We start from the raw sequence: 230,686 nt of genomic DNA, 5'->3' as shown, positions 1-230,686 counted from the left end.
TCCAGCGTGCAGTTGCCGAGCCAGGCCTGGTGGATCTCGGCCCGGACGCAGACGGCCTGGGCCTGGTCGCGGACGTCCTGCGGCAGGTTGTTCGCGAAGAACGGCCTGCTCGGGTTGCCGATCTGGAGCTGGCCGCTACAGGCCGTGAGCAGCGTGGAGGTGGGCGGGACCCGCCAGCTCTGGCCGTAGACGTTGTACAGGTCGTTGAAGGACAGCGGCACGTTGAACACGGTGCCGTCGGCCGCCTCCAGCTTGGTGACGTCGTTGCCGGGGTTGGCGAGCAGGCCGCGCACCGAGGTCGGCCAGGTGCCCATGCCCACGGACAGGTCGATGTGGGTGGAGTTCACCTCGGCCTTCATGCTGTCACCGGCGTCGTTGACGACGGTGTAGGTGTTGCCGCTGCGGTTGACGACGACGCCGGGCAGCGCGAGCTGGCCCGAGGTGAGGGCGGTGGGACGCCCGTTCACGTAGAGCTTCGGGCCCAGCGCCACCACGACGCTGGTGCTGCCGGTCCGCGTTCCGACGCAGGAGTTGACCGACGTGTCCGGCCAGGTCGGCGCGCCGGACACCTTCCGCGCCTGCACCTCGAAGCCCGTGCCGGTACGCGCCTCGACGAAGTCCCCGCTGGCCTGGAAGTCGTAGGCCAGCCCGGAGAAGGTGTTCTCGTGGGTGTCGCCCACGGCGGTGGCGTACGCACAGTTCGCCGTCGACGTGTTGGTCGTGTTCTCCGTGACCAGGATCGCAGGTCCCGGCGGTGAGGCGGGTGGCGGGGGAGACCCGAAGCTGAGGTTGTTGGTCTCACCCGTGAAGCCCTGGGCCACGCAGATGGGTGCGGCGGTGCCGCCGTAGTTGATCCTGGTCCGTACGGTCAGCGAGGCGCCCGGGTTGAAGTTGGCGGCGAACCCGCCGCCGTCGCCGAACACGTTGAACTCGGCGATCTTCCAGCCCGCGGCCGCGTTGACGTAGTTGCCACCGGCCGTCGTGTAGGCGGTGAGCCCGACGAACGTGGTGACGCTGTCGCTGCCCGGGTTCGCCGTGCCGGACACCTTGAGGTTGGCCAGGTTCGTGATCGGCTGGTTGGGCACCACCGCGCCGGTGGGGCTGTTGCGGTAGCAGTGGATCGTGTACGTGAACCACCCGGCGGGGCAGGTGGTGTTGTAGAAGATGAGCCAGTACTGGATGAACGACAGGCCGGAGGTGCCGTTGTTGGCGAAGATGAACTGCTCCCAGCCCCGGCAGTTCGGGTCGGGCGAGGCGGCGCACGCGGTGCTGACGAAGAAGTCGGTGTTCAGCTGGAGCGAGTAGGCGTTGGCCACCGGCGCACCCACGCCGCCGGGGGGACTGCTCACGCTGGTCACGCCCGACACGTTGTCGAACGAGCCGATCGCGTTGAAGATGAAACCGCTGGGCGCCTTGGCCGAGATGTCGTCGCCGTTGCCCACCACCATGGGCCGCGGACCGGTGCGAGGGGTCTGCGGAGCCGCCGGGCGGGGGACCATCGGATTGCGCGACGGCGTCGCGCACGCCGACTGCTGCCAGGCGACGTCCGGGTAGGTGGCCTTGAAGCAGCCCTGCGCCGGCTTGGCGAGCTGCGAGATCTTCGCCTGCCAGGACTGCTGGGCGGCCAGCGTCGGATGTGCGTCGATCGACGCGCTGGCCTGCGTGGCACCCGAGGACGCCAGGAGCGCGGCCGTCAACGCGATCGCGCCCAGTATCCGATGCCGCGTGGTTGCTTTAGGGCTGGATAGCCTCATGTCTCCTCCGGACTCTCGCCTATGGGGCGCCAGTCAGGAGAGCAGGAAGCGGCTGCGGATCGGCTGTGAAACGGTTGTGTGCCTGCATGCATGGCATCGATGGGCGTCACGATCCGGGCGCTGCGGATCCTTCGGGGCACGGCAGGCGGCCCCGCTCAGTGATCCGCGGGGCGCGCCTCAGCGGCGGGGGCCGGTGGAACCGCGTACGACCAGCTCGGTCGCCAGTTCGATGTGGAGTGCTTCGAGCCGGTGCTTGTCCAGCAGCCGGATGATGAGGCTGACCGCCATCCGGCCCATCTCCTCCAGCGGCTGGCGGACCGTGGTGAGCTTCGGGTTCGTCGCCTGGGCCAGGTCGATGTCGTCGAAGCCGGTGACCGACAGGTCGTCGGGCACCCGCAGGCCGCGGTCGGCCGCCGCCGAGATGATGCCGACGGCGACCTTGTCGTTGAACCCGATGACGGCCGTGGGCGGCTCGGGCAGGTCGAGCAGCTCCGCCGCGGCCGCGTGGCCGAAGGCGGTCGTCGGTTCGGCCGAGCGGACCAGGCTGGGGTCGGCGAGCATGCCCACGTCGGCCAGGGCGGAGTTGTGCCCGGCCAGGCGGGCCTTGCCCGCGAGCCAGTTGTGCGGCCCGGCCAGCACCCCGATCCGCCGGTGGCCGAGCTGGAGCAGGTGTTCGGTGACGGCGCGGGCGCCGCTGAAGTGGGCGGCCGACACGGCCGGGATGTCGCGCGGCGGCGGGGTGCGCGGGTCGACGACGACGAACGGCAGGCGGCTGGCGCGCAGCCGCTGGAGGTCGTCGGTGTGCTCGGGCGGCAGGATCAGGATGGCGCCCTCGATGCCGGGCCGCTGGGCGAGGGTGGGCAGCACGTCCTCGTTCTGGGCGATCTGCCCCGCGTCGAGGACGAGGTGGCGCCCGTAGTGGTGCAGGGTCTCGGCGATCGAGGAGACGATCAGGCCGAAGTAGTCGGTCAGCTGGTAGGGGCAGCGGACGAACACGCCCGCCGGGCCGGGGTCCACGGCCCGGGGTGCGGCCGAGCGCGGGCTCGGTGCGGCGTCGCCGAACCGGTCCATGGCCTGGCGGACGAGCTCGCGGGTGCGTTCGGCCACGTGCGGGTGCCCGTTGAGCACCCGGGACACGGTGGCGATGGACAGGCCGGTCTGCGCGGCGATCTGGCGGACCGTGACCCGGTCCCGGGGCGCGCTAACCATTTGTTTCAGGCCTCTGTTCCATGCCGGGCAGCATACCGGCCAGTCGGCGCGGTGCCGGTAGCCGGGACGCCCCGATGTTTCAGTCTTCTGTTACAGGCCAGTGCACCTCAGGGAATGGTGATCGCGTCCAAGTTGGCCGATGGGAGCTATTGACTTCGATCCCTGCCGGTGTTTCGATCCGCGTAACGGTGTTTCAGTTTTGTTTCAATTGTTTCAGTTTCGAGGTGGACGATGCACATCAGACCTGTCCTGGCGACCGCCGCCGCGACGCTGGCGGTGACGCTCGGGCTGGCCGGGGCGAACGCCGTGGCGGCGGGCCGCCCGGACCCGGCGGTCCGGGCCAGGGTATGGCTGACCACGGTGGACCAGACGTCGCTGCTGCGCGAGGGCACCCCGGTCGCGTTCGGGCCCGGCACCTCCGACCAGCCGACCATCGTGGTCGACCCGAGCCGGTCGTACCAGTCGATGGACGGTTTCGGCGCCTCGCTCACCGACTCGGCCGCCACCGTCCTGTACGGCCTGGGCCCCGCCGCCCGCGACCAGGCGATGCGGCAGCTGTTCGACCCGGTCGAGGGCATCGGCGTGAGCTTCCTGCGCCAGCCCGTCGGCTCGTCGGACTTCACCGCCGCCACCGCGCACTACACCTACGACGACATGCCCGCCGGGCAGACCGATTTCGCGCTGCGGCACTTCAGCACCGCCCGGGACGAGGCCATGATCCTGCCGCTGCTGCGCCAGGCCCGGCGGCTCAACCCGAGGCTGAGCATCATGGCCACGCCGTGGAGCCCGCCCGCGTGGATGAAGACCACCGGTTCGCTGGTCGGCGGCCGCCTCAAGGACGACCCGGCGGTGTACGACGCCTACGCCCGCTACCTGGTCGCCTTCGTGCGCGCGTACGCGGCGGCGGGCGTGCCCGTCGACTACCTGTCGCTGCAGAACGAGCCGCAGAACCGCACCCCGTCCGGCTATCCGGGCACGGACCTGACGGCGCGGCAGCAGGAGCGCGTCATCCTGGCGCTCGGGCCGAAGCTGCGGGCGGCCAGCCCGCGCACCCAGATCCTGGCCTACGACCACAACTGGGCCGAGCACCCCAACGACGTGGCCGGGACCCCGCCCGGCGAGGACCCGGAGACCGACTACCCGTACCGCGTCCTGTCCGGACCGGCGGCACGCTGGGTCGCCGGGACCGCGTACCACTGCTACTACGGCGACCCGGCCGCGCAGACCGCGCTGCACGACGCCTTCCCGGACAAGGGCGTCTGGCTCACCGAGTGCTCCGGCTCGCACGGGCCCGCCGACCCGCCCGCCAAGTTCTTCCGCGACACCCTGGTGTGGCACGCGCGCACCCTGGCCATCGGCGCGACCCGCAACTGGGCCCGGTCGGTGGTGAACTGGAACCTCGCGCTGGACGCCGCGGGCGGTCCGCACCTGGGCGGCTGCGACACCTGCACCGGCCTGGTCACCATCGGGGCGGACGGGCAGGTCACCACCAACGCCGAGTACTACACGATCGGGCACCTGTCGAAGTTCGTCCGGCCCGGCGCCGTGCGCATCGGCAGCACCAGCTTCGGCACGGTCGGCTGGAACGGCCAGATCATGGACGTCGCCTTCCGCAACCCGGACGGCTCGACGGTGCTGGTCGTGCACAACGAGAACGACGACCCGCGCTCGTTCGCCGTCGCCGTCGGCGACCAGCTGTTCGAGTACACCCTGCCCGGCGGCGCGCTTGCCACCTTCACCTGGCCCGACCGGCTGCCCCGGCCGAAACTGCGCCAGGTGTCGTTGGCGGGGGCGACCGCCACCGCGCAGCCGCAGGGAGAGAACCCGGCGGCCGCCGTCGACGGGGACGCCTCGACCCGCTGGAGCAGCGGCCAGGGCCAGGAGCCCGGCCAGTACCTCCAGGTCGACCTCGGCGGCCCGCAGCTGCTGCGCCGGGTGGCGATCGACAGCGGCGGCAACCTGGGCGACTTCGCCCGCGGCTGGCAGCTGTCGGTCAGCGACGACGGCACGCACTGGCGGGTCGTGGCCGACGGCCAGGCGACCGGCCAGCTCACCACCGTGGACCTGCCGCCCACCCGGGCCCGCCACCTGCGGGTGACCGCCACGGCGTCGGCCGGCAACTGGTGGAGCATCGCCGACCTGCGCCTGTACCGCTGACCCGCCTGCACCGCTGACCGGAGTGCGGCGGCGGGCCGGAGGGGGACACCCGACCCGCCGCCGCACTCCCGCACCACTGGCGCCATCGGCGCTAATAAATCGATAAACATCGATCTTCTGGTGGCCGGGGCGATGGCGCCCCGGACCCCCGGATCCGGGCGGTGCCCGCCGCCCGCGCTCCCACCACCTCCGTAAGGAGCAGCTCATGAGCGATCTGCACCCGGTGCGGCCGCGTACGCCGCGCCGCCGGATCCGCGGCCTGGCCGTCGCGGCCGCCGCCGCACTGGCCGCCGCCGCCGCGCTCGGCGGCGCCGTCCCGGCCGAGGCGGCCACCGGCCCGACCGTGTCGGGCTGGACGACCACGCCCGACCGGGCCCAACTGCTCAACCCGCTCGCCGGCCAGGTGTTCAACAGCGACGGCACCCGGCCCGGCCAGATGATCACGATCGACCCCGCCCAGGCGCTCCAGGTGATGGACGGCTTCGGCGCGTCCATCACCGACTCCTCGGCGGCCCTGCTGTACGGCCTGCCGCAGACCCAGCGCGACCAGGTCATGGCATCGCTGTTCGACCCGGCCGCCGGCGTCGGCCTGAGCCTGCTGCGCCAGCCGATCGGCAGCTCCGACTTCACCGACGAGGCGCACTACACCTTCGACGACCTGCCCAGCGGCCAGACCGACTACAGCATGGCCAGGTTCAGCATCGCCCACGACGAGGCGCAGATCCTGCCGCTGCTGCGCCAGGCGCGCCAGCTCAACCCGGCGCTGCGGATCATCGCCACCCCGTGGGGGCAGCCCGCCTGGATGAAGGCGAACAACTCGCTGGTCGGCGGGCGGCTCAAGGACGACCCGGCGGTCTTCCACGCGTACGCCCTGTACCTGCTGAAGTTCGTGCAGGCCTACCAGGCGGCGGGGGTGCCGGTCTACGCGCTGACCGTGCAGAACGAGCCCCAGAACCGCACCCCGGACGGCTACCCGGGCACCGACATGCCCGTCGCGCACCAGGCGAAGGTGATCAACGAGCTGGGGCCGCTGCTGCGCGACAACGGCCTGGGCAGCGTGAAGATCATCTCGTACGACCACAACTGGGCCGAGCACCCCGACGACATCGCCGACGCCGGGCGGCTGGGCGTGCCCGCCGAACCGAACTACCCGTCCGACATCCTCAACACCAGCGCCGCGCAATGGATCGCGGGCACGGCCTACCACTGCTACTCCGGTGACGCGGGTGCCCAGACCTCGCTGCACAACGCCTTCCCGGCCAAGGACATCTGGTTCACCGAGTGCTCCGGCTGGCACGGCGTCAACGACTCGGCGGCGCAGGTCTTCAACGACACGCTCAAGTGGCACGCGCAGAACCTGGAGGTCGGCGTCGTCCGCAACTGGGCCAAGTCGGTGATCAACTGGAACCTGGCCCTGAACGGCCGCGGCGGCCCGGTCAACGGCGGCTGCGGCAACAACCCGGCCGGCATGTGCTCCGGCGTGGTGACGGTCGACGGCACCACGGTGACCCGCAACGCCGAGTACTACACGCTGGGCCACCTGGCCAAGTTCGTCCGGCCGGGCGCGGTGCGGCTGGCGTCCAACAACGCCGGCGACCTGAACGACGTCGCGTTCCGCAACCCCGACGGCTCGTACGCCCTGTTCGTGGCCAACATCGGCGGCGGCACCCAGACGTTCGGCGTCTCGTTCAACGGCATGGTCGTGTCGTACACGGTGGCGCCCGGGGCGATCACCACGCTGACCTGGCCGGGCACCGGCGGCGGCGGCGACAGCACCGCGCCGACCGTGCCGGGCAACCTGGCGGCCTCCGGCACCACGTCCTCGTCGACCAACCTGTCCTGGAGCGCCGCCACCGACAACGTCGGGGTCACCGGTTACCTGGTGTTCCGCAACGGCACCCAGGTCGCGACCGTCACCGGCACCGGCTACACCGACACCGGCCTGGCGGCGGCCACGACCTACACGTACACCGTCAAGGCCCGTGACGCCGCCGGCAACACCTCTGCGGCCTCCAACAGCGTCGCGGTCACCACGACGGGCACCGGCGGCGGGGGCGGGATCGACCCCAACGCCTGGTACCAGGTGATCAACACCAACAGCGGCAAGTGCCTCGACGACCAGGACCGCAACACCGCCAACGGGGCGGGCCTCCAGCAGTGGGCCTGCTCGACCCCGGCCGCGGCGAACCAGATGTGGCAGCTGCGGCCCACCAGCGGCGGCTACTACCAGGTCGTCAACCGGTACGCCACCAGCCTGGTCTGGGACGTCGACGGCGGCCCCGGCGCCACCGGTGACGGCACCCAGGTGCACCTGTGGTCCTACGTCGGCGGCACCAACCAGCAGTGGCAGCCGGTCGCGCTCGGCAACGGGCTCTACCGGTTCGTCGCCCGCAACAGCGGCAAGTGTCTCGACGTACGCGACGTGTCCACCGCCGACGGTGCGCGGATCCAGCAGTGGACCTGCACCGGCGGGGTCGCCCAGTCGTTCCGGCTGGTCGCCCAGCCCTGATCCGCCGCGCTCAGCGGCCCGGGACGTCCGTCGAATCCGGCGGGCGTCCCGGCTCGCGTCAGCGCGGCACCGGCGCCGCGGCGTCGAGGAAGTCGGCCACCGGCCCGACGATGCGCGGGTCGCCGAGGATCCGCCGGTGCCCGAGCCCGCTCGTGACCAGCAGCCGCGACCCCGGGTACGCCGCGTGCAGGCGACGGCCGTGGTCCACGCCGACCACGTCGTCGTCCTCGTCGTGGACGATCAGCAACGGCACCGTGACCGCCGTCGGCTCGTACACGCTGGAGAACCGCTCCCACAGGTCGGGCACGCCGATGTCGCGGACCGACTGGACCCGCAGGTGCTCGGCCAGCGACGGCCGCAGCCGCAGCTGGCGGCTGAACTCGGTGACGAGGTGGTCGAACTCGGCCGGGCCGCTGACGGCGACGAGCCGGTCGGCGCGCAGGCCGGTGCGCAGGGCGTGGAAGGCGCACGGGACGCCGAACGAGTGCGCGACGACCGCGGCGAAGTCGCCGTGTCGCTGCTGGAGCAGGTGCATGACGCGCTCGTACTGGAGCAGGTTGGTCGAGGAGCCGCCGGAGTCGCCGTGGCCGGGCGCGTCGAACGTGACGGGGCTGTAGCCGCGGTGGAGCAGCTCGCTGACCATCCCGGCATACCGGGAGCCCCGGGAGCTCCAGCCGTGCACCAGCAGCACCGGGCGGCGGCCGTCACCCCAGGCGTAGGTGCTGACCGGCACGCCGTCGAGGTCGAGCTGCCCGACCGTCGCGGCCGCATGGACGTCCTGCTCGCGAGGGTGGACCTTGGCGCGCCCGGTCGGCCGGAAGAAGAGCCGGTAGGCGAGGTTGCGGCCGACCGGTGGTGCGACGACGGCGGCGGTGTTCAGGAACCGGCCGGTGAGGAGGATCGCTGCCTTCATGATCGCAGGCTAGCAATGAATACGAACGACCGGTCGGTTAGTTTTCTCACAGGAATCGGGACCGACGATGCCGGGCTGGGCCGGACCACCGCACATTTATGCGGATATGGTTTATCCGAGTTAAGTGAAACAACGGGGGAGCAGCACTCATGGAACACCTCAATCCGTCGTACGCCGAGCGGGTCGTCATCGTCACCGGCGCCGGATCGGGCATCGGGCGGGCCACCGCGCTCGCCTTCGCCCGCCACGGCGCCCACGTCGTGGGCGTCGGCCGCAGGCCGGAGGCGCTGGAGCAGACCGCCGCGCGGCACGGGAGCGTGGTGCCGTTCGCGGTCGACGTGCGCGCGCCGGGTGCGCCCGAGGCCGTCGCCGCCTTCGCCGCGCAGCGGTGGGGGCGGGTCGACGTGCTGGTCAACAACGCCGGGGCCACCGCGCTGATCCCGCTGGCCGAGGTCACCGGAGCGCAGATCACCGACCTGTTCGACCTGAACGTCACGGCGCCGAGCCTGCTGGCCCGCGCCTGCCTGCCGCAGCTGCGGGAGAGCCGTGGCTCGATCGTGAACGTGTCCAGCACGTACGGCCGCCGCCCGCTGCCCGGGGCGTCGCACTACGCGGCGACCAAGGCCGCGGTGGAGCAGCTGACCCGCAGCTGGGCGCTGGAACTGGCCGCCGACGGCATACGCGTCAACGGGGTCGCGCCGGGCCCGACCGAGAGCGACGCCCTGCGCACGGCCGGGCTGTCCGAGCAACTGCTCGACGAGATCAAGCAGGAGGAGGCCCGGCGGATCCCGCTGGGTCGGCGCGGCGAGCCCGAGGAGGTCGCCACCTGGATCCTGCGGCTGGCCGATCCTGCCGCGGCGTGGCTGACCGGGCAGATCCTCGCCGTCGACGGCGGCCTGGAACTGGTCTGACCGCATCCGCCCGCGGGCCGCGTCAGCTGGCGCGGCCCGCGAGCTCGTCCAGCTTGCGGCGGCTCGGGCTGCCGGGGACGGCGGTGTAGACCAGCAGCGACTGGGTCCGGTCGGGGTCGACCAGGATCTGGCAGTGCAGTTCCAGCAGCCCCACGCGCGGGTGCCGGATGCGCTTGGGCGCGCAGTACGTCCCGGCGACCGGGTGCTCCTGCCACAGGGCCGCGAACTCGGCGCTGCTCGCCAGCAGCGCGCCGACCATCGCGTGCGAGCGCGCGCCCGGTGCGTCGGCGGTGTACGCCCGGTGCAGGTCGGCGACGAGCTGGCGGCTCAGCGTGGGATGGTCGTCGGCCGGGTGCAGCTGCCTGCTCTCGGGAGTCGTGAACCACCGGTGGTGCAGGCTGCGGTCCAGGCCGGTGTACGCGGTCTGGTCGCCCAGCAGCGCCACCGCCAGCGGGGTCTGGCACAGCGTCTCGCCGAGGCTGCTCACGACCTGGGCGGCGGCACCGTCGAGGCCGTCGAGGATGCGCTGCATGCCGGGGTTGACCTGGTCGGTGCTCAGATCCCGCTGCCGGGGCGGGTAGCCGCCCAGTCGCAGCAGGTGGTCGCGCTCGTCGGGGTTCAGCCGCAGGCCGCGCGCGACCGCGGCGAGCAGCTGCTGCGACGGCTGGGGACCGCGTTGCTGCTCGATCCGGCTGTAGTAGTCGGCGGACATGCCGCTGAGCGCGGCGACCTCCTCGCGGCGCAGGCCGCCGGTGCGGCGGCGGCGGATGCCGCGGGGCAGGCCGACGTCCTCCGGTTGCAGCGCCTGCCTGCGGGTACGCAGGAAGGCCGCGAGCCTGGCCCGGTCCACGCCGCCGCACCCCCTCTCCTCGTCTGCGCCAACAGTGCCCTGGCCGGCGCTGTTCCCCGGGACCGACCCCGTCACATCGCGGCACCCGCGCCGGTCAGCCACGGATCGGCTGTCCCTGGTTGGCACCCCGGGACGCGCCGAGACTCGGGAACATGATCGAACACAGCGGCTCACCGGCCGGACACTGGATCGGGGGAGCCGTCGCCCCCAACGCCTCGACGGACACCATCGCCGTGGTCAACCCGGCCGACGGCCTGACCGTGGCCACTGTGCCCGCAGGCACGGCGGCCGACGTCGACCGGGCCGTGGCCGCCGCCCAGGCGGCACTTCCCGGCTGGGCGGCGACGCCCCCGGCCGAGCGCGTCGCCGTCCTACGGCGCATCGCGGCCGGGTTGCAGGCACGCGGCGAGCTGATCGCCGCCACGATCACCACGGAGATGGGGGCGCCGATCAGCCTGTCGCGCACCGCGCAGGTGGGTTTCCCGGTGGCGGTGGCGCAGTCCTTCGCCGACCTGGCCGCCGACTTCGCCTGGACCGAGCAGGTGGGCCACTCGCTGGTGGTGCGCGAACCCGTCGGCGTCGTCGGCGCGATCACCCCGTGGAACTTCCCCCTCCAGCAGATCGTGTCGAAGCTCGCCCCGGCGCTGGTCGGCGGGAACACGATGGTGTTCAAGCCGTCGGAGCAGGCACCGCTGACCGCCGCCGTCCTGGCCGAGGTCACCGCAGCGGCCGGGCTGCCCGCAGGGGTCTTCAACGTCGTGTACGGCACCGGCGAGATCGTCGGCGAGGCGATCTCGGCCCATCCCGGCATCGACATGATCTCGTTCACCGGCTCGACCCGCGCCGGGCGGCGCATCGGGGCCGTGGCCGCGCAGACGGTCAAGCGCGTCGCGCTGGAGCTGGGCGGCAAGGGCGCCAACATCGTCCTCGACGACGCCGACGTGGCCAAGGCCGTGGAGAAGGGCCTGATGATGGCGTTCACCAACGGCGGGCAGGTCTGCGGCGCGTGGCCGCGGATGCTGGTGCCCGCCGCGCGCCACGACGAGATCGTGGAGCTGGTCGTCGCGGCGGCCGCGCAGTACACCGTGGGCGACCCGGCTGACGAGGCGACCCGGATCGGGCCGATGGCCTCGGCCGCGCACCGGGACAAGGTCGACGGCTACATCCGCCGCGGCCTGGCCGACGGGGCGAGACTCGTGTTCGGCGGCCCGGGGCACCCGCAGGGGCTGGCCCACGGCGCGTACGTGCGGCCCACCGTGTTCGCCGGCGTCGACCCCGCTTCGGCTATCGCCCAGGAGGAGATCTTCGGCCCCGTGCTGACGATCATCCCGTACGTCGGCGACGATGCGGCCGTCACGATCGCCAACAGCACGATGTACGGCCTGACCAGCGGTGTCTTCGGCGAGCCCGCGCACGCGCTGGCCGTGGCGCGGCGGCTGCGGGTCGGGCAGGTCGACCTCAACGGCGCCCCGTGGAACGCCCTGGCGCCCTTCGGCGGGCACCGGCAGTCGGGCAACGGCCGCGAGTTCGGGCGCCTGGGCCTGGAGGAGTTCCTGGAGACCACGTCCATCCAGCGCTGAATTTCCCCGACGGGCCCGGCACCGGGCCCGTCGGGCATACGCTCGGCCTGTGAGCAGCGCCCCGGCGTACACCCACGGCGCCCGTGTGGCCGCCCGTGACCACTGCCTCAGCCTGGTGCGCGCGGTCGACCGGCCCACCGGCGCCGCCCGCTACGGGCGGATGTTCCCCGGCCTCACCCCGCTCGGGACCGACCCGGGGCTGCTGACCCGGGCCGGTCAGAGCGGCGGCATCTGCGACGCGGCCGCCGTCCTGGACCGGCTCGCCCCCGGCGGCGACGACGCCACCGAAGCCGCGGGCTGGCCGTTCCTCGGGCAGCTGATCGCCCACGACATCACCGCCGACCGCTCGCCCATCGGCGGGGGCACCGATCCCGAGGTGCTGCGCAACGCCCGCGCCCCGAAGCTCAACCTGGAGATGGTCTACTCCGACGGCCCGATCGGCTCGCCCTTCCTATACGACCTGCACGACCCGGCGAAGTTCCTGCTCAGCCCGGACGGCGGCGACGTGCCGCGCAACCAGCAGGGCGTGGCCCTGATCGGCGACCCGCGCAACGACTCGCACCTGTTCGCGCTGAGCCTGCACGTGGCCCTGCTGCACGCCCACAACCGCGTCGTCGACCGGCTGCGCGCCGAGGGGGTGCCCGAGACCGAGGTGTTCGAGCGCGCCCGCATCACCGTGACCTGGCACTACCAGTGGATCGCGGTGCACGACTTCCTGCCCCGGCTCGTCGGGCCGGACCTGGTCGACCAGATCCTCGCCGAGGGCGGCCGCTGGTTCGCCCCGCAGCCGTCGCAGGCGTTCATCCCGCTGGAGTTCGCCGACGCCGCCTTCCGGTACGGCCACGGCCAGATCCGGCACACGTACCGGCTCGTCGACGGCGGCCCGGCGGTGCCGCTCTTCCCGGACCTGGTCGGGTTCGGGCCCGTCCCGGCCGACCGTCGACTCGACCTCGCGCAGGTCTTCGACGTCCCCGGCCACCCGCCCGCCCAGCGGGCCAAACGGCTCGACGGGCGGCTGGCCGCCAGCCTGATCGGGCTGCCCGAGCAGGTCACCGGCGCCGTCGACACCGCCGCCTACCGCTCTCTGGCCGTACGTGACCTGCTGCGCGGCGAGACCACCGGCCTGCCCAGCGGCGAGGCGGTCGCCGCGCTGCTCGGCGAGGAGCCGCTGTCCGCCGACGAGCTGGAGCGGTCCTGGCCGGACGGCACCCCGCTGTGGTTCTACGTCCTCAAGGAGGCCGAGCAACGCGGCGGCGGCGACCGGCTCGGCCCGGTCGGCGGGCGCATCGTCGCGGAGGTGCTGATCGGGCTGCTGCGCGCCGACCCGGCCAGCTATCTCAGCCTCGAACCGGACTGGGCGGCGACCCTGCCCGCCGCCGGCGGGGCCTTCGGCCTGGCCGATCTGCTCAGCCTGGTGATCCACGCAGATCAGCAGCCGCGCCCCGCCTGACCACCGCCGGAGCGGACGTCACGGCGCCGGCAGCCGCTGGTATCCGGCCAGGTGCTCGGCGCACAGGTAGAGGCTGAGGCCTTCCGGGGTGACCAGGTGCGACAGCCCGCCCCACCGCTGCTGCGGGTCGAGCTTCAGCATCATGGCGCGCAGCACCCGGTAGTCGGCGTCGGACCGGGCGTGGCGGCTCGGCTCGCGGTGCGGGTCGCGGCCCAGCTCTGGTTCTTCCGCCAACCGTTCGGCGGGGATGTCGTCGAGGACCTCCTTGGCCAGGTCGAGCTCGTCGGCCAGCTTCTCCTGCAGGTCGTCGGCGGCGATGCCGAGGATCGGCCCGGCGTAGGGCACGGCGGCCCTGAGAATGCGCAGCGTCCTGGCCAGGTAGGGGCCCGCGGTCCGCAGCCAGTCGGCGAGCTCGGTGATCTCGTAGCATCCGTCGTCTCCGGACAGCGGATGCCACACGCCGGGCTCCTCGCAGTAGAGGCGCAGGAGGTGGCGGGTCCTGCCGATGCCCTTGCGGCCGTCGGGCACGATCGTGAACACGCTGGGGCAGTGTGCCTGCTGCGATTTCTGGATCATGGTGGTCAGCTGCTGGTGGTCGCGCTGCGCCGTTCCGTGCCGCTGGTCCAGGTCGGCGCGCAGCCGCTCGAACTCCGCCCCGATGAGCCGGCGCAGACCGCTGTCGGTCAGCTCCCGGGCGGGCATGGCGATGCCGGTGAGCAGCCCCGTGATGTCGACCGGCTGGTCGACCTCGTCGCAGTAGATCGCGTGCTCGCCGCGCTTGACGCGGCTGATGACCTTGGCGTAGTCGAACTCCTTGTCGCACGGCCCGTGCCCACGGCACGGGATCCACCTGGTGATCTTCAAGCCGGGATAGCGGTCGAACGTCAGGTTGAGGCCGTCGTCGAGCACCGCGAAGAAGGCCGCGGGCAGCGGCCCCCGGACGGTCAGCGCGATCCGGTTGCGCTGGACGTCGCTGCGCAGCAGCCCGATGTGCTCGCTGTCGGGGTGGCGCAGCAGCGCCCCGGTGCGCCACCGGTACTGGGTGGCGAAGCGGTGCGACCGGGCCAGGAACCAGCCCGGGATCCCCGGCGGCAGCACCGGCAGTTCGTAGACGACCCGGATCTCCCGGTCGGCGGCCTGCCACAACCCGCTGATGTCCGGGGCGGACTGGGGCAGCCAGCCGACGACCACGGCGCGGGCGCCGTCGTCGCTGTCGCGCACCCGGTAGGACACGTCGAAGCGGTCCATCAGGTTCAGCAGGCGCTCCCGGTCGGCCCAGGGCAGGTCAGGCCATACCGTGGCCATGTCCGCGGCGGTGAGCGTGCCGCGCCGGGCGGCCACCGCCGGATCGTCGAGGATCGCGGCGATCCGCACGTTGAGCCACTGCGGGTCGAGGACGACCATGTCGCCGAGATCGTCGTCCTCGGGGAAGTACAGGATCTCGCCGCGGTGGTGCATGGCCAGGGCGAGGGTCTGCTGCTCCTCCGGGTCGGCGACGCCGGCCCGGGTCATCGCCTGCCACAGCGCGGCCGCGGACACGTGCGGCGGCCGGCCGGGGCCGATGAGCTCGGCGGCGGTGTCGACCCAGCGCTTCGGCCACGAGGCGCCCATGAGCGGCAGGCCTGCCGCCGCCTGCGCCACCGCGGTGTGCAGCGCTTCGACGCCGGTGCGGGCGGCGCAGTCGACGCTGAAGTGCCCGACGATCGCCGGGTATCGCTCCCGCAGGCTGTCCAGGTCGATGTCGGCCGGGCGCTGGGCGGTATGGGTGGCGACGATCAGGATCGGCGCCTGAGGCGCGCGGGCGGTGATGATGTCCAGCCAGTAGCGCAGCCGGCCCCGTTCGGTTCCCTCGCTGACGTTCCACACCAGCAGGAACAGCGAGCGTCCGGTGAGGAAGAACTGATGGGTGGCGTGGTAGATGTCCTGGCCGCCGAAGTCCCAGGCCGACAGCTCCATGGTGACCGGCCGGGCCGGGTGCGCCAGCGGCAGCCGGGAGATCAGCAGGCCGTGGGTGGTCGGCTCCGCGACGTCGTGGCTGCGGCCGGACAGTGCCTTGACCAGTGAGGTCTTGCCGACCCGGCCCTCGCCGACGATCATCAGCTTCGACGCCCACTGCTGCAGGGACGTGGTGCTCGCCCGCAGGAACGCGAGGACCGCCTCGCCTCCCTGCGCCACGATCTCCGGGGGCGGGCTGGTCAGCGGGTTGTTGCGCAGGTCGAGTGCGGTGAGGCCGGTCAGGCGCCCGAGGCCGGCGGGCAGGGCGTCGAGGAAGTTGTGTCCCACGTCGAGCTTGGCCAGCTGGGACAGCTCGCCCAGGCGTTCGGGCAGGTCGCGCAGCCGGTTGTGCTGGACGTCGAGCCGCTGGAGCCGGGCCAGGTCGCCGATCTCCTCCGGCAGGCCGCGCAACCGGTTGTGCCGCAGGTCGAGCCGGGTCAGCCGGGTGAGCCTCCCGAAGCCGGGAGGCAGTTCCCGCAGCTGGTTGCTCTGCAGGTCCAGGGTGAGCAGGCCGGTCAGCCCGCCGGTGGTGCCGGGCAGTGCGGTGAGGCTGTTGAAGCTGAGGTCCAGGGCGGTCAGCCCGGCCAGGTCGCCGATGCTGTCGGGCAGTGCGGCCAGCTGGTTGCGCTCCAGGTCCAGCGTGGTCAGTCCGGTGAGCCGTCCGATCGATTCCGGCAGCGCCGTCAGCTGGTTGTGTTCGAGGTTCAGCGTGGTGAGCGCGGTCATCGCGCCGATGCCGGCCGGCAGCTCGGCGAGCTGGTTGTGTTCGAGGTTCAGGGTGGTTAGCGCGGTCAGCCTGCCGATGCCGGCTGGCAGTGCGGTCAGCTGGTTGTTGCGTACGGAGAGGGTGGTCAGCCCGGTCAGCAGGTCCAGCCATGGCGGCAGCTCGCTCAGCCGGTTGCTGTCCAGGTGGAGCTGTGCCAGGCCGGTCAGGTAGCCGAAAACCCTGGGCAGCGAGGTGAGCTGCTGGCGCCGCAGGTCCAGCGAGGTCAGCCTGGGCAGGTCGGGCAGCCAGTCCGGCAGGTGCATGCGTTCGTTGCCGTCGAGGACGAGCGTGGTGAGTCCGGCCAGCTCGCGCAGCCAGCCGGGCAGCGCGATCAGTCTGGTATGGCTCAGGTTCAAGGTGGTGAGGTCGGTCAGCTCCCGGACGCCCTCCGGGACGGACCCCAGTTCGGTCCAGCTCAGGTCCAGGGTGCGTGCCCTGCTGCGCCGCGCGGCGGCGATGAGGTCGTCAGCCTTCTTCCTGGCTGGGTCCGAAGCACCGGTCATCGCTCGGCGGCCCTCCCTCGGCGTGGTACGTGCCGACGCCGATCGTTTCAGGAATCGGTCCATGGTGGCATCCCACGTCCGCGCGCCGGGACCGGCCTGGACGGCGGGTGGGGTTCGTTCAGGAATTATTAGGAAACTTTCCATATAGATGTTACGCTCACGCCTATCGATGGGCGGCCGGACCGTCCCGGCCGCACCCTCCCCCGGAGAGGAGTGAGCACATGTCGAGAACGCGCTCCCTGCTGGTAGCCCTGGCCCTGGCCGTCGCGAGCGGACTGATCGCGATCATCCCGACGACGGCGGCGTCCGCCGCCGCCTGCGCGACGCCGTGGCAGTCCTCGGCCGTGTACACCGGTGGCATGCAGGTGTCCTACAGCGGCCGCAACTACCAGGCCAAGTGGTGGACCCAGAACGAGGTGCCGCCCGGCACCTCCGGCGTGTGGCAGGACCTCGGCTCCTGCGGTGGCAGCACGCCGCCGTCGCAGCCGCCGACCTGCAACTACCCGAACTGGGCCGCGGGCACCTGGTATGCCACCGGTGCCGTCGTGCGCTACACCAACGGCCAGTACTACATCGCCGAGCACGACAACCCCGGCTACGATCCCATCATCAGCACCTGGTACTGGGATCCGTACACCTGCGGGGGCCAGCCCCCGGCGAGCACGCCGCCGACCAACCCCGGCGGGTTCGTGGTCAGCGAGGCCCAGTTCAACCAGATGTTCCCGGGCCGCAACTCGTTCTATACGTACTCCGGCCTGGTGGCCGCGCTCAGCGCCTACCCGGCGTTCGCGGGCACCGGCAGCGACACCGTGCGCAAGCAGGAGGCCGCGGCGTTCCTGGCCAACGTGTCGCACGAGACCGGCGGGCTGGTCTACATCGTCGAGCAGAACACCGCCAACTACCCCCACTACTGCGACTACACCCAGTCGTACGGCTGCCCGGCCGGGCAGGCCGCCTACTACGGCCGCGGCCCGATCCAGCTCAGCTGGAACTTCAACTACAACGCCGCGGGCAACGCCCTCGGCCTGCCGCTGCTGACCAACCCGTGGCTGGTCGAGACCGACGCCTCGGTCGCCTGGAAGACCGGCATCTGGTACTGGATGACGCAGAACGGCCCGGGCACCATGACCCCGCACAACGCCATGGTCAACGGCGCCGGCTTCGGTGAGACGATCCGCAGCATCAACGGCTCGCTGGAGTGCAACGGCGGCAACCCCGGCCAGGTGCAGAGCCGGGTCAGCAAGTACCAGCAGTTCGTGGGCGTCCTCGGCGTGCCCGCCGGGAACAACCTGTCCTGCTGAACATCGCGCGGCCGTGACCTCGTCGACAGGTTCGGCGGGGTCGCGGCCGCGCGGGCGTCACAGGGTCAGCGTCCAGCTGTCGAGCAGGCCGGTGCCGCTGCCGCCGGCGTCGTTGACCCGCAGCCGCCAGGTGCCCGCGGCGTTGACCGCCGACAGATCCACCACGTACGGCGTGTCGATGTTCGGGTAGCCGTCGCCGCCGCGGCGGTGCAGCGGGACGAGCACTCCGTCGGGCCGGACCAGGCTGACGGTCAGGTCGCCCACGTAGTCGTGGCGGATGTGCACCTCGACCCTGGAGTGGGCGTTGGCCTTGCCCGCGCAGCCGGTGACGGTGATGACGCTGTTGATGGTGCCCGGGTCGGGGATGGCGGTGTCGGTGTCGTTGGTGCCGGTGCAGTCGGGGCTGCCCTGCACGGTCAGCGCGTACGCGGCCGACCGGCTGATCTGCGTGCCGTTGCCGAGGATCGTGAGCGGGAACAGGCCCTGCGGCGACGACGCCCCGGCGGTCACGGTGAGGGTGGTGGAACCGCCCGCGGTGACGGTGGCGGGGGAGAAGCTCGCGGTGGCGCCGGGCGGCAGGCCGAGCACGGAGAAGGTCACCGGCTGGGCCGATCCGGCGGTGACCGCGGTGGTGACGGCGACCGTGGCGGCGGCGCCGCGGGCCACCGGGCCGCCCGAGGTCGCGGTGCTGACCGACAGGTCGTCGGCGGCGGTGCAGTACGTGGTCTCCTTGCCGCTGACGCGGTAGGGGCAGTCGGCGGACTCGATCAGGAACAGCAGCGCGTCGCGGTTGCGGGCGGTCTCGGCCGGGATCACCGAGGCGGGCGGGTAGAAGCCGGGGTTGGGCGTGCCGGGGTACATCTCGAAGGTGAAGCTGGCGATGTGCTGGGTGAACCACATCCAGTCGGTGATCTCGCCGTCGGCGATGTACATGATGCTGGACTGCCCGGGGACGTACCCGTTGCGGTCGGCCATGCCGCGGGCCAGGCCCTGGAACATCGCCCGGTCGTCGGCGGCCATGCCGGGCACCAGCGGGCTCTGCGAGTACGACGCCGGGAAGATCACCAGTTCGCTGTAGGTGTGGATGTCCAGGTGTGCCTTGATCTGCTGCTTGCCGCCGACGACGCGGCTGGTGACGAAGTCGCGGATGGCGGCGGTCTCCGGCGCGGAGAACGCGGCGGTGCCGTGGTAGGTCTCGTCGCCGGGGATGTCGGTGGAGCCGGTCGGGCAGCAGGCCCACTGGTAGCCCCAGTTGCGGTTGAGGTCGGTGCCGACCGAGCCGTCGGCGTTTGGCTGCCGGTTGAGCCGCCAGTTGCGGTAGCGCCCGTTGGAGGCGCCGAAGTCCCAGGTCACGCCGTCGGGGTTGACCATCGGGACGATCCAGATCTCGCGGCTGTCGACGACGGCGGTCACGCGGGGATCGGCCGCGTACCCGTCGGTGAGCTGCTTGGCCAGGTAGAGCGCCTGCTCGACGGTGAGGTGCTCGCGGGCGTGCTGGTTGGCGGTGAACAGCAGCTCGGGCTCGGCCTCGTCGGTGGCGACGTTGTCGGAGATCTTGAGAGCGACCAGGTCGCGGTTCTCGGCTGACCTGCCGATGGAGACGCGCTTGGCGATGCCCGGATGCGCCGCGACGATGGCGTCGACCGCGGCCAGCAGCTCGGGGTAGGTCGTGTAGCCCGCGTCGACGCGCGGGTACGTGACGAGCGTGCCCGCCCCGGCCTGCGCGGTGACCTCCAGGCCCTGGGCCCGCAGGGCCGCGGCGGTGCGGTCGGTGGCCGTGACGTAGACCGTGCCGTGTTCGACGTAGTCGATGGCGGCCCCGGCGGCGGTGAGCCGGCTCAGGTCGTCCCTGCCCGCCAGGCCGCGCACGGTGTACGAGCCGCGCGGGTGGTCGGATCCGCGTTCCGGCGGGGCGCCGCTGCCCGGTGCCGGCGCCGTCAGCAGCACGGCGGCGGTGGTGACCAGTGCGGTGATCAGGGTCCGGGTTCTGCGGCGCAAGTCAGCCTCCGATGTGGATACATCCAGCCCGATGGTGCAGGTCAACCTCAGGCGATCACGTCAAGTGAAATATTTCAATGTAACGTTTCCGACAGAAGCGTTGCCCCGTGACGTGCGCCTGGGTGTTGTGTGCGAGTGCGTCCGCAGTGGTGGACGTCGATGAGTGCTGGGGAACGGGTGGCGGCGATGCGCATCAGACGTCTGTTGACCGCGGCGGTGGCGGCCCTGGTCGCGGTGCCGCTGGCCGTGGTGGCGACACCCCTGCCCGCCCAGGCCGCGCAGCCGTGGGAGACCGGCCTGCGGTCACTGATGGCACGCACCGCCACCTGGGCCGAGGACGGGCTCGGCCGCGTCGGGCAGCTGGCCAAGCCGCTGCCGCTGCTCGGGGTCAGCCCCGGCAGCCTCGTGGACGCCGACAAACTGATGCGGACCGCCGCCGACGCCCTCGCGGCCGAGCTCACCCACACCGACGAGGACCTGGGCGGCGGCGCCCGCCTCACCAGCACCGTCACCGAGGACGGCGGCGACCGCGTCCTGGACGTGGTGCTGCGGGTGCGCAAGCAGCGCACCGCGCAGGAGATCGTCGCCGCCGGGGTCACCGTCGCCAGGGCGGTCAACCTCACCGGCTGGGCGACCCTGCACGTCAAGGCCCGCTACACCGCGGCCGGGCAGGCCTACCTGATCCGCGACGACCAGTCGCCGCGCATCGACGTCGACGCGCTCGCGACGCTGCGGCCCACCGCCGAGTTCGACCAGGCCACCGCCGCCATCGGCATCCTCGGCGTGACCCTGCGCGACGGCAGCACGCTCACCGCCCGTACCCACCTGAAAGTGACCTTCGCCGACCCGAACGCCGACGGCGCCCTCGCCTTCGACACCGCGTCCGGAACCGGCACCGGCGAGCTGGCCGCCACCGGCTCGCTCGCGGGCCTGGCGCGGATCGCGCTGGACACGGCGGGCGGACAGACCAGCGACACCGACACCGAGTCCGGCCCCGGCAGCTTCGCCGCCGTGCTGCTGCTCGGCGCCGCCGCGACCGGCTCCGGCCTGGCGCTGCCCGCGATCGATGCGACCGTGCGCATCGACTGGCCCGCGGTCGACACCGGCTCGCCGCAGGCCACCACCGAGGGCCTGGACGACGTGGTGTCGCAGTTCGCCAACATGAGCCCGCTGGACCTGGCCTCGGGCCTGGCCCAGCTCGCCACCCTGCTCGGCGGCGTGCAGGGCAGCGGCGGCGCGGGCAACCTGAACCTGCCGTTCCTCAAGGGCACCTTCGCCGACGCTGTCAAGATCAATGAGAAGCTGACGGCGTTCCTGAAGAAGCACGTCCACCCGCAGCCGGGCAGCTCCGAGTCGGGCCCCGGGGACGACCCGGCCAAGGCCGGGCAGCCGAAGTTCACCTCGTTGCAGGAGCTGCTGCGGCTGCTGCCCGAGGAGGGCCTGCCCGTCAGCGACGTCGGCTTCAGCGGCGGCAAACTCGCCTTCACCCTCCAGCTGACGAGGGCGGCCACCGGCGAGCCGCAGCCGCTGGACCCCGGCGCGGGCAGCGTCTCCGGGCGCGGCGCGACCTTCACCAACGCGGGCTTCAGCGTCGACGGCGCCCGGTTCACCCCCGGCGCCCTGGTCGGCCAGCGCGTCGTGGCCGGCACGTCGGCGGGCACCGTCGCGGCCAACACCGCCGACACGGTCACGCTCGACGCCACCGGCTGGGTCGGGCGCAGACCCGCCGCCGACAGCCCGTGGGTCGTCAGCAGCTCCGCCGCCCACGTCGGCGCCGTCGAGCTAGGCGGCCTGGTCACCGCGACCGTCGGCGGCAAGAAGACCGGCCTCAAGAACGCCAACGCCCAGGCCAGCTTCGCCCTGGTCGACCCCAGCTACACGGCCCGCCTCACCGTCGTGCTCGACCTGCGCGACGAGACCGGCGGCGAGCCCGCCGACCGGGTGCTGCTGCGCACCGACCCGGCCGTGCCGCTGTTCACCGCGAACTTCCCGATCACGACGGTCGCCGACTACTACAGCACCATCGGCTTCCTGCGCGTACGGCTGTCCGGCGACCTCAGCGTCGACCCGGCCGAGCCCGACACCGACATGCTCCAGGTCCGGTTCCACGACGCCGCCGACCTCAGCCTGGGCACCCTGTTCACCCGGCTCAAGGACGACCCGGCGGGGCTGTTCGACGTCACCACGTCCGTGCGCACCAGCGGCCGGGTCAAGGCCAGCATCCCCGGCGCCACCGGCGCGCTGGGCAACGGTGTCAGCATCGACCTGAACTGGTATGCCGGCGACCCGGAACCGTCCATCGACTTCACCCGCCTGGGCGGGCTGATGGCGCTGGACTTCAACCCCGACGACCCCAAGGCCCTGTTCGCGCTGGTGCTGGAGGCGCTGCGGTCGGTCAACGCCGCGCTGGCCGCCTCCGGCAGCGGCACCGGCCTGATGGACCAGCAGATCCCGCTGGTCGGCCGCTCAGCCCGCCAGCTGATCGGCAGCGACCAGAGCGGCGTCGGCGGCGCGGTCGCCTACGCTGCCGGGGCCACCGCCGACGAGTTCCTGCTCACCGACTCCGGGCGCGAGTCCGAGCGGGCGAAGTTCCCGGCCCGCCTGGCGAATCGCACCATCGTCATCGGCAGCAAGGCCTACCGCATCCTCGGCGTCGAGGGCGAGGGCAAGACCCTGCGCATCGCGGCGGCGGGCAGCCCGGTCCCGGCCGCGGGCAGCGCCTACGCCGTACGGCCCGAGCTGGCCGACGCGCTGGACCGGCTGCTGGCCGCGCCGCCGGAGACCCTGCAGGACGCCCTCGACGTGGTCAACGACGTCATCGGCGAAGACAGCGGCCTCAACTTCACGCTCGACCAGCGGCCCGGCGGGCCGTACCTGCGCCTGGGGCTGGACTGGAAGCGCGACTTCCACACCGGCGGCCCGCTGGCGTTCAAATGGGACGCCGCCCGCGACCTGATCAGCCTGGAGTCCGCCGGCTCGTTCTCGGTCGACGTCGACGCCCACGCGCAACTCGGCCTGCTGCTGCCGCTCAAGCTCGGCGCCGCGCCGCTGCTGGACCACACCTCGCAGGCGGCCGTCACCGTCTCCGGCAGCGCCGACGGGCTCGCCGTCGGGGCCCGGGTCGGCCCGCTCGCCCTCGACCTGGGCAAGGACCCCGACTTCGGCAAGGTCCAGGCGGACTTCAGCGTCGGCCTCGGCGGCCTCACCGCCGACGGCCCGGTGTCCGGCCTGTTCGGGCTCAGCCCGACCTTCACCACCGCGGGCACCGACTGCGGCGCGGGCTCCGGCGGCACCGACGTGGCGATCTGCGCCCGCGCGCCGGTCTTCGTCAACGGCTGCACCCCCGACACCGGCACCAACATCCTGGCGTTCCAGCTCAAGCTCACCGCCAGCCCGCTCGGCTTCGACCCGAGCACGCAGTCTCCCGATCTGACCAGCTGCTTCGCCAACCTGGCGCTGACCCTGACCGACTTCAACGTCGGCATCGACGGCTACCTGGCCAAGATCGAGCAGGCGCTGCGGCTGGCCAGCTTCGACGGCAAGCTGCCGCTGGTCGGCGACGACCTCCAGCAGGGCCAGCAGTTCATCGCGCAGCTGCGCGTCGACGTCCGGAACGCGATCGGCCCGGTCCTGGCCAACGCCACCCTGGACAGCAAGGGCCTGTCCGACGGGCTCACCGACGTGCTCCAGCGGGTCGCGCCCGGCGCCACCGCCACCGTCACCTGCCAGGCCGGCGCCCCGGCGGTGCCGTGCGGGCAGGAATACCTCCAGGCCGTACGCATCTCGCTGACCGCGGTCAAGGGCAACGTATCGGCCGCGCAGGGCTGCGCCGCAGCCGCCGACGAACCCGACGAGCACAAGCGCTGCCTGGAGCTCGACGTCCCGCTCGACCTGGGCATCCCCGGCCTGTCCCTGAAGGCGGCCAAGGGCGCCACCGGCGGCGTGCAGGCGCGGCTGGGCTGGAAGGCCCACCTCGACCTGGTGCTCGACCGGACCGAGGGCTTCTACATCCCCACCCACTCCGGCTCCGACCTCACCCCGGAACTCCAGATCGGCGCCGCGTTCGACCTCACCGACGACCTGGCCGCGCAGCTGGCGTTCATCCAGGTCAAGGCGACGAAGAAGGGCGCCGCGCCGCTGGTGCGGGCGCACTTCGCCATCGACCTGAAGAGCTCGCCGGGCGAGCAGAGCTGCTTCGCCGACGTGGCCGCCGCCGACTGCGCCGAGGACACCGGCGCCAAGCTCAGCCTGGCCCGGCTCGGCGACCTCGGCTCGCTGCTGGCCACCAGCCTGACCGCCGACGTCCACGTCGACCTGCACCTGGCGGCCAAGGTGGCCGCCGGGAACAGCGCGGCGTCGGCGCTGCCCGGCATCAGCGCCGACTTCCTGCTGGACTGGGGCCTGAGCAACCACCGCACCGCGCTGGCCGCCGGGACCGGCGGCACCGTCACCCGTCCGCTGAAGATCGAGTTCGCGCACCTGGCGCTGGACGCGGGCGCGTTCTTCTCCCAGATCCTCAAGCCGGTGCTGGAGAAGCTGAAGACCGTCACCGGCCCGCTGCAACCGGTCATCGACACCCTGTACGCGCCCATCCCGGTGCTGTCGGACCTGTCCAAGGCCACCGGCGGACCCGACATCACGCTGATCTGGCTGGCCAGGACGTTCAGCACCCTCAACGGCGGGCCGAAGCTGGAGTTCGTCGACACGATCCGCGAGGTCATCAGGTTCGTCAACAGCGTCCCCGACTGCGACACCGGCGACGAGTGCTCCATCCCCATCGGCGACCTGATGACGATCCGCCCGGACAAGGCGCTGAACACCGAGGCGACCGCCGCCACCGCCGAGTCGCTCATCGACCGCGACCACTCGATCGCCAAGACCAAGGCCCAGGTCGAGGCTGCGGTCGACGCTGCGGCCGGCAGCGACGGCGAGAAGGTCTTCGCCGCCACCGGCACCGACCACAAGAGCAACGCCCAGCGCACCGGGTTCACCTTCCCGGTCTTCGACAACCCCGGCTCGCTGTTCGGGCTGATCCTGGGCCAGGACGTCGAGCTGGTCAGCTTCGACTCCGGGCCGCTGGAGCTCGGGTTCAGCTGGCGCCAGGCGTTCGGGCCGGTGTACGCCCCGCCGCCGGTGTTCGTCACCCTGTCCGGCAGCGCGTCGGTGACCGCCCGGTTCATCGCGGGGCTGGACACCGCGGGCATCCGCCACGCCATCGAGGCGGCCCAGGGCAACGAGTCCCTGGACGCGGTGAAGCTGCTGGACGGGCTGTACTTCAAGACCGCCGACAGCACCGGCAAGGCCGTGCCGGTGGTGACGCTGCGCGGTGAGATCGCCGCGGGTGCCGAGGTCAGCGTGCTGATCCTCAAGGCGGGCATCGAGGGCGGCATCCGGCTCACCGTCGGGTTCAGCTGGAACGACCCGAACAACGACGGCAAGTTCCGGCTCAGCGAGTTCGTGCACGCGCTGATGGTCAACCCGATCTGCCTGTTCACCACCAGCGGCCAGCTGTCGGTGTTCCTGCGGGTCTACATCACCATCGACCTGTTCCTGTTCTCCAAGAAGTTCGCGTTCACCCTGGTCAACGCGGTGCTGCTGGACTTCAGGGCACAGCCTGACTGCGAACCGGACCCGCCGGAGCTCGGCGGGACCGTCGGGGACACCCTGGTCGTGTTCGCGGGCCGGTTCGGCAAGGCCGACCAGCGCGGCGACACCGCCTGGTCCAACGACTCCGGCACGTACGAGGGCGACGTCATCAAGGTCTATGCCCTGCACTACGCCGGGCCCAATCCCGACGACAGCGGCTTCGACGGGTTCGCCGTCGAGGCGCTGGGCCGCCGCCAGGAGTTCATGAACCCGGGCCTGAACCGGGTCGTGGTCGACGGGCGCGGCTACGACCTGCCCGGCAAGACCGCGATGTCGGTGCTCATGCTCGGCGACGGCCACCCCAGCGGCGACCGGACCAAGACGTCGTCGTTCGACCGCGCGGCCGTGGTCATCGGCTCCGACGGCAACGACCTGATCCGCACCGGCACCGCGGACTCGTACGTCGACGGCCGCGGAGGCGACGACCAGATCGTCACCGTCCAGGACGACGCGCACACCGCGCACGTCACGGGCGGCTCCGGCGCCGACGACATCACCACCGGCACCGGTTCCGCGACCGTGGCCGGCGACGGCACCCTGGCCGCCGCCGACCGCCCCGGCAAGACCACTGTCACCACCGGGGCCGGCAACAAGGACCTGTCCGGCCTGGTGAACTGGGACAGCCTCGGCAACCCGGGCGAGGGCGCCGCCGACAGCGACGGCGCCGACCACATCACCGTCGGCCGCGGCGCCAACACCGTGTACGGCAACGGCGGCGACGACGTCATCGGCGTGCTCGCCGACGGCGTACACCCCGACGGGGCCAACACCCTGGTGGGCGGCCCCGGCGCCGACACCGTCAACGGCGGCGACGGCACCGACACCATCCACACCTCGACCAGCGCGATCCCGCCGGACCCCGACCACGGCGGCTACGGCGACGCCGACAACGACCTGCCCAACAGCGTCGACACCGGCGGCGGCGCCGACACCGTGTACGGCAGCGCCGGCGTCGACCTGGTCACCTCCCACTCCGCCAACGGCCAGAGCGGCCACGTCTACGGCTACGGCGCCGACGACGTCCTGCTCGGCGGCTACGGCACCGACGAGGTCTACGGCGGCCCCGGCCAGGACTACGTCATCGCCGAGCCGTCGCGGGTGGACGCCGCCGGAGACGACGACGGCTACGGGCCGCTGCGGCAGGTCACCCACACCCCGCTGCCCGCGGGCGTGACCTCGCAGCCCAAGCTGCTCGTCGGCGGCGACGGCCGCGACCACGTCATCGGCGGCGACGGCGGCGCCACCATCTTCGGCGACCGATACCTGCCCGCCGAGAAGTGCGCCGACAACACGACGTACGCCCAGGTGGCGCCCAGCGACCAGGGCGACCGCGACCTGATCCTCGGCGGCGCGGGAGCCGACGTGGTCAGCGCGGGCGGCGGCGACGACCGCGCCGACCTCGGTGACGGCGCCGACCTGGCCTGTGGGCAGCTCGGCGACGACGTGCTCGACCTCGGCGGCGGCGACGACAAGGGCTGGGGCCAGGCGGGCACCGACCAGGTGCTCGGCGGCGACGGCGCCGACCTCGGCTTCGGCAACGAGGGCGACGACGGCGTGTACGGCGGCCCCGGCCCCGACACCCTCGAAGGCGACGGCGGCGCCGACCAGGTCTTCGGCGGCACCGAGGCCGACGTCATCTACGGCGGCACCCGCGAAGCCGGTGCGGCCGACGGCGCCGACCGCCTCTACGGCGAGGCGGGCGAGGACCGCATCGTCGGCGACAACGGCAGCGCCGCCGACGCCGGCGGGCCGTACCCGCTGGACCTGGCCGGGGATGTGCCGACCGCGGGCGCAGGCGACACCATCTCCGGCGGCGACCACCGCGACCTGGTCTACGGCGGGCTCGGCGACGACGACGTGCACGGCGACCTCGGCGACGACCTGATCGAGGGCAACAACGGCGCCGACACCGTGCACGGCGACGGCGGCGACGACGAGATCATCGGCGGGTCGTCGCAGGAGGCGGCGCCCGGCACCGGCCGCCCCGACACCGGCGACACGCTGTATGGCGACAGCGGCGCCGACCTGGTCATCGGCGACAACGGCACCCTGGCCCCGGCCGGGGGCGCCCCGACCCGGATCACCCAGGCCCGCGCCGTGGCCCCGCACCGGATCACGCTGCTCGACCTCGGGTTCAGCCCCGCACCCGGCACCAGCGGCGCCGACCTCATCCTCGGCGGCGCCAACGAGGACGTCCTGCTCGGCCAGGGCGGCACCGACCGCCTGCGCGGCGGCGACGGCGCCGACTACGCCGAGGGCGGCCCGCTGACCGACTGGATCGAGGGCGACGCGGGCGACGACGACCTGGTCGGCGGCTCGTCCACGCCGTACGCGGGCACCGGGTCGGCCACCACCGGCCAGCCCGACACCGCCGACGCCATCCACGGCGGCCCCGGCTCCGACGTCGTGATCGGCGACAACGGCCAGGTGCTGTTGCCGCTGCCCGGCCAGGCCCCGACCCGCGCCACCGTGCGCGTCGGCGCCACCGGCTCACCCATCGCGACCCGGGTCGTCGACCTGTATGACCGGGGCGCCGCCGACGTCACCCGCCACGGCTCCGACCTGATCAGCGGCGGCGACGGCGTCGACCTGGCCTGGGGCCAGGACGGCGACGACGCGATCTCCGGCGACGGCGACGGCGACTACGCCGAGGGCAACGGCGGCGCCGACACGCTGCGCGGGGACACCCCGCTGTCCGGCCCCGGGCGCAGCACCGTCACCCCGCTGCCCGACCCGGGCTGGCCCGGCGCGCCGGGCACCGCGGCCGACCTGATCGGCACCGGCACCCCGGCCGGTCAGGACGACCTGCTCGGCGGCAGCAGCAGCCCCGGCTTCCGCGACACCGGCGACGTCGTCGAGGGCAACGGCGGCGACGACGCCATCCTCGGCGACAACGGGTCGCTGCTGCGCACCGTCGTCGGCGGCGCTGAGCGGGTCTACACCGAGCGGTACCCGACCGGGGCCGTGCCCGCGAACGCGACCGCGATCCGCACCCACGACCCGGACCTGCCCGGCCCGTCGACCCGGTTCTGCACCACCGCCCAGGCGACCTGCGAGCCCGCCGGGGCGTACGGCGACGACCGGCTGTTCGGCGACGGCGGCAACGACGGCGTCTGGGCGCAGGACGGCGACGACACCGTCTCCGGCGGCGACGGCGACGACGACCTGTTCGGCGAACTCGGCGCCGACACCCTGTACGGCGACGCCGGCCGCGACGCCATCCTCGGCGACCGGGGCGGCGTGATGAGCCAGTACCTCAACGCCGACGACGTCGCCGCGCTCGGGTTCACCGACAGCACCAACCACCCGAAGGAGACCTACACCGGGTTCCGTCCCGGCTACTACGACCGGCGGGTCGACCTGTTCCACGACACCGACGGCGACACCTGGCTGGGCTCGGCCACCAGCCCGGCGATGGTCCACGACGGGCACACCTCCGGCGGCGGCGACCGGGTCCGCGGCGGGGCCGGCGCCGACACCATCCACACCGGGTACGGCGACGACCTGGCCAACGGCGACAGCGGCGGCGACGAGGTCTTCGGCGCCGACGGAGCCGACGTGCTGTGGGGCGGCAAGGGCTGCGACCCGGTCCTGGACGCCGCCGACCCGGAATGCCGCAACGGCGGCGCCTTCTGGCAGGCCGCGCGCGGCAGCCGGGACCAGTTCGTCGACCACGTCTTCGGCGGCGCGGGGGCGACCAGCGGCCCCGCCGTGGACGCGGTGCTCGGCTCGGACCTGCTCGACTGGCGGCCGCGCGGGTCGTACCCCGGCAACTGCGCCGCCGGGGCCTGGCCGGTCACCACCGGCACCGTCACCGTGGACCCGTGTCAGTGGTTCGTATGGACCGACCTGGCCGACGCCGACGCCGCGAACAACCAGCACCACCACGGTGTCGACTTCATCTACGGCGGGTGGGACCGCGACGTGCTCCAGGGCGACGTGTCGGTCAACGGCCCCGACACCGGCGACCGGCTGTTCGACTGGCACGGCAACTACAACCTGTTCACCGTCTGCAACGCGAGCTACGGCGGCGACAACGCCATCCGCTCACCCAGCCCGCACACCCGCGAGTTCCTGATGAACGTTGCGTGGGGCGGGGGAGCGGGCCGCAACGCCGCCGACGCGGCCACGTCGGGCACCTCGGCGTACCGGGAGATCGCGATCGTGTACCCGGCAGACAACGACCACGGGTCGGGCTCGGCGTACCCGGGCACGCCCGGCCACTTCGACGCCCCGTCCTGCACCGACTGACCGGTCGTGCGCCGGGGCGGGCCACCGCGGCCCGCCCCGGCCTAGATCTTGCGGAGAAGGCCAGTGCTGATCATTTGAACCAGGGCTGCCGCAAGATGCACGGACCACTCCGCCTCTTCCTGGCTCTGGCTCATTGTCACCGCACCGCCGTGACGGTGGTGGGCTTGGAAGAGTAGTTGAAGCATAGACGTGAGCCGAACCATTTGGGCTGGCTGGCCTTTTGGCCCACCCCACTGCAGCATCCACGCCGGCGCCGACGAGTTCATGTCGTTCTCAAGGTTGCGTACGGTGGTGCTGAGGGAGGCTCGTGTCGAGTTCGGCTCCACCAGGGGACAGATGACAGCCTCGACTGCCATGACCGATTCCAGGTAGGCCTTGTTCGGGTCAGGTTCAAGGTCGTACGCCGCCCTGATCGCGTTGCCAAGGTGGGCGGCCGCCTGAGTGGGCGCATCATGCCGGGCTCGGTCCACCACTGCGGTTACCCCCGCAGGCATGCGTCGTCCGATTCGAGGTCTCATGTCATACCGCTGGAGTTCATAGATCGAGCGACCGAGGACGAAGATCTGCTCAAGGTTGGCCAGGTCCTCTTCATCAAGCTCGATGATCGCCAGCGTCGCCTGAACAATCTTCAACAGCTCTCGGTCAGGCTGCCTCTTCAAGCCATTGAGGTAGTCGCCTTGATGAGGGGTGATGCCGAGCCGGAGACATACAGCCTGTGTGCGTATTTGAGCTAGCGGATGGCGCCGGTCGAAAACACGCTCGGTCCAATGTCGAAGCGGCATGACCAGGTGTGCGGGGATGCCGGGGATGAGAACATCCGCGGCAGGCAGCGCCAGTATCGGATCGTCGTCCATTTCGACAGTCATGCATCGTGACGGTAGTCCGGTCACATCATCGGGTACAAGGGGCTTTGGCCAACATTGGTGCCACGATCGACCCGCGCAGCTTGACGGGATACTTCGCCGTGCTGTGTTCACTGTCGGCCTGCGTGTCGCGCCGAACGCACACGTCTGAGGGCGAGCCAAGGCTTCCTCTGCGTCGGCGGGACCGTCGTGAACAAGCTGGTCCTGCCACTGCCGGTATACGCTGATCAACGGTGCTCCCGGTAATCGGCTAAGGCTCGTCCCCAGGGAGTGGAACCGCTTTCCCCGCCGTTCGTTTGTCTGCGACGTGTTCAGGCGGAACGCCGTTGTTTAGGAGCGAGTCGACAAGAAGGCCGGCGTCCCGTGTGTCTCCGTGGTTGGTGAGCCAGGCGAAAGCGAAGCCATGCACGGTAACGGTCAACAATTCGGGCAGGTCATCAGAGCTGAGGAGTTCAGCGATGACGAATCTGGCTTCGAGCACATGCCCATGTTCGGTTAGCCAGTCCAGCGCGTCGGCAATGGCCGGCGCGCGCGAATCCCTGCGTCTGAGAAGTGCGGCAATGACGAGCCAGGCTCCTTTTAAGCTGCCATGAGTAGCGATCCAGAGGCGGCAGTAGGCGTGGACTGCGCTGGCGATGGACTCATGCAGCCGGTCGTGCTGCGGAGAAGCTGTGGTGCTATGCCCGACGTTGGATGCTTCGTGAGCAGTTGGCCAAGAATGTGCTCGTATATGGCTGTTGGTGACTCCGGTCGAGTCGACTTGATCAAGAAGTGGGGCAAGAACGAACCGGGCTTCCGGTGTGCCGCCATGTTCGGAAAGCCAGGCGAATGCGTACCTGTGTGAGAAATCAACATCTGGCAGATTACCGCGTTGCAATATCGAGTTAAGGACATACGCGGCCTTCAAGGTTCCCCCATGCTGAGAAAGCCAGTCGCGTGTGGCTGGCCATGCGGCATCGGGGTCGGGAAGACCGTTGCCTCTCCAAAGTGAACTATGGACGTATGCCGCATCCGGCGTCGAGTTGTGTGCGGCGATCCATTTGTGCACGTAGCTGTACGTCGCGTTGGCGTCAGGTAGATCCTCGCGGCCCAGCAGCGCGGTCAGGACAAACCGGGCTTCTGGCGTGCCGCCGCGGCTGGCGAGCCAGCTGATGGCGCACTCGCACACAAAATCGGGTTCCGGAAGTTCTTCCCGCTTCAAGAGTGAAGATAAGACGAGCTGTGCTTCCGGTATGCCGCCATGCTGAGAGAGCCAGTCGCGTGTGGCTGGCCATGCGGCATCGGGGTCGGGAAGACCGTTGCGCCTCCAAAGTGAACTATGGACGTATGCCGCATCCGGCGTCGAGTTGTGTGCGGCGATCCATTTGTGCACGTAGCTGTACGTCGCGTTGGCGTCAGGTAGATCCTCGCGGCCCAGCAGCGCGGTCAGGACAAACCGGGCTTCTGGCGTGCCGCCGCGGCTGGCGAGCCAGCTGATGGCGCACTCGCACACAAAATCGGGTTCCGGAAGTTCTTCCCGCTTCAAGAGTGAAGATAGGACAAGCTGTGCTTCCATCGTGGTGCCGCACTGTGCAAGCCAATTGAAAACATGTCCATATGCGATGGCGGAGCTCGGGATGTCGCCGCGCTTCAGGAGTGAAACGAGAATAATTCGAGCTTCTGATAAGTGGCCGTGAAGAGTGAGCCAGTTATCTGCGAACCTAAATATCGCTGCGTCGGTAAGGGCGGGCAGATCTCCGGGTTTCAGAAGCGGCGCTATTACAAACCTGGCCTCTGACTTGGCGCCGTGGTCGGCAAGCCAGGTAAACGCGTGTGCGGCAATTTCAGGTTCCGCTCCGTTGCGCCTGAGCAACACCCCGAGTAGAAATCCGGCTTCAGATGCACCACCGTTGTGTGCAAGCCAAGTGTATGCATGCGTCACGGCGGGTTTCAGATCGATCAGGTCGGCGCACTTGAGTAGTGACGCGAGGAGAAAGCGTGCCTCGGGCATGGCGCCGTGTGTATCGAGCCAGCTGAGGGCACAGGCATATGCGTCGGTGAGGCCGAGGCTTTGACGCGGTCGGCCGAGAAGCGAATTGAGGACGAACCGCGCTTCCGGCGAGGTGCCGTGAAGTTGGAGCCATTTGAACGCGGCGGCGTGGACCGACTTCGGATCGACCAGGTCGGTGCGGTCGAGAAGCCGACTGAGGACGAATTGCGCTTCCGGTGAGGTGCCGTGAAGTTGGAGCCATTTGAACGCGGCGGCGTGGACCGACTTCGGATCGACCAGGTCGGTGCGGTCGAGAAGCCGACTGAGGACGAATTGCGCTTCCGGTGAGGTGCCGTGAAGTTCGAGCCATTTGAACGCGGCGGCATGGACCGACTTCGGATCGACCAGGTCGGTGCGGTCAAGAAGCGAACTGAGGACGAACTGCGCCTCCGGCGAAGAGCCGCACAATCTGAGCCAGGCGGACGCATGAGCCTGTATGTCGGCCGTGGTGGATTCCGGGATGCCATTGCTTTTCAGAAGGGGGGCAAGGACGAGTTGGGCATCGACAAGAGCGCCGTGTTCGGAAAGCCAGGTGAGGGCGGCCACGAGTAGAAGCCCTGACTCCTCGGAGGAGCTGAATTTCAGACCCCGATAAATGATGTACCGGGCTTGCCGGGTACCGGCGTGTTCGGTGAGCCACGGTCGGACGATGGTGGCCCAGTTGGCATGGACTACTGAGGACCATGCGGTGTTCTCGATTAGAGCAATGATTGTATAGCCGCCCTCATCACGAAGTGATGAGAGCAGTTTGCTAATGTGCAGGACATGCTTAGGTAGCCACGTGGCACAATAGTTGGACAGGTCGGCTTCGCGCTCGTCAAGTTCCAGGTCACGGAGTAAGCGGCCCAAATTTCTAGCGAATCTCCCGAGCGTTCGGGCCTGTGTGAGGCAACTGGCCAGCACCCGCTCCGCGACATTGGCTCGTACCGTGTTGCTGATCCGGCGAACCAGAGTGCGTTCGAGCAACTGGTCGGCGACGATGTCATGGACGACGGACCATTCTTCGTCGGAGGAGGTTACCCATCCCATGGCATAAAGGACCGCGAGCAGATGATCTGCAGATCCTTCGCTTTCGCCAAATGCCGCTGACCCGCACTCGACGATACTCTCGCGGGTCTGTGGCATCGCGGCGACCATGGCGGCACAAACCTGCAGTGCAAGTGGAGGATCCTTATCTTCAAGCAGGCTCGCTGCCTTTGCGGGTAATAACTTGTCCTCCTCGAGCCGGCTGGTCAGCCAGTCGATGAGCTGTCCGGGCCGGATGCCTTTAGCGGTCGGATGAAGCAGCCCGGCCTTCGCTTTAGCCTCTGCCTCAAGAGCGATGAGGACGGCTAGGACGGGTCGTTTTCCGCAGAGGTTGAGTAGGCGACCTTCGCCGACGACCCGAATGGCGCTCGGCGCCAACGACCGAACGATGTGTCGCTGGATAGCATCGCTATACTGGCCCTCGAGCTGCAAGTCGACCGTACGAAACAAGTGCCGAAGTTCTGGATCGTCCTGACGGTGGAACCAGCCTGGCCGTGCGGAGGCCAGCAGGGCCAGGCGGATTCCTCGACGTCGGGCCTCCGGAAATACCTGATGCCGCAGTGCCGCGAGGTCCAGACGGGACTCGTTCAGATAGTCCACAATCACGAGGACTCGGCTCGGACCTCGAAGGATTGTGCTGAGGAGCTGTTCGGTCGTGACCGGAGTCTTGCCGGCCTTCACATGTAGAACCTGCCAGCCAGCAGAGACAGCACGCTCACCGACCTCGAAACAGGTACGAGTCTTGCCGATCCCGGCAGCACCGACCAGCAACGTTCCTGACTCGCTTGCACAGCGGTCGAGCTCATCGAGGATGCGATCCGGGTGAGTATTGCTGATCGGATCCGGAGCAAGGTAGGGTAGCGACTCGATTCGAAGATTGGCAGCCATGCCGGTCAGGCCGCGAACCTCGTCCATGTGCTCGACGATCCCATTGAATGAATCCGCTTCCGACAGTGGCTCGATCTTGCTTAGATGTGATCCAACCAATGTTGCGAACACGGCATCGGTCATCAAGTAATCGATGCGGACGGCCTCGAGGCGGTCTGTCGTGTAATGTTCTGGTGCGCTTCGGACTATGCCAATTAGTACGCGATCCTTATCTGTGATCAGTGCCGATCCTGAATGCCCGGCCCATGGTGACTTATAAAGCATGTCCTTGGCGTTCTGGTCTAAGATCCGCTCTTTAGGCACGGCGATGTCAGAACTGAGGGCGTAGCGCTGATCCTCGATCCCTGTCGACGGCATGACCAGCCAGTGGCCTTCTTCTATCCGGCCAGGGCGAGGTGAGTTTGTTTTTTTCCTTGCCCAGGAGTAGCCCACCGTGACACAGCCGATCGGCCTGCTCCCCACGAGGCGGCCATAGCGCGTTACCGTTTCGGCAGGCGTCCAAGCCGCTACACGCAACTGGACCAAGGCCGCATCGACATCGAGACCGTCTCCTCGCCAGACGACCACGGCCTTGTACTTGGGTTTGCCAAAAGGCTGGACTATACATAATTTACCGAGCGCGCCGACGATATGTCCCGCAGTCAGTACCAGGTCAGGTCCGATTGCGTAGCCTGAGCCTGACTTCACACCATCCACCAGCACCGCACGCGCAATGTGGTTCTCTAGGGTCATCGTGATTCTCTAATAATCGTCACCGATCAGAGTGTCACCGTCGCCGCCCAGTGTAATGTCGTGCGGCTTCAGTACTAGCGTCACCCGGTGGACGGGTGCATCAACGACTTGATGCTTGCTGCCGACTGCGAGCACCTTCCACAACCCGACCTTCCCGTCCGCTCCTTTGGTCGCACTGGCGACAACCTCAAGATTGAGGTGGATTGACTCGACTGAGAACCGGATGCGCTCATTGGCCCCGCCAATTGCGGCTTCCTGTAATTCTTCCCGCAACTGTGCAATCGCTACCGACAGAGGTACCCCGTATTCATCCACAAGAGCCAGATCCGAGTCCATCGCTTCCTCACTCTCATCCCTTTTGCTCCATGCGCATTGCCTGTGTCTTTCTGCGTGTCCACTAAGAGCTCGTCATCGGACGAGGGGACAGCGTAGTACAACAATCATGATTCATGATGCAGGTGGGGCGAAACGACGACTTAGATGGCTATAATTTAGACATGTCAGTAGAAATATTGCAATCAGCTGGCGATCGGTAGAAAACTGGCGGACAGCTGGGTCAGGTTTGCGGTCTGCTGCTGGACCCCGGCCGAGCTATCACCGCTTGACGAACCCCGTCTCGTCCACCACCAGGACCCCGTCGGGCGGCCCAGATGCTCGACCACGTATGCGCGTACGTCGTCGCCGAGCTCGCCGCCTGGATCGACGCCTGTTCCGCCTGCCGCCGAAGGCTCAGAACCGCTCGCCGCAGACGCCGGTCTCCGACATGACAAAGCACTACTCGGACGTGGCGCCGTCGCGGGACAGATACCGGCGCACGGCGGGGTTGGTGAACCGCAGCACGGCGCCCGAGCAGGCCAGGATTCCCTGCCCCTGCATCCGGATCAGGAACCGCGGCAGCGCGGCGGGCAGGTGCCCGCGGGCGGCCAGGTAGATCCGGGCGAAGTGGAACCTGCCCCAGGCGCTGCCCAGGAACGTGATCAGCCCGAACCCGGCGAAGGCCATGACGCCCTCGACCGCCACGGCGGCCAGCGACGGCCGGTGCGGCATGTTCTCGGGGAACGCGGTGCCCAGCACGCCGATGAGCAGGCACAGCAGGAGCGGGCCGAGGCCGAAGCCGGCAGCCAGCCGGACGGACCGGCGGGTGACGGTGGACAGGGTGGCCGCCAGGTCGTCGGTGCGGACCTCGACGGCGGGGGCGGGCCGGTCCACGACCGACTCCCGGAACACCGTGATGGCGATGAAGACGGCGTAGCCGACACCGGCGTAGAAGGCGAGCTCCTGCCAGCCGCCCAGCGGGAACCAGCGGCGCTGCCGGAGCCACTCGGTGGCCGGGTCCCACGCCGCCGCAGGCCAGTTCAGGTATCGCATGACCGCCATCAGCAGCAGGAACGCGGGCCCGTACCGCAGGCCGCGGCGCAGGCCGATCACCGCGCCCACCCGGCTGACCGACAGCCGGGTCCGGGCGGCGGCGGGCAGCTTGGGGCGGGTGGCGAGGGAGCCGGTGATGGAGGCGCCGGTCATCGCGGCGAGCACGGTCAGCACGCCGAGCCACCACAGGTGCCCGTGGGCGCGGCTCGGATCGCTGACGGTGATGTAGCTCGCGCCGTGTTCGTGCAGGTAGCGGGTCATCAGCGCGGTCAGGTCGGCGGTGACGCCGGGGCTGAGGCGTTCGGCCGCCAGGATTCCCGGCCAGCTGGTCAGTTCGAACACCAGGGCGGCCAGCAGGGCGTAGACGACCGCCCCCAGCACCGCCGGGACCTCGGCGATCAGGTGCCAGAACCGGATCTCGCCGGTGCGGCGCCGGTCCAGGTGCCGGGCCAGGAAGCCCAGCCAGCGCAGCTGCTGCGCGCGGGTCCAGCCGCCGGCGGGTGCCGCGGGCCCGGCCGCCGGCGGTGTCGCCAGGCCGCCGAACAGGTACGTCGTCACCGCGATGGTGTCCGCGTCGGGCACGGCGGCCGGTGCGGGCGCGCGTCGCAGCAGCGGCATCGCGTCCGGCGGGGTGTACGGGCCGGCGACGCGGCGCGGGTCCCACCCGTCGCGGGCGGCGGCGTCGGCCAGCCGGGTCCGGTGCAGCCGGATAACCCGCACGTCCGCGCCGATGACCCCGGCGGCCTCAAGCCGGGCGTACGCCTGCTCCCGGCACCCGACGACGACCAGGTGCGCCGCGGCGTACGCGGTGAGCCCGGCCCACGCGGCCGCCGACCACGCCGCCGGGATCGTGTCGGCGTCGTCGACGAGCGCGACCGTGGCCGCGTCGGCGACGACGCGCTCGGCCCGCAGCCACCGGTCGACCACCGGCAGCGCCAGGTCGGCTTCCGCGGCGATCGCGGCATCGGTGAGCCAGTCGGGGAAGGTCCGCTCGCCGGGCCGCCAGCGCGCCGCCGACGCCGTCAGCGTGACCCGCCCGTCGCGCGACGCCTGGCCGGCCAGCCGGTGCAGCACCGTCGACACCCCGGTCGCGGCCGCCCCGATCACCACGACCAGCCCGGTGGGCGCCGCGACGCCGGCCGACGACAGGTCGGCCAGGCCGCCGCCGTCCGATCCGGACGTCCAGCGCACCGGGGGCGTGTCGGCGGGCGGAGACCCTCCCGGTCCAGCCGCGCCCGGCCGTGTGGAGGTCTCCGTCGCCCGCATACGTCCGTCCTGGTCACCTCGGTCGCCGCTGTCGCACCAGTCTCACCGCGGCGGCACGGGCGGGAAAGGTCCTGTCGGATTCCGGTCATCGGTCCACCGGGGACGGCGGGTTCTGCTAGTAGTTTCTGGTGCCTACGCAGTGGCTGCGCCGTCGGATGACCGGGTACGTCGGCGTGGAGCTGACCGACAGCACGATCGCCGACGGACGCCCGCACGATCTGCTCGCGGCCGCGTTGCAGATCGAGGCGCGGCTGCCCCGGCTGGCGCCGGACGACCCGCTGCGCGTCCCGCAGGCGCTGCGCGCGGCATGGCTGCGGCTGCGGCTGCTCGGAGCCCAGCCCGCCGGGGAGCACCTGGCCCTGGCCGAGGCGGCGATGCGGACCCTGGCCGCGACCCCGCCCGGCCATCCGCTCGCCGCCGCGGTCGCCTGCGTGGCCGCCCGCACGCTGTCGCTGCGGGCCCAGCGCGACGGCGACCCCGCGACGTTGCACGCCGCCGAGCAGGCGCTGGACGCGGCCGTGGCGCACCTGGAGGCGGCGCCGCTGTCGCTGGGCGCCGTCGCCGACCTGGCGGCCTTCGGGTTCTTCATCGGCGTGGAACTGGTCGAGGCGGCGCACTCCCTCGGGGTGGCCCACCAGCTCCACTTCGAGCGCGGCCGCGGCGCCGAGCACATCGACCGGGCCGTGGAGCTGCTGGAATCGTCGTACGACGACATGATGAGTGTCGCGGCGGTCACCCGCCTGGCCCGCGCCCTGGCCGTGCGCGACCGCGACGGCGACCTCGACGCGGCGATCGAGCAGCTCGACGCGGCGATCGGCGCCAGCGCCGAGGAGGACGAGCACTATCCGCCGCGCCTGATGCTGGCGGCCCAGCTGCTGTCCGAACGCTTCCGGCGTACCGCGCACGTCGGCGACCTCGACGCGGCGGTGAGCCGCGCGGCGGAGTCCGTGGCGTCCACCCCGGCGGGCTGGCCGCTGCTGGGAACGCGCCAGTCGGTGCTCAGCGACCTGATGGTCACCCGGTTCGAGCAGACCTCCCGCCTGGCCGACCTCGACCACGGCCTGGCCACCGCGCGGCACGCGCTGGCCGCGGTGCCCGCCGGGCTGCTGCCCACGCTGCGCGCGGCGTACGCGGGCTGCCTGCTGCGCGCCCACTCCGCCACCGGCGCGGACGACCTGCTCGACACCGCCGCCGACCTGCTGGCCGAGGACGGCGACCGGGTGCGCGACGGGTCGGCCGGGTGGGGCCTGGACATCCACATCGGCCTGATGACGGCCCGGGGCCAGCGGGACGGCGAGCCGGAGCGGCTGGACGAGGCGCTGCGGCTGAGCCGGCGGCAGCCGCAGACCGGGGCAGGCGGCGACCACGCACGGCTGAACCTCGCGATGATCCGCCTGGCCCGGCACCGGCTCACCGGTGACACCGGCGACCTGGACGCCGCGATCACCGACCTGGTCGGCCTGGCCGACGGGGCCGCCGGGACGGCGATCGAGTTCCTGCGCGTGCCGGTGGTCGCGGTCCAGCTCGGCCGGGCCCTGCTGGGCCGCTCGCGGATCACCGGTGACGCGGGCGACCTCGCCGCCGCGATCGAGCGCCTGCGCGCGGCGGCCGCCGCCTGCCCGCCCGAGCACACCCAGGCCCCCGCCGTGCAGGCCAGCCTGGCGGAGGCGCTGCTCAACCGGCACGCGCGCCTCGGGACGCAGGCCGACCTCGACGCTTCGATCGTCGCGTACCGGGCCGCGGTCGCCGCCACCACGACCCGCTCCCGACACCGCGACTTCTACCAGGGCGAGCTGAGCCGGGCCCTGCTCACGCGGTACGGCCTGCGCGGTGACGCCGCCGACGCGCGGGAGGCGGTCGACGCGTCCTGGTCGGCGCTGGCCGTCAGTCCCGCCGTGGCGGGCCACCGGGCGGGGCCGCTCACCGGGTTCGGCGCGGCGCTGCTGGGCCGCTACCGGGCCGACGGGGACCCGGCCGACCTGGACGAGGCCGTGACCGCGCTGACCTGGGCCGTGGCCGCGGGCAGGGACGGCACCGAGGCTGCTGGGACGGTGGCGGAACTGGTCCGGGCCCTGCTGCTGCGTTCCGGCGCGCACGGGGACGCCTCCGATCTGGAGCTGGCGCAGACCGAACTCGTCCGGGCCGAGCCCGCGCCGGGGCACCCTGACCGGGGCCTGCTGCTGCTGCGCTGGGGCCAGGTGCTGGCCGCCCGGTTCGGACAGGGCGAGCAGGACTGCGGCGACGCGGCGTACCGGCGGTTCGCGCGGGCGGCGGCCGACCCGGTCGCTGCGGCGGCGATCCGGTTCCAGGCGGCGACCGCGGCGGCGGCGCTGGCCACGGGCCGGGACGACGCGGTGGCGGCGGCCGACGCGTACGCGCTGGCGGTGGAGCTGCTGCCGCTGCTGGTCTGGCGCGGCCTCGACCGCACCGACCAGGAGCGGTGGCTCATCGAGGCCGGTGCCGTCACCGCCGACGCGGCGGCCTGGGCGCTGGCGGCGGGGCGGCCGCGCCGCGCGGTCGAGGTGGTCGAGGCGGGCCGGGCGGTGCTGTGGGACCTGGTGCTGCAACTGCGCACCGACCTGCGCGACCTCGCCGCCGCCTACCCGGACCGGGCGGCCGCGCTGGAGTCGGTCCGGGCCGCGCTGCTGGCCCAGGACACCCGCCAGGCCGCCATCGGGCCCGACGGCGGTGAGCTGGACCGGCGCATCGCGCTGACCCGGGAGTGGGACCGGCTGGTGGCGCAGGTGCGCCAGGACCCCCGGTTCGCCGACTTCCTGCGCCTGCCCACGTACGACCGGCTGGCCGGGGCCGCGCAGGGCGGTCCGGTCGTGCTCGTCAACATCGCCGGGCGCCGCAGCGACGCCCTGATCGTCGGGCCGGGCGAGCCCGTGGTGGTGCCGCTGGAGGTGACCCCGGCCGACGTGGCCGAGCAGGTGGCGGCGTTCCTGGCCGGCATCGACCACGAGGAGGCGGCGCAGATCGACGTGGCCGGCACGCTGCGGTGGCTGTGGGAACGCGTGGCCCTGCCGGTGCTCACCGCCCTCGGGCACACCGGGCCGCTGGCCGGGGACCAGGCCGGGCCCCGGGTGTGGTGGTGCCCGACCGGCCCGCTGGCGCTGCTGCCGATCCACGCCGCCGCCGACGGGGCGTTCACCGACGGGGTGCCGCACCGGGTGGCGCCGTCGTACACCCCGACGCTGCGCACGCTCATCAGCGCCCGGGAGCGGGCCCGTGCCGCGGCGCCGCTGCGCCGCGCCGCGCTGGTCGGCATGTCGCAGACCCCCGGTGAGCAGCAGCCGCTCAACATCGAGCAGGAGCGGGCGGTGCTGCGGGACCACAGCGGCGGGGACGTGACCGAGCTCGTCGACGCCGCCGCCACGCGGGAGGGGGTGCTGGCGCTGCTGCGTACCCACAGCTGGGTGCACCTGGCCTGCCACGGCTTCCTCGACCCGGCCCGGCCGGACGCCTCCGGCATCGTCGTGGCGGGCGGCGACATCGTGGCCGTGCGCGACATCGCGCGGCTGGCACTGTCCGAGGCGGAGCTCGCCTACCTGTCGGCGTGCTCGACCGCCAAGGGCGACCGGCGCCTGCCCGACGAGGCGGTGCACCTGGCCGCGGCGATCCACCTCGCCGGGTTCACCAACGTGGTCGCGACCCACTGGCCGGTGCTGGACCGCGACTCGCGCAGCACCGCGACCGCCGTGTACGGCGCGCTGCGCGAGGGCGGCATGTCCAGCGCGCACACCGCGGCCGCACTGCACCGGGCGGTCCGCGCGCTGCTGCACGGCCGCGCCCGCCACCAGCCGATGCGCTGGGCCGTGTTCTCCCACACCGGGATCTGACCGTACGGCGGCACGCGGTCCCGGGCGGCTACGCTCGGACCGTGCCGCTGACCGCATCCGACGTAGACCGGTTCCAGGCCGCCCGGCCGCGGCTGGAGGCCATCGCCTACCGCATGCTCGGTTCGGCGGCCGAGGCCGAAGACGCGGTGCAGGAGGCGTTCCTACGCTGGCAGGCCGCCGACCTCGACCTGATCGAGGTGCCCGAGGCGTGGCTCACGAAGGTGCTCACCAACCTGTGCCTGAACCAGCTCGGTTCGGCGCGGGCGCGCCGGGAGACGTACGTGGGCCAGTGGCTGCCCGAGCCGCTGCTGGCGGGCGATCCGATGCTGGGCCCGGCCGACACCGCCGAGCAGCGCGAATCGGTGTCGTACGCGGTGCTGACGCTCATGGAGCGGCTGTCGCCCAACGAGCGGGCGGTGTACGTGCTGCGGGAGGCGTTCGACTACCCGCACCGCGACATCGCGGAGATCCTCGACCTCACCGAGTCCGCCAGCCAGCAGATCTTCCACCGCGCCAAGCGGCACGTCGCCGAGGGCCGGGCCCGGACCGAGGTCGACGAGGCGGCCGCCCGGCGGATCGTCGAGGAGTTCCTGGCCGCGGCGACCAGCGGCCGGACCGAGCCGCTGGTGCGCCTGCTCACCGCCGACGCGATCGCGATCGGCGACGGCGGCGGCAGGATCCCGGCCCGCACGAAGGCGTTCGAGGGCGCGATCGCGGTGGCGAAGTTCCTGTGGGGCCTGTTCCGGCCCGCCGAGGCCAAGCGCGCCCTGGTCGGCGGCACGCCGGAGGTGTACGCGTGGACCGCCAACTGCGGCCCCGCCGCACTGGCGGTGCTGGACGGCCGGGTCGTCGGCGTCATGTGCCTGGAGGTGACCGAGGACGGCATCGCCGCCTTCCGCAACCAGGTCAACCCCGACAAGCTGGCGCGCGCGACGGCGCAGTGGGCGGCCACCGAGCACGGGGAGCCGCTGTTCCGCGCGTTCTGACGGTCAGGTGAGCTGCTTCACAGTCCGTACCTGTCAGCAATCGGCGGGCCGCCCGGTTCAAGAGGCGAACCCGCGTAGACAGGAGCAGGAAATGCAGCACCGCATCGTCGTCCTCGGCGCCGGATACACCGGTGCCATCGCCGCCGGCCGCCTCGCCAAGCGGCTGCGCCGCCAGGACGTCGCCATCACCCTCGTCAACGCCGAGCCCGACTTCGTCGAGCGCGTCCGGATGCACCAGCTCGCCGTCGGCCAGGACCTCAAGCCCCGGCCGCTGCGCGAGATGTTCGCGGGCACCGGCGTCGAGGTGCGGCTGGCCGAGGTCGCCGCCGTCGACGCCGACCGCCGGACCGTCGCCGTCACCGGCGCCGGCGGCACCACCGAACTGGGCTACGACACGCTCGTCTACGCCCTGGGCAGCGGCTGGAACACCCAGGGCGTCCCGGGCACCGCCGAGCACGCGTACGAGATCGCCAGCCGTCCCGGCGCGCTGCGGCTGCGCGAGCGCCTGGCCCGCCTCGGCGCCGGGCAGCCCGTGGCCGTCGTCGGCGGCGGCCTCACCGGCCTGGAGGCCGCGACCGAGATCGCCGAGGCCCGCCCGGACCTCGACGTGGCCCTGGCCGTCCGGGGCGGCCTCGGCGACTGGCTGTCGCCCAAGGGCCGGGCGCACCTGCGCAAGGTCGTCGACCGGCTCGGCATCACCGTGTACGAGCAGGCCGACGTCACCGGCGTCGAGGCCGACCGGGTCGCGATCGCCGACGGCCGGGTCGCCCCGGCGGCGGTCACCGTGTGGACCACCGGATTCGCGGTGCACCCGATCGCGGCGGCCACCACGCTGGAGGTCACCGGCACCGGCCAGATCGTGGTCGACGCGACCATGCGCTCGGTGTCGCACCCGGACGTGTACGCCGTCGGCGACGCGGCCATGGCGACGGGCCCCGGCGGCAAGCCGCTGCGGATGTCGTGCGCCTCGGGCACCCCGGCCGCGTGGCAGGCCGCCGACGCGATCGCGGCCCGCCTGACCGGCGGCAAGCTGCCCGAGACGCCGATCCGCTACTTCAACCAGTGCATCTCGCTGGGCCGCCGCGACGGCCTGATCCAGTTCGTCACCGCCGACGACCGCGCCAAGGAGTCGGCACTGACCGGCCGGACGGCGGCGGTCTACAAGGAACTGGTGTGCAAGGGCGCCGCCTGGGGCGTGGCCAACCCCACGCTCGGCATGCCGACCCGGCACCGCCCGGTCACGCGGCCGCAGGCCGCCGACGCTCGGCGGCGGTGACGTCCTGCTCGCTGCGGGCCTGGGCCGGTGCCGCGGCGGCGGGGCGGCGGTACTGCGCGAGCCGGTCGGTGACGGCGTAGAGGAACGTGATGCTGCCGAGCAGTTGCAGCAGTTCCTCGACGGAGGCCCCGGCCAGGTGCTGGAGGAACGGGATGCCGGCCAGGGCCTGTCCGTGCAGGCCGACGGGCGCGTGCAGGCCGGTCAGCGCGCCGAAGACCTCGGTCGCGGCGACGCCCGCGGCGTAGAGGCAGCCGGCGGCGATGACCAGTCGGCGGGTGCGGGCGGGCAGGTGCCGCAGGAACCCGACGTACGCGGCGGCGAACACGAGCACCACCGGGGCGAGCACGACCAGCCACGACGACGCGGCGCCGAGCACGACCAGGTGGCTGCTGCGCAGCACCTGGTGGGCGTCGGCCATGTTGTCCAGCGACAGTAGCGCGAGCGCTACCCCGAGCACCCGCCAGTGACGTACGTAGCGGGTCTCGCCCGCGCCGGCGGCGGCGGTGCCGGTCTCCCACAGCACGCAGGCGGCCGCCAGCAGGACGCCGGAAGCGAACCAGCTCGGCAGGTTCTGCCGGTCATCGACGTTGAAGAAGCCGGTCAGCCACGAAGCGAGCCGGTCGCCGCGGCCGAGGCCGAACCCGTGGTAGGCGACGTTGCTGGCCATGCTGGCCGCGTGCAGCGCCGCCGTGGCCCACAGCAGGCGTCGGACGAGGGCGCGAGGGCCGGGCAACTGCATGATCATCGCTGTCTTCCTCCGGTATGGCCGGATGACGACTATAGGTATGAATTGCCGCTCTTAACCCGAAACACGCGGCCGCGAGCGATTCTTCACGAGACTGCAATCTTCCGGGTCGCGCAGTCTGGAAGATGCCTGACCGACCGCGCGGCGGGTACGGTGCGGCTGGCCGCCTCGGCCGTACACGGGGGATCCACCCACATCAGGAGGACACCCCGATGAGGACCAGGATCGCCACCCTCGCCGCTGCGGTGGCGGCGCTGACCACCGCGGCGATGCTCGTCGTCGGCATCGCCGCCGCCGACCCCGTCCCGCCGAGCACCCCGTTCCCCGCCGTGTCGGTCAACCCCGACGTGTGCAAGGCGGAGAAGATCCGCGTCGACCAGGCGCAACTGCGGTACAACCAGGCCCTGGCCACGTACAACCGGGTGCTGGAGGCCTACCGCCGGGGCGCGGCCTCGGCCCAGGAGCTGCGCAACGCGCAGAAGGCGGTGGACGAGGCGGCGCTGGCGCTCAACAACGCCCGCTACGCGCAGGCCGTCTGCCAGAACAACGCGGCGAACCCGGCGAACAAGGACTGCGTGAACATCGCGCTCGAACTGAACCGCCTGCTCGACGAGCTGGCCATCACCAAGGACCTGGAGGCGCTGGCCAAGGCCTACTTCGAGGCCGCCCAGTACGCCTACGACCACGGCGCGATGAGCGTCGAGGAGTACGAGCGGATCAAGACCGCGTACGAGCTCGCCAAGTTGCAGACGCAGCTGATCGAGCAGCTGATCGCCGACCAGCGGGCGCGGGCGGCCGCCGCCGGCTGTAAGGACGTCGAGCGGCCGCCGGCCTCGCCGAGCCCGTCGCCGTCCGCGCCGGCCAGCCCGTCCCCGTCGCCCACCACCGGACCGGGGCCGTCGTCCTCGCCGGTGCCGGTCCCGTCGGGCAGTGCGTCGAGCACCACCGTGCCGGCGACTGCGGTTCCGGCGGCACCGGCCGCCGGGTGACCGTACGCCGCACCGGCTCCCGCGGTCGCCTCGGCACCGCGGGAGCCGCGTGCCGCACGATGGGAATTGACCACTGCGAGGACGCTGCGGGACGTTGGTGCCATGCCTCATACATGCGCATGTGTTTCCGGAGTGTCGGCATGAACCGGGTGCGTTTCTGGTGGTGGGGATGGGTGCTCGCAACCCTCGTCGTGCTCACCGCGACGGTGTGGCAGCTCGTAGTCGGCTGACGTCACTGCCGCGTCGGCCGCCGCTCCGGCTGCTTCCGTGACAGGTCCGGCTGAGGCGACGAACTACCCGGGGAACGTGGCCAAATTGACTGTGTCGATGCCCCTCGACGACAATCCTGATCGATGACAGAGTTGATTCAGGTCCAGCTGCCCGATGGGGAAAAGATCTGGGCGAGGGTGACGAGCAGCGGGCCGAGCGACGTGGGTTTCGGCGAGAAGCTACGGAGCGTCGAAGGGTTCACCGAGGCAGTGCGCGGTGTCGTGTCCAACGTCCAGAAAGGCCTTGAGGGCCTGCGGCCGGACGACCTCACCGTCGAGTTCGGTCTGGAGCTCGCGCTGGCCGAGGAGGGGGTCGTCGCGGCGCTGGTCGGGGTGCATGCGGATGCGTCGGTGAAGGTCACGGCCAGCTGGTCGGCAAAGCCCTGAGGCGGGACACGGCATGGAGCCGACCGATGTGATCGTTCGGTCGCTACGCGGCTGCCTGGTGCAGGTCAAGGGCGAGACGCAGACCGGTAGCGGGTTCTTCGCGGCACCGGGGCTCGTGGTGACGTGCGCGCACGTGGTGGGACGCAAACGTGTGGTGACCCTGCGGCAGGGGGCGGCCGCCTGGGAGGGAAAGGTCGTCTTCGCATCACCGCTGGGGACGTCGACCGTGGCCCCATACCCGGATCTGGCCATCATCGAGACTTCCTCGGACATTGAGAGCAGTCGTTGCGTCTGGTGGGATCAGAGGCTGCCGTCGCCCGGCTCGCCGCTGCATGCCGTCGGCTTCTCGAAGATCTATGGCGGGGAGCTGAGACAGAGTTCGGCGTCGCCGACCTTCGACGGCACGTACGACTTCGACGGCGAGATGCTGGTGCTCGGCGGCCGTGAGATAGCGGCGGGTATGTCGGGCGGCCCGGTGCTGAACCTGAAGACCGGTGGGGTGTGCGGGGTCACCAAGGTCAGCAGGCAGCAGGACTCCGATCGCGGTGGCCTCGCCATACCGATCTGGGCTTTGCGATCGGCCGATCCCGAGCTCTACCGCAGGCTGATTCGCGGGCAGGACCGATACTTCGGCGTCGAGCGGGAGTGGTCCACGGCCGCGGACGCGCTCACGCGGACCAGGCCGCACGAGATCCTGCCCGTCGAGCTGCGGCAGTTGCGGGCGCTGCTCGCGGAGACCGAGGTGCCGAGCGATCACGCGGGCCGATTCATGCGCGCGGCCGGACGCGAGTGCCTACCGCCCGCACGCGACCTGGTCGACGCGTCGGATGTCGTTACCGACCTGTCCGGGCAGGTCGCCCCTTCCGCCGGGGAGCTGCCCTACGTGCTGCGCTATGCGGCCGACCTGGCCGCAGGCATGTCCGGCAGGGAGGGCCAAGCGGTTCGCGACTGGACGCTGCTGACCGCCGGCCGACTCAGGCTGGGCAAGGCCGCCGTGGCGCGACTGAACGGCGCCGCAGCATTCACCCAGCCGTCGTCGCTGATGGTGCGCCTGCGTCCGACCGGGGCCGCACACGACAGATTCGCGGTGACGATCTGGCGATACTTCAACGAGGCGACGATCATCCCGCTGCCTCTGGACACCGAACCGCTAACCTTGCCGCAGGCGATCCGGCTCATCCGCGACGAGCTGCCCCGCCAGCTGACCGCCATGGCTCCGGACTGTACCGAGATCATGGTCGAGATGTTCCTCCCGCAGCAGCTGCTCGAACTCGACGTCGAGACCTGGAACCTGTGGCCGGATGACAAGCCCTGGAGTGCGGTGGGCCGCACGCATGCCGTGATCGTGCGAGACCAGTCCCGGCTGGAGGACATGCGCGGCGCCCCCGCCTGGCAGAAGCGTTGGGAGCGGGGCGCACACGCCGACCTCGGTGCCAGGATCGAGTCGGTGCCCTGCTCAGACGATCGCAGTCATGAAGCTGTCGAGGGCTGGCTGGAGGGCGACCATCGACGGTCTGCGCTGGCGTTCGCCTCCTCCCCCTTGCGGTCCGGCGGCAGGTCCGCGCTTGAGGTCGGAGTTCCGGCCGGGGTTCCGGTGATGATCTGGCGGCGGGGCTACTGCGCGGACTGCCCGGGTGGGGCATGTCCCGGTGAGGACTTCGTCGAGCGACTGCGCGGTGCCCTGGCCGGGGTGAGCATGACCGAGCTGCCCGAACGGGTCAGGAAGTTGCGTAGTGATGCCGCGGCCGGCGACCGGCTCGCCGATGATCTCGTGCTGCTCTATGACGACCCGGGGCGCCGGCCGCCCCACGACCGGCTGGTCCGTCCCGAGGAGAGGATGTCATGAGTGCTGACTGGTTGATCTTCCGAGGAACGGGCGAGCCCCATGACGGCATCGCGCGGCTGCCCGCACCGCCGCCGTGGCGGGAGTTCGCCGGCGGTCCTGCGGGGGAGTTCGATCGCGTCGACGAGTCCTCCCACGGCCAGCGGCGCAATGCGCTGGCCACCACGTACCAGGCCGACCCCGGCACGGTCGAGTTGGTCAACACGGCACTCTATCTGCGCCGTCCGCTGCTGGTGACCGGTGAGCCGGGCGTGGGCAAGTCGACCTTGGCATACGCGGTGGCGCATGAGCTGCGCCTGGGCGCCGTGTTGCGCTGGCCGATCACGAGCCGATCGACCCTGCGGGACGGCCTCTACCGGTATGACGCGATCGGGCGTATCGAGGACGCCAGCAGCGCCGCCGCCATCGGTGCCGACCTCGGCCGCTACCTGAGACTGGGAGCGCTGGGGACGGCACTGGCGCCGTACCGCATCCCGCGCGTGCTGCTCATCGACGAGATCGACAAGAGCGACTTCGACTTTCCCAACGACCTGCTGAACATCTTCGAAGAGGGCGACTACGAAATTCCCGAACTGGCCCGTATCGCCGACACCACCCCCGAGGTGTGGCTGGCGCCGGCCGATCTCGGACCCAAGGTCCTGGTCAAGGGCGGTCACGTGGCATGCCGGGCATTTCCGCTGGTCATCATGACCAGCAACCAGGAACGCGAGTTCCCGTCGGCGTTCCTACGCCGATGCGTGCGGCTGGACCTGCCGTCGCCGGATCACGCCAGGCTCGGTGCGATCGTGCGGGCACACCTGGGTGATGCTCAGGCGAATGCGAGCGAGGACCTCATCGCCACCTTCCTGGACCGCCGCAAGACCGGCGAGATGGCCACCGACCAGCTACTCAACGCCGTCTACCTGGTGAGCAGGGCCGCCGGAGAAAACCGCGGCGCGCGGCAACACCTGGCCGATCTGATCCTGCGGCAGCTGAACTCGTCGGACTAGCGTTATGTCGATCGAACGGCTTCTCGCCGTGCTCTCCGAGGCGGAGACCACGCTCGATCCTCTGGAGATCGCCGAGGCGTTATGGCTGGCCGGCCACCTTCCACGTCGGGAGGCCGCACCCGTGCAGCAGCCAGGTCCGGCAGACGGCTACCGCACGGCACCGGACCGGGAGCCGCTACCGCCACCTGATATGCCGATCAAGGATCCCGTCACGCTGCACGCCTCTCCGCCCAAGAAGCAGCAGTCGGCTGTCAGCCACGCCGAGACGCCGCCTGAGGAGGCTGTCACCGCACGGAGGGTGCAGACGACGTCCGTACGCGGCCGCCCGGCTACGTTGGATCTGCTGCGGGCGCTTCGTCCGCTCAAACGCATGGCGCTGTCCCGGGATCGTTTCGAGCTCGACGAGGAGGAGACCGCGCGCTGGTATGCCGAGCGTCGCAGCTGGCGCCCGATCGTGACGCCTAGACCCGACCGCGCGCTGGACCTGGCACTCATCGTCGAGCACACCCCGGCAAGCAGCCTGTGGGCAGGCGCCGTCACTGAGGTCGAGGCCGTCTTCCGTCAACTCGGGGCCTTCCGCAGGGTGTCCAGGCATGGGCTGGTCGTCGAGCCGTCGGGGCGGGTCCACCTGTCGGCTGACGGGGGAAGGCTCACGAGTCCGGGACGTCCCACGCTCGTCCTCGTGTTCAGCGATTGCGTGGGCACCGGGTGGGAGCAGCCCCAGATCCACCGGGCGCTGCGGCAGTGGGCCCGTCAAGGTCCGGTGGCGATCCTGCAACCGCTGCCAGAACGCCTGTGGTCGCGCACCTCCCTGCCGCCGGTCGCGGTTCACCTGAGCGCCAGCGGATTCGCCCGGCCCAACCGCGAGCTGATGATCCAGCGCCGGGACTATCCATGGCGAAGGCCTAAACGGGAGTCCGGCGCCATTCCCGTGCTCGAATTCCGTCCCGACTGGTTGAATCGGTGGGCTCGCCTCGTCGCCGGATCGGCTGACGGTGGCGTGGATGCGGCGATCGCCAACGCCAGACCCCGTGGCGCAAGCGCGGTCCTTGCACCGAACACGACGGCACGATTGTCGCCGGTTGATCGAGTGCTTCGCTTCAGGGCCGAGGCCTCTGCCGACGCCTACCGGCTCGCGGGCTACCTGTCGGCTGTTCCGCTGCATCCGTCCCTGATGCGGCTGATCCAGGACACGATGATGCCGGGATCCGGGCCGGCGCATCTCGCCGAAGTGCTTTACAGCGGCCTGGTCACCGGCTCGGACGCCATGTACGACTTCGCTCCTGGCGTACGCGAGGTCCTCCTGGGCGCGGTGCGCGAGGACGAGGTGATCCAGGTACTCGGCACGGCCTCGGCCCATATAGACGCCCGGACACCGGGCGGCTCGATCACCACTCCCAGCCCTGACGGCGACCTTCCGCTGTCACCGCTCAGCCGTCCGTTCGCGCGAATCCGTGAACAGGTGCTGCAACGTCTCGACGGTGCCGAGGACCGGTTCGAGCCCGCGCCGCAGCCCGCATCCGAGCCGGCAGGATCGATCATGAGCCTGCAACACCCCAGCTCCCGGATCCTGCTGATCGACGGTACTCCTGACCTCTATCAAGCATTCACCGACTACGCCGGCATCCGGGCAGAAGCGATGGTCACGCGAAGCAGCTTGTTCTCTGACCACATCGATGACCTGGCGTACGAAACCACGGGGGTACTGCTCATCTACTGGAACGGGTCCATCAAACCCTTCAGCAAGGTGGTCGACCTGCTGCGGGGAACAAGCGCATCTGCCGTCGTCCTGATCCACCACGATCCCGCCGCCCAGCTGCCCGTGGTGTTCTTCGCCGAACGCAACGTGTACGTATTGAATTCTGGACCCAATCCTTCGACCGACCTGATCCAGCTGTTGCACGACGGCGTGGTCGGTGCCCCGGACGATCTGACCATAGAAGACGTCTTCGTCGGGCTCCATGCCCTGGCGCGTATCAACCATCGCACCCCACCCACCCGGAGTGGCTTCGCCAAGGACATCGTGATATGTCCCAATCGGGCTAAGCGAACCTTCCACGGTCGGCCTGAAACATCGCGACCGGTCGGAATGAAGCTGGCGATCGTGGGTGGATTCGGCTCCGGAAAGACCACGGCGATCGACGCCGTGTCCGAGGTCACCCCGCTGAGAACGGAAGAAGTGATCACCAGACATGGCATCGGTACGGACGACACCACCGGTGTTCCATACAAGACCACTTCCACCGTCGTAATGGACTTCGGCCGGGTCACGCTTGCCCCGAGAGTTGTCCTTTACCTGTTCGGCACTCCAGGCACGAACCGCTTCTGGTATCTCTGGGACGGACTCCTGACGGGGAGTTCGGGGGCCCTGGTGCTGGCAGACACCCGGCGGCTGGCCGACAGCTTCGCCGCCATCGACTACCTCGAACAGAGCGGCACGCCCTTTGTCCTCGGCGTCAATTGTTTCGACGGCGCGCGCGCCTACAGCGCAGCGGATCTTCGAGAGGCCTTGGACGTCGATGCGGAGGTGCCGATCGTATTGATGGACGCCCGCGATCGCTCATCGGTGAAGGAAGCGCTGACGACGTTGGTGCGGCAAATTCTCGGCAAGGCCGAATCGCGCCATCCTGGGGGCATCAGATCTTGAACACGGCCCGGGGCAGCCCGGTATGGGCGCGTCTTCGACGGTAGGGACCGGGCACTGCCGCCCACGTGCATGCGCGCAGACCGTGGCCGGGCCGGGTTCTGTCGGTGGGGCCCGCTACCTTGTCGCCACCCCGGACCGATGGGGTGCAGGCAGGCGGGCTGCGTGATCGCACCGTGCCCATTAGCCTGCTCGCGATCAACCATGGATCTTGCGGGAAGGTGCGGCATGGGCCACGTCGAGGACGCCACCGCTACGGGCACGCTCGGCGCCGAGCAGGCTGGGACGGTCCGCGGGACCGGCGATGCCGTGGGGACCGCCGATGAGAACTCCTTCACCATGCCGACGGGCTGGCGGCGCAGCGTCCTCCCGCGTCGCGGCGGGGTGCCGGTGAGCAGGAAGCGGCCTGACCCCGAGGCGACGGCGGTGGCCGCCAAGGCGCTGGACTTCCACCGCAACTGGGTGCTTCCGTGCCTGGCGCTGGACGGGTCCGACCGCGACCTGAAGCAGCCCGCCACCGCCTATCTCGACGGTGCCGCCGACGCCGTGCCGCTGGGCGCCGCCGCCGTGACCGCGGTGATCGCCAGCCGGATCGGCTACCAGCAGAGCACGACCCTGCCCGCCCTCGCCGACGCCTGGCTGATCCAGCGCGGCCTGGTGTTCGCGGCGCAGGCCGTGTGCGAGCTGAACTCGTTGCGGTGCGGCGACAGCTCCTACATCGCGCGCGACCGGCCGTGGCAGGTTAGACGGCTGGCGGCCGCGCAACGTCCGTCGGGGTGGCTGGGCGGGGACCTGGGGGCTCTGGCCGCCCGGGTGCGCGCGGCGGTGGCCGGCGCGTCCGAGGCCGAATACGCCGCCGTTGTCGCGGCCCTCACCGAATCGCGCGAGCTCGGGATACACCAGCGCATGGCCGTGTCGTTCCTGGTGCCGTCGCGGACCGACTGGGTCGACGCCGACTGCGTCGAGGCGGTGCAGGTCAACACCTATCTCGTCGGCGCGCTGGTTCACTCCGTGGGTACTCCGGCTCAGCTCGAATCGATCATCAAGCACGTGCCGCAGTGGTATCCGGGCGGCCTGCCTGCCATTCTGGCCACGGCCGTGGACGGGCTGGGGCCGTCGGCCGCGGTGCCGCTGCTGGGGGTCTGGTTCGACGGCGACTGGGGCGCCGACGCCCAGCGCGCCGTCCTGTCGACGCTGTCCGAGCTGCCCACCGACGAGGCGATGGCGGCGCTGCTCGACCGGATCGAGCACAAGTACACCCCGCCCGTGCTGCAGCAGGCGGCCGCGCGCTACCCGCGCCGGGCCATGCGGATGCTCGCCGAGCACGGCGGCAGCACCGCCGGTGAGCTGCTGCGCGTACACGTGCTGGGCCACCCGGACCTGGTGGACGAGGTGCTTCCGCTGGTCGGGGCCGCCGCCGCGCAGCGCATCACCGCGATCGCCGCAGCTGCCGCCGCGATGGCGGTGGCCGCGCCGGACGCGCTGCCGCCGGTGCTGGTCAGCCCGCCGTGGACCCGCGCGCGCAAGATCCGCAAGCCAGTCGTGATCGAAGGCCTGACCTGCCCCGACGAGGTGAGTGTGGTCTGGCTGCCGGGCGAGCGCGAGAACTGGGCGACCACCAGCGGGTGGTACGCGTCCTACAGTCCGGGCCGCGGTGAGTCCTGGGAGACGGTGGCCGCGCACATCGCCGAGGTCGGCCAGGGCCGTGCCTACCGGTTGGATCAGATCGCGCTGTTCCTGTCGGGGCCGCAGGCACTGGCCGAGCCGCTCATCGAGCGGTGGCGCCCCGACGACCTGTGGGACGCCTCCGAATGGCTGCGCGGTGTCATCGCCCGGTTCGAGGCCAAGGCGGTGCCGATGGGGCTGGACGCCGTCCGGCGCAGCGCGCAGCAGGCGGTTCCGGCGCTGGTCCCGTTCGCGTCCGCGCCGGTGGCCGCGGTCATGGCCGACGTCCTGGCCCGGCTGAAGTCGGTGCGCGGCAGTGCGCAGGCGTGGCTGTCCCGGCACCCGGACGCGGCCGCGCGGGCACTGGTGCCGCAGGCGCTGGGCAAGGCGGGCACGGCCCGGCGGCAGGCTGAGGAGGCGCTGACCGCGCTGGCGGCGATGGGCCACCGCGACGCGGTGACCGGGGCCGCCGACGGCTACGGCCCTGCCGCCCGCGCCGCGATCGACGACCTGCTCGCCGCGGATCCGCTGGACGCCCTTCCGGCGAAGATGCCGGTCGTGCCCGCGTGGGCCGACCCGGTGCTGCTGGCCCCGGTGCAGGTGCGTGGTGGGGCGGGCGCGCTGTCGCCGCAGGCGGCCCGGCACCTGCTGACCATGCTGGCGGTGTCCAAGCCGGGCGAGCCGTACGCCGGGATCGCGCTGGTGCGGCAGGCCTGCGACCAGCGCAGCCTGGCCGAGTTCGCGTGGTCGCTGTTCAGCCGCTGGCAGTCGGTCGGCTACCCGGCGAAGGAGAGCTGGGCCATGCACGCCCTCGGCGTGTTCGGCGACGATGACACCGTGCGCCGGCTCGCGCCGCTGATCCGGACCTGGCCCGGTGAGGGCGGGCACAGCCGTGCCGTCACCGGTCTGGACGTGCTGGCCGTCATCGGGTCGGACACGGCGCTGATGCACCTGCACGGCATCGCCGAGAAGGTGAAGTTCAGCGGGCTGAAGGACAAGGCGCGGCAGAAGATGAGCGACGTCGCGGCGCAGCTCGGCCTGTCGGCGGCGCAGCTGGCCGACCGGCTGGTGCCCGACTTCGGGCTGTCCGCCGATGGCAGCCTGCTGCTCGACTACGGCCGTCGGCAGTTCGTCGTCGGCTTCGACGAGCAGCTCAAGCCGTATGTCGCCGACCCTGACGGCAAGCGCCGCAAGGACCTGCCCAAGCCCGGCGCGGCCGACGACCCGGAGCTCGCCCCGGCGGCCTACCAGCGGTTCGGCGGGCTGAAGAAGGATGTGCGCACCGTGGCCGCCGACAACATCCGGCGGCTGGAACAGGCGATGGTGACGCGGCGCCGCTGGACCGGCGAGGAGTTCGGGCGGCTGCTGGTCGGGCACCCGCTGCTGTGGCACATCGTGCGACGGCTGGTCTGGGGCCGCTACGACGAGTCCGGGACGCTGGTCGGGGCACTGCGGGTGGCCGAGGACCGCAGCTTCGCCGACGTCGAGGACGAGACGCTGGTGCTGCCCGACGACGCGATCGTCGGCGTCGCGCACCCCGCCGAGCTGGGCGGGATGCTGGGGGCCTGGGCCGGGGTGTTCGCCGACTACGAGATTCTGCAGCCGTTCCCGCAGCTGGGCCGCGAGACGTATGGGCTGTCCGAGCAGGAGCTAGCCGCCACCGTGCTCACCAGGTTCGGTGAGGTGACGATCCCGACCGGGCGGGTGGTCGGGCTGGAGCGGCGCGGCTGGCGGCGGGGCGCCCCGCAGGACGCGGGCCACCAGGGCTGGATGGAGCGCGACGTGCCCGGCAACCGGACCGTGATGGTCGAGCTGGATCCCGGCATCGCCATCGGCGTCATCGACATGTTCCCGGAGCAGAAGCTGCCCCGGGTCTGGATCCACAGCCCCGGCGACACCCGGTGGTGGGCCGAGCGCAGCACGACCACCTTCGACGTGCTGGACCCGGTCACCGCATCGGAGCTCCTGCGCGACCTTGAGGAGATCACCCGGTGAACGAGCAGCTCCAGCGGCCCCCGGCTGAGGACCGCTACGCCGACGAGCTGGACCGCCTGCGCGAGACCGACGACGGCGACCGACCGCCGGGCTGGGCGCTGAGCCTGCGGGCCGCCCGCGCCTTCGTCATCGGCGACGACCGGCTCGGCGTCAGCCGCAAGTTCGTCGGCGACCCGTCGCTGATCGACCGGGCCCTGGTGACCCTGGCGACCAGCCGCGGCCTGATGCTCGTCGGCGAGCCCGGCACCGCCAAGTCGCTGCTGTCGGAGCTGCTGGCCGCCGCGGTCAGCGGCACCTCGACCCTGACCATCCAGGGCGGCGCGGCCACCACCGAGGACCAGATCAAATACTCGTGGAACTACGCGCTGCTGGTCGCCGAAGGCCCGTCGGCCCGCTCGCTGGTGCCCGCGCCGCTGCTGCGCGGTATGGCCGAGGGCAGGGTGGTCCGGTTCGAGGAGATCACCCGCTGTCCGCTGGAGGTGCAGGACTGCCTGCTGTCTCCGCTGTCGGACCGGGTGCTGACCGTGCCCGAGCTGACCGGCCCGCAGTCGATGGTGTTCGCCCGCGAAGGGTTCAGCGTCATCGCCACCGCTAACACCCGTGACCGGGGTGTCAACGAGATGAGCGCCGCGCTCAAGCGGCGCTTCAACTTCGAGACCGTGTTCCCGATCGCCGACTTCGACACCGAGCTGCGCCTGGTCGAGACCGAGGCCGCGGCGCTGCTGGCCCGTTCCGGCGTCACCGCGCCGCCGCGCCGCGACGTGCTGGAGGTGCTGGTCACCGCGTTCCGGGAGCTGCGCGACGGGCACAACGTGCGCGGTGACGCCGCCGACAAGCTGTCGGGGGTGATGAGCACCGCCGAGGCGGTGTCGGTGGCGCACGCCGTCGGGCTGCGAGGCTGGTTCCTGCGCCGGGAGCCCGGCACCGCCGCCGACCTGGTGTCCTGCCTGGCGGGCACCGCCGCCAAGGACAGCCCGGACGACCTGGCGAAGCTGCGCCGATACCTGGAGCAGCAGGCCCACGGACGGCGCGGCGACCAGTGGCAGGCCCTGTACGAGGCCCGCCACCTGCTGCCGGGCTGACCCGTGACCGTCACGTTCCTGGGCGTACGCCACCACAGCCCCGCGTGCGCCCGGCTGGTCGCCGACACCATCACCGCCCTGCGCCCCGCGTACGTGCTGGTCGAAGGCCCCGCCGACATGAACCCGCGGCTGGACGAGCTGCTGCTGGGCCATGAACTGCCCGTCGCCGTGTACACCGGCTACCGGGACGGGCAGCGCAGCCACGGGTCGTGGGCGCCGCTGTGCGCGTACTCCCCGGAATGGACGGCCCTGACCGCCGCCCGCGCCACCGGCGCCCAGGCGCGTTTCATCGACCTGCCCGCCTGGCATCCGGCCCTGTCCGGTCTGCACAACCGGTACGCCGACGCCGAGGCCCGCTACAGCGCCGCGACCGAGCGGCTGTGCCGCGAGTTCGCCGTCGACAACATCGACACGCTGTGGGACCACCTGTTCGAGATCGCACCCGCCGACGGGCTCGCCGACCGGCTGGCGGCCTACTTCGACCTGGTCCGCGGCGACACCGAGACCGGGCCGGGCGACACGGCCCGGGAGCGGTACATGGCGCACTGGGTGCGGGCAGCGGCGGCCGATGCCGACAAGCGGCCCGTCGTCGTGGTGACCGGCGGGTTCCACCGCCCCGCACTGATCCGGCTGGTGCAGCAGGGCGACCGCGACTGGCCGGCGCAGCCCGAGCCGCCCGGTGACGCGGTCGTCGCGAGCTACCTGGTGCCGTACTCGTTCCGGCGCCTGGACGCCTTCGACGGCTACCAGTCCGGGATGCCGTCCCCGGCCTACTACCAGCACCTGTGGGACCACGGGCCAGACGAGGCCGCCCGGCGGCTGACCGAGGCGGTGACCGCGCGGCTGCGGGGCCGCCGCCAGCCGGTGTCCACCGCCGATCTGATCGCCGCCCGCGCCACCGCCGACGCCCTGGCGATGCTGCGCGGCCACCCCGCTCCCGCCCGCACCGACGTTCTCGACGGCCTGGCCACCGCGCTGATCGGCGAGGCCGTCGACGTGCCGCTGCCGTGGGCCACCCGGGGACCGCTGAGGGCGGGCACCCATCCCGTCGTCGTGGAGATGGTCGCCGCCCTCAGCGGCGACCGGTCCGGCAGCCTGCACCCCGACACGCCGCTGCCGCCGCTGGTGCACGCCGTCGACCGGCAGCTGGGCGAGCACGGCCTGGACGGCACCGGCGACGTCCGGCTCGACCTGACCGCCGACACCGACCGGCTGCGCAGCCGCCTGCTGCACCGGCTGCGGCTGCTCGCCATCCCCGGGTTCGAACGCGCGAGCGGGCCCGCCGCCGGCCGGGCGCCGGTGCTCGCCGAGCGGTGGCTGCTGGACGCGGCCGCCGACCGGCTGCCCGCGCTGATCGAGGCCGGCAGCTACGGCACCGATCCGCTGGAGGCGGCCGCCGCCGTCATCGCCGAACGCACCGCGACCGCGGACGGCGACATGGACGCCCTGGCCGGGCTGCTGTTCGACGCGGCGCTGTGCGGTGCCGTGGAGGCGACCGGCCCGATGCTGGACCGGCTGCACGACGCCGTCACCGCCGCGGTCGACCTCGGCGCGCTGGGCCACGGGCTGACCGTGGTGCTGGCGATGTGGCGCCACGACACCCTGTTCGACACCGCGGGCAGCGCCACCCTGGGCACCGTCGTCACCGCCGCGGTGCGGCGGGCGCTGTGGCTGGCCGAGGGCGTACGCGGCGGCGCGGCCCCCGCCGACCGCGGGCGCATCCAGGCCGTGGCCGGGGTACGCGACGCCCTACGCCATGCCGCGGCCGCGCTCGGGCTCGACGTCGCGGCCGCGCTCGGCGTCGCCGACCGGATCGCCGCCGACCGCGACGCCCCACCCGACCTGCGCGGTGCGGCGTTCGGGCTGGGCTGGTCGCTGCGGGGCACCGCCACCGACCCCGACCGGTCGCTGCGGGGCGCGTTCACCCCCGCGACCGCGGGCGACTGGCTCGCCGGGCTGTTCGCGCTGGCCCGCGAGGAGGTGTTGCACACCGGCGGCATGGTCGAACTGCTCGACGAGCTGGTCGGCGCGCTGACCCACGACGACTTCCTGGTGGCGCTGCCCGCACTGCGGCAGGCCTTCGGCTGGTTCCCGCCGCGCGAGCGCCACCAGCTCGCGACCCGGGTCGTGGCGGCCCGGTCGGCCACCGCGACCGGCTGGGACCTGCTGCGGCTCGACGCCGATCCTGCCCTGGTCGCGGCGGGCATGGCCTTGGACGAACGCGTCGACGGGGCGCTGCGCCGGGAAGGACTGATCCAGTGACGACCGACCCCACCCTGCAACGGTGGCGGCTGCTGCTCGGCAGCGCCGGTGCCGCCTGCCTGGGCGGCCAGCCGATGGACCCCGACACCGCCGCCCGCGACGCGGCCCTGGACTGGCTGTACGGCCGCGACGAGGACCTGCGCCACCGCGGCGTGCGCGCCGACGGCCCGCGCGAGGGCGGCCACGGCCCGTCGGCGCTGACCACCGTCGACTGGCTCGACGACATCGCCGAACTGTTTCCGAAGGAGACCGTCGAGCGGCTGCACCGCGACGCCGTCGAGAAGTACCAGATCCACGATGTGGTCACCGACCCCGCCGTGCTGGAGCGCATCGAGCCGAACCCGGCGCTGCTGCGGGCCGTGCTGCAGACCAAGCACCTGATGAACCCGCAGGTGCTGCGCCAGGCTCGGCGCATCGTCGAGGCGGTGGTGCGGCAGCTGGTGGACAAGCTGTCCACGGAGGTGCGCGCCGCGTTCGCGGGCACCCGGACCCGCCGTCCGAGCCGCCTGCGCCAGGCCCGCAACTTCGACATGACCCGCACCATGCGCGCCAACCTCGGGCGCTACCAGCCGGACACCGGCAAGATCGTCATCGAGACGCCGTACTTCTTCACGCGCACCCGGCGGCACCTTCAGCCGTGGCAGGTCATCATGCTCGTCGACCAGTCCGGTTCGATGGTCGACTCGGTGATCCACTCCGCGGTGACCGCGGCCTGCCTGTGGGGCCTGCCCGGCGTACGCACCCACCTGGTCGCCTTCGACACCAGCGTCGTCGACCTCACCGCCGACGTCGACGACCCCGTCGAGCTGCTGATGAAGGTCCAGCTCGGCGGCGGCACCGACATCGGCCGTGCCACCGCGTACGGTGCCGGGCTCGTCGACGCCCCCCGCCGCGCCATCGTCGTGCTGATCTCCGACTTCTACGAGGGCGGCGACCCCGGCCTCCTGGTCCGCACCGTGGCCGGGCTGGTCGAGCAGGGCACCAAGGTGCTGTGCCTGGCCGCACTGGACTCGCAGGCCAACCCCTCCTACGACCGTGGCCTGGCGCAGCGGCTGGCCGACGTCGGCGCGCACGTCGGCGCGATGACACCGGGCCAGCTGGCCGACTTCGTCGCGGAGCACATCGGCCGATGAGACCCGACCTGCTCGCCCTCAGCGCCGACGCGCTGGCCGCGCTCACCAACCGCGGCCTGGTCAAACGCGCCGCCAAGGACCTCGACACCGCCGCGCCCGAGGTGCGCGAGGAAGCCGACGGCACCGTGCGCGGCCGGTTTGCCGACGGCACGGCGGCCGAGCTGCCCCCGGGCGGCCTCGACGGCGGCCGCTGCACCTGCGGTGCGGCGGGCACCTGTCGGCACCTCGTCGGGCTCGTCCTGGCGTACCAGCTCACGGCCGCGACCGGCACCGCCGACGCCCCGGCCGGTCCGGCACCGGAGGCGTTCGCGGCCTGGTCGCCCGGCCAGATCACCGACGAACAGCTCGCCGCCCGCGTCGGCCCCCGGCAGCTGGCCGCGGCCCGGCGCGCCCACCACGCCGGATACACCGCCCGGATCCGCCGCGCCACCGCCGCCGACCCGGTGCCGCAGGTCGAGCTGCCCACCGCGACCGTGCGCTTCCTGGTGCCCGCCGACCTCGGGTTCGTCCACACCGACGCTGCCGCGGGCAGCCGCGACGACATCATCGCCCTGGCCGTGTGGGCGTTCCGGGCCGCCGACACCGAACACCCCGACCTCACCGAGGTGCGCCTGGACGTCGGCGGGCGTGTCACCGACGGCACCGGGAGCGGGCTCGAACGAGCGCTCGTGACCGCGGCGGCCGTGCTCCAGGCCGGCGCCGTCAACCTCGGCTCCGGACTGGACGCCGCGCTCGCCGACGAGCGCCGCCGCCTCGACGAGGCAGGACTGCGCTGGCCGCTGCTCGCCCTGGACGAGGTCGCCGAGCAGCTCACCGCGTACCGGGACCGCAGCGCGCGCTACCAGCCCGAACAGCTGGCCGCCTGCCTGGCCGAGCTGCACGCGCGCCATCGCGCCGCAGCCCGGCCCGACGCCGTGCTGCGCAGCAGCATCCTCGGCACGGCGGAAGCCGCCGAGACCCCGCTGCGCCGGGCCCGGCTCGACAGCCTCGGCTGCCGCGTCCGTGCGGTCGGCGAGCAGCGGGTGGCAGAGGTGTACCTCGCCCACGCCGACACCGCCACGGTCCTGGTGCTGCGCCGCCAGTGGGACGGTGACGACGACGGCCCGGCTCTGGCCCGCAAGCGGGTCGACCGGACCTCGCTCGGGGCGCTCGCCGCCGGCAACCTCGTCACCGAATCGGCCGTACGCAGCGCCAGCCGAGCGGTGCGCCTGGCCGCAGCCCGCGTCGCCAAGACCACGGTCAGCCCGTCCCGGGGCGGCTGGGACGAGCTGCCGTCCGCCCTGGTCGCCGCCGACTACGCGGCGCTGGCCGCCGAACTGGACCAGCTGCCGCCCCGGCCGATCCGGCCCCGGATCGAAGCCGAACTGGTCCGGGTGCTCGCCGTCGCCGAGGTGGCGTCGGTCCGCTACGCCCCCGGCGACCAGCGGCTCGACGCCCAGCTCACCGACTGCTCCGGCAACACCGCCACGGTCACCGCGACCCACAGTGCGGCCGCGCCCGGCCGCCTGGACAGCCTGGCCGCCGCTCTGACCGGCCAGTACGGGCCGGTGCGGCACATCAGCGGCGTGGTCCGCCGCAGCGCCGGGACCATCCTGCTCGAACCGATCGGCGTCGCGGCCGCCGACCAGCTGATCGTGCCTGACCTGCTGCCGCCGCAGGCCGCCGCGAATGTCGAACTCGCGACCGACGGACCGGGTGAGCTGCTGGCCGACGCGCTGGGGCGGGCCCGGACGCTGCTGGCCGAGGCACCGCACCGAGGGCTGCGGCACCTGCCGCCGAGCTACCGCATCCGCCTCGAGGAGACGGCCCGCGCCCTGTCCGCGCTCGGCCTGCACCGTACGGCCGAGGCCCTCACCGCGTTCAGCACCGCGCCGGGTGACGACGAAGAGGCGTCACAGCGGTCGTGGGTGGACGCCTACCTGCGGACGGAGCTCGCTCTGGACCTGTACTGACCGCGACCGTCTGCGGCGTCAGGGCTGGTGCTGCCCGGTACGGACCACCGCCTGGTCGCCGTGCGGGCCGAACAGGTGCAGGATCTCGACGGCCTCGGTCCCGGCGGGCCCGAACCAGTGCGGTTCGGTGGTGTCGAACTCGGCGACCTCGCCGGGCTTGAGCACGACGTCCCGCTCACCGATGATCAGCCGCAGGCTGCCCGCCAGGACGTACAGCCACTCGTAGCCGGCATGGGTGACCAGTTTCGGCTCCCGGGGTGCGAGCACCTGCTTGAACACCTGGACCCGCCCCGGGTACTGGGTGAGCGGGATCAGCATGCTGCCGTGCCGCTGGCGGTGCGGGCGCAGGTGCACGCGCGGGTCGCCGGTGGCCGGGGCGGCCACGAGCTGGTCCAGGGCGACCCGGTGCGCCTGGGCGAGGGGGATCAGCAGTTCCAGCGTCGGGCGCCGCTTGCCCGATTCGAGGCGGGACAGGATGCTGACGGAGATCCCTGTTTCGGCGGCCAGGGCTTCCAGGGTGAGTCCGCGGTCGCGCCGCAGGGCGCGCAGCCGTGGCCCGATACCGTCGAGGATCTGCGCCAGCCCTGGTTCCATGACCGCATTTTTGCAGTTTCCGCAAGATCGCTGGATCGGGGCGGCGACACCGGCCGACGATGGTGGCGTTTTCCGATCCTGGAGGTGTGCCGTGGCCGTGGCAGTGCAGGCCGTCGAATCCGTACTCAGTGTCCGCAGGCGGTGGACAGTCCTGGCGATCTGCGCCCTGAGCCTGTTCCTGGTCGGGCTGGACACCACGATCCTCAACGTGGGCCTGCCCGCCGTCGGGCACGGCCTCGGGGTGGGGACCAGGGAGCTGGAGTGGATCGTCGACGCGTACACGGTGGTCGTCGCGAGTCTGCTCATCACCTCGGGGGCGCTGGCCGACCGGTTCGGGCGGCGCCGGGTCTTCCAGTGCGGGCTGGTCGTGTTCGGGCTGGCGTCGCTGGTGTGCGCCGCCGCACCGTCGCTGGGGGTCCTGGTCGCGGCCCGCGCCGTCCAGGGGATCGGCGCGTCGATGCTGAGCCCGGTGGCGCTGGCGATCGTGGTCAACGTCATGCCGGACCCGAAGGAGCGGGCGCAGGCGATCGGGGTCTGGGCGGCGGTGTTCGGGCTCAGCATGGCCGCGGGCCCGGTCACCGGCGGTGCGCTCGTCGCCGCGTACGGCTGGCGCGCGGTGTTCTGGATCAACCTGCCCGTGATCGCGGCGGCGCTGGTGCTGAGCGCCGTCTTCGTGCCGGAGTCGCGCTCGCCCCGCATCCGCCGCCTCGACCTCCCGGGCCAGGTGCTGCTCACCGTCGCGGTGTCGACCGCCGTCGCGGTCCTCATCGAGGGCCCGCACCTGGGCTGGACGTCGCCGCTGCTGCTGGCCGGATACCTGGTCGCCGCGGCGGCCGTGGCGGGGTTCGCCGCGGTGGAGCGCCGCCGCCGTGAGCCGCTGATGGACCTCGCCCTGTTCCGGCGGGCGCCGTTCACCACGGCGGTGCTGGGCGCGGTCGCCCTGTTCGTCGCGCTCAGCGCCTGCCTGCTGCTGAACACCCTCTACCTCCAGCACACGCGCGGCTGGTCGCCGCTGGCCGCGGGCAGCGCCACCCTGCCGATGGCGCTCGCGGTGATCGTGTGCGCGCCGCTGTCGGGACGGCTCGTCGGCCGGTTCGGGGCCCGGCCGCCGCTGCTGCTGGCCGCCGGATTCGTGACCGCGGGCGGTCTGCTGCTGGTCGGCCTGCGCACCGACACTCCCGTGCCGCTGCTGCTGGCCGCGTACCTGCTGATCGGGATCGGGTTCGGGTTCGCCAACGCACCCATCACGAACACGGCGGTGAACGGGCTGCCGCCCGAGCGGGCCGGTGTGGCCGGGGCGGTGACCTCCACGGCCCGCCAGCTCGGTTCGGCGTTCGGCATCGCGCTGGCGGGCAGCCTCGTGGCCGGAGCGGCTCCGGCCGAGCTGGCCCGAGCCTCCCGGCCGGGCTGGCTGCTGGTCGCGGGCTGCGGGGTGTTCCTGTTCGCGGTCGCGCAGGCCGCGGCCCGCCCGGCGTCCGGCGTCCGGGTCGCCGCGACGGCGGCCCCCACCCGCTGACCATCCGGACCGGCCACGGTCCCCACCCTCGGCGAGTTGCCGGGCAATCGGGCGATGCAGGCCGTCGACCTGCCCGAATGCCCGGCAACTTGGCTGATCTTGAAAGCGGGGGGCGGGTGCGGGGAGCACCTTTCACAGACCTTGCAGCGGCGGCGGGACGCCTTGTCGGTGTCGGGGCAGGACAGTAGCGTCGCCAGCACAAACCCTCGCCAGCCGCCTTCGTGGAGCACCGGGAACCGGTGGTCGCACGGCGATTCGGCGTGCCCGGAACTCGACAGACATTGGGGAGAAACGTGGAGGCGAAGCTGTTCGCGTCCCTGGCCTGCGCGCGCACCCGGCAGCCCGGCGTCGGCCGGTTCGACCTGGTCAACGGCGCGTATGTGCTGATCGGGACCTCGCGCCAGCGGCCCGGCAGCGCCGCGCCGATGCAGGCCGACGGGTTGTCCTACGGCGACATCACCATCGGCGACAGGTATTCCGGCTGCCCCGGCTGCGGTGCGGACTCGTTCGCGCAGTGCGGCCAGTGCAAGCGGCTGGCCTGCTGCAACAGCGGCGACCGCGCGTTCCGGTGCCCGTCGTGCGGTGCGGGCGGCCAGCTGGAACCCGGGGCGATCAGGCTCGACGGCATCACCGCGACATGAGCGGCACGTTCACCGTGGCGGGACGGCACGGGTCGTACACCGTGCAGGCCGCGGAGTTCGCCAGCGGGGGTGCGGCGTCACTGCACGCCACGTCGGTGCCGCACCTGGTCTACAAGCGCTACCGCGCCCCCGACAAGGCGCCCAGACTCGCCACCCTCAACCGGCTGGTCGCCTTCGGGCGCGAGGCCGCCGCCACCTGGACGCCGGCGCGGCCGCCGACGGCGGTCCCCGCGATGATCAATTGGCCGGTGGACGTCGCGGTCGGTTCCGGCGGCGTGATCACGGGGGTGGTGCTGCCGCGCATCCCGGCGGTGTTCCAGCTCCCGTCGGGCAAGCCGCGCAGCCTCGACCACCTGTTCCTGGTGCGCACCGACCCGCCGCCGGCCACGACGCGGGTCGGGGTGCTGTTCCGGCTGGCCGAGGTGCTCGCGCTGCTGGACGCCAACGCGCTCGTCCACGGCGACATCAGCTCCAAGAACCTGGTGTGGGCGCACCCGGACGGCGGCCAGCCGGTGATCTATCTGATCGACTGCGACGGCCTGGCCGACCGCCACCCGCCGCCGACGTCGGGCTACTTCACCCCGGGGTGGATCGATCCGCGCCTGTCCGACCGCATGATCAAGGCGCACGACCACTACAGCGACCGGTACGCCCTGGCCCTGGCCGTGTACCGGGCGCTGCTGCTGGTCCCCGGCGACCTGAGCACCCGCAAGACCTCCGCCGGGCGCTGGCCCCGACCGGCCGCGATACCGCCGCAGCTGCCGCCGCATCTGGCGACCATGCTGTACGCGGCCCTCAACGATCCGCTGGACGCCACCCTGCGTCCCGAACCGGCCGCCTGGCAGCAGGCACTGCTGCGCATCTTCAACCCGCAGGCCCTGCGCGACCTGGACGTCTACATCGGACGCCAGGACAAGATCCATGCCTACCAGCGGGAACTCGCCGAAACCAGGGCGCGCCAGCGGCGTGCCGGCTGACCCATCGCCCACACAGAGAGGCAACACCCGTGGAACAGCAGTCCGAGAGATTCACCATCTTCCCCTTCCTGCTCGCCTTCGACGTCAGCTACTCGATGGCGGGCGGCCCGGTCGAGGCGCTGGAGGAGTGCCTGCCCGCGCTGCGCCAGCTCATCATCGACGACCCGACGGTCGGCGAGATCGCCCGGATCGGCATGGGCACCTTCTCCGACGACTGGCGCACCCTGGTGCCCATCAGCGACCTGGCCGCCGTCGACATCCCGAAGCTGGCCGTCGAGGGCGGCACCGACTTCGGGGCCGCGCTGCGCGGCATCAAGAACGCCCTGGAGGAGGGCCTGGCCAGCCTGCCCAAGGGCACGCCGGTCTACCGCCCGGTGGTGTTCTTCATGAGCGACGGCGGGCACGACCCGAACCTGCCCGACTTCGACGCCGACCTGCGCGCCCTGCGGGCCTGGAAGTACGCCCCCGAGATCGTCACGTTCGGGTTCGGCGACGACGTCGACGAGACGGCGCTGGGCCGGCTGGCCAACCGGTTCGCCTTCGTGGCGAAGAACAAGAACCCGGTCTCGGCCGTACACGAGATCCGCCGCGCCATCGTCGGCAGCATCCTGGTCACCTCGCAGAGCGCGCTGGACCCGACCAAGCAGGAGGGGCTGCACATCCAGACCGGCGACGGGTTCACGCCGCTGCCCGTCTTCGAGCTGTGACGGGCAGCGCGATGTTGGAGCTGTCCACCGACGCGCCCGTGATCGGCAGGGTGCAGCCGCCCGGGTCCGGGCAGGTGTCGGCAGGCGGGGTCCTGCGGACGCCCAGCGTGGCGCTCGACGGCCTGGTGGCGGGCCGGTACCAGGTGGCGGGTGCCTCCGTGGTGGGGCGCAGCCACCTGGTCGCCGGGTCCTGCCGCCAGGACGCGTACGCGTTCGGGCTCGGTGAGGACGGGCGGCTGCACGTCGCCGTCGCCGACGGGCTGGGCAGCCGCCCCACCTCGCAGGTGGGGGCCGCGCTGTTCTGCCAGGCGGTGATGCGCCAGGCGCTGCACGGCCCGCAGACGACCGACCCGCGGCGCCTGATCGAGGTGGCCGCCGCCCGCACCGCCGAGCAGGGCCTGGCCGCGTACGGCCTGGCCGAGCGGGACCTGCGCTGCACCGTCGTCGTCGCGATCTTCGCCGACGACGGGGTGACGGTGGCCCGCGTCGGCGACACGTCCGCGTTCACGCTGCACGGCGGCGAATTCGGCGAGGTGTTCGACTACGACGACACCGAGGCGGTCAACTCGGTCAGCGCGAGCGTGCCCGGCCACCGGCCGGACGCGGTCGAGCTGGTGCGGCTGGGCCGTCCGCAGGTCGTGGTGCTCGCGACCGACGGGGTGGCGATGGACCTGCGCAACTCGGCCGGGTTGCGCGGCTGGCTGGCCGAGCGGTGGGCGGTCCCGGTGGGGCCGTACGCGATGGGCGACTCGCTGCGATACCGGCGGCAGGGGTCGTTCGACGACCTCACGGCGGTGGTCGTGTGGTGTCCGACGCCGGAGCCGCAGCCGGAGCAGGCGGCGGAGCAGACGGCGGAGCAGACGGCCGCGGTGCCCGCCGCCGGGCCGGGTCCTGACCTGGGTGGCGACGTGGCCGATCCCGGCTGGAACGACAGCATCTGGGACGTCGGCCGTCCCGGGCCGGTCGAGGACACCGGCCCGGCCGAGGCCGACGGGGAACCCGGTCCGGGGGAGTCGCAGCCCTCCGGCGGCGCCGGGGCCGAGCAGCGGTGAGGGTCTGGACGGCCGGGCGAGCCTGCGTGATCTGCGGACGGCCGCTGGGCCGCAGCTGGCGGGTCAGCCTGCTCTCCCGGCCGTTCTGCCTCATCCATGTCGGCGAGCCCGGCTGCCGGATCTGCGCCGAACCCTGCGTGACGGAGCGGCTGTGCCGCCCCTGCGGGGCCACGGCGGTCACCACGCAGGCCGACGTCGACCGGGAGGTGCCCGGGATCAGGCGGGTGCTGACCGAGATGGGCGTGGTGCTGCGCACCCCCGTGCCCGCCCGCCTCGTGCCTGGGTCCTACCTGGACCGGGACTTCCAGGGGGCCGGTTTCAAGGTGCACGGCTACACGCGCAGCCGCGGCGGCGAGGTCGTCGGCATCACCATCCTGTCCGGCCTGGCGCAGGTCGAGTTCGGGGCCGTGGTCGCGCACGAGGTGATGCACGCCTGGCTCATCCAGCACGGCTTCCCCGACGCGCCCGATCCGCTGGTCGAGGGCCTGTGCGAGCTGGTCGCCTACGGCTGGCTCGGCCGCCGCGCCGATCCGCGGGCCGCGCTGCTGCGCGACGGCATGCACCGCCGCGCCGACGCCGTGTACGGCGAAGGCTTCCGCCAGGCGTACACCGCGGCGCAGCGCCACGGCGTGCCGGGGGTGCTGGAGGCGGTCCGCGCGACCGGCCGGCTGCCGTGAACCGGCCCGGCGCCACCGGTCGCGCTCACGCGCGGCAGGAGGCGCCGGGCCGGCCGGTCACATGTGCGGCAGGTAGGCGTCGAGGTCACGGCCGGAGCGCAGGTGGCTCTCGTACGCCTCCAGCCAGATCCGGCCCTTGAGCAGCACCAGGTAGACGGTGTTCTGCGGGACCCACAGGTTCGGGCGGTAGTGGCAGATCTTGGTGCAGCCGTCGCGGGTGCCCAGCGTGTGCATGGAGGCGCTGGCCTCGTCCATCTTCCGCCCCTTGCGGTCGCGCAGCGGGGCGGGGCTGGCCACCACCATGTCCGGGCAGGTCGACGGGAACGTCGGCGGGACGTACACGCGAAGCGAGTAGTCGCGCCCGGAGTTGGTGCGCAGCACCCCCTCGACGTACGCGCGGGCGGGGTCGGGGGCGTTGTACCACCGCATCGTCGGGAAGTAGTTCCCGACGATGTTGATCTCCCAGCTAAGCCGCTGCGCCTGCGCCGCCGTCCAGGCCATCGGGCACCTCCCCGCCGCCGTCGTCGGAGTGCGCGGGCTGCAACTCCCGCTGCTGTTCGCGCTGCCCCGAGGTGATCGACTCCATCGCCGCCTCGAACAGCCGGTCGGCGTCGGGCCGCGGCAGGTCCAGCTCGACGTCCACGCCCCCGGCGCACAACCGGACCGCCCCGTGCGGGAAGTCGGTCGGGAAGGTCAGCTCCCCGCTCAGGCTCCCGGCGGCGAACTGGTACTGCAACCGCGAGTCCAACGTCATCACCAGCTTGCAGCTGGCGAAGTCCTGCCGGATCAGCTCGTCGAACCGGCGCAGGAACTGGGTTCCCCAGGAGCTGGTGTGCCAGCCGGTCGGCACCGCACGGCTGGCGCCGCCGCCCGCCTGCCCGGCGACCCGGTCGGCCCGGTCTACGTGCCACGTCGCGCTCGGCTGCCGCCGCCGGGGCAGGATCCGCTCGGTACGGGCCGAGGCGGCCATCGGGCTCTCCCCGGGCAGCACCACGAACTTGCCCTCGGGGAACTCCCTGCGGCCGTTCTCGAACAGGTAGGCCCGCAGCGTCACCACCGGCCGCCCGCCCCGGTAGGTCCGGTCGTCGCCGGAGCGGATGTTGGCGATGCAGACCAGGAACCGCCGGAAGCGGTTGGCCTCCAGGGTCCGGTACACCGTCGCGGCGTCGCCGCCGCTGGGCTGGGTCAGCCCCATCTGGTGGTGGGAGTGCCAGTCGCCGATGTGCTGGAGCCCGTGCTGGCGCTGTAGCGCCCGGCCGCGTTCACCCAGGTAGTCGACGTCCTGGAAGAACGCCGCCTGGTCGTGCCGGGCACGCGGCCCCGGGCCCAGCGTCAGCTGTACGGCCGGGGAGCCGCTGTGCGTCCAGAAGCCGAACAGGTCGCCGCCCGTCTCGCGCTCGGGGTAGTCGAGCACCCAGTTCGCGATGTCGTCCAGGTCGGACTCGTAGACCATCACGCGGAACGTGTCGCCCGCCTGGGAACGGAGGCCCATCGGCTCCTCCTCCTGGCCTCGGTAGGAGTTTCTCCTGGCCATGGCTCACCCCGCCAGCAGGATCGGGTTGACGGCGGTGCCGGCGCCGGGCAGCGAGCACACGGCGCAGTCGGCCTGGCGCTGGACGGGCGCGCCGTACCAGCGCAGCACCGCCGGGGTGTTGAACGCGTGGCCCATCACGGGCCAGCCCGAGTACACGCCCTCGCGCCGGTTGGCCCACAGGTAGAAGTCGGCGCCGAGGTCCTCGTCCAGGCTGGTCAGCTCGCCGCGGGTGCCCCGCGACAGCTCCACCAGGGCCAGCTTGACCATCATGTTCGACACCGGTGCGATGTCGGAGGCCAGGCCGACCATGACGGTCGCCTCCAGGTCCGCCTCGTCGACGTAGGCGGGCGCGTCGGCGCGGGCGTCCTCGATGGTGGCGTACTCCCGGGGGCGGGAGGCCAGGAAGCGCTCGGTGTAGACGCAGGCCAGGCAGGGCCCGGCCGACGGCCGTACCCGCAGCACCTCGCCGCCGCTGGCGCGCGACAGCACCCGCCCGAACAGCGTCGTCACGTCGAGTTCCAGCGCGACCTGGTTGAGCACGAACCGGCTGCGGTCGCTGTCGGTCGCCGCGATGATCAGGTCGACGCCCGCCAGCGCCTCGGTGAGCCGGGAGGTGTCGGTCAGCACGTCGACGTCGACGGTGCTCAGCTGGATGTCGGGGTTCTTGCCCACGAGCAGGTCGGCCACGGCGGCGGTCTTGCGCCGCCCGAGGTCGCCGATGCCGCAGGCGTGCCGGGCGACGTTGGCGACCTCGATCCGGTCCCGGTCGGCCAGCACCATCCGCCCGACGCCCGCCTGGGCCAGCGCCAGGGCGATCGACGAGCCGCCGCTGCCCAGCCCGACGACCGCCACCGACCTGCCCGCCAGGGCGTCGGTGGCGAGCAGGCCCTGGTTGCGGCTGTAGATCTCGGTCCGGACCGGCACGAAGTGCACCGCCGCCTCGACCGGGCCCGACGCCAGCACGACCGATCCGGTCGCCTCGACCTTGCCGTCCACGAAGGACAGGTCGATGGCGATCGGCACCTGCTCCGACGGCTGCGTCGGCGGGTGGCCGGCGCCGTCGGCCAGCCGGACCGTGGCCCGGCACGGGGTGCCGGAGAAGTGGGTGCGCGGCTTGGCGGTGTACACGTGGAAGACGTCGTCGCCGTCCAGCCGCATGCCGAGGGCGTCGGCGGCCAGGTCGGCGCGCCCGGCGGCGTCGAACTGCTGGAACAGGTCGTTGACCTGCTCCTGGTACAGGTAGATCCGGGGTGTCGGCGTGCTCATCGGAAGTATCCCGTCGCGGCCGCGTCGGTGGCGACGATGTCGTCGGGGTGGGGCTGGCTGGTGACCCGGAGCTGACCCGTACGCGGGTCGAAGACGAGCTCCTGGCTCGACCGGCCTTCGGTCATGTTGCGCAGGTTCTGTTCGATCTTGTCCGGCCTGGTGCTGTCGGTCATGGACACTGTCCTTCCTTGAAGCGCTGCGGGCCGGCGGATCGCGCAGCCCGGGGACCGTCCGCAGCCAGCCTGCGGCACGGCGAACCGAAGATCCTTAAGCGAACCTTGCAACCGCAGGTGGACACGCTGCCGCCGCGGCCGGGGCCCGGCCGCGGCGGCGGGTGCGGATCACGCCGACGGGCTCGGGCTCGGCGTCGGCGACGACTCGGCCGGGGGGACCGGGGAGGTGTCGTAGAAGTTGACCGGGGTGATCCGGCCCGGGTCGCCGCCCGTCCGGGCCGTGTTCGCGGCGGCGTAGCTTCCCGCGATGGCCAGGCCCAGCGCCGCGGTGATCGCGATCTTGCGCAACTGGTGCTTCATGATGTCTCCCTTCGCTGCCCGGCGGGGTGCCGAGCCGGCGCTGGGACCATGAGACCGGGTTGGTAAGGGCTCTGAGCAGCCCAAAAGGTCATGGGGAAGTCACGTGTGACTTCCCCATGACCTCTCGCGTCAGCCGACAGCCGGCAGCCGTTCACCGAGCCGTGGCTCGCGGTGCTCGAGCAACCAGAACAGGTATCCGCGCAGGTAGTCCTCCAGCCCGCCGTCCAGGTAAGCGGCGTAGGCTTGCAGGGCGTCCGGCTCGTTGTCGCTGGCCCGGTCGGCCAGTTCGGCGGCGATCCAGGTGCGGACGAACCCGCGGTCGGCCCACCATGCCCGGACCGATTCGGGAGTCCAGCGCTGGTCGCCGTCCCAGGCGTAGCCCCCGGCGGGTTCGCCGCCAGCGATCTCGATCAGCGCCGCGACCTCACGGGGGTTGGCGGGCTGGCGGAAGACGCATTCGTGGTTCAGGTCGCTGAGCAGCACGTGTTCAGGCAGGTAGTACGGGCCGTTCAAGCCGTCGTCGGTGACGCCGGCATAGAACGGGCCGGGGACGTTGAGTCTGCTGCGGTCCTCCCAGCGTCCGTCGCCCACGGTGCGCGTCTGCGGCCCGTACCTCGACCGCAGCACCTCCCGGGCGGTCGGCAGCGGGTCCCAGTACGCCAGCTCGTCCCAAGGCCCTTCTCCCGGATGGGCCGAAGCCCACGCCCGGAACTGCTTCTTCGCACGCTCGAGGCCGGCGGTCCAGTCGTTCCGGCTGTCCTCGTTCCCCTGGTGCTCTGCCACGGCGGACAGCCTCTCACCGTCGGCGGTCGGCGATCACGCCCGGGTGCTGTCAGCTACTGCCGATGACGAGGGTTGATGGTGAGGTCGCCGCCCACCACCGAGTAGACCGTGCCGCCGTCAGCCGCGTAGTTGTACACCGTCGCCCCGGGAACGGCTTCAGGATCGGCTGCCGGCTTGGCGGCCTGGGCGCTCCCGGCTTTGTCCGACGCGGCAGGCGGCTGCTCGGCCGCCTTGGCTTCCAGAGCCGCGGCGTGCAGCGCCGCCGCCGCGACCAGCGTCGCCGCGACGGCGTCGTCGGTGCTGAACGTGATCGCGACCGGCTGTACCAGGCGTTCCCAGCGCGGCACCGCGGCCCCGTCGGCCATCGCCTTCCAGTGCTTGCTGAAGTCGGTCGCGCTGGCATAGGTCTGCTTGGCGGCCTTCAGCCCGCCTACCGCGTGCTGCCAGCGCGGGTTGGCGATCTCGTCCATGATGCCCGCGTGCACCCGCTCCACCGGCCGGTCGGCGGTGATCGCCTTCAGGAACGCGGCCAGCTTGCGGATCGGGTCCACGGAGGACTGCTGCCCGGTCATCCCTCGGCCTTTCCCGCACCCGGCATCGCGTGGTAGTGCACGCTGCCGTGCTGCACGCCGATGGCCGTGCCGCCGTCGGTGGCGATGTTGAACTGGACGACAGCCCCCGGCGCGGCGTCGACGACGCCGAGCCGGTCGACCAGCTCACGCGCCTCCGGCTCCAGCTCCGGCCTGGCCTTGAGCAGGTCCGCGACCCGTACGTGCCACGACGGCGCCAGCTTGCGGCGCGTGCGCGCCCGCTCCTCCTGCTCGTCCTTGCGCGACAGCGCCCGGATGTCGGCGGCCAGCAGCGCCTGGACCGCCCCGAGCTCCTGCTCGTCGTGCCCGGCCAGCAGCCGGGCCAGGCGGTCGCCTTCGCGCGCCCACAGCGGCGTGTCCATGACCTCCACGATCGTGTCACCGAGTCGCTCGGCGAGTTCCGGCTGCTCCGACATCAATCGCCCACCTCTCCAGAGTCCTGCGTGCCGTCCGGGTCCGCGGCCCGCAGCGCGGCCAGCCGGGGCGGCACCGGCATGCCCAGCCGCCCGTGCAGCGACAGCGCCGCCGCGAGGTGCACATCGACCACCATGCCCTCGCCGCCGATGGCGTGGTACGCCAGCGCGAGCCCCGCATGGGCGCGGGCCTGCTCGCGGACCTCCCCGCTGGCCTCGGCGTGGCTCAGCGCGTCGGTGTGGCGGGACCGGGCGTGGTCCAGGTGGCCCCCGTCGAGCAGCGCCTCGCCCAGGTTGTTCAGGGCCTCGGTCTCGTTGGTGCGGTTGCCGATCTCGCGGAACGCCGTCAGCGCCTTCTCGTGCGTCTCGACCGCGGCGTGGTACTGGCCGCGCAGGCGGTGCACGGCGCCGAGGTTGGCCAGCGCGGTGGCCTCGCCGAGCCGGTCGCCGATCCGGCGGAACACGTCCAGGGCCCGGCTGTGCAGGTATTCGGCCTCGGCGAGGTCGCCGCGCCGCTGGTGCACCCCGGCCATGCCGCCCCACGCGCGGGCCGGCGCGTCCGGGGTGCGCAGGTCCTCGCACAGCTGCGCCGCCTGCTCGTAGTGGCGCATCGCCTGGTCCAGCTCGTCCAGCGACTCGTGGACGGCACCGATGTTGGTCAGCGTCCGGGCCGCGCCCAGCCGGTCTCCGGCGGCGGTGAACAGCTCGTACGCGCGCTGCTGCTGGGCCAGGCCGTCGCGGGCCGAGCCGCTGCGCCAGCTGATGCGCCCCAGCGAACCCAGCGCGCGGGCCATGCCGCCGGGCTCCGCCAGGGCGGTGAACCGGGCCAGCGCGTCGTCCAGCAGCTCCCGGGCCGCGCCGTGGTCGGCCTGCCGCAGCCGCAGGGCGCCCAGGTTCGCCAGGGCGTCGGCCTCGCCGAGGGCGTCGCCGAGCACGGCCGCCGCCGCGGCGGCGTCGGTGGTGAGCCGGGTGGCGTCATCCAGCCAGCCGCCGTGGTCGAGGTAGCGGAACAGCACGGACGCCAGGTGGACCAGGTGCGCGGGATGCCCGTGCCCGCCCGCGTACAGGGTCGCGGCGACCAGTGCGGTGCGCTCGGTGTGCAGCCACCGCGACGCGGCGGCCACGTCGTCCAGCGTCGGCAGGTCCGGGCCGGGCACCGGCAGCGCCGCGACCGCGCGGGCACGGCGGCCGCGCTCGTCGGGTGCGAGGGCGTCCATCGCCGTGCACGCCGCGGCCAGGTAGAAGTCCAGCAGCGCGGTGAGCGCCGCGGCGCGGTCGGCGGCGGGCACGGTGCGTTCCAGCAGGCGCCGGGCGTAGTGGGCGATCAGGTCGTGCACGGCGAACCGGTCGTCGACCAGCGCCCGCACCAGGTGCGCCCGTGCCAGCTCCTGGAGCAGCCGGTGCGCCTCGGCCTCGGCCAGCCCGGCCAGCGCCGCGGCGGCGTGCACGCCGATCCCGGTCCGGGGGTGCAGGCTGAGCAGGCAGAACAGGCGAGCCGCCGCCGGGTCCAGGGCGTCGTACGACCAGCGGAACACCTCGCCGATCGCGGTGGCCGCGTCCGCGTCGGCGTCGAGTGCCTCGACCCGGCCGGCGCCGTCGGCGAGCTGCCCGGCCAGGTCCGCGAGCGACTCGTGCGGCCGGGTCGCGATCCGGGCACCGGCCAGGCAGACCGCGAGCGGGAAGCCGCCGCAGGCCAGCGCGATCGCCTCGACGGCCGGGTCCTGCCGCTGCTCGCGGGTGAGGAACGAGCCGAGCAGCTCCTGGGCGGCCTCGTGCCGCAGCAGGCCCAGCACCAGGGTGCTCGCCCGCAGCCGGGCCAGCACGCCGAGCCGGTCCCGGCTGGTGATCACGACCAGCGACCCCGGGGTGGTCGGCAGCAGGTCGGTCGCGTGGTGCCCAGCCCCGACATTGTCCAGCAGCACCAGCACGGGGCGGCGCTGAAGCAGGTTGCGGTAGAGGGCGCGCTTGGTCGCGGGGTCGGTCGGCAGGCGGGCGGGCTGGACCCCGAGCGCGATCAGGAACTCGTCGAGGACCTCGCCGACGCCGCGCGGGCCGCCGGGCCCGTACGCGCCGAGGTCGGCCTGGAGGCAGCCGCCCGGGAACCGGGCTTTCACCTGGTGCGCCCACTGCACCGCGAGCGCGGTCTTGCCCACTCCGGGCGGCCCGAGGATGCCGACGACCCGGACGTGGGTGGCGCCGCCGGGGGTCTTGGCGCCGCCGAGCTCGTCGAGCCGACGCAGTTCGGTCTGCCGTCCCACCAGCGGGGCGCCGGGCGGGTCGAGGGTGTTGGCGGGCGCGGGCGGGACGTACGGCGCCGCCCCGAGCAGCAGGCTGGGATCCTGCTTGAGCATGCGTACGTGCAGGGTCTGCAGCGTCGGCGCGGGCAGCCGCCCCTCGTGCTCGTCCAGGTGCTTGGTCAGGTCGCGGAAGCAGGCCAGCGCCTCGCCCACGGCACCGCTGCGGTACAGGGCGAGCATCTGGTGCTCGACCAGCCGTTCGTTGGCCGGATACTCCGCCAGCAGCCGGTGCAGCTCCGGCAGCAGCTCGGCGTGCAGGCCCGCGTTGAGCCAGGCGCGGTTGCGGGCCAGGCAGGCCTCGAACCACTCGTCGTGCAGCCCCTTGCCGACCAGGCCGAGCCAGGCGCTCTCGGTGCCCGTGAACGGCTGCCCGCGCCACAGCGCCACCGCCGTGTCCAGCAGGGGACGGGCCGCCTGCTCGTGCTGGGCGGCCTGGCGGACCAGGTGGCGCAGCAGGTGCACGTCGACCTGGAGCGGCGGCACCGGCACGCGGTAGCCGTCGGGGGTCCTGGCCACGTCGACGTTGAGCTGGTTGCGGATGCGGGAGGCGTACACGTGCAGCCGGGCGTGTTCGAGGCTGGCGTCGCCCCATACCCGGGAGGCGAGTTCGTCCAGGCGGACCGCGCTGCCCGCGCTCAGCAGCAGCACCGCCAGCACGTCCTGGAGTTTGGCCGGGCCGCAGTCGGCCTCGGCCTCGCCGGTCCGCACCCGCATCGGCCCGAGCAGCCGGAAAGTCGGTTCCTCGAAGGTGAACACGCCCACCATCGTGGGCCGGGGCGGGCACCTGGCTCAATGTCCGGACGGCTCGCCTTGACCGTCGCATGAGGAAAACACGACGCCGGGCGCCGTTCGGGCGAACCCGGCCGGGTTACCGGGCGTGCCCTGCGGTCATAGACTCCGGCACACCGACCGGTCCGCCGAGGCGAGGAGGCTGGTGTGGACGCCGACGCCGACATGTTCGTCCAGCTCGACCTGCCCGGCGGCGGGACGGTCGTCTCGTTCCAGGGCACCGACGCCTTCTTCTACCTGTACGACGTCACGGGCCGCTACATCCTGACCGCGCCCGCCGATCCCGAGGCCACGCAGGCCGCGACGGGTGCCGTCGGCGCGCTGGCGGGCTGGCTCGACACGGCTCCGGCGCGGCCGTCCATGGCCGCGCTCATCGGGCCGTCCGGCCCGGCGCGCGCCGCGGCGATCGCCCGCTTCACGGCCGCCTGCCTCGCGCGCGGATGGCAGCTCGGCCAGGTCGCGCGCCGCCAGGACAAGACCAACACCCCCATCGGGTACGAGCCGACGCCCGGCCGCCCGCTGTGCCTGCTCGCCGAGGCCGACCGGTGGAGCCGCCGGCAGGTGCTGGAGCTGCCCCGCCTCGTCGACGCCCCCGGCGTTCCGGCCAGGATCCTCGTCGCCATCGGCGAACCGCAGTGGCACGACCTGGCGTACCAGCTGGCCAAGAGCGGCATCCACCGCGGTCCCGCCGTGCGCACCGGCCCCGGCGCGGACCCGCCGTGACCGTGCACCTCCAGGTCAACGTCCCGGGCCGGGGCCGGATCTTCGCGGTGCAGGACGGCGACGCCCACGTCTTCCGGTACGACGGCGAGCCGTGCTTCCGGGTCGAGCCGTTCGCCCGGCACCGCACCGAACTGGCCGAACAGTCGCCGTCCTGGCTGCTCAGTGCGCATAACGAGGTCGTCGCGTTCCAGGGCCGCGCCGCCGACCTCGCCCAGCTTGCCCGCTGGCGCGACGCCCCGGGCGCCGCCCGGGTCCGGCTGCTGCACGCCGTCGGCGGCCAGGGCAAGACCCGCCTGGCCATGCGCTTCGCGGAACTGTCGCGCCGGCGCGGCTGGACCGTGCTGACCGTCCACCACCACGGCGAAGCCGCCGCGGGCGTCCTCGCCGACCAGGCGGTCGCGGTCGGCGGCACCGGGCTGCTGCTGGTCGTCGACTACGCCGACCGGTGGCCCGCGACGGACCTGGCCGCCATGGTCCGGGCGCACCTCGGCGCGGCCAGGCTGCCGGTACGGCTGCTGCTGCTGGCCCGCTCGCACACGGGCTGGTGGGAGTCGATCGCCCCCCGGCTGCCCGACGGCGTCGCGGTCGACACCGCCCCGGTGGCGGCACTGTCCCGGTCTCCGGCGGAGCGGGAGCGGCTGTTCGCCGCGGCGTGGCGCGCGTTCGCCCGGATCCGCGCCCCCGGCCTGGCGCCGCCGCCCGCACCCGTACCGGCCTGCCCCGGTGACGGCTACGACCAGGTGCTCGCGATCCATGTGGCCGCGCTGGCCGGGGTCGAGGCGGCGCGGCGCGGGGAGGCGCCGCCGTCGGCCGACGACCAGGCCGGGCTCGTCGCGTACCTGCTGCACCGCGAGCGCGACCAGTGGCTGTCCTACTACGAGGGCCACGGCGGGTTCGATCAGGACCGCGCGGCGGCCGCCGCCGACCGGCTGGGCCGGGTCGTGTTCACGGCCACCCTGACCGGGGCGCGCCCGCCGGAGGAGGCCGCGCGGGTGCTGGCCGCGGCCGGTGTCGGCGGTGACGGCGCGGCGGCGCTGCTGCGCGACCACCGGCGGTGCTACCCGCCCGGGGCCGCCGGGACCGTGCTGGAGCCGCTGACCCCTGACCGGCTCGGCGAGGACTTCATCGCGCTCCAGCTGCCCGGGCACCGGCTGGCGGCCGACGTGTACGGCGCCGATCCGTGGACCGCCGGCGTGCCGTCCGCGCTGCTGCCCGTGGGTGACGATCCGCTGGTCGCGGGGTTCGTGCAGCGGGCTGTGGCGACGCTGACCGCCGCCGCGCAGCGCTGGGAGCACGTGCGCACCACCCAGCTGTACCCGCTGCTGGCCCGCGCGCCCCGGTACGCGCTGCTGGGCGGCGACGCCGTGCTGTCGGCGATCGCCGCGCTGCCCGACGTCGGCCCGGACCTGCTGGACCGGATCGAGGCGAGCTTCCCGGGCCACCTGGTCGGCGTGGACGTGGGCCTGGCCGCGGTGATGGACCGCCTGGCGCGGCAGCGCCTGGCCGCTGAGCCAGGTCCGCTGGAACGGGCGGTGCTGCTGGAACGCCGCGCCCAGCGGCTGGCCGTACTCGGCCGCGCGGACGAGGCCGCCGCCGACGCCGTACGCTGCGTCGAGCTGTACGAGCAGGCCGGGCCGTCCGGCGCCGACCGGCGCGAGGACCTGTACTACGCCCGCTCGCTCGCCGCCACGGCACTGCAGCAGGCGGGCCGGTCGGCCGAGGCGCTGGCGATGCGGCGGGGCCTGCTGGCCCTGCTCACCGAACCCGCCGCGCCCCGCCTGCGCCGCCACGCCGCCCGGCTCGCCGACCTGCACCACGACCTGTCCCTGGCCGCCGCGCGGCTCGGGCACCGGGACGAGGCGCTGGCGCATGCCGCCGCAGCGGTGCGCGCCCTGCGCGCCGACCCGGCCGGCTCGGCCGTCCGGCAGGCGGCGCTGTCCGCCGCGCTGCGCCACCACGCGTGGCTGCTGGGCGGCGGCCCGGCCGAGCGGCAGCCCGGGACCGGCCCGGTCGGCTCCGGCGGGATCGGCATGGTGCACCATGCCTTCCGGCGGCTGCGCCGGTCGGGTGCGGGTGCCCCGAAAGGTTGATTCGTAGCAGGTCGAGCTGGGTCTGTAGGGCCGCTGGAGCCGTTCTGGAGCGGCTACCGCGAGTCTTGGCGCAGCCCCGTCCCGACCGAGGGATCCGGCTGGGGCCGATCGAAAGGAGTCGCCATGATTGAAGTGCGCTCAGGCCTGCGGCGCGGCCTGGCCCGAGTCGGCGTGGTCGGCGTGGCCGTCACCGCCGCCGTCGGCCTCATGGCCACCGCGGCGCTCGCGGCGACCGGCACCGTCCACACCGACAGCGGTGCGGCGGTCAACGTCCGCTCGGCCCCGAACACGAGTTCGTCCGTGGTGGGTTCGGTCGCCAGCGGCGCGAACGTCACCATCAGCTGCCAGACCTACGGTGAGACCGTCACCGGCAAGTACGGCACGAGCAACATCTGGGACAAGATCTCCAGCGGGTACATCTCGGACACGTACGTCTACACCGGGTCCGACGACCTCGTGGCGCCGCTGTGCGGCAGCGGGACGAACTGCTCGACCAGCGGCCTGGGCGACCCCCGCAGCTGCTCGCAGGCGGTCACCTGGGCGATCAACCACAAGACCACCAGCTACGTCGCCGACTACTACAACCGGTGCGACCACATCATGGGCCTGGCCTACGGGTGGTCGGCCAGCGGCTCGACGACCGCCTACAACCACTGGCTGGCGGTGCCGTCGGCGTACAAGCACGCGGGTGACACCACCGTGCCCGCCGGTGGTCTGGCCTTCTTCTCCGGTGGCGCGGGCCACGTCATGATCTCGATCGGCAACGGCAAGTTCCTGTCGAACGACATCCACGGCAACGGCACCTTCACCGAGACGACGATCGCCGAGATCAAGAGCAAGTGGGGCAAGCCGTACCTCGGCTGGACCCAGCCCTGGTTCCAGATCAACCACTGACCACGGCTCAGCCGTCCGGAGCGCCCGGCCCGCCCGCGAGGGAGGACCGGGCGCTCACGCGTGGTCGCCGCCCCACTCGACCTGGTCGCCGGCGCTCTCGTCCTCGCCGCCGGGGATGGCCAGGGCGATGAGGAAGAAGAGCAGATACCAGGCGTAGCCGACGGTGTGGAACAGCGCGGTCGAGGCGTCCACGCCCGACATCCGGCACACCTGCATGATGGCCAGCAGCAGGAGCGCACCGCCCAGGCCCAGCGCGGCGGCGAGCAGTCCCGAGCCGGCCCCGGAGCGGAGCCGGTCCAGGTACCACAGCGGCGTGTACACGGCCATGCTGGTGAACAGGAACGGCAGGCGCATCACGAAGCCGTGCCACTTCGTGAACATGCTGACCACCGCCCAGAGGGCGCCGAGCACGAAGCCGAACGGCACGAAGATCGCCACGGCGACCAGGATCGCGCTGATCACCGCGCCGCCGAGCAGCCGCTCCGCGACGGCGTCCAGCAGGAACTTGGCCGCGACCAGGCTGAGGATCGCGAACGTGACCGTCGCGTACGTGCTGTTCCAGTACGACCAGGTGCAGCAGGCGCCGTATCCGGCGACGAGGACCCAGGCCGACACCGTCCGCCCCGTCACGCCGGCACCGCCGCTGCGTGACCGCATGCTGACTGCATGACGTCATGTTAGGTCTGACCAGGCGCGCTGTACGGTCAATGATTGTCCCTTCACGACGGTCGCGGTATGGCCGATCGGCGGTCGCGCGCCGCCGCACGGGACAGAACACGAATCGGATCCGTGCTAATCTGGCAACTCAAATGTCGAAATGGCTCGATGGGTTGCGGCGGATCACCGGCAGCGCCCACTCCGCCGGCGGGCCCATACGTGCCATATCTCCACGGGGAGTACGCATGAGAACACGCCGCTTCGCGACCGCGATCACCCTGGCGGTCGTCACCGCCGTCGGCTCCTTCGCCTCACCGGCCTTCGCCGGCGGCTACTTCCAGACGCAGACGAACCTCAACCTGCGCAACTGCCAGTGGCTCAACAACTCGCAGTGCTCGGTCATCCTGACCATCCCGAACGGCGCCACGGTCTACCTGAACTGCTGGGCCTACGGTTCGTCGGTCAACGGCAACACCATCTGGTACAACGCCTTCTACAACAACGAGAACGGCATGCTCGCGGGCGACTACGTCAACACGGGCCACGACCCGAACCCGTCGGTCGGGCAGTGCTTCTGATCCCGGCGCCCGCCATCGGCTGACCCGGACGGGCGCCGATCAACTCGCCTCCTCGCCGGCCAGGTCGCGCGCTCGCGCCGCCTGGTCGGCGTCAAGCCCGGACAGCCCGGTACGCCGGTGCTGCTCGGCCTGGTCGGCGATCCAGCGCATGTGTGCCTCCCATGCGGCCTGGCGGCTCATGCCGAGCGCCGTGCCGATCTGCGCCCAGGACGCCCCGCGTCGGCTCCGCAGGGCGGGATCCGGCACCGGCCTCAGGCTGGCGGGTGCCGTACTCGCCGGGTCAGCTGCCGAGGAACGCGGTGACGGCGCGGCGGAGGTCGGGGTGGATGTCTTCGCCGGGTAGTTTCGTCGCCCGCAGCACCTCGGCCAGCCGATCGCGATGGCCGGCCGCGCCGTGCCACGCCGCGTCGGGAAGCCGGACGACGGCGAAGAGCAGGTCGCCGGGATAGTGGTCGCCTTCGGCGAGCGGGTCGCCCGTCAGCACGTCCACGGCCGGCGGTAGCAGGATCGGCACCGCGGCCCGCTGGCCGAGCATGATCCGGAAATCCTCGGTGGTGAACGCGGACAGCGGCTTTCGTCGAAGCGCCAGGCAGCGCCGGACCAGGGCGGTGGCCTCCGGGCCCGGGTCCGGCTCGCGAACGCCCTCGATCTGTTCGATCGTGGCGGAGGTGCGGTGATCCACGGTGAGCAGTGTCGCGCACGCGGGATGGCAGCCGCAGGTCGGTGGCCGACTCCGCTGCCTACGCGGTGGCGGCCGCCAGTTCGGCGCGGACGGGCCGGACCACGATGGACACCGCGACCAGCGCGGACACCATGCCGCCCGCCACGACCACGGCCATGCCCACGCTGTCGTTGCCCAGCACTCCCACCAGCGGCGCGGCCGCCGCGCCGATGCCGAACTGCACCGCTCCGAGCAGCGCGGCCGCCGTGCCCGCCGCCTCGCCGTGCCGTGACATCGCCAGTGCCGGGGCGTTGGGCAGCGCGAGCCCGGCCGAGGCCAGCACCAGCCACAGCGAGACGAGGATCGCCGCGAGCCCGCCGACGGCGGTGACGGCGAACGCCAGCAGGCCCAGCCCGGCGATGCTGCCCGTGACCAGGGCCGCGACAAGGATCTGCTGCGGGGTGAAGCGGCGCAGCAGCCGGACGTTGAACTGCGTGGCCAGGATCAGGCCGAACGCGTTGGCGCCGAAGGCGAACCCGAACTGCTGCTCGTTGAGGCCGTACTGCTCCTGCAGGACGAACGACGATCCGGCGACGTACGAGAACAGCGACGCCATGGCCAGCCCGGCCACCACGACCAGGCCCACGAACGTGCGGTCGCGCACCAGCATGCCGTAGACGTGCAGGGTCGCGCCGACGCCGCCGGTGCGGCGCTGCGCCGGGGGCAGGGTCTCCTTCAGCCCGAACACGCCGACGCCGATGAGGGCCGTGCCGAGCAGGGCGAGGGCGACGAACACGCCGCGCCAGTCGGTCCACTGGAGCAGCCAGCTGCCCAGCGTCGGGGCGAGGATCGGCGCGGCGCCCATGACCAGCATCAGCCGGGAGAACAGGCTCGCGAACGCGGACCCGCTGAACAGGTCGCGCACGATCGCCATCGCCACCACCGAGGCCGCCGCGACGCCGAGGCCCTGGAGCACCCGCAGCACGCCGAGCACCGCGATGCCGGGGGCGAACACACACAGCACCGACGCCACCACGTGCAGAACGAGACCCGCGAGCAGCGGGACCCGGCGGCCGACCGCGTCCGAGACGGGCCCGATGAGCAGCTGGCCGATGGCCAGGCCGAGCAGGGTGCCGGTCAGCGTGAGCTGCACCGCCGCCGACGTGGTGTGCAGACTGGCGGTGAGGTTGGGCAGGGCGGGCAGGTACATGTCGATGGTCAGCGGACCGATGGCGATCAGCAGGCCGAGCACGATGATGAGCCGTGCCCGCTGGCCGGAGCTCATCAGCTCTCCGGGCAGCGGCGCTTCAGCTGGGGCGGCCTCGACGGTGGCGGTGTGCATGAGACCCTCTTCGCTACGACGTGGTCGTCGGCACGCCGATCACGTGCCACTACCGATCATCAAATCGGCGGGGCGCGCTGTCATTCCCGTTTCACCCGTCCGTGGCCGGGCTCACTCGATCGAGCTGGGCTGATATGGGCGGCGGACCTGGCGGTCCGCCGCCCGGGGCGTCAGCCGTTGTCGTGCATGCGGTAGTCGTACAGGCAGGGCAGCGGGTGCTCGCGGCGGATGCGCACCCGCGTGGCCGGGTCGAGGATGCCCATCCCGGCCGCCGCCCGCTTCTCGTGGTAGGTCCACCACAGCGTGTCCAGGGAGTCCTCGCCCTCGCGCAGGTCGTCGACGACGATCCCGTCGTCGAGCAGCCGCTTGGCCCGGGGCAGGTCCCCGAAGTCCAGGGCCGCGTGGCATTCCAGCAGCCGCACTCGGCCGTGCCAGCGCTGCGCCGGGTCGAGGCGGTCGGCGATGCCCAGCGCGTCACCGGGACGGCCCGCGGCGATGAGCACCTCCAGCGTCTCGATGGTGAGCGCCCGCAGCCGGGGCGCCAGCCGGTGCGCGGTGGTGAACCGCTCGGCCGCGCCCGCGACGTCGTCGGCCTGGATGTCCAGGACGCCGAGGTTGCGCAGTGCCCACGCGTTGGCCTGCGCCGTGTACGACCTGGTCCAGGCCCGGCGGGCGGCGGCGTCGGCGCCGGGGCCGGCATGGCCCCGGTCTCGATGAGGCGCAGCCACGACTGCTGATCGCGCCCGATGGTGTCGTCGCCGAACGGCACCCCCGGCACGTGCAGTGACCGGTCGCCGCGGTGCTCGCGCAGCCGCCGCTGGAGTGCGCCCCAGCCGGTGCCGCGGTGCAGCACGGCGTCGGGTGCCCGGTCGGCCAGCGCGGTGGCCTCGGCCAGCGCGATGTCGAGCGCGTCAGCGGGCACGAGCCCGTCCAGGGCCGCGCCGACGGCGTCGCGGGCGCGGTCCCAGGGGCCGTGGACGGCGGCCGGATCGAGGTCGAGCAGCCCGTACGCCTCCACCCACGACCAGGTGTCCCCGGCGGGCAGCCGCAGGTGCTCCAGCTGGGTCCGGGCGGGGCTGGCCTGGACCTCCAGGTAGCCCGAGGCCGGGCCGGACAGCCATTCCTGCCAGTTGCGCCCGCCGGTCGAGGTGCCCCAGCGGAACAGCTTGCGGCCGCGCTGGGCGGCCGTGGACGTCTGGACGAAGCCGGAGCCGTCGGCGTCCAGCGCCGCGATGTAGGGCCGGTCGCCGGCCGGGATGTCGTAGAAGAAGTCGGCGGCCGGACCGCGCCGTCCCGGGTACGTCTCGTCGGTCCCGCCGTGGTGCGGCACCTGGATCTTGCGCAGCAGGTTGTCGTAGGTGAAGTGGAACGCGCTGTCGGCGGGCACCACGACGCGGGTGCCGGCCGTCTCCGGCAGGGCGATGTTGGTCCACCAGTACAGCGGGGTGTCGTGCGGGTTCGGGTTGGTGATCCGCACGTGGGCGTACAGGACCGGCGAGTCCGGCGGCAGCCACAGCTCGACCCGGTAGACCAGCTCCAAGCTGGGCCAGCGCGCCTTCGCCCGCATCTGCGCGATCGGCGACATCGACACCCTGGTCACCGACAGCACCGCCACCGAGGAGCAGACCGCCCCGTTCGCCGACGCGGGCGTCAAGGTCATCCGGGCCTGAGGCCTCGATGCGGGTCGGGGCGACCGGCGTGCGATGATCACGCATGGCCGCCCTCGACTGTCCACAATGCACTCAGAACGATCGCGTACAGAGCGTCCGATCCGTCTACGAGTCCCAGTCCGGTACGTACGCCGGAGTCGCGACCGGGGTGCGCAACGGCCTCGGCCGTGTCGTCCTGCGGACCTCGGGCCAGTCGAGCACCCGGCTCGCCGACACGCTCGCGCCGCCGCCGGTCCCGGGCATGCCGGTGCGGCGAACCGGGGTCCTCATCGCCCTCGCCGCCGGCGCGTCGCTGCTCGCCGGGTGCCTCACGGTGCCGCTGCTGGCAGGCGGCGGCGGGCACGCGCTGCGCAGCGCGATCGTCTTCTGGGCGGCGATCGGCTGCCCGTTCCTGATCGTGGCGGTCGCGCTCACCGTCCACCGCATCGTGGCACGACAACGGGACGAGCAGGCATTCCGCGCCTACTCGGCCGTCTACCCGGCACAGTCGACGGTGTGGAACGCCGCCTTCTACTGCGGGCGGTGCAACCTCGCCTTCGTGCCCGACGGCGCCCTGGGCGTTCCCGGCAGCCACCAGGTGACGGCCCCGCAGTTCCAGCACATGGTCATCGCGCTGGGCGCGCAGCTGCCCGGCTGAGGTGAGCGGGGACTGCTCGGACGGCGATCGAGGGCCGGCCAGACGGCCGACCCTCGACTCCGGTCAGGGCATGCCGTTGTACGCGGCGGCCAGCGCGGTCGCCAGTTTGGAATGCCCGCTGGCGCCGGGGTGCGGGCAGCCGCCGAGCGCGGTCGACTGGATGTCACCGGCGAACAGCACCGGCGGGGCGACCGCCACGACCCGCGCGTTGGCCGGCAGGCCGGCGCGGATGGCGTTGTTGAGGTTGGTGGTGAGCGCCTGCACCGCCGCCACCCATTGCGCATCGATCAGCGGCTGGAAGATGGGCGGGATGTTCGGTATCCGCGACACCACCCACCCGGGCAGCCAGGCGGTCAGGTAGCTGCGCAGGTAGAAGTTGGCGAAGGTGCCGATGTCGATCTGGGCCGGGGTGAGGTCGTAGTACATCATCCAGGCGATCTTGTCGGTGCCCGCGGCCAGCATCGTGTTGACGATCGCCGCCACGTCGGCGGTGATTGTCGGCAGCTGCGCCGGGCCGTCGTACGCGGGCACGCCGACCCGGATGAACGCGGTGCCGATCCAGGAGATCGTGATCGACATCGTGCAGGAGCCGCCCTGGGTGACGATGTTCTGCCGGCCGGGGGCGTTCCACTGGAACCCGGTCCAGAAGACCGCGTTCATCCACGGGGCCGCGGCCTCCATCGCCCGGCAGATCGTCAGCTGCTCCAGCACGCTGGTCCAGTTGGTGTTGTTGATGCCGCCGGTGGTGACGTAGTGGGCGAGGTGCCCGGCCTGCTTGGCCTTGCGGACCACCGCGTCGGCCAGCCCCACCGGGGACGCGGGCCGGTTCCACCCGTTGCCGCAGGAGTCGGCCCGGGTCACCCGGCCGCGCATCTCGGCGGTGCCGTAGCCGGTCCGGGCGAAGTTGTAGTACTCCACGACGTTTCCGGCCGCCCGCGCGTACCGGCCCGCGTACGAGAAGTTGGCGTCGTTGCCGGTCAGGCCGCGCGCATCGGCCGCGGTGGCCGCGCACATGGCGCCGAATCCGGTCTGGTTGTGCGCGGAGGTGACCGAGTCACCAGTCGCCACCACGACGAGCTTGCCGGGGCCGCCCACGTCGGCGGGGTCCTCGCACCAGATCCGGTCCTCGCCGGCGCCGGTCAGGATGTCGGCCGGTGCCCCGGGGCCGACGATCGGCGGGCAGCCGCCGGGCGGCGGCGGGCTCGACTGGCCCGGTCCGGGGCTGCCCGGTCCCCCGGTGGGGGTGGGGGAGCCGGACCTGCTCGGCGACGGGCTGGCGGACTTGCTGGGCGACGGCGACGGTGAGGTCGACTTGCTGGGGGACGGGCTGGCGGACTTGCTGGGCGACGGCGACGGTGACGCCGACTTGCTCGGGGACGGGCTGGCCGACTTGCTGGCCGAAGGCGACGGCGAGGCCGACTTGCTGGGGGACGGGCTCGCCGAGCGGCTGGCTGAGGGCGATCCGCCCTGCGACGGGCCGGTGGACGAGGTGGGACCGCCGGTCGCCGTCGGGGTGGCGCACGGCAGGCCGCTGGGCGAGGGCGAGGCCGACCGGCTCGGTGACGGGCTCGCCGACCTGCTGGGAGAGGCCGAGGCGCTGGGCGACGGCGAGGCGGTGGGCGCGGTGCTCGCGGCCAGGGCTCCGGCGTGCTGGGCGGTGCTCGTGGTCGGGCGGGGGGTGGCGGACGGTGTGGCGCTGCGCGACGGGGACGCCGACGCGCTGCGCGACGGCGTCGGGCTGGCCGAGCCGCACGCCTGCCGGATCTCGGCGAGCTTGTCCAGCACGTCCTGCGGCAGCGGCTGGCCTTCGGGAATGCACGGGGCGAAGACCCAGTCGGTGCCTTCGAGGTTGCGGCTGCACGGCTCGTCGGCCGCAGCGGTCTGCGCGGTCGCGGGCTGCTGCACCACCAGGACCGGCAGTCCGGTGGCGAGCAGCAGCGCCGCGAGGAACACCGCGGTGGCGGCGAAGAACCGCCGGGTCGGGCGCCTGCGCCGGGTGGCGGTCGGCGGGTCGGGAGTGTCGGCGTCGCTGGTCCAGAAGGCTGGCCGGAGTGGCGGCACGGTCGTTCCTCTCGGGGGTGGCCGGAGCTGTGCTGGCCATTGTCGAGACCGTGGTGGAACACCGACAGCAGTGACGCATTACAATGTGATAAACGCAAATATAGGAATCTAACGATATATGGAATCTAACGATGTATGGTCAGGGCGCGAACTCCAGCGGCACCGCAGGCTGCCCGATGCTGCTCACCCCGAACGTGTCGTCGGGCCGCCCGTCCGGGCCGAGCACCACGACGTGCAGCTGGCAGCCGTAGAAGTCGCCCACGCAGTCCTGCCCGTCACCGAGGTACCGGAACACCGTGACCGTGGCCCGGAACGTGCCGTCGGCCCGCAGCGGCACGGTTGCCAGCGGCAGGTTCCCGTTGCAGCCGCTGCCCTGGATGATCTGGAAGCAGCTCGCCTCGACGATGGTCACGTAGCGGCCGGTCGAGCCCTTCGCGGTGCCGGTCACCTTGACCCGCTGGCCGTCGGCCAGGCCCGCGGCGGGCGTGGCGGTGATCGTGGCGGGGGAGCCGGTGAAGTGCAGGACGTCGGTGCCGACCGAGTGCAGACCGGCGCTGTCGGTCCACTCGAAGAAGTAGCGGCAGGCGTCGGCGCGGCAGTAGACCGGGACCGGGTCGCCGTATTCGAGGCTGCGGTACACCGGGTCACGGGGGTTGAGCTGCACCGAGGCCGTGCCGGTGGCGGAGGTGGTGACGGTCCGGACCGCCGGGCAGCCGACGAGGCCGTCGCCGGTGTCATACGTCTCCACGTCGCATTCGACCACCGCCACCTCGGTGTGCGCGGGCAGCCCCGACCCGCTGACGGTGACCGTGGACGCGGTCGACAGCCCGAACCGGGGCGTCACGTGGGCGGCGGGCGGCCCGTCCAGCGCGACGGCCGGGCTGGACGCCACCAGGCTTCCTGCCGCGACGAGCACCAGTACGGACAGCAGGGAGACAGGTTTCACGGTTGCCCCTTCCATCGGCGGTCTTCTCCGCGGCCCAGTCTGCGATATCAGCCGATGATCCGATGTCGGGTCGGTGACATGAGGTCACATTCGACCATCCGCAGTGGACGTAGGTGCGGTTCGGCCCGTCCGAGGATTAGCCACCGGCCGGACGGGTAAGGGCGGCAGGACCGTTCCGTGTGCGACGACCGGCACCTCTGGATCGGACGATGGCGGAACGGTCCGCGCCGGATGGCCGAAGATGCCCGGCCATACCGGCCGGGTGCCTGCCGACCCGGCAGCGTACCGTCGGGGCGGCCCGGCCCGATCTTCGCGCCGGGACAGGACAGTCAGGGAGGCACGGGTGGGCCAGCCACTCCCCGGATCGGCGCAGCAGGCTCGCAACCTCGTCCTGGACCTGGGACGGATGCTGTCCGACATCACCTCGGGGCGCGACGTCGCCGAGGTGCACCAGCGGCTGCTGGACCAGTTCGACGCCGCCGACCACGACAGCCGCATCGACGCGATGGAGGTCGGGCGGCAGGAGTTCGCCGAGACCTGGACGGCGCTGCGGGAAGGGCGGGCGCTGCCCGTGCCGGCCTGGGAGCAGGTGGTGCTGCCCACCATCGTGACCTTCAGCGACGCGCAGTACCGCAAGAGCAACCTCGAACTGGCGACGTCCACCTGGCTGGCGGCGCGGGCCGCCGTCGACGCGGTGCCCGACTTCGCGGCGGCCGTCGCCGAAGCGGCCGCCCCGGCCTCGCCCGCCGCACCGGCGGCCGAGGCGCCGACGGTGCGCTCCATGACGACCAACACCGTCCGTACGCCGATCATCGAGGCGGCGGCGCCGAAGGCCGCCCCGTTGGACTCCGCGGTGGCCAGTCACCGGCCCCGGCGGCGCCGCGCCCTGCTCGCGGTGCTCGCGATCGCCGCCAGTGCGGCCGTGGTCGTGGCGCTGCTGCTGGTCAACGGAACCGGCGGCAAAGACCCCGACGGCCCGGCGGTGCCGGCCGGCATGCCGCTGCCGGGGCTCTCGGCCGGGGTGATGGCCAGCCACGGCGGCACCCCGGTCACCCTGCCCACCGCGCCGCCCACGGCCAGCCCGCAGCCGATGCCCGTCATCAGCGGCGATCCCACCCCCGCGCCGGTATGGAGTCCCGCGCCCGCGGCCAGCACCGGGCCGGGGGCCTCGGCGCCGCCCGCACCCGTGGCTCCGTCCGCGCCCACGGGCCTGACCGCCGTCGCCGCCGACGAGCACGCCGTCTGGCTGGCCTGGTCGGAACCGGCCGACGCCGGGACGGGCGGGATCGCCTACTACCGCATCCTCCAGGACGGGGAGTTCATCGGCTGGACCCGCGCCACCAGCGCCACGATCACCGGTCTGGCGCCGGGCACGTCGTACACGTTCGCGATCGTCGCCTGCAACGCCGCCGGGCTGCTGTCGCCGCCCAGCGGCCAGATCACCGCGATGACCGCGTCGCCGCCCAGTCCGGCCCCGTCGACCGCGCCCGCCTCGCCGTCGCCCGCCGAGGAGCCGTCGCCCACGCCGCCCGAGCCCTCGGCGGAACCGCCGTCGCCGACCCCGGCGGCGTCGCCGTCGCCGGAGGAGGCGTCCCCGCAGCAGGTGCCGACCGACCCCGACCCGGCCTGAGGCCCTGACCGGTGCCGCCGACCCGGGCGTGCGGCCCCGGCCGCGCCCCCCGACGACGAAGGCGCCGCCCCCGGTCGGGGCGGCGCCTTCGTCGTCGGTCACGTGCTGTCGGTGGACGGGTCACATGGGCGGCGGCGGAACCGGCGGGATCGGCGTCGGCATCGGCGACGGCCCCGGCGGTGACGGCACCGGCGTGGGCGCGGGCGGCGGCGCGGGCGGCTCCGGTGCCGGAACCGGCGGCTGCATGGGATCGTTCGGATCGGTGATGTTCGACATGTCGGCCTCCAGTGGTCTACCTCAGCCGTACCCGCCAGACGGCCGTCGCCAAACAGGTTCGGACTACGCGGCCTGGCCGGACAGGTCCACGGCCGCCCCGTCGAGGTAGCCGCGCAGGGTGTGCGCGTCCGGGGCTGTCGCCGTGACCAGGCTCGCCGGGCCGGTCGCCAGCGGCACCAGCACCGCCGTCGGCGCGACCACCCGGGCGGCGGGCACCGGCCCGCCCGGCTCGACCCGCAGCAGCGATCCGGTGGCCTTCGCGCCGCCGAGGACCGCCGGGCCGTTCCATCCGGCCGCCGCCGGGCCGACCGCCGTGGACTGCCGCAGCAGCGGCCGCCCCGCGTACGTCACCGACGTCTCGATCACCGCGTCACCGGGTGCTTCGCCGTGCCGCCCGCAGATCAGCTCCTCCCGCCATACCAGCCGCGCCCCCTCGGCCAGTTCGACCGTCGAGGCCGACACGTGGTGGCAGCCGCGCGCGGCCACCAGCTGCTCGGGCAGCCAGTCGAGGCGGCCGCCGGCCGCGACGGCCACGGCCACGGTCAGCCGGGACGCGGCGGCGACCCGCGACGGCAGCGCCACCGACGCGGCGACGCTGTGCAGGCGCAGCGCGGCCCCCGGGCCGACCTCGATCTCCAGCCGCAGGTCGTCGCCGGCCAGCGGCCCGGCCGCCGCCCCGACCAGGTGCACCACGGCGGGTCCGGTCGGGGCGGGGGTGTGCCGCAGGACCAGTGGCGGCTCGCCGCGTACCTGGGCCAGCCGGGTGCCGCCGCGGCCGTCGGCGACGGCGGTCACCCGGGCCAGTGCCCGCATCAGCGCACCACGTCAGCCGGCCAGGGCGTGGGCGTGGCCGCGGCTGTGCGCGACCAGGTGGCGTACCCAGTCGGCGACCGGGGTGGCGAGCTTGTCCTGCGCGATCGACAGGAAGATCGTCGGCAGGTCGCCGCGGCGGGCGCGGGCGTCGCGGTCCATCACCGACAGGTCCGCGCCGACCAGCGGCGCCAGGTCCGTCTTGTTGATGACCAGCAGGTCGGACGTGGTCACCCCCGGCCCGCCCTTGCGCGGCACCTTGTCGCCCCCGGCCACGTCGACCACGAAGATCTGCTGGTCGATCAGGCCCTTGCTGAACGTGGCGGTGAGGTTGTCGCCGCCGCTCTCGACCAGCACCAGGTCCAGCGGGCCGAGCCGCTGCTCCAGTTCCTCGACGGCGTCGAGGTTGGCGGAGATGTCGTCGCGGATGGCGGTGTGCGGGCAGCAGCCGGTCTCCACCGCCATGATCCGCTGCGGGTCGAGCACGCCCGCCCGCTTGAGGAAGTCGGCGTCCTCGGTGGTGTAGATATCGTTGGTGACGACCGCGAGCCGCAGCTCGGCCGACAGCGCCCGGCACAGGGCCGCGACCAGCGCGGTCTTTCCGGACCCGACCGGGCCGCCGATGCCGACGCGCACGGCGCGGTCGAGCACCGGCAGCGGCGGGTGCGGGTCGGTCCCCGGTTCGGGGTGGGTGTGCGGAACGGTCTCGTCGTGGTCAGCTAGCAAAGAGACGCACCTCCCAGGTGGCGTGCAGTTCGGCGGATATGTCGGCCAGCGGGGCGCTGTGCGACGGAAGTTCGGCGGGCGGTTTGTGCGCCAGCGCGGCGGCGGCCGCCGCGACGGCGTCGCAGACCGGTGCGAGCAGTGCGAGCTGCCGCTGCACCTGGTACGGGTCCAGCCCCAGCAGCCGCACCGCCGCGCTGGCCGGACCCGTCACCGTGTGGAACACCGCGATCTGGGCCGCCTGCTCGGCGCTGAGCCCCGCCGCGGCCGCCACCACGCCCAGCGTGATCGCCTGATGCGGGCCGTCCGGGTGTGGCGGCAGCGTGGCGTAGAGCTCCGACGGCCAGGTGGCCCGCCCGGCCCGCAGCAGGGCCCGGCCCTGGCGGCGGCTGGCCAGCCGCAGCGCGGGTGACACCGTCCGCGCCTCCAGCTCCCCGTCCAGCTCGATGAGGAAGGCCGGGGTGGGGGTGCGGTGGGCGGCGGCGGTGAAGGCGGCGGCGACCGAGGCGGCCGTGTGCAGGCGGCCGCGCAGGAACGCGGTCACCCCGGCCAGGTCCCTGACCCGCCCGGCGGCCACCGCCGCCTCCAGCCCGCTGGAGTGGGCGTGGCCACCGGACGGGAACCGCCCGTCCGACAGCAGCAGGTACGCGGTGTCCATGGTCAGAACAGGAAGTACCGCTGGGCCATGGGCAGTTCGGTGGGCGGGTCGGGCTCGACCACCTGCCCGTCGATGCGGACGGTGAACGTGTCCGGGTCGACGGTGATGTGCGGCATGGCGCCGTTGTGGGGCAGGTCGGCCTTGGTCCGCGACCGCACGTCCCCGACCGGCACCATCGCCCGGCGGATGTCCAGTTCCAGCCCGGCCTCGATCGCCGCCGGGGCGACGAACGCGAGGCTGGTCTTGGCGGCGGCCACGCCGTACGCGCCGAACATGGGGCGGGGCAGGATCGGCTGCGGGGTGGGGATGGACGCGTTGGCGTCGCCCATCTGCGCCCACGCGATCAGGCCGCCCTTGACGACGACGTGCGGGCGTACGCCGAAGAACGCCGGATCCCACAGCACCAGGTCGGCGAGCTTGCCCGGCTCCACCGACCCGACCTCGGCCTCCAGCCCGTTGGCCATGGCCGCGCAGATGGTGTACTTCGCGACGTACCGCTTGGCGCGGGCGTTGTCGGCCGCGCCGTCGCCGGGCAGCGAGCCGACCCGCGCCTTCATCACGTGCGCGGTCTGCCAGGTCCGCAGGACGACCTCGCCGATGCGGCCCATCGCCTGCGAGTCCGAGCCGATGATCGAGATCGCGCCCAGGTCGTGCAGCAGGTCCTCGGCGGCCATCGTGGACGGCCGGATCCGGCTCTCCGCGAACGCCAGGTCCTCCGGCACCGCCGCGTTCAGGTGGTGGCACACCATCAGCATGTCCAGGTGCTCGGCCAGGGTGTTGCGGGTGTACGGCCGGGTCGGGTTGGTCGAGGACGGCAGCACGTTGGGCAGGCCCGCCACCGTGATGATGTCGGGCGCGTGCCCGCCCCCGGCGCCCTCGGTGTGGTACGAGTGGATCGCCCGCCCGTTGATCGCCGCCAGGGTGTCCTGCACGAACCCGGCCTCGTTCAGCGTGTCGGTGTGGATCGACACCTGCACCCCGGACGCGTCGGCGACCCGCAGGCACGCGTCGATCGCCGCCGGGGTGGTGCCCCAGTCCTCGTGCAGCTTGAAGCCGCCCGCCCCGGCGCGCAGCTGCTCCCACATCGCCTCCTCGGAGACGGTGTTGCCCTTGCCGAGCAGCAGCACGTTGACCGGGAACGTGTCCAGGGCCTCGTGCATCCGGGCCAGGTGCCAGGCGTTGGCGGTGACCGTGGTGGCCTTGGTGCCCTCGGCCGGGCCGGTGCCGCCGCCGACCAGCGTGGTCACGCCGCCGGCCAGGGCCTCGGCGACCAGCTGCGGGCAGATGAAGTGCACGTGCGTGTCGACCGCGCCCGCGGTGACGATCTTCCCGTTGCCCGCGATGACCTCGGTGGCCGGGCCGATGACCAGGTCCGGGTGCACACCCGGCATGGTGTCGGGGTTGCCCGCCTTGCCGATCGCGACGATGCGGCCGTCGCGGATGCCGATGTCGGCCTTGACGATGCCCCAGTGGTCGAGCACCACCGCGCCGGTGATGACCGTGTCCAGGGCGCCCTGGGCGCGGGTGGCGCGCGACTGGCCCATCGACTCGCGGATCACCTTGCCGCCGCCGAAGACGACCTCGTCGCCGCCCGCGCAGTGATCCGCCTCGACCTCGATCAGCAGGTTCGTGTCGGCCAGCCGGATCCGGTCACCGGTGGTGGGGCCGTAGAGAGCGGTGTACCGCTCACGGCTGATCACCGTCATAGCTCTCCTCCGCACTCGCCGCGCAGCCCCGGCACGATCCGGGCGCCGGACAGGGGCACCAGCTCGACCTCTCGCGACACCCCCGGTTCGAACCGCACCGCGGTCCCGGCGGGGACCGCCAGGCGCTGGCCCCACGCGGCCTGCCGGTCGAACGACAGGCCCGGGTTGGCCTCGGCGAAGTGGTAGTGCGAGCCGACCTGCACCGGCCGGTCGGCGGTGTTGGTCACCACCAGCACGGTCACCGGGCGGTCGGCGTTGAGCTCGACCCCGCCCTGCCCGTGCAGCACCTCGCCGGGGATCACCGGATGGGGTGGTGCACCGTCACCAGCTTGGTGCCGTCCGGGAACGTCGCCTCCACCTGCACCTCCTTCAGCATCTCGGGGACGCCCGGCAGGACGTCTTCTCGGGTGAGCACCTGCGCGCCGGACTCCATCAGCTCGACCACGGTGCGCCCGTCGCGGGCGCCCTCCAGCAGGAACCGGGTGATGATCGCGACGGACTCGGGGTAGTTGAGCAGCAGCCCGCGGCCGCGGCGCCGCTCGGCGACGTCGGCGGCCACGTGGATGAGCAGGCGTTCCTGCTCATGCTGGGTGAGGAACATGGACCGTCCTTCGGTTCACACGGAGAGGGCGGCACGGACCGCGGGTTCGGCGTCGCTGCCACCCGCACCCGTTGAGGTCACTCTGCCCGATTCGAGTACGTGGTACCGGTGCGCCGCGCGCAGCGCGAACCCCAGGTGCTGCTCGACCAGCAGGACCGACAGCCCGCCCGAGGCCAGCGACAGGATCGCCTGCTCGATCTCGGCCACCACGTTGGGCTGGATGCCCTCGGTCGGCTCGTCCAGCAGCAGCAGCTTCGGCCGGGTGATCAGCGCCCGCGCGATGGCCAGCTGCTGGCGCTGCCCGCCCGACAGCAGACCCGCGCGGCGGCGCAGCAGCCCGGTCAGCGCCGGGAACAGGTCCAGCGACTCGGCCAGCGCCTCCTTGCCGCCGCGCCTGCCGTCGGCCACGAGCTGGAGGTTCTCGGCGGCGGTCAGGTGCGGGAAGCACTGCTGGCCCTGCGGGACGTACGCCATGCCGCGGTCGACCCGCTGGTGCGGGGCCAGCCGGGTGACGTCCTCCCCGGCCAGCAGCACCATGCCCGAACGCGGCCTGATCAGCCCGATCGCGGCGCGCAGCAGGGTGCTCTTGCCCGCCCCGTTGTGGCCGAGCACGGCCGTCACGGTGCTGTCGGCGACCGTCACGTCGACGTCGCGCAGCACGATGCTGCGGCCGTACCCGGCGGTGATCGCTTCGATGCGCAGCATCACGCCTCCTTCGCCGCGTGTCCGAGATAGACCTCCTGCACCCGGGGGTCGGCCTGCACCTGCGCGACCGTGCCCTCGCTGAGCACCTTCCCGGCGTGCAGGACGGTGACGGTGCGGGCCCAGCGGCGCAGGAAGTCCATGTCGTGCTCGATCACGACCACGGTGCGCTCGCCGCTGACGGCCTCCAGCAGCGCGCCGGTGGCCTCGCGCTCCTCGTGGCTCATCCCGGCGACCGGCTCGTCGAGCAGCAGCAGCTTGGCGTCCTGCACCAGCAGCATGCCGATCTCCAGCCACTGCTTCTGCCCGTGGGCGAGGGTCCCGGCCAGGTCGTCGCGCCGGTCGGCCAGGCCGATGGTCTCCAGCGCCTTCGCGACGTCGGCGGGGATGCCCCGGCGCTGCCGCAGCAGCGTCCACGGCCCGCGCCCGGCACCCGCCGCGATGTCGAGGTTCTGCAGCACGGTCAGCTCCTCGAACACCGCCGCGGTCTGGAACGTGCGCCCCACGCCCAGCCGTACGATGCGGTGCACGTCGCGTCCCAGCAGCTCGGTCTCCCCGAACCGGGCCGAACCCGAGGCCTTGACCAGCCCGGTCACCGCGTCGATCAGGGTCGTCTTGCCCGCGCCGTTGGGTCCGATCAGGAACCGCAGGTCGCCCGGTGCCACGTCCAGGTCGACGCCGTCGACGGCGGCGAACCCGTCGAACACCACCCGCAGGTCGCGGATGCGCAGCCCGCCGCTCATACGGCCACCTCACTCGGTTCGGGCGCCAGCGGCGCCGGTTCGGTCCTCGGCGCGTCCGGGGCGGTGCGGCGGCGCACCAGCGCCCACAGGGACGCGAGCCCGCCCGGCAGGAATGCCACGACCAGCACGAACATCAGGCCCTGCGCGTACGTCCAGGTGCCCGGGAACCGTTCGGACAGGGCCGTCTTCGCCCACGCCACCGCCACGGCGCCGATCACCGGGCCGAGCAGCGTCGCCCGGCCGCCGACGGCGACGCCGATGACGAGTTCGATGGAGGGCACGATGCCGATCAGGGCGGGGGAGATGATGCCGACCGCGGGCACGAACAGCGCTCCGGCCAGGCCCGCCATCCCGGCGGCGACGACGTACGCGACGAGCTTGACGTTGGCGGGGTTGTAGCCGAGGAAGCGGACCCGCTCCTCGCCGTCGCGGACGGCGACCAGCAGCTCGCCGTAGCGGCTGCGCATCAGCTGGCGGGCCAGCGCCAGCAGGGCCAGCAGCACGGCCGCGATGATGAAGTACACGGTGCGCTGGTTGACCGGGTCGTCGAGGGCGTATCCGAAGAAGCCCTCGATGTCGGTGAGGCCGTTGGTGCCGCCGGTGGTGCCCTGCTGGCCGATCAGCAGGATGACCATCGCGGCGGCCAGGGCCTGGCTGAGGATCGCGAAGTAGGCGCCGCGCACCCGGCGGCGGAACACCAGCGAGCCGAGGCCGAACGCGACCAGCATCGGCAGCAGCATCGTGGCAGCCAGGGCGAAGACGGGGTTCTCGAACGGGCGCCACCAGGCGGGGAGTTCGTCGAGCTGGCCGTACAGCTGCATGAAGTCGGGCATGTGGCCCGGACCCGCGTCGGCGAGCTTGAGGTGCATGGCCATCGCGTAGCCGCCCAGGCCGAAGAAGACGCCCTGGCCGAGGGTGAGCAGGCCGCCGCGGCCCCAGGCCAGCCCGACGCCGACGGCGACGATGGCGAAGCAGAGGTACTTGGCCAGCAGGCTGAGCCGGAAGTCGGTCAGCACGGCCGGGGCCAGCGCGAACAGCAGCACCGCCCCGGCGGCGAACCCGGCCAGGGCGCGGGTGCGGGCGCTCACGCGAGGCTCCGGGTGCGCAGCGTGAACATGCCCTGCGGGCGCCACTGGAGGAACGCCACGATCGCCACGAACACGATCACCTTGGCGACCGACAGCGTGGTCAGGTATTCCACGGTGGACTGCAGCATGCCGAGCACGAAGGCCACGATCACGCTCCCCTTGATCTGCCCGATGCCGCCGACGACGACCACCAGGAACGCGTCGATGATGATGTTGGTGCCCATGGTCGGGCCGATCGGGCCGAGCAGGGTCAGCGCGACCCCGGCGACCCCGGCCAGGCCGGAGCCGATGAAGAAGGTGAGCCGGTCGATGCGGCCGTTGGCGATGCCGGAGACGGCGGCCAGGTCGCGGTTCTGCACCACGGCCCGGATGCGGCGGCCCAGCGGGGTCCACTTGAGCACGGCGGTGAGCGCGACGACCGCGATCACGGCCAGGGTCAGGATGAACAGGCGGCTGTTGGCGATCGACACGTCGCCGTCGGCGGTACGCAGCAGCGTGGTGCTGCCGGTGAGCAGGTCGGGCGCGCGGGTCTGCACGTTCGGCGCGCCGAACACGTCGCGGGCCAGCTGTTGCAGCATCAGCGACACGCCCCAGGTGACCAGCAGGGTGTCCAGCGGCCGCAGGTAGAGCCGCCGGATCAGCAGCACCTCCAGCAGCACGCCGAGCAGCCCGGCGACCACGAACGCGACCGGGATGGCCACGAGCAGCGACATCCCGGCGTCGGTGAGCACCTGCTGGAGCACGTACGTGGTGTAGGCGCCGGCCATGATGAACTCGCCGTGCGCCATGTTGATGACGTTCATCTGCCCGAACGTCAGGGCCAGGCCGAGCGCGATGAGCAGCAGCACCGCGCCGATGCTGATGCCGGTGAACAGCTGGCCGAGGATCACGGTCATCGGGTTGTCCCTCGTCGTGGGTGGGGGCCGGCGGAGCGGCTGGGGCTCCGCTCCACCGGCCCGGGTGCTGATGGACTAGGACAGGCCGCCGGCCCAGGGGTATCCCTTGAGGTACGGGTCGGGCTTGACCGGTGCGCCGGAGTTCCACACCTCGGTGATCAGGCCGTCGTCGCCGATCTTGCCGATGCGGGCGGTCTTGTAGATGTGCTGCGTGGCGCCGTCGATGGTGACCAGGCCCTCCGGAGCCTCGAAGGTGATGCCGTCGGAGGCGGCCTTGACCTTCTCGACGTCGAAGGACTTGGCCTTCTCGACCATCGCCTTCCACAGGTAGACCGAGACGTAGGCGGCCTCCATCGGGTCGGAGGTCGGCTTGTCGGCGCCGTACTTGGCCTTGTACGCCTTGACGAACTTGTCGTTGGCGGCGCCGGTGGTGGTCTGGTAGTAGTTCCACGCCGTGAGCTGGCCGGCGAGGTACTGGGTGCCGATGCTCTTGACCTCTTCCTCGGCGATGGACACCGAGACGACGGGCATGGTCGCGGCGGTCAGGCCCGCGGACTTGTACTCCTTGAAGAAGGCCACGTTGCTGTCGCCGTTGAGGGTGTTGAAGACGGCGTCGGCCTTGGACGCCTTGACCTTGTTGACGATGGTGCCGAACTCGGTGGAGCCGAGCGGGGCGTAGTCCTCGCCGAGCACGGTCAGGCCGTTGGCGGCAGCGTACGCCTTAATGATCTTGTTGGCGGTACGCGGGAAGACGTAGTCGCTGCCGACCAGGTAGACCGTCTTCTTGCCCTGCGCCTTGAGGTAGTCCAGGCCGGGCACGATCTGCTGGTTGGTGGTGGCGCCGGTGTAGAAGATGTAGGGCGACTGCTCCAGGCCCTCGTACTGCACGGGGTAGAACAGCAGCGCCTTGTTCTCCTCGAACACCGGCTTGACCGCCTTGCGGCTGGCGGAGGTCCAGCAGCCGAAGACCGCGGCGACCCGGTCCTCCTTGATGAGCTTCTTGGCCTTCTCGGCGAAGGTCGGCCAGTCGGAGGCGCCGTCCTCGCTGATGGGCTCCAGCTTCTTGCCCAGTACGCCGCCCGCGGCGTTGATCTCCTCGATGGCGAGCTTGATCGAGTCGCGGACGGTCACCTCGCTGATGGCCATGGTGCCCGACAGCGAGTTGAGCAGGCCCACCTTGACGGTGTCGCCCGAGGTGTCGGCGGTGACACCGGCGTTGGCGCCGGTCTCGCCGGTCTTGCTGCCGCAGGCGGCGACCGCCAGCGCGGCGGCGAGTACGGCACTGCATGCCGCCAGGCGGCGGCCGTGGAACCTGAACATCTTCAGAGATCTCCCAGCGTCAGCGGAGCATCAGTCGTTGAAGAAGGACGGAACCGCGGTGGGGGAGACGTCGTCGTCGGCCGGGGCCGTTCCCGCGGTGGTAGAGGCGTTACACGTGCCGGGCAGCGCGCGGCGGCGGCCCCAGCCGGTTGTGCCGGCTGCCGGGCGGCCACCTCAATGCCGGGCACGCATAGATTCCGCGAGTGTCGTTACACGACTGTTTCGGCATTCTTAATAGGCTGTGTACTGGCCAATGTGCACGGCTATCTAACTGCTGAAACAGCGAAAGCCAGCACTCATTCGCGGCCCATATGATGGGCGCGAGAGCGCTGGCGCAATTGCGGGGACCGGCTCTTATCGAGCCGAATCCTTCACGCATGAAGTATCTTGCCGCCCGCCCGCGGTGTCAAGGCGTTGCCTTACTGTACGGCACACAGTACTGTGTGCCGCATGGCTTCACCCGACGTGTTCGACAAGCTCGAACTTGAACTGCGCCGCGGTGTGGTGGTGCTGGCCGTGCTGTCCCAGCTCGACGACTTCCGCTACGGCTACGAACTGCGCCAGTCGCTGTCCGAGGCCGGCATGCAGATCGAGGAGGGCACCCTCTACCCCCTGCTGCGGCGGCTGGAGACCCAGGGGCTGCTGACCAGCCAGTGGCGCACCAGCGAGGGCCCGCCCCGGCGCTACTACGCGCTCAGCCCCGACGGCCGCGCGCTCTACCAGCGCCTCACCGAGACCTACCGCACCCTCAACGACACGATGTCCGACCTGCTGAAGGGCTCGATCCGATGAACGCCGACGACCTGATCGACAGCTACGTCTCCGACGTCGTCGCACAGCTGCCGCGCCGCCAGCGCGACGACGTCGCCGCCGAACTGCGCAGCCTGCTGCACGACGAACTCGCCGAACGCGCCGCCGCCCCCGGCGCCGACCGCGACGCGCTCGCCCGCGACCTGCTCAACGGGTTCGGGCACCCGAACGAGGTCGTCCTGCGCTACCGGCCGGCCCGCCCGCTCATCGACCCCGTCGACACCCGGCGCGCGGTGCGCACCTCGGTGATCGGTGTCGCCGTCATCTGGGCGGTCGGCCTGGCCCGGGTGCTGTGGCCGCCGGTGCCGTACGACCACTGGCTGCTGGCGGTGCGCGACTGGTGGCTCGGCGCCGCGCTGCCCGCGCTGTGGTGGCCCGGCGTGGTGGGCGTCTGCTTCGCCGGCACCGCCTGGGTGCGCCGCCGCTTCGCCGACCGGCTCGCCTGGCAGCCGCGCCCGCCGGCCACCGATGCGGTGAACCGGGGCGGCCGGTTCACCGCCGCGGCGTTCGCCGTGGCCGGGACCGCGCTGATGCTCTGGTTCCCGCAGTTCCTGGACCTGGTCTCGGGCGGCCGCGTCGCCCAGTCCGCCCTCGACGCGTTCGTCTACGACCCCGGCTTCCTGCGGGTGCGCGGGCCCGTGCTGCTCGCGGCCGTCGTGTCTAGCATCGCGCTGCTGGTCGCCGTCGGGGTGCGTGGCCGCTGGGAGCGGGCCACCAGGCGGCTGTCGCTGGGCCTGACCGTCTTCATGGGAGCGGCCATGGCGTGGAGTGCGCTCGCGGGTCCGGTGTTCGTCGCCGCGCCTACCGACGAGATCATGAAGCTCGCGCTGGTGGTGCTGACGCTGGTGGTCGTCATCGACGGGTATCAGCAGCTGCGGCGCCTGCGCAAGCCGGGCCGGACGGTGCCCGCCCACTGACCGGAGATCGCAAATCGTGGACGCTGGGTGTTGCCAGGGCGACACCCAGCGTCCACGATTTCGGATCACCCGTGTTGACCGGCGCGGCACGCGCACGTGGCGGGGAGTCGATGATTACCCTCCGTGATGGCGGCCGTCCGGCCGCGTGATCTTGTGTCTGGCCAGGAGAAACTCGATGTCGCGATGGTCCTGTGTGACGGCTGCCGCCGCCCTGACGTCCCTGCTCGTGGTCCCGGTCGGCCGGGCCGGTGCCGCCCCGGCCGCCCCAGCCGCGCAGGCCGAACCGCGCGCCGCGGGTAACGCCGTCATCGACTGGAACCTCGCCACCGAGCAGGCGATCCTCGCCTCCGGCCCGTTCGTGCCGCACGTGGCGCTGATCAACCGGGCCATGGTGCACGGCGCCGTGTACGACGCGGTCAACGGCATCACCCGCACCCACCAGCCGTACCTGCTCCAGGTCGGCTCCCAGCCCGGCGACTCGGTCGACGCCGCCGCCGCGACCGCCGCCTTCCGCATGCTCGTCCACCTGTTCCCCAGCCAGGGCCCGACCTTGCAGGCGAAGTACGACGCCGCGCTGGCGGCCATCCCGGACGGCCCGGCCGAGCAGGGCGGCATCGCCGACGGCGAGCAGTCCGCCGCCGCGATGATCACGGCACGCACCGGGGACGGGCGCGGCGCGCCGACGACCGTCGTGATCGGCACGCAGCCGGGGCAGTGGCGGCCGACGCCGCCCAACTTCCTGGTCGACCCGGCGCCCTGGGCGGGCAAGGTCAAGCCGTTCCTGGTGCCGGACGTGGCGGCGCTGCGCTCGGACGGCCCGAACGCGCTGACCAGCGCGGCGTACACCGAGGACTTCGAGGAGGTCAAGGCGGTGGGGTCGCGTACCAGCACGACGCGCACCGCCGACCAGACCGACGCTGCCCGCTGGTGGGCGGCGGTGCCGCAGGAGGCGATGCTGCGCTCGCTGGCCACCGGCCACGGGCTGTCCGCCGACGACAGCGCCCGCCTGTTCGCGCGGGTCGCGCTCGCCACGGCCGACGCGGTGATCGCCTGCCACGCCGACAAGTCGCACTGGACGTCCTGGCGGCCGATCACCGCGATCCGCGAGGCCGACACCGACGGCAACCCCGACACGGCCGCCGACCCGGCCTGGACCCCGCTGCTGGACACCCCGCCCTGGTACGAGCACTCCTCGGGCCACTCCTGCAACATCAGCGCCTGGACGCACGCGCTGCACGACTTCTTCGGCACCGACAAGGTGGCGTTCTCGGGGCTCAGCCCGGTCACCGGCACGACCCGCAGTTTCGCCACCTTCACCGCGGCGCGCAAGGAGCTGATCGGGGCCCGGGTGTGGGGCGGCATCCACTTCCGCACCGCCGACGTGGCGGGCGCCGTGATCGGGGCCAAGGTCGCCAAGTACGAGCGGCACCACTGGTTCGCGCCGGTGGACTGACCGGCTGTTCTGTCATCAGTACGCGAACGGGCGGGTGCCGGGCACGAAGCGGACCCGCTCGTTCGCCGTCGGTGACGGAGCGTGGTGGCGGTCCACCGCCAGGGGAGCACGGGAAAGGATTGCCAAATTTCGATATGATCATGAATGCTTAGCCGCAATACCCGCAGTGTCGTCCAACGCCGGACGATCGGCACGTCACCGCTCACAGGGATGGTGAAGCCGCCATGTCCCCACTGATTCCAGGCGACGAGAACCTGGGCAAGGACTTCCACCTCCGCGTCTACTGCAACCCCGACAGGCAGCGCGCGGGACACACCCCCGTCGACGACCTCGACATCCTCGAAGTGATCTCAGCGGCGCACCGGTTCGGCGTGGACCGGGTGCACTACAGCGGCGGCGAGCCGACCCTGAGCCCCGGTCTTCTCCGCTACCTCGCCCACGCCCGCGAGCTCGGCTACGTCGAGCAGGCGATGACCACCGACGGGCTGCACCTGTCCGGGCTGCTGCCGCAGCTGCTCGACGCGGGCCTGACCCGGGTCACCATCAGCCTGGACTCGCTGCGGCCCCAGCGCGGTGACGACACCCTCGACATCGTCCTGCGCGCGCTCGACGACTCGGTCGAGGCGTTCGGCGCCGTCAAGGTCAACACGTTGCTGGGCAAGGACCCGGACGAGGTTACCGAGCTGGTCGCCTGGGCCGGCGGCTACGGCGGCCGGGTGACGCTGCGGCTCATCGAGGTGTGGTCCGACCAGCCGGTGTTCGACGGAGACCGGCCCGACGACCAGGCCGTGCCCGCCGAGCGGGCCCTCGATCTGATCGCGGCCAAATTCGGGCGGCCGGTGCCCGACGCCGCGGGCGACGCGGACAAGAACCCCGCGTGCCGCTACTACCGGGTGCCGGGCAGTGCGGCCAGGATCGGGATCGTCGCCGCCCACCCGACCGGGGACCGGCGCGACCGCGAGCTGAGGCTGAGCCCGTACGGCGACCTGAGCAGGTGCGTCATCTCCGAGGGCGTCGACATCAAGGACACCACGCTGAGCCAGAAGCACGACGCGCTGCGCACGGTGCTGGCCCTGGGCCCGAGCCCGGCACCGCGCGGCCGGTCGCTGGCGAGCCGGAAGTGACCTCGGCGGCCGCTCACGCGGCCGCCACCGCAGTCAGCAGCAGGTCGCGTTCGCGTCGGCCGAGTGCGAGCAGGGCGTCGACGTCGGCGGCGGTGAGCAGCCGCTGCCGGCGCTCGCGCGACAGCAGGATCTTCATCCGCAGCGTGTCCACCTCGGTCGCCAGCGCCCGGTAGCGCGCCAGCAGCTCCGGGTCGGGTCCGAGGGCGGGCAGCCGGTCCAGGACCAGCCGCTTGTGCTCGGCGAGCAGGTGGAACATCGGGTAGTCCAGCGGCCGGTCGCGGTCGAGGTGGGCGGTCAGCTGCTCGGCCAGCAGCGGGTACACGTCGGTGCCGTAGCGCACGGCGGTGTCGGGGGCCAGGTCCAGCGCCCGGTCGAACCACCACCAGCCCGCGCGCGGGTCGAACCCGGCCGGGGCGGTGCCGTCGGCGTAGTCGCGCAGCTGCGCGGCCAGGTCGCGGTCCGGCTGCGGCCGGTCGGTGCGCGGGCCGAGCAGCTGGGCGTACGCCGTGACCGGCACCGGCCCGCCCGACTCGGCCTGCAACCGCAGCCCGGCCCGGAACGCGTGGTCGACCTGGGCTGCGGTGAACTCGGCGGTGGTGAAGCGGCGCCGGGCGTCGAACCCGATCGCGGTCAGCCGGCCGCCGTCGCACCCCACGAACAGGAACTCGCGGAACCGCTGGTAGGGGTGCCCGGCCAGGGTCGAGTCCTCGGTGAACAGGATGACCCGGCGTCCGGCGGCGAGCTGGTCGCCGACGAACCCGGCGGCGTCGGTGAGGTCGCGGGCGGCGTCGGCGCCGACCGTCTCGACGGTCAGGAAGTCCTGGTACGCGAACGAGTCCACCAGGTCGAGGTGGACCTCGTCGGGCCGGTTGGCCAGCCGGTAGGCGTGCAGCTGGAGGAACCGGCCGCCGAACCAGTCCGGACCGCCGGGCTCGGCCAGGGCGGCGCACAGCGGCAGGGCGAGGTAGACGTAGGCGTTGTAGTGGCGCTGCACCACGTGGGGCAGCAGGTGTCCGGTCACGACTGGAGCATCCGGCGCCAGCGCCCCGCGGCCAGCGCGCTGGCGGCCAGGCCGAGCAACAGCAGGTAGGCCACGGCGGCGGCGGCGTGCAGGTCGAACCGGCCCAGGCACACCTGCCGCAGCAGGGTGACGGCGTGGTAGAGCGGCAGCGCCTGCACGACCGGCCGGAACGCGGCGGGGTAGACCTCCAGCGGGTAGAACGTGGTCGCGAACAGGAACATGGGCAGCATGAACAGCTGGAGGTAGAGGTAGTCGTACCAGCTGCGCAGCAGGGTGGCCACGAGCAGGCCGCAGGCGGCGAACGCGAACCCGACCAGCGCGGCGGCGGGCAGCGCGAGCAGCGCGTACGGCGAGCGGATCAGCCCGAACGCGGCGGCGGCGGCCAGGAACCCGCCGGTGCCGGCCAGGCCGCGCAGGATCGCCCAGGCGATCTCGCCGTACTGGATGTCGGTGACGGTCATCGGCGTCGTGATCATCGTCTGGTACGTCTTCTCGACCTTGATGCGCATGAAGACGCGGCTGGAGGCCTCGTTCATCGCGCCGTTCATCGCCGAGGTGGCCAGCAGCGCGGGGGCGACGTACTGCGCGTACGGCACGCCGGTGCCCGCGACGTCGCCGACGAGGCTGCCCACGCCCAGGCCGATGGCGACGAGGTAGAGCAGGGGCTCGGTGAGGTCGGCGATGAACACCGACCAGGACTTGCGGTACACCCGCAGGTGGCGTTCGACCAGCCACCAGGGGCGTCCGGCGGCGCGGCGGGGCGTCGGCGCGGCGATGGTGCTCATGCTGGCTCCCGTTAAGCGTGCAGGTGGCGGCGGTAGGTGCGGCGGGCGGCGAGGTATCCGGCCAGCGCGGTGACCGCCAGGACGGCGAGGTCGGCGGCGGCGCCGGTCAGGGTGGCGGTGCCGGTGGTCAGGGCGCGGCACAGCCGGGCGCCGTGCCACAGCGGGCTGGCGTAGACCACCGGTTGCAGCCAGCCGGGCATGACCTCGATCGGGAAGAACGTGGCCGAGAACAGGTACACCGGCATGACGACGAACCGCGAGAAGTTGCCGATCACCGCAGCCCGGCGGACGGTGACGGCCCAGGCGGCGGTGGGTGCGGCGCAGGCGAGCCCGAGCAGCACCGCCACCGGGATCGCGAGCATGGCGGTCAGCGCGTGGGCCACGCCGAAGGCGTACATGACGGCGGTGAACATGGTGCTGCTGAGCAGGATCCGGGCGGCGATGAAGAGCAGGTGGCCGTTGAGGATGTCGTGCGGTTGCAGCGGGGTGTAGGCCGCGACGAGGTAGCTGCGGCGGTTGCGTACCGCGCTGAAGACGGTCTGTCCGCCCTCGACGACGGCGGTCTGCATCGCGGCCGCGGCCAGCAGGCCGGGGGCGAAGAAGGCCGCGTAGGTCAGGCCCCCGGCCAGCGGCGCGTTGGCGTCGACGAGCTGGCCCAGGCCCAGGCCGATGCCCGCGAGGAACAGCACGGGGTTGACGATGCTGTTGACCAGCACGGGCCGCCACGACTTGGCGAAGATCGCGCCCCAGTACCGGAACTCGGCGTATGCGGGGGAGTAGGTGAGCCCGGTCATCAGTCCACCAGCGCGCGGCCGGTCAGGGACAGGAAGACGTCCTCCAGGGTGGCCCGCCGGACCAGGCTGGCGCGCGGGAACACCCGGGCCTCGACCCGGGCGAGGGTGTCGGCGCCGTCGGCGGTGCCGATGAGCAGGCGGTCGGGCAGCTCCTCCAGCCGCCAGGCGGCGCCGTCGGCGATGAGCTGCTTGACGGCGGTGGTGCCGCGGTCGTGTTCGGCGGTGGTGAACCGCAGCTCGACGACCTCGGGCAGCGCGTGGGCCTCGATGAGCTCGCGCGGGGTGCCGTCGGCGACGGCGGCGCCGCGTTCCATGATGACGACGCGGTCGCAGAGCTGCTCGGCCTCGTCCATGTAGTGCGTGGTGACGATGAGGGCGACGCCGTCCTGCTTGAGCCGGGTGAGCCGGTCCCACAGCAGCTGGCGGGCCTGCGGGTCCAGGCCGGTGGTCGGCTCGTCGAGCAGCAGCAGCGACGGCTGGTTGATCAGCGCGCGGGCGATGGTGAGCCGCCGCCGCATGCCCCCGGACAGGGAGGTCACGGGCGCGTCGGCCTTGGCCTCCAGCGCGGCGAACTCGATCAGGTATGCGGTGCGCTCGCGCAGGACCGCTCGGGACAGTCCGAAGTAGCGCCCGTAGACCAGCAGGTTCTCCCGGACGGTCAGTTCCTGGTCGAGCATGTCGTCCTGGGGCACGACGCCGAGGCGGGCGCGGATGTGCGGGCTGTCGTGCAGCGGGTCCATGCCCAGGACGCGCAGCGTGCCGAAGGTGGGCGGGGAGACGGCCGCGAGCATGCGCATGGTGGTGGACTTGCCGGCGCCGTTGGTGCCGAGCAGGCCGAGCGCCTCGCCGCGGTGCAGCCGCAGGTCGATGCCGCGTACGGCGGCGAGCTCGGTGCCGCCCGGTCCGGCGGGATAGGTCTTGCCGAGTCCGGCGGCCTCGACGAGTGGCGGCTCATGGTCGGTCATCGGCGCCCCCGTAGCTGATCGGGCCCAAGGGTCGACGCCGTCGTCATTCACTTGCAGCCGTCTTGCGCGAACAGAGCCCGAACTTTAGGGGACCGACCGGACGCCGTGCAAGGGAGATCACGCCGTGTCTCAATGGGTGACAGTCCATTGTGGAATCTTCTGATATATCTATGTAAATACAATGGTTGCACATTGAGGACCCTGTCGGTAAATAGCGGCAGGTGGAGGATAAGTGTCTTTCATGCATGTCGATGCTTCCGAGCAGGCGGCAGAAGATCGTCCTACGAAATGGCGATTCCGGATGGCGGGACGCGATGGACAGCCTCCGGCGGTCATTCCAAACTGGTCAGGATTTTGATGTTGGTTAGTCTTGAATTTGCGCGGGGAGAGTCGTGAAGCCAGCCAGATTGGCGATCGTCGGTGTGGGCAACAACATCTCGGCCCTGGTGCAGGGAGTGGCCGTCTACCGGCAGGCGGACGACCCCGCCGAGCTGCCCGGCGTGACCCGTCCGTACGTGGGCGGCCTGCACGTCACCGATCTGGCCTTCGTCGCCGCGTTCGACGTCGCCGAGGCGAAGGTCGGCCGCCCCCTGGGCGAGGCCGTCTTCGCCGCGCCCAACAACTACCCGCGCCTGGTGTCGGAACTGCCGGACGAGACCACCGTCGTGGCCATGGGCGCCCGCCTGGACGGGGTGCCCCCGCACCTGTCCGACAGCGTCGGTCCCGTCGGCGCCGACCGCACCGTCGACGACATCGCCGGGCAGCTGCGCGACAGCGGCGCCGAGGCCCTGCTGTACTCCCTGCCCACCGGCTCGGCCGGGGCGGTGGCCTTCTACGCCGAGGCCGCGCTGCGCGCCGGGGTGGCGTTCGTCAACTGCACCCCCGACCTCATCGCCCGCGACCCCGGCTGGGCCGCCCGGTTCACCGAGGCCGGCGTGCCGGTCGTCGGCGACGACCTGGCCAGCCATCTCGGCTCCTCGGTCCTGCACCGCACCCTGCTGAGCCTGGTCACCGAACGCGGCCTGCACATCGAGCGCAGCTACCAGGTCAACCTCGGCGGCAACGCCGACTTCCGCAACCTGCTGGTGCGCGGCGAGGCCAAGCGGCAGTCCAAGCACGCCGCGCTGGGCGGCGCATACTCCGACCGGGTCTCGGTGGTGCCCTCCGGCGGCTACCTGCCGGTGCTCAACGACCAGAAGATCGGCTACATCCACGTCGAGGCGGCCGGGTGGGCCGGGGCCACGGCCACGATCGAGCTCAAGCTGTCCGTACAGGACTCCAGCAACGCCGCGGGCGTGATCATCGACCTGGTCCGGCTGGCCGTGCTGGCCCGCCGCGCGGGCTTCGCCGGGCCGGTCCACGGCGCGGCCTCCCTGGTCAAATCCCCGCCGCTCGGCGACACCGACACCAGCCCGCAGGCGTTCGACGACGCGGTCATCAAGCTCGACGGCGCCGCCACGATCCTGGGAGGCACGCAATGACCACCCCGACCCGGCTGCGGCCGGCCCTGCGCGCGCTCGTCGACGGCCGCGACCTGACCGAGGACGAGGCCGCCGAGGTCATGAGCGCCCTGGTCGCCGGGGAGTTCACCGGCTCCCAGTTCGGCGCGCTCGGCACCGCGCTGCGGATGAAGGGCGAGCGCGCCGAGGAGATCGCCGGGTTCCTGCGGGTGCTGCGCGCCGAGGGCACCACCGTCGACCTGGGCGAGCTGGCCGACCGGGCCGTGGACACCTGCGGCACCGGCGGCGACGGCCCCAGCGCCCGCGTGTTCAACATCTCGACCACCGCCGCGTTCCTGGTCGCGGCCGCCGGGGTGCCGGTGGCCAAGCACGGCACCAGCGCCGTGTCCAGTAACTCCGGCAGCAGCGACGTGCTGGCCGAACTCGGGGTGCGCGCCGTGTCCGACCCGGCCGACGTCGCGGCCTGCCTGCGCGAGCTCGGCATCTGCTTCATGCACGCCCCGGCGTTCAACTCCGGCATGCGCCACCTCATCGGGCTGCGCCAGGAGGTGGGCCTGCGGTTCGTGTTCAACCTGCTCGGGCCGCTGTGCAACCCCGCCCGGGTCACCCGCCAGGTCACCGGCATGTACGACTCCCGCTACGCCGAGGTCACCGCGGGCGCGCTGGCCCGCTCCGGCACCCGGCACGCCTGGGTGGTGCACGCCGAGGACGGCCTCGACGAGGTCTCCACCACCGCACCCACCCGGATCCTGCAGGTGCGCGACGGAGCGGTCACCGAGTTGCGGGTCGACGCCGTCGACCTCGGGCTGGCCCGCGCCACCATCGACCAGGTCGAGGGCGGCGACCCCCGGCGCAACGCCGAGATCAGCCGGGCCGTGCTCGCGGGCACCGCCACCACCGCGCAGACCGAGATCGTGCTGCTCAACGCCGCCGCCGTCCTCGTCGTCGCGGGCCGGGCCGCCGACCTGTCCGACGGCCTCAAGGTCGCCGAGTCGGTGCTGCGCGACGGCAGCGCCCAGGACGTGCTCCACCGCTGGGCGGACCGGTCCCGCCGGACCGGCGCGGCGGCGTGAGGCGCGCTCTCGTCCCCGCGCAGGTCGGGCCGCCGATCGCCCGGTACTCCCCGGGCGTGGAGGTCGGCGGGCCGCTGCGGTGGGTGTACGTCACCGGCCAGGTCGCGACCGACGCGAGCGGCGCCACCGTCGGCGCGGACATCGCGACCCAGGCCGAGCAGGTCTACCGCAACATCACCGCCGTGCTGGCCGAGGCGGGCGCGCAGCTGGGCGACCTCGTCGCGGTCACCGTCTACCTGGTCGACCGCGCGGACTTCCCGGCCTTCACCGCCGTACGCGACAAGGTCTTCGCCGAGGTGAGCCCGCCGTCGAGCACCGTCGTGTTCGTGGCCGGGCTGGTCGTGCCCGAGCACCTGGTCGAGATCAGCGCCGTGGCGGCGGTGCCGGACGGTCCCCGGTGACCGCCGGGTTCACCGTGGTCGGCGGGGTGAACCACGACGAGATCCTCACCCTGTCCGGTGACCCGGGCCCCGACGGCACCACCGACATCCTCGCGGTGCACCAGGCCCCCGGCGGCCACGCCGCCAACACCGCCGTCGTTCTGGCCCGGCTCGGGCACCAACCGTGCCTGGTCGGCGCGGTCGGCTCCGACCAGGCCGGCGAGCGCCTGCTCGCGCACCTGGCCGCCGAGGGCGTGGACACCGGCTGGATGCAGGTCGTGCCGGGTGCGGCCACCGGCCGGGCCGTGATCGTCAACGCTCCGTCGCTGCACCACATGATGCTGCACCGCGCCGCCAACGACGCCCTCACCCCGTCGTTTCCCGACAGCCGGGTGATGGTGGTGTTCGACCCGCCCCCGGCCGTGCTACCGCAGGCGGTGGCCGCCGGGCAGACCGTCGTGGTCAACCCGGGCGGCCGGATCGCCGCCGCGCACCGGGCGCTGGCCGACCGGCGCGGCGGGATCGTGCTGGTCGCCAACCGCACCGAATGGGCGCAGCTCGGCGACGCCGCCGCCGACGGGTACGCGGCGGTCGTGGTCACCCTCGGCGCCGAAGGCTGCCGGGTGCACGACGCCGACGGCTGGTCGGCCGTGCCCGCCGTGCCCGCCGTCGAGGTCGACGCGACCGGGGCCGGCGACGCGTTCACCGCCGGACTCGCGGCGGGCCTGGGCGCGGGGCTGCCGCTGCGGACCGCCGCCGGGCTCGGCGCGCTGCTCGGCGCGCTCGCGGTGGAGGCACCCGGCGCCACCGGGCTGCCCGGCGGCGCGGAGCTGGCCCGCGCGGTGTCCGAACGCGCCGACCCCGCCGCGGCCGAATTCCTGCTGGGAGGATTGCAGTGCAGCTGAACCTGAAACCGCACGACCACCCCGGTGCCCTCATCGTCATCTGCGGGCCCGACGGCTCGGGCAAGACCACCCTGGAGCACGGCCTGCTGGCCCGGCTCGCCGACCACGGCGTGCACCCTGAAGTGATCATGCAGCCGACGTCCTGGTGGCGCGGCGACCACCGGGTGCAGGCCACCATGGTCGGCGACCCGGAGCAGCTCACCCCGATGGCGATGGCGCTGTTCGCCCTCGCCGACCGCGTCGACCAGCAGGAACGCGTCATCCGGCCCACGCTGGCCGTCGGCGGCTGGATCCTGTCCAACCGCTACCTGCTGTCCCTGGTCGCGCACTACCTGACCACCGGCGAGTTCGACCCGGCCCGGCTGTCCAGCCTGTACGCCGACATCATCAAACCCGACCTGCTGATCGTCATGGACGCCCCCGCCGAGACGCTGCTCGACCGGGTCGTCACCCGCGACGGCAGCGACAGCCGCCGCTGGGACCAGCAGGCCGCGTTCGTCACCCGCAACCGGGAGGCGTTCACGCGGCTGGCCCGCGACAACGACGGGCTGCTGCTCAGCTCGCAGAGCCCGCCCGCCGAGCTGCTCGACCGGGTGTGGGAGCGGCTGCGGCCGCGCCTGCCGCAGCCGGCGGCCCGCTGATGGACGCCTGCACCGGCGACTGCGCCACCGCCGTCTACTTCGACCGGCTCGGCGCGGCCTACGACGGCTACCGCCCGCCCGACCCGCAGCTGACCGCCACCGAGATCGACCTCGTGCTCGCCGCCACCGACCACCGGCCCGGCCACGCCGCCGACCTGATGTGCGGACCCGGCCGGCACACGCTGGAACTGGCCGCGCGCGGCTGGACCGTCACCGGCGTCGACCGGATCGAGCCGTCGCTGGCGACCCTGCGCGACCGGGCCCGCGCGGCAGGCGTGGACGGCCGCGTGCACACCGTCCACGGCGACGTCGCCGCCACCGAACTGCCCGCGGCCGCGTACCGGCTGGTGCTGCTGCTCGGCAACTCGTTCGGGTTCGCCGCCGACCGCCCGGCCAGCCTGGCGCTGCTGCGCCGCGCCGCCGCGAGCCTCGCCCCCGGCGGGGCGGTCGCGCTGGAGGTCTTCGACCGCGACCGCGCGCCCCGGCCCGCCCGCAAGGAGCACCGCCTGCCCGGCGGCGGGCTCACCAAGACGATCAGCTGGGACGCCGCCACCGAGACCGAGCACGTCTACGCGGTCATCACCCTGGCCGAGGCGGAGGTCCGCACCTGCTACCGGCAGTTCCTGCCGGGCGCGGCCTCCGTCGCCGACCTGGCCCGTGCCGCCGGGCTGACCGCGCTGCGGCTGCCGATCTGGCCGTCGGCCGACGCGGCGCTGTACCTGCTGCGCGCCCCGGCCGGTGCCCGATGACCCCGGCCCGGATCCTCGTGGTCGCGCCGGAACCCGGCGAGCCCCTCGACACCGTCCCGGTCGTGCGCGTGCTGCACAAGGCAGGCCTGTTCGAGGTGGTCGAGCGGGGCCTGGGCGACGCCGTCACCGGCGTCTTCGACGCGGTCGTGGTCACCGGCGGCGCCGCCGCCGAGCAGCCCGTCCCGCGTACGCCGCTGACGGGGCTGCTCGCCGCGCACGTGCGGGCCGACCGGCGCGCCTACACGGTCTGCTCCGGCGCGTTCGTGCTGGCCGGGCTGGGGGTGCTGCGCGGGCGCACCGTCGCCGGGCACAGTGGCAAGGCCGAGCGGCTGGCCGCGGCCGGAGGCTGCCGGGTGTACGACGGACTGGTCCGCGACCGGGCCCTCACCTCCGCCGGGGGCCGCAGCGTCGGCCACGTCAAAGCCCTCGCGGTCGCGCTGCGGATCGTCGCCGACCTGGCCCCCCAGGCCCTGGCCGGGCTGCTGGACCGCCTCGACGTCGCCGCCGACCGGCTTCCGCCGCTGGTGGTGGTCGCGTGAGCACCGCCCTGCTGACCCTGCCCGCCGCCGCGGCCGCCCGCACCGCCGCCGCGATGCTGGCCACCGGCGCCTGGCACCGGTACGAGACCACCCGGATCGCCTTCGCCAACGGCAACGCCATGTACCTGGCCGCCGGGCCGGTGCCCGATGAGCTGGACATCCTGTGGGCCGGTGCCCAGGACCCGGGCGGTGCGCTGCTCGACCTGGCGCTGACCGCGGACTGCCTGTGGCGGGCCAACCCGCGCCTGCGCGCCCGCCTGATCGTGCCGTACCTGCCGTACTCGCGCAGCGTCCAGGCCGAGGACGGGGCGTCGCTGGGCGCCGCGGTGCTGCTGCGGCTGCTGGACGCGCTGCCCGCGTTGGACGAGTACGCGGTGTTCGACCCGCACGCCCCGCAGGTCGTCGGGTTCAGCCGCCGTCCGATGCGGGTGCTGTCCTGCCTGCCGGACGTGGCCGACTGGGCCGGGCAGCGCCTCGGCCCGGTCGACGTGGTGGTCGCGCCCGACTCCGGCCGCGCCCGCGCCTGCGCCGATCTGGCCGCCCGGCTCGGTGCCTCGACCGAGGTGCTGCTCAAGCAGCGGCTCGGGCACGCCGACCGGGCCCGGCGGGTGGCGCTGGCCCGGCCCGCGTTCGACGGCGCCCGGGTGCTGGTCTTCGACGACGAGCTGACCACCGGCGCCACCCTGCACGCGGCCCTGGACAGCCTCGCCACCGCCGCGCAGGTGCACGTCGTCGTGGCCCGTACGTTCGCCCCGGCCGACGTCGTGGCCGGGCTGCTGGCCCATCCGGTGCTGACCACGCTGGCCACCACCGAGCTGTCCGACACGGCCGGGCTGGCCCGCTTCGGCGGGCCGGGGCTGCCGGTGATCGGGCTGCCGACGGCGTACAAGCAGCTGGTGGGCGGCCATGGCTGAACCGGCGGTGCTGGTCACCGGGGCCAGCCGCGGCATCGGCCGCGCGGTGGCGTACGCGCTGGCCGGGGCCGGGGTGCCGGTGGTGCTGTGGGCCCGCGACGGCGCGGCGCTGGCCGAGGTCGCCGACGGCTGCCGGATGCGCGGCGCGGACGCGTACCCCCGGGTCACCGACGTGCGCGACGCCGCCGACGTCGACGCCGCCGCCCGCGACCTGCCCGCGCTGCGCGCCGTCGTCCTCAACGCCGGGGTGGGGCAGTGGCATCCGCTGCGGGACTACCCGGTCGAGGTGTGGGACGACACCATCGCCACGAACCTGCGCGGGGCGCACCTGACCCTGGTCGCGGCGCTGCCCCGGCTGCTGGCCGACGGCGCGGGGCAGGTCGTGGCGATCGGTTCGGACTCCGGCCAGGCCGGGCTGCCGGAACGGGCCGCGTACTGCGCCGCGAAGTGGGGGCTGCGCGGGCTGGTCGAGGTCGCCCGCGCCGAGCACCGCGCCGACGGCCTGCGCTGCACCCACCTGGCCGTCGGTGCCGTCGACACCGGTTTCCGCACCGGCACGCCCGGCGGCCGCCCCGGCGCGCTGGCACCCGAGGACGTCGCGGCGACGGTCGCCTGGTTGCTGGCCGCGCCGCGCGGCACCGAGATCAGAGAGCTCCACCTCGCATCCATGGCGCGCCCGTACGGCGCCGACACCGAAGGGACCAGCAGATGACCGTCGTACAGCAACCGTCCGACCTGCTCACCGACCAGCACCGCCGCGAACTCGACGAGTCCGGCTACACCGTGCTCCGGCAGCTGATGAGCCGCGCCGAGATCGTGGCCGTCAAGACGTCGCTGATGCGCATCGGCAACATCGAAGGCAAGATGGCCGGCTACGAGTACACCCTCTGCGACGACGGTGCGTTCCGGCTGCACAACCTGCTGAACAAGGACACCGTCTACGACACCTGCCTCACCCACCCGGCCGTGCTGGCCGCGATCCGGCACGTGCTCGGCGACGACATCCGGCTGAGCATGCTGAACATGCGGTCCCAGCTGCCCGGCCAGAAGCGGCAGAAGCTGCACGTCGACTGGTACGACGGCCCGGCCCCCAACGGCGACTACAAGGTCTGCAACGCGATCTGGGCGCTGGACGACTTCACCGAGGCCAACGGCGCGACCCGGGTCGTGCCCGGCTCGCACCGCTTCACCGAGGTGCCCAAGCAGGCCATGGCGGACCAGTACGACTCCTGGCAGGGCGAGACCCGCATCCTGGCCGAGGCCGGCGACGTCATCGTCTTCAACTCCCACCTGTGGCACAGCGGCATGGACAACGCCACCGACCGCCCCCGGGCGGGCATCAACGCGTTCTTCTGCCGCGCCGACCAGAAGCCGGAGATGAACCAGGAGGAGCTGCTCGGCGAGGACGCCCGCGACCGGCTGTCGCCGTGGGCACAGGAGCTGCTCGGCCTGCGCTGAGCGGGCGAGCAAGGCTGAGCCGCCGTGAAGGGAAACTGACCGACCCATGTGGATCCACGCGTCACCGGCACCGGTGACCGGGCTGGCCGCGCTCGCGGTGCGGTCGCTGCGGGAGTTCCCGCGGCGGCTGCCCGCGGCGGCCGCCGCGAACGTCCTGTCCAGCCTCGGCGACCTCCCGCCCGACGGCACCGGCCTGCTGCGGCTGCTGATGAGCCGCCGCCTGGCCCACATCGTCCGCGCCGTCTGCGGCGAACTGCCCGCCATCGGCGGACCGGACACGGCGATGTCGCGGTTGCAGGAGGTGGCCGTCGCGCTGGCCGACCTGCACCTGAGCGAGCTGCGGGTGCTGCGCGAGGAGCTGGCCGCCAAGGGGGTGCCGCTGCTGGTGCCCAAGGGCACGTTCTACGCGGCTTCGGTGTACCCGCAGCTGGAACCGCCGTTCGGCGTCGACGTCGACCTGGTGGTGCGCCGCGAGGACGTCGAGGCCGTGGACGCGACGCTGCGGCGCCTCGGCTACACCGACGATCTGGCGGTGCGGTCGAACCTGCCGGTCCGGCTGCCCCCGGCCCGGGTCGCCGAGGAGAACGCCGGGTTCGGCTACTTCGGGCAGGGGCGCGGCTTCGTCAAGCTGGTGCGGACCCCGGCGCTCGACGGGCACGCCGACTTCCTGCGGCAGGTGCTGCCCGGCTACGTGGTGCTGCTGGGCGGCGGCCAGGCGTACCTGTGCCCGTCGTTCGACGTGCACCACAGCCTCAACAGCCTGCACGACACGCCCGGGGCCGGGTTCCGCCCCGGCGAGGACGACTGGTGGCGGGCCCCGCAGCAGGTGCGCTACCGGGGAGTCGAGTTCGAGGCGCCGGACGACGTCACGGTCGCCTGGTTCGCCGCCAACCACCTGTACGCCGACGTGATGCTGTTCGGCGACGGCAACCTCAAGATCCTCGGCGACCTGATCGCGCTGGTCCGCGCCGGACGGGTCGACTGGGCCGCCCTCGCCGAGGTCGCCGGGCGCCACGTCGCGCTGCGCCCGCCGGTGTTCTACGTCTTCCGCATGCTGCGCGGGGTGTTCGGCTGCGACGTCCCGGCGGACTTCCTGGCCGCCCTGGACGTGCCGAGCCCCCGCGACAGCGCCCACTTCGCCGACTTCGGCGACCCCCTGGCCCGGCTGCTCGACGTCCGGGCCGAACTGACCGTAGGAGAACGATGACCGACCTCGCACCGCTCGGCGTCCGCGGCAGCGAGCTGACCACGCACCGCACCCGGCTGGGCCGCGACCTGCTCGTGCTGCGGTACGCCGCCGAGCCGGGCGAGGTCGACCCGCTCGCGCTGCGCCACGCCCACGCCGGCCTGGACCGGGCGCACCGGCCCGACCGGTACACCAGAGTGGACGGTCTGGATGATCCGGCTGTGCTGGGCGACCCCCGCCCGCCGCTGGCCACCGCCTACCGGCAGCCCGACGGCGGCACCGAAGCCGTGGTCGCCGACGTGTGGGCGGAGGTGCTGGGGCTGGAGGAGGTCGGCGCCGACGACGACTTCTTCGAGCTCGGCGGCGACTCCCTGGCCGTGGTCGAGACCGTCGCGGCCCTGACCGTCCTGTACGGCCCGACCTGGCGCGGCGACCTGCCGCTGGAACTGGCCCTGCTGGGCGTCTACCGGCCCGCCCTGGTCGCGGCGGTGCTCGCCCCGGCGGAGCCGGGCACGGGGGCCGGCGCATGACCGGGTTCGGCGACGCCACCCTCGACGAGCTGCTGCGCCGCAGCGTGGCGGCACACCCGGACCGGGTCGCGCTGCGCGACGGCGAGCGCTGCTGGACCTATACCGAGCTGGACGCGGCGGTTACCGCGGTCGCCGATCACCTGCTCGGCGCCGGGCTGGCCCCCGGCGAGCTGGTCGCGGTGGACGTGCCGCGCGCGGCGGGCAGCGTCCTGGCGATCCTGGGAGTGCTGCGGGCGCGGGGGGCCTACCTGCCGGTCGATCCGGCGTATCCGCAGGCCCGGCGCGCGCATCTGGTCGAGTCCAGCCGGGTGAGGCTGGAGCTGGCCGTCGACGCGTCAGGCTGCGCGCAGGTGCGGCGGCTGCGCGACGGTGAACCGGCGCAGGTGCCGCCGGGCACGGCGTACGTCATCTACACGTCCGGTTCGACCGGGCAGCCCAAGGGGGTGGCGGTCACCCACCGCAACGTCACCAGCCTGCTCGGCGCCGCGTGCGGCCGGTTCGGGTTCGGGCCCGACGACGTGTGGCCGTCGTTCCACTCGTACAGCTTCGACGTCAGTGTCTGGGAGGTCTGGGCCTGCCTGCTGCACGGCGGCAGCCTGGTGGTGGTGCCCGACGACGTCGCGCGCGACCCGTACCGGCTGGCGGCGCTGCTGGAGCGGGAGCGGGCCACGGTGCTCAACCAGGTGCCGACGGTGTTCGGGGCGCTGGTCAAGGCCGCGCTGCGGACCCGGCCGGACCTGTCGGCGCTGCGCTACGTGATCCTGGCGGGCGAGGCGGTGCGGATGACGGTGCTGGCCGAGTGGCGGCGGCACGGCCTCGCCCCGGACGCCCGGCTGATCAACATGTACGGCATCACCGAGACCACGGTCCACTCCACCTTCGCCGACGTGACCGACCTGCCCGCCGGCACCGGCGGCGCCACGTTCGTCGGCCGGGCGCTGCCGCATCTGCGGGCCCGGCTGGTCGACGCGGACCTGCGCGAGGTCGCCCCCGGCGAGCCGGGCGAGATCCTGCTGGCCGGGGCCGGGGTCGCCCCCGGATACCTGCACCGGCCCGACCTGACGGCGGCCCGGTTCGTCACCCTCGACGGCGACGTCTGGTACCGCAGCGGCGACCTGGCCTACGCCACCGACGAGGGCCTGTGGTACGTCGGCCGCAACGACGACCAGGTCAAGATCCGGGGCTTCCGGATCGAGCTGGGCGAGATCGAGGCCGCCGCCCGGGCACTGCCGGGCGTCGAGGACTGCATCGTGGTGGCGCCCGTCGGCGGCAGCGGCCAGCGCTCGCTGGTGGGCTTCTACACCGGACCCGGGCCGGACGGCCCCGACCCGGCTCGGGCACTGCTGCACCAGCTCGCCGCGACGCTGCCCGCCCATCTCGTGCCCGCTACGATGATCTCCACCACCGCGCTGCCCCGCACCGCCAGCGGCAAGGCCGACCGCCGCCGCATGGAGGACGTCTGGCTGGGCCGCGCCGACGCCACCGCACCGACCGTCACCGCCTGGAGCCACGCATGATCCGACTGGGCAACTCCGACCTCAAGGTCTTTCCGCTCGCGCTGGGCGGCAACGTGTTCGGCTGGACCGCCGACGAGCGGGCCTCGTTCGCGGTGCTCGACGCGTACGCCGAGGCGGGCGGCAACTTCGTCGACACCGCCGACCAGTACTCCGAGTGGGTGCCGGGCAACAGCGGCGGCGAGTCGGAGGAGATCATCGGCCGCTGGCTGGCCGCGCGCGGCAACCGCGACCAGGTGGTGATCGCGACCAAGGTCGGCCGGTACAGCAAGGCCAAGGGCCTGGCCCCGGACAACATCCGGGCCAGCGCCGAGACGTCGCTGCGGCGGCTGGGCACCGACCGCATCGACCTGTACTACGCCCACGCCGACGACCCCGACACCCCGCTGGCCGAGACGCTGGCCGCGTTCGGCGAGCTCGTCCAGGCGGGCAAGGTCCGGTACGTGGCGGCGTCCAACTACACCGCCCCGCGCCTGGCCGAGGCGCTGCGGATCGCCGACGCGGAGGGCCTGCCCCGGTTCGTGGCGCTGCAGCCCCACTACAACCTGATGCACCGCGCCGAGTTCGAACAGGACCTGGCCGCGCTGTGCCTCGCGCAGGACGTCTCCGTCGTGCCGTACTACGCGCTGGCCAGCGGGTTCCTGACCGGCAAGTACCGCCCCGGCGGCGCGGCCGTGGACAGCCCGCGCGCCTCGGGTGCCGCCGCGCACCTGGCCGACGGGCGGGGCACCCGGGTCCTGGCCGCGCTGGACGAGGTCGCCGCGGCGCACGGCGTCTCGGTCGCGGCGGTCGCCCTGGCCTGGCTCGCGGCCCAGCCCGCCGTGGCGGCCCCGCTGGCCAGCGCCCGCAGCGCCGACCAGGTGGCGCCGCTGCTGGAGTCGACCCGGGTCCGGCTCACCGAGACCGACCTGGACCTGCTGGACACGGCGTCGCGCTGACCGGGCGGCGTCACGGCAGCAGTACAGCGGCGCCGTTCACGCGGTCGGCGGCCAGGTCGGTGAGCGCGGCCTCGGCCGCCGCCAGCGGGTACGGCGTCGTCGTCACCGTCAGGTGGTGCAGGTCGGCCAGGTCCAGGAACTCCCGGCCGTCCTCGCGGGTGTTGGCGGTGACGCTGCGCAGGATCCGCTCCTGGAACAGGTCGTCCTGGTAGTTCAGCGGCGGGATGTCGCTGAGGTGGATGCCCGCCACGGCCAGGGTGCCGCCCCGGTCCAGGGCCCGCAGCGCGGGCGGCACCAGCGTGCCCACCGGCGCGAACAGGATCGCCGAGTCCAGCGGCACGGGCGGCTGCTCGTCGGCGCCGCCCGCCCAGGCGGCGCCGAGGTCCAGGCCGAGCCGCCGGGCGGCGGGGGAGCGGGTCATGACGTACACCTGGGCGCCCTGCGCGATAGCGAGCTGGGCGGTCAGGTGCGCCGAGGCGCCGAAGCCGTAGATGCCCAGCCGGCCGCCCTGCGGCAGGCTCGCGAGCTTGAAGGCCCGGTAGCCGATGATCCCGGCGCACAGCAGCGGCGCCACCTGCTCGTCGGGGTAGCTGTCGGGCAGGCGGTAGGCGTAGGCGGCAGGCGCGGTGGCGTACTCGGCGTAGCCGCCGTCGGCGTCCCACCCGGTGTAGCGCGAGTCCGGGCACAGGTTCTCCCGGCCGCGGCGGCAGTAGCGGCAGGTGCCGTCGGTGTGGCGCAGCCAGGCGATGCCGACGCGCTCGCCGGGCTGGAAGCCGTCGGCGCCGGTGACCACCTCGCCGACGATCTCGTGGCCCGGGATGACGTCCGGGCGGTGCACGGGCAGGTCGCCCTCGGCCACGTGCAGGTCGGTGCGGCACACGCCACAGGCGCGGACGCGTACCAGCAGCTCGCCGGGGCCCGGCTCGGGCACGGGCAGTTCGACCTGCCGCAGCGGCCGGGTCGCCATCGGGCCTGGCCGAGCCACCTGCCAGGCGCGCATCGTGGACACACCGCCATCATCGCCGCCCTGCCGCGACCGGGCCCCCGGAACTCGCGAACACGTCCCGCTACCAGGTCGCCGGCTTCTCAAGGTATGCGCCTGCGGTCTCGCCCTGGTAGGCGGTCACCCGAATCGGATAGCTCTTGCCGGCGCCGCAGGTCTGGTTCGTCAGTTTCCTGGTGCCGTTGGCGGTGCCGGGGAAGGTGTTGCCGTTAACGAGGATGCGTACGCCGCCGGCGCCCCGTGAGGTCCAGGTCACCGTGATGTCGCCGAGGCCGATGACACAGCCGCCCTTGGTCACGGTGAGCGCCGTGGTTCGGGGCGAGTCGGGCCATTTGCCGTGGTAGTCGCGGCGGGTGCCCACCGTCGACCCCTTCTGCGGGACGGCCCTGATCACGAACGAAGTGCTCGGCTCGCAGACGAGCTGGAAGGTGGCGGAAGTGCCGGCAGCGTCGTAGCCGCCGAGGGAGTCGGTGGACTTCGGGCCGTAGAGCCGCACTTTGTCGCCGCGGGCGATGCTCCACTTGACGTCGACGTAGCCGATCCAGCCGCCGGCGTCAGTGAACTCGTTGCACCGGATGTTGGTCACAGCCAGGTTGGTGACGGCCGGCCCGGTCGGCGCCGGGGGCGGTGCCTTGACGGTCGGCTGCGTCGAGGGGACGGGCTGGGCCTGCGTGGATGCCGGCGCGTCGCCGGGTGTGGCGGAGGGGCCGTGGGTGATCGGTGCCTGTGGACTTCTCGCGGCCGGGGCATTGCCGGAGCAGGCACCGAGCACCATCGTCAGCGCGGTGGCCGCCGCGAGTGCCAGCGGGCCGAGTCGGCGCGGCGTGGACATGCGGCCGCGGTCGCTTGGCCGGGATGCGGCGACATCATGCCCCGGTCGTGGCCGCCGATCGTGTCGCCGTCTCATCTGCACTCCTCATATGTCACTGATCGGAGTGCTGAAGTCTAGGCAGCCCACAGCGCGGTGACATCGGTGCTGACACCTAACCCTGTAGGGGGACGTAGATGCAGGCGCCGGTGTCGGCGTACAGGCCGCGGTCTGCCGTACGCGCAATTCTGATCTTGACCAGGTCGACCGCGCCGCTGTCGACGGGAAGCGTCAAGACGTGGTGGTAGCTGCCCTTGCGCAGGTGGAGGGTGGCGGCGCCGCCTGGGTTGAGCTGCGGGTGCACCCCGGACAGTCCGCGCAGCATCGGCAGCAGGCGCGTGGACCTGGCGGCGGCGGGTGAGGCCGAGCCGCGGAAGTAGAGCCGCCGGTCGGCGTCCAGGGTCAGCCGCAGCAGCAGCTCGACGACGATCCCCTGCCCGAGGGAACGCCCGACCTGCTGCTGCTCCACCTGCACGGTCACGCCGAAGCCGCGCACCGGGTCCTGGCCGCGCACCGTCGCCACGGCCTTGGCGTCCAGCCCGGTCCGGACGGTCTGGCCGTCGGGCTGCGCCCACACCACCGGCTGCGCGTGACCGGCGCTGCCGAGCTTGGCGGTCTGCACCTCGCTGTAGAGCGAGGTGAGGTTCTGCAACTCGGTCTGCATGTCGTCGACGGTCCTGCCGAGGGCGTCGAGGTCGCGCTGGCGGACCAGGTCCCCGCTGGCGGCCCGGTTCAGCCAGCCCGAAACGGACTCGTTCTGGGTGAACCGCGCGTTGTTCAGCGAGCGCAACCGGCTCCCGGCGCCGTGGACGTCCAGCTTCTCGATGGCCGACTCCAGCGCGGCGGCCGCCCGGTCGAGTGCCATCGCGGCGTGCTCGGGCGCGGCCAGCAGCGCGTCGCACTTGGCGACCGCGAACTCCGCGTTGGCCACCAGCATCGGCACGTTCATGCTCTCGGCGGCCGAGGCCGCGTCGACGAGGCGCTCGCGGGCGAGTTTGAGCCGCTCGGCGCGGGTCGCGGTGCCGAGCTGCGCCTCGGCGAGGTAGCGGTGGCCGGCCGCCATGGCCTGCTGGTAGGCGCGGCTGTCGAGGTTCTTGACTATCTCGTACACCTTGAGCAGCACCGGATCGGTCGGTGAGGTGGTGCGCAGCAGGCCGCCCAGCAGGGTGGACACGACGTCGGCGCCGACCTTGCGGTCCAGGTCCTCGCCCGCGAAGGCGGCTTTGAAGAGCACCAGCACGGCGCCGAGCACGTCCACCACCGGACCAGCATCGGTTCGATCTTCGCCGGGCGCCACCGGCCGGGCGGCGGAACTCGGCGGACGAGTGGCCGGTGCGGCCGGTACCGTCCGCGTATGCGCAGCGTGTTCGTGTTTCCCGCCGCCGGGCAGGCCGAGACAGCCGCGCTGCTGGATCGGCACTGCCCGCAGCAGCGCGACCCGTGGCTCCTGGCCGGATGCCTCTACGCCGGCATCGACACCGAGGACGTCGGCCACCTCTACCTCGACTGGGAGCCCGAGGGTGTCGCGGCGCTGACGGCCGCCCTCGGCCGGCGGCCCGGCTGGGCGGTGCAGGTCGACGTCTCCGGCCGGGTCGACGGCACCGCCGAGATCCGCTGGCTGGTCGGACTGCTGCTGGAAGCCGGCGGCGTGGCGATGGACGACTACTCCGACCACCCCTGGACCCTTCCGGAGATCGAGTCGGACACCGTCGTGGACGGCCTGGGCTTCTTCGACTTCCGCACCTAGCGCCACCGCTGGCACAGCAAGGCAGTGCCCGTCTTCGGCGTCTCGGAAAGGACCCGGTCCGGTCTCGTTCTCGGCTGACTGGTCCCGGCCACGGGACAGATACCGGCAAGCACTGCCGCGGACTGCGGACTGCGGACCACCCGGCGTCGACAACGGCTGAACCCATTGCCGGAGACCGCGCTCGATATCGATCATCGACACCCAACGACTTCGACACACACAGGACCTATCGACTGCAAACGATCATCCAATTCGCCCGATGCGGACCGCTCATTGTCCGTCCGCCGTCGCTGGCCAACTCCCAGCGCAGGAGGGGGTACACGTCAACGCAAGCATGCCCGACATTCCGGCTTGATCACATGATGTTTTGACTGCTAGGGGCTTGGGCGCCCGCACGACTGCAGCCTTGTGGATCTTCGATGTCCCCGATAAGGTCGGCATCCCAACTGATCTAGATATGGGGAGCTTCGTGTTTGGAACCGCGCGGCGAAGTGTCTTGACTCGCCGGATTCCGATAGCCGTCACATTATCGCTGGCAGCGACGTTGCTGTCGTTCATCCCTCCACCTGCGCCGGCTCGTGCGACGGATAATGATGTTCCCGCCGACCACTCGGTCCCGGTACAGCCTGTGGAGGTGACGTCGCCACCGCCGGTGGAGTTGGCGGAGCCGTTTGCTGGCTCACCGGTGACCTGGCCCGAGCCCGGCGTGGAGACCTTCACACTGGCGTTGTCGACGGATGGCATGTCTCGTGCGCAGAATGCTGCAGCCCCGGGCGGGCTGCCGGTGACTGTGACACCAGTGGATGGCCTCGCGAGCGATGTGTTGTCGGGAAAGGCGCGGTTTGACCTGGCCGATGCGAGTGATCAGCCGTCCGAAGTGCAGGTTCAGCTTCTCGATCGGGCGCAGGCCGAAGCCATAGGTGCCGCACTGCTGCTGCGGGTTTCGCGTACCGATGGCGGCAGTGGTGGTGCGGTTCGGCTCGGGCTGGACTATTCCGCCTTCGCGAGCGCCTACGGCGGTGACTGGGCGTGGCGTCTGCGGCTGTCGACAGTCCCAGACTGCATCCTGACCACGCCACAGGTCGAGGGCTGCACCGTGGTGACGCCACTGAATGCGGCCAACGACGGAACCGTCAGCCAGGTATCGGCCGAGGTGGCGTTGGCCGAGACCGCTCAGGCAATGACCGCCAGTACCGAAGTTGTCGAATCGGGAAGCGGCGGTGTTCTGGTGGCGCTGGCGGCCAGCGGAGGTTCGACGGAGACCGGGGACTTTACTAAGACGGACCTGAATCCGTCGTCGTCGTGGTCCGCAGGTGGCAACTCCGGCGCCTTCAGCTACACCTATCCGATCGTGACACCGCCTGTTCCGGGCGGCTTAGCCCCGCAGGTGGCGCTGAGCTACAGCTCGGGTTCGGTGGACGGGCAGACGGCGGGTGGGCATACGCAGCCGAGTGTGATTGGTGAGGGCTGGTCATATTCGCCGGGGTATATCGAGCGGGCGTATCGGCCGTGTTCCAATGACACCGACAACTCCCCATACCACCCAGAGTTGATGTATGGGGACTTCTGCTGGTACCTGCCAAATGCATCGATCATGCTCAATGGTAAGTCGAGTGAGATCGTGCTGGGTGGTGACGGTACGTGGCGTCTGGAGAACGGTGACGGCGAGAAGGTCGAGCTGGTGACCGGCGCGGACAACGGCGACAGCGACGACGGCGAGCATTGGAGGGTCACCACCCAGGACGGCACGCAGTACTACTTTGGGTTGGACGACCTGCGCACAGGGCAGGAGACGCACTCAGTACAGACCGTGCCGGTGTACGCCAACCACACCAGTGACCCATCGACGTGCCGGGCCACCGACCGGGCCGCGTGGGCGTCGTCGCGGTGCCCTTACCAGGCGATGCGGTGGATGCTGGACTACGTCGTCGACCGCAACAACAACGAGATCACGTACTTCTACGAGTCGACCGACAACAAGACCGCACTGGTCGGCAACGCCGGGTTTGTCCAGTACTACAAGCGTGACATCCAGCTGAGTCGAATCGAGTACGGCATCAACAAGGTCGTCGACCCGAACGCGACGGCCAAGGCGCGGGCGCAGGTCGTCTTCACTTACGGCGATCGCTGCCTCACCTCGTCCTGCGGTACGCATGACAAGAACAACTGGCCGGACACGCCGTGGGACCTGTACTGCATGGCGGCGCCGTGCACCAACAACATGACCCCGAGCTTCTGGACCACTAAGCGCCTGACGAAGATCGAGACCCAGATCCGCACGGGCGCCACCTACTCGACGGTTGACGAGTGGGCGCTGGCCCACAGCTTCCCCTCCACCGGCACTGCGCTTTCACCCGTGCTGTGGCTCAACAAGATCACGCACACGGGCAAGGTCGGCGGGACCGCGGCCACGCCGTCGCTGGAGTTCCCGGCGGTGACCAGTAACGGTGGACGCAGCCAGAACCGGGCCGACTACGACCCTAACGCTTCCATGGCTTCGCACATGAAGTACCGGATCGTGCAGATCAAGACCGAGACCGGCAAGCAGATCGATGTCACCTACTCCGCCGACGACAACAGCAACCTTGGTGATGGCGCGGACTGCGTCTTCGGCGGCACGCTCACGTTCCCGAACCCGGACGTGAATGCCCACCGCTGCTTCCCGGCGCCCTACACCAACCCCTCCGGTAGCTCGGGCTGGGCGTGGTGGCACAAACGCGTCGTCACGAAGGTCGTTGAGACCGACCTGGTCGGCGGGTCACCGTCGGTGACCTCGTCCTACAGCTACTCCACCAGTTCGTCGACCATCAACGTACTGTGGGCACACGACGACGGCGCGAAGGTGTGGAACTCCGGCGGCGACGACCGGTCGTGGGCAGACTGGCGCGGCTATAGCAACGTCACGGTCAAGGTCGGTCCCACCGGCGGCCTTCAGTCCCAGCATGACTACATTTACCTGCGCGGCCTGCACGGCGACAAGACCGACTCGGGCACCCGCACGGTGTCGGTCGCGGTCTGGGACGGCGCGGGTAACGCAACCGACTTCGATCACCGTGCCGGGCACATGCTGGAGGAGCGGATCTGGGACCAGGCTGGCGGCACCCCGGTTCAGCTGATCAAACACGACCCGTGGACGCTCATCACCGGCACCCGAACCCTGACCGCGGCGTGGTCGGACTACCCGAGCACGCTGAACTCGTGGATTCTTCGGACGAAGAAGGAGATCCGTTGGGAGTGGGTCAACAACGCCTGGTCGCAACGCTCACTGACCGACGCGACGTTAGATACGACCATCGGCGCGGGCGCGGGCCGGCCATTGAGTCTGTCAGATGAGGGCGGCCCGTCAACGACGGACGAGACCTGCACCAGGTACACCTACGCCGACAACACGACCGCGCACAAGTATGCGTTTGCGTCGGAGATCAAGACGACCACCAACGGATGCACCGAAACCGACGGTCCAGTCCTGTCAGACAGCCGCAACCACTACGATGACCAGGCCTGGGGCACTCTGGCCGGGCGCGGGAATGTGACCAGGACCGAGGCGCTTTCCGACACCGGCTGGATCACCACCTCGCAGAACGTCATCTACGACCAAAACGGCCAGGTCGCCTCGGCCAAGGACTCGCTCGGCAGACTCACCAGCACCGCCTATATCCCCAACACCGACGGGCTGACCGAAACCGTCACGACGACAAACCCGGCCGGGCACATCGTCAGCACTCACCTGGACGTCAGCCGGGGTCAGCCGCTGTCGATCATCGACGCTAACAATAAGACCACGACCGGCACCTACGACCCGCTGGGTCGGCTGACGTCGGTCACCAGGCCGGGCAACGGCAGCGGCTTTCCGGACGTCGCCTACACATACTCGATAACTGGCTGCCCGACCCCCCCAACCACCTGCGCCCCAAGCTGGGTACAGACCAAGGCTCTCGGGCCGAACAACAACCAGATAAGCTCGTACGAGATCTATGACGGGTTCGCGCGCGTCCGGCAGAACCAGAGCACCGCCCCGGACGGCAAGCGGGCAGTCATCGACACCGCCTACGACGAGCGCAGCTTGGCGTTCAAGACGTCGGCGTTCTACAACAACGCTTCCGGGCCGACCTCGACGTTGCTGACATTCAATGACGTAGATGTTGACCGACAGACGCGCTACACCTTCGACGGGCGCGGCCGCAAGCTCACCGACGAACTGTGGTCTCTCAACGTACTGAAGTGGAAGACCACGACCGCCTACGCCTGGGACCGCGTCTCGGTCACCCCACCAGCAGGCGGCACGGTCACCCAGGACCTGTTCGACGACCGAGGCAACGCCGTTGAGAAGCGCCAGTACCAAGGTTCCACTCCGACCGGTGCGTACGACAGCACCTCCTACACCTACAACCTGCGAAAAGAGCTGACGGAAGTCACCGATCCCGCTGGCAATGACTGGACCTACATCTACGACCTCCTCGGTCGGCAGACCGACGCCACCGACCCAGATGCCGGGGCCAGCCACAAGACCTACGACAATGCCGGTCGGCTAATCACTATCACCGACGGCCGCGGGCAGACCTTGGCTTACGTCTACGATAGCCTCGGCCGTAAGACCGAACTGCGCAGCGGCAGCATCACCGGGCCGCTACGCGCACGCTGGACATACGACACTGTCGACAATGGCCAGCTGACCAGCTCCGTCCGCTACGACGGCGGTCTGGCATACACCACCACCATCAACTCCTACGACGACGGCTACCGTCCCGAGTCGACCACCGTCACCATTCCCGCCTCGACCGCCAACAGCGCACTGGCAGACGACTACACCGCCAATACCACCTACACCTACAGTGGGGCGCCCGCCAGCGTGAAGCCACCCATCAAGGGCGGCCTTCCCGACGAGACGATCACCACGACATACACAAACCAGGGCCAGATAAACACACTCAAGAGCGGCATCGCCGACTATGTCTCGTCGATGGCCTACCGGTGGGACGGCGCCGTCAAGCAGACCATCAACGGTACCGCCGGAAAGCAGGTACGCCGCACGAACAGCTGGGACGCCCCGACCGGTCGACTGTTGGTCAGCCAGATCGACACCGAGAACCAGACCACCCTCGGCACCTGGGTCGACCGGTACACCACCAGCTACGGCTACGACGACGCAGGCAACGTCACAGTCATCGCGGGCAAGACCGCCGGGGTTCGTGACCAGGTCGAGTGCTTCAGCTACGACTACCTGCGCCGCATGACCAAAGCCTGGACCGAGGCCACGTGGGTCTGCAGCACGCCGCAACGTGCCGGCGCCGACCCGTACTGGCGGGAATGGTCCTTCGACGTGGTGGGTAACCGCCTGACCCAAAGCGACAAGGTCCCCAGCGGTACCGACACCAACTGGATCTACAGCTACCCGGCTCCAGGCACATCCCAGCCGCACACCCTCGATGCCGTCAACGCCAGTGGACCACTGGCCGGCACCGCCACCCGAGCCTTCGACTACGACAGCGCGGGCAACACCACCAGCCGCCAGACTGAGACCGGCGCCGCCCAAACCCTGACCTGGGATCCCGAAGGCAACCTCGCAACTCTCACCGAGGGCTCCAACACCACCACCTACCTCTACGACGCTGACGGCAACCGCCTCATCGCCCGAGGCCCGACCAAGACCACCCTCTACCTCGGCGATACCGAAATCGAACTACCCATTTCCGGCGGATCACCACTGGGCACCCGCTACTACGGCGACACCGCCATCCGCAACGCCGCCGGACTCAGATGGACGGGTGCCGACCACCATGGCACCCAACAGATCCAGATCGACGCAACCACGATGAGTGCCACGCGAAACCGCACCATGCCCTACGGCGAAACACGCGGGGCGCAAGGACTCTTCACCGGCTCAAAGGGTTTTGTCGGCGGAGTCAACGACAACAGCGGCCTGACACATCTCGGTGCTCGAGAATACGATGCAAGCACGGGACGCTTCGTCTCCGTCGATCCAATCATGGATATGACCGATCCCGCCCAATGGAACGGATACGCCTACAGCCACAGTAATCCCGCCAGTGCGTCGGATCCTTCAGGACTCACGGATTGCGACTTCGCTGCCGGATGCGACGTTGGGGGACGCGAGACCGGAACGGGCAAACCTGGCGGCGGTGCAACCGGAGGCGGCCGGGATCCGCACGACGGCCCGAGTCCCACGGCAGACTGCTTTGCGAAAGGCCAGTGCGAGCAGGTCCCGCCAGAGATCCCGACGTACGCGGCATGGCTCGGAATGGTAACAGAACAGTGGAACGGCGACCTCGACGCCATCAACTGGGAATATCAGTGGCTCAACTATTACTGCACGTATTCGAGCGTTGAGGACTGCAATGCGATGGTTGCGGCCTGGGGCCCGTACGGCAGCAAGACTCTGACCTTCTTCAAAGAAATGTTCGGGATCGGGGATATTGAACGTTGCTTCGGTGGCGAGGGCGCTGGCGCATGCGTTATGGCGGCAATCGGGTTCATACCATTTAGCAAGCTCAACGCGATCGCGCGGTCGGCCGAACTGCTAGAGGGCGTAGGCCGCCTAGCGGTCGACATGAAAATGATCGCCGATAGCTTAAAGGCTATGGGGTTCGCAAATATGAACGAGTTCGGGCGCTTCGTCTGGGGCGGACGTTCTCTCGGAAACGCCATGGATTTCGCAACACCCGAAAAGGTAGCCGCCCTTCGTGCGCGAGGAATGACCAGGGAGTGGGCTGAAAACTGGAGAAACTTCTATACTAACGTTCACCGAGACTCGGTGGAGAAGTGGCGCGATGTCAATCCTGAGAACATCAACAAGAGTGCCGGATCTCGCGTTCAGCTGTTCCAGTACATTCTCGACAACCTATAAGGAGTGGCGATGAGATTCACGCTGCAGTCGGACCGTGAGATCACAGTGGTTTTCGAGCCTACGGCCGAAGAGTACACCCTGCCGGCAAACGGGCCGATTGCTGTCGAATGGGTGGACGGCACAGGCGAAGGAGTCGTTTCTCTCGAAGCGGGGGTTTTAATAGTCTGCGCTAGAAGTGGCGGCTACACTCGAGCGTGGATCAAGGGTGGGAGTGAGATATACGTCGGGCCCGAATCCGGCCCGGATTCGGTGAAGTAAGACTTCCAGTTAAATGATGGCCGCCCGAATTCGGGCGGCCATCATTTCTATCGGCCAGCCTTATTGCTCCCCCAAGGGCTCACTTCGGCACGAGCTGGTCCATCAGGCCTTTTCGTGGTTGAAGCGACGCCAGCCGCATGAAGTCGTTGGGGACGGTCTGCGTGGTTGCCACTCGGCGGGTTGTTTCCTGGCCTGGCATGGGCCGCCGCCAGCACTGCGCTTGGCACCGGGGGTGGTCCGAGGACAGGCGCTACGGCAGGGCGACCTGCCGGTCAGCGGTAGTCGCTGCAGATTGCCCCGTCCAAGGATGTGTGTTGGGTGCGATGCATGACGAGGAAGCGTCGGCGCACCGGAACTCGTCAGGCTGCATGTGCAGGACGGAGGCCGTCGGTTCTTCGTCAAGTCGATCTCGGCACCGGCCCGGACCTGTCGGTCAACGCGGTGAACTGCTTCAACAACGCCGGTACGCTGACCGCGGGCGGATTCGTCGCCGCCGCGACCTCGATCGTCTGAGCCGCCGACCGGTGCCGTCGACACCTGGCATATCCCGGCGCACCCGCACCGTGGCCCGATGTCGAGGCGGTCCCAAAGGCCGCCGGGTCAGGCGGCGGGGGAGAGAGCCAGGGACTGGTCGACCCAGCGCAGGAGGGCGTCGGTGGGGACGGCGCCGACCTGGCGCGCCCGGACGGCGCCCTTGTCCAGCAGGAGCAGCAGCGGGATCGACTGCGCCTGGTAGCGGACAGCCGTCTGCTGGGCGATGTCGACGTTGACCTTCACGACCTTCAGGCGTCCCGCGTACGCCTCGGCGGCCCTGGCCACGCCCGGGGCCACCACCCGGCACGGGCCGCACCAGGGCGCCCACAGGTCCATCAGCACCGGCAGTGCCGACTGCTCGACGATCTCGGTGAAGTCGGCGTCGGTCGCGTCGGTCAGCCAGGGCAGCAGCTCCTGGCACTTGCCGCAGCGGGGCAGTCCCTTGGCCGCGGCGGGCACCCGGTTGCGCGTGCCGCAGTGCGGGCAGGCGGTGATGGGGCTGTCGGCCATGATGCGGCTCCTGTTCAGGCGTGCGCCATCCGGTCGGCGTCGGCGGCTTCGAAGGATACCGCGAGCTCGCCGTCTGCGGCATCGACCCGGATCACGGCGTCCTCGCGCAGGTCGCCGGCGATGATGGCGCGGCCGATGCGGGTCTCGACCTCGTGGGAGATGTAGCGGCGCAGCGGCCGGGCGCCGTAGACGGGGTCGTAGCCGTGCTCGGCGATCAGCTTGCGGGCCGGTTCGGTGACCTCCAGCTCGATGCGCCGCTCGGCCAGCCGGGCGCGCAGGTCGGCGAACTGCAGGTCGACGATCAGTTCGATCTGGTCCAGCGACAGCCGGTGGAACAGCACGATGTCGTCGACGCGGTTGAGGAACTCGGGCCGGAAGTGCGCCCGCAGCGCGGCCTGGACCTGGTCGCGGGCGGACTGGCTGATCTCGTTGCCGGTGCCCTCCAGCAGGAACTCCGCGCCGATGTTGGACGTCATGATGATGACGGTGTTGCGGAAGTCGACGGTGCGGCCCTGCGCGTCGGTGATGCGGCCGTCGTCGAGCACCTGGAGCAGCGTGTTGAACACGTCGGGGTGCGCCTTCTCGATCTCGTCGAACAGCACCACCGAGTACGGCTTGCGCCGCACCGCCTCGGTCAGCTGCCCGCCCTCCTCGTATCCGACGTAGCCGGGCGGGGCGCCGACGAGGCGGCTGACGGTGTGCCGCTCCTGGTATTCGCTCATGTCCAGGCGCACGATCGCGTCCTCGGAGTCGAACAGCGCCGCCGCCAGGGCTTTGGCCAGCTCGGTCTTGCCGACACCGGTCGGCCCCAGGAAGATGAACGATCCGATCGGGCGGCGCGGGTCCTTGATGCCCGACCGGGCCCGGATGATCGCGTCGGCGACGACCCGGACGGCCTCGTCCTGCCCGACGACGCGTTCGTGCAGGATCTCGTCCAGCCGCAGCAGTTTCTGCCGTTCGCCCTCCTGGAGGCGGGCGACGGGGATGCCGGTCCACGCCGAGACGATGTCGGCGATCTCGTCCTCGGTGACGACCTCGCGCAGCAGGCCGCGTCCGCCCTGCCGGTCGGCGAGCTTGTCCTGCTCGTTCTGCAGCCGCCGTTCCAGTTCGGCGATCTGGCCGTAGCGCAGTTCGGCGGCGCGGTTGAGGTCGTACGCCCGCTCGGCGTCCTCGGCCTCGCGCCGGGCCTGCTCCAGTTCCCCGCGCAGGTCCTGCACCCGGCGGATGGCCTGCCGCTCGCTCTCCCACTGGGCCCGCTTGGCGTCGGACTCGGCGCGCAGGTCGGCGAGCTCGCGCCGGAGCTGGTCCAGGCGGGCGAGGCTGGCCGGGTCGTCCTCCTTGGCCAGTGCCGCCTCCTCGATCTCCAGCCGCATCACCCGGCGGGTGATCTCGTCCAGCTCGGCCGGCATCGAGTCGATCTCGGTACGCAGCCGCGCGCACGCCTCGTCCACCAGGTCGATCGCCTTGTCGGGCAGGAACCGGTCGGTGATGTACCGGTGGCTCAGCGTCGCCGCCGCGACCAGCGCCGAGTCCTGGATGCGCACCCCGTGGAACACCTCTAGGCGCTCGCGGATGCCGCGCAGGATCGAGATGGTGTCCTCGACGGTCGGCTCGTCGACCAGCACCTGCTGGAAGCGCCGGGCCAGCGCGGCGTCCTTCTCGATGTGCTTGCGGAACTCGTCCACCGTGGTCGCGCCGATCATGTGCAGCTCGCCGCGGGCCAGCATCGGCTTGAGCATGTTGCCCGCGTCCATCGCGCCCTCGGAGCCGCCGCCCGCCCCGACGACGGTGTGCAGCTCGTCGACGAACAGCAGGATGCGCCCCTCGGCGGCGCGGACCTCGTTGAGGACGGCCTTGAGCCGCTCCTCGAACTCGCCGCGATACTTGGCCCCGGCCACCAGGGACCCCATGTCCAGCGCGAACACGGTCTTGTCGCGCAGTCCCTCGGGCACGTCGCCGCGCACGATCCGCTGGGCCAGGCCCTCCACGATCGCGGTCTTGCCGACGCCCGGGTCGCCGATCAGCACCGGGTTGTTCTTCGTCTTGCGGGACAGGATCTGGATCACGCGGCGGATCTCGCCGTCGCGGCCGATCACCGGGTCCAGCTTGTTGTTGCGGGCGTCGGCGACCAGGTCGCGGCCGTACTTCTCCAGCGCCTCGTACGTCACCTCGGGCATGGCGGAGGTGACCCGCTGGTTGCCGCGCACCTGGGTCAGCGCCTTGAGGAACGCCTCGCGGGTGACGCCGTTCTCCTTCAGCCGCCGCCCGGCGGCCGTGGCCGAGCCCTCGTCGGCCAGGGCGAGCAGCAGGTGCTCGACGGAGACGTATTCGTCCTTGAGGCGCTTGGCCTCGCGTTCGGCGGTGTCCAGCAGCAGGGAGAGGCGCTGGGTGACGTACACCTGGCCGGGCTGGGCGCCGGGTCCGCTGACCCTGGGCCGCTTGGCGAGGTCCTGCTCGACCTCGGCGCGCAGCACGTCCGGGTTCGCGCCGAGCTGCGAGATCAGCCGGGCGACGATGCCGTCGGGCTGGTCGAGCAGGGCGAGCAGCAGGTGCTCGCCGTCGACCTCGGTCTGGCCCAGCCGCAGGGCGATCGTCTGTGCGTCATGCAGCGCTTCCTGGGACTTCTGCGTCAGCCGGTTCATGTCCACCGTGCTCACTCCTTCGTAGCGCCGCCTGTAGGTCGTCGATGCGGTCGAGCAGGTCGACGACCAGCCCGATCGCGGTGTAGTTGAGGCACAGGTCGGCGCGCAGCCGCTGCACCCGCGCCACCCGGTGCAGCGCGGCCGGGCGGAACCACAGCCGCCCGGCGGGGTCGCGGTCGGCCTCGACCAGGCCCAGGGCCACGAACCGCTGCACCAGCACCGGGTGCAGCCCGGCCTGGCGGGCGAAACGATCAAGATCAAGCCGCACCGGTACGGCGATCGCATACGTCCTCATCGGCCGGCCCTCTCCCGCTCCCGCCTCGGGTCGAACACCGACACCCGGGCCAGCTCCTCGTACAGCTCTTTCTCGCGGTCGCTCAGGTGGTCCGGCACCATGATCCGGACCTCGGCGTACAGGTCGCCGGGCTCGCCGCGCCGCGACGGCATGCCCTGCCCGCGCAGCCGCAGCCGCCGCCCGCTGCCCGTCCCGGCCGGGACCTGCACCGTCGCCTCGCCGCCGGGTGTCGCCACCGGCACGGTCGCGCCGAGCGCCGCCTCGGCCGGGGTCACCGGCAGCCGGACGTGGACGTCGCGGCCCTCGACCCGGAACCGCGGGTCGGGCCGCAGCCGCACCACCAGGTACAGGTCGCCGTGCTCGGCGCCGCCGCGGGCGCGGCCGCCCTGCCCGGCCAGCCGGATGCGCTGCCCGTCGGTCACCCCGGCCGGGATGTTCACGTCGTAGCTGCGCGGACCCTCCGGACCGGACAGGGTGAGCGACCGCTTTCCGCCCCGGTACGCCTCCTCGACGCTCAGTTCCAGCTCCGCCTCCTGGTCGGCGCCCGGGATCGGGCCGGCCGGCCCGCGGGCCCGGCCCGCGCCGCGCCCGGCGAACAGGCCGCCGAGCAGGTCGTCGAGGTCGACGTCGCCGCCGTCGTAGGACCAGGCGAACGGTTCGCCCTGCCCGCCGCCGCCCCGGAACCCGCCCCCGGGGAAGCCGCCGCGACCGGCGCCGCCGGGGCGGAACCCGCCCGCGCCGGCCATGTCCTCGTACCCCTCGGGGATCTTGCGGAAGTCGCTGCCGAAGCGGTCGTAGCGGGCGCGCTGCTGCGGGTCGTGCAGCACGTGGTACGCCTCGTTGATCTCCTTGAACCGCTCCTCGGCCTCCGGCGCCTTGTTCACGTCGGGGTGGTATTTCCTGGCCAGGGTGCGGAACGCCCGCTGGATGTCGTCGGCGGAGGCGTCGCGGGCGACGCCGAGCACCTCGTAGAAGTCGCGGGCCATCAGTCGTTGCCCGCGACCACTACCGACGCGGGGCGCAGCGTCCGGTCGGCCTCCCCGTAGCCGGGCCGCACCACCGCCAGCACCGTGCCCGGCGCGGCGTCCCCGGCGGGCAGCACGCTGACCGCCTCGTGCCACATCGGGTCGAACGGGACGCCGCTCTCCTCCCGGCGCGGGTACCCGAGCGTCGCCAGCGTCGCCACGGCCTGGTCGCGTACCGCGCGCACGCCGTCGGCCAGCGCGGTCGGGTCGGCGTCGGCGTGCTGCAGGGCCAGGTCCAGGTTGTCGATGATCGGCAGGAACACCGCGGCGGTACGGGCCCGCTCGGCCTCGCGTTCGGTGGACAGCTGCCGCTCGTACCGCTTGCGCAGGTTGTCCTGGTCGGCCAGGGCCCGGCGCAGCCGGTTCTCCAGCTCGGCCGTCTTGTCGGCCTCGCCCGGCGCGGCGGGGGCCTGCGGGGCGCTCGGCCCGGCAGGCTCCTCCGCTTCCACGTCGGCCTGCTGCGCGGGATAGGCGTGCGGTTCGGTCATGGTCAGCTCGGCGAGAACTCGGCGTCGATGACGTCGTCGTCGCCCTGCCCGGTCCGCGCCCCGGCACCAGCACCAGCACCGGCGCTCGGGCCGGACGGTCCGCCGGGCTGGTCGCCGCCGGGAGGCGGGCCGGACGGCCGGGCCATCAGGCCCTGCGCCACCTGCTGCAGGTCGCCGATGAGCGAGCGCAGCCGGTCCATGGGCGCGTTCTCCTTGATCGCCTGCCGGGCGTCGCCGACCAGCAGCTCCGCGCGTGCCTTCTCGTGCTCCGGGGCGGACTCGCCCAGCTCCTGCAACCGGTGCTCCACCTGGTAGGTCAGCGACTCCAGCTCGTTGCGGGTGTCGATGGCCTGCTTGGCGCGGGCGTCCTCCTCGCGGTGGGTGTCGGCGTCGGCGACCATCCGGTCCACCTCGGAGCGGTCCAGGTTGCCGCTGTCGGAGATGGTGATGGTCTGCTCGGCGCCGGTCTCCTTGTCCTTGGCCGACACGTTGAGGATGCCGTTGGCGTCCACGTCGAACGTGACGTCGACCTGCGGCACGCCGCGCGGCGCGGGCCGGATGTTCTCCAGCCGGAACCGGCCCAGCACCCGGTTGTCGGCGGCCAGTTCCCGCTCGCCCTGCAGCACCGCGATGTCGACGGCGGGCTGGTTGTCCTCGGCGGTGGTGAACGTCTCGGAGCGCCGTGCCGGGATGGTGGTGTTGCGCTCGATCACCTTGGTCATCCGGCCGCCGAGGGTCTCCAGGCCCAGCGACAGCGGGGTGACGTCGAGCAGCAGCACGTCCGGGCCCTCGCCGGTGAGCACCCCGGCCTGGATCGCGGCGCCCATGGCCACGACCTCGTCGGGGTTGACGCTCATGTTGGGGTCCTTGCCGCCGGTCAGCCGCCGGACCAGGGCCTGCACCGCCGGGATGCGGGTGGAGCCGCCGACGAGGATCACCTCGTCGAGGTCGTTGGCGGTCGTCTTGGCGTCGGCCATCGCCTGCTCGACCGGGCCGAGGCAGCGCTGCACCAGGTCCTTGGTCAGGTCCTCGAACTTCGACCGGGTCAGCGTCATGGTCAGGTGCTTGGGCCCGGCCGCGTCGGCGGTGATGAACGGCAGGCTGACCTGCGTCTGGGTGACCGAGCTGAGCTCGACCTTCGCCTTCTCGGCGGCCTCGAACAGCCGTTGCAGCGCCTGCGCGTCGGCGCGCAGGTCGATGCCCTGCTCGTTGCGGAACTCCTCGGCCAGGTAGTCGACCAGGCGCCGGTCGAAGTCGTCGCCGCCCAGGTGCGAGTCGCCGGCGGTGGCGCGTACCTCGACGACGCCGTCGCCGACGTCGAGGATGCTCACGTCGAAGGTGCCGCCGCCCAGGTCGAACACGAGGACGGTCTCGTGGCCCTTCTTGTCCAGGCCGTACGCCAGCGCGGCCGCGGTGGGCTCGTTGATGATCCGCAGGACTTCGAGCCCGGCGATGCGCCCGGCGTCCTTGGTCGCCTGCCGCTGCGCGTCGTTGAAGTACGCCGGCACGGTGATCACCGCTTTGGTGACCTTCTCGCCCAGGAACTTGCCCGCGTCCTCGACCAGTTTCCGCAGCACCAGGGCGCTGATCTCCTCGGGGGAGTACAGCTTGCCCTTGACGTCGAAGCGCGCCAGCCCCTCCGGCCCGGCCACGACGTCGAAGGCGACGGCCTTGGCCTCGGAGCTGATCTCGTCGAAGTGCCGTCCGATGAACCGCTTGGCCGAGTAGATCGTCCCCTTCGGGTTCAGGATCGCCTGCCGCCGGGCGAGCTGCCCGACCAGGCGCTCCCCGGCGTCGGTGAACGCCACCACCGACGGGGTGGTGCGGGCGCCCTCGGCGTTGGGGATGACGCTCGCCTGACCGCCTTCGAACACCGCGATCACCGAGTTGGTGGTGCCGAGGTCGATACCGACTGCCTTTGCCATGACCTGCTCCCGCCCCGATCCGCCCGGCACGGCGGCGGGCACGCGGCCTCGCGCCACCGGGCACGATACAGATGTCCGTTATTTCGTGGCATAACGCACTTACCGGAAGACTATCCCCGGCCGTTTGCCGCCCGTGGCCGTTCGGAAGACTCCCGCCGATCGCGACCGGCCGTCACGCCGGGGCGTGGTGTCGGGAAACAGGCAGCTCAGGGCGGTAAACCGATTCCATGTCCGAAGCGTCGAAGCGGCGTGACCCCCCGCCCCGCCGCCGACCCGCCCGCCCCCGCCGCGGGCGGCCCCGTGCGTCCCGGCACGCCCCCGCGCCACCTCAGCGTGGTCGGCGCCGACCCGGGCGACCCCGCCGACTGGGACGCCGACGCGGCGGTCACCCACCTGTTCCGGGCCCACTACCGCATCCTGGTGCGGCTGGGCGCCATGCTCTGCGGCGACCCCGCCCGCGCCGAGGAACTCGCCCAGGACGCGTACGTGCAGCTGCACGCCCGCTGGCACAGCCTGCGCGACACCGACAAGGCCTTGGCCTACCTGCGGCAGAGCGTCGTCAACCGGTCCCGCTCGGCGCTGCGCCGCAGACTGGTCGCCGCCCGCTACCTGGCCGCCCAGCCGCCGCCACCGACCATCGCCTCGGCCGAGCACACCGCCCTGGACTCGCTGGCCCAGACGCGCATGCTCGCCGCCCTGCGCACCCTGCCCGCCCGCCAGCGCGAGGCCCTGGTGCTGCGCTACTACCTCGACCTGTCCGAGGCCGACGTCGCCGACGCCATGGGCGTCAGCCGCGGCGCGGTCAAGAGCCACACCTCACGGGGCCTGGCCGCGCTGCGCCAGTCCGAGCAGTGGGCCGCCCGGGAGGAGTCATGACCACGCACCACGGCCGGGACACCGGCGACGAGGCCACCGAGCAGCTGCTGCGCCAGACCCTGGAGGCGTACGCGGCGACTGTCGGGGCCGACGCCGGCGCACTGTCGGCCATCAGGACCCGGGTGCGGGAACGCACCTGGTGGCACCGTCTTCGAGGAGGGAACATGCCGCTCGCGTTCACCACCGGCACCGCGACCGCGGTCGCCGCCACCGTCGCGGCCGTCGTATTCAGCGTCGGCAGCTGCGCCCCGCCGGGCACCCCCGACCCCAGCAGCTCGTCGGCCGGGGCGGGCACCACCGCCCCGGGCAGCCCGGCCCCCGGCAGCCCCACCCCCGGCGGCGCCAGCGCCTCGGCGACCGGCGGCGGGTCCGGCACCGTCAGCGCCAACGTGCCGATCTACTACCAGGGCGACATCCGGGGCGTGCCCAAGCTCTACCGCGAATACCACAAGCTGCCGGCCGGCGACGGCGGCAAGGCGGCCCGGACCAGGGCCGCGGTCACCGCCATGCTCGACGGGCGCACCGCCTACGACCCCGACTACATCAGCACCTGGCCCGCCAGCGCCAGGCTGCGCAACGTCAAGGTCGACGGCGGCACCGTCACCGTCGACCTCAGCGGCGCCGCCGTCAACGGCTACGACCCGCCGTCGAACAAGGCCGCGCTCCAGCAGCTCATCTGGACCGCCACCGCCGCCAGCGACACCGACGCGTTGATCCTGCTGCTCGACGGCAAGCAGGTCGACAAGCTGTGGAACCAGTTCCCGGTGCGCGGGCAGCTGCGCCGCGGCCCGGCCGTCGACGTGCTCGCCCCCGTCTGGGTCATCGACCCGCAGCAGAACGCCGTCGTCAAGCCCGGCCCGCTCACCATCAAGGTCGCCGGGATCGTGTACGAGGCCACCATGCGCGTACGCGTGCGCGACGCCAACGGCAAGATCGTGTTCGACCAGCCCGTGACCCTGAACGCGGGCCCGCCCAGCCAGGGCGAGGCCACGGTGCGCACCCCCGCGCTGCCCGCCGGCAGGTACAAGGTGGAGGGCTTCTACTACTCGCCCGACGACAGCTCCGTCCAGGCTCTGGACGCGCACGACTTCACGATCGGATAGCCACCGCAGACAGCAGCCGAAGATCGCTGTCTGCGGTCATCGGCTGCTGTCAGACCCGGTTCTTTGACCGCCAACAGCGATCTTGCCGGCCGTCGACCCGATCGCGCTATGCGACGGCCGTGGCGGCCTCGCGGATCACGCCGAGGACGAACTCGGGGTGCGACAGCATCGGCACGTGGCTGCTGTCGAGGTCGTAGGTCTTGGCACCCATGCGCTGGGCGGCGGCGCGCTCCAGGTCGGGGTGCACGGTCCGGTCCTGGTTGGCGACGATGTACCAGCTCGGCCTGGTTCTCCAGGCGGTGCCGGGAACCTGCTGGTTGAACAGGTCCGCATCCGGGACCCCACCGGTCGCGAGCACGAGCTTCTGCTCCGGTTCCGGGAGGTCGCCGCAGAAGTCCGGCAAGCCGGAGGGCTTGAGCCAGACGCGTCCGTCGGCGACCTCGATGTGCTCGAAGACGGGTGTACGGGGGAACTGCTCCTGCTGCTGCTGCGACGTCTCGTCCTCGGCCGGGGCGAGCGCCGCGATGTACACGAGCGCGCTGACGCGGTCGTGGGTTCCCGCTTTGGTGATCAGCGTCCCGCCGTAGGAGTGACCGACGAGCACGATCGGGCCGGGTACGCGGTTGAGTGTGAAGTCGACGCAGGCGACGTCGCTCGCGAGTGAGTCGAGACCGTGTTGCGAGGCGAACACCTCGTGACCTTCGGCTTGGAGCGTGGGGATCAGTTTGCTGAAGCACGAGCCGTCGGCCCAGAGCCCATGGGCGAACACGATGCTCGGTTTGGTCTGTGCTGGCACGGTCTACTCCTCGTCAGCCTGGTTCCGGCCCGTAGGGCCCGGTGTCGGGCAGCCGGTCGGCGGCGGCGGAGACGGCGGCCGCGTGACCATTCGCCGGGGTAGGCCGTCCCGCTTCAGCGGCACCCGTCATGTGCACCATGAGGCCTGTCGAAAGCGGCCGTGGAAGTCCCGGAGGCCGCTGGGTCGGCCCGGTAGGCGCTTCTTGATCATAGGCGCTCGGGCCCCTTTCAGCTGTGGAAACACGTAAGGTCAGGGGAGTCTTCGAGGTCGGCGCCGGCAGGATCAGGGCGTGGCGTGGCTACTTCGACACGAACCAGCTCGCCACCCGTATGGGCGAGGGCTGATCCGCCGCCCCTGCCGGCCCCTATTCGGCGCCGATCAACGGCGACAGTAAAGCGCCGAATGTCACTTCTCTCATCATCGGCACAATCCCTCGATCGTGTTGTCCACGATGGAATGAGCCGTGGAGTATCGCGAAGTGTCGGCCGTCATTCCATCGGGAACAGGGCTTGATCCTCCTGGGGGATCGTCGTTTTGCCGACACCCGGTCCCGGACGCCGGGTGGCACGCGGGGTCCAGGTGACCATCGTCCTGAAAGGGCGACGCCGGTCATACGGCATGGTGAACAGCAATCCCCCGGCAGGTGAGCCGTGACGGAATGACGACAGCCTTGAATCATTTCCGTCTGTCGTCTGTTAGTAATGCACCCAGCAGTAGGAACTCCTACGGGGTGGAGGCGCTGGCGTATGGCCGGTCAGGCTGTTTCTGGAAAGGCACCGCTCACTTTCACCGACTCGCTGGGCGGGCAGCGTTCCATCCCGCTCTCCGCGTTCCAGTTCGACGGCGCGGCCGTCGACCTCACCTCAGCCTGGACCGCGATCCTCTCGCCCGCCGACTGCGCGATCCTGCGCGCCGTGGCGGCCGCCAAGGTCGCCGCCGGCGAGTTCACCCGGCCGCCGTCGCTCCCGCCCGCACCGGCGATCGCGTTCACCGCGGTCACCGCCGGTCCGGAGGGTAACGCGATCACCGTCACGGTCACCCCGGACGCAGGCACCGTGATCACCGGCAAGGTGACCGTCAACGTCAAGGAGACCGACCGTTACGCCGGGCTCGTGGACGCCGCCGACGCCGCCGGCCGGATCGGCGTGGACGTCGCGAGCGGCACCCCGGGCAGCCCGGCCGCCGGCAGCGGCCTGGTCGCGGTGCAGGCCGGCAGTGCCACGGGCACCGGCCTGCCCAAGGACGGCCAGTCGCTGACGGTCAAGGCGAGCCCAGCGGTGGACGTGCTGGCGGCCGACGGCACTACGGTGCTGTTCAAGCTCGTCGCGCGGTCCGGCTACAGCGGCTCGGGGATCCCGGTCACGGTGGCGCTCGACCCGAGCGGCACCACGTTCACCCTCACCGCGTCCTACGACGCCGCCAACTCGACGAAGACGAGCATGTCGGGGCTCGGGTCGCTGCCCGCCTCGGTGGCGTTCCTGGTCACCGCGAGCGCGCCGCCCGGCGGGCTCGCGATGCCCGGCCCGTCGACCCTCTCCCTGAGCGGCGGTGCTGCCGGGCTCCCGGCCACCGGCACCGCGTACACGCGCTGATCGCCCGTACCCGCGCCGGGCGATCCGGCGCCGGCCCGCCGTGAGGATTCCGCCATGCCCGTGACGCCTACCTATCCAGGCATCTACATCGAGGAAGTGCACAGCAACGCGCACACGATCACCGCTGCGCCGACCTCGGTGACGGTGTTCGTCGGCTACACCCATCCGTTCCGCACCAAGCCCTCGAACTGGGGCAAGGCGATCCAGATCTTCTCGTTCACCGACTACGAGCGCGAGTTCGGCGGCCTGTACGCGGTGGACTGGCTCGCCTGCGACGTCGGCCGGGCGGTCAACGAGTTCTTCCTCAACGGCGGCGCCGTGGCCTACGTCGTCGCGCTGCGGCCGCGCCTGCACGACCTGGTCACGCTGACGTCGGCGGACATCACCCCGCCGACGTTCGACCTGCCCGGCGCCGCCCCCGGCACCGGCATCCGGTTCACCGGCCGCGAGCCCGTCGACGCGCACCGGGCGCTCACCGTCTCGGTGACCAACCTGCGTGCCACGACCGGTTCGGCGCCCCTGGATCTGGCCGACCTGGTGGTCACGTACGGCTCGCGTACCGAGACGTTCCGCCGGGTGACGCTCAACCCGGCGCCGTCCGCGGCGGATGCGGCCAACACGGTCGACAAGCGCCTGGGCACCGCGACGGCGCCGGTGTCGTCGCTGGTCATGGTCGAGCCGATCACGGCGTACCCGACCGCGTGGCCGACCTCGCTGGCCCCGACGCCGCTGACCGCGACGATGCCGGGCAACCCGTTCACGACGTACAGCCCGGGGGACTTCGCCCCGGCCTTCGCCGCGGACGGTTCCCTGGACAAGGTGCCGGTGTTCAACCTGCTGCTGACCCCGGGTGTGTGGGACCAGCCGGTGGTGTCGGACGCGCTGGCCTTCGCCGAGCGCAAGCGTGCTTTCGTGATCATGGATCCGCCCGCCGACTCGGGTGCCGACCACGCCAGCGACCCGCTGCCGCTGATCGGTGAGATCATGACCGACGCCGTGCCGGGCCGGGTGATCCCCAAGAGCCAGAACGGGGCGCTGTACTTCCCGTACCTGAAGTCCACCGATCCGGAGACCGGTGCGCCGGTCACGGTCGCGCCGTCGGGCTTCGTCGCCGGTGTCATCGCCCGCGAGGACACCAACCGGGGCGTGTGGAAGGCGCCCGCCGGGCTGGAGACGATCATCGCCGACACCACCGGCGTGGTCGCGTCCGGAGTGATGACCGACGCCCGGCACGGCACGCTCAACCCCATCGGGGTGAACTGCCTGCGCGGCTTCCCCGGCATCGGCACGGTGGTCTTCGGCGCCCGCACCCTGGTCGCCGCCAACCCCGCCTTCCAGCAGTACCGCTACGTCCCGGTCCGCCGGATGGCGCTGTTCCTGGAGCAGTCGCTGGCCTCCAGCCTGACCTGGGTGACGTTCGAGCCCAACGACGGGCCGCTGTGGGTGTCCATCCGCACCACGATCGAGAACTTCATGCTCGGGCTGTTCCACCAGGGCGCGTTCCAGGGCAGCAAGCCCAGCCAGGCGTTCCAGGTCGTCTGCGACGCGTCCACGACCACGCCGGACGACCAGGCCAACGGCATCGTCAACATCGTCGTCGCGTTCGCACCGCTGAAACCGGCCGAGTTCGTCGTCATCAAACTGGCCCAGCTCGCCGGCCAGCCGGCCGTGTAGGAGGAGTAGCGATGTCCAAGCCGTTCTCGGTCAACGTGAGCCGATTCGACCCCTACAAGACCTACCGGTTCCTGGTCTACTTCGGCAACAGCTCCACGCCCGTCGCCGGGGTCAGCAAGGTCAGCGCCCTCAAGCGCTCGGCGGACGTCGTCGAATACAAGGAGGGCGGCAACGCGCTCATCCGCAAGGGCCTCGGCCGCACCAAGTACGAGCCGATCACCTTCGAGCGCGGGGTCACCTACGCCGACGAGTTCGAGGCCTGGGCCAACGCCAGCCAGGTCCTGGACAAGGGAGCGCCGAGCAGCTCGCTGCTCCAGCTGCGCAAGGAGGTCCGCATCGAGCTGCTCAACGAGCAGAGCCAGCCGGTGCACCGGTTCCTGGTGCACCGGGCGTGGGTGTCGGAGTACCAGGCGCTGCCCGACCTCGACGCGGGCACCAACGCGATCGCGATCGAGCACATCAAGGTCGAGCACGAGGGCTGGGAGCACGACCTGTCGCTGTCCGAGCAGGCGGAGTTCTAGGCAGATGGTGCGCACCCCCATCACGGACCTTCCGGTCGGATGGCGGCGGGCGACGGGGCACGACGATCTGCTGCTCGTGGAGGGCGGGGTGGACCTCGCCACCGCGGTGCGGGTGGTGGACGGCCGGGCTTTGCTGCCCCCGTACGACGACGGCCGGCCGCGCGCGGCCGGACAGCTGCCAGTAGGTGACGTCGACGCGCTGGTCGTCGCGTTGCGGGTGTCGCGCCTGGGCGACAGGATGATCGCCGAGGGCGCGTGCGGCCGGTGCGGTGCCCGCGTCGACGTCGACTTCGGCCTGGCCGACTACGTCGCGCACCGGCGGCCGCGCCGCAGCCGGGCCGCCGAGCCGGACACCGAGCCCGGCTGGTGGCGGCTGCGCGGCACCGACACGGTGTTCCGGCTGCCCACCGCCGACGACGTCCTGGCCGCCACGGACGGCGGACCGGCCGCGCTGCGCCAGGCGTGCGTACGGGGCACGGCGCCGACCGCGGCCGTCGAGCGGGTCATGGCCGTGCTCGCGCCGGTGCTGCGTACGACGGTGACCGGTGCCTGCCCGGAGTGCGGGCAGCCGGTCGAACTGGACGTCGACGTGCGTGCCCTGTGCCTGGCCGAGCTCGGCTTCCTGGCCGGGGCCGTGCTGGACGAGGTGCACCTGCTCGCCGCCGCGTACCACTGGGGCGAGCGGGCGATCCTCGACCTGCCCGGCGAGCGCCGCCACGCGTACGCCGAACGGATCCGCCTGTCGGCGGGTGCCGCGGTCGAGGTGACCCATGTCTAGGCGCGGGGGATACCTGGCCGGTCTGCTCGACACCGCACCCGGCAACGTCCGGGCGCCGTACCGGCCGAACTGGCGGCCCGAGGTCGGCACGCCGCCGACCGAACCGCTGCCCGCCCCGGCGCCCCGGCGCCCGTCGCCGGACCGCGCGGCCGCTGCCGACCGGCCCGAACCGCGCCCGGCGCGCGCGGACACCTCCGCGCCCTCAGTCGCCACGCCGGTGCCGCCGGTCGCGGCACGCCCCCAGGTCCCGGCCGCCCTCGATCCCACTCCGGCCGTTCCCCCAGCACCGCGGCCGCAGCCGCAGCAGCCGGGGCCGAGTGGGGCGATGCCGCAGCCGGTCATCGGGCGGCCTGACGCGCCCGCGCGGGCGACTCCCGCGCCGGCGTCCACCGTGACGCCGCAGCGTCCGGCGCAGCCGCCCGCGCCACTCGCGGCGCGCCCGTCCGCGCCGGCCGTGGCGGGTCCGGTCACGCCACCGGCACCGCGTCGCGAGTCCTCCGCCGAGCAGCAGGCGCGCCCGACGCGCGGGCAGCCCGTGCCGGTGCGGGCGGTGCTGCCGCAGCGGCAGGCGCCCGCCGTGGTCGTGGCACCGCCGGCCGCGCCCCCGCCGCCGTCCATCCACATCGGCACCATCGACGTGCGCATCCTGCCGCCGGTCACGCCACCGGTGCCGCAGGCCGCCCCGGTGCCCGCCCCGGCGGTGCCCGCCGCGCGGCTGTCCCGGCCTGTCCCGCAGTACGGCCTGGCGCAGGGGTGAGCGATGTACGACCTGTCGATCGTCACGGACGCGCTCAAGCAGATCATCATCGACGCCCTCGCGGCGAGCCCGCTGTTCGGCGGCGGCCCGCCCGGGTTCTCGACGGCCGTCTCCGGGCAGCATCCGCAGCATCCGTCGCTGGCCGACTGCGACCTGAACCTCTACCTGTTCCACGTGACCGAGAACAAGCACCTCAAGAACGCGTTCTGGTCCCAGTCGATGCTCACCGGGCAGCCGCCCGGCCCGCCGCGGCAGCCGGTCGCCTACGAGCCGCTGTGCCTGGACCTCTACTTCCTGCTGTCGGCCGAGTCGCAGACCAGCTACACCCATGAGCAGCAGGCGATGAGCGTGGCGATGCGGGCGCTGCACGAGTACGGCACGCTCCAGCTGGCCACGCCCACCCCGACCGGGCAACCCGCCTCCGAGGTGTCGATCACGCTGGAGTCGCCCACGCCCGACGAGCTGTCGCGGCTGTGGCAGGCACTGACCGTGCCGATGCGGATGTCCGCGCAGTACCGCGTCGGGGTCGCCATGCTGATGCCGCGCACCGGCCTGACCGAGCAGCCGCCGCCGGTGCAGTGGACGCTGCTGGGCGGCCCGACCGGTGGCGCGGACGCCGGGATCCGGCCGGTGCTCTACGGCACCAGCCGCCACGTGCGGCTCACCACGCCGACCGGTCCGTCCGGCTACGACCAGACCCCGGCGACGGCCGGTCCCGGCCAGCAGTTCCTGCTGCGCGGCCGCAACCTGGCCGACACCGACGTGGTCTACCTGGTGGAGTACACCGGCGGCGGCGAGGTCGAGACCGACGTCACCGCCACCTGGCGGCAGCCGCTGCCGACGCCGTACCCGGCGGTGCCCGCGGACGGGGTGCCGTTCCTGCTCCAGGTCCCGGCCGCCGCGCCGCCGCCGGGCCGCTACGGGCTGCGTGCCGGGCGGCCGAGCGAACCGGGGTACCGCTCGGGCACCGTCCCGTTCGGCGTCGCCCCGGTGGTCGATCCGGACGGAGGGCCGCTGGTCGCGGCCAGCGGCGGCGTCTACACGGCGACCGTCCACAACGTGCCCGCCACCGGCGCGCAGGTGCGGCTGGGCACCGCACCGCTGCGGCAGATCGGCTCCGGCACGCCGGCGGCCGGCCAGTGGCACCTGTCCGGCACCACGCTGACGTTCGCGGCTCCGGCCGGGCTGGTCCCGGGCCGGTACGCGGTGCACGTGCGCGCCGCCGACATCGAGGCCCAACCGGCGCTGTGGGCGGTGGTCCCGTGACGGAGCCGCCGTTCGCGCGCTGGGTCCGGGCGGCCGCCCGCGACCGGGTCGAGCAGGTCCGCGTCCGCTGGCAGCGCCGCCTGGCCGGGGTGCACGCCGGGATCGACGAGATCCTGCGCGACCCGCCCGCGGTGGTACGCGATCCGGCGGTGGACCGGGCGGGCGCCCTGGCGCTGGCCGACCCGGCGTTCGCCCGGCTGGTCGAGGTCTGCGGCCTCGGCCTGCGCGAGTGCGAGTGGCTGGCCCTGCTCGCGGCCTGCCAGGTGGACCCGCAGCTGACCAGGGTGCTGGGCTACCTCGACGACGACCTGCGGCCCGCCGTGCCCACCCCGGCGGTCGCGGCCTCGCTGTGGGGCTGGCCCGCCGGTGACACCTCCGCCCGCGACGGCGGCGGTGGACTGGTCACCTGGTGCCTGGCCCAGCCCGCCGACGGCGACGCGGCCCGGCCGGACACGCCGTGGACGGCCGACCCGGACGTGGTCGGCTGGCTGTGCGGCGCCGACGGCTGGTGGCGGTGGCATGCCGGGCTGACGTACGACCCGCCGCAGCTGCCGTGCCTGCACCCCGCGCTGCGGGACGAGATCGCGGCCGTGGCCGGCGCCATGACCGGCCCCGTCGAGATCGAGCTGGTCGGCCCGGCCGGGTCCGGCCGCCGCACGTTCGCCGCGCAGCTGGCTGCCGCGCTGGGCCGTCCGCCGCTGCTGGTGGACGACGCCGGGCTCGGGATGCGGGCGCTGCGCACCGCCCGGCTGCTCGACGCCGTGCCGATCTGGTCGGGTCCGGAGCGGGTGCCGCTGGACGCCCGCCCGGACGGGGTGAGCATCGTGGCGCGCGAGGCCGCCGACCCGCGCCCGCCGTACCCGGTCGCGCGGCTCAGCTGGCCGATGCCGCAGCTGAGCGGTGCGGACCGGCGGCAGCTGTGGGAGGCGTACGCGCCCGGACGGCCGGTGCCCGCGACGGTGGCCGAGTGGACGCTCACGCCCGCCGAGATCGCCACGGCGGCGCTGCAGGACGGTGCCGGGGCGCCCGCCGCCTCGGCCGGCCGGGGCATCCTCGGCTCCGGTGCGGGCGCGCTGCTGAACCCGGTGCCCTGCCCCTACACCTGGGACGACCTCGTGGTGGCCGACACCGTCGCGGCGCGGCTGCGCGAGGTGGAGACGCAGGTGCGGCTGCGCACCGCCGTGCTCGACGAGTGGGACTTCGGACGGCTCACCCCCGGCAGCCGCGGGGTCACCGCGCTGTTCGCCGGGCCGAGCGGCACCGGCAAGACCATGGCCGCGCAGATCCTGGCCCGGTCGCTGGAGCTGGACCTGTTCCGCATCGACCTCGCGCAGGTCGTCGACAAGTACATCGGCGAGACCGAGAAGCGGCTGGCGAAGGTGTTCGACGAGTGCGAGCGCCGCCGCGTGCTGCTGCTGTTCGACGAGGCGGACGCGCTGTTCGGCCAGCGTACGCGGGTCCGCGACGCGCACGACCGGTTCGCCAACATCGAGATCGACTACCTGCTCCAGCGGATGGAGTCGTTCTCCGGGCTGGCCGTGCTGGCCACCAACCGCAAGGGCGACCTCGACCAGGCGTTCATGCGCCGGCTGCGGGTCGTGGTGGACTTCCTGCCGCCCACCGCCGACCAGCGCGCGCGGCTGTGGCGCCTGGCCCTGCCGGCCGCCACGCGGTCGGGCGTGCCGGTCTGCGCCGACGTGGACCACGACCGGCTCGCGGCCGACCTCACCCTGACCGGTGCGGAGATCAAGTCGGTGACGCTCGCCGCCGCCTACCTCGCCCGCGCCGAGGGCGAGCTGATCGGGATGCGGCACGTGCTCGCCGCCGCGCGCTCCGAACTGGCCAAGCGGGGCACGGTGCTGCGCACCGACCTGCCGGTCAACGGGATGGCGGTGGCCCGATGAGACTGCACGTCGACCGGATCACGCTGACCGTCCCGCCAATGTCCGAACAGGACGCGCGCAGGCTGGCCGAGCTGGTCGCCGAGGCGCTGCGCGACTGGCCGACCGCGCCGGACGCGTCGGGCCGGGTCGAGCGGGTGGCGGCGACCGTGCCCGGCGACGGCCGTACCGACCCGCGGACGCTGGCCTCGCAGATCGCCGAGGCCGTGGTGGCCGCCGCCCTGGGGGAGTTGCGCTGATGGCGACCTACCTGCGTGGAGCACTCGTCCAGTTCATGCCGACGAGGCTCATCCCGATCCCGAACGTCATCGTCTTCCAGTACAACCCGGAGTCGCTGACCCACACCTGGACCCAGCCGCAGGCGGTGCAGGCCGAACCGCAGGGCGGGGCGCGCGGCAACCCGCTCGCGGTCACCGGCTACCCGGGTGAGGCGTTCACGTTCACCCTCGCCATGGACGCCACCGACCCGATCGCCGACAACACCATCGGCTCGGGCCTAGCCAAGATCAGCGGCGTGTACAGCCGCATCGCGGCGCTGGAGATGCTGATCCAGCCGTCCAGCTCGACCAGCAGCGACGGGCTGCTCGGGGCGGTCACCTCGGCGCTGGCGGGCGCGGGGTCGCCCCGGCCCAACCCGCCGCGGCAGGTTCCGGCGAACAAGCTGCCGGTGGTGCTGTTCGTGTGGGGGCCGGGCCGCATCGTCCCGGTCCGGGTCACCAGCCTCACCATCACCGAGCAGCGCTACGACACCCTGCTCAACCCGATCCACGCCGAGGCGCAGGTGGGGCTGCAGGTCCTCACCAAGACCGACGTGTACGCCGTCAGCGACGACCTCGCCCCGCTGGCCAAGGCCGCCAACGCCTACACCGACAGCCTGCGCCAGGTGGCGGCGATCGCGAACCTCGTCAACGCCGCCGAGTCGATCATCGGCATGATCCCGCACTGACCGCCAGGAGACACCGTGTTCATCCCACCGAGCCGGTATGCCGGCACCGGAACGTACCAGGTCACCGCCGCCGACGGCACCGTCGTGACGGTGGCGCGGCTGCCGCTGCCCCAGCCGCGGGCGGTGCGCGGCTGGTACCGGCGCACCGGCGACGAACGGCTGGACCTGCTCGCGCACACCTTCGCCGCCGACGCCACCGCCGCCTGGGAACTGGGCTGGACCAACGGGGCGATGTCGCTGGACGCGCTGGCGGCCCACGAGCTCATCGCCGTGCCGGACCGGAGCTGACCGGTGTCCACCTACCAGGTCCTGCTCGACGGCACGGCGGCCGGGGACGACTTCTACGACGCCGTCAGCGTGCTGGAGGTGGAGGAGAACCTCCACCTGCCCGACGCGCTGCGCCTCGTGCTGCCCGTCTCCGCCGTCGACGGCGACCTGAGCTGGGTGGGCGACCGCAAGATCCGGCCGTACGCGAACATCGCGGTCACCGCGACGCCCGAGGGCGGCGCGACCCAGTGCGTGTTCGACGGATACGTGCAGTCCCACCAGATCCACCTGCAGGCGGGCATCACCGCCTCCACGGTGGAGGTCCGGGCGCAGGACGCGTCGGTGCTGATGGGGCTGGAGCACAAGGCCCGCGAATGGACCGGGATGACCGAGGGCGCGGTCGCCAACAGCATCTTCGGCGAGTACGGCTTCACCCCCGGCGCCCGCAACACCGACGACGACACCCCCGCCCATGACGCGCCCGGCCACAGCCTGATGCAGCGCGGCACCGACCTGGAGTTCCTGCGGCGGCTGGCCCGCCGCTCCGGGCGGTGGTGCCGGGTCGCCTGCGCCGGGGCCCCCGGGGTGCGCACCGGCGTGTTCGCCGTGCCCGACCTGCGGGCCGAGCCGGTCACCACGATCGCGATGAACGACCCCGAGCAGGCCCCGGTGGCGGCGCTGGACTTCCACTGGGACGTCGCCCGGCCCAACAGCGTGCTGGCCGCGCAGGCCACCCTCACCGACGACGACCCCGAAGGCTTCACCGCCGACACCACCGACAGCGGGCTGCCGCTGCTGGACGCCCGCAGCCTGGCCGAGTTCGCGGGCCGGACCGCCAGCGTGCGGCTGACCACCGGCGGCGACGCGGCCGACCTGCCGGTGCGGGCCAGGGCGGTGCTGCGCGAGGCGGGCTGGTTCACCGGTGCCAGGGGCGTCGCCGACATCTCGCGGGTCCGGGTCGTGCTGCGGGTCGGGTCCGTCGTCGCGCTGGCGGGCGTCGGGCAGCTGCTGTCCGGCAGGTACCTGGTCACCGGCGTCCGCCACACCATCGGCCGCAACAGCCACACCATGGCGTTCACGCTCGCGCGCAACGCGGTCGGCCCGGCCGCCGGCGCGGCGGGAACGCCCGGACTGCCCGGAGGCATCGGATGAGCGACCTGGACGACCTGCTGTACGACGTGGCCGACCAGCTGCGCAACCGCTTCTACGGCAAGTACCGCGGCACGGTCAGCGACGTCGACCCGGACACGCTGCGCATCCGGGCGGTCGTGCCCGCGGTCCTGGGCACGCTGCCGACCGACTGGTGCCTGCCGTGCGTGCCCTACGCGGGTCCCGACGTCGGCCTGTTCCTCATCCCCGACGTCGGCGCCGCGGTGTGGATCGAGTTCGAGGGCGGCGACGTGTCCCTGCCGATCTGGTCCGGCTGCTTCTGGCGCGAGGGCGAGCTGCCCGCCGACGCCGCCGCCACGGTCCGGGGACTGGTCACCGCCGCCCCGCACAAGCTGCTGTTCGACGACGAGTCGGGCAGCGTGACCCTGGCCGACAGCAACGACAACGCGGTGTCGCTGGACGCCGTCGGCATCACGCACGCCCGCGGGCCGCAGAGCCTGGTCGTCGGCGACGCGTCGGTGTCGGTCAACGACGGCGCGATGACGGTGATCTGATGAGCGGCTCCCTGCTGACCACGACCGCGACGATGACCTGCCCGCACGGCGGCACCGTCACCGCGCTGCCGACGCAGTCGCGGGTGACCCTGGGCGGCGGGCAGGCCGTGTACGCCACGGACACGTTCGTCGTGGCGGGGTGCCCGTTCGCGCCGGTGTCGCCGCACCCGTGCGTACGCGTGCAGTGGCAGCTGACCAGCCAGAAGGGCTCGGGCGGTGAGGTGGCGGCGCTGACCGCCGACAGCGTCGGGTTCTGTTTCGCCGCCGACGGCGCGCTACAGGGCTCGGTGCTGATCCAGGCCGCCCAGACGAACGTGACGGGGGAATGACGATGGCCCGCGCCGACTACGACTTCCCGCTGCGCCTGGACGCCGGTTCCGGCCAGGCCGGGCAGACCGGCTACCCGGCACACGTCGCGCAGCTGCTGCGCCAGCTGCTGCTCACCTCGCCGGGGGAGCGGGCCTGCCTGCCGGAGTTCGGCTGCGGGCTGCGGCAGCTGCTGTTCGCCCCGCAGTCCGACGCGCTGGTCGCCAGCGTGGCGATGCTGGTGCGCCAGTCGGTCGAACGCTGGCTGGGCGACCAGGTGAAGCTCGTCGACGTGCTGGTGGCGGCCGGTGCCGACCCGGCCTCCGGGCTCGACGAGGGCGAGATCCTGGTGACGGTGCGGTACGTGCTCATCGAGACGCAGACCACCGAGACGCTGAGCCTGAAGGTGAGCTGACATGACCGACCGTCTCGCCGCGCTGCTCGCCTCCACCGTCCTCAACGGCATCGACTTCGTCGAGGTCGCCGGGGGCGACCAGACCCACCTGGCGGTGCACTTCATCAACACGGTCGAGGTGGCCGGGACGCTGGTGGGCCCGCAGCCGGTGACCATCACCGGTGGCGAGAAGCCCGCCGTCGTGCCGGTCGGGCCGGTCGCCGCCGGGGACTGGGGCCACGACGACGAGGGCCGCCCGCTGCTGCGCCTGACCACGGCCTACCCGGGTGACTTCTCGGTCTACCGGTTCGCCGTGGACAGCACGGTGCTGGACCCGTACTACGCCACCGCGCCGCTGAACTTCAAGGCGCGCTGCCCGTCCGTGCTGGACTGTGCGCGGGCCGAGCCGCCGTGCCCGCCGGACCGGGGACCGAACCCGCCGATCGACTACCTGGCCCGCGACTTCCGCAGCTTCGTGCGGGCGCTGACCGACTACTCCGCCGTGGCGTACCCGCACTGGGTGGAACGGTCCGAGGCCGACCTCGGCATGATGCTGCTGGAGATGGCGGCCTCGGTCGGCGACGACCTGGCCTACCTGCAGGACCGGGTCGCGGCCGAGGCGACCCTGGCCACGGCGACGCAGCGCCGCTCGGTGGTGCGCCACGCCCGGCTCGTCGACTACGAGCCGTCGCCGTCGCTGTCGGCCCGGGCGACCGTGCAGCTCGACGTGGCCGGCGGCCCGATCCCGGCCGGGACCGTGCTGACCGCGGCCGCGCCCGACGGGGGCACCGTCGCCTTCGAGATCGGCTCGGGCATGGTCGACCCGGGCACCGGCCTGCCCGCCGAGCTGCCGCTGGCCGTCGACCCGCGGTGGAACGCCCGCGACAGCGCCGGTGCCTGGCGCATCCTGCCGTACTGGTGGGACGACAGCCGCCGCTGCCTGCCCGCCGGGGCCACCCAGATGTGGGTGCGCGGCCACGGCTACGGCTTCCCGGTCGGCGACCCGGCGACCGGGACGGCCGGGCTGGCGCTGCTGCTCGACACCGCGCCCGAGCTGCCGCTGGACCCGCCGGTCCGCCACGTCGTGCACCTCACCGGCGCCGCCGAGCAGACCGATCCGCTGTTCGGTGTCGCGGTGACCCGGCTGATGTGGTCAGCGGCCGAGGCGCCCCGGCACGACCATGATCTGACCCGTACCCATCTGGCGGGCAACCTGCTGCCCGCGACCGAGGGCAGGCGGCACACCGAGCGGTTCGTCACCGACCCGGCGGCCGGTGCGGCCGGCGCCGCGGCGCACGCGGTCGTGCGTACCGGACCGGACGCCGACTGCGACGACCCGCGCCCGGTCTACCAGCACACCCTCATCCAGGGCCGGCTCGCCTGGCTGGCCCCGGCGCAGCCCGCCGCCGGGGCCGACCGGCCCGGCCCCCGGCCGGAGATCGTCGTCACCGACGTCCCGCCGCCCGGCGGCGGTGCGCCGCAGGCGTGGCGGTGGCGGCCCCGGCTGCTGGACGCCGCGCCGTTCGAGGCCGCGTACACCGTGGACGCGGCCCGCTACACCGACATCCGGACCGGCCCGCAGCGGCTGTCGGGCCGGCCCCGCTGGGAGTACGACGGCGACGACGCCGACACCGTCCGCTTCGGCGACGGCGTGTTCGGCAACCGGCCGTCGCCGCGGACCGTGTTCGACGTGACCTACCGGGTGACCCGCGGCGAGGCGGGCAACATCGCCGCCGACACCCTGACCGGCGTCGACCCGGCGATGAGCGCGGTGATCCTCGCGGCGACCAACCCGTTCCCCGCGGCCGGCGGGGCCGACGAGGAGCCGCTGGACCAGGTCCGCCGGTATGCGCCGTACGCGTTCCGGGCCCGCCAGTTCCGGGCGGTCCGGCCGCCGGACTACGACGCCGCCGCCCGGGAGCTCGACTGGGTCGAGGACGCGGGCACCCGGTTCCGGTGGACGGGCAGCTGGCCGACCATCTTCACCACCGTCGAGCCGCAGGACGCGCCGGCGGTGGACACCGACCGCGCGGTGGCCCTGCTGGGGCTGCTCAACCGGCGGCGGCTGGCGGGGTACGAGGTGTACACGCCGCAGCCCCGCTACGCCGACCTCGACCTGGTCGTCACCGTCTGCGCGCACGCGTGGGCGTTCCGGGGCGACGTCGCCGCCGCGCTGGCGGTGGAGCTGGGCACCGGGCTGCGCGCCGACGGCGCGCCCGCGTTCTTCGCCCGGGGGCGCTTCACCTTCGGTCAGGCGCTGGAACGCTCCGAACTGGAGATCGCCGCGCAGCGCGCCACCGGCGTCGACGGGGTCGTGTCGGTGACCTGCCGGCGCCGCGGCTACACGGCGGACTTCCAGGCCATGGGCGACACGTTGACCGTCGCGGGCGACGAGATCGTGCGCGTGGACAACGACCCGAGCGCGCCCGGACGCGGCTCGCTGCGCATCGTCGTACAGGGGGGCAAATGAGCGAGACCGACTGCGGTTGCGGCTGCCCCGACGCGGGCGGCGTCTGCCGCTGCGACGGCACCGGACGGTGCCCGTGGCGGATCTGGAACCTGCCGGGACAGGCCTCGATCGCGTACCGGTCCGGTGACTTCGCCGCGTTCCGGCGCCGGATGCTGCACCGCCTGCCGGGCGAGACGGAGCTCGACGGCTGGCGGCCGACGGCCTCCGCCGACCTCGCCCTGCAGGTCGTCGACTGGTGGGCGTACGTCGCCGATGTGCTCACCTTCTACACCGAACGCATCGCCAACGAGTCCTTCCTGCGTACCGCGGTCCTGGCCGACAGCGTCAACCGGCTCGTGTCGGTGCTGGGCTACCGGCCCCGTCCCGGCATCGCCGCGTCGGCGACCCTCGGGGTGCTCGCCACCGGACCCGGCCCGATCGTCATCCCGGCCGGGTTCGCCGTCGCCTCCAAGGCGACCCCGGGCGTCGCGTCGCAGACGTTCGAGACCGGGGTGGCGACCGCGTTCACCTCGCCGACCTCCGTCGCGACCCCGGCCGCCGGGGACGAGGCGGCCGTCGTCGGCGGACCTCCGGCCGGGTCCCGGCCCGGCACCGCGGACGTGCCCGCCCGCAAGGCCCTCGTCCTGCGCGGCGGGGTGCTGGTCAAGGGCAAGCCCACCGGCGTCGCCGTCGGCGACCGGCTGCTGCTGGTGCCGCGCGCGTGGACCTCGGCCGATCTGGAGGCCGCCGTCGTACGGGTGACCGGGCTGGTGCCCGAGACCGACGCGCACCGGCGGGTCAACACGCGGGTGCTGCTGGAAGGCACCGGCGGCCTGTCGCCCGACGCGCACGCCGCCGACTACCGGCTGTGCCGTCCGCACGCGTCCAACCACCTGATCACCGTGCCGTCCGGGGCGACCGTGGTCAGCTTCGGCCAGCTCGTCCTCGACAGCACGGCCCGCGCCCTCAAAGCCGGCGACCCGCTGCTGGTGGAGGTCCCCGGCGCCGGCACCGGGCTGCGCTCGGGCACAGGCTTCGACCTCGTCCGGCTCACCGGCTACGCCGAGGTCCTCTGGTATGCCAACGCCGCCCCGTCCACCCCGACCACCAGCCCCGGCGCCAACGGCATCCCGCTGCTGGTCGGCAAGCTCGCGGTGGCCGCCGCGGCCGGGGTGGACCTCGGCACCCGCTACGGCTCCCGCGTCGCCGAGGTGGTCGTCCGGTCGCAGTGGACCGACGTCGGCACGCTGCTGGACACCCCGGTGACCAGGCACGTCGGGGCGCTGACGGCGGTGCGGCTGGCGCGCCCGCCCGCCGCGCCCGCAGGGACCAGGACCCCGGCGCTGGTCGAGGACGCGCGTGGCGGCGGCGCTTCGGTCGGCGCCACACCGGGCTCCGGCGGCGACGTCGCCCTCGACGGGGCCGACGGCGACTTCGTGTCCCCGCTGCGGATGCTGTGGGACCTGATCACGCTCACGCGCGGCACGACCGTCGCCGGGGAGTCACTCGGCACCGGCGACGCCAGCCTGCCCGGCCAGGACTTCACGCTCAGCCGCGCGCCGGTCACCTACCTCGCCGACACCGCGGCCGGCGCGGCACCGCCCGGCACCGGCGGCATCGCAGGCACCGGGTCCCGGTCCGGCCCGGGTTACTCGTCCACGGTGGAGCTGCTCGTCGACGGGCTGCGCTGGCGCGAGGTGCCGATGCTGTACGGCCGCGGCCCGGCCGAGCAGGTCTTCGTGACCCGCGAGGACGAGCAGGGCCGTACGCACGTGCGCACCGGTGACGGCGTCAACGGCGCCCGCCTGCCGACCGGCGCGCACGTCGTGGCGAGCTACCGCGTCGGGTCGGGCGCGCTGGCCCCGCCCGCCGGGGCGCTCACCCAGGCGCTCCGACCGGCGGCGAACCTGGCCGCGCTGCGCAACCCGGTCGGGGCCGGGGGCGGCGCCGACCCGGACCCGCCCGAGCGCGTACGCGACCTCGCGCCCGCCTCCGTGCTCACCTTCGGCCGGGCCGTCTCCTCCGACGACTACCTGGTCGTGGCGGCCCAGGCGCCCGGCGTCGCGCGGGCCGGGGCGGCGTGGGCGTGGGACGCGACCCAGCAGAGGGCGATGGCGACCGTCTACGTCGGCGACGACGCCGCGGCGGTCGCCTCGGCCCGCGCCGCCCTGCGCGCCGCCGCCGACCCCAACCGGCCGGTGACCGTGCTGCCCGCCGTGGCGCAGCAGGCATACCTGCAACTGGTGCTGCGCACCGACCCGCTCTACCTCGCCGCCGACCTGGCCGACGCCGTGCGCGCCGACCTGCTGGCCCTGTTCGCGCCGGGCGGCCTGGAGGTCGGCGAGACGCTCTACCGCAGCCGCATCGAAGCGGTCTGCGACCGGCCCGGCGTGCTCGCGGTGCACCGGCTGTGGATGAACTGGACCGGCCACGACGACGACGAGGGACCGCGGTTCAGCCCGGGTGCGGGCGGCTACTTCGCCGTGACCGCCGACCGTCTGCACCTGGTGACGGAGGTGGCTCCCGTTGAGTGAACCGGTCGTGTCCAGCGCCGACGGCTTCGACGAGGCCGCCGCGGCGAAACTGTGGGCGCTGCTGCCCGCCGTGTACCGGCAGGCCGACAGCGACGTGCTCGACGGCACCGGTCCGCTGCGCACCCTGCTGGACCGGGTCGCGGTGCAGCTCGGCGACGTGCGCCGGGGCATCGACCGGCTCTGGGAGGACCAGTCCGTCGAGACCGGCGCCGACTGGGTGGTGCCGTACCTGGCGGCGCTGCTGGACACCAACCTCGTGCCGTCGATGGACGCGCGCGGCAGGCGCCTGGACGTCGCCAACACCATCTACTACCGGCGGCGCAAGGGCACCGTCGCGCTGCTGGAGCAGCTGGCGGCCGACGTCACCGGCTGGGAGAGCCACGTCGTGGAGTTCTTCCGGCGGCTCGGCCGCAACCGGCACCTGCTGGACCCGGCGCTGGGCCGCCCGGCCGACGAGCCCGACCGCGCCGCGGCCCGGCGGTTGCAGCGGGTCTCCGGCCTGGTCGGGCCGCTGACCGGCACGCCGCTGGGCGGCCGGGCCGACCTGCGCCATCCGGTCGGCGCCGCCGACGCGCACGGCCCGTTCGACGAGTACGCCCACCGCGCCGACGTCCGCATCGGCCGGGGCGCGCTGGGCTGGCACGGCATCGCGAAGATCGGCGTGTTCCTGTGGCAGGCCGCCGACATCGCCGTCGACCGGGCCACCCCGGTGCCGGTCGCGGGCTGCCCGGACCACTACGCGGCCGATCCGACCGGGCGGCAGCTCGGCCTGTGGCAGGCCGACGACCGGCCCGCCACCGGCTACGGCGAGCGGTGGGCGCCGCTGGCGCAGTGGCAGGTCCCCGGCCCGCTCACCCAGGGCCTAGCCGACGCGGTGGCGGTCGCGGGGCAGACTCCGGTGCCGCGGGGGGCCTATCCGGACCCGGGCGCCTCGTTCCAGCCGAGGTCTTTCGCCGTACGCCCCCTGGGCGCGGTCGATCCGGTCGACCCGCACGACGTGAAGCTGTGGCCCGAGGTGGGCCGGTTCGCGGTGCCGGGCGGCACCGGCCCGGTCGAGGTCGCCTACCACTACGGGCTGTTCTCCCGGATCGGCGCCGGACCCTACGACCGGCGGCGGGTCGGTGCCGCGCCCGCGTCCGACCCGGCACCGGTGCGGGAGGTGCCCGGCGGCACCCCGACCGACCTGAACAACGCGCTGGCCGCGCTCGGCCCGACCGGCACGGTGGTCGTCACCGACGGCCTGACCAGCACCGCGGTCGCCCCGGTGGGCTCGGTCGCGGTGCCGGTCGAGGCGGTCACCGTACGCGCCCGCGACCAGCGGCGCGCCGTGATCCGCCTGGCGCCCGGCGCCGGGCCGTGGGTGTTCACCGGCAGCCCGGCCGGCGCCGAGCCGACCGCGCGCCTGCGCCTGGAGGGCGTCCTGTTCTCCGGCGCCGACATCGTGCTGCGCGGCGGCTTCGCCGAGGTCGTCGTGGCCTGCACGACGCTGGACCCGGGCACGTCCGGCGCCCTGCGCACCCCGGCGACGGTGTGGCAGCCCGCCGTCGACGGCCGCGACCTGTCCGCCACCCGGCTGATCGTCGAGGGCACGGTGCGTTCCCTGGTCGTGGACCGGTCGATCACCGGTCCGATCCGGACCCGGGCGCACGGCGTGGTCGAGCTGCTGTGCGCCACCGACTCGGTCATCCAGGGCCTGCCCGCCGACACCGGCGGCCTGCTGAGCCCGGCGGCGGTCGACGACCCGACCGAGCTGTTCCGGCTGCTGCACCACCGGCGCGACCCGCTGACCGCCTGGCTGGCCGGGAAGCTGGGCGCGGCGGCGTCGGCGGCGGTCGCCGGATACACCGACGGCGCACCGGTCGCCGACGGCGACCTCGCCGCGGTCGTGGCCGACCTGAACACGGTCCTGGGCGCGCCGCTGTGGGACCCGGCCCGGTTCGCCCAGCGTCAGGTGCCCGCCGCGGTCGTGACCCGCGCGCAGGCGGGCCCGACCGGCGCGGAGCTGGTCGCGGTGAACCGGGAGCTGCTGGGCTACGCGTTCCCGTCGGAGCTGTCCGGCGCCGCGCTGGTCTGCGCCGCGGGCCTGGCCCGGCTCAACCGGGTGACCCTGCTGGGCCGCGCGCACCTGCACCGCCTCGAATGCAGCGAGTCCATCCTCGACGACGTGGTGGTCGTCGACGACACCCAGGACGGCTGCGTACGCTTCTCGGCCTGCTCGACCGGCAGCGTCCTGCCGCGCCGGTACGAGAGCGTCGAGGTGCGCCCCGGCGCCCCGCTGTTCGCCAGCCGCCGCTTCGGCGAGGCGGGCTACGCCGCGCTCGTCGCGTCGGCCGACACCGCGATCGTCACCGCCGACACCGCCGCGGCGGCGAGCATCCGCACCGGCGCGCGCAACGGCTCCGAGATGGGCGCCTTCTGCCGCGACGGCGCCGCGCTCAAGGAGCGCTCGCTGCTCGTGAAGTACCGGGAGTACCTGCCGGCGGGACTGGCGCCGGTGCTGGTTCCCATGCCGCTGACCGATGTCGAAGCAGAAACCATGAGGGGTAGGCAATGGCCACCGATGTAGCGCGCGTCTCCTTCGATCCCGGGCGGCGCTACACCGGCGTCGTGCCCCAGCAGGGGCGGGTGTCGCTGGAGGCCGAGGAGAACGAGCAGTACCGCATCGAGGACGAGGAGCGCCTCGCGGAGCTGCGCGAGATCATCGGCCCGGCGGGCACCCCGGACGACGGGTACAAGATCATCGAGGACGGCGGCGACCTCGTCATCGGCCCCGGAACCATGTACGTCGGCGGCGTGCGCGTGCACTCCGGCGCGAAGGTGCGCTACAGCGCCCAGCCGGACTGGCGCGACAGCTCGGGCGATCCGCAGTTCCGCAAGCCCGGCGAGGCCGCCCACGAGCACGTGGTCCTCCAGCTGACCGAGTACGACGTCACCGCGGCGGAGGACCCGGTGCTGCGCGAGGTGGCGCTGGGCGGCCCGGACGGCGCCGCGCGGCGGCGGATCGTGACCCGGGTGCGGCTGCTGCCCACCAGGGCGAAGGCGTGCGGGCCCGCCCTGCGTGACGACCGGAAGGCCTGGCACGTCGAGGGCCTGGAGTTCGACCCGGCGACGATGCGCCTGAACTCGGCCAGCCGGCTGCTGGTGGCGTGGGACCCGCCGCCGTCCGCCCCGGACCCGTGCGAGCCCACGGCGGCGGGCGGTTATCTGGGCGCCGAGAACCAGCTGATCCGGGTACAGGTCTCGGCGGCGTACGAGGACGGCACCTTCGACCTGCTGTGGGGCTACGACAACGCCTCGATGCTGTACCGGGTGACCGCCGGGTCCGGCACCATGCTCACGCTCGACCGCGCCCCCGTCGACGACTACCACTTCCCGCGCGCCGGACAGCCGGTGCAGGTGCTGCGGGCGGCCGCCGACCTCGACAGCGCCGACGGCGTCACCGAGGGCTGGGCGGCGGCGCTGTGCGGCGAGGTCGCGGCGCTGTCGGAGCCGTACGACCCGGACACCCGCACGGTCGTGCTGCCCGCCCCGCCGCCCGCCGTCTACCTCGACGCCGACGCGACTCCCCAGCTCTACCTGCGCGTCTGGGAGGAGCTGCGCACCGGGGTCAAGTCCGGGCAGACGGTGGCCCTCACCGGCACCGGTGTCTCGGTCACCATCGAGCTTGAGCACGGCTTCGCCCACCCGGGCGACTTCTGGCAGATCGGGGTCCGCCCCGCCACCCCGGACACGGTGCTGCCCGCGCGCCTGCTGCGCGAGGCGCAGCCGCCGGACGGGCCGCGCATGTGGGCCTGCCCGCTGGCCGTGGTCGCCTGGTCCGACGGCCGGTTCCAGCTGCTCGACGACTGCCGCATCCCGTTCCCGCCGCTGACCGGGCTCACCCCCGGCACCGGCGGCGGCTGCTGCACCGTCAGCGTCGACGTCGCCGACGCCGCCCGGTTGCAGGCGATCATCGACCAGGCGACCGCCGGCCGGCCGGTCGGCGACCCGAGCCAGCAGGTGACGGTGTGCCTGCGCGCGGGCCGCTACCAGCTGGCCGAGCCGCTGGTGCTGACGGCCGGGCACGGCCGGCTGCACCTGGAGGGCTGCGGCGGGGCGGTGGTGCTGGCGGTGGCGCCGGGCCGGGAGGACGCGTTCCCCCAGGGCATGATCGTCGCGGTCGGCGTCGAGGCGGTGACCGTCACCGGGATCACCTTCGAGCTGCCCCCGGCATACGGCCTGACCGACGGCTCCGCCGACGACTTCCGGCTCGCCGACGACCGGATCTCCGCGGTGCACCGCGGCCGCGGCGCCGCCATCGCCGTCAGGTCCGTCAACACCCGTGACCTGCGCATCGCCGACTGCACGTTCGACTTCGACATCGGCTACGACCCGGACCAGCGCGGCGTGGGGCAACTGCGGCTGTGGTCGGCGGAGCTCGACACCGCCGCCGTCGTGGTCGACCGGCCGCCGATGGTCGCCGTCGGCATCCTCATCGGCGGGGCCTGTGTCGGGCTCACCGTCGAAGGCTGCCGGTTCGTCCACGACCGGGCCCGCGCCTCCGACGTGGACGCGCAGGTCATGGTCGGCGTCATGGTGAGCCCGTCGCTGGTGCGTACCGCCGCCGGGCGGCGCAAGGTCGCCTCCGGGATGCTGGTCGACAGCCTGCTCGACGACGCCAGGCTGCGGGACAACCTCTTCGCGGGGATCACGGTGGCCGTCGCCGCGCTGGGCGAGGTCGGCGGGGTCCTCATCGGCGAGAACACGGTGCGGGACTGCTACGGCGGCTTCTGGCTGCTGTCGGCGGAGACCCTGCGCGGCCTCGACCTCATCGACGCCTACCGCGCCACCGACGTGAGCGCCGCGACCATGACCGCGATCAACACGACGGTCCAGTCGGTGTTCCTCGACCCGGTGGCCCAGTTCCTGGTCGCCTTCGGCTGGACCTACCCGCTGCCCGACAGCGCCGGGACGGCCGGGAACGTCGCCGGTGAGGCCGGGCCGGACCCGGCGGTGTGGACGAAGCGGTTCGTCGACTCCGTCGCGGGCGGACCGTCCGCGCCGAGCGTGGCCTTCGCCGAGATCAAGGCCGAGACGTGGTTCGGCCGGGCCGCGGTGTCGCGGGACAAGCTCATCGCCGATGCCGGTTCGAGCCGGGACCTGCGGGCCGCCGCGCTGACCGCGATCGACTTCGCCCGGTCGTACGCGATCCAGGTGCTGCGCCACGAGACCCGGCTGCAGATCCACCACAACACCGTCGACTGCGCCACCACCGCCCGGCAGTACGCGGTCAGCGACGCGGTCTACACCGCCCACGCCGCCACCGGCCCCGCCGTGATCGTGCTCAACCGGCTCGGCGCCGAGACGGCCGCGTCGCGTGCCGGGCACGTCCGGCGCGACGGCGTGGTGCAGTTCGACGCCAACCAGTGCACCGCCCGCTGCGACGGCGCGGTCGTCACGCTGGCGCTGGTCGGCACGACCACGGTCACCGGCAACACCGTCCGGCGGGCCGAGTCCGGCTACAGCCTGGCGGTGCTCGGCGCGACCGAGGGCGCGGCGATCACCGGCAACGTGCTGTGGGGCCCGGCGGTGCTGCCCGCCGGGCGGCCGTTCCCGGCGCCGCTGGACAACTGGCTGCCGTTCAACACGGTGCGGTGACGGCATGACCGACGGGCCGGCGGCGGCAGCCGCGGACGCTGCGGACGGCTCACGCCGCGTCGCAGCACGCGCTGCCGCCCCGGCCCCGGCGCCCGCCGCCCCGACCGTCGCGGCACGGGAGGTCGTCCGCCGGATCGCGCCGCACCTCGGGCTCGACCCCGACACCGTGCCGCTGCGGGTCACCGAGTCGTCGCTGCTGGGCGCGTCACCGGCCGCCGCCGACGGCCAGGGGCTGCTGCTGTGCCCGTCCGCGATGGCCCTGGCCGATGCGGGCGTGCTGGCGCACGAACTGGCCCACGTCGCGCAGCACCGCAACCGCGTCCGCCCGTCGGCCAGCGCCCACCTGGCGGCCGTACGCCCCGACGTCACCGCGGCCGAAGCGGAAGCCGCGGCCGTCACCGCCGCCGTACGCGCGGGCGGCGACCTCTGGCTGCCGCGGGCGGTGCTGCCCGACGGGCACGTCGCCCGCTTCGACGGCGCCTCCGGCATCGCCCCGGCGGTCCCGGCCGCCCCGGGCGAGGTCGACCGGCTGACCACGCGCCTGACCGGGCTCGTCCGCGTCCACCACGCCGCCGAGCTGGCCGCCATCAACAACGAGCTCGACGCCGTCTTCACCGGCGACCGCAGCAAGCGCGAGTTCGTGCTGCGGATGATCGAACCGCTGCCGTTCGTCATCGCCCGCGTCCTGGTGCGGCTGCTGTCCCCCGAGCGGCGGCGGATGCTCGCACTCGTCGACGACCGGCACCACCGTGAGCACCCCGAGGCCGCCGCGGCGGTGCTCGCCGCGCTGGACCGCGACGACCTCGCCGCGCTCGGCGACCGGCTGGCCCGGGGCCAGGTCGGCCCGCAGGGCCCGACCACCGACGCCGACGTGCCCCTGCACGGGGTCAACCTGTCCCGCCTGGGCGAACCGGCCCGCCGGGCCGTCTACCTGCTGTTGCAGTCGCAGTCCGACGCCGGCCTCGCCCGGCTGGCCGGCGGCGACCGGCGCCAGTACTTCCGCGAGGTGATGTCCGGTCCCGCCCCGCTGGGCGACGACGCGGCCGACCTGCGGACCGCGGTCGCCGCCGAGGAGCGGATGGGCACCGCCCGCGACTACAGCCTGGGCACCGCGCAGCAGCCCGAGGGCGTCGACACCCACATCGTCACGTCGGTGACGCAGATCCTGCGCCACCACAACGCCGACGCGGCACGGGCCGCGCTCGACGCCTTCCGGCCGATGGTCGAGGCGATGTCCGAGCCGGTCGCCGCGCCCGCCACCAACGCCCCGCCGCTGCCGCACGAACGGATGCGCGCCGTGGTGACCGAACTGGACCGCAACCGGCTCGTCGACGTCATCCTGGACCACCTGCCGTCGGCGGACCGGCGCAGGTTCGGCGTCACCAGCGGCGAGGACTACGGACTGATCCTGGCCCGGCTGCTCGCCGCCCGCGCCCCCGGCCTGACCCTGCCCCGGATCGAGAGCCTGCTGTCCTACGGGGTCTTCGACTGGGCGGTCACCGACGACGACGCGCGCCTGGCCTACCTGCTGGTGCGCAGCCTGCCGCTGGCCGAGCAGGACGCCTGGCGCCGCCGCGACGGCGGGTTCTGGTTCGAGCGGCTGCAGGACAACCTTCCGAACGGGATGGTCGCCGACGGCGAGTACACCGGCGTCGGCACCGAGTACCTCGCGGAAGGGCCCGGCGGGTCGTCGCCGGACGGGACGCACGACCTGCTGCGCCAGCTCATCGCCGACTGGGACGCCGGACCCCACCGCGCCGACGCCGCCGAGCAGATCGTCCGCCGCCTGGCCGCCGAGGCCGAGCCCGAGCAGAAGACCGCCGTCATCCGGCGGCTGGACACCATGGGCGTGCTCGACGGCGTGCTGGAGCGGCTGACCGACGAGTTCCTGGTCAACGACGAGTCCCGGGTGCTGGTGGACCGGGTCGCGTCACGCCGTGACCCGCTGCGCCTGGAGCGCCAGGCCACGCGGCTGCTGTCGACCGGCCTGTTCGACTGGTGGATCTCGGCGTACGAGGCGTGGCTGGCGCACCTGCTGCTGCGCGCCCTGCCGCCGGCCGAGCAGCGGCGGTGGAGCGAGGAGCACCCGAACCTGTGGGGCGCGATGATGTCGGCGATGACCGGCCAGATGCGCCGCTCCGCCGCCGCGGGCGCGATGACCGGCCGCGACGGTTTCCCCACCCTCGCCCAGCTGCACGAGCGGCTGCGCGACACCCGGCTGTGGGACGGCGAACACGATCCGCAGCTGCGCGCCCTGCTGCTGCTGGCGTACGCCTCCGACGACCGGCGCTGGGTCTACGACCTGTCCCGCGAGTACGCCGACCTCACCGCCCACCTCGGCCTCGACCTGCAGACCACGTTCGGCCTCTACCACCCCGTGTACCGGCCGGACTACGCCCCCGAGCACATCGACGTGCCCGGCACCTTCACCGAGCTGCTCAGCGTGCTCTGGGGCGGCCTGCGGCTGGTGCTCTACGGCGCGGGCATGGCGCTCTACCTCGCGGTGGAGGCGACCGGCCGGACGCTCGACCTCGACGTGGACCTGGAGACGGCGCAGTGGGCCATGGGCGAGGACCTCGCCGGCGCGCAGCTCACCCCCCGCGCCCAGAGCATCGTCGGCGGCACCACCGCGGCCGACCGGGCGCTGCGTGACCACACCAACCGGCTGGAACTGCACCTGGACCCCGGCAACGGCGCGTTCCGGATGCGCGTCGAGCAGCTTCGCCTCAACCGCTTCGACGCCTCCCAGCCCGGAGCGTCCTACCGGGCCGGTTTCGTGACCCTGCGCGACCTGAGGGTCATCGGTTCCTTCTCCGACCGGCACTACCGCGCCCCGATCGGGTTCGACCTGTCCATGCAGAGCGCCGACGTGCGGGACCTGGTGATCGCCAACGAGTCGGTCGGCGGCGTGGCACTGGCGCACCTGCTGATGCAGACGCTGCGCATGCGGGCGGGCTCGACCGGGGCCGAGGACCTCGCCGGGCACCAGCCGCGCGACGGGTGGGTGGGCGTCCCGGTGCTCGGCCCGCTGCTACAGCTGATCGACAACATGGTGATGCTGCTGGGCGGCCTGCCCGGCAGCCCGTCGATCACCGACCTGATGGCGCTGGGCCTGCCCGCCACCGGGCTGCCGTGGCTGGCCGACAAGGTCGTCGGCTCCGGCCGCGACGCGGTGGTCAACCATCTGATCCCGAACCAGCCGCACCCGCTGGACTACGTCTACGGCTTGGTCAGCGACGGAACACCCCGGCCGCCGCGCTCGGTGACCGAACGGCTCGGCGACGCGGCGCGGATGCTGCGCTCGCTGCAGGTCTCCCTCGGCGACCTCGAGATCGAGGGCGCGTCGTTCGGCGCCGGGACCCAGGTCTCCTCGATCCGCCTGCACGGCCTGGCCGCCGGCGTGGCCCGCAGCCGGCCCGCCTACCTGCGCTCACTCATCACCTCGCTGAACGAGCGCATCCCGACCCTCACCGGCTCGGCGCGGACCGCCGCGATCACCCGGCGCGACGCCGCCCTGGACGAGCTCGACCGGTTCACCATCCACGCGGTGCGCATCCGGGAGCTGCGCGCCCGCCAGAGCAGCCTCACCCCGACCGAGCGCGCCGAACTGACCCGCCTGGTGGAGATACAGAACCTGATGGCGGCGCAGCGCCGGGCCGCCCGCGCCGCCCTCAGCCCCGACGACGAGACCGTGCCCGAGCGCTACCTGCCGCCGACCGAGGCCGAGCTGCGGATGGAGGAGCTGGAACGCCGTGACCGCTGGATCGCCGGTTCGCTGACCCCGGCCGAGCGCGCCGAGCTGGCGCGGCTGAACACGCTGGTGCGGTCCGACGTCGGGGCCACGCTGGACGTCGCGGGTATCGACATCGGGGAGGTCTCCGGGTCCGTGGAGCTGGCCGGTGCCCACATCGGCCCGGTCCACCTCGACGTACGGGTGCCGGAGTCGCTGGTCCCGGCCGCGTCCGGCAGCTATCTCGCCGACCCGGAGCTGATCGGCCGGTTCCGGCGCGGTGTGCACCGCCCGACCGCCGCCGACCTGCGCCGCGACGCCGAGGTGAACCTCAGCGTGGGCGGGGTGACGATCACCCCGGCGCCCGGCGGCGGACCTGCGGTGCGGCTGCCCGCCGGCAGCCTGCCGACCGCCCACCAGCTGACCATGCGCTACCTCGCCCTGCCCATCAACGCCGATCCGCAGATCCGCGAACGGCTCGGCGAGGCGATGCTGCTCGCGATGCACGTCGAGGAGCTGGAGGCCCGGGGGCACCTGGCCGACGAGACGGCCGAGCGCCACCGGCTGCGCGACATCCAGGAGTCCCGCCAGCGGCTCACGCGGCTGCTGGGCATCGACGTCGGCTCCCTGTCGCTCGGCCCGGTCTCCGGCCGCCTCGACGAGCACGGCCGCCTGGTGTTCACCGTCGACGGCGTCGACGCCCACGACATCGCCGGGCCGTCGTGGCGGGTCGGCCGGGCCACCGGCAGCGTGCACGCGTCGGTGGGGCTCGACGGCCTGCCGGGCACGGCCGGGGTCACCGGCGGGTTCGGCGACTTCGCCCGCGCCGCGAGGCCTCAGGTCGGCGCCGACATGGTGTTCGAGAACGTCCAGTTCGCCTCGGGGCACGTGGCGCGGGTCGCCGTACAGGGGCTGCAGGGCACGGTCACGCCCGTCGACGGCGGGGTGCACATCCCCGACCTCACCGCGACGTCGGTGCGGCTGGAGGGACTGCGCCTCAGCGCCGGTGACACCACCATCACGGGCGCGTCGGTGGTGCTCGGCGGGGTGGCGATGGACCTGCGGTTCACCCAGACCGGCAGCGGCGACGCGCAGGTCACGGACGTCCGTGTCGCCACCCTCCACATCGCCCGCATCTCGGGCATGCACCTGGTGTACTTCACCCGCGACGCCGACTCCGAACTGCGCGTCGAGATCACCGAGGGCGCGCTCGGTGACATCCACGGCACGAACCTGTACTACCGGACGACGGGCGACGACGGCCCCACCGCGATGGGCGGCGACCTCACCGTCGGCGGGCTCGACGCCCACTACCAGGCCATCAGTACGGTCCTCGGGACGCATCCGGCCAGCACCCAGGTCGACGGCGCGCTCAGCGGGGGAGTGGTGCCGCCTGCGGGCGCCGACCCGCTGGCCCATCCGAACGCCGACGCGGTGCTGCGGGTCGGCTTCGCCTCCGACGGCGCGAACCGCACGGTACGCCTGGACGCGGCCGGGCTCGCCGCCACCGACGTCCACGTCACCGGCGAAGGCCAACAGAACCTGACGATCCGGCGCATCCCCATCGGGGCGCATGTCGACATGCAGCAGACCGCGGCCGGTGGCACCGTCGTCGGCGGCAGCGTCGACCTGACCGGCGTCGAGGTCGGGGCGGTCGACTGGCGCACCGGCACCAAGCGGATCCGGTCCACCGGCGGCGGCAGGATCGGCGCGGTGCACCTGGCCGGCCGGTACGAGTCGCGAGCCGACGGCGGTCCGGGCGTCCCCGCGCACGGCCCGCGCCTGCGGGTGACCCGGATGGACCTGGAACACATCGACTTCGCCAACCTGCACTACCACGACGCCCCGGTCGGCTCCCCGGCGCTCGACCTGCAACTGGGCCGCCTGGACCCGCACCCGGGCGCGCTGCGGATCCAGCGCGTCCACATGCACGACTTCGTGCTGCCGTTCGACCACCTCGACCAGTTCGACCTCGCGCACGCCGGGGCGCAGGCCACGATCACCGGTCTGCACGTCGACGCGCGGCTGATCCGCGGCGCGCTGCGGGCCCGGGGCGAGCTGGACGTGCAGCGGCTCGACGTGCGCCTGAGCTCCGGCGGCTCCGCCGCCACCGCGCACGGGTACGGCGCCGGCGGCATCTTCGAGGTCGACTACGACGACCCGGGCGGTCCCAGCCCGGCCGGGGGCAGGCGCACGGCCGTCGCCGCGCACCAGGAGATCGCCTTCTACAACGCCGACACCGGCGAGATCAGCATCACCCCGAGCACGATCGAGATCGCCGGGCTGCACGTCCCGGAGCTCGACGTGACCTCGCTGAACATCGGCTGGGGCACTGCGGGCTACCTCGCCGCCACGGGGCGCCGACCGGTCAGGACCACCGGCACCGCGGGCGGCACCGTCACCTCCACCAGTGAGGCGGGCGCGGTCTACCTGCGCGACATCCGCGCCGACGTGCGGGTCGACCGGCATACCGGCCGGATCGCGCTGCGCACCTTCACCATCGACCGCATCGACGCCGAGGGCATCGAGCTGGCCCTGCCCGGCCTCGGCACGTTCGGGCTGCCGATCGGCGCGGCCGGCCCGGCCGGTCTGCCGCCGCTGACGCATCTGGACCACGTCCGGCTCGGCGGGTCGACGCCGGACGGTTTCGTGATCGTCCCCGGCACCACCAGCACCGACCTCATCGGGACCGTGCACGCCGACCAGCTCGTCGTGCCGCACCTGCGCGCCGCCCTCACCGGCAGGCTGACCGGTGACCTGCGCCTGAGCACCGACGCGATCGACGTGGAGCTGCCCGCGAGCGGACCGATGCGGGCCACGATCGTGCGCCCGCACGCCGAGACGCTCAGCCCGGCGGCACTCGCCGGCGGCGCCACCGTCGGGTTCGGCTCGCTCGACGCGGCGGAGGTCCGCTACACGGGTGCGCACTACGTGGGTTCCCGGCCGGTGCCCGGCCACGTCGGCGCCGACGACATCGCGTTCCGCAACATCGAGTACCGGGATCTGGCCGGCGGCGTGACCCTGCGGGTGGCCCAGGCGAGGGCGCTGGGGACCACCGGCGCCGACCTCGATCCGGTCCGGGTGCGGTTCCCGGACCTGGAGATCGACGACGCGAACCTGGAGATCGACTTCGCCGCTCCGGGCAGCGGCGGTTCCGGCGGCACGCCGACGGCGATCCATCCGAGCATGCACGACCTGGGCAACATGCTCCTCGACCGCTTCACCGGTGATGTGCCGGTGTCAGTGACCATCGAGAACATGCCGATGTCGGTGCTGGGCGTGCACAGCATCGACATGCACATCAACCTGCACTTCGTCGACGGCAGGATCGACACCCACGCGGTGGCCAGTGCCATCGTCGGTTCGATCACCTTCACGCCACCGAGTTCCGTGCTCGGCACCGCCGGGGCCCGGGTCAGGTTCCGGCAGGACGGCAACCGGGTCATGCTCGAGGCGGCTTTCGGGGTCTACAACTACAACCTGGCCACCTGGAACATCAGCGATCCCGCAGCGGTCGCGCTGTTCGCCGCGTCCGGCGAGATGCGGCTCAGCACGATCATCGACGACCTGGTGCCCACCCCCAGCTCCGGATCCGGCCCTTCAGGCGTCACCGTCCGCCTGGGGCCGCGGCCGGGCACCGCTGATCCGGCCACGTTGCTCGACGTCGCGAACCCGGCGCCGATCCCGATCACGCTGTCCGGTGGCGTAAGCGGGCACGTCACGTTGGCGCCGCATGTCGTCGGCGGTGCGACGGGGCACGGTGAGCTGCACCCGCTGAGCACCGGCGGCGCCCGTAGCGGACTTGTGGAAGACCTGGGCCTGGGCAGGTTCACGGTGCAGGAAACCAACCTGACGTTCGGCGGCGGCATGAACGTCACCACGCGCCGCATCGAGGTCACCGGGGCCGACTCGGGCAGGCTTGAACTGGCCGATGTGACGCCGGGCAGGTTCAACCTCCACGTGACCCGGGCGACCGCCCGCGGCGTGGTGTGGACGATGCCACCGTGACACGTCACTCCACCGTGGATTCATGCCGAGCGCCGTACCGCTCGCCGCCGCGGTGTCTGCGGCCGAGTCGACATCGCGACAGTGAGCGGCGAAAAGTGTGTCCGCATAGGTGGGTTTATGTCGACAATGGACGCTGGCCACGGCTCATAAACCTGATGGCCCGCTCGATGCGGCAGGGCATACTGCGGTGATCGTGCCCACGGGGGCATGAGGCTCACCCCTCATCGAGAAAGCGAGTGCCTGTGAAGGCAGATCGTCGCAAGGTGCTGTCCCTCGGTGCGTCCGCCGTGATCGCGGCCGTCGCCGCGCCGCTGGTGACGTCGCCGGCGTTCGCGGCCAGCCCGACCATCGTCGACCTCGGCCTGCTGCCCGGCACCACCGGCAGCATCGCGGCCGACATCAACGAGGCCGGGGTGGTGGTCGGCAACAGCTCCACCCCCAACGGCCCCGGGCAGTACTCCCGCGCGTTCCGCTGGGAGAACGGCGTCATGCAGGACCTCGGCTCGCTCGGCGGGCAGAAGTCGTTCGCCTCCGGGATCAACAACAAGGGCTGGATCGTCGGCGGCAGCACCCTGGCGGGCGAGGGCGTCTACCACGCCTTCCTCTGGAAGCCGGGGCAGGGGATGGTCGACATCGGCCCGCTGGGCACCCACAGCATCGCCGACGACATCAACGACTCCGGCGTCGTGACCGGGTACTACCACGACGCGGAGCTGGGCAACCGGGGCTTCCGCTGGAAGAACGGCGTCATGACCGTGGTCGAGAACGGCGCGGTGCCGCCGGACCCCGAATGGCGCAGGTTCCTGCCCGAGCAGATCAACAACAACGGCGTGATCATCGGTGACAACCAGGACCAGGCCGCCCGCTGGGTCAACGGGACCGTCGCCAACGTCGGCCTGCTCGGTTCGAGCAGCGGCGGGGGCAACGCCGCGGGCGACGTCACCGTCTCGCTCGACGTCGCGCCCTACGGCGCCTACGTGTGGATGGCCGACGGCACCACGCGGACGCTGCAGACCCCCGTCGGCGCCGACCGGGCCACCCCGGCCGGCATCAACGACATCGGCAAGGCGGTCGGCATCGCAAGCACCGGGAACATCGCGGTCGACCGCGCCGTCTACTGGTCGGAGACCGGCGTGGTGCACCACCTGCCGAGCCTGGTGACGGGTGGCGAGGCCGGCGCGCTGCGGCTGAACAACCGCAGCCAGGTCGTGGGCTGGGCGAAGGCGGCCGACGGCACGTACCGCGCGGTGCTCTGGCAGCCCGCTGCCTGATCCGCTCGCGGTCCCGTCCGGCGTCTCGCGGCGCCGGGCGGGGCCGTGCTCTCAGCGGCTGACGTCGTAGCTGAGCTCCAGCTCATCGCCGCAGCGGCCCCGGATGCCCCAGTTGTGGCGCGGAGTCTCGAAGATCGTGATCTCCACATCCTGCGGCGACAGGCCGCACCGGGTCTCCAGCTGCGTGAACAGCTCGCGGATGAGGCGTTTCCTGGTATCGGTCGTGCGGCCCTCGAACATGGACACCTCGATCACCGTGTACCGCTCGGACCGGTCGGCGGGATGGACGAAGTCCTCGGGATCGAGGCCGATGAAACGGTGAAACCGCTTCTCCTGCGGCAGGCCGAGCACGGCTACCGCGCAGCCGTGGATCGCGTCCGACATCGCCTCGCGTGCCTCGGCGAGATGGGCGCGGCGCCCGTAGATCTTCACCTGTGCCATGTGAACCCCCGTCGCGGTGTCGATGATCCGCCCGATGATGCCACGCACAGCTGGAGCCGTGGACCGGCCGGTGGCGTCACCGGCCGGCCCACGGCCTTACCTCAGCGCTCCATCAGCGCGAACACACCCCAGCCCAGCAGGGGACGCCCGTAGCGGACGTACTCCAGCGGGGCCCGGTCCAGCTCCTCCCGGAACGCGGGCGCCAGCTCGTCGTCCGGGTTGGCGTCCAGGAACCGGCGCACGTTGAGCCACTGCGCGGCCCGGTACCGGTCCCAGCTGTCCTCACTGGCCAGCACCATCTCGACCAGGTCGAGCCCCAGCCTGGTGAACCGTTCCACCAGGGCCGGCAGGGTGTCGAACTCGTCGGGCGAGCTCGCGTGGCAGGCCTTCGCGATCTCGGCGCCGGGCACCTCGCCGCGCCAGAACGGCTCGCCGATCAGCATCATGCCGCCCGGCTTGAGGCTGCGCCGCAGCAGCTCGACCGTGCCGTCGACGCCGTCGCCGATCCAGGTCGCGCCGATGCAGCAGGCCACGTCCACCGGCTCGGCGGACACGTGCGTGCTCGCGTCGCCGTGCACGAAGGTCACCCGGTCGGCGACGCCGAACTCGGCGACGCGGTCGCGGGCGACGGCCAGCGAGACGGTGCTGATGTCGACCCCCACCCCGCCGATGCCGTGGTCGCGGGCCCAGGTGGCCAGCAGCTCGCCCTTGCCGCAGCACAGGTCGAGCACGGACATGCCGGCCCGCAGGCCGATCACCTCGCCCAGCAGGGCGAGCTTGGCGGAGTCGATGGGGTTGAGCACGCGGTGGCTGTGCTCGCGGATGCTGTAACTACGAGGCAGATCCAATGTCGTGTTTCCTCACGTGTACGAGTCGGGTCGTCGGGACTTCCAGCTGACGAGCGCCGAGAACACGCATCAAAACACCTGCTTCCATACCGGATACGATGATCGCGCCGGACGCTAGCCGCAGGCCGAGGCCGACGCAACCCATTAACGGCGGCCGCGCACCGCCCATGCCCTGGCGCTGAGGTGGATCGTCCCGTCCGCCGCCACCGGCAGCCGCGCGGCGAGCAGGTCGCGCAGCCGGTCGCGGTGCTCGCCCGGCAGCGACGCGACGTAGCCCGGCGCGGGGCACCGACCGCGTGGACGGTGCCCGCCACGGTACGACAGCCGCCGATCGGTCAGCGCACCGCCGGTGACCGGGTCGACGGGATGCCGGCCTGGTCGAGCAGCTCGTGCATCCGGTCCGGGCTCAGCGCCGGGTTGGCGGCCGCCGCCTGCGCCAGGTCCTCGTCCTCCAGCAGGTATGCCAGCCGGTCGGCGGGCAGCCTCGGGCAGGCGGCCGCGGCGTCACGCACGTCCGGGTCGTGGTCGTTGGTGAGCCGCTCGATCAGCAGCGGGTCGGCGCCCGGGTCGAGGGTGGCCAGGCGCCGCACCTGCGGGTCACCGTGCTGGCCGAAGCGGGCCAGTCCGGCGACCGGGAAGTTCGGGTGCGCCGTCAGCGGCCACCGCTGCGGGCCGGGTTCGTCCAGGAACGTGCGCAGCAGCGTCTCGGCGGGGGTGCCGGGGTGGTGGCGGCTGAGCACCAGCCGCACCTCGCCGTCCGGGTCGGCGGCCAGCAGGCCGACCAGGTCCGGCCCGAGGTCGGTGCGGGCCGCGATCTGGGCCCGGACGGATGCCGCCGGATGCCGGGCGAGCTGGGCCACCACGTCGGCGGGGGTGCTCGGGTTGTAGGCGAGCATGTGCAGGTCGGAGGGGTCGCCGCCGGCCAGCGCGCGGGTGACCACGGCCGCAGACAGCGGCCGGTTCATGATCGCGTCGTGGTAGTCGGGGTCGTGCCGGTCGGGCAGGTCCTCCGGCTCGACGGGGGTCGTCTGGCGGCTGTGGGCGGCCTGCGCGGCGGCGCGTACGCCCGCGTCGGGGTCCTGCCGCAACGCGGCCCGCGCCGGCTCGCTCAGCGCGGGCCAGAACCGGCAGGCCCACGTCCGGGCGCTCGCTTTCGGGTGGGCCGCGGCCAGCGTGTAGGCGCGGCGGGCGTGCGCGGAGTAGACCAGTTCCTCGAAGATCTCCGGCCGGTCGCGGTCGAGCAGGTAGCGCAGCGCGGCGTCGGGCAGCAGCCGTCCGCGCAGCAGCTCGCGGGGGTTGCGGGCGAGCCGTTTGAGGCCGCGCTCGTCGATGGGCGCCTGGGCCCACTGGTGCGCGGGCACGTGCGGGTTGTCGGCGAGCAGGCTGCGCAGCTGTCCCTCGGGGTGGCGCATGATGGCGTCGACGACCGGTTGGGGCAGGGGCCGCTGCGCGCACAGCACCGGCCAGGCCGCTGCCGCCGAGGGGTACAGCAGCCGCCCGAGCACGTCCGGAGGTGCCGCCGGGTTGGCGGCCAGTCCGCGCAGCCAGAGATCACGCATTGTTGCGAGGCTACCCAACGTATTGCGCACAGACTCGTCCCATGAATAGAACTCACACGATCGGTGGTAGCGCTCCACGCCTTCGGTGGAGCGATGCGGAGCGATGTCGTTCCTCGGCGTACACCCGTCCGTGGCCCGCTGGCGGGTCGGTCAGGGAGCTCGTCCGTTCAGCACCAGGGCAGCCGCACCGCCTCCAGCCCGCTGTCGGCCAGCACCGCCTCGACCAGGTCGGACGGTCCGCTGACCTTGGTGCCCCACAGGTCCCAGTCGGACCAGGTGACCCAGGCCCGGTCCACCGGCCACAGGTTGGCCGGGGAGCCGTCGCCGAAGTCGTGATCGTATAGCGCGGCCGCCGCGCCGAGCGGTCCGGCCAGGACCCGGGCCTGGTCGTCGGGGGAGTGTCCCGGGCTGAGGTAGGCCAGGCACGGGGTGGCCGCGCCCATCGGCGCCCACTGGAGCAGCAGCTCCACCAGCCGCGACCAGCCCTCCCGGTCCAGCGAGCCCTCGGCGGGCGGCTCGACGCTGGCGGGCCAGCTGCCGTCCGGGTGCGCCCCGGCCAGGCTGCGGAAGCACGGCTGCTCGCCCTCGGCCACGACCGGCTCGCCCAGCCGCTGCGCGAGCTCGTGCCAGCGCAGGCGGCGCCAGCCCTGGCCCGGGTGCTGCGAGCGGCCGACCTGCCCGCCGGTCTCGATCACGCCCCACGCGTCGACGTCGATGCCGCCGACCACGTTCGGCTCGACCATGCCGGCTTCGAGCAGACTGCGCCGCAGGTCCTGATGGGTGGTACGGGTCGGGCCGGACTCCCATTCGTACATGGCGTGCAGGATCCAGACCGCGTCGGGACGTGAGCCGGGATCGAATCCCCGGTCGGCGCCGTCGGGGTCGAGTTCGGCGAGCCAGTCTGCCTCTGCCAGGGCCACTGGGTGCCAGGGAGTCTCCGCCACGGCCCTATGATCACAAATTCCGGCCGCGTACGCATCAGCCGCCCGTCCGCGAGTCTGGCGGCGGTCGCACCCGGTGCCGATACTGGACCGATGCCGCTTGCCGACGTCGCTCCGCAACCCACCGAACTGGCCGCCCCGTTCCTGCTGGCGGGGCTGGCGTGCCTGGCCGTCACCGCCGTGGTCGTGGTGGTGGTCGTCCTGGTCAGACGCTCGCGGCGATGAGCCCGGCCAGCACCGACGTCGCGTTGACCGCGACGGCGAGCACCAGCAGCAGCCCGTCGCGGCGGCGCAGCCACCACGCCAGCAGCACCGCCTCGACCGCGCACACCGCCGCCTCGGCGCCCACCAGCACCGCCGGGTATGCCCCGGCGCCGCGCAGCTGCGACAGCACTGTCCACAGCACCGGATGGGTCACCAGGTTGACCGCCGCTGCGGCGGCCACCGCCGTCGGCCACCGGGTGCGCCAGCCGAACCGCAGCGCCACCGCGTACAGCGGCACCTCGACCGCCAGCGTCAGGGCCAGGGCGGCCGGATACCGGAGCATCCGGTGACCGTAGCCGTCGCCGCGCCGGCCCGCGACCGGTCGGCCGCCAGTGTCGGGCTGGCGTGCTGCGCGCTGCTCGCGCTGGCTGCCGCGCTGCGGGCGCCGCTGGCGGCGATGGTGTTCGGGCTGATGGCCTTCGGGGTGCTGCACAACGTGCTGGAGCTGCGCTATGTCGCGGGCCGGTTCGCCGGGGTGCTGCGGGGGCCGCTGCTGGCCTGGTCGGCCGCCGTGGTCACGGGCATCGCCGTGTGCCGGCTGCTGACCCTGCGTACGCCGGAGATCCTGCTCGGGTACGCGGTGCTGGCCGTCGGGGTCGTCTACGCGGTGCCGCGCCGGTGGCTGCCGCCCGCGCTGGGCGGGCTGGCGGCCGCGGCGGCGGTGTCGCTGCGCTGGCCCGCGTACCACTTCGTGGTCCTGGCCCATCTGCACAACGTCGTGCCGCTGTTCTTCCTGTGGGAGTGGTCGCGGCGGCTGCCCGGCCGGGCCCGGACGGTGTTCCGGGCGGTGCAGCTCGGCTGGGTCCTCGTGGTGCCCGCGCTGCTGCTGTCGGGGCTGCTCGACGGGCTGCTGGTGTCCGGCGGCGCGGCGGTGACCGCGTTCGCGGGCAGCCCGGCCGCGCTGTCGGCGCCGGTGGTGCCGCCCGGGACCGAGATCGGCCTGCGTTTCCTGGCCGTCTTCGCGTTCCTCCAGGCCATGCACTATGTGGTGTGGCTGGGGTTCCTGCCGTGGCAGGCGCCGGAGGCGGTGGCCGCGTTCGAGGCGCGGGTGCCGTGGCTGCGCGGCTGGCGTCCGTGGGCGTTCGGGCTGGGCGCGGCGGCGGTGCTCGGGGTGCTGTTCACCGCCGACTACCTCCAGGGCCGCGCCTTCTACCAGGCCTTCGCCAGCTACCACGCGTACCTGGAGTTCCCGGTGCTGCTCGCGCTGCTGTTCGCGGCGGGCGGCGTCCGGCGCGCCCGGGCCGTCGTCGGGGCGTGAACGCCGACGAGGCGGCCGCCGCGGTCGAGGAACTGGCCCGCCTGGTGGGCTGGACGGGTCCGGCGCCGGACCCGGTGGACCAGGCGCTGCTGGAGGCGGCGTGCGGTTACGGGTTCCCGCCGGATCTCATGGCCTTCTTCCACCGGTTCCCGCCGGGGCGTATCGGCATCGTCGACGTGCTGCACCCGCTTGGTTTCTACCTCGAACATCCCGCGTGGACGACGGCCTACCCCGGCTACGTCGCGCACGTGGTGATGTTCGAGCAGGCGCTGAACCGGGGCGCCGAGGAGGTGGACCTGCCGTACCGGTTCGGCACGGGACCGGGCGAGCTGCTGCTGTGGGGCCTGGTGGAGGGAGACCAGGCGCTGTGCTGGCTGGTCACCGCGGACGCTCCGCACACCTGGCAGGTGGTCGTCTGCGAGACGGGGCACGGCTCACCGATGTCCTGCCAGCACTACTCCGGCGGTGCGGTCCGGCTGCTGATCGACCTCGGCTCGGGGGCGAAGCCCGTGCCGATGCTGGAGTACGTGTCCGAGGTCTACCCGTACGCGTTCTATTCCTGAGCCGCGGAGGAAATTGTGGCGCAGATCACCACCCGGCTCTGCGAGATGCTCCCGCCCTAGCTGCTCCTCCGCGATGGGGTTGCCCATTAAGGGCTTCCGGCGCCGCGACTGGGCGCCTTGCAGGCGCCTCTCGTAGGCCCCTGAACGGAAAGGTCTTTGCGGTCTTTAGTTCGACCGCTGGGCTTGCGGGGTGGTGCGGCGAAGCGGGCCGCGACGAGTTCCGGCCGCGGTTAGCGTGGCCGCCATGCCTGAGCTGATCCTGCCGACCACCGACCTGCACACCGCCTTTCTGGACTGCCGCGACGAATGGGGACCCGGACTCCACGAGGACGGCTTCGGCCTGTCCTACGACGACGAGGTGGACTCGCCCGCGGGCTTCGCCGCCTGGGTGGGCGACCGGGTTCGCCTGACCCATCCGGCCGGGACGCCGTGCCCGGCCGAACATCACGCCTCGCCCCGCTGGATCGTCGAGGACGGCCGCGTCCTGGGCGGCTTCGCGCTGCGGCACTGGTACGACGACCTGCGCGGCCACATCGGCTACGGGGTCCGCCCGTCCGCCCGCCGCCGCGGCCTGGCCACCTGGGCACTGGGCGGGATGCTCGCCGAGGCCCGCGCCGTCCTGGACGTCGACCGGGTCCTGATGGTCTGCGCCGTGGACAACGAGCCGTCAGCCCGCACGATCGAACGCAACGGCGGCGTGCTGGCGGGTCTGCGCGACACCGAACTCGGCCCGCAGCGCCGCTACTGGATCGATCTTCGGTGACGCTAGAACGCCACTAACATTTTCCAACAACTTCTTTCGAGATCGAACAACGCGGTCAAGAATCGCATCGACGAATCTCGACATCGTCACTCCCGATCCGAGAGAGGTTCACCCGTGGTCCGTCCCCCGTTCCCCGGCCGCCGCCGACTGGGCGCACTCGCCGCCGCGTCGGTGCTGTTCCTGACCGGCGCGCTGATAGCCGCGCCCGGCACCTCGCAGGCGGCGACGTCGCTGCCCTGCGACATCTACGGCGCGGCGGGCACGCCGTGCGTCGCGGCGCACAGCACCGTCCGGGCGCTGTTCGCCGCGTACAACGGCCCGCTCTACCAGCTGACCCGGGCCTCGGACCGGGCCGTGCACGACATCGGGCTGCTGGCCGTCGGCGGGTACGCCAACGCCGCCGACCATGACGCCTTCTGCAACGGCACCACCTGCTCCATCAGCAAGGTCTACGACCAGACCACCCGGCACAGCGACCTGACCCCCGGTCCGGCGGGCACGGCCGGGATGGGCAACGACCGCGGCGCCGACGCCAGCGAGATCGCGGTCACCGCGGGCGGCCACAAGGTGTACGGCATCTGGATCTCGCCCGGCGTCGGCTACCGCTACACCGGCGTCGCCAGCGGCGTGGCCGTCAACGGCCAGCCCGAGGGCGTCTACATGGTCGCCAGCGGCACCCACGTCGGCTCGGCCTGCTGCTTCGACTACGGCAACGCCGAGCGCACCCCCGCCGACACCGGCAACGGGCACATGGACGCCGTCAGCATCGCGACGACCTGCTACTTCGCGCCGTGCAGCGGCACCGGCCCGTGGATCGAGGCCGACCTGGAGAACGGCATGTTCCAGGGCGCCAACGGCAGCAACACCGCCAACCTCGGCAACAAGACCACATACGTCACCGCGATGCTGAAGAACAACGGCCAGACGACGTACGCGCTCAAGGGCGGCAACGCCCAGTCCGGCGGCCTGACCACGTGGTGGAACGGCGCGCTGCCCAACCGCGGCGGGTACATCCCGATGAAGCAGGAGGGCGGCATCATCCTGGGCACCGGCGGTGACAACAGCAACTGGAACATGGGCACCTTCTTCGAAGGCGTCATGACCTACGGCTACCCGACCGACGCGGCCGAGAACTCCGTGCAGGCCAACATCGTCTCGGTGGGCTACGCGGGCCAGACCAACATCCCCAACGGCCCGCAGAGCACCGTCACCGGCCCCGGCGGCAAGTGCGTCGACGTGGCGGCCGACGACACCGGCGTCAACGGCACCGGCGTCCAGCTGTGGGACTGCCAGACCTACGCCGAGGACCAGCGCTGGGAGCAGTTCCCCGACCGGTCGCTGCGCACCATCGGCCGCTGCCTGGACATCGTCGGCAACGGCACCGCCAACGGCGCCCAGGTCGAGCTGTGGGACTGCAACGGGGTCGGCGGGCAGAAGTGGATCCAGCAGTCCGACGGCTCGCTGCGCAACCCGCAGTCCGGCCGCTGCCTGGACTCGCCCAGCGGCAACACCGGCAACGGCACCCGGCTCCAGATCTGGGACTGCAACGGCAGCGCCGCCCAGAAGTTCGCGCTGAACGGCGGCGCGGCCCTGGTCGGGGTCGGCGGCAAGTGCGTCGACGTGGCCGGTGACGACTTCGGGGTGAACGCCACCGCCGTGCAGCTGTGGGACTGCCAGACGTACTCGCTGGACCAGCACTGGGCCTTCGGCGCGAGCGGCTCGCTGCGTACGCTGGGCCGCTGCCTGGACATCAACGGCAACGGCACCGCCAACGGCACGCAGGTCGAGCTGTGGGACTGCAACGGCGCCGGCGGCCAGACCTGGCAGCTGCGCGCCGACGGCAGCCTGCTCAACCCGCAGTCGGGCCGCTGCCTGGACGTGCCCAGCGGCAACACCGCCAACGGCACCCGCCTTCAGATCTGGGACTGCAACGGCAGCACCGCCCAGAAGTTCGCCTAGGGCCTGTCCTATCGGTCAGGTGAGTCGCGTCAGGGCTGCGATGAGTGCGAGGCAGCCGGGTCGCGCCGTTGCTTGAACCGGTTGAAGCAGCGTTCGACCTGGTTGCGTTCCCGGTAGACGACCGGGTCGAACACCGGCGGTCGTCCGCCGCGGCCGCCTCCGGCGGTCCGGCGGGCGACCTGGTCGGAGCGTTCGAGGACCATGTTATATGGAGACTCGATATATGTGAGTTATCGATATACCATGTGGCCATGTCTCCATCCCCGCTCTCGGAACCCGCGTTCCTGATCCTGACGGCGCTCGCTGACCAGCCGTTACACGGCTACGGCATGATCGAGGATGTCAAGAGGATCTCCGACGGCGCCGTGACCCTCTACGCGGGCACGCTCTACACGGTGCTTGACCGCCTGAACAAGGACGGGCTCGTCGAGATCGACCGGGAAGAGGTCGTCCAATCCCGGCTCCGGCGCTACTACCGGATCACCCCTGCGGGGGCGCAGCGCCTCGCGGCCGCGGCCAGTCAGCTCGCCCGCCATGCCGCAGCCGCCAACCAGCGGCTGCGCCGTCACGGCCTCGCCTGGGAAGGCGGCGCGGCGTGAGCGCCCTGGAGCGGCGCTACCGCCGCCTGATCGCCCTGTATCCGGCCTGGCACCGTGCGCGGTACCAGGCGGAGATGCTGAGCACCCTGATGGACGGCGCCTCGGAGCAGCAGCGCGCGCCGCGGCTGCGTGAGTCGGTCGATCTGCTGTGGAGCGCGTTGCGGATGCGGCTCGTCCCGCAGGGGGTGCCGCGTGGTCGTGACCCTCGGTGGCAGGACGCCACCGGCGTGTACGCGGTGCTGGCGGCCCTGACACTGGGCGCCGTCCACCTCATGCTTCCCCTGGCCGAACTCGGTTGGTGGCAGCGGCTGAACAGCCTGCCCTGGGTCGAACCGCCATGGCGTTCATTCGTGCCGTCTGAGGCGGTGGGCGCGTCCCTGTTCCTGGTCGCCGTCGTCGCCCTGATCGGGTGGCGCGTCGCCGCAGCTGTGCTCGCCTGGGCGGCAGTGCTGGCCATGGCGATCCCCCCGCTGATGGACTACGCCGACCACCCGCAGCACGCGGTGAACGCCTGGCCGTCTGTCGTGTGCGGGGTGACCATCGCGGCATGCCTGGGTGTCCCGGCCGCTTCGCAGGCCCGTCGGCTGCTGGGCCGCTGGCTGCTGCCGCTGTTCGGGCTGGCGGCTGTCGCTGCGGGCTCCGCACTGTGGCTCGACGCGATGCTGGCGAAGGTGGTCGTCTACGGGCCGGATCGCGGCGCTGACGTCGACCTCTGGGGCTTCGTCGTCAGCCGGCCCGCTCAGGATGCCTTCCTCCCCTGGGTGCCGAGCGGCACCCCCCTCGACACGGTCGGTGGAGCCACGCTGTTGACGTTTGCGACCTTCCTGGTCATGGCGATCGCGGTGCTGATCAAGGTGGGTGCGCCGATCCGGCGCCGACTGCTCGCGCTGGGTGCCGCACCCATCGCGACGGCGGTCGTCGTGGGAGCCGCGTTTGTCGATGCCACATACCTCGGAGGCAGCAGGATCGAGGCCCGCCATCTGGACGTGGTGGACCCGCCCGCCAACGGGCAATGGCTGATGCTGCTGATACTGCCGCTGGCCGTCTTCTGTATCGGGGTGCTTCTCGTGCGCCTGCTGGAGGCCCGGCAAGGCAAGGTCGCCCTGGACCGCTCACCCGAACGGCAGCCTGCGGAATGATCGCCGCACCCGCGCAGGATGCGACCCCCGTCCACCTGTGAGGTGCAGCCGACAGACCTTTACAAACGCGGGAGCAGCATCGATCCGATGTCGCCGCTGCTCCCGCGTTCGGGGCGGTGAACCGTCTCCCGACCGGCTTGCGGCGTTCGCGGCCGTCGCTCCGTCGCGACGAACCTCGGCCGGTGCGGACAGGGACGGCCAGGGATCACCTGGACGGGGCCGGTGCTTCTCAGGACGTGGGGACGCGCGCGTCGACCTCGATCTCGATCTTCATGCGGGGGTCGTACAGGTCGCAGACGACCATCGTCGCGGCCGGGCGCACCTGCCCGAACGCCTGCCGCAGCGCGGGCCAGCACGGCTCGAAGTCCTCGCGCTCGGGCAGCAGGTAGCGCACCCGCACCACGTCGGCCAGGGTGCAGCCCGCCTCGGCGAGCGCGGCGGCGATGTTGCGCAGGCACTGCTCGGCCTGCTCGGCGACGTCGTCGGAGATGGTCATGGCCGAGTAGTCGAACCCGGTCGTGCCCGAGACGTACACGCTGTCGCCGTGTACGACCGCGCGGGCGTAGCCGATGCTGTCCTCGAAGGTCGATCCACTGAGGATCTGGCGCCGTGTCACATGATCAGCTTATCTCACCGCGGGCCTGCGGCCGCGCGGGTACGCCGTCGGGCGGGGCCGCCCAGCTGGCCAGCAGCCGCAGCCGTTCCTCGGTCGGCGAGCCGGCCTCCGGCAGGTAGGTCACCATCAGGTGGTCGGGGTCGCCGGGCAGCGCGAACGTCTCGTAAGCGAGGTCCAGGTCGCCGACGGCGGGATGGTGCAGCAGCTTGCGGCCGTGGGACTTCTCCTTGACCCCGTGCGCGGCCCACAGCTCCCGGAACACCGGGTCCTGCACCGACAGCCGGCCCACCAGCGCCGCCAGCTGGGGGTCGCCGGGGTGGCGCCCGGCGTCCAGGCGCAGGAAGGCCACGGTCTCGGCGGCGACGGTCGGCCAGTCCCGGTACAGCAGGCGGGCCTTCGGGTTCAGGAACGTGTGGTAGGCGACGTTGCGCTGCTGGGGCGGCATGGTGCTGAACCCGGCGACCGCGTCGGCCAGCGCGTTCCAGGCCAGCACGTCCATCCGGCGGCCGAGCACGAACGCCGGGATCGACTCCATCAGCTCCAGCATCCGCAGCAGCTCCCGCCGCAGCCTGGCCGGGCGGGCCGGGGAGACCGCCCTGCGGGCCGGGCGGACGAGGTTGCGCAGGTGGTCCTGCTCGGTCTCGTCCAGGCGCAGCACCCGGCCGATCGCGTCGAGGACCGCGTCCGACACGCCGGTGCCGCGGCCCTGCTCCAGCCGGATGTAGTAGTCCACACTCACCCCGGCCAGCTGCGCGACCTCCTCGCGGCGCAGGCCGGGGACGCGTCTGCGCCCGTAGTCGGGCAGCCCTGCCGCGGCGGGGTCGATCCGGCCGCGACGGCTGCGCAGGAACTCGCCGATGTCTTGCCGTTCGCTGTCGTGCCGCACGCCGACCAGTCTGCCTCAGCCGCCGCCGCGCATCCTGGTACTGCCGGACCCAGGTTCAGCGCAGCCCTGGGTGACCCGGCCGCGCCGCCGCAGGCTGGCCGCATGATCTCTTTCGACACGCTCAGCGACCGCACCGCCGTCGTCACCGGAGCCGCCAGCGGGATGGGCGCGGCCACGGCGGAACTGCTGGCCGCGTACGGCGCCCGGGTGGCGCTGCTGGCCCGCCGCACCGATCGGATCACCGACCTCGCCGCGAAGATCGTCGCGGGTGGCGGGCAGGCGGTCGCCGTGGCCACCGACGTCACCGACAGCGCCGCGGTGGGCCGGGCCGCCGACGCGGTACGCCGCGCGTTCGGCCCCGCCGACCTTGTCGTCAACGCGGCCGGGGTCATGCTGCCCAACCCGGTCGACGACGCCCGCGAGGACGAGTGGCTGAAGATGATCGACACCAACGTCGCCGGGGTGCTGCGCGTCGTCGGCGCCTTCTCCGGCGACCTGGTCGCGGCGGCCGCCGCGGGCCGCAGCGCCGACCTGGTGAACATCTCGTCCATCGGCGCGCACGTGACCTTCCCGAACTACGCCGTGTACGGGGCGACCAAAGCCGCGCTGACGCACCTGTCGGCGGGGCTGCGCACCGAGTTCGGGCCCCGCGACGTGCGGGTCACCAACATCGAGCCGGGTCTGACCGACACCGAGCTGGGCCACCACATCGACAACCCGGTGCTGAGCGAGCAGCTCGGCGGCATGTTCCAGGCGCTGGGCGGGTTGTCGGCGGCGGAGGTCGCCGACGTGGTCGCGTACGCGGTGAGCCGCCCGCGGCACGTCAACCTGCGCCAGATCGTGGTCCTGCCGACCCGGCAGGCCTGACGCGCCCGCCCGACCGCCGGCCCACGGTGGCCGGCGGTCGGGCGATGGGGGCGGCGGTCAGCTGGCCGCGGTCTTCAGCAGGTCGGCGATCCGGGTCTCGGTCTCGGCGGTCATCGCCGTCAGGGCGAACCCGGTCGCCCACATGGCGCCCTCGTCGAGGCGGGCCGCGTCGTTGAAGCCGAGCGTGGCGTAGCGGGCGCCGAACTTCTCCGCGCTCTGGAAGAAGCACACGATCTTGCCGTCGCGGGCGTAGGCGGGCATGCCGTACCACAGCTTCGGGTCGAGGCCCGGGGTGTTGGTCTCGACCAGGGCGTGGATCCGCTCGGCGAGCACCCGGTCGGCGGGCTGCATCTCGGCGATCTTGTTCAGGACGTCGCGCTCGCTGTCGGCGCGGTTCGCCGCGGCCTTGAGCTCCTTGGCGTGGTCTTTCATCGCCTGCCGCTCCTGCGCGGTGAAGCCGTCGTAGGCGCTCTTCTTCGTGGCCGTCGTCATCGCTGTTTCCTTTGCTGTTCGGTCGTTCGGACTGATCTAAGCTTCGTCGGCGGCGGGTCCGCGGGCATCCGTGGTGACCACGGAACCGGCCACGGATCGCGGCACCAGTGCGGGTCAGGCGTCGGCGGCGGCCATCGCTGCCGGTGCGGCGGCACCGGCCCGGACGTGTCCCGGGCTCCGCAGTGCGGCTGCCGCCGCCAGGCCGAGCGCGATCGTGAGCAGGGCCGATACCAGCAGGGTGGTCCGGCCGCCGACTGCGGCGACCGCGGGGCCGCCCAGCAGGGTGCCCAGTGCCGTGGCCGGGGCCGTCAGCGCCGACCGGGTCGCCAGCACGCGGCTGAGCGCCTGCGGGGGAGTGCTGCGTTGCAGCAGCGCGGTGCTGATGGCGGTGAACGGTCCGTAGATCAGGCCGCCGACGGCCAGGCCGATCAGTCCGGGTACGACCGCGTCGGTGAGCCCGATCGGCAGCAGCGCCGCGCCCCAGCCGACGATGACGGCGGCCACGACCGGCTCGGGTGCCCGGCGCCGCAGCAGCCCGGCGCCGAGCGCGCCGGCGGTGGCCCCGATCCCGAACACCGACCAGTAGAGGCCGAGCAGGCCGGGGGAGCCGTGCAGGCCGTAGGCGACGTGGACGGGCAGGGCGACCTCGACCGGGCCGTACAGGAAGAAGAACACGCACGTGACCGCGATCATTGCGAGCAGGCGGGGCCGTTCGGCGATGGTGCGCCAGCCGCCGCGCTCCGGTCCGGCCGAGGCGTCGGAGCCGGGGGAGTGCCGGATGGTGACCGTCGCGGCGGCTACGGCCAGCACGGCGAAGCTCGCCGCGTCGGCGGCGATCACCCAGCCCGCGCCGACCAGCGCGGTCAGGCCTCCGGCCAGGGCCGGGCCCGCGACGAACGCCGCCTGGGCGAACGTCGACAGCAGTGCGTTGCCGGTCACCTGGTCGCGTTCGGGCAGCAGTTGCGCGACCAGGGTGTACGCCCCGGCGCTGCCCCAGGAGTGCAGCAGCGAAGAGGCCGCGAGCAGGGCCGCGTAGACCAGCGGGCCGAGCGTGCCGGTGATCGCCAGTGCCGCGACCGCGCCCAGCGCGACGGCCCGCAGGGTCGCGTCGGCCGCCACCAGTCGCGTGGGGTTCAGCCGCCGCATCGGCCGGGCCAGCAGCGCGGCGCCGAGCGGGGCGGGCAGCGTGTACGCCGCGACCGCCAGCGCGGTCCATACCCCGGCCTGACCCGGCGGGGCGATCCCGACCGCGAGCCATGCCACCGCGACCGCGCTCATGCCGTCGCCGAGGGCCGAGACCAGCATCCCGGGCAGTACCCGGCGCAGGGTCGGCTGGCGCAGCACCCGGCCGACCGACGTGGCCCACTCCCGTACCCCCGAATGTGGAAGGTTCATGTTCGCGCTCCTTGCTCGTGACTGGATCGACCTGCTCAAAGCGTCGTCGGGCGGGCCGGTCGGGGCATCGGTGGCGACCACGGAACCGACCTCGGATCAAGGCCACGGAGCCGGTGGGACACAATGGCGCGGTGGTGGCGACGGTGGAGGTCTCAGCTCGGGAAGCGGAGGTGCTGTCGCTGCTCGGCCAGCACCTCACCAATGCCGAGATCGGTGCGAAGCTGTTCATCTCGGTGCGTACGGTCGAGAGCCACGTGTCGTCGCTGCTGCGCAAGCTGGGGGCGCCGGACCGGCGGGCGCTGGCGCACCGTGCCGCGCAGCTGCCGCGCCCCGACCGGGCCGAGGCCGCACCGGTCCTGCCGACCCCGCTGACCTCGTTCGTCGGCCGGGCGCGGGAGCGGGCCGAGCTCACCGATCTGCTCCGGACGCACCGGCAGGTGAGCGCGGTCGGACCCGGGGGCGTGGGCAAGACCCGGCTGGCGCTGGCGGTGGCCGCCGACACCGCCGACGAGTACGCCGACGGGGTCTGGTTCGTGGACCTGGTTCCGATGACCGACCCGGGCATGGTCGCCGCCGCCGTCGCCGGGGCGCTGGGCCTGGGCGAGCAGCCCGGCCAGTCCATGGACGACTCGGTGCTGGCCGCGCTGGCCGACCGGCACGCGCTGCTGGTGCTCGACAACTGCGAGCACGTCCAGGACGGGGTCGCGCCGCTGCTCGAACGGCTGCTGGCCGGCTGCCCGCGGCTGCGGGTGCTGACGACGAGCCGGGCCCGGCTGATGGTGCCGTACGAGCGGGTGTATCCGGTGCCGCCGCTGTCGCTGGCCGGTGACGGCGCGTCCGATGCGGTGGCGCTGTTCCTGGACCGGGCGGGCGCGGTGGGCCAGGCGCCCGATCCGGTGCTGCGCGAGCAGGTCGCCGCGGTCTGCGCGCGGCTGGACGGGGTCGCCCTGGCGATCGAGCTGGCCGCCGCCCGCTGGCCCGTGCTCGGGCTCGACGGACTGACCGCGGGCCTGTCCGACCAGTTGCGGATGCTGTCGGGCGGGTCCCGCGCCGACGACCGGCACCGTTCGGTGCGGGCGGCGCTGGACTGGAGCCACGCCCTGCTGGATTCGGACAGCCAGGACCTGCTGCACCAGGTGTCGGTGTTCGTGGCGCCGTTCACCGTCGACGCGGCGGCCGAGGTGACCGGCGCCGGGATCGGCGCGACGGTCGACGGCCTGGCCCGCCTGGCCGAGCAGAGCCTGCTGGCGGTGACCGCGTCGGTGTCGGGCACCGAATACCGGGCCCTGGAGACCGTCCGGCAGTACGGGATCGCGTGCCTGGCCGAGGCTGGCGCGCTCGGCGACGCCCGGGACCGGCACCTGCGCTGGTCGCTGGCCCGCGCCGACGGTCTGGGCACGGCAGCTGAGGACTGGCGGGCCCGGTTCGACCGGGTCGCCGACGAGCTGCGCGCGGCGCTGGCCTGGGCGGCCGAGCAGCCGCGGCGGCGGGCCGAGGCGTGCCGCCTGGCCGGGCGGCTGGCCGAGCTGGCGTTCACGCGCAACCTGGTCGGGGAGTCCCAGCAACGGTTCGAGCAGGCGGCGGAGCTGGCCGACGACCCGGCGACCGCCGCGGCGATGCTGCGCGAGGCGGCGGCCGTGGCCGGGTGCCGGCTGCGCGGCGACGACATGTACCGCCTGTACCGCGCGGCCGCCGACGCCGCCCGGCGGGCCGGGGACGATGCCGGGGCCGCCCGCGACCTGGCCACCGCCGCGACCTACTCGTACCGGTTCTGGACCAAGTTCGCCCGGCTGCCCTCGCCGCAGGAGGCGACCGCGCTGGTCGAGCAGGCGCGGGAGCTGGCCGGGGCTGATCCGGCGGCGCAGGCGGCGCTGGCGCTGGCCGAGGCCGGGGTGCTCGCCGATGCGTTCGGCGCCGCGCAGGGGCCGCCCGACAACGCCGTGTCGGAGACGTTCGCCTACGCGCAGCGGGCCGTCGTCCTGGCCGGTGCCACCGGCGACCCGCTGGCCGAGTCTGCCGCGCTCGACGCGCTGACCGGCGCCCACTGCTGGGCCGGTGACGCGTTCGCGGCCGCCGCCACGGCCCGGCGGCGCGTCGCGCTGCTGTCGCCGCTGGCGCCGACCCCGGCGACCACGCACGAGCTGGTCGACGCGCTGGGCAACGCCACCGAGGCCAGCCTCGGGGTCGGGGACCTGCCCGGTGCCCGGCGGTGGGGGCGGCAGCTGGCCGATCACCGGCTGCTGGCCGAGGTCGGCCACCGGGCGACGAGCTGGCTGCTGGTGACCCACGTGCTGGCCGGCGACGCGGCGGACGTGCTCGCGGTCGGCGACCGGTTCCTGGAGGGGTGGCAGCGGTCGGGCAGCCCGGCCAGGTCGGTGCTCGGCCCGGCGGTGGCCGGGGTCGCGATGGTCCACGGGTTGCGTGCCGACCAGGACGCCCGCCGCCGCTGGGACGAGATCCTGGGCCGGCTCGGCACCCCGGGCGAGCACACCTACGGCTACGGTGCCGTCTACGACGCGATCGAGCTGCTGCACTTCGGCCGCGCCGCCGAGGCGCTGCACCGGCTGGCGCCCGAACCGGGCGAGGTGTGGAAGTGGGTCTGCTGGATCTGGCACCACTGGTATGTGGCGCTGCGCGCCGAGGCCGGGGTCCTCGCCGGCAGTCCCGACGCCGCCGAGCGACTGGAGCAGGCCCGCGCCGTCGTGGCGGGCAATCCGGTGGCCGCCGCGATCGTCGAGCGGGCGGCCGCGCTGCACACCGGTGACCGGGAGCGGCTGGTCGCGGCCGCTGCCGCGTTCGCCGCCGCCGGATGCCCGTACCAGCAGGCCCGGACCATGGTGCTCGCCGGCGGCGAGCACGCCGTCAGCGGGGCGGCGGTGCTGTCCGGGCTCGGCCTCGCCCCGATGCCCGGGTCACCGGCGGGCCACGCCGACCTGGGGCAGCTCCACGGTGGGGTGCGCGAACGGTAGGAGCTGGCTGTGGCGCTCGCTGGCCTGCGCGCACGCGACGGCGACGGAGCAGGGCAGTTGCCGGGTGCAGCTGCAATGGCCGCCGGCGATGGGGCGGTGCTGGGCCATCAGCGCGGCCGCCGCGGCGATCTGCTTGCGTGCCAGCTCGAACGCCTCGGTGTGGTCGACGGCCGGGCCGGTGCCGGGCGCCGGGGCAGGCCCGAGACCGTTCAGCGACCGTACGGCATCGGTGCAGGCCGAGAACGAAACGTACATCCACATAGGACATATCTTGGCAGGCGCATGGTGATCTCCGCGAGTGCGGATCTTCGGCGCCGGTCACCGGGTCGGGGGACACCGCGGGCGGCGCAGGCCGCCTGCCTGCCTATCCTTTCACTTGCCGATGTTAGCAACTGCGAAGAAGCTGCTAACGTCAGAAGGTGACCGCCGGTGCCGCGGGCGGGTGGGCCCGCCGACATCGGCGGTCGCCAGGGCTGCCGCACGGCGCCCCCGGATCAGGACACCGGCGAGGAAGCGGAGGCGGCGGGACATGGCACCCAACGAACGGGCGGCCTGGCACGGCTATCTCCTGGTGATCGAAGGCGTGGCCCCGGTCGTGCGCCAGGCCCGCGGGCGCGGCGAGGCGACCGCCGAGTTCGCCGCGCTGCACGCCCACCTCGACCGGCACGCCGTCGCCTGGGGACTCGACGGGCTGCGGCTGCTGGGCGTGGCGACCCGGGCCCACGTGATGCACCGCCGCGGCGACCACGAGACCGCCTTCACCCTGCTCCAGGCCCTGGCCCGGCGCCTGTTCGCCATGTCGAGCCCGACCGCCGCCGGCCGACGCGGAGACAGCTGGCGCTGACCGCACGGCCGCGCACCCGCGGCGGCGACGGGCCAGGTACGGTTTGAGGACGATCGAGGGGGTGGGACGCGTGCGCAGACCGCTGTACCAGGTGAAGGCGGAGTTCTTCAAGGCCCTGGCCCACCCTGCCCGCATCCGGGTCCTAGAACTGCTGTCGATCCGCGAACACTCCGTCGGCGAGATGCTGCCCGAAGTCGGCCTGGAGGCCGCGCACCTGTCCCAGCAGCTCGCCGTCCTGCGCAAGATGAACCTCGTCGTCACCCGCAAGGAAGGCTCGACCGTCTACTACTCCCTGGTCAGCCCCCAGGTCGCCGAACTGCTCGCCGTCGCCCGCCGCATCCTCACCGAGGTGCTGTCCACCCAGGTCGAGATCCTGGACGACCTGCGCGCCGCCCAGCCGGGTCCGCGTTAGCCGCCCCGCGCGGCGGCCCCGGCCATAGGCTGGCGGCATGGAGTCCGACCTGGTCGAGCGCCTGCACGGCGTCTACCGAGACCTGCACGCGCACCCGGAGCTGTCGTTCCAGGAACAGCGCACCGCCGGGATCGCGGCGGCCTGGCTGCGCGAATGCGGCTACGACGTGATCGAGCAGATCGGCACCACCGGAGTCGCGGGCGTGCTGCGCAACGGCGACGGCCCGACCGTGCTCCTGCGCGCCGACATGGACGCACTCCCGGTACCGGAGGCGACCGGCCTGGACTACGCCAGCCGCACCGATGGCGTCATGCACGCCTGCGGCCACGACATGCACGTCACCTGCCTGCTCGGCGCCGCCGCGACGCTGGCCGCGACCCGCGGCGACTGGTCGGGGACCGTCACCGTCGTGTGCCAGCCCGCCGAGGAGACCGCCCAGGGCGCGGCCGCGATGGTCGCCGACGGCCTGTTCGACCGCATCCCCCGGCCCGACGTCGTGCTCGGCCAGCACGTGGCACCCATCCCCGCCGGGGTCATCGGGCTGCGCAGCGGCCCCGCGTTCGCGGCCACCGACTCGCTGCGAGTCACCCTGTACGGCTCCGGCGGCCACGGCTCCCGGCCCGAGACGACCGTCGACCCGGTGGTCATGGCCGCGGCCACCGTGCTGCGCCTACAGGGCATCGTGTCCCGCGAGGTGTCCGGCAACGACATGGCCGTCGTCACCGTCGGCGCGCTCACCGCCGGGACGAAGTACAACATCATCCCCGACGAGGCCGAACTGCTGCTGTCGGTACGCACCTACGACCCCGCCGTACGGACCAAGGTGCTCGCCGCCATCGAGCGCGTCGTCCGCGCCGAGGCCCAGGCCTCCGGCGCGGCGACCCAGCCGCGCATCGAGGCGGTCGAATCCGCGCCAGCCGTCGTGAACGACGTGGCGGCGGTCGACCGTACCCGTGCGGCGCTGGCGGGGGTGGTCGGGGCCGAACGCGTGATCGACCCAGGACCGGTCACCGGTAGCGAGGACGTCGGGGTGCTGGCCGACGCGGCCGGGGCACCGCTGGTGTTCTGGCTGCTCGGCGGTGCGGACCCGAGCGCGTTTGCGGGAGCCGCCGATCCTGCGGCGATGGCCCGGATCGTGGCGGAGCTGCCGTCCAACCACTCGCCGCGCTACGCCCCGGTCGAGCAGCCGACCATCAGCGTCGGCGTAGCCGCCCTGGCCGCGGCCGCTCGCCACTGGCTCGGCGCCTAGAACCCGGAACGGCCCACGTCCCGGCGTATCGCCGATGAAGATCGAACGCGGGTCGGCCACGGGTGTGCGTGATCGCACCCGGACCTTGCTAGAGGCCGAGTCGGACCGGCTAGTCCGGGGTGCCCGCTGTAATGAGCGCGGCCAGGGGTGTGGCGAGGTCGCGGGGCGAGAACAGCTCGCTTTGCGGCTGGCTAACTCAACGCGAGCCAAGCGTCGCTGACGCAGCCCTCCTCGTACTCCCACCACCCTGCGTCCTCACCCTCCACCAGACGCAGCCTGACCATCGCGATGTCGGCCGTTGGCGGCACGTCCAACGCCACCATGCCGAACTGCTCGATTCCCTCGCCGCTGACTCCTAGGGGGCTGAAGCGGTCGAGCACGTCACGCAACGATCCCGCCAACGCCCCGTCGCGGAACGGCACGACCCGGATGGTGCAGTGGCCAGACCATCGCAGCCGCTCTCCAGCCCACCACTGGCCCTGGTCGTCCCGTTCGACAGCGAACACATCACCGCATGCAACATTGCGAACGAACCAAGGCGTGTTGTCCAGCCGCACCACCTGCGCCGACAGCCGGACGGCCCACAGGCCCTCGCTACTCGCCGGCGGCCAGCCGTTCTCGTCCTGGTCCAGAGCGAACCAGATCTTCACGTAATCGTGCTCGTCGCTCACTGAAGCCACCTCAGGGATTACCGCAGCTCACTCGGGCAGCAGAGTTGCTCCTGGGCATACCAGCCCGACCGTCAACTCGTACTGCGCCTGTGCTGACGCATCTTGCGATAGTCGACCGGACTAGATCATCTGTCTAGCGGCTACTATGACGGATCGGTCGGCCGGAACTGGGACTAGACAATTCGTGGGCTGAGACGGGCTTTTCAGAGGTTGAAAGCCAACGGGCCAAGTTCTGAAGTTCGCCAGGCGTGAACATCTCCGGATGGAGATGTTCACGCCTGGCCCTCTCCGTCAGTGGTCGACTTCCCGCTGTTTCACGTCTTCGTGTGCCCTTTGATGTGCCTCACCCGTCCGAGACGTCCTCCGCTGTCCTGGGGCCGTCCCCAGCGCTTCCGTGTGAACGCGGTCCTGGCCTGTCCCCCGGTGTCGCCCGCCGTCAACGCGCCCGAAGCACTGTGCTCCTGCCACTGGCTGGAAGCGCTCGGCCCAAGCCGGAGTGAGCAGGTTCGCTGACTTTCTGCTGACTCTCGGCGGGCGCCGGAACGCTTCGTCCTGAACGCGACCAACATGCTCGATCGGTGTGCTCAGCTGCCGGGGCCTGCCGTGGAAACTGGCGTCCTGCGCCGACGATTGCCATCGGTTAGTGGCCAATCCGGTGAGCTGTCACTGCCCCTCTGCCGCCTCCCCGAGGCGAGAGTCAGCGACCACCGTTCTCCAGGATCGCGGCCACGAACTCCACAATCGCAGCTCTCGAAGGCGCTGCGCCTTCTACTGTTGGCTTCTCAAACAGGCCAAAGCGGTACCATGTGCCGTCTTCCGCCAACGCATATCCCTGCTCTGGCGGTAGCGAGTCGTTCTCGCCGTTGAAGACGTAGCCGCGCGGATCGTACCATTCGCCAACAACAATCCAACCCTTTTTGGGGCGGAAGGTGCCCGTACGGGGAATCTTGACCGGCTTCACACCGTGCTGTCGAAGCAGGGCCAACAACTCCTGTGTCCTATCCCATCGGTCGGCTTCCTCCGCCGCCCGCTTTTTGCGCTCGTCATCGGCCCGCTTCTCCTCGGCGGCGACTCTGCGCTGTTCTTCAGCAAGCCGACGTGCCGTCAGTTCCCGGGCTTCGTCCTCGAGAGACATGGTCTGGACCATACATAAACTCGCAAGTGATCGGTACCGTTTGGTCACGGACCGTTCCGCCCACGACCGTCCCGCTAGCCTGAGCACACCACCACCTTGGAAGGCCGCCAAAAGTGGGCTGTGTGTCCTGATCGCCTGACAGTGTCAGCCGAACAGTTGTCCGCTGCTGCCCGGCCGTGACTGGTCATGGCGCGGTGTTCTGGCACGCAACTGGCACGCCAGGCCCCGCAGCATCGACGACTAGGGAGTCGGCCAGCCCAGGCCAGCAAGGGCCTGTGTCAACACCCCACCGAGGCCGCTCTCGACGATCAAGCGCAGCGATTGGCCTAAGGCTCGGACGAGTTTCCACCTCGGCTGCTGCCTGCGCACCTCTGCTTCAATCATGGCAACGTCTGATTCAACTTTTCCCTTGAGTACGGGATCAAATTCGGGTTCACGAATGGCAGCACGGACGGCTGCAATAAAGGCTTCTATGTCAGCCTTTTCGCCGGGAAGCGCTTCTATGGTCTGGGTCGATCCAGTCGACCCCTGCCGGATGTTCGAGCCGATTATGTTCCCGTAGACGTGCAGGACACTGATCGGTGCGAAGTGCTGAGTGGGAGTTTGCGGAGTACGGAGCGCTGCTTCCATCTCGAGGAGGCCACGATGGGTCAGCCCGACACACTGAGGGTAGGGGTCGTCGAGGTTCCACGATGCCCATAGCAGATCCTGCCGCGACAGGTACTCAAGTGCGTCGTTGAGGTCACGATCAGAGATGCCACCCCTGTCGAAGTTGGCAGTATCCACGCTTGAACCGCTCGTCCTGCCGCCGGTGCTCTCGTAGAGCCAATGCATGAACCGCGTCCTGAGCCGAAGTCGACCTTCGATGTCCATGTCCTCATCGCCATCTGAAGTAAGTTCAAGCTGCGCTACAAGATATGGCACGGACGACCTTCCCGGAATAGACGATGACCCCGACTGTCGCCGCGATACGACATAGGCGGTCTGAGTGGTGATCTCCTTGCGGCGGCAGTCTTGACCAGACCACAGTGGCCGGCGGGTGGCGTAGCGGAGCGGAGCTGCCCGCCGGCCACTGTGGTACTGCCCTTGTGGTGACGGCGTAGCGAGATCACCACCCCTACCCCCACTTCTCCCACCTTCTTCCCGCAGCTGTGCCGGGTGCATCTCTGAAGCGGTGGTCGGGGTTCGGGGCGGAGCCCTGAGGTCTGTAGATGCTGTGGTGTTCGGGCGTTGCGGCGTCGCAGTAAGAACGGTCAGGTCCACGACGGTGATCCGACATGGCCCTTGGGGTTCTGGGCCAACTCGTCGGCTGCGCTCGCGTCCTCCGCGCGGGCCGCAGGCAAAGCGCCGGGGGAACCGCGGTGCGCCGGGCCGCGCGTGCGCGGCCCTTGATCTCTAAGAGACTAATTCGGCAACTGCGACGTACGCGATTCACAGCCTGTCTTCGACGGCGTAGTCACTCAGAGCGTTATTCATGAGGCGCTTGTCGATGTCCGATAGATCTCCAGTGCGGTGACGGCGGCGAGGGTGGCCGGGAGGTTGGTCAGTAGCCGTCGGTAGCCGGTGGCGAGGATCTTCCAGTTCTTCAGGTGGGCGATGGCGCGTTCCACGCAGGCGCGGTGGGACGCGATCGTCTTGTTGAACGCGCGGGTGTGTTCGCTGAGCGGCTGTTCGGGGCGGGTTCTGCGTTTGGGGACCATGAGGCCGGTGCCGGTGTAGGCGGTGTCGGCGAAGCCGCCGGGTCCGCCGTCGGCGTGCATCCGGCCGGCGAAGACCTCGGCCAGGCCGGATTCGCGGAAGGCGCGGGCGTCGTGCATGGCGCCGGGCTGGGGCTTTCCGGTCATGACCAGTCGGCCGTGCCACAAGGCGACGACCTGGACGTTGAACCCGCAGCGGTGGCGTTTTCCGGAGTACATGCCTGAGGTGTAGGTGTCTTTGCGTCGGTCGCCGATGGGGACGAGGAACCCGTCGACGCGCACGGTCGAGCGCAGCTCACGGTCGGCGGTGGCCCGCGTGACCGGAGCCAGGACGTCGGTCAGGACCGGCAGGAGCAGGGTGACCAGGCGGGAGATGGTCGGCTGGGAGCAGCCGAACAGCTCTGCCAGCAGCGGCTGGGACAGGTTGTGGCGCAGATACAGCAGGACCGCGACCACGGCCCGGCGCGGGTTGAGCGCACGTCGGCGGCGCAGCGGCCACAGCCCGTTCGCGGCGACGCGTACTACGAGGTCATCGACTTGATCGCGGGTCAGGCCGGTCATAGTCTCGATCCGTTCCGGCCGCATGCCGGCTGCGGGAGTGCGCACAGCTTCGGTGGCTACCGGCGGCAAGGTCGCCGTGTCCACGGACGACAAGCAAGACGATCACGTCCGGTGTCTGCCGGCGACGGGATGAGGGGTGGGCGATGGCGCGCACGTGGCTGTCGGTGCGGGTCGACCTGGTGTCAGGCCGCGGCGGCGACTTCTGGCCCCGGCCGGGACGGATCTTCGCCGCGGCGCCGTCACACACGTTCGCGCAGCTGTCCCACGCGATCGACACGGCCTTCGCCAGGTGGGACCTCGCCCACATGCACATGTTCACGATGTCCGACGGAACGGGCGTCACCGCCCTGGAGCAGTGGGACGGCGACGAGCCCGACGGCAGCATCGACAGCCAGGCCATCCAGCTGAGCAGACTCGCCCTGGGCGAGCAGTTCGCCTACGTCTTCGACTTCGGCGACGACTGGGCACACCTGTGCACCGTCGAAGAGCAGAAGATCGACCCGCACACCACCGTCGGGTTCACCCCCGGCACACCGACCGCCTACTGGGGCTGGGGCGACCTGCCCGACCAGTACGGCCGCACCTGGGACACCGACGACGGCGAGTCACCCAAACCGAAGCGACCGTCACGGCCTTTGGCTGACCTCCCACCGGTCCTGCCCGGTTGGGGACCGGCCCGTCGATGATCACCGCACGAACCCAGCCGTCCTCACATCATCGACGACCGTCTCCTGAATAACGCTCTAAGCCATTTTGCCGTCGCCGAAAATGAGGTCCATCGCGATCGCACCATGAAGTATCACCGGGCGGAGCTGGTGGCGGTAGACCGCCTCCGTGACCCGCGTTCCGGCGTGACCGCACAGCTCTGCGATCTCCTCCAGGCTCATGCCGCTGTCGGACAGCACCGATACGAAGCTGTGCCGTAGCTCCCTGGGTGTCCAGTCCTTCGGGTCGAGGCCTGCGGCCTTGAGGATGCGGCGGAAGCCGCGCCGTACGTTGGCCGCGTCCAGGGCGGTGCCGACCTCCGACGTGTAGACTAGGCCGGTCTCCTTCCACCGGGCGCCCGCCCTGGACCGTGCCGCGTCCTGTCGCACACGCTGCTTGCGCATTGCCACGACGCATCTGGCCGGCAGGGCGAGGGTGCGGCGTGACTTCCTGGTCTTGGTGTCGCCGCCGTCACGCACCGAGCGCCACACCTGGATCGACGGCGGCACGGGTGGGTCGGCGTCGGGCTGGCCGTCTAGGTCGACGTGATCCCATGGCAGCGGCCGTAGCTCCTCCGTTCGTCCGCCCACCATCAGCGAGGTCACGACGTAAGACTCCAGGGGGTCGTCCTCCGCCGCGTCGAGAACGGCCATGGCCTGCTGGAACGTCAGTGACTTCGACGGTCGGCCCGGCTGTCCCTTCGGCGTTGCGCACAGCGCAACCACGTTGCGTTTCACCTTGTCCCTGGCCATGGCGCGGTCGACGGCCCGGTTCAGGCACTCCCGTAGGCGTCGCACGGTGCTGGTGCTCAGCGTCTTCGCCTTCTTGGCCAGCCAGCGGTCCACGTCTGTGGCGCTGAGGTCTTGTAGCTTGCGCGCCCCGATGTCGGGGATGATGTGTCCACGTACGAGGTAGCCGTACTTCTCTACGGTGTTCGCCGACAGCCCGGCCAGCCCATAGGCGAGCCAGTCCTCCAGCGCGGCAGCAACCGTGAAGGTCTGCGAGGCGATGGCCAGGCCGTCCTCGTGGTCACGCATCACCTCCTTGAGCTTGGCTCGGGCTTCGGTCTTGGTCTTGCCGCTGCCCTTGCGCACGATGCGCTTGCCGGCCGGGGTGTATCCGATGGTGACCTCAGCGATGAAGCGTTGCCGCTTCTCGTCCCAGTACAGGCCGCCTTCTCCACGGCCGCGACGTTCCCCCATCAGGCGTTGCTCCTCGTCTCGTTCTTCAGCAAGGTGACGTACTCGTCGATCGCGGCGGCCGGGACCATGCGGGCGCGGCCCTGGGCGACCGACCGCAAGCGTCCGGCGCGGATCTGCTCGTAGACGACCGATCGGCTCATGCTGAGCAGGGTCATGACGTCGGGGATGCGGTACAGGGCTTTCGGCTGTGGTGGTTGAAGGGTGAGCACGTCGAGCCTCCTGCGCGGTGACCGTTCACGGGTTGTCGCCAAGGCGGGCGCCGCCTGGGCGATGGCTTCTCGCTGTGCGGTGGCGCGCCCGCGCCGGTCCGGCGCGGGCGCGCTGAGTGGGTGTCAGGAAGGGCTCACCAGGCGCAGGTGGCCATGGGTGTTGGTCGGTGTGTGTCCCTGGGGGTGGGGGGTATCCGTACCATCCGTACCAAGCGTCGCAGTGCTGGTCAGCGCTGGTACGGAATCTTGGGCGGTACGCTTCGATCCGTACCGATCAAGATCCCGTACCGCGTCTGAGCTGGTCTGGGACGGTTGGTACGGTTGGTACGCTTCCCCCGGGGTCTGCGGGACGTCGGGGTGGCAGTAGCGGTCCCAGGCGTCGGTGAACGCGGAGCGGGTGTATCCCTTCGCCTGGCCGGTCGGGAACCGCATCGTCGTCGACTTGACCTCGAACTCGCGCAACAGCGACCCCAGTCTGTGCGGGGTGAGGTCGGTCCACGGCGATTCGTCCATGGCCCGGAGCCGTTCGATGATGTGCGCGGTCGGCAGCGCCTCGGCGTCCGCGCCCGTGAAGACCGTGCGGCAGTCGGTCAGCAGCCGTACGCGGTCGCTGGTCGCGCCCTGCTCTTCCTTCGCGCCGGTCAGCGTGACGGCCGAGGTGCGTGCCCGGATCGGCCAGTCGCCTCCGGCCAGGTCGGCCAGGGCGATGAGTGGTTCCCAGGTGTCGGCGGCCCGGTCCTCGACCGGCATGACCGGCTCTGCGGCGCGCAGGACGTCGAGGCTGCCGAGCAGCCATTGGCTCAGCTCGGCGCCGATGGCCGCGACCATGGGGCGGTCGCGCATGATGCGCCAGGGCTTGACCTTCTCCCGGCCGGCGCGGCGGCGCATGTGCACGACCACGGCCCGGTCCTCGATGGTGTCGGGGGCGGCGCCGATGCCCGCGAGGGCGGCCATGGCGAAGGTGGGGATCTGCTCCACTCGCTGGGAGTTGGCGTCGTAGCGCAGCGCGGGGCGGTTGCGCTGGTGGCCAGCGTTGAGCAGCCCGCGCAGGTCTTCTGCTGATCCGGCGGCGGCTGGGCCGAAGATGGTGTCGTACTCGTCCAGCAGCACGGTCGGCGGGTTGTCGGACCCGATCGACCGGTACACGGCCGCTGGCGAGGCGTTGACGGTGATCAGCGGGTTGTGGCAGGCGGCCTCGACCAGGTCGAGCAGCCTGCTCTTGCCGCAGCGCTTCTCCGGCGCCCGGATGACCAGCCGGGGCGCGCACGCCCATGCCGGTAGCGCGTACGTCGCGGCGATCCACAGCACGACGGCGTCCAGGGCTTCGGTGCTGGGCAGGATCACGTACAGGGCGATGGTGGCGCGTAGGCGGTCGAGCAGCTCGGCGCCGTTGACGGCGGCGCGCTTGGGTCGGGTCGTCATAGAGTCACTCCTTCTGCGGCGAATCCGTCTCTGATGGCGTGGTGTGTGGCGCTGCTCCATGGCCAGCCTGCGGCGTCGCAGGCTGCTACGAGCCAGTCGTAGGCGCCGGTGGTGGTGAGGTGGCCTGCGGTGACGATGCGGGCGGTGCCTCGGGCGCAGCCGTAGAGCACCAGGCGTCGCCTGCCCGCAGGGGTGGCGGCGATGCGGTCGGTCAGCGCGGCCATGAGCAGGTTGGGATGGGGGATGTCCCCCGCGCTGCGCGCGGGTAGGGGGCGGCTGGTGTGGGTGGTGGCCGGCCGCCGCGGTACGGGCTGGGCACAGGCGCCGGCCAGCGCGGGGGACATCTCCTCTACCCGTGCTGCGTAGTCGGCCCAGGTGTAAGGCAGGCCGGTGACGGGGTGGCGGGACGGTGCGGCCACGACGTAGCCGCCGTCGGCTTTCACGTCGATGCCCGGCCCGAGCCGCTTGCCCTGGTCGCCGGGCACGTAGACGCCGGGGTGCCGGTAGAACAGGTGCAGGCCGCTGTTGCCGGTGCGGACGTACCTAGTCGGCGGGGTCAGGCCCGGTCGACCAGGCCGCGCAGGGTGGTCATGCCGCCGTGGCGGTGGTCGACATCGACCACGACCAGCCCGGACGGTGCCCCGGTTCGGATCGCGAGCAGACCGCGCGGGACGGCGCGCATCATGGCGGCAATCCGGTCGGGGTCGGTGCTGGCGGCGTAGAAACCGTGGCAGGTCAGGCAGCCGCACGACTGCGGGTCATGCGGCTTTCTCTCCTGTCTGGCAGTTTCGCAGCCCGTGCAGAGCGCCACGGGCCGTTTGGACCTGCCTAGCATGAAGACCGGCCAGCCGTTGGCGGCGTAGCGAAGCGCAGCCGCCAACAAGTGGTGAGTCGCCGCAGGCGGCTTTTCAGGGTTTGTCATTCGCATGGCGACCCTTCAGGAAGCTACGCAGATGGCGCTTATTGACTGCTCCGATTACCGTGCTGGGGGTGACCGAGTTCTGGGGTGCAATCGGTGCGATCGGATCATTCTTCGGAATGATCCTCGCCGGCATTGCTGGATATGTTGCATTCCGGCTGTTTAGGGTCGAATCTGGCCGTGATCTAAAAGCTGACGAGTTCCGCAGAGAACAAGCAGAGGAACTCGTGCGCCATCAGGCCACGCGCATTGGATTCTGGGTCGATAGCGATGCAAAGCAGGTTGTAGTCCTAAACTCTTCCGAACTTCCGATCTTTCGAATCAGAATCGTCTTCCAGGACTACAGAAGCTATGACCAAGTGTTGCCCCCAGTTATTTTCCCTGACGAAAAGGTTGTTCATTTTCAAGACGCGCTAGTTCCAGGTGAGCGCATTCACGTAAGCGAGCAGGCATTCCGTGAAGAAGCGCTCAACAAGAACGGCTTCTATTTTGGTCAGGGCACATATATCCAGTTCATCGATAACGCTGGCTTCCGGTGGAAGCGGGCAATCGAGGGTGGCCTCAGCGAGCCCGAAAAGGTGCGGTGAGGCCAGCGGACTTCGCTGAACCCTCATCAGCCTGAACATTCGGTCCCGAGTAGCCGATTCCAGATCTAGGTCTTAGCTGTGCTCACGTTCAGCTATCACCGAACACGCGGCCTACGACGTGGTAGGCCACGGCCAGCAGATGGCGGCACTGCGCCTGGGCGGTGGCGTCGTCGTCGGCCAGGCGTACCACCACACGCAACTCGACATGGCCGCGTCCGCGCCGGTCGCGGTAGCGGGTGGCGACGTACCGGCCGTGCTCGGTCTGCCACACCTCGGGGACGGAGGCGTGTTGGCCGCCTCGTTCGGCGGTGCAGTGGTGGGCGCGGGCGCACCAGGCGGGATGTCCGCCGATGTCGGCGGGGGTTGTGGTACGGCCGCTGAGCGCGCGGGTCATGCCGGGCACCTGCTGTCCAGGGCGGCCGCGACCCGTCCGCCGAGCCACTGTGCGACGTTGGCGGACACGGCGTTTCCAGATGCGTACTATCTAGATCGCCCGTTCACCGATTAGCGCAACGTCAGCTCAGCACCCATGCAGGTGAGACTGGCTTCGATGAGATGGAGCATCTCCATCTCGGATGACCGAGTGCCAGCGTGGGCTCAGCGTCACGCGGTCTGCGGCCGAAGCGAGCGTGGTCTACCTGGCGGCCGCGTCTACGAGCGCCGTCAATTCGGCAAGCTGTTTCGAGGTATCGAATCAGCGCGTGCAGGAAGGACGCCACCAACGACCGCTGGCGGGACTAGCGCCTGGAGGCGGAGGAACTCCCGCAGGCGCCGTTGAAGCGCCTCGATGAAATCTCTGCCATATAAGCGTTGTCGACCGTACCCCACCGTCTACCCGGAGGGTCTTGTGTTGCGTCTGGGAATCAGTCGCCTGCTTGGACCTTACCGGTGCCCTCTGCCGGAAAATCTGAGATCGCTGTCAAGAACTCGCGGGAAACGAAGTACGGATTGTTGGGATCGTTTAGAACTTCGATGAGGATCCCCTCGGCGATGCACTCCAAAACCCGGTACTCGTCACCAGCACTTAGCTTCAAGCCACTGCTGTCCTCACCGTCAGTGGCGACCCTGAAAAGCTGTCCCTTCATAGCGCATGGCGTGTTCCACGTCTTGAGCGCGGCTACCCATGCCTTGAAGGCCTTCTTGCCACCCGCTGCCTTGAATACCTTCTTGCCACCCGCTTCAGTAACCCGAACGATGATGTATCCACCGACGAGAGTCGCGATCAGAAGCCTCCCTGGGCCACCGACCTTCCATGCGATCTTCGTCATCAGTTGGTAGTTTCCTAGATTGCCCATCCGCGCCTCACTCTCCCCAGCCCAACCCGAGCGATTCTATCGACTGGCCCAAAGCTGATTGCCGCCGACGCCCTGCACACGGTCAGGCCACCGCCGAGCGGATCCGCTCCTGGGGCGGGCACTTCGCGTTGGAAGCCAGACAGCTCCTTGAAGATCATCAGGTTGGGCGTGGCTGACGGCGGTATCGCTGCATGAAGCCAATAATCGCGTTGTCGATCACCTTGGCCTGCCCAGTAGCCATGAATCCGCCTCTGCTGATGGCGTCCTGGTTGGGCGTGCTACATCGCGATGCAATCTCGACGAGCCGTGGAAACCAGACGAGGAAAGCGGCGCGATGACTAGGAATGGTCTTCCGACCGGCAAAGAACCTGAATGTGTACTGGCGGTCGATAGGCGGCACAAGGTCCGGTAGTAGGTGGTGCAGGAACTTGCTCCCTGCAACGATCTGCGTGCCAGAGGTGCTCACCTTGATACGCGTGATCACTTTCCAGACATTGGCGGTCACCTCATCAACCTGCCTTGCCTGCAAACCGGTGATGCGCAGCGGCCACAGCGTTTCCAACACCGGTGCGACCTCTCGCAGCGCGCTGACAATCTGCGCAAAGTCTCCAACCTTGGCTCTTTGCGCGCCCATCCGGTGCATCCCCCAAGCGGGAAGCACGGCGTACACGTACTCCAGGAGGCGGTCGTCATCTAGCAGCGAACTCACTGTGGCGTGCCGGCGCTGGCGCTCAATGGCTCGTTCGTGAAAGTACAGGCTTGGGCCTGGAAATGCCCGCTGACGCTCGAAGAGCGTGACGCAGTCGGCGAAGTCGGCGATCAATTGCTCGACGTTGCCGTCCATCAGACCGTACGACCTGACCCGGAGCCGGGGAGGCGGTGTCTCTGGAGCCGCAAGTGCCGGTCTCACCTCCGCTGCGACCCCCGGTTCGCGACCCACAAACCAGTTAACCAGCCTGCCGTCAGCGCCGCGGTCTCGCGTGACGACTCCCTCGGTCGCCAACTGACGGCAGATCTGGTTCACATAGTGGCGGTTCATCGGAATCGCTCGCGCAATTTGATCGTCATCCAGCGGCTGACGGTCGCGACGAAGCAACGCCATGATCTGCTCTCTGCGGCCGTCCGGCTCACCTACCACGTCAGCAGTGTGCACTCAGCAGGTACCGCCGTCCAGTCAGGTCATGACAGATTCGCGCCGTCCGGTTTGAGTGCGCCTGGGCAGCAGGGCGCGTACGCCGCCTGGTCGAGGCCAACCAGGTGAATACGAGATGGTTCGCATACAGGTACTCCACCAGTTAAGTAGGCAACACCTGCGCCGCCTGCACTACCAGGCCCTGCCCCATGACGTCCGAGCCGCAGGCAGCCTGATCCTGCTCTACGGGATGACCGTCACGCGGATCTCCCGGCTGCGCCGCGACGAATTGGAACCGACGGCACGCACGTCTGGCTGCACCTTGGTAGCCATCCCTTCGCGTTATAACGCAGGTCGGCCAGCTGCTCCTCGACCAAGCCGCAGCGCCGCAGCTGCCACCGGATCTTCTGAGAACGCGGCGTCGGCGGCCGTCTGGCTTTTCCTGGGCGGGCAACCTGGCCGACACACTGTCGCACTCCACAAGAGACTTACCTGGCGTGGGCTGCCGCACGCGGCATACGGGCGTGCTGCCGCCCTCATCCACCTCGCGGCGGACCTGCCCGCTCCCGTGCTGGTCGACCTACTCGGCATCGCCATCGACACCGCCAGCCAGTGGGCCAAGCACACCAGCGATGACTGGGCAACCTACCTGGAAGCCGGTACTCAAGAACGACCGCAGCTACGCCTCCGCAGGTCATGCGAGCCCATCCCTGACGACCTTCGCCTGCACGGTCAACAGTGAAGGCCCACCCAGACGGCTGCAATAGCCTGGCCGTATTGACTCTTATTGACGATCTCGGCGGCGGTATAGCCTATAGCGACTCATTAACGCCGCTGAACTGTTGCGACAAGCGGGATCCGGAGCGATCAGAGTGGATGAGCAAGAGCCCGAAGTCACAACGCGGCCGGCCACGGCGTTGGCCTTGTGGATCAGTGGTGCGGAGCCACCGCCACTTTTAATGGCGGATGAGGACGGTCTCGGTGCACAGATATATGAGAAGGCCCTCGCTGCGTACCGGCACGCAAGACTCACTTCGTTCCCGCTGGCGTCCCATGAGGCCGTCACGAGCACGGCAGACGTCTACGCCATCGCTGCGGCCGTCGCGCGGCGTGCCCGCGAGGACGCTCTTGTCAACAATAAGGGCACGCTCAAACAAGCATTGGCAGAGCTTGGACGGACCGTTCCGGAGGTCGATTCCCCCAGTCTGTGGGTTGTCGGCAACGCGCTGCTCGTGGAAGCGTTCCGATACCAGGTCATTCGCGACGACTTTACCATGTGGACGATGATCGAGTCGACGTTCGCAAGAGAGATAACTGGCCTCGAGCTCATTGCACTCGACGAGCTATGCGGACTCGCAACCGGCCGGTCGACGCCACGCGCGTATCGCCGCTGGGCCAGTCTTCACTACCATATTCTCGAATTCATGAATAGCGTCTGGCCCGAAGAACAAAGCGTCTTCGACGATCGCCTGCGTGCGATCGGCACCTTCGCCGATGCGGTGCTGCCTGGTCATGATCCGGCACCAATAGCCTGGATCACGTCGGAGACCATGAGCACACTTCGCGATCTCGATCAATTCATCGCGGACGGGAGCCCGGCATTCGATACGTGGCTCGGTTCGCTGCTGTATATCTGTGACACTGTCGTGGCAGCGGGACGGCTGGACGAGTGCCGGGAGATTCTGCGACTCGCCATCGATGTCGTCGGAAGGTGCGGCCCGAGCGGTCCGAATGCCCTCCGACCCGGTCAGCCGAGCCGGTATCGAGAGGACGCAAGATTTCTTCTGAGCATTCTTGATAATGCGCCGGAGGATACGGAGCAGTGAACCACGTTCTTATCGACTTCATCGAGAACTTCTTTGGGCGTTCCTGTGAGGAGGTCGGCATGGCGGTCAGCGCCGATCCCCAGTCGCTGTTGAGTCGCAAGACAGATTTCCTGGAGCTGATTTCTGTTCAGAAGCTTCCGAGCGAGCCCCAACCGTTGGAGCCAGGCGAGCTGCGGCCACTTGTCAGCAACAGGATTTCAGACCTGGCTACAGGCGGAATCATGCTCTCGCCGGTTATCACTTCGCCCACATTGCGCGACGGTGATGCCCATGGGTTCACCCTCGACGTACGATCCCTCCTTCTCTATGCGCACACCGTGGCGATCCCCAACCCGTTTCAAGCCTCTATCGGCATCCAAGGCTCCCTGGCCGAGCCGAACGTCGCCCTTCAGACGCAGATGTCCGAAGAGGAGTTCTTGTTTAGCCTCGACATGATGGCTCAGTTGGCCCCGCTCATACGGCACGACATTGTCTTACCCATAGACACCATGGTCCCCAGGGAATCCGCACTGCCATCGTTTAATGCGAAGATTGCCGAGTTAATCCCACAGATCGCCATGCAGCTGGTCGCACAGGGAATCTTCACCTGGTCAGACCAGACGGACCTGAACATGCGAGCCCGTGTCTTGGCCGAACGCTTCCTTCGCCAGGATCTCGTACTCGCTACGCAGCCGGAGGACCGGTTGACTCGACTACTCTCCTGCCATGCGGAGGCCGCGGCTATGCCGGCGATGCTCACAATCCATGCAGGCGCCGATGCGTCGAGCCCTGGCCGCGATCCATGGCTCATTGAAGAGCTGGTCCGGCTCCAGTTGCAAGGCGCGGGCCGCATCAGACTCGCGGACATGGTTGCAATCCGCGACGACGAATGCTTTTCCGTCTTCCGCAGGGACATGGCTGCGGCCGTCCACGAGAGCAGCGTCGCACCGGGTGTGACCGACGCCGCCAGCCAACAGACCGTTGTGGCTGACGAAATGCGAGCGGCAGCACACCGCCTTAACCTGCAGACTCGGCGAAGCACATTGTTATCGTCCATTCTCGGCGACGCATTAAATTGGGCCGTAGGTGCGGTCGTCGGCGGAATGCTCGGGGGGTGGACCGGAGCGATCAGCGGACTGGCTGCCAAGGGAACCGTCGACCTCGTCCGCGCAGGGCCGAAGCGTTCCGAGCGGGCAATGCGGGCTCACTACGTTGAATTGTCAAAGCCGCCGACAGCTCCTGCCGGACGTACTGGTCGAGAACGTCTCCTGAATGAGGGGCGATGATAAATGGATGCCGAGAACGAGGAGAGCTTGCCAGCCCAACTCTTCCGGGAGGACGAGTGGCGCCTACTCTGGTGGAGGGTCTTCCAAGCCCAGGACGCCGATCCTCGCTTTCCACGTGGCAGCCGCGACATCGAGTGGATCGCCTACGCGGCCGAGATGGGTGTCAGGCACTGGCGACGATCCATTGTCAGACGGCTGGCACCTCTGGTCGAAAGCGCGTCGGCGTCCGAACACGCAGCACGGGTCCCTAAGGACGTCCGCGAGATGTTGGATGACTTCCAGCACGAGCTGCTGAACCCGATCCTCGCGCTAGATGCTCAGGACGGCCCGTGGCAGGTTCCCGACACCGCAGAGGATCCGGACTGCGATTGCCCAACAGGATTGCCCACATCGGTTGACCAACTGATGAGGCAGGCGTCTCAAGCAATTGCAACTCGTTTCTGGTTGCAATGGCAACAGTACGGGCAGATCGATTGGAGCGCTTGGTGGGTGGAGAGGCATGGACGCACCAGGAGCCGTGTGCCGACCTTGCTAGACCACGTCGGCTTCGCGAACTACGACCTTCGCGAACTCGGACTGCCCATCATCGAGACGGACGGCACTGGCCGATTTTTCATCGACTTGAACCCGACGTCCACGATCATTTCCCTGACAGACGAAGCACTGCGCGAACGCATCAGTGCGGTCATAGCGCGACACGGCTTCTCGCCTGCCGATTGACTCCCAAGCCAGTTGGGCAGGCCAATCGACATACAAAGCAGCCAGGCACACCATACAGATCCGTCCTTGTGCGGTTGCGGGGAATCTCGGCCGCGATGATCACAGTTTCGACGTCGGAGCCGTCGGTTGATCATCGCCCCGATTGTAGGGGTTTGACCCGACAGCCGACTGCTCTTGGCATCGTTGGCCTAGCATACGCGGCTCTGCGCCTGACTCACCTGACAATCGACCCCTTGATCGCCGTTTGGCTGGGATACGGCCTGGTTCAGATACAGGTATCCGCCGGTTGAGGGGCAGTTAATGCAGCGAGAAGCTGATTGCAGAATTCAGGCCAGGAGGCATGCTAGGTGTTACTCGATTGATAGGGCGTCGTCCGATTTGCCGGCTAGCCCTCGGTCGCGGGAAGTTGACTGCCCGAAGAAGTATCCCAAGATAATCAGAAATGCGCTCGACACAATCTGGCTAACTTCGAGCCCGGTAAACATCGCTACAACAAGAGCGATGGTGAGTGAAATCAGCAGAAGTGCGCCAACTATCGTTGCGACCGATTCCCTATGGAGGAATGACCTATAGATTCGTGACCGCCGCTCTTGAATCTCAATCTTCAGGCGTTCCTGAGACTCTGCCTCAGCGCGCTTAACCTGCTCAGCTTCCCTGCTCAACTGGTCCGTCTTCGCCTGTTGTTTGATCCGCTCCTGCTCGAATGCCGCCAGTAGATCGTCTGCAAGGGCTGGGTCAGTAACCTTATCCCGGACGACGTCTTGCAGGTCGTCGAGTTGCTGCTGCGGTCTAAGGAGCGCGATTCGGTCGAGTATGGACTGTTTGCGCTCGAAAAGGATGGAGAGTGGCCCTACCTCAATGTGCGCCTCCGCGGCGCCTCTAGCAATCACGACACCAGCTTCGCTGGTCACTTTCAGCTTTAACGGCCCTCCGAGTGATGCAGGATTGGCGATTGCTTCGTTGATGCGGCCCAGCGAGGCTTCCAACTCACTCAAGTCCTGGTTCGAAATTTGATCTTCGCCGAGCCGCATTGAGGCAAGGATTGGCTCGTACACCTGGCGCGCAACGTCGACGAAGTCGATCCGGCGAAAAGCTCCCGATGTACCCAAGCGACTCATCACTCCGTCCATTTAGGTGGCGCCCTTGAAGCAAGGATGGCGGCGACCCTGCGGAACCTATGCAGACAGGAATACATTGTGGCGCAGGCGAGAACGCGACGGAAGAGCCAACCAGCCAGAATGCCTCGGCCAACTGAAGGTCGATATCGTATCTGGCTGCGCTACATCCACTCGATGAAGTCATCGTACCGATACAGGCGCAGGGTAGTCATCATGGTTAGGCAATGATCGATTGAGTTGGAGCTACTAATCGTCACTGGGCTGGTCGGGCGCATCCTGATCCGCGGCGGCCGGTGTCGGTGCAGCTCGCCGGGTGAGCTCGGTTAGTCGTTCGCGCGCCCGGGCAAGCTCCTGGCGCCGCGCCTCCTGTCGAGCGTCACCGTCATGCACGTACACGCCGAGACCGCCGTGGATGCTTTCGCGCCACCCCTTGATCTCCTTCTCGATGCCCCGCAGCGACTTGGCGGCGTGATGGATGCCGAAGACCTCGACCCAACGCCGCCCCTTGTATGGCGTCCAATCGAGAATTGCGGTGAGCGGCGCGAGCCGCTTACCGTGTGAGTCTTTGCAGGTGACAACCACTTCGTACCGGTCCGGCAGTTCAGTGTTCGATCGTTCGAGGCCGCTATCCCAGAACGTGCGCCACTCCTGGCCGGGAACGAGCACCGGAAGCTTGTCAAAGACCCACACGTCCTCGGTTTTCCCTTGCCCAGCGGTCCGCTTGAGTATCGGATCTGAGGTCAGCCTGACGTCACGTGCAAGGGTAGTGCCGAAGTTTCGCACCACAAGATCGATTAGGTGAGGTGAAGCGGCACTGTGCTCGGTGTAGGCGATGACGTACGGCTGAGCTTGCTCCTCCCGCAGTCGACGCGCCTCCCGCACCTGCCGAAGTGCTGCGATGCTGGCGACAACGGCGACAATGAAGGTGGCCCAGGCGGCAAGAACTGCCCACTGCTCTGCGTGAAACGTCGTCACCGCGTGCCAGACTCTGGCCCAGATGTCGGGCACGTTTTCGGTCCTTCCGATCGGAGTTGATGCCTTAGAGCGTTATTCAGGAGACGGTCGTCGATGATGTGAGGACGGCTGGGTTCGTGCGGTGATCATCGACGGGCCGGTCCCCAACCGGGCAGGACCGGTGGGAGGTCAGCCAAAGGCCGTGACGGTCGCTTCGGTTTGGGTGACTCGCCGTCGTCGGTGTCCCAGGTGCGGCCGTACTGGTCGGGCAGGTCGCCCCAGCCCCAGTAGGCGGTCGGTGTGCCGGGGGTGAACCCGACGGTGGTGTGCGGGTCGATCTTCTGCTCTTCGACGGTGCACAGGTGTGCCCAGTCGTCGCCGAAGTCGAAGACGTAGGCGAACTGCTCGCCCAGGGCGAGTCTGCTCAGCTGGATGGCCTGGCTGTCGATGCTGCCGTCGGGCTCGTCGCCGTCCCACTGCTCCAGGGCGGTGACGCCCGTTCCGTCGGACATCGTGAACATGTGCATGTGGGCGAGGTCCCACCTGGCGAAGGCCGTGTCGATCGCGTGGGACAGCTGCGCGAACGTGTGTGACGGCGCCGCGGCGAAGATCCGTCCCGGCCGGGGCCAGAAGTCGCCGCCGCGGCCTGACACCAGGTCGACCCGCACCGACAGCCACGTGCGCGCCATCGCCCACCCCTCATCCCGTCGCCGGCAGACACCGGACGTGATCGTCTTGCTTGTCGTCCGTGGACACGGCGACCTTGCCGCCGGTAGCCACCGAAGCTGTGCGCACTCCCGCAGCCGGCATGCGGCCGGAACGGATCGAGACTATGACCGGCCTGACCCGCGATCAAGTCGATGACCTCGTAGTACGCGTCGCCGCGAACGGGCTGTGGCCGCTGCGCCGCCGACGTGCGCTCAACCCGCGCCGGGCCGTGGTCGCGGTCCTGCTGTATCTGCGCCACAACCTGTCCCAGCCGCTGCTGGCAGAGCTGTTCGGCTGCTCCCAGCCGACCATCTCCCGCCTGGTCACCCTGCTCCTGCCGGTCCTGACCGACGTCCTGGCTCCGGTCACGCGGGCCACCGCCGACCGTGAGCTGCGCTCGACCGTGCGCGTCGACGGGTTCCTCGTCCCCATCGGCGACCGACGCAAAGACACCTACACCTCAGGCATGTACTCCGGAAAACGCCACCGCTGCGGGTTCAACGTCCAGGTCGTCGCCTTGTGGCACGGCCGACTGGTCATGACCGGAAAGCCCCAGCCCGGCGCCATGCACGACGCCCGCGCCTTCCGCGAATCCGGCCTGGCCGAGGTCTTCGCCGGCCGGATGCACGCCGACGGCGGACCCGGCGGCTTCGCCGACACCGCCTACACCGGCACCGGCCTCATGGTCCCCAAACGCAGAACCCGCCCCGAACAGCCGCTCAGCGAACACACCCGCGCGTTCAACAAGACGATCGCGTCCCACCGCGCCTGCGTGGAACGCGCCATCGCCCACCTGAAGAACTGGAAGATCCTCGCCACCGGCTACCGACGGCTACTGACCAACCTCCCGGCCACCCTCGCCGCCGTCACCGCACTGGAGATCTATCGGACATCGACAAGCGCCTCATGAATAACGCTCTTAGCCACTCGCTCAGTTAGGCACCACGCAAGACAGGGGGCACGTCTTTCGACGGGATGTGCCCCCACCTGGGTGTGGGCAGAAACGGAACTTGGTCCGGATCTTCCAGGCCGAATGACTGGAACGAAACTTAGATCCCAAAGTGCCGCTGCCGATCAGCTGGCCAGACTATTCCCGACTCTTGACAGCACCACGACAATGGCAGCATGTCGACTACCGCCGAAGGGGAAGAGCACGAAGGTGGGCCGACAATAGATCTCGCCGAGCCGCGTGCGTTGCAGCCGAAAAAGGCCTGCTTGGCCTCCAGGCTCGGCTGGATCCAGTACCAACGTGTTACTGCGATGTTCGCAAAGATGTGCTTGGCCGCTCCCGCCGAGCAGCATGCGCCGCAGCCGAAGACACGCATTGTCGCCCGATTCGGCTGGAGCCTGTACCAACAGGTCACTGCGGTGTTTGCGACCATCGGGTTGGCGGCCCTCGCCGACCACTGGTGGCACATCGGCTGGCGAGGAGTGCTGGGCGATCTAGTCGGATTCTGGAGCCAGACTGTCCGACCGGCTGTGGCTGCCGTCTTCCATATCCTGGTGACGGTGCCGCTCGGATGGATGCACGTCCACTTTGAGGTTCCGCTCGCTGCCCGAGACTATATGTCGGTCGGTCTTATGCTTTTGCTTTCTGCGATCCGCGCAGGCTGGTGGTCAACCGTCTTCGAACTGCCTGGTCGCAGGTGGGACCGTAACGGACTAATGGATTGGCCATTGTTCTTTTTAGTTGCCTGGCCACTGATGGTCCTTAACCATGCGTGGAGGTTCTATGTCCGCTCGCCGTTGAGGGAGCGGAGGAAGTTTAAGCGGATGGGCATGTGGGATGAGTCGATCAGGAAATCTCTCCGCCGGCAGGCAGCCGAGTACTTCCGCATCCAGGTACCGCTCTTCTACCTAGGTCTCCTGCTTGCCCTGAACTACTGCGTTCTGCGCTAATTAAGTAGCTGCGACGCTGGCTGACGGCCACCCGTTCTAGGCCTTAGTCACCCAGTTAGTCACCCCAGATACGCTCAGAGGGCACATCCTCGATGGGATGTGCCCTCTGAGCTGGTGGGCGATACTGGGATCGAACCAGTGACCTCTTCCGTGTGAACGCGGTCACTGCTTCGTGCCTGGTATCGCCCGCTGCCAACGGGACTGGATTGACGTGCGCTTCTTCCCGGCTGGAAGTGCTCGGTGCGGGCCGCAGTCAGCGGGTTCGCTGACTTTCCGCTGACTTTCGTCGCAGACGCACTGTCAGTTTGGAAGACCGCCAAGAGTCGACCGGGATGCCTGGAACGCTGGATCGTCCGCGCCGGGGATCTGCCCGCAGGCGCCCGCTTGCGACCTCCACCGGCACGCCGATCTGGCACGCAACTGGCATGCAGTCTTTGGGTCCTATGGGTTGCCTGCTGGGTCCCGTAGCGATGTTTTGGTCGGGGGTGGCGTCGGACTTCCGTCAGGTAAACCAGCCAAAGCGTCCATTTACATGAGTAGGTGGTGCTGACACCTTGAGGTCGTGCGTTGGGCGACCTTGACTCCATGGATAGCGATCGCGGTGCTGGTTGGCGCTGCCGGGTGGGTTGTATACCGACTTGCTACCAAACTTGCGAGGCGAAGCACGGCGCGCCCATGGGCCTTAGTCGTTTGGGCGCTCTGGTCATCGCGCTCGGCTGCGTCGCCTTCATATATGACACCAGGTCGACGCTTCCATGCAGCGATCCGGCGCGTGGGGTCTTGTGCCACGTACAAGGGGGCCTCGGTCTAGCGGTCGCCGGTCTCATAACGGCGCTGGCGGGCCTCGTAACGGCTGTCACAGGACTGGTTAAAGCCATCCTGGATTATCGCCTCGGTCGCGCAGACCTCGACCTACGCAGAGAGTTGGCGCGGACTAAGCGGCCAGCTCAGAAGCGTCGGACTCAGCAATCGGAAGAAACTGATTCCAGCGACGTCTCTTAGAGATCAGTTCAGAATGAGCGGACTTCATGTCCGTCGGTAGGTGTGGCATGTCGTTGAGACTGCTGCGGTGTCCGACCGTGTACTGACTGAGCAGCTCTGGCGGCGGCTGGAGCCCTTGATCCCAGTGCGATCGCGGCGGTTCCGGTTCCCAGGTCGTCGACGTACTGACGACCGGGCCGCGCTGGAGGGCATCCTTTTCGTATTGGCCACCGGTATCGGCTGGAACCGGCTGCCCACGGCCCTGTTCGGGGTGTCCGGCGCCACCTGCTGGCGGCGCCTGGACGAGTGGCACACCGCTGGTGTCTGGCAGCGGCTGCACGAGCTGCTCTTGGCGGAGCTACGCGCGGCCGGGCGTCTGGACCTGGCGCGGGCGATAGTCGACAGCAGTCACGTCCGCGCGCTCAAAGGGGGGATCAGACCGGGCCGAGTCCGGTCGACCGCGGCTGCGCTGGCTCCAAGCACCACCTGATTGCCGACGCGGCCGGCATACCCCTGGCAGTGATCGTCACCGGCGGCAACCGCAACGACGTGACCCAATTGCTGCCGCTGCTGGACAAGATCCCGGCCGTGCCCGGCCGTCGCGGCCGACCGCGACGGCGTCCCGATCAGGTATCGGGGCTACGACCACGACAAGTACCGGCGGCAGCTGCGCGCCAGGGGCGTCAGGCCACGGATCGCCCGCCGCGGTGAGCCCCATGGCACAGGGCTGGGCGCGATCCGCTGGGTCGTCGAACGGACCATCGCCTGGTATCACGGCATGAAACGGCTACGCATCCGCTGGGAACGCCGCGACGACATCCACGAAGCGTTCCTCGACCTCGCGACCTGCATCATCACATTCCGGCACGTACAGCGACTTTGTTAGGACCTCTAAGGCCGCATCTCATTTGGTGCTGAGGGGGCCTGTGATGCAGCATGTCGATTGTGGACTCGGGTGAGGTTGTCCGGTGGGTGCCCGACCGGTTGTGGGAGATCGCGGCGCCCGTTGATTCCGCCCGCGCCGCAGCGCCCCCAGGGTGGTGGGCGGCGCAGGCATGACGACCGGGCCATCCTGGCTGCGATCTTGTACATGACGGAGTCCGGGTGCTCCTGGCAGGCGCTGCCGGTGGCGATGTTCGGGGTCAGTCGTGCCACCACGCACCACAGGTTCACCGAGTGGACCGCGGCCGGGTTGTGGACCAGGCTGCACTACCGGGTCCTTGACCTGCTGGGCGCGCAAGGCGGGATCGGCTGGTCGAGGGCTGTCGTCGACTCGATCAGCGTCCGAGCGCAGAAGGGGGCGAACTGACCGGGCCGAGTCCGGTCGACCGCGGCAAGACCGGCAGCAAGATCCACGTCATGTCCGACCGGGCCGGGCTGCCCCTGGCCGTCCTGGTCTCCGTGGCGAACACCCCGATGCCCACGTGCTGCTGCCGCTGCTGGACTCCGTCACCCCGATCCGTTCCCGCCGCGGCCAGCCGCGCCGCAAGCCGGCCAAGCTGCATGCCGACAAGGCATACGACAACCAATACATCCGGGCCGCGCTGCGCACCGACCGCATCGGTATCCGTATCGCCCGTCGCGGCGTCGAGTCGTCACAGCGCCTGGGCCGACACCGGTGGGTGATCGAGAGGACGCTGTCGTGGCTGATGAACTACCGTCGTTTGGTCCGCCGCTACGAGCGCCGTGCTGAACACTTCCTCGCCTTTGCCGACATCGCCTGCACGATGATCTCCTACAAGAGCCTCATCAAATGAGATGGGGCCTAAAGGAACTGCTGAAGGTAGTGCCCCGTTTCAGCAATGCTCTTGACCATCGAGCTGCGGTGCCGCACCGAACGCGTCAGCCGCCCGTTATGAGAGCTTCTCGTGAAAGCGAGTCGCCTCGTCCCTTACTCCGCACGCAGGGATGTGCCCCCGTGTTCCGGTACACAATGTCGCCGTAAAGGCCGATACCCGATACAAGAGCGCCTGAGTATCGTGGACCGCTCGAGTAGCAGGCCTAACGGGAGCAGGCATGGACTTCGCAGAGAGCGTGCGTAAGGCGCAAGCTGCAGCAGCGAGAGCAGAAGAGGACGCGAAGCTCAAAGCGAGGGAGGATGCCGCTGTAGCTGCACGTATGCAGGATGAAGCTCAGCGGAAGAAGCTCGAAAGAGTGGCGTATGGTACTTCTTTGCTTAGTATCGCTAGGCGCTTGTCGATGGCACTGAAGTCGAAGCCTTATGCCTTTGAATTTCACCTCAGGGTGGACATATATCGAGGGTATCAAAAGCGTGGTGTAAGCAATGAGCAGCTTGTTGAAAGACACGAGATGCAGGCGTGGCGGCTGTCTTGCGACGTTAAGCCGCCCCACATCGCGGTCAGTGAGACCCACCAGCACGGCGACGTGTACGGCTGCTCGTACGTTATGAACTGCCTGAACTCAGATGGTCGAATTATGCGAGTCTCTGGCATCGTTCCAGCCAAGGATCGACACAGCGTTGAACCACCACCTTTGAGCGTGGTCAACACTCAGCTACGAACGGAGCCCGGCTACAGCCGACTCGGTGGGTTCTGGAGGGGTCCATGGGACGCGAATATGGCTTTTCTCGATCCGGAGCACCTTGACGAAACGATAAAGCATGGGCTCGTGATGCTGGCCGCAAGATCAAAAATCGATCCATCGCTATTTGAACAGCGCTGAAATGGATCGTGAAGAAGTCGATGACTTTAAACCTCTGAGCGTCCGGTCGGTAGAGGCCGCCAGCCACGCACGAACTCGTCGTATGGCAGGCTCGCCCTGCGGCTCACGAAGGCCAACACGATCGCAAACGGGTGCGGCAAGATCCGGGCAAGAGGCGGTTGCGAAGGCCAGCCTGACCTGGAGTTGGCAGCTCGCCAATGTAGTCACCGGTGGTCTTCGCGACCGCTCAGTTGTGACTGTTGGTGTTGGCAACACGCGACAGCGGCCAGCCCTCCATGAGTCATGCCAGCCAGCTTCATAGAGACCTCCATTGTCGCAGTCGAGCGGCTAACGCCAGTGTGTCGGGGTGCTCTGGGCCGAGCAGCCGCTCTCGTTCGGCGGTGACCCGCTCCAGGATCGTGACCGCGTCACCGGTCCGGCCCGCCTGCCGGTAGGAGGTGGCGAGGTTGCCCCAGACGGTCAGCGTGAATTGGTGTTCCGGGCCGAGCAGCCGCTCGCTGTCGGCGGTGACCCGCTCCAGGATCGTGACCGCGTCACCGGTCCGGCCCGCCTGCCGGTAGGAGGTGGCGAGGTTGCCCCAGACGGTCAGCGTGAATTGGTGTTCCGGGCCGAGCAGCCGCTCGCTGTCGGCGGTGACCCGCTCCAGGATCGTGACCGCGTCACCGGTCCGGCCCGCCTGCCGGTAGGAGGCGGCGAGGTTGGCCCAGGCGGTCAGCGTGTCGGGATGTTCCGGGCCGAGCAGCCGCTCCCGCTCGGCGGCGATCCGCTCCTCGATGGTGACCGCGTCACCGGGGCCCGCCTGCCAGTAGGAGGTGGCGAGGTTGGCCCAGGCGGTCAGCGTGAAATGGTGGTCCGAACCGAGAATGCGTCGTGCCTTGTGGGTGAGGGCGTGCCAGTAGGCGACGGCAGCGGTGGGTAGACCAGCGCTGAGCAGGCTAATGCCCGCGCGGTAGAGCAGCGCCGGTGCGCCTGTGGTCCAGAGAAGATCTTGGGTGATGCTGTCCAGAGTGGTGGTGTTGGTGCGGAGGCTTTCGCCGAGCGCGGCGAGGGTGGTGTTGTGGTCGTTGTCAGGCCAGATGGTGAGCAGTGCTGCGGCGGCGGTGTGGGCCGCGCTGATGAGCTGATCGCGGGTGGCAGTTTCGCGGGCGGCTCGGGCGGTTACGGCGTGGATGGTCACCGCGCGAGGGCTGGCGGTGGCGCTGTAGGTGAGGATGCTGTACCGGTCCAGCAGCAGGAGGACCTGCCGTATCTGGCCGGTGTCGACCGGGGTGTCCGTGCCGGTGGCGCGGTGGGTCGTGAGGTTGCCAGCAACCACGGCTGTGGCCCAGAACTCGTCGGGGTGCCCGGCGGGGTCGAGCAGCGCGGCCAGAGTGATCGCGGGGCGGGCCAACCCGCCGCTGACAGCGTCGACGGCATCGACAGCGAGCAGGAGGGTGATGGTGACGGTCCGGCCGTAGCCGTCGGTGTCGGCGATCGCGGGTAGTAGGTCGTCGAGCCTGGCTTGGCCGGTGGTGTAGCGGTGAAAATATGCCTGGCAGGTGTCCTGTTGGTTGGTCATGTACGCGGCGGCGTGGGACAGGGCCCGCGCGCATGCGCGTTGTAACGTGCACTGTCATGACGTTGACGTCGGCGCACGTCCCTTCACGGAGACCTCCTGTGACACGTCGTCGGCGGCTCCTGGTCGCCGCGACGCTGGCTGTCGCACTGTGCGCCGGTTACCTGTCGGCCACCATCGGCCATCGCCTCGATCATGGCGGCTCGTGGTGGCACGGGACTGACGCGCAGTCCCGCACGGAAGGGCCGAGGACGGAGCTGCGGTTTGCCTTCATTCCCGGAACGGAGGTCACGTTCGGCGCGTCCATCCGCAATCCCGGCCCGTGGCCGGTGACGATCACCGGCGTCACAGTCAATGACGGTCCTGCGGATCAGCACGTATTCAAGATCCTCCGCCTGGCGGTGAACCATGCGGATAAGGCCACTGCCGTCGTGTTCGACCCGGCTGCGGCGGAGCCGCTCCGGTCGGTCAGAGTGGCGGCGGGCGAGGAGCTGCCGGTCTTCGTCACGATCATGATCCCGGACGTGGAGATGGCCCCCGGATCAGGGCTGTTCCTCGATGACCTCGCGGTCGACTACGAGGTGCTCGGCCTGCCTCGTCACCAGCGGGTGCCGATGGGCTTCCGCCTGTCGGTCCACTCTGCAAACGGCTATGTTCCAGGCTGACCGCCAACGGAGCGCGGCGACCGGTAGACGGCAGTACCGCCGGGTTGATCCCTTTGCGCCCCGTCCACACCCCTGCTCGGCACCTTCAGTTCGGAAGACCGCCAGGAGTTCGCCGATCTGTTCGGAACGCCTGTCAACGGCAGCTTGGCCGCCGTCCTCTACTGCCCGCTCGTGACCGGCGATGGCGCAATGGTCAGGCATGCTACTGGCATTTCGATCGGAGTCGTCGATGCGCGCGTGTGCTCGCTGCTCTGAACGTACAGTGGGGTTGAAGCGCAGCTCATGAGGAGCATCTTCTTACCCCATCGCACCCCAGCCCAGTGGCGGGCCTCTCTGGCAGCGCGCTGGCGAAGGGCAAACCATGATCCTTGAACTGCTCACCTCAGCGATCATGGGATCGGGAGCCGCTGTAGCTGTGAGCCCGGCCGGACCCGACCCGATCTGCGACAGCCCGACGCATGTGCAGACGGCCGACGAGATACAGTACTGCTTCGACCGGTGGGCACGCTGGGTCTACGACAGCTGCGATTGCAGCTTCCTGAACAGTGCGGATTGTCAGGCGATCTGGCACTACGGCCAGCAGCAAGGATGGCCCAACAAGTGCAATACGCAGTGACGCCTGCCGTCCATCGTCAGCAGTCGAAGCGGGAGACGGACAATCCCCATATGTCCGTCGCCACTGGCGCTTGAGCTGGCCAACGTCGGCTAACATCCCCCCGCATGGATCAAGAGCAGGGGGATGGATGGTGAAGGCGCCGCGGCGCAGGGGCGAGGCGGGCAAGCCTCGCGCGCGGGTCAGGCCCTACCGGCCGCCGACGATCGCCCGTAGGCGGGATGCGGTCCGGCGGCCGTCGCAGTCCGGCGGCTGGTGGCGCGATCAGTTCGACCTCGCCCAGTCGCCGCATGGGCCGTTCTTCAGCGTGTTCATGATCGGAAGCAAGTGGCTGATCACGCTGATGTTCCTCGGCCCGGGCTTCGGTCTGACGGCCTCCGCGCTACACGATCTCGGCGCCCACGACCTGCGGGCGTTCGTCGCCGGCGCGGTGCTCGGCGCGATCTCCCTCGCCCTCGGCGTGTTCTTCCTGCGGATGACCCCATCGGACGTGCTGGCCATGCGTCGGTTCAGAGGGTGACGACCGCATGCCGCCGCCCGGACGCGCACATCGCCCGTCCCGGACCGTCATGCTGCGATCGGCTGCGGTCGAGGCTGTTCAAGCACCTCGCAGCCCGCGTCGGCTGACGACGAGGAACCAGACGGCAACGCGGCGGAGGAGCGGTCGAAGGTCGTTCACGCTGCCGGGAGGCGGGGGAGCACCAGTTCGGCGATGCGGACCATCGCGGCCTCGTCGACGGGGGTCTCCGGCGTGATGGCGACGATCGAGAAGTAGGCGCCGGTGTCGGCGGCGTCGCGGGCGACCAGCAGTGTCGCGGTATGCATCGGAACGGTGCCGTACTCCAGCAGCGCCGGGCGGCCCTGAACGGTCAGCGACCGGTCCTTCGGGCTGAGCCGCTTCATCTGGGACACGGTGACCTCGGTGCCGACCTCGATACGCACCGCCGACTGCTGCAACGACACGGTGCAGATCAGATAGCTGTCGCCGTACGAGGTGCCCATGCCGCGCACCTGCGGCGGGTCCTCCACGATCGCCAGCACCTCCGGCCGGTTGACTATGGGGCACAATTCCCGGAAAGCGCGCTTTCCCTGCGGCGTATCCGGTTCGGTGAACGAGGGCGTCACCGCCCCAGGCGCGGCGGCCGTCGGGCGCGCCCCAGGCCAGGTCTGGGCCACCGCGAAGGCGAGCAGAGCCGTCGTGACCACGACGCCGGCGACTTCGATGATCCGGGGAGCGCGCATGTCCCGAGATCGTAGGGGGACCGGCGCGCCCGCGCAGCCCGTATCGGGCCGGGGTCCCCGCCGTCGGCGGGCGTGAGCCAACCCCTACACTCGCCCGTCATGCCGTTCTTCCAGCGCAAACCCAAGCCGTCGCCCCACGCTGTAGCGGCGTTCTGGACGCGGTGGGCGGTGCTGCGCGACGAACTCGCCGCGTCGGTGACCGGCGCGGACCCGAGCCGGTACGCCGCTGAGCTCGGCGACCTCGTCAACGCCATCGACCCGGCGCTGGAGTTCGAGCTGACGCCCGGCACCACCGCCACGCACGCGCTCGTGGTCACCCCGGCCGGACGGCCCGAGCTGCGCGCGGCCGCCGCCCGCTGGCTGGCCGCCGCGCCCGCGGCCGACGCGGTCTGGGAATACCGCATGGCCCGCATCGCCGACGAGAAGGTGTTCGGCAGCGAGCTCGGCTTCGGCGACGTCCGGCTGGCCATGTCGGGCCTGCGCTACGCCTTCACCGTCCACGAGGAACGCGGCCAGGTCGACGTCGTCTGCCACCACCCGGACTTCGAGCGGCTGCCCGACGGCGCCCGCGCCCAGGTCACCTTCCTCAGCCTGGACTGGCTGCTGGGCGAGGACCAGGTCGAGACCTGGCTCGGTGCCATCGAATGGTCTGCGGCGGCTCCCGCCGACGCTCAGCCGCCCGCGCAGCTGCGCGACGCCGTACACCGGCTGGCCGGGCGGGGCGACAGCTGGACGCTGATGACCGGGCAGGGCAGCGGCCTGCCCTGCATCGCCACCGCGAACCTGCCGCTGCGCGCCGCCCGCTGGCCCCGTTTCGACCAGCACCTGGCGGTCGCGCTGCCGTTCCGTACGGCCAACGCGGGCCGGCTGCCGGTGGAGGGCTCGCTGGACGCGCTGCGGGCGTTCGAGGACGACCTCACCATGTCGGTCGGCGCCGACGGGACCCTCGTGGCCCACGAGACCGGCGACCTGCTGCGCACGCTGCACCTGTACGTCGACTCCCAGAGCCAGGCGCGGGCCCGGGTCGAGGCGGCGCTGCCGCGCTGGTCCGAGGGCCGGGCCAAGGTGGCCGCCAGGCAGGACCCGGGCATGGCGGGCGTACGCCACCTGGGCTGAGCCCGCCGCCCGCGTCCCGGTTCAGGGGCGCAGGTGGGGCGGGAAGCCCGTCCAGCGCAGCGGCTCGGGCAGGTGCGACAGGTCGTTGAAGACCAGCGGCGCGGGCGGGCGCTGCTCGTCGTACCGGATGACGGTCACGCCGCAGTTGGCCTGGTTGAGGCCCAGCCAGCGGTGCTCGGGCGCGTCCAGGGCGTGCCGCAGCAGCCACGCGACCGCGAACGCGTGCGTGACCACCAGCTCGTGCACGTCCTGCGTGGGCGGTGCGGCGAACCGCTCGACCAGCGCCCGCGCCCGCCGCGCCCCGTCGGCCAGCTCCGGCGCGCTGTAGCCGTCGAAGAAACCGGACCACACCGGCGGCAGCGACTCGGGCACGTACGGCACGTAGTCGTCGGCCAGCTCGCTGGACGCGACCGGCACCCCCGGCAGCTGCGCCGCGATCAGGTGCGCGGTCTGCGTCGCCCGGGGCAGCGACCCATGGTGTACGGCCGCGAACGGCACCCCGGCCAGCCGCAGCCCGGTCAGCTCCGCCTGGCGGCGCCCGTCGTCGCTCAGGTTCCCGTCGGCGGCGGCGTGCCCGTGCCGGACCAGGTACAGCGTGCGCGCCGCCATCAGGACCGGGCCGCCAGCGCCGCGTACTGCGGGGAGGCGAGGAAGCGTTCCAGCGTCTGCCGCGTACCCGGCGTGAAGGTGCGCCCGTCGAACACCTCACCGGCCGCGACGAACACGATCGCCGCGCCCTCGCCGACCACCACGTCGTCCTGCACCGCCGAGGTCGGACCGTAGAAGTAGTGCTTGACCAGGTTGTGCTCGGGCAGGTGCTGGGTCTCGAACAGCCGCAGCGGCTCGTCGGGGCGCAGCGCCGTCTCCTCCAGCAGCTCGCGCGGCGCGGCCTGCTCGGGGGTCTCCCCGGGCTCGACATGCCCGCCGGGCAGGCCCCAGATGTTCGGGTAGTTCGGCGCGTGCTCGTCGCGCAGCTGTAGCAGCAGCGCCCCGTCGCGGTCGACCAGGAGCACGGCGGACAGCTGTACGGGATGGGTCATGCCCGCCACCGTACCCGGACCCGGCCCACGGGTACGGTGGCGGGCGTTCCGGCGTGCCGACAGGAGCGGGGGAGTGCGGTGCTGGTCGTGTTCGGAGGGCTGCCCGGGGTGGGCAAGACGACCCTGAGCCGCCAGGTGGCCCAGCGGCTCGGGGCGACGTGGCTGCGCGTGGACGCGCTGGAGGCCGCGATGTGGCGGGTCGGGCTGCCGCGCGACGGCGCGGTCGGCCTCGCGGCGTACTCGGTGGCCCACGCCGCGGCCGCCGGGCAGCTCGCGCTGGGCGGCCTCGTCGTGGTCGACGCGGTGAACCCGGTCGAGGAGGCCAGGCAGGGCTGGCGCGATCTGGCCGCCGCGCAGGACGTGCCGCTGCGGCTGGTGGAGGTCGTCTGCTCCGACGAGGCCGAGCACCGCCGCCGGGTCGAGCAGCGGCGGCCCGAGCCCGACCAGCCGACCACACCGACCTGGTCCGACGTGGCCGGACTGCGCTACGACCCGTGGCACGGCGACCGCCTGACCGTCGACGCGGCCGCCGGATCGGACGGCTGCGTCGACAACGTGCTGGCCTACTGCGGGCGCTGACAGCGATGATCTGCCCATGGACGCTGTGACCGGACGCTTCGCCGCCGTACCCCTGGAAGATCTCCGGGCGGTGGCGTCGGCGGCCGACGCCGCCCAGATCACCGAGCGCATGCTGGCTGACCTGCGCGCCGATCCGGCAGCGTGGGAGAACGGCACCCTGGAACGCTTCCTCGAAGCGCTCGCCTGCTGCCTACGCGCGAACACCGGCGGCCCCGACCCGGCCGTGGCCGAGTGGCGGCTGTTCGCCGAGGCACTCGTCGCCGCCACCGGCTACGAGTAGCGCCGACGGCGTGGACTGGTCGACGCGGTTCGCCCGGCTCGGACATCCCAGGGCGGAGCTCATCGGGCGCGGCATGGAGGGCGCGGTGTACGCCCTCGGCGGCGGGCTCGTCGGCAAGGTCTGGTTCCAGCGCAAGCCAGACGAGCTGGCGCCGCTGCGCGCCTTCTGCACCCACCTGAGCGGCCAGGACCTCTCCTTCCGGACCCCCGAGATCCTCGACGTCCACGAGACCGCCGGCCACGCGGTGACGGTCGAGCGGGAGCTGGGCGGCATACCGCTGCGCGACGCCCTGAGGTCCGGGCAGGTGACACCGGAGCAGGCCAAGCGCTGCATGCTCGCCATCCTGGCCGAACTGCGGGCCACCACGGCCGGTGCGGCCTGCCGCGCGCTGACGGCCATCGACGAAGACATCCCGGTATGGCAAGGACACGGCACCTGGCCAAGCGCCCTGTCCGCCCTGCTCGACCGCCGCGTACGGCGCTACGGCGACCAGCTCGCCGCCTCCGTCGACGGCTTCGACGAGCTGATGAAACGGATCAGACTGCTGCTGGAGCACCTGCCCGCCGTCCCCGCAACGGTCGTGCACGGCGACCTCGTCCCGGCCAACGTCCTGGTGACCCCGGCGGGAGCCCTGGCCGCGGTGCTCGACTGGGGATTCCTCACCACCGAAGCGGACCCAGCCTTCGACGCGAGCATCACCGCCGCCGTCTTCGACATGTACGGCAGCCAGCACCGGGCGTACGACGAAGATCTGCTCCACCGCCTGCACGACCAGGCCGGATATCCGATGACCCGGCTGCTGCTCTACCGCGCGGTCTACGCCGTGCTCACCAGCAACGCCTACGATCCGTCGGGCAGGGACGGCCACTACGCGTGGTGCGTGGCGATGCTCCAGCGCAGGGACGTCGTCGAGGCGCTGTCCGCCGATCCGGCCTAGCTGTCGGCCAGGTTGGATACCGGTGGCTTGTTCGCCCTTACGTACGGTGATGAGTCGCGCGGGCAGGCTCGCGCGGATCGCAGCAGATCCGGCGACGCCGCGACCCTTTGTGTCACGGATGCCAGGCGGCGGGATCCTTGTAGTGGTTCGCGACGCCGTTGCGCAGGACCGCGTGCAGCTGGGGCAGGTGTTCGGTGTCAGCGGGCAGGTGCAGGCTTTCGAGCATGGTCAGGGCCTCGGCTGGGTCTAGGCTGCCGTAGACGGCGTGATAGCTGCCGAGCAGGGCGCGGAAGACCGCCGGACGAAGCTCGGCGACGGTGGCGGCGGCCTGATAGACGTCGCGCTTGTCGTCCCAGTCGACCGACCCTGAGTCTTCCAGCACGTGGCGAGCGCGCAGGTGCAGCGAACCGGTGGCCAGCTCGGGCAGGTGGCCGTCCGCTGCGAGGCGGCGTACATCGTCGCCGAGCAGCGCGTCGAAGGCGGTCTTGGTAGTCGTGTGCCGCCAGAACCAGAAGGTCGTCAAGTGCAGCCGCAGGTGTTCGATCGGCTTCGGGACCGCCATCCTGTCGCGAAAGCCAGCCCAGAACGCGTTGGCGACTTCCTGGTCGGGATTGTTGAGGACGTAGGCGTTCAGGTGGATCAGCACCTCGAAGGCGCCGGTCAGGTCGAGCAGGCCGAGCGCTGTGTGCACGCGCTGCACGCCGGCCAGGTCCTCGTCGGTGGTGATCTCGAACGCGGTGTGGAAAGCCACATCCTCGTCCGACATCTCCTCCGGGGGCGTGTCGTCCCACCTCCACCGGTTGGGTCCGATCGGCGTGATCCCGACGTCAGCCAGGTATCGCAGGGCCAGGTCGATGTCCGTCGCGCTCACCCGCAGGAGTGTGCCCGGCACGAGCTCGGACGTCCACGCGATTGCGTGGACCACGACCCAGCCGAGGTGCAGACGACGAGCCCAGTCGACCAACTTGCGAACGTAGCCATACCGGGTTGACGGCGGTGATGTACTCGGCGCGTGCCCGAGTATCTGCTGCGCACGTTCCGGCCCGACGACGTGACGGCGATTCATGGGCTGCATGCCCAGCATGCCGCGGCTGACGTCGTCGATGTCCACTCCACCATGGAGCCTCTCCTGGATCTGGACGGTGTGCGGCGCGGGATGGAGGCGGCGGACCGGGCAGTCGTCGCGGTCGAGGCGTCCGGTTCGGTCGTCGGGTGGGGTTCGTTGCGGTCCTGGACGGAGGACGACGGAACCCGCGTCTATCTCAGTGACGGCTACGTGGCGCCTTCCGACCGGCGGCAGGGCCTGGGCCTGCGTCTACTGCGCGAGTCCGAGGCCGTCGCGGCTCGACTGGCTGTCAGCAGTACCGGGCGCGGCCCGGTCGTGCTCGCCGGCAACGCGTCGACAGTCCAGCGGGACCGGATGGCGCTGCTGGAGCGCAGCGGGTATCGGCAGGTGTTCACCATGGTCGAGATGGAGCACGACGGGTCACCGGTGCCACCTCGGCAGCTGCCTGACGGCGTCACCGTCCGAGCCGCCACGGTCGCCGACGCCCGCCTGCTGTTCGCCCTCACTGCCCGGGTGTGGGCTGGGCGGCCGTTCTTCTCGCTGCCGACCGAGGAGGAGCTGCGCGACTGGCTCAGCAGCTCGCAGCTCGCCCTGTTCCAGGTAGCGACCAGCGACGACCGCGTGGTGGGGTTCGTCGCCGCGAGCCGCTCACCAGCCCGCATCGAGATCGAGGACGTTCAGGTCGATCCGGACCTCCAGCGCCGTGGCCTGGCGACCGCGATGCTCACCCGGACGCTCAGCACGCTGACCCAGCAGGGCGCCGGGCCGATCCGGCTGCACACCGAGGGCCACGATCCGGCCGGAGCGCAGTCGCTGTACGAACGGCTGGGCTTCCAGGTGGTCCGTGAGTACCACCGCTATCGCAAGCCACTCAGCCGCTGATCAACGTCGCCAGGTGATCGTCCGCTCTTGCGTCACGCCGGAGTAATCGAGGTCCAGTGACCGTACGCAGGTCGAGCGAGGCCGTGGTGGGTCCGGTCAAGCTCCCGAGCGGGTGTCCGGCCTGGATGCGGCGGATGCGGCATACTCCCGGCGTGATATCTCCGTTGGAGACGTTTGCCGGACTGCTCGACCGGTCGGTGGCGGAGGTTGCCGAGCTGGCGGCGGACGCGCGTAACTTCGACCCGGTCCGGGTCGGCCGTATCGCCGACATCTGGGACAACAACATCTTTCCCCTGGTGAGTGCTGCTTCAGCGGTGCGGCCGCTGCGCTCCGGGCGGGCCCGTGCCGGGCTGCTGTGGATGGCCGACCTCGGTGCCGCCCGGCGGCAGCTGCTGATCGACCTCGACCCGGCGCTGGCGGGTTTCCTGCCGGCGGCCAGGCCTGAGCCTTCCGCTCGCCGGGACTACCGGGGTGAGCTGCGGCCGGGTTCCTTCCCGTTGACGGCGGAGGTCGTGCGCGGGCTCAGCGTCGACTACGACCTGGCGGCCGCCGCCGTCCGGTCGATGACCGTGAGCGCGACGGCCACCGGCCTGCGGATGCACCTGACGCTCGCCGCCCCGCGGCGATTCCAGCCCAGCACGGGACGGGTGGCTGTGGACGGGTCCCGCAAGCCCTGGCCCCCGGCGCCGCTCATGTTCACCTTCGACGGCGTCACCGAATTCGGATTCGACGCCGAAGACCGGGTAGGAGTCGCGGTCACCTGCACGGATACCGGCCTGGCGGTAGCCCTCGGGCGAGAGGGCCACCTGCGCGCCGACGAAGGCACGGTATGGCCTGACGATCCACAGTGGCACGAGTCGGCGGCGGCTCGGGCAGCCGACCCCGGCACACCCCATGACCGGCCGCAGCGGCGTGAGCCGGTGCGGGCTGCGATTCTGTCCGCGCAGCAGAAGGCGGCCGCACGGGCGCTGCACACGCTGATGCTTCAGGTGCGGCTCGTCGGCTACTACCCGCACCTGGCAGCGGCCGTGCCGCTGAACGAGATCTGCCGCATCGCGGCCGTTGCGGGCAGCGCGATCCTCACCGCGAGCGCGCACCGCGGCCCCGCGCGCGACAAGGCCTTCGCCGCGCTCGAGGAGCAGTGGCGGCACGTGCCGCCGAAGCTGCCTGCCGCACCGATAGGGTCCGGCCCGATCATGCTCCGATTCGTCTCCTACACCGAGCCCCACGACGACTACGACGTTGCCCGGCCAAGCTCGGCCGTCGTGGTCGCGGCGGTCCCGGGCGAGGATCCGGCCGGACCGTGGCACCGCGCGGTCAAAGAGATCACTCAACCATCGCGGCTGCGTATCGCCGGCGGCGCGTTCGCCGGGGAACAGCGGGTTCGCCGAGATGCCGACGTGCTGAGCATCGACGACACGTTCGCTGTCCACCCGCACGGCTGACCGCCCACTGCCGTCTGTCCTGGAAGCGTCGTCGGTCGCTGCCGGTCACTGCGATCCTGCGGCGACCAGCGCGGCGGTGATGGGCTGAAGCTCGGCGATCAGCTCGTCGAGCTCGGCCGGGGAGAGGGCATCGTAGGGCGGGGCGGCGAGTTCGTCGGTCAGGGCTTCGATGCGCTGCTGGGTTTCGCGGCCGGCGTCGGTGAACCGGCCGTCGGCATCGACGATCCCGCGCTCGCGCAATCCGTCCATGACGGCGGCCAGCCGCCGCTTCGGCAGGTGGTGGATGCGCCCGAACGACTCCGGCGGGTAGATGCCGTTGGCCAGCGCGCTGAGCACGTGGGCCTCTATGCCGCCGATCCGGGCGCCGAGCAGTGCCGCGATGTGCCCGTCACCGCGGTGCTCGCGCAGCATGTTCGCGCTGTGCCACAGCCGGGCGACGGGGTCGGTCGGCACCGCGACGGTGCGCAGCGCGGCGTACATCACGCGGCCTTCGGTGGGTGCGCTCAGCGCGGCTTTCGTGGTCAGGTCGGCGGCGCGGACCAGGCCCGCGGAGCCGGTCAGCTCGGCGCCGAGGATCCGCCGCACGGAGGCCGCGCTGCCCCGCTCGCGGGCGGCGAGGGATGCCTCGGGCGTGATCGTCTCCCACGCGCTGGGGATGTGCCGTGCGGCCTCCCCGTCAGCGAAGTTGTAGAAGGCCGCGTGCACGACGTGAGCCGGCACCCGCCCCAGGGGCGCGGCGCGGCTGGCGAAGTAGCCGTCCCAGTAGTTGCGGTGACCCAGTGCCGCCAGCTCCTGGTTGCACTCGTCAGCCATATAGGTGACCAGGCAGATCGGCTCCAGGAGCTCGTACATGCGGCGGGCGATGTGGGTCATCGTGCGGCTCCTTGGCTGCTGCGCCACGAGGCGTCGTGGCGGGTGACTGTGTGCACCCCTGCTACGAACACGGCCGCCCCGTTCCGACACCGCCGCCGGCATTTCTGCGCCGCTCGTGGCGAGCGGGCTCAGTGCCCGAAACGGCCTGCGCTGTGACCGCGACGTCCGAACAGGCCCATGAACGGCGCGAACTCGATCTCGCCGGTGAGGACCCGGTAGAGGCATTCGGTTGCTGACATCTCCAGTTCGTACCAGTTGTCGAGGTCTGCGTCGACGATGACCACACCCCAGTCTTCCGGGCGGACACCGTCTCGGGCGTTCCAGTAGAGGTAGGCCGCGTTGACACCGGCGAAGGCGATCAGCCTGCGTCCCTCGGTGAAGAACCGCTCAGGCAGGTCGGTGGCGCCGCCCGCGCGAAGGTGCTCCCAGGCCGCATCGCGCTCCCTGACCAGCGCGGCGAGGTCCACCTCGTCGGAGGTGTGGGGAGCGAAGACGGTGAGGTGGTCGTCGAGAGCGGCGCTGCCGGTATGGCTGATCAGCCGCTTGTAGTCTGCCGGGACGGGGCGTCCGATCTCCGCCTCGGTCGGCTCCCACCCGCAGTCGACCACGTCGTCGGCGACACCCAGCAACTCCACGAGCCTGTCGGAGTAGTCGTTCATGCCAGGACCTCACTGTCGACCTCGTGACCGGCCTTCACCATAGGCGTCGCGACCGCTCCTCTACGACAACTGACGCCTCCGGCCCGGCCGCCCGGCCTGCCTGCTCAAGATCAGTGCAGTTTCGGGGAAAGTGCACGAATCCGAGCCAGGATTCCAGCACTTTCCCCGAAACTGCACCTCTGCCGGCGCTCGGGCGCTCAGGCGCGGGTCGTCGTCAGGAGGTAGTCGTCGGAGTCGGGGTCCCAGCGCAGGTCGATGACGCCCGCGGTCGCCGCGGCCTTGCAGAACTGGAGGAAGCTGCGGTAGCCGAGCTTCTTCTCGCTGAAGTCCGGCTGGGCCCGGCGCAGGTGGTTCTTGAGGCCGGACAGCGCCACCGGGGCCGCGTTGCGGCTCAGGTCGGTCACGACCGAGCGCAGCAGCCCGAACTCCGCCTCCGGGCCGCCGTGCTCGGGCAGCGACACCTCCGGGTCGCCCTTGGCGGGGCCTTCGGCCAGCTCGACGAGGTTGCGTCCGGCGAGGTATCGCAGCAGCTCGCCGAAGGTGCGGAAGCCGTAGTCGGCCTCGTTGAACGTCGGGTCCTTGCGCAGCAGGGTGCGCTTGAGCGTCGAGGCGGTCACCGCGCCGCCGGAGCTGCCCTGCAGACCGGCGACGGTCTGGGCGACGAGCACGGCGAGGGTGTCGACGTCGCGCGGGGACTCCTCCGGGGCCGCCGCGGGTTCGAGTTCCTGCTCGACCGGCTGCGGCGCGGGCTCGGCGGCCTTGGCGGGGGAGGTCACCCGGCTGCCCCGGGTGCGCGCGGGCCGGATCTCGACGCCTTCGAGCCGGTCGTAGTAGAGGAACTCGTCGCAGGCGGGCGGCAGCAGCGCCGAGGTCGACTGCTCGACCCCGACGCCGATGACGCGCTTGTTGAGCTCGCGCAGCTTGTGGACCAGCGGGGTGAAGTCGCTGTCGCCGGTGCCGAACACGAACGTGGAGATGTAGTCGCGCTCGAACGCCAGCTGGAGCGCGTCGACGGCCATCTTGATGTCGGCGGCGTTCTTGCGCGAGGCGCCCATGCGCTGCGGGATGTCGATCAGCTCGACATGTGACCTGGTCAGCAGGCGCCGGTCCTCGTCGAAGTACGACCAGTCGGCGTACGCGCGGCGGACCACGACCCGGCCGCGCTCGGCGAGCGCGTCGGTGATGGGCCGCAGGTCGAACGTCGTCCCGCCGAGGTGATCACGGGCACCGATCGCCAGATTCTCGTAGTCCAGGAACAGGGCAATGCGATCCTCTTGATCCACGCGATCAGGGTACGCCTGCGCCCTGGTTCCCAAGCCCGCCCCTCGCCCGTGCCCCGCCGTGTCGGGCCGGGGGCCGGGGTCGCGGCTTGACCTTGTCATCGTGACAAG

192 protein-coding genes, 1 tRNA gene and 6 pseudogenes (1 of these 199 cut by a window edge) are annotated in these 230,686 nt (G+C 71.5%); 110 read left to right on the top strand and 89 right to left on the bottom strand.

Annotation, left to right across the window (positions count from 1 at the left end):
- Positions 1–1,697, bottom strand: the 5' portion of a protein-coding gene (locus Cs7R123_RS24555; protein WP_212830074.1) for a hypothetical protein. It extends 82 nt beyond the left edge of the window; 1,697 of the gene's 1,779 nt are visible here — the first part of the coding sequence; the start codon lies at positions 1,695–1,697; its stop codon lies off the left edge, out of view.
- 234 nt (positions 1,698–1,931) lie between these two features.
- Positions 1,932–2,963: a LacI family DNA-binding transcriptional regulator gene (locus Cs7R123_RS24550; protein WP_212830073.1), complete on the bottom strand. Its 1,032-nt coding sequence runs from the start codon at positions 2,961–2,963 to the stop codon at positions 1,932–1,934.
- A 231-nt stretch (positions 2,964–3,194) separates the two neighbouring features.
- Between Cs7R123_RS24550 and Cs7R123_RS24545 the strand changes: the two genes are divergently transcribed.
- Both Cs7R123_RS24545 and Cs7R123_RS24540 read left to right on the top strand, forming a co-directional pair.
- Positions 3,195–5,120 (top strand): discoidin domain-containing protein, encoded by a 1,926-nt coding sequence (locus tag Cs7R123_RS24545; protein ID WP_212830072.1) that lies wholly within the window; start codon positions 3,195–3,197, stop codon positions 5,118–5,120.
- A gap of 205 nt (positions 5,121–5,325) precedes the next feature.
- Positions 5,326–7,629 carry an RICIN domain-containing protein gene (locus tag Cs7R123_RS24540; protein ID WP_212830071.1) on the top strand — a complete coding sequence of 768 codons (2,304 nt, stop codon included), beginning with the start codon at positions 5,326–5,328 and terminating at the stop codon, positions 7,627–7,629.
- Positions 7,630–7,687: 58 nt separating this feature from the next.
- On the opposite strand, the gene Cs7R123_RS24535 is transcribed toward Cs7R123_RS24540, so the two are convergent.
- Positions 7,688–8,542, bottom strand: a complete 855-nt coding sequence (locus tag Cs7R123_RS24535) for an alpha/beta fold hydrolase (RefSeq protein ID WP_212830070.1) — start codon at positions 8,540–8,542, stop codon at positions 7,688–7,690.
- Positions 8,543–8,691: 149 nt separating this feature from the next.
- Here Cs7R123_RS24535 and Cs7R123_RS24530 point away from each other — a divergent pair, with 149 nt between their 5' ends.
- Complete coding sequence (locus Cs7R123_RS24530) at positions 8,692–9,453, top strand: SDR family NAD(P)-dependent oxidoreductase (RefSeq protein ID WP_212830069.1); 762 nt, start codon at positions 8,692–8,694, stop codon at positions 9,451–9,453.
- Positions 9,454–9,475: 22 nt separating this feature from the next.
- On the opposite strand, the gene Cs7R123_RS24525 is transcribed toward Cs7R123_RS24530, so the two are convergent.
- Complete coding sequence (locus Cs7R123_RS24525; RefSeq protein WP_212830068.1) at positions 9,476–10,303, bottom strand: helix-turn-helix transcriptional regulator; 828 nt, start codon at positions 10,301–10,303, stop codon at positions 9,476–9,478.
- A gap of 152 nt (positions 10,304–10,455) precedes the next feature.
- Between Cs7R123_RS24525 and Cs7R123_RS24520 the strand changes: the two genes are divergently transcribed.
- Both Cs7R123_RS24520 and Cs7R123_RS24515 read left to right on the top strand, forming a co-directional pair.
- The gene (locus Cs7R123_RS24520; protein WP_212830067.1) at positions 10,456–11,883 is read left to right on the top strand and encodes an aldehyde dehydrogenase family protein; all 1,428 of its coding nucleotides are present in this window, start codon (positions 10,456–10,458) and stop codon (positions 11,881–11,883) included.
- Positions 11,884–11,932: 49 nt separating this feature from the next.
- A complete protein-coding gene (locus tag Cs7R123_RS24515; protein ID WP_212830066.1) occupies positions 11,933–13,333 on the top strand; it encodes a peroxidase family protein in 1,401 nt (466 codons plus the stop codon).
- A gap of 18 nt (positions 13,334–13,351) precedes the next feature.
- Here Cs7R123_RS24515 and Cs7R123_RS24510 read toward each other — a convergent pair whose 3' ends face one another.
- Positions 13,352–16,597: a leucine-rich repeat domain-containing protein gene (locus Cs7R123_RS24510; protein ID WP_212830065.1), complete on the bottom strand. Its 3,246-nt coding sequence runs from the start codon at positions 16,595–16,597 to the stop codon at positions 13,352–13,354.
- 221 nt (positions 16,598–16,818) lie between these two features.
- Here Cs7R123_RS24510 and Cs7R123_RS24505 point away from each other — a divergent pair, with 221 nt between their 5' ends.
- Positions 16,819–17,898 (top strand): glycoside hydrolase family 19 protein, encoded by a 1,080-nt coding sequence (locus tag Cs7R123_RS24505; RefSeq protein ID WP_212830064.1) that lies wholly within the window; start codon positions 16,819–16,821, stop codon positions 17,896–17,898.
- Positions 17,899–17,955: 57 nt separating this feature from the next.
- On the opposite strand, the gene Cs7R123_RS24500 is transcribed toward Cs7R123_RS24505, so the two are convergent.
- Positions 17,956–19,896: a M14 family zinc carboxypeptidase gene (locus Cs7R123_RS24500; protein WP_244872109.1), complete on the bottom strand. Its 1,941-nt coding sequence runs from the start codon at positions 19,894–19,896 to the stop codon at positions 17,956–17,958.
- 186 nt (positions 19,897–20,082) lie between these two features.
- Here Cs7R123_RS24500 and Cs7R123_RS24495 point away from each other — a divergent pair, with 186 nt between their 5' ends.
- The gene (locus Cs7R123_RS24495; protein WP_212830063.1) at positions 20,083–29,793 is read left to right on the top strand and encodes a calcium-binding protein; all 9,711 of its coding nucleotides are present in this window, start codon (positions 20,083–20,085) and stop codon (positions 29,791–29,793) included.
- A 41-nt stretch (positions 29,794–29,834) separates the two neighbouring features.
- On the opposite strand, the gene Cs7R123_RS24490 is transcribed toward Cs7R123_RS24495, so the two are convergent.
- From Cs7R123_RS24490 to Cs7R123_RS24475, 4 genes are all read right to left on the bottom strand, one after another.
- Complete coding sequence (locus tag Cs7R123_RS24490; protein ID WP_212830062.1) at positions 29,835–30,659, bottom strand: hypothetical protein; 825 nt, start codon at positions 30,657–30,659, stop codon at positions 29,835–29,837.
- A 247-nt stretch (positions 30,660–30,906) separates the two neighbouring features.
- Positions 30,907–35,331: a trypsin-like peptidase domain-containing protein gene (locus Cs7R123_RS24485; RefSeq protein WP_212830061.1), complete on the bottom strand. Its 4,425-nt coding sequence runs from the start codon at positions 35,329–35,331 to the stop codon at positions 30,907–30,909.
- Positions 35,332–35,340: 9 nt separating this feature from the next.
- Positions 35,341–35,667, bottom strand: coding sequence for a trypco2 family protein (locus Cs7R123_RS24480; RefSeq protein WP_212830060.1), 327 nt, complete (start codon positions 35,665–35,667; stop codon positions 35,341–35,343).
- 438 nt (positions 35,668–36,105) lie between these two features.
- A complete protein-coding gene (locus tag Cs7R123_RS24475; RefSeq protein WP_212830059.1) occupies positions 36,106–37,890 on the bottom strand; it encodes a hypothetical protein in 1,785 nt (594 codons plus the stop codon).
- Positions 37,891–38,093: 203 nt separating this feature from the next.
- Between Cs7R123_RS24475 and Cs7R123_RS40840 the strand changes: the two genes are divergently transcribed.
- The 3 genes from Cs7R123_RS40840 to Cs7R123_RS24460 all read left to right on the top strand — a co-directional run bounded on the left by Cs7R123_RS40840 (position 38,094) and on the right by Cs7R123_RS24460 (position 44,069).
- Entirely contained in the window at positions 38,094–41,807 is a 3,714-nt protein-coding gene (locus tag Cs7R123_RS40840; RefSeq protein WP_212830058.1) for a CHAT domain-containing protein, read from the top strand.
- The gene (gene sigJ, locus Cs7R123_RS24465) at positions 41,777–42,793 is read left to right on the top strand and encodes an RNA polymerase sigma factor SigJ (protein ID WP_374707092.1); all 1,017 of its coding nucleotides are present in this window, start codon (positions 41,777–41,779) and stop codon (positions 42,791–42,793) included. The genes Cs7R123_RS40840 and sigJ overlap by 31 nt, the downstream gene beginning before the upstream one ends.
- 91 nt (positions 42,794–42,884) lie before the next feature.
- On the top strand, positions 42,885–44,069 hold the full coding sequence (locus tag Cs7R123_RS24460) for an NAD(P)/FAD-dependent oxidoreductase (RefSeq protein WP_212830056.1): 1,185 nt from the start codon (positions 42,885–42,887) through the stop codon (positions 44,067–44,069).
- On the opposite strand, the gene Cs7R123_RS24455 is transcribed toward Cs7R123_RS24460, so the two are convergent.
- On the bottom strand, positions 44,032–44,814 hold the full coding sequence (locus Cs7R123_RS24455; protein WP_212830055.1) for a hypothetical protein: 783 nt from the start codon (positions 44,812–44,814) through the stop codon (positions 44,032–44,034). The two genes, Cs7R123_RS24460 and Cs7R123_RS24455, sit on opposite strands and share 38 nt — an antisense overlap.
- A 212-nt stretch (positions 44,815–45,026) precedes the next feature.
- On the opposite strand from Cs7R123_RS24455, the gene Cs7R123_RS24450 reads away from it, so the two are divergent.
- The 11 genes and pseudogenes from Cs7R123_RS24450 (at position 45,027) to Cs7R123_RS24405 (ending at position 62,024) form a co-directional block, all read left to right on the top strand.
- Complete coding sequence (locus Cs7R123_RS24450) at positions 45,027–45,803, top strand: hypothetical protein (RefSeq protein WP_212830054.1); 777 nt, start codon at positions 45,027–45,029, stop codon at positions 45,801–45,803.
- Positions 45,804–46,156: 353 nt separating this feature from the next.
- The gene (locus Cs7R123_RS24445) at positions 46,157–46,459 is read left to right on the top strand and encodes a CU044_2847 family protein (RefSeq protein ID WP_212830053.1); all 303 of its coding nucleotides are present in this window, start codon (positions 46,157–46,159) and stop codon (positions 46,457–46,459) included.
- Positions 46,460–46,472: 13 nt separating this feature from the next.
- Complete coding sequence (locus Cs7R123_RS24440) at positions 46,473–48,305, top strand: trypsin-like peptidase domain-containing protein (RefSeq protein WP_212830052.1); 1,833 nt, start codon at positions 46,473–46,475, stop codon at positions 48,303–48,305.
- Positions 48,302–49,291 carry a MoxR family ATPase gene (locus tag Cs7R123_RS24435; RefSeq protein WP_244872108.1) on the top strand — a complete coding sequence of 330 codons (990 nt, stop codon included), beginning with the start codon at positions 48,302–48,304 and terminating at the stop codon, positions 49,289–49,291. Before Cs7R123_RS24440 ends, Cs7R123_RS24435 begins: the two co-directional genes overlap by 4 nt.
- Before the next feature lie 4 nt (positions 49,292–49,295).
- Positions 49,296–50,654, top strand: a pseudogene (locus tag Cs7R123_RS40835) (SAV_2336 N-terminal domain-related protein); the annotation flags it as partial.
- Between the two features lie 726 nt (positions 50,655–51,380).
- On the top strand, positions 51,381–51,938 hold the full coding sequence (locus tag Cs7R123_RS24430; RefSeq protein WP_212834445.1) for an ATP/GTP-binding protein: 558 nt from the start codon (positions 51,381–51,383) through the stop codon (positions 51,936–51,938).
- Between the two features lie 225 nt (positions 51,939–52,163).
- The gene (locus tag Cs7R123_RS24425; RefSeq protein WP_244872107.1) at positions 52,164–55,595 is read left to right on the top strand and encodes a DUF4132 domain-containing protein; all 3,432 of its coding nucleotides are present in this window, start codon (positions 52,164–52,166) and stop codon (positions 55,593–55,595) included.
- Complete coding sequence (locus tag Cs7R123_RS24420; RefSeq protein WP_212830051.1) at positions 55,592–56,677, top strand: AAA family ATPase; 1,086 nt, start codon at positions 55,592–55,594, stop codon at positions 56,675–56,677. The genes Cs7R123_RS24425 and Cs7R123_RS24420 overlap by 4 nt, the downstream gene beginning before the upstream one ends.
- Positions 56,678–56,680: 3 nt before the next feature.
- On the top strand, positions 56,681–58,939 hold the full coding sequence (locus Cs7R123_RS24415) for a DUF5682 family protein (RefSeq protein WP_212830050.1): 2,259 nt from the start codon (positions 56,681–56,683) through the stop codon (positions 58,937–58,939).
- On the top strand, positions 58,936–60,072 hold the full coding sequence (locus tag Cs7R123_RS24410) for a VWA domain-containing protein (RefSeq protein WP_244872106.1): 1,137 nt from the start codon (positions 58,936–58,938) through the stop codon (positions 60,070–60,072). Before Cs7R123_RS24415 ends, Cs7R123_RS24410 begins: the two co-directional genes overlap by 4 nt.
- Positions 60,069–62,024: a hypothetical protein gene (locus tag Cs7R123_RS24405; RefSeq protein WP_212830049.1), complete on the top strand. Its 1,956-nt coding sequence runs from the start codon at positions 60,069–60,071 to the stop codon at positions 62,022–62,024. Before Cs7R123_RS24410 ends, Cs7R123_RS24405 begins: the two co-directional genes overlap by 4 nt.
- Before the next feature lie 18 nt (positions 62,025–62,042).
- Here the strand turns inward: Cs7R123_RS24405 and Cs7R123_RS24400 are convergent, their stop codons facing one another.
- Positions 62,043–62,618: a helix-turn-helix domain-containing protein gene (locus tag Cs7R123_RS24400; protein WP_212830048.1), complete on the bottom strand. Its 576-nt coding sequence runs from the start codon at positions 62,616–62,618 to the stop codon at positions 62,043–62,045.
- A 97-nt stretch (positions 62,619–62,715) separates the two neighbouring features.
- On the opposite strand from Cs7R123_RS24400, the gene Cs7R123_RS24395 reads away from it, so the two are divergent.
- The 6 genes from Cs7R123_RS24395 (at position 62,716) to Cs7R123_RS24370 (ending at position 68,188) form a co-directional block, all read left to right on the top strand.
- Positions 62,716–64,134: an MFS transporter gene (locus Cs7R123_RS24395; protein WP_280517331.1), complete on the top strand. Its 1,419-nt coding sequence runs from the start codon at positions 62,716–62,718 to the stop codon at positions 64,132–64,134.
- A gap of 293 nt (positions 64,135–64,427) precedes the next feature.
- On the top strand, positions 64,428–64,775 hold the full coding sequence (locus Cs7R123_RS24390) for a hypothetical protein (protein ID WP_212830046.1): 348 nt from the start codon (positions 64,428–64,430) through the stop codon (positions 64,773–64,775).
- Positions 64,772–65,752, top strand: coding sequence for a hypothetical protein (locus tag Cs7R123_RS24385; RefSeq protein ID WP_212830045.1), 981 nt, complete (start codon positions 64,772–64,774; stop codon positions 65,750–65,752). The genes Cs7R123_RS24390 and Cs7R123_RS24385 overlap by 4 nt, the downstream gene beginning before the upstream one ends.
- Positions 65,753–65,781: 29 nt before the next feature.
- On the top strand, positions 65,782–66,459 hold the full coding sequence (locus Cs7R123_RS24380) for a VWA domain-containing protein (RefSeq protein ID WP_212830044.1): 678 nt from the start codon (positions 65,782–65,784) through the stop codon (positions 66,457–66,459).
- 11 nt (positions 66,460–66,470) lie between these two features.
- The gene (locus Cs7R123_RS24375) at positions 66,471–67,511 is read left to right on the top strand and encodes a protein phosphatase 2C domain-containing protein (protein WP_212830043.1); all 1,041 of its coding nucleotides are present in this window, start codon (positions 66,471–66,473) and stop codon (positions 67,509–67,511) included.
- Positions 67,508–68,188: a protein DA1 gene (locus Cs7R123_RS24370; protein WP_212830042.1), complete on the top strand. Its 681-nt coding sequence runs from the start codon at positions 67,508–67,510 to the stop codon at positions 68,186–68,188. Before Cs7R123_RS24375 ends, Cs7R123_RS24370 begins: the two co-directional genes overlap by 4 nt.
- Positions 68,189–68,245: 57 nt before the next feature.
- Here the strand turns inward: Cs7R123_RS24370 and Cs7R123_RS24365 are convergent, their stop codons facing one another.
- The 9 genes from Cs7R123_RS24365 to Cs7R123_RS24325 form a co-directional block, all read right to left on the bottom strand.
- The gene (locus Cs7R123_RS24365; RefSeq protein ID WP_212830041.1) at positions 68,246–68,689 is read right to left on the bottom strand and encodes a hypothetical protein; all 444 of its coding nucleotides are present in this window, start codon (positions 68,687–68,689) and stop codon (positions 68,246–68,248) included.
- Positions 68,655–69,680, bottom strand: coding sequence for a Mov34/MPN/PAD-1 family protein (locus tag Cs7R123_RS24360; RefSeq protein ID WP_212830040.1), 1,026 nt, complete (start codon positions 69,678–69,680; stop codon positions 68,655–68,657). Before Cs7R123_RS24360 ends, Cs7R123_RS24365 begins: the two co-directional genes overlap by 35 nt.
- A gap of 45 nt (positions 69,681–69,725) precedes the next feature.
- The gene (locus Cs7R123_RS24355; RefSeq protein ID WP_212830039.1) at positions 69,726–70,988 is read right to left on the bottom strand and encodes a ThiF family adenylyltransferase; all 1,263 of its coding nucleotides are present in this window, start codon (positions 70,986–70,988) and stop codon (positions 69,726–69,728) included.
- Positions 70,985–71,161, bottom strand: a complete 177-nt coding sequence (locus tag Cs7R123_RS24350) for a hypothetical protein (RefSeq protein WP_212830038.1) — start codon at positions 71,159–71,161, stop codon at positions 70,985–70,987. Before Cs7R123_RS24350 ends, Cs7R123_RS24355 begins: the two co-directional genes overlap by 4 nt.
- Before the next feature lie 168 nt (positions 71,162–71,329).
- Complete coding sequence (locus Cs7R123_RS24345) at positions 71,330–71,521, bottom strand: hypothetical protein (RefSeq protein WP_212830037.1); 192 nt, start codon at positions 71,519–71,521, stop codon at positions 71,330–71,332.
- Between the two features lie 129 nt (positions 71,522–71,650).
- Positions 71,651–72,304 carry a hypothetical protein gene (locus tag Cs7R123_RS24340; protein WP_212830036.1) on the bottom strand — a complete coding sequence of 218 codons (654 nt, stop codon included), beginning with the start codon at positions 72,302–72,304 and terminating at the stop codon, positions 71,651–71,653.
- A 53-nt stretch (positions 72,305–72,357) separates the two neighbouring features.
- Complete coding sequence (locus tag Cs7R123_RS24335; RefSeq protein ID WP_212830035.1) at positions 72,358–72,876, bottom strand: hypothetical protein; 519 nt, start codon at positions 72,874–72,876, stop codon at positions 72,358–72,360.
- Positions 72,873–73,310 carry a hypothetical protein gene (locus Cs7R123_RS24330; RefSeq protein WP_212830034.1) on the bottom strand — a complete coding sequence of 146 codons (438 nt, stop codon included), beginning with the start codon at positions 73,308–73,310 and terminating at the stop codon, positions 72,873–72,875. Before Cs7R123_RS24330 ends, Cs7R123_RS24335 begins: the two co-directional genes overlap by 4 nt.
- On the bottom strand, positions 73,310–76,360 hold the full coding sequence (locus Cs7R123_RS24325) for an AfsR/SARP family transcriptional regulator (protein ID WP_212830033.1): 3,051 nt from the start codon (positions 76,358–76,360) through the stop codon (positions 73,310–73,312). The genes Cs7R123_RS24330 and Cs7R123_RS24325 overlap by 1 nt, the downstream gene beginning before the upstream one ends.
- A gap of 180 nt (positions 76,361–76,540) precedes the next feature.
- Here Cs7R123_RS24325 and Cs7R123_RS24320 point away from each other — a divergent pair, with 180 nt between their 5' ends.
- From Cs7R123_RS24320 to Cs7R123_RS24310, 3 genes are all read left to right on the top strand, one after another.
- Complete coding sequence (locus Cs7R123_RS24320) at positions 76,541–77,116, top strand: hypothetical protein (RefSeq protein ID WP_212830032.1); 576 nt, start codon at positions 76,541–76,543, stop codon at positions 77,114–77,116.
- Positions 77,113–79,206 (top strand): hypothetical protein, encoded by a 2,094-nt coding sequence (locus Cs7R123_RS24315; RefSeq protein WP_212830031.1) that lies wholly within the window; start codon positions 77,113–77,115, stop codon positions 79,204–79,206. The genes Cs7R123_RS24320 and Cs7R123_RS24315 overlap by 4 nt, the downstream gene beginning before the upstream one ends.
- A gap of 123 nt (positions 79,207–79,329) precedes the next feature.
- Positions 79,330–80,100 carry an SH3 domain-containing protein gene (locus tag Cs7R123_RS24310; protein ID WP_212830030.1) on the top strand — a complete coding sequence of 257 codons (771 nt, stop codon included), beginning with the start codon at positions 79,330–79,332 and terminating at the stop codon, positions 80,098–80,100.
- A gap of 54 nt (positions 80,101–80,154) precedes the next feature.
- On the opposite strand, the gene Cs7R123_RS24305 is transcribed toward Cs7R123_RS24310, so the two are convergent.
- A complete protein-coding gene (locus tag Cs7R123_RS24305; protein ID WP_212830029.1) occupies positions 80,155–80,757 on the bottom strand; it encodes a hypothetical protein in 603 nt (200 codons plus the stop codon).
- Between the two features lie 245 nt (positions 80,758–81,002).
- Here Cs7R123_RS24305 and Cs7R123_RS24300 point away from each other — a divergent pair, with 245 nt between their 5' ends.
- Positions 81,003–81,335, top strand: a complete 333-nt coding sequence (locus tag Cs7R123_RS24300) for a hypothetical protein (protein ID WP_212830028.1) — start codon at positions 81,003–81,005, stop codon at positions 81,333–81,335.
- A gap of 39 nt (positions 81,336–81,374) precedes the next feature.
- Here the strand turns inward: Cs7R123_RS24300 and Cs7R123_RS24295 are convergent, their stop codons facing one another.
- The 5 genes and pseudogenes from Cs7R123_RS24295 to Cs7R123_RS41140 form a co-directional block, all read right to left on the bottom strand.
- Complete coding sequence (locus Cs7R123_RS24295) at positions 81,375–81,581, bottom strand: hypothetical protein (protein ID WP_212830027.1); 207 nt, start codon at positions 81,579–81,581, stop codon at positions 81,375–81,377.
- Positions 81,582–81,615: 34 nt separating this feature from the next.
- Positions 81,616–82,017: a contact-dependent growth inhibition system immunity protein gene (locus Cs7R123_RS24290; protein WP_212830026.1), complete on the bottom strand. Its 402-nt coding sequence runs from the start codon at positions 82,015–82,017 to the stop codon at positions 81,616–81,618.
- Positions 82,018–82,075: 58 nt separating this feature from the next.
- The gene (locus Cs7R123_RS24285; RefSeq protein ID WP_244872105.1) at positions 82,076–83,338 is read right to left on the bottom strand and encodes a multidrug effflux MFS transporter; all 1,263 of its coding nucleotides are present in this window, start codon (positions 83,336–83,338) and stop codon (positions 82,076–82,078) included.
- Between the two features lie 170 nt (positions 83,339–83,508).
- Complete coding sequence (locus Cs7R123_RS40315; protein WP_244872104.1) at positions 83,509–84,066, bottom strand: hypothetical protein; 558 nt, start codon at positions 84,064–84,066, stop codon at positions 83,509–83,511.
- 383 nt (positions 84,067–84,449) lie between these two features.
- A pseudogene (locus Cs7R123_RS41140) lies at positions 84,450–84,905 on the bottom strand (hypothetical protein); the annotation flags it as partial.
- 251 nt (positions 84,906–85,156) lie between these two features.
- Between Cs7R123_RS41140 and Cs7R123_RS24275 the strand changes: the two are divergent.
- The gene (locus Cs7R123_RS24275; protein ID WP_212830024.1) at positions 85,157–85,645 is read left to right on the top strand and encodes a hypothetical protein; all 489 of its coding nucleotides are present in this window, start codon (positions 85,157–85,159) and stop codon (positions 85,643–85,645) included.
- Between the two features lie 63 nt (positions 85,646–85,708).
- On the opposite strand, the gene Cs7R123_RS24270 is transcribed toward Cs7R123_RS24275, so the two are convergent.
- Complete coding sequence (locus Cs7R123_RS24270; RefSeq protein ID WP_212830023.1) at positions 85,709–87,706, bottom strand: hypothetical protein; 1,998 nt, start codon at positions 87,704–87,706, stop codon at positions 85,709–85,711.
- Between the two features lie 139 nt (positions 87,707–87,845).
- The gene (locus tag Cs7R123_RS24265; RefSeq protein WP_212830022.1) at positions 87,846–88,652 is read right to left on the bottom strand and encodes a neocarzinostatin apoprotein domain-containing protein; all 807 of its coding nucleotides are present in this window, start codon (positions 88,650–88,652) and stop codon (positions 87,846–87,848) included.
- 343 nt (positions 88,653–88,995) lie between these two features.
- On the opposite strand from Cs7R123_RS24265, the gene Cs7R123_RS24260 reads away from it, so the two are divergent.
- The gene (locus Cs7R123_RS24260) at positions 88,996–90,282 is read left to right on the top strand and encodes a fibronectin type III domain-containing protein (RefSeq protein WP_212830021.1); all 1,287 of its coding nucleotides are present in this window, start codon (positions 88,996–88,998) and stop codon (positions 90,280–90,282) included.
- Positions 90,283–90,402: 120 nt separating this feature from the next.
- Here Cs7R123_RS24260 and Cs7R123_RS24255 read toward each other — a convergent pair whose 3' ends face one another.
- The 12 genes from Cs7R123_RS24255 to urtA all read right to left on the bottom strand — a co-directional run bounded on the left by Cs7R123_RS24255 (position 90,403) and on the right by urtA (position 99,805).
- The gene (locus Cs7R123_RS24255; protein ID WP_212830020.1) at positions 90,403–90,558 is read right to left on the bottom strand and encodes a hypothetical protein; all 156 of its coding nucleotides are present in this window, start codon (positions 90,556–90,558) and stop codon (positions 90,403–90,405) included.
- Positions 90,559–90,621: 63 nt separating this feature from the next.
- On the bottom strand, positions 90,622–91,371 hold the full coding sequence (locus Cs7R123_RS24250) for an urease accessory protein UreD (RefSeq protein ID WP_212830019.1): 750 nt from the start codon (positions 91,369–91,371) through the stop codon (positions 90,622–90,624).
- A gap of 12 nt (positions 91,372–91,383) precedes the next feature.
- Positions 91,384–92,094 (bottom strand): urease accessory protein UreG, encoded by a 711-nt coding sequence (gene ureG / locus Cs7R123_RS24245; protein WP_212830018.1) that lies wholly within the window; start codon positions 92,092–92,094, stop codon positions 91,384–91,386.
- On the bottom strand, positions 92,084–92,749 hold the full coding sequence (locus Cs7R123_RS24240; protein ID WP_212830017.1) for an urease accessory protein UreF: 666 nt from the start codon (positions 92,747–92,749) through the stop codon (positions 92,084–92,086). Before Cs7R123_RS24240 ends, ureG begins: the two co-directional genes overlap by 11 nt.
- Before the next feature lie 2 nt (positions 92,750–92,751).
- A complete protein-coding gene (locus Cs7R123_RS24235) occupies positions 92,752–94,455 on the bottom strand; it encodes an urease subunit alpha (RefSeq protein WP_212830016.1) in 1,704 nt (567 codons plus the stop codon).
- Entirely contained in the window at positions 94,452–94,757 is a 306-nt protein-coding gene (locus Cs7R123_RS24230; RefSeq protein WP_212830015.1) for an urease subunit beta, read from the bottom strand. Before Cs7R123_RS24230 ends, Cs7R123_RS24235 begins: the two co-directional genes overlap by 4 nt.
- Complete coding sequence (locus Cs7R123_RS24225) at positions 94,754–95,056, bottom strand: urease subunit gamma (RefSeq protein WP_212830014.1); 303 nt, start codon at positions 95,054–95,056, stop codon at positions 94,754–94,756. The genes Cs7R123_RS24230 and Cs7R123_RS24225 overlap by 4 nt, the downstream gene beginning before the upstream one ends.
- A gap of 15 nt (positions 95,057–95,071) precedes the next feature.
- Complete coding sequence (urtE, locus tag Cs7R123_RS24220; RefSeq protein ID WP_212830013.1) at positions 95,072–95,761, bottom strand: urea ABC transporter ATP-binding subunit UrtE; 690 nt, start codon at positions 95,759–95,761, stop codon at positions 95,072–95,074.
- On the bottom strand, positions 95,761–96,501 hold the full coding sequence (urtD, locus tag Cs7R123_RS24215; protein ID WP_212830012.1) for an urea ABC transporter ATP-binding protein UrtD: 741 nt from the start codon (positions 96,499–96,501) through the stop codon (positions 95,761–95,763). The genes urtE and urtD overlap by 1 nt, the downstream gene beginning before the upstream one ends.
- Positions 96,498–97,589, bottom strand: a complete 1,092-nt coding sequence (gene urtC, locus Cs7R123_RS24210; protein ID WP_244872102.1) for an urea ABC transporter permease subunit UrtC — start codon at positions 97,587–97,589, stop codon at positions 96,498–96,500. Before urtC ends, urtD begins: the two co-directional genes overlap by 4 nt.
- Positions 97,586–98,485 (bottom strand): urea ABC transporter permease subunit UrtB, encoded by a 900-nt coding sequence (urtB, locus tag Cs7R123_RS24205; RefSeq protein WP_212830010.1) that lies wholly within the window; start codon positions 98,483–98,485, stop codon positions 97,586–97,588. The genes urtC and urtB overlap by 4 nt, the downstream gene beginning before the upstream one ends.
- Before the next feature lie 75 nt (positions 98,486–98,560).
- On the bottom strand, positions 98,561–99,805 hold the full coding sequence (gene urtA / locus Cs7R123_RS24200; protein ID WP_212830009.1) for an urea ABC transporter substrate-binding protein: 1,245 nt from the start codon (positions 99,803–99,805) through the stop codon (positions 98,561–98,563).
- A 450-nt stretch (positions 99,806–100,255) separates the two neighbouring features.
- Here urtA and Cs7R123_RS24195 point away from each other — a divergent pair, with 450 nt between their 5' ends.
- The 4 genes from Cs7R123_RS24195 to Cs7R123_RS24180 all read left to right on the top strand — a co-directional run bounded on the left by Cs7R123_RS24195 (position 100,256) and on the right by Cs7R123_RS24180 (position 104,109).
- Positions 100,256–100,597 carry a PadR family transcriptional regulator gene (locus Cs7R123_RS24195; protein ID WP_212830008.1) on the top strand — a complete coding sequence of 114 codons (342 nt, stop codon included), beginning with the start codon at positions 100,256–100,258 and terminating at the stop codon, positions 100,595–100,597.
- Positions 100,594–101,532 (top strand): hypothetical protein, encoded by a 939-nt coding sequence (locus Cs7R123_RS24190; RefSeq protein ID WP_212830007.1) that lies wholly within the window; start codon positions 100,594–100,596, stop codon positions 101,530–101,532. The genes Cs7R123_RS24195 and Cs7R123_RS24190 overlap by 4 nt, the downstream gene beginning before the upstream one ends.
- Positions 101,533–101,707: 175 nt before the next feature.
- Positions 101,708–102,985 (top strand): vanadium-dependent haloperoxidase, encoded by a 1,278-nt coding sequence (locus tag Cs7R123_RS24185; RefSeq protein ID WP_212830006.1) that lies wholly within the window; start codon positions 101,708–101,710, stop codon positions 102,983–102,985.
- 224 nt (positions 102,986–103,209) lie between these two features.
- Complete coding sequence (locus Cs7R123_RS24180; protein ID WP_212830005.1) at positions 103,210–104,109, top strand: radical SAM protein; 900 nt, start codon at positions 103,210–103,212, stop codon at positions 104,107–104,109.
- A 13-nt stretch (positions 104,110–104,122) separates the two neighbouring features.
- On the opposite strand, the gene Cs7R123_RS24175 is transcribed toward Cs7R123_RS24180, so the two are convergent.
- From Cs7R123_RS24175 to Cs7R123_RS24160, 4 genes are read right to left on the bottom strand one after another with little or no spacing between them, the layout of a single operon-like run.
- A complete protein-coding gene (locus tag Cs7R123_RS24175; protein WP_212830004.1) occupies positions 104,123–105,130 on the bottom strand; it encodes a hypothetical protein in 1,008 nt (335 codons plus the stop codon).
- Entirely contained in the window at positions 105,127–105,915 is a 789-nt protein-coding gene (locus Cs7R123_RS24170; RefSeq protein ID WP_212830003.1) for an ABC transporter permease, read from the bottom strand. The genes Cs7R123_RS24175 and Cs7R123_RS24170 overlap by 4 nt, the downstream gene beginning before the upstream one ends.
- 11 nt (positions 105,916–105,926) lie before the next feature.
- Positions 105,927–106,709: an ABC transporter permease gene (locus tag Cs7R123_RS24165; RefSeq protein WP_212830002.1), complete on the bottom strand. Its 783-nt coding sequence runs from the start codon at positions 106,707–106,709 to the stop codon at positions 105,927–105,929.
- The gene (locus tag Cs7R123_RS24160; protein ID WP_212830001.1) at positions 106,709–107,674 is read right to left on the bottom strand and encodes an ABC transporter ATP-binding protein; all 966 of its coding nucleotides are present in this window, start codon (positions 107,672–107,674) and stop codon (positions 106,709–106,711) included. Before Cs7R123_RS24160 ends, Cs7R123_RS24165 begins: the two co-directional genes overlap by 1 nt.
- Positions 107,675–108,066: 392 nt before the next feature.
- Between Cs7R123_RS24160 and Cs7R123_RS24155 the strand changes: the two genes are divergently transcribed.
- Genes Cs7R123_RS24155 through Cs7R123_RS24090 form a run of 14 tightly spaced genes read left to right on the top strand, consistent with a single transcriptional unit; the run spans position 108,067 to position 119,961 of the window.
- Positions 108,067–109,155 carry an inositol-3-phosphate synthase gene (locus tag Cs7R123_RS24155; RefSeq protein ID WP_244872101.1) on the top strand — a complete coding sequence of 363 codons (1,089 nt, stop codon included), beginning with the start codon at positions 108,067–108,069 and terminating at the stop codon, positions 109,153–109,155.
- The gene (gene trpD / locus Cs7R123_RS24150; protein WP_212830000.1) at positions 109,152–110,207 is read left to right on the top strand and encodes an anthranilate phosphoribosyltransferase; all 1,056 of its coding nucleotides are present in this window, start codon (positions 109,152–109,154) and stop codon (positions 110,205–110,207) included. The genes Cs7R123_RS24155 and trpD overlap by 4 nt, the downstream gene beginning before the upstream one ends.
- Positions 110,204–110,608, top strand: coding sequence for a RidA family protein (locus Cs7R123_RS24145; protein ID WP_212829999.1), 405 nt, complete (start codon positions 110,204–110,206; stop codon positions 110,606–110,608). The genes trpD and Cs7R123_RS24145 overlap by 4 nt, the downstream gene beginning before the upstream one ends.
- A complete protein-coding gene (locus Cs7R123_RS24140; protein WP_212829998.1) occupies positions 110,605–111,492 on the top strand; it encodes a carbohydrate kinase family protein in 888 nt (295 codons plus the stop codon). Before Cs7R123_RS24145 ends, Cs7R123_RS24140 begins: the two co-directional genes overlap by 4 nt.
- Positions 111,483–112,133 (top strand): AAA family ATPase, encoded by a 651-nt coding sequence (locus Cs7R123_RS24135; protein ID WP_212829997.1) that lies wholly within the window; start codon positions 111,483–111,485, stop codon positions 112,131–112,133. Before Cs7R123_RS24140 ends, Cs7R123_RS24135 begins: the two co-directional genes overlap by 10 nt.
- Positions 112,133–112,882 (top strand): class I SAM-dependent methyltransferase, encoded by a 750-nt coding sequence (locus Cs7R123_RS24130; protein WP_212829996.1) that lies wholly within the window; start codon positions 112,133–112,135, stop codon positions 112,880–112,882. Before Cs7R123_RS24135 ends, Cs7R123_RS24130 begins: the two co-directional genes overlap by 1 nt.
- Positions 112,879–113,421 (top strand): DJ-1/PfpI family protein, encoded by a 543-nt coding sequence (locus tag Cs7R123_RS24125; RefSeq protein ID WP_212829995.1) that lies wholly within the window; start codon positions 112,879–112,881, stop codon positions 113,419–113,421. Before Cs7R123_RS24130 ends, Cs7R123_RS24125 begins: the two co-directional genes overlap by 4 nt.
- A complete protein-coding gene (locus Cs7R123_RS24120; RefSeq protein ID WP_212829994.1) occupies positions 113,418–114,335 on the top strand; it encodes a phosphoribosyltransferase family protein in 918 nt (305 codons plus the stop codon). The genes Cs7R123_RS24125 and Cs7R123_RS24120 overlap by 4 nt, the downstream gene beginning before the upstream one ends.
- On the top strand, positions 114,328–115,047 hold the full coding sequence (locus Cs7R123_RS24115) for an SDR family oxidoreductase (RefSeq protein WP_212829993.1): 720 nt from the start codon (positions 114,328–114,330) through the stop codon (positions 115,045–115,047). The genes Cs7R123_RS24120 and Cs7R123_RS24115 overlap by 8 nt, the downstream gene beginning before the upstream one ends.
- The gene (locus Cs7R123_RS24110; protein ID WP_212829992.1) at positions 115,044–115,793 is read left to right on the top strand and encodes a phytanoyl-CoA dioxygenase family protein; all 750 of its coding nucleotides are present in this window, start codon (positions 115,044–115,046) and stop codon (positions 115,791–115,793) included. The genes Cs7R123_RS24115 and Cs7R123_RS24110 overlap by 4 nt, the downstream gene beginning before the upstream one ends.
- A gap of 46 nt (positions 115,794–115,839) precedes the next feature.
- A complete protein-coding gene (locus Cs7R123_RS24105; protein WP_212829991.1) occupies positions 115,840–117,000 on the top strand; it encodes a nucleotidyltransferase family protein in 1,161 nt (386 codons plus the stop codon).
- Entirely contained in the window at positions 116,997–117,509 is a 513-nt protein-coding gene (locus Cs7R123_RS24100) for a phosphopantetheine-binding protein (RefSeq protein ID WP_212829990.1), read from the top strand. The genes Cs7R123_RS24105 and Cs7R123_RS24100 overlap by 4 nt, the downstream gene beginning before the upstream one ends.
- Positions 117,506–119,026: an amino acid adenylation domain-containing protein gene (locus Cs7R123_RS24095; RefSeq protein ID WP_212829989.1), complete on the top strand. Its 1,521-nt coding sequence runs from the start codon at positions 117,506–117,508 to the stop codon at positions 119,024–119,026. Before Cs7R123_RS24100 ends, Cs7R123_RS24095 begins: the two co-directional genes overlap by 4 nt.
- Positions 119,023–119,961 carry an aldo/keto reductase gene (locus Cs7R123_RS24090; RefSeq protein ID WP_244872100.1) on the top strand — a complete coding sequence of 313 codons (939 nt, stop codon included), beginning with the start codon at positions 119,023–119,025 and terminating at the stop codon, positions 119,959–119,961. Before Cs7R123_RS24095 ends, Cs7R123_RS24090 begins: the two co-directional genes overlap by 4 nt.
- A 10-nt stretch (positions 119,962–119,971) precedes the next feature.
- On the opposite strand, the gene Cs7R123_RS24085 is transcribed toward Cs7R123_RS24090, so the two are convergent.
- From Cs7R123_RS24085 to Cs7R123_RS24075, 3 genes are all read right to left on the bottom strand, one after another.
- A complete protein-coding gene (locus Cs7R123_RS24085) occupies positions 119,972–120,961 on the bottom strand; it encodes a zinc-dependent alcohol dehydrogenase family protein (protein WP_244872454.1) in 990 nt (329 codons plus the stop codon).
- 67 nt (positions 120,962–121,028) lie between these two features.
- Positions 121,029–121,796: a hypothetical protein gene (locus Cs7R123_RS24080; RefSeq protein ID WP_212829987.1), complete on the bottom strand. Its 768-nt coding sequence runs from the start codon at positions 121,794–121,796 to the stop codon at positions 121,029–121,031.
- A gap of 151 nt (positions 121,797–121,947) precedes the next feature.
- Positions 121,948–123,093, bottom strand: a complete 1,146-nt coding sequence (locus tag Cs7R123_RS24075) for a hypothetical protein (RefSeq protein WP_212829986.1) — start codon at positions 123,091–123,093, stop codon at positions 121,948–121,950.
- Between the two features lie 93 nt (positions 123,094–123,186).
- On the opposite strand from Cs7R123_RS24075, the gene Cs7R123_RS24070 reads away from it, so the two are divergent.
- The 4 genes from Cs7R123_RS24070 to Cs7R123_RS24055 all read left to right on the top strand — a co-directional run bounded on the left by Cs7R123_RS24070 (position 123,187) and on the right by Cs7R123_RS24055 (position 131,215).
- Positions 123,187–123,579 (top strand): hypothetical protein, encoded by a 393-nt coding sequence (locus Cs7R123_RS24070; RefSeq protein WP_212829985.1) that lies wholly within the window; start codon positions 123,187–123,189, stop codon positions 123,577–123,579.
- Between the two features lie 634 nt (positions 123,580–124,213).
- Entirely contained in the window at positions 124,214–130,444 is a 6,231-nt protein-coding gene (locus tag Cs7R123_RS24065; RefSeq protein WP_212829984.1) for an RHS repeat-associated core domain-containing protein, read from the top strand.
- Positions 130,445–130,453: 9 nt separating this feature from the next.
- Positions 130,454–130,702, top strand: a complete 249-nt coding sequence (locus Cs7R123_RS24060) for a hypothetical protein (protein WP_212829983.1) — start codon at positions 130,454–130,456, stop codon at positions 130,700–130,702.
- Between the two features lie 327 nt (positions 130,703–131,029).
- Positions 131,030–131,215, top strand: coding sequence for a hypothetical protein (locus Cs7R123_RS24055; RefSeq protein ID WP_212829982.1), 186 nt, complete (start codon positions 131,030–131,032; stop codon positions 131,213–131,215).
- Between the two features lie 87 nt (positions 131,216–131,302).
- On the opposite strand, the gene trxA is transcribed toward Cs7R123_RS24055, so the two are convergent.
- From trxA to dnaK, 6 genes are read right to left on the bottom strand one after another with little or no spacing between them, the layout of a single operon-like run.
- Complete coding sequence (gene trxA / locus Cs7R123_RS24050; protein ID WP_212829981.1) at positions 131,303–131,746, bottom strand: thioredoxin; 444 nt, start codon at positions 131,744–131,746, stop codon at positions 131,303–131,305.
- A gap of 14 nt (positions 131,747–131,760) precedes the next feature.
- A complete protein-coding gene (gene clpB, locus Cs7R123_RS24045) occupies positions 131,761–134,394 on the bottom strand; it encodes an ATP-dependent chaperone ClpB (protein WP_244872099.1) in 2,634 nt (877 codons plus the stop codon).
- Positions 134,348–134,683 carry a chaperone modulator CbpM gene (locus Cs7R123_RS24040; protein ID WP_212829979.1) on the bottom strand — a complete coding sequence of 112 codons (336 nt, stop codon included), beginning with the start codon at positions 134,681–134,683 and terminating at the stop codon, positions 134,348–134,350. Before Cs7R123_RS24040 ends, clpB begins: the two co-directional genes overlap by 47 nt.
- Positions 134,680–135,669, bottom strand: coding sequence for a DnaJ C-terminal domain-containing protein (locus Cs7R123_RS24035; RefSeq protein ID WP_212829978.1), 990 nt, complete (start codon positions 135,667–135,669; stop codon positions 134,680–134,682). Before Cs7R123_RS24035 ends, Cs7R123_RS24040 begins: the two co-directional genes overlap by 4 nt.
- A complete protein-coding gene (locus Cs7R123_RS24030; RefSeq protein ID WP_212829977.1) occupies positions 135,669–136,196 on the bottom strand; it encodes a nucleotide exchange factor GrpE in 528 nt (175 codons plus the stop codon). The genes Cs7R123_RS24035 and Cs7R123_RS24030 overlap by 1 nt, the downstream gene beginning before the upstream one ends.
- 2 nt (positions 136,197–136,198) lie before the next feature.
- Positions 136,199–138,121, bottom strand: a complete 1,923-nt coding sequence (gene dnaK / locus Cs7R123_RS24025; protein WP_212829976.1) for a molecular chaperone DnaK — start codon at positions 138,119–138,121, stop codon at positions 136,199–136,201.
- A gap of 249 nt (positions 138,122–138,370) precedes the next feature.
- Here dnaK and Cs7R123_RS24020 point away from each other — a divergent pair, with 249 nt between their 5' ends.
- Positions 138,371–138,997: a SigE family RNA polymerase sigma factor gene (locus tag Cs7R123_RS24020; protein WP_212829975.1), complete on the top strand. Its 627-nt coding sequence runs from the start codon at positions 138,371–138,373 to the stop codon at positions 138,995–138,997.
- Positions 138,994–140,100 carry a GerMN domain-containing protein gene (locus Cs7R123_RS24015; protein WP_212829974.1) on the top strand — a complete coding sequence of 369 codons (1,107 nt, stop codon included), beginning with the start codon at positions 138,994–138,996 and terminating at the stop codon, positions 140,098–140,100. Before Cs7R123_RS24020 ends, Cs7R123_RS24015 begins: the two co-directional genes overlap by 4 nt.
- A gap of 106 nt (positions 140,101–140,206) precedes the next feature.
- Here Cs7R123_RS24015 and Cs7R123_RS24010 read toward each other — a convergent pair whose 3' ends face one another.
- Positions 140,207–140,896: an alpha/beta hydrolase gene (locus Cs7R123_RS24010; RefSeq protein WP_212829973.1), complete on the bottom strand. Its 690-nt coding sequence runs from the start codon at positions 140,894–140,896 to the stop codon at positions 140,207–140,209.
- A gap of 230 nt (positions 140,897–141,126) precedes the next feature.
- On the opposite strand from Cs7R123_RS24010, the pseudogene Cs7R123_RS41135 reads away from it, so the two are divergent.
- From Cs7R123_RS41135 to Cs7R123_RS23905, 21 genes and pseudogenes are all read left to right on the top strand, one after another.
- Positions 141,127–141,240: pseudogene (locus tag Cs7R123_RS41135) on the top strand (limonene-1,2-epoxide hydrolase family protein); the annotation flags it as partial.
- Positions 141,241–141,642: 402 nt separating this feature from the next.
- A complete protein-coding gene (locus Cs7R123_RS24000; protein ID WP_212829971.1) occupies positions 141,643–142,488 on the top strand; it encodes a hypothetical protein in 846 nt (281 codons plus the stop codon).
- A 54-nt stretch (positions 142,489–142,542) separates the two neighbouring features.
- Complete coding sequence (locus Cs7R123_RS23995) at positions 142,543–144,162, top strand: phage tail sheath subtilisin-like domain-containing protein (protein WP_212829970.1); 1,620 nt, start codon at positions 142,543–142,545, stop codon at positions 144,160–144,162.
- Between the two features lie 11 nt (positions 144,163–144,173).
- Entirely contained in the window at positions 144,174–144,683 is a 510-nt protein-coding gene (locus tag Cs7R123_RS23990) for a phage tail protein (RefSeq protein ID WP_212829969.1), read from the top strand.
- A 4-nt stretch (positions 144,684–144,687) separates the two neighbouring features.
- A complete protein-coding gene (locus tag Cs7R123_RS23985; RefSeq protein WP_212829968.1) occupies positions 144,688–145,461 on the top strand; it encodes a hypothetical protein in 774 nt (257 codons plus the stop codon).
- Entirely contained in the window at positions 145,454–146,218 is a 765-nt protein-coding gene (locus Cs7R123_RS23980; protein WP_212829967.1) for a hypothetical protein, read from the top strand. Before Cs7R123_RS23985 ends, Cs7R123_RS23980 begins: the two co-directional genes overlap by 8 nt.
- A gap of 3 nt (positions 146,219–146,221) precedes the next feature.
- Positions 146,222–147,484, top strand: a complete 1,263-nt coding sequence (locus Cs7R123_RS23975; RefSeq protein ID WP_212829966.1) for a DUF4255 domain-containing protein — start codon at positions 146,222–146,224, stop codon at positions 147,482–147,484.
- Entirely contained in the window at positions 147,481–149,388 is a 1,908-nt protein-coding gene (locus tag Cs7R123_RS23970) for an ATP-binding protein (RefSeq protein WP_212829965.1), read from the top strand. The genes Cs7R123_RS23975 and Cs7R123_RS23970 overlap by 4 nt, the downstream gene beginning before the upstream one ends.
- The gene (locus tag Cs7R123_RS23965; RefSeq protein ID WP_212829964.1) at positions 149,385–149,624 is read left to right on the top strand and encodes a hypothetical protein; all 240 of its coding nucleotides are present in this window, start codon (positions 149,385–149,387) and stop codon (positions 149,622–149,624) included. Before Cs7R123_RS23970 ends, Cs7R123_RS23965 begins: the two co-directional genes overlap by 4 nt.
- Complete coding sequence (locus Cs7R123_RS23960; protein WP_212829963.1) at positions 149,624–150,331, top strand: hypothetical protein; 708 nt, start codon at positions 149,624–149,626, stop codon at positions 150,329–150,331. Before Cs7R123_RS23965 ends, Cs7R123_RS23960 begins: the two co-directional genes overlap by 1 nt.
- A gap of 15 nt (positions 150,332–150,346) precedes the next feature.
- Positions 150,347–150,619 carry a hypothetical protein gene (locus tag Cs7R123_RS23955; protein ID WP_212829962.1) on the top strand — a complete coding sequence of 91 codons (273 nt, stop codon included), beginning with the start codon at positions 150,347–150,349 and terminating at the stop codon, positions 150,617–150,619.
- 3 nt (positions 150,620–150,622) lie between these two features.
- Positions 150,623–151,750 carry a phage late control D family protein gene (locus tag Cs7R123_RS23950; RefSeq protein ID WP_212829961.1) on the top strand — a complete coding sequence of 376 codons (1,128 nt, stop codon included), beginning with the start codon at positions 150,623–150,625 and terminating at the stop codon, positions 151,748–151,750.
- Positions 151,747–152,262: a phage baseplate assembly protein V gene (locus tag Cs7R123_RS23945; RefSeq protein ID WP_212829960.1), complete on the top strand. Its 516-nt coding sequence runs from the start codon at positions 151,747–151,749 to the stop codon at positions 152,260–152,262. The genes Cs7R123_RS23950 and Cs7R123_RS23945 overlap by 4 nt, the downstream gene beginning before the upstream one ends.
- Positions 152,262–152,591 (top strand): hypothetical protein, encoded by a 330-nt coding sequence (locus tag Cs7R123_RS23940; protein WP_212829959.1) that lies wholly within the window; start codon positions 152,262–152,264, stop codon positions 152,589–152,591. The genes Cs7R123_RS23945 and Cs7R123_RS23940 overlap by 1 nt, the downstream gene beginning before the upstream one ends.
- On the top strand, positions 152,588–152,983 hold the full coding sequence (locus Cs7R123_RS23935) for a GPW/gp25 family protein (RefSeq protein ID WP_212829958.1): 396 nt from the start codon (positions 152,588–152,590) through the stop codon (positions 152,981–152,983). The genes Cs7R123_RS23940 and Cs7R123_RS23935 overlap by 4 nt, the downstream gene beginning before the upstream one ends.
- Before the next feature lies 1 nt (position 152,984).
- On the top strand, positions 152,985–155,432 hold the full coding sequence (locus tag Cs7R123_RS23930) for a hypothetical protein (protein WP_212829957.1): 2,448 nt from the start codon (positions 152,985–152,987) through the stop codon (positions 155,430–155,432).
- Positions 155,429–157,945, top strand: coding sequence for a baseplate J/gp47 family protein (locus Cs7R123_RS23925; protein WP_212829956.1), 2,517 nt, complete (start codon positions 155,429–155,431; stop codon positions 157,943–157,945). The genes Cs7R123_RS23930 and Cs7R123_RS23925 overlap by 4 nt, the downstream gene beginning before the upstream one ends.
- The gene (locus Cs7R123_RS23920) at positions 157,938–160,511 is read left to right on the top strand and encodes a hypothetical protein (RefSeq protein WP_212829955.1); all 2,574 of its coding nucleotides are present in this window, start codon (positions 157,938–157,940) and stop codon (positions 160,509–160,511) included. The genes Cs7R123_RS23925 and Cs7R123_RS23920 overlap by 8 nt, the downstream gene beginning before the upstream one ends.
- A complete protein-coding gene (locus Cs7R123_RS23915) occupies positions 160,496–163,582 on the top strand; it encodes a DUF6519 domain-containing protein (RefSeq protein WP_212829954.1) in 3,087 nt (1,028 codons plus the stop codon). The genes Cs7R123_RS23920 and Cs7R123_RS23915 overlap by 16 nt, the downstream gene beginning before the upstream one ends.
- Positions 163,583–163,586: 4 nt before the next feature.
- Positions 163,587–171,320 (top strand): hypothetical protein, encoded by a 7,734-nt coding sequence (locus tag Cs7R123_RS23910; RefSeq protein WP_212829953.1) that lies wholly within the window; start codon positions 163,587–163,589, stop codon positions 171,318–171,320.
- 242 nt (positions 171,321–171,562) lie between these two features.
- Positions 171,563–172,591, top strand: a complete 1,029-nt coding sequence (locus Cs7R123_RS23905) for a hypothetical protein (protein WP_212829952.1) — start codon at positions 171,563–171,565, stop codon at positions 172,589–172,591.
- 51 nt (positions 172,592–172,642) lie between these two features.
- On the opposite strand, the gene Cs7R123_RS23900 is transcribed toward Cs7R123_RS23905, so the two are convergent.
- The 4 genes from Cs7R123_RS23900 to Cs7R123_RS23885 form a co-directional block, all read right to left on the bottom strand.
- Entirely contained in the window at positions 172,643–173,032 is a 390-nt protein-coding gene (locus tag Cs7R123_RS23900; protein WP_212829951.1) for a tautomerase family protein, read from the bottom strand.
- A 101-nt stretch (positions 173,033–173,133) separates the two neighbouring features.
- Entirely contained in the window at positions 173,134–173,880 is a 747-nt protein-coding gene (locus Cs7R123_RS23895) for a cyclopropane-fatty-acyl-phospholipid synthase family protein (RefSeq protein WP_212829950.1), read from the bottom strand.
- 335 nt (positions 173,881–174,215) lie between these two features.
- Positions 174,216–175,439, bottom strand: a complete 1,224-nt coding sequence (locus tag Cs7R123_RS23890; RefSeq protein ID WP_212829949.1) for a hypothetical protein — start codon at positions 175,437–175,439, stop codon at positions 174,216–174,218.
- 167 nt (positions 175,440–175,606) lie between these two features.
- Positions 175,607–176,383, bottom strand: coding sequence for a hypothetical protein (locus Cs7R123_RS23885; RefSeq protein WP_212829948.1), 777 nt, complete (start codon positions 176,381–176,383; stop codon positions 175,607–175,609).
- Positions 176,384–176,473: 90 nt separating this feature from the next.
- Here Cs7R123_RS23885 and Cs7R123_RS40830 point away from each other — a divergent pair, with 90 nt between their 5' ends.
- Positions 176,474–176,605, top strand: coding sequence for a hypothetical protein (locus Cs7R123_RS40830; RefSeq protein WP_280517330.1), 132 nt, complete (start codon positions 176,474–176,476; stop codon positions 176,603–176,605).
- On the opposite strand, the gene Cs7R123_RS23880 is transcribed toward Cs7R123_RS40830, so the two are convergent.
- Positions 176,586–176,927, bottom strand: coding sequence for a hypothetical protein (locus tag Cs7R123_RS23880; protein WP_212829947.1), 342 nt, complete (start codon positions 176,925–176,927; stop codon positions 176,586–176,588). The genes Cs7R123_RS40830 and Cs7R123_RS23880 overlap by 20 nt on opposite strands.
- A gap of 3 nt (positions 176,928–176,930) precedes the next feature.
- On the opposite strand from Cs7R123_RS23880, the gene Cs7R123_RS23875 reads away from it, so the two are divergent.
- The 4 genes from Cs7R123_RS23875 (at position 176,931) to Cs7R123_RS23860 (ending at position 181,187) form a co-directional block, all read left to right on the top strand.
- A complete protein-coding gene (locus tag Cs7R123_RS23875) occupies positions 176,931–177,902 on the top strand; it encodes a hypothetical protein (RefSeq protein WP_212829946.1) in 972 nt (323 codons plus the stop codon).
- Positions 177,899–178,465, top strand: coding sequence for a hypothetical protein (locus tag Cs7R123_RS23870; protein ID WP_212829945.1), 567 nt, complete (start codon positions 177,899–177,901; stop codon positions 178,463–178,465). The genes Cs7R123_RS23875 and Cs7R123_RS23870 overlap by 4 nt, the downstream gene beginning before the upstream one ends.
- Positions 178,466–178,709: 244 nt before the next feature.
- On the top strand, positions 178,710–179,228 hold the full coding sequence (locus Cs7R123_RS23865) for a GNAT family N-acetyltransferase (protein ID WP_212829944.1): 519 nt from the start codon (positions 178,710–178,712) through the stop codon (positions 179,226–179,228).
- Positions 179,229–179,342: 114 nt separating this feature from the next.
- Complete coding sequence (locus Cs7R123_RS23860; protein WP_212829943.1) at positions 179,343–181,187, top strand: arabinofuranosidase catalytic domain-containing protein; 1,845 nt, start codon at positions 179,343–179,345, stop codon at positions 181,185–181,187.
- A 29-nt stretch (positions 181,188–181,216) separates the two neighbouring features.
- Here the strand turns inward: Cs7R123_RS23860 and Cs7R123_RS23855 are convergent, their stop codons facing one another.
- The gene (locus Cs7R123_RS23855) at positions 181,217–181,390 is read right to left on the bottom strand and encodes a hypothetical protein (protein ID WP_212829942.1); all 174 of its coding nucleotides are present in this window, start codon (positions 181,388–181,390) and stop codon (positions 181,217–181,219) included.
- A 48-nt stretch (positions 181,391–181,438) separates the two neighbouring features.
- Here Cs7R123_RS23855 and Cs7R123_RS23850 point away from each other — a divergent pair, with 48 nt between their 5' ends.
- Both Cs7R123_RS23850 and Cs7R123_RS23845 read left to right on the top strand, forming a co-directional pair.
- On the top strand, positions 181,439–181,786 hold the full coding sequence (locus tag Cs7R123_RS23850) for a PadR family transcriptional regulator (RefSeq protein ID WP_212829941.1): 348 nt from the start codon (positions 181,439–181,441) through the stop codon (positions 181,784–181,786).
- Positions 181,783–182,925 (top strand): hypothetical protein, encoded by a 1,143-nt coding sequence (locus tag Cs7R123_RS23845; RefSeq protein WP_212829940.1) that lies wholly within the window; start codon positions 181,783–181,785, stop codon positions 182,923–182,925. The genes Cs7R123_RS23850 and Cs7R123_RS23845 overlap by 4 nt, the downstream gene beginning before the upstream one ends.
- A 229-nt stretch (positions 182,926–183,154) precedes the next feature.
- Here Cs7R123_RS23845 and Cs7R123_RS23840 read toward each other — a convergent pair whose 3' ends face one another.
- Entirely contained in the window at positions 183,155–183,541 is a 387-nt protein-coding gene (locus Cs7R123_RS23840) for a RidA family protein (protein WP_212829939.1), read from the bottom strand.
- A 4-nt stretch (positions 183,542–183,545) separates the two neighbouring features.
- Positions 183,546–184,427, bottom strand: a complete 882-nt coding sequence (locus Cs7R123_RS23835) for a helix-turn-helix transcriptional regulator (protein WP_212829938.1) — start codon at positions 184,425–184,427, stop codon at positions 183,546–183,548.
- Between the two features lie 102 nt (positions 184,428–184,529).
- Between Cs7R123_RS23835 and Cs7R123_RS23830 the strand changes: the two genes are divergently transcribed.
- Positions 184,530–185,294, top strand: coding sequence for an SDR family oxidoreductase (locus Cs7R123_RS23830; RefSeq protein ID WP_212829937.1), 765 nt, complete (start codon positions 184,530–184,532; stop codon positions 185,292–185,294).
- Between the two features lie 57 nt (positions 185,295–185,351).
- Here Cs7R123_RS23830 and Cs7R123_RS23825 read toward each other — a convergent pair whose 3' ends face one another.
- Positions 185,352–185,786, bottom strand: a complete 435-nt coding sequence (locus Cs7R123_RS23825) for an iron chaperone (protein WP_212829936.1) — start codon at positions 185,784–185,786, stop codon at positions 185,352–185,354.
- 114 nt (positions 185,787–185,900) lie between these two features.
- The gene (locus tag Cs7R123_RS23820; RefSeq protein WP_212829935.1) at positions 185,901–187,181 is read right to left on the bottom strand and encodes an MFS transporter; all 1,281 of its coding nucleotides are present in this window, start codon (positions 187,179–187,181) and stop codon (positions 185,901–185,903) included.
- Between the two features lie 131 nt (positions 187,182–187,312).
- Between Cs7R123_RS23820 and Cs7R123_RS40825 the strand changes: the two genes are divergently transcribed.
- Positions 187,313–190,150, top strand: coding sequence for a LuxR C-terminal-related transcriptional regulator (locus Cs7R123_RS40825; protein WP_212835136.1), 2,838 nt, complete (start codon positions 187,313–187,315; stop codon positions 190,148–190,150).
- Here Cs7R123_RS40825 and Cs7R123_RS23810 read toward each other — a convergent pair.
- Positions 190,094–190,411, bottom strand: coding sequence for a hypothetical protein (locus tag Cs7R123_RS23810; protein ID WP_212829934.1), 318 nt, complete (start codon positions 190,409–190,411; stop codon positions 190,094–190,096). The genes Cs7R123_RS40825 and Cs7R123_RS23810 overlap by 57 nt on opposite strands.
- A 268-nt stretch (positions 190,412–190,679) precedes the next feature.
- Between Cs7R123_RS23810 and Cs7R123_RS23805 the strand changes: the two genes are divergently transcribed.
- From Cs7R123_RS23805 to Cs7R123_RS23795, 3 genes are all read left to right on the top strand, one after another.
- Entirely contained in the window at positions 190,680–190,994 is a 315-nt protein-coding gene (locus Cs7R123_RS23805; RefSeq protein WP_212829933.1) for a hypothetical protein, read from the top strand.
- 70 nt (positions 190,995–191,064) lie between these two features.
- Positions 191,065–191,406: a metalloregulator ArsR/SmtB family transcription factor gene (locus Cs7R123_RS23800; RefSeq protein WP_212829932.1), complete on the top strand. Its 342-nt coding sequence runs from the start codon at positions 191,065–191,067 to the stop codon at positions 191,404–191,406.
- A 37-nt stretch (positions 191,407–191,443) separates the two neighbouring features.
- Positions 191,444–192,655, top strand: coding sequence for an amidohydrolase (locus tag Cs7R123_RS23795; protein WP_212829931.1), 1,212 nt, complete (start codon positions 191,444–191,446; stop codon positions 192,653–192,655).
- Positions 192,656–192,846: 191 nt separating this feature from the next.
- Here Cs7R123_RS23795 and Cs7R123_RS23790 read toward each other — a convergent pair whose 3' ends face one another.
- The 4 genes from Cs7R123_RS23790 to Cs7R123_RS23775 form a co-directional block, all read right to left on the bottom strand.
- On the bottom strand, positions 192,847–193,326 hold the full coding sequence (locus tag Cs7R123_RS23790; RefSeq protein ID WP_212829930.1) for a DUF4265 domain-containing protein: 480 nt from the start codon (positions 193,324–193,326) through the stop codon (positions 192,847–192,849).
- 697 nt (positions 193,327–194,023) lie between these two features.
- Positions 194,024–194,461: a hypothetical protein gene (locus tag Cs7R123_RS23785; RefSeq protein ID WP_212829929.1), complete on the bottom strand. Its 438-nt coding sequence runs from the start codon at positions 194,459–194,461 to the stop codon at positions 194,024–194,026.
- A gap of 240 nt (positions 194,462–194,701) precedes the next feature.
- Positions 194,702–195,385, bottom strand: coding sequence for a hypothetical protein (locus Cs7R123_RS23780; protein ID WP_212829928.1), 684 nt, complete (start codon positions 195,383–195,385; stop codon positions 194,702–194,704).
- A gap of 548 nt (positions 195,386–195,933) precedes the next feature.
- Positions 195,934–196,719: a transposase family protein gene (locus Cs7R123_RS23775; protein WP_212823273.1), complete on the bottom strand. Its 786-nt coding sequence runs from the start codon at positions 196,717–196,719 to the stop codon at positions 195,934–195,936.
- Positions 196,720–196,862: 143 nt separating this feature from the next.
- Here Cs7R123_RS23775 and Cs7R123_RS23770 point away from each other — a divergent pair, with 143 nt between their 5' ends.
- Positions 196,863–197,405: a hypothetical protein gene (locus tag Cs7R123_RS23770; protein WP_212823272.1), complete on the top strand. Its 543-nt coding sequence runs from the start codon at positions 196,863–196,865 to the stop codon at positions 197,403–197,405.
- Between the two features lie 57 nt (positions 197,406–197,462).
- On the opposite strand, the gene xerC is transcribed toward Cs7R123_RS23770, so the two are convergent.
- The 4 genes and pseudogenes from xerC to Cs7R123_RS41130 form a co-directional block, all read right to left on the bottom strand.
- Positions 197,463–198,626 (bottom strand): tyrosine recombinase XerC, encoded by a 1,164-nt coding sequence (xerC, locus tag Cs7R123_RS23765; protein WP_212829927.1) that lies wholly within the window; start codon positions 198,624–198,626, stop codon positions 197,463–197,465.
- The gene (locus tag Cs7R123_RS23760) at positions 198,626–198,835 is read right to left on the bottom strand and encodes a helix-turn-helix domain-containing protein (RefSeq protein ID WP_280517329.1); all 210 of its coding nucleotides are present in this window, start codon (positions 198,833–198,835) and stop codon (positions 198,626–198,628) included. The genes xerC and Cs7R123_RS23760 overlap by 1 nt, the downstream gene beginning before the upstream one ends.
- Before the next feature lie 123 nt (positions 198,836–198,958).
- Positions 198,959–200,257 carry a DUF3631 domain-containing protein gene (locus Cs7R123_RS23755; protein WP_212829926.1) on the bottom strand — a complete coding sequence of 433 codons (1,299 nt, stop codon included), beginning with the start codon at positions 200,255–200,257 and terminating at the stop codon, positions 198,959–198,961.
- Positions 200,254–201,092, bottom strand: a pseudogene (locus Cs7R123_RS41130) (bifunctional DNA primase/polymerase). The gene Cs7R123_RS23755 and the pseudogene Cs7R123_RS41130 overlap by 4 nt, the downstream one beginning before the upstream one ends.
- Positions 201,093–201,247: 155 nt before the next feature.
- Here Cs7R123_RS41130 and Cs7R123_RS23745 point away from each other — a divergent pair.
- Positions 201,248–201,763 (top strand): hypothetical protein, encoded by a 516-nt coding sequence (locus Cs7R123_RS23745; protein ID WP_212829925.1) that lies wholly within the window; start codon positions 201,248–201,250, stop codon positions 201,761–201,763.
- A gap of 88 nt (positions 201,764–201,851) precedes the next feature.
- Here the strand turns inward: Cs7R123_RS23745 and Cs7R123_RS23740 are convergent, their stop codons facing one another.
- The 3 genes from Cs7R123_RS23740 to Cs7R123_RS23730 all read right to left on the bottom strand — a co-directional run bounded on the left by Cs7R123_RS23740 (position 201,852) and on the right by Cs7R123_RS23730 (position 204,160).
- Entirely contained in the window at positions 201,852–202,157 is a 306-nt protein-coding gene (locus tag Cs7R123_RS23740) for a hypothetical protein (protein WP_212829924.1), read from the bottom strand.
- Between the two features lie 469 nt (positions 202,158–202,626).
- Entirely contained in the window at positions 202,627–203,031 is a 405-nt protein-coding gene (locus Cs7R123_RS23735) for a hypothetical protein (protein WP_212829923.1), read from the bottom strand.
- 184 nt (positions 203,032–203,215) lie between these two features.
- Entirely contained in the window at positions 203,216–204,160 is a 945-nt protein-coding gene (locus tag Cs7R123_RS23730; protein ID WP_212829922.1) for an Rrf2 family transcriptional regulator, read from the bottom strand.
- 166 nt (positions 204,161–204,326) lie between these two features.
- On the opposite strand from Cs7R123_RS23730, the gene Cs7R123_RS23725 reads away from it, so the two are divergent.
- The 4 genes from Cs7R123_RS23725 (at position 204,327) to Cs7R123_RS23710 (ending at position 208,001) form a co-directional block, all read left to right on the top strand.
- Positions 204,327–204,932, top strand: a complete 606-nt coding sequence (locus Cs7R123_RS23725) for a hypothetical protein (RefSeq protein WP_212829921.1) — start codon at positions 204,327–204,329, stop codon at positions 204,930–204,932.
- Between the two features lie 130 nt (positions 204,933–205,062).
- Positions 205,063–206,016 carry a hypothetical protein gene (locus Cs7R123_RS23720; RefSeq protein ID WP_212829920.1) on the top strand — a complete coding sequence of 318 codons (954 nt, stop codon included), beginning with the start codon at positions 205,063–205,065 and terminating at the stop codon, positions 206,014–206,016.
- Positions 206,013–207,281, top strand: a complete 1,269-nt coding sequence (locus Cs7R123_RS23715) for a hypothetical protein (protein WP_212829919.1) — start codon at positions 206,013–206,015, stop codon at positions 207,279–207,281. Before Cs7R123_RS23720 ends, Cs7R123_RS23715 begins: the two co-directional genes overlap by 4 nt.
- A gap of 3 nt (positions 207,282–207,284) precedes the next feature.
- On the top strand, positions 207,285–208,001 hold the full coding sequence (locus Cs7R123_RS23710) for a hypothetical protein (protein ID WP_212829918.1): 717 nt from the start codon (positions 207,285–207,287) through the stop codon (positions 207,999–208,001).
- 350 nt (positions 208,002–208,351) lie between these two features.
- Here the strand turns inward: Cs7R123_RS23710 and Cs7R123_RS23705 are convergent, their stop codons facing one another.
- The 3 genes from Cs7R123_RS23705 to Cs7R123_RS23695 form a co-directional block, all read right to left on the bottom strand.
- Complete coding sequence (locus Cs7R123_RS23705; protein ID WP_212829917.1) at positions 208,352–209,056, bottom strand: hypothetical protein; 705 nt, start codon at positions 209,054–209,056, stop codon at positions 208,352–208,354.
- A gap of 309 nt (positions 209,057–209,365) precedes the next feature.
- Positions 209,366–210,127, bottom strand: a complete 762-nt coding sequence (locus Cs7R123_RS23700) for a hypothetical protein (RefSeq protein WP_212829916.1) — start codon at positions 210,125–210,127, stop codon at positions 209,366–209,368.
- A gap of 92 nt (positions 210,128–210,219) precedes the next feature.
- The gene (locus Cs7R123_RS23695) at positions 210,220–210,762 is read right to left on the bottom strand and encodes a hypothetical protein (protein ID WP_212823272.1); all 543 of its coding nucleotides are present in this window, start codon (positions 210,760–210,762) and stop codon (positions 210,220–210,222) included.
- Positions 210,763–210,905: 143 nt separating this feature from the next.
- Here Cs7R123_RS23695 and Cs7R123_RS23690 point away from each other — a divergent pair, with 143 nt between their 5' ends.
- Together Cs7R123_RS23690 and Cs7R123_RS23685 are read left to right on the top strand one after the other, a co-directional pair.
- Positions 210,906–211,691: a transposase family protein gene (locus Cs7R123_RS23690; RefSeq protein WP_212823273.1), complete on the top strand. Its 786-nt coding sequence runs from the start codon at positions 210,906–210,908 to the stop codon at positions 211,689–211,691.
- Between the two features lie 215 nt (positions 211,692–211,906).
- Positions 211,907–212,680 (top strand): hypothetical protein, encoded by a 774-nt coding sequence (locus Cs7R123_RS23685; protein WP_212829915.1) that lies wholly within the window; start codon positions 211,907–211,909, stop codon positions 212,678–212,680.
- Positions 212,681–212,792: 112 nt separating this feature from the next.
- On the opposite strand, the gene Cs7R123_RS23680 is transcribed toward Cs7R123_RS23685, so the two are convergent.
- Positions 212,793–212,868, bottom strand: a tRNA-OTHER gene (locus Cs7R123_RS23680).
- A gap of 881 nt (positions 212,869–213,749) precedes the next feature.
- Between Cs7R123_RS23680 and Cs7R123_RS23675 the strand changes: the two are divergent.
- The 3 genes and pseudogenes from Cs7R123_RS23675 (at position 213,750) to Cs7R123_RS23665 (ending at position 216,343) form a co-directional block, all read left to right on the top strand.
- A pseudogene (locus tag Cs7R123_RS23675) lies at positions 213,750–214,547 on the top strand (IS5 family transposase).
- 50 nt (positions 214,548–214,597) lie between these two features.
- Positions 214,598–215,418: pseudogene (locus Cs7R123_RS23670) on the top strand (IS5 family transposase).
- Between the two features lie 259 nt (positions 215,419–215,677).
- Complete coding sequence (locus Cs7R123_RS23665) at positions 215,678–216,343, top strand: hypothetical protein (RefSeq protein WP_212829914.1); 666 nt, start codon at positions 215,678–215,680, stop codon at positions 216,341–216,343.
- Positions 216,344–216,638: 295 nt separating this feature from the next.
- Here Cs7R123_RS23665 and Cs7R123_RS23660 read toward each other — a convergent pair whose 3' ends face one another.
- Positions 216,639–217,901, bottom strand: coding sequence for a tetratricopeptide repeat protein (locus tag Cs7R123_RS23660; RefSeq protein ID WP_212829913.1), 1,263 nt, complete (start codon positions 217,899–217,901; stop codon positions 216,639–216,641).
- 98 nt (positions 217,902–217,999) lie between these two features.
- Here Cs7R123_RS23660 and Cs7R123_RS23655 point away from each other — a divergent pair, with 98 nt between their 5' ends.
- The 3 genes from Cs7R123_RS23655 to Cs7R123_RS23645 all read left to right on the top strand — a co-directional run bounded on the left by Cs7R123_RS23655 (position 218,000) and on the right by Cs7R123_RS23645 (position 219,696).
- Positions 218,000–218,563 carry a hypothetical protein gene (locus tag Cs7R123_RS23655; RefSeq protein ID WP_212829912.1) on the top strand — a complete coding sequence of 188 codons (564 nt, stop codon included), beginning with the start codon at positions 218,000–218,002 and terminating at the stop codon, positions 218,561–218,563.
- 361 nt (positions 218,564–218,924) lie between these two features.
- Positions 218,925–219,179 (top strand): hypothetical protein, encoded by a 255-nt coding sequence (locus Cs7R123_RS23650; RefSeq protein ID WP_212829911.1) that lies wholly within the window; start codon positions 218,925–218,927, stop codon positions 219,177–219,179.
- A gap of 127 nt (positions 219,180–219,306) precedes the next feature.
- Positions 219,307–219,696, top strand: a complete 390-nt coding sequence (locus Cs7R123_RS23645; protein ID WP_212829910.1) for a hypothetical protein — start codon at positions 219,307–219,309, stop codon at positions 219,694–219,696.
- A 155-nt stretch (positions 219,697–219,851) separates the two neighbouring features.
- Here the strand turns inward: Cs7R123_RS23645 and Cs7R123_RS23640 are convergent, their stop codons facing one another.
- Complete coding sequence (locus Cs7R123_RS23640; RefSeq protein WP_212829909.1) at positions 219,852–220,418, bottom strand: hypothetical protein; 567 nt, start codon at positions 220,416–220,418, stop codon at positions 219,852–219,854.
- Between the two features lie 99 nt (positions 220,419–220,517).
- Here Cs7R123_RS23640 and Cs7R123_RS23635 point away from each other — a divergent pair, with 99 nt between their 5' ends.
- On the top strand, positions 220,518–221,534 hold the full coding sequence (locus Cs7R123_RS23635; RefSeq protein ID WP_212829908.1) for a DUF695 domain-containing protein: 1,017 nt from the start codon (positions 220,518–220,520) through the stop codon (positions 221,532–221,534).
- Between the two features lie 21 nt (positions 221,535–221,555).
- On the opposite strand, the gene Cs7R123_RS23630 is transcribed toward Cs7R123_RS23635, so the two are convergent.
- A complete protein-coding gene (locus tag Cs7R123_RS23630) occupies positions 221,556–222,143 on the bottom strand; it encodes a histidine phosphatase family protein (protein WP_212829907.1) in 588 nt (195 codons plus the stop codon).
- Entirely contained in the window at positions 222,143–222,574 is a 432-nt protein-coding gene (locus Cs7R123_RS23625; RefSeq protein ID WP_212829906.1) for an NUDIX domain-containing protein, read from the bottom strand. The genes Cs7R123_RS23630 and Cs7R123_RS23625 overlap by 1 nt, the downstream gene beginning before the upstream one ends.
- Before the next feature lie 78 nt (positions 222,575–222,652).
- On the opposite strand from Cs7R123_RS23625, the gene Cs7R123_RS23620 reads away from it, so the two are divergent.
- The 3 genes from Cs7R123_RS23620 to Cs7R123_RS23610 are packed head-to-tail and all read left to right on the top strand — an operon-like array spanning position 222,653 to position 224,370.
- On the top strand, positions 222,653–223,153 hold the full coding sequence (locus Cs7R123_RS23620) for an ATP-binding protein (protein WP_212829905.1): 501 nt from the start codon (positions 222,653–222,655) through the stop codon (positions 223,151–223,153).
- 16 nt (positions 223,154–223,169) lie between these two features.
- Complete coding sequence (locus Cs7R123_RS23615) at positions 223,170–223,433, top strand: hypothetical protein (RefSeq protein ID WP_212829904.1); 264 nt, start codon at positions 223,170–223,172, stop codon at positions 223,431–223,433.
- 10 nt (positions 223,434–223,443) lie between these two features.
- Complete coding sequence (locus tag Cs7R123_RS23610) at positions 223,444–224,370, top strand: phosphotransferase family protein (RefSeq protein WP_212829903.1); 927 nt, start codon at positions 223,444–223,446, stop codon at positions 224,368–224,370.
- 112 nt (positions 224,371–224,482) lie between these two features.
- Here Cs7R123_RS23610 and Cs7R123_RS23605 read toward each other — a convergent pair whose 3' ends face one another.
- Entirely contained in the window at positions 224,483–225,481 is a 999-nt protein-coding gene (locus Cs7R123_RS23605) for a hypothetical protein (RefSeq protein ID WP_212829902.1), read from the bottom strand.
- Positions 225,482–225,487: 6 nt separating this feature from the next.
- Here Cs7R123_RS23605 and Cs7R123_RS23600 point away from each other — a divergent pair, with 6 nt between their 5' ends.
- Both Cs7R123_RS23600 and Cs7R123_RS23595 read left to right on the top strand, forming a co-directional pair.
- Positions 225,488–226,318 carry a GNAT family N-acetyltransferase gene (locus Cs7R123_RS23600; protein ID WP_212829901.1) on the top strand — a complete coding sequence of 277 codons (831 nt, stop codon included), beginning with the start codon at positions 225,488–225,490 and terminating at the stop codon, positions 226,316–226,318.
- 125 nt (positions 226,319–226,443) lie between these two features.
- Entirely contained in the window at positions 226,444–227,763 is a 1,320-nt protein-coding gene (locus Cs7R123_RS23595; RefSeq protein ID WP_212829900.1) for a hypothetical protein, read from the top strand.
- Positions 227,764–227,808: 45 nt separating this feature from the next.
- Here the strand turns inward: Cs7R123_RS23595 and Cs7R123_RS23590 are convergent, their stop codons facing one another.
- The 3 genes from Cs7R123_RS23590 to Cs7R123_RS23580 form a co-directional block, all read right to left on the bottom strand.
- Positions 227,809–228,636: a MarR family transcriptional regulator gene (locus Cs7R123_RS23590; RefSeq protein ID WP_244872098.1), complete on the bottom strand. Its 828-nt coding sequence runs from the start codon at positions 228,634–228,636 to the stop codon at positions 227,809–227,811.
- A gap of 128 nt (positions 228,637–228,764) precedes the next feature.
- Complete coding sequence (locus Cs7R123_RS23585) at positions 228,765–229,295, bottom strand: SMI1/KNR4 family protein (protein WP_212829899.1); 531 nt, start codon at positions 229,293–229,295, stop codon at positions 228,765–228,767.
- A gap of 197 nt (positions 229,296–229,492) precedes the next feature.
- Positions 229,493–230,578: a PIN domain-containing protein gene (locus Cs7R123_RS23580; protein WP_212829898.1), complete on the bottom strand. Its 1,086-nt coding sequence runs from the start codon at positions 230,576–230,578 to the stop codon at positions 229,493–229,495.
- Positions 230,579–230,686: the final 108 nt, after the last annotated feature.

Source organism: Catellatospora sp. TT07R-123, assembly GCF_018327705.1.
Classification (GTDB): Bacteria; Actinomycetota; Actinomycetes; order Mycobacteriales; family Micromonosporaceae; genus Catellatospora.
This window is presented reverse-complemented; position numbering and strand designations above follow the sequence as displayed.

Bases quoted from the DNA above. Each gene is read 5' to 3' on its own strand.
- Cs7R123_RS23940 (WP_212829959.1), top strand. From the start codon at position 152,262: ATGAGCGGCTCCCTGCTGACCACGACCGCGACGATGACCTGCCCGCAC.
- Cs7R123_RS23595 (WP_212829900.1), top strand. From the start codon at position 226,444: ATGCGGCGGATGCGGCATACTCCCGGCGTGATATCTCCGTTGGAGACG.
- Cs7R123_RS23965 (WP_212829964.1), top strand. From the start codon at position 149,385: ATGAGACTGCACGTCGACCGGATCACGCTGACCGTCCCGCCAATGTCC.
- Cs7R123_RS23660 (WP_212829913.1), bottom strand. From the start codon at position 217,901: ATGACCAACCAACAGGACACCTGCCAGGCATATTTTCACCGCTACACC.
- Cs7R123_RS24430 (WP_212834445.1), top strand. From the start codon at position 51,381: ATGAAGCTGGCGATCGTGGGTGGATTCGGCTCCGGAAAGACCACGGCG.
- Cs7R123_RS23975 (WP_212829966.1), top strand. From the start codon at position 146,222: ATGTACGACCTGTCGATCGTCACGGACGCGCTCAAGCAGATCATCATC.
- urtB (WP_212830010.1), bottom strand. From the start codon at position 98,485: ATGACCGTGATCCTCGGCCAGCTGTTCACCGGCATCAGCATCGGCGCG.
- Cs7R123_RS23795 (WP_212829931.1), top strand. From the start codon at position 191,444: ATGGAGTCCGACCTGGTCGAGCGCCTGCACGGCGTCTACCGAGACCTG.
- Cs7R123_RS23935 (WP_212829958.1), top strand. From the start codon at position 152,588: ATGACGATGGCCCGCGCCGACTACGACTTCCCGCTGCGCCTGGACGCC.
- Cs7R123_RS23855 (WP_212829942.1), bottom strand. From the start codon at position 181,390: ATGGTCCTCGAACGCTCCGACCAGGTCGCCCGCCGGACCGCCGGAGGC.
- Cs7R123_RS24165 (WP_212830002.1), bottom strand. From the start codon at position 106,709: ATGACCGGGCTCACCTACTCCCCCGCATACGCCGAGTTCCGGTACTGG.
- Cs7R123_RS24040 (WP_212829979.1), bottom strand. From the start codon at position 134,683: ATGAGGACGTATGCGATCGCCGTACCGGTGCGGCTTGATCTTGATCGT.
- Cs7R123_RS24225 (WP_212830014.1), bottom strand. From the start codon at position 95,056: ATGTTCCTCACCCAGCATGAGCAGGAACGCCTGCTCATCCACGTGGCC.
- Cs7R123_RS23600 (WP_212829901.1), top strand. From the start codon at position 225,488: ATGGAGCCTCTCCTGGATCTGGACGGTGTGCGGCGCGGGATGGAGGCG.
- urtA (WP_212830009.1), bottom strand. From the start codon at position 99,805: ATGTTCAGGTTCCACGGCCGCCGCCTGGCGGCATGCAGTGCCGTACTC.
- Cs7R123_RS24480 (WP_212830060.1), bottom strand. From the start codon at position 35,667: ATGGACTCGGATCTGGCTCTTGTGGATGAATACGGGGTACCTCTGTCG.
- Cs7R123_RS23725 (WP_212829921.1), top strand. From the start codon at position 204,327: ATGGTTCGCATACAGGTACTCCACCAGTTAAGTAGGCAACACCTGCGC.
- Cs7R123_RS24385 (WP_212830045.1), top strand. From the start codon at position 64,772: ATGAGCGGCACGTTCACCGTGGCGGGACGGCACGGGTCGTACACCGTG.
- Cs7R123_RS24440 (WP_212830052.1), top strand. From the start codon at position 46,473: ATGGAGCCGACCGATGTGATCGTTCGGTCGCTACGCGGCTGCCTGGTG.
- Cs7R123_RS24535 (WP_212830070.1), bottom strand. From the start codon at position 8,542: ATGAAGGCAGCGATCCTCCTCACCGGCCGGTTCCTGAACACCGCCGCC.
- Cs7R123_RS24545 (WP_212830072.1), top strand. From the start codon at position 3,195: ATGCACATCAGACCTGTCCTGGCGACCGCCGCCGCGACGCTGGCGGTG.
- Cs7R123_RS24530 (WP_212830069.1), top strand. From the start codon at position 8,692: ATGGAACACCTCAATCCGTCGTACGCCGAGCGGGTCGTCATCGTCACC.
- Cs7R123_RS23820 (WP_212829935.1), bottom strand. From the start codon at position 187,181: ATGAACCTTCCACATTCGGGGGTACGGGAGTGGGCCACGTCGGTCGGC.
- Cs7R123_RS24095 (WP_212829989.1), top strand. From the start codon at position 117,506: ATGACCGGGTTCGGCGACGCCACCCTCGACGAGCTGCTGCGCCGCAGC.
- Cs7R123_RS24495 (WP_212830063.1), top strand. From the start codon at position 20,083: ATGCGCATCAGACGTCTGTTGACCGCGGCGGTGGCGGCCCTGGTCGCG.
- Cs7R123_RS23985 (WP_212829968.1), top strand. From the start codon at position 144,688: ATGGTGCGCACCCCCATCACGGACCTTCCGGTCGGATGGCGGCGGGCG.
- Cs7R123_RS23625 (WP_212829906.1), bottom strand. From the start codon at position 222,574: ATGACCCATCCCGTACAGCTGTCCGCCGTGCTCCTGGTCGACCGCGAC.
- Cs7R123_RS24505 (WP_212830064.1), top strand. From the start codon at position 16,819: ATGTCGAGAACGCGCTCCCTGCTGGTAGCCCTGGCCCTGGCCGTCGCG.
- Cs7R123_RS24080 (WP_212829987.1), bottom strand. From the start codon at position 121,796: ATGTCCACGCCGCGCCGACTCGGCCCGCTGGCACTCGCGGCGGCCACC.
- Cs7R123_RS23830 (WP_212829937.1), top strand. From the start codon at position 184,530: ATGATCTCTTTCGACACGCTCAGCGACCGCACCGCCGTCGTCACCGGA.
- Cs7R123_RS24305 (WP_212830029.1), bottom strand. From the start codon at position 80,757: ATGCGGTCACGCAGCGGCGGTGCCGGCGTGACGGGGCGGACGGTGTCG.
- Cs7R123_RS24015 (WP_212829974.1), top strand. From the start codon at position 138,994: ATGACCACGCACCACGGCCGGGACACCGGCGACGAGGCCACCGAGCAG.
- Cs7R123_RS24540 (WP_212830071.1), top strand. From the start codon at position 5,326: ATGAGCGATCTGCACCCGGTGCGGCCGCGTACGCCGCGCCGCCGGATC.
- Cs7R123_RS23775 (WP_212823273.1), bottom strand. From the start codon at position 196,719: ATGACCGGCCTGACCCGCGATCAAGTCGATGACCTCGTAGTACGCGTC.
- Cs7R123_RS24455 (WP_212830055.1), bottom strand. From the start codon at position 44,814: ATGATCATGCAGTTGCCCGGCCCTCGCGCCCTCGTCCGACGCCTGCTG.
- Cs7R123_RS24550 (WP_212830073.1), bottom strand. From the start codon at position 2,963: ATGGTTAGCGCGCCCCGGGACCGGGTCACGGTCCGCCAGATCGCCGCG.
- Cs7R123_RS23640 (WP_212829909.1), bottom strand. From the start codon at position 220,418: ATGCGCGCTCCCCGGATCATCGAAGTCGCCGGCGTCGTGGTCACGACG.
- Cs7R123_RS23880 (WP_212829947.1), bottom strand. From the start codon at position 176,927: ATGCTCCGGTATCCGGCCGCCCTGGCCCTGACGCTGGCGGTCGAGGTG.
- Cs7R123_RS24090 (WP_244872100.1), top strand. From the start codon at position 119,023: ATGATCCGACTGGGCAACTCCGACCTCAAGGTCTTTCCGCTCGCGCTG.
- Cs7R123_RS23585 (WP_212829899.1), bottom strand. From the start codon at position 229,295: ATGAACGACTACTCCGACAGGCTCGTGGAGTTGCTGGGTGTCGCCGAC.
- Cs7R123_RS24485 (WP_212830061.1), bottom strand. From the start codon at position 35,331: ATGACCCTAGAGAACCACATTGCGCGTGCGGTGCTGGTGGATGGTGTG.
- Cs7R123_RS24180 (WP_212830005.1), top strand. From the start codon at position 103,210: ATGTCCCCACTGATTCCAGGCGACGAGAACCTGGGCAAGGACTTCCAC.
- Cs7R123_RS24335 (WP_212830035.1), bottom strand. From the start codon at position 72,876: ATGACCGGGCAGCAGTCCTCCGTGGACCCGATCCGCAAGCTGGCCGCG.
- Cs7R123_RS23925 (WP_212829956.1), top strand. From the start codon at position 155,429: ATGAGCGAGACCGACTGCGGTTGCGGCTGCCCCGACGCGGGCGGCGTC.
- urtD (WP_212830012.1), bottom strand. From the start codon at position 96,501: ATGAGCGGCGGGCTGCGCATCCGCGACCTGCGGGTGGTGTTCGACGGG.
- Cs7R123_RS23915 (WP_212829954.1), top strand. From the start codon at position 160,496: ATGGCCACCGATGTAGCGCGCGTCTCCTTCGATCCCGGGCGGCGCTAC.
- Cs7R123_RS23755 (WP_212829926.1), bottom strand. From the start codon at position 200,257: ATGACGACCCGACCCAAGCGCGCCGCCGTCAACGGCGCCGAGCTGCTC.
- Cs7R123_RS23900 (WP_212829951.1), bottom strand. From the start codon at position 173,032: ATGGCACAGGTGAAGATCTACGGGCGCCGCGCCCATCTCGCCGAGGCA.
- Cs7R123_RS24365 (WP_212830041.1), bottom strand. From the start codon at position 68,689: ATGGCCTGGACGGCGGCGCAGGCGCAGCGGCTTAGCTGGGAGATCAAC.
- Cs7R123_RS23630 (WP_212829907.1), bottom strand. From the start codon at position 222,143: ATGGCGGCGCGCACGCTGTACCTGGTCCGGCACGGGCACGCCGCCGCC.
- Cs7R123_RS24115 (WP_212829993.1), top strand. From the start codon at position 114,328: ATGGCTGAACCGGCGGTGCTGGTCACCGGGGCCAGCCGCGGCATCGGC.
- Cs7R123_RS24235 (WP_212830016.1), bottom strand. From the start codon at position 94,455: ATGACGGTGATCAGCCGTGAGCGGTACACCGCTCTCTACGGCCCCACC.
- Cs7R123_RS24250 (WP_212830019.1), bottom strand. From the start codon at position 91,371: ATGCGGGCACTGGCCCGGGTGACCGCCGTCGCCGACGGCCGCGGCGGC.
- Cs7R123_RS24355 (WP_212830039.1), bottom strand. From the start codon at position 70,988: ATGAGCACGCCGACACCCCGGATCTACCTGTACCAGGAGCAGGTCAAC.
- Cs7R123_RS24240 (WP_212830017.1), bottom strand. From the start codon at position 92,749: ATGGACACCGCGTACCTGCTGCTGTCGGACGGGCGGTTCCCGTCCGGT.
- Cs7R123_RS24460 (WP_212830056.1), top strand. From the start codon at position 42,885: ATGCAGCACCGCATCGTCGTCCTCGGCGCCGGATACACCGGTGCCATC.
- Cs7R123_RS24400 (WP_212830048.1), bottom strand. From the start codon at position 62,618: ATGGAACCAGGGCTGGCGCAGATCCTCGACGGTATCGGGCCACGGCTG.
- Cs7R123_RS24345 (WP_212830037.1), bottom strand. From the start codon at position 71,521: ATGAAGCACCAGTTGCGCAAGATCGCGATCACCGCGGCGCTGGGCCTG.
- Cs7R123_RS40830 (WP_280517330.1), top strand. From the start codon at position 176,474: ATGCCGCTTGCCGACGTCGCTCCGCAACCCACCGAACTGGCCGCCCCG.
- Cs7R123_RS23735 (WP_212829923.1), bottom strand. From the start codon at position 203,031: ATGACGAAGATCGCATGGAAGGTCGGTGGCCCAGGGAGGCTTCTGATC.
- Cs7R123_RS24310 (WP_212830030.1), top strand. From the start codon at position 79,330: ATGATTGAAGTGCGCTCAGGCCTGCGGCGCGGCCTGGCCCGAGTCGGC.
- Cs7R123_RS23810 (WP_212829934.1), bottom strand. From the start codon at position 190,411: ATGTGGATGTACGTTTCGTTCTCGGCCTGCACCGATGCCGTACGGTCG.
- Cs7R123_RS24060 (WP_212829983.1), top strand. From the start codon at position 130,454: ATGAGATTCACGCTGCAGTCGGACCGTGAGATCACAGTGGTTTTCGAG.
- Cs7R123_RS24105 (WP_212829991.1), top strand. From the start codon at position 115,840: ATGTGGATCCACGCGTCACCGGCACCGGTGACCGGGCTGGCCGCGCTC.
- xerC (WP_212829927.1), bottom strand. From the start codon at position 198,626: ATGGGGGAACGTCGCGGCCGTGGAGAAGGCGGCCTGTACTGGGACGAG.
- Cs7R123_RS23990 (WP_212829969.1), top strand. From the start codon at position 144,174: ATGTCCAAGCCGTTCTCGGTCAACGTGAGCCGATTCGACCCCTACAAG.
- Cs7R123_RS23615 (WP_212829904.1), top strand. From the start codon at position 223,170: ATGGACGCTGTGACCGGACGCTTCGCCGCCGTACCCCTGGAAGATCTC.
- Cs7R123_RS24110 (WP_212829992.1), top strand. From the start codon at position 115,044: ATGACCGTCGTACAGCAACCGTCCGACCTGCTCACCGACCAGCACCGC.
- Cs7R123_RS23665 (WP_212829914.1), top strand. From the start codon at position 215,678: ATGGACTTCGCAGAGAGCGTGCGTAAGGCGCAAGCTGCAGCAGCGAGA.
- Cs7R123_RS23890 (WP_212829949.1), bottom strand. From the start codon at position 175,439: ATGCGTGATCTCTGGCTGCGCGGACTGGCCGCCAACCCGGCGGCACCT.
- Cs7R123_RS24510 (WP_212830065.1), bottom strand. From the start codon at position 16,597: ATGACCGGTGCTTCGGACCCAGCCAGGAAGAAGGCTGACGACCTCATC.
- Cs7R123_RS24360 (WP_212830040.1), bottom strand. From the start codon at position 69,680: ATGGGCCTCCGTTCCCAGGCGGGCGACACGTTCCGCGTGATGGTCTAC.
- Cs7R123_RS24000 (WP_212829971.1), top strand. From the start codon at position 141,643: ATGGCCGGTCAGGCTGTTTCTGGAAAGGCACCGCTCACTTTCACCGAC.
- Cs7R123_RS23805 (WP_212829933.1), top strand. From the start codon at position 190,680: ATGGCACCCAACGAACGGGCGGCCTGGCACGGCTATCTCCTGGTGATC.
- Cs7R123_RS23980 (WP_212829967.1), top strand. From the start codon at position 145,454: ATGTCTAGGCGCGGGGGATACCTGGCCGGTCTGCTCGACACCGCACCC.
- Cs7R123_RS24435 (WP_244872108.1), top strand. From the start codon at position 48,302: ATGAGTGCTGACTGGTTGATCTTCCGAGGAACGGGCGAGCCCCATGAC.
- Cs7R123_RS23850 (WP_212829941.1), top strand. From the start codon at position 181,439: ATGTCTCCATCCCCGCTCTCGGAACCCGCGTTCCTGATCCTGACGGCG.
- Cs7R123_RS24520 (WP_212830067.1), top strand. From the start codon at position 10,456: ATGATCGAACACAGCGGCTCACCGGCCGGACACTGGATCGGGGGAGCC.
- Cs7R123_RS23710 (WP_212829918.1), top strand. From the start codon at position 207,285: ATGGATGCCGAGAACGAGGAGAGCTTGCCAGCCCAACTCTTCCGGGAG.
- Cs7R123_RS24070 (WP_212829985.1), top strand. From the start codon at position 123,187: ATGCGCAGCGTGTTCGTGTTTCCCGCCGCCGGGCAGGCCGAGACAGCC.
- Cs7R123_RS24030 (WP_212829977.1), bottom strand. From the start codon at position 136,196: ATGACCGAACCGCACGCCTATCCCGCGCAGCAGGCCGACGTGGAAGCG.
- dnaK (WP_212829976.1), bottom strand. From the start codon at position 138,121: ATGGCAAAGGCAGTCGGTATCGACCTCGGCACCACCAACTCGGTGATC.
- Cs7R123_RS24035 (WP_212829978.1), bottom strand. From the start codon at position 135,669: ATGGCCCGCGACTTCTACGAGGTGCTCGGCGTCGCCCGCGACGCCTCC.
- Cs7R123_RS23645 (WP_212829910.1), top strand. From the start codon at position 219,307: ATGGTGAAGGCGCCGCGGCGCAGGGGCGAGGCGGGCAAGCCTCGCGCG.
- trxA (WP_212829981.1), bottom strand. From the start codon at position 131,746: ATGGCCGACAGCCCCATCACCGCCTGCCCGCACTGCGGCACGCGCAAC.
- Cs7R123_RS24085 (WP_244872454.1), bottom strand. From the start codon at position 120,961: ATGCGCGCCTGGCAGGTGGCTCGGCCAGGCCCGATGGCGACCCGGCCG.
- Cs7R123_RS24350 (WP_212830038.1), bottom strand. From the start codon at position 71,161: ATGACCGACAGCACCAGGCCGGACAAGATCGAACAGAACCTGCGCAAC.
- Cs7R123_RS24055 (WP_212829982.1), top strand. From the start codon at position 131,030: ATGACGAGGAAGCGTCGGCGCACCGGAACTCGTCAGGCTGCATGTGCA.
- Cs7R123_RS23770 (WP_212823272.1), top strand. From the start codon at position 196,863: ATGGCGCGCACGTGGCTGTCGGTGCGGGTCGACCTGGTGTCAGGCCGC.
- Cs7R123_RS23695 (WP_212823272.1), bottom strand. From the start codon at position 210,762: ATGGCGCGCACGTGGCTGTCGGTGCGGGTCGACCTGGTGTCAGGCCGC.
- Cs7R123_RS23730 (WP_212829922.1), bottom strand. From the start codon at position 204,160: ATGGCGTTGCTTCGTCGCGACCGTCAGCCGCTGGATGACGATCAAATT.
- Cs7R123_RS24190 (WP_212830007.1), top strand. From the start codon at position 100,594: ATGAACGCCGACGACCTGATCGACAGCTACGTCTCCGACGTCGTCGCA.
- Cs7R123_RS24100 (WP_212829990.1), top strand. From the start codon at position 116,997: ATGACCGACCTCGCACCGCTCGGCGTCCGCGGCAGCGAGCTGACCACG.
- Cs7R123_RS24130 (WP_212829996.1), top strand. From the start codon at position 112,133: ATGGACGCCTGCACCGGCGACTGCGCCACCGCCGTCTACTTCGACCGG.
- urtE (WP_212830013.1), bottom strand. From the start codon at position 95,761: ATGCTGCGCATCGAAGCGATCACCGCCGGGTACGGCCGCAGCATCGTG.
- Cs7R123_RS24425 (WP_244872107.1), top strand. From the start codon at position 52,164: ATGGGCCACGTCGAGGACGCCACCGCTACGGGCACGCTCGGCGCCGAG.
- Cs7R123_RS24125 (WP_212829995.1), top strand. From the start codon at position 112,879: ATGACCCCGGCCCGGATCCTCGTGGTCGCGCCGGAACCCGGCGAGCCC.
- Cs7R123_RS23945 (WP_212829960.1), top strand. From the start codon at position 151,747: ATGAGCGACCTGGACGACCTGCTGTACGACGTGGCCGACCAGCTGCGC.
- Cs7R123_RS23740 (WP_212829924.1), bottom strand. From the start codon at position 202,157: ATGACCCGCGCGCTCAGCGGCCGTACCACAACCCCCGCCGACATCGGC.
- Cs7R123_RS24300 (WP_212830028.1), top strand. From the start codon at position 81,003: ATGAGAACACGCCGCTTCGCGACCGCGATCACCCTGGCGGTCGTCACC.
- Cs7R123_RS23910 (WP_212829953.1), top strand. From the start codon at position 163,587: ATGACCGACGGGCCGGCGGCGGCAGCCGCGGACGCTGCGGACGGCTCA.
- Cs7R123_RS23825 (WP_212829936.1), bottom strand. From the start codon at position 185,786: ATGACGACGGCCACGAAGAAGAGCGCCTACGACGGCTTCACCGCGCAG.
- Cs7R123_RS24170 (WP_212830003.1), bottom strand. From the start codon at position 105,915: ATGAGCACCATCGCCGCGCCGACGCCCCGCCGCGCCGCCGGACGCCCC.
- Cs7R123_RS24450 (WP_212830054.1), top strand. From the start codon at position 45,027: ATGAGGACCAGGATCGCCACCCTCGCCGCTGCGGTGGCGGCGCTGACC.
- Cs7R123_RS23930 (WP_212829957.1), top strand. From the start codon at position 152,985: ATGACCGACCGTCTCGCCGCGCTGCTCGCCTCCACCGTCCTCAACGGC.
- Cs7R123_RS24185 (WP_212830006.1), top strand. From the start codon at position 101,708: ATGTCGCGATGGTCCTGTGTGACGGCTGCCGCCGCCCTGACGTCCCTG.
- Cs7R123_RS23960 (WP_212829963.1), top strand. From the start codon at position 149,624: ATGGCGACCTACCTGCGTGGAGCACTCGTCCAGTTCATGCCGACGAGG.
- Cs7R123_RS23995 (WP_212829970.1), top strand. From the start codon at position 142,543: ATGCCCGTGACGCCTACCTATCCAGGCATCTACATCGAGGAAGTGCAC.
- Cs7R123_RS24255 (WP_212830020.1), bottom strand. From the start codon at position 90,558: ATGTCGAACATCACCGATCCGAACGATCCCATGCAGCCGCCGGTTCCG.
- Cs7R123_RS23785 (WP_212829929.1), bottom strand. From the start codon at position 194,461: ATGTCTCTCGAGGACGAAGCCCGGGAACTGACGGCACGTCGGCTTGCT.
- Cs7R123_RS24285 (WP_244872105.1), bottom strand. From the start codon at position 83,338: ATGCACACCGCCACCGTCGAGGCCGCCCCAGCTGAAGCGCCGCTGCCC.
- Cs7R123_RS23690 (WP_212823273.1), top strand. From the start codon at position 210,906: ATGACCGGCCTGACCCGCGATCAAGTCGATGACCTCGTAGTACGCGTC.
- Cs7R123_RS24445 (WP_212830053.1), top strand. From the start codon at position 46,157: ATGACAGAGTTGATTCAGGTCCAGCTGCCCGATGGGGAAAAGATCTGG.
- Cs7R123_RS24405 (WP_212830049.1), top strand. From the start codon at position 60,069: ATGAGACCCGACCTGCTCGCCCTCAGCGCCGACGCGCTGGCCGCGCTC.
- Cs7R123_RS23865 (WP_212829944.1), top strand. From the start codon at position 178,710: ATGCCTGAGCTGATCCTGCCGACCACCGACCTGCACACCGCCTTTCTG.
- Cs7R123_RS23590 (WP_244872098.1), bottom strand. From the start codon at position 228,636: ATGACCCACATCGCCCGCCGCATGTACGAGCTCCTGGAGCCGATCTGC.
- Cs7R123_RS23635 (WP_212829908.1), top strand. From the start codon at position 220,518: ATGCCGTTCTTCCAGCGCAAACCCAAGCCGTCGCCCCACGCTGTAGCG.
- Cs7R123_RS24490 (WP_212830062.1), bottom strand. From the start codon at position 30,659: ATGACTGTCGAAATGGACGACGATCCGATACTGGCGCTGCCTGCCGCG.
- Cs7R123_RS23685 (WP_212829915.1), top strand. From the start codon at position 211,907: ATGTCGACTACCGCCGAAGGGGAAGAGCACGAAGGTGGGCCGACAATA.
- Cs7R123_RS24195 (WP_212830008.1), top strand. From the start codon at position 100,256: ATGGCTTCACCCGACGTGTTCGACAAGCTCGAACTTGAACTGCGCCGC.
- Cs7R123_RS24160 (WP_212830001.1), bottom strand. From the start codon at position 107,674: ATGACCGACCATGAGCCGCCACTCGTCGAGGCCGCCGGACTCGGCAAG.
- trpD (WP_212830000.1), top strand. From the start codon at position 109,152: ATGACCACCCCGACCCGGCTGCGGCCGGCCCTGCGCGCGCTCGTCGAC.
- Cs7R123_RS23650 (WP_212829911.1), top strand. From the start codon at position 218,925: ATGATCCTTGAACTGCTCACCTCAGCGATCATGGGATCGGGAGCCGCT.
- Cs7R123_RS24330 (WP_212830034.1), bottom strand. From the start codon at position 73,310: ATGTCGGAGCAGCCGGAACTCGCCGAGCGACTCGGTGACACGATCGTG.
- Cs7R123_RS24375 (WP_212830043.1), top strand. From the start codon at position 66,471: ATGTTGGAGCTGTCCACCGACGCGCCCGTGATCGGCAGGGTGCAGCCG.